The sequence below is a fragment of the Leucobacter sp. gxy201 genome, assembly GCF_051043335.1.
In the GTDB taxonomy this organism is placed as follows: Bacteria; Actinomycetota; Actinomycetes; order Actinomycetales; family Microbacteriaceae; genus Leucobacter.
This window is the reverse complement of the sequence record NZ_JAMXWS010000005.1, coordinates 1-227586: the sequence shown is the minus strand read 5'-3', so window position 1 is coordinate 227586 and position 227586 is coordinate 1. Positions and strand designations below refer to the sequence as shown.

General features: G+C 68.6%; 200 protein-coding genes, 9 tRNA genes, 1 other RNA gene and 2 pseudogenes (1 of these 212 only partly in view). 88 read left to right on the top strand and 124 right to left on the bottom strand.

Annotated features, from left to right (window positions below; translation table 11 throughout):
- Positions 1–1833: the 5' portion of an excinuclease ABC subunit UvrB gene (uvrB, locus tag NHL51_RS10320; protein WP_434143513.1), read on the bottom strand. Its footprint begins 258 nt before the window's first position; 1833 of the gene's 2091 nt are visible here — the first part of the coding sequence; its start codon is at positions 1831–1833; its stop codon lies off the left edge, out of view.
- A gap of 230 nt (positions 1834–2063) precedes the next feature.
- Here uvrB and NHL51_RS10315 point away from each other — a divergent pair, with 230 nt between their 5' ends.
- The 4 genes from NHL51_RS10315 (at position 2064) to NHL51_RS10300 (ending at position 5604) form a co-directional block, all read left to right on the top strand.
- Positions 2064–2525, top strand: coding sequence for a hypothetical protein (locus tag NHL51_RS10315; protein ID WP_434143511.1), 462 nt, complete (start codon positions 2064–2066; stop codon positions 2523–2525).
- 79 nt (positions 2526–2604) lie between these two features.
- Positions 2605–3753 carry a serine hydrolase domain-containing protein gene (locus tag NHL51_RS10310; protein ID WP_434143509.1) on the top strand — a complete coding sequence of 383 codons (1149 nt, stop codon included), beginning with the start codon at positions 2605–2607 and terminating at the stop codon, positions 3751–3753.
- Positions 3750–4421, top strand: a complete 672-nt coding sequence (locus NHL51_RS10305; protein WP_434143507.1) for a hypothetical protein — start codon at positions 3750–3752, stop codon at positions 4419–4421. The genes NHL51_RS10310 and NHL51_RS10305 overlap by 4 nt, the downstream gene beginning before the upstream one ends.
- 37 nt (positions 4422–4458) lie before the next feature.
- Positions 4459–5604: a serine hydrolase domain-containing protein gene (locus NHL51_RS10300; protein ID WP_434143506.1), complete on the top strand. Its 1146-nt coding sequence runs from the start codon at positions 4459–4461 to the stop codon at positions 5602–5604.
- An 8-nt stretch (positions 5605–5612) separates the two neighbouring features.
- Here the strand turns inward: NHL51_RS10300 and NHL51_RS10295 are convergent, their stop codons facing one another.
- Genes NHL51_RS10295 through ileS form a run of 6 tightly spaced genes read right to left on the bottom strand, consistent with a single transcriptional unit; the run spans position 5613 to position 13273 of the window.
- Positions 5613–6344 carry a TSUP family transporter gene (locus NHL51_RS10295; RefSeq protein ID WP_434143504.1) on the bottom strand — a complete coding sequence of 244 codons (732 nt, stop codon included), beginning with the start codon at positions 6342–6344 and terminating at the stop codon, positions 5613–5615.
- A gap of 11 nt (positions 6345–6355) precedes the next feature.
- Positions 6356–7597: a winged helix-turn-helix domain-containing protein gene (locus NHL51_RS10290; RefSeq protein WP_434143502.1), complete on the bottom strand. Its 1242-nt coding sequence runs from the start codon at positions 7595–7597 to the stop codon at positions 6356–6358.
- Between the two features lie 34 nt (positions 7598–7631).
- Positions 7632–8048: a nucleoside-diphosphate kinase gene (gene ndk / locus NHL51_RS10285; protein WP_434143500.1), complete on the bottom strand. Its 417-nt coding sequence runs from the start codon at positions 8046–8048 to the stop codon at positions 7632–7634.
- Between the two features lie 52 nt (positions 8049–8100).
- The gene (locus NHL51_RS10280; protein WP_434143498.1) at positions 8101–8553 is read right to left on the bottom strand and encodes a DUF4233 domain-containing protein; all 453 of its coding nucleotides are present in this window, start codon (positions 8551–8553) and stop codon (positions 8101–8103) included.
- Positions 8550–9923 carry a bifunctional folylpolyglutamate synthase/dihydrofolate synthase gene (locus tag NHL51_RS10275; protein ID WP_434143496.1) on the bottom strand — a complete coding sequence of 458 codons (1374 nt, stop codon included), beginning with the start codon at positions 9921–9923 and terminating at the stop codon, positions 8550–8552. The genes NHL51_RS10280 and NHL51_RS10275 overlap by 4 nt, the downstream gene beginning before the upstream one ends.
- On the bottom strand, positions 9920–13273 hold the full coding sequence (gene ileS / locus NHL51_RS10270) for an isoleucine--tRNA ligase (protein WP_434143494.1): 3354 nt from the start codon (positions 13271–13273) through the stop codon (positions 9920–9922). The genes NHL51_RS10275 and ileS overlap by 4 nt, the downstream gene beginning before the upstream one ends.
- 684 nt (positions 13274–13957) lie before the next feature.
- Here ileS and NHL51_RS10265 point away from each other — a divergent pair.
- The 6 genes from NHL51_RS10265 to NHL51_RS10240 all read left to right on the top strand — a co-directional run bounded on the left by NHL51_RS10265 (position 13958) and on the right by NHL51_RS10240 (position 20738).
- Positions 13958–15280 (top strand): quaternary amine ABC transporter ATP-binding protein, encoded by a 1323-nt coding sequence (locus NHL51_RS10265; RefSeq protein ID WP_434143493.1) that lies wholly within the window; start codon positions 13958–13960, stop codon positions 15278–15280.
- Positions 15280–16185 (top strand): ABC transporter permease, encoded by a 906-nt coding sequence (locus tag NHL51_RS10260; RefSeq protein WP_434143491.1) that lies wholly within the window; start codon positions 15280–15282, stop codon positions 16183–16185. Before NHL51_RS10265 ends, NHL51_RS10260 begins: the two co-directional genes overlap by 1 nt.
- Before the next feature lie 68 nt (positions 16186–16253).
- Positions 16254–17156: a glycine betaine ABC transporter substrate-binding protein gene (locus NHL51_RS10255; protein WP_434143489.1), complete on the top strand. Its 903-nt coding sequence runs from the start codon at positions 16254–16256 to the stop codon at positions 17154–17156.
- Positions 17157–17351: 195 nt separating this feature from the next.
- Complete coding sequence (gene valS, locus NHL51_RS10250; RefSeq protein WP_434143487.1) at positions 17352–19940, top strand: valine--tRNA ligase; 2589 nt, start codon at positions 17352–17354, stop codon at positions 19938–19940.
- A 2-nt stretch (positions 19941–19942) separates the two neighbouring features.
- The gene (locus tag NHL51_RS10245) at positions 19943–20212 is read left to right on the top strand and encodes a Fe-S oxidoreductase (RefSeq protein ID WP_434143485.1); all 270 of its coding nucleotides are present in this window, start codon (positions 19943–19945) and stop codon (positions 20210–20212) included.
- Positions 20213–20240: 28 nt separating this feature from the next.
- Positions 20241–20738, top strand: coding sequence for a hypothetical protein (locus NHL51_RS10240; RefSeq protein WP_434143483.1), 498 nt, complete (start codon positions 20241–20243; stop codon positions 20736–20738).
- 33 nt (positions 20739–20771) lie between these two features.
- On the opposite strand, the gene clpX is transcribed toward NHL51_RS10240, so the two are convergent.
- From clpX to NHL51_RS10215, 5 genes are all read right to left on the bottom strand, one after another.
- A complete protein-coding gene (gene clpX / locus NHL51_RS10235) occupies positions 20772–22046 on the bottom strand; it encodes an ATP-dependent Clp protease ATP-binding subunit ClpX (protein ID WP_434143482.1) in 1275 nt (424 codons plus the stop codon).
- A 169-nt stretch (positions 22047–22215) separates the two neighbouring features.
- Positions 22216–22869 carry an ATP-dependent Clp protease proteolytic subunit gene (locus tag NHL51_RS10230; RefSeq protein ID WP_434143480.1) on the bottom strand — a complete coding sequence of 218 codons (654 nt, stop codon included), beginning with the start codon at positions 22867–22869 and terminating at the stop codon, positions 22216–22218.
- Between the two features lie 20 nt (positions 22870–22889).
- A complete protein-coding gene (locus tag NHL51_RS10225; protein WP_434143478.1) occupies positions 22890–23477 on the bottom strand; it encodes an ATP-dependent Clp protease proteolytic subunit in 588 nt (195 codons plus the stop codon).
- A gap of 184 nt (positions 23478–23661) precedes the next feature.
- Positions 23662–25020: a trigger factor gene (tig, locus tag NHL51_RS10220; protein ID WP_434143476.1), complete on the bottom strand. Its 1359-nt coding sequence runs from the start codon at positions 25018–25020 to the stop codon at positions 23662–23664.
- Between the two features lie 53 nt (positions 25021–25073).
- A tRNA-Pro gene (locus NHL51_RS10215) sits at positions 25074–25151 on the bottom strand.
- Between the two features lie 151 nt (positions 25152–25302).
- Here NHL51_RS10215 and NHL51_RS10210 point away from each other — a divergent pair.
- Positions 25303–25373: transfer RNA gene (locus NHL51_RS10210), tRNA-Gly, on the top strand.
- 344 nt (positions 25374–25717) lie between these two features.
- Here the strand turns inward: NHL51_RS10210 and NHL51_RS10205 are convergent.
- From NHL51_RS10205 to recO, 8 genes are all read right to left on the bottom strand, one after another.
- The gene (locus tag NHL51_RS10205; protein ID WP_434143474.1) at positions 25718–26272 is read right to left on the bottom strand and encodes a gamma carbonic anhydrase family protein; all 555 of its coding nucleotides are present in this window, start codon (positions 26270–26272) and stop codon (positions 25718–25720) included.
- 56 nt (positions 26273–26328) lie between these two features.
- Positions 26329–26401, bottom strand: a tRNA-Asn gene (locus NHL51_RS10200).
- 127 nt (positions 26402–26528) lie between these two features.
- Positions 26529–27377: an ATP-binding cassette domain-containing protein gene (locus NHL51_RS10195; RefSeq protein WP_434143472.1), complete on the bottom strand. Its 849-nt coding sequence runs from the start codon at positions 27375–27377 to the stop codon at positions 26529–26531.
- A gap of 58 nt (positions 27378–27435) precedes the next feature.
- Positions 27436–29388, bottom strand: coding sequence for a DNA primase (dnaG, locus tag NHL51_RS10190; RefSeq protein WP_434143471.1), 1953 nt, complete (start codon positions 29386–29388; stop codon positions 27436–27438).
- 146 nt (positions 29389–29534) lie between these two features.
- Entirely contained in the window at positions 29535–30806 is a 1272-nt protein-coding gene (locus tag NHL51_RS10185; protein WP_434143469.1) for a deoxyguanosinetriphosphate triphosphohydrolase, read from the bottom strand.
- Complete coding sequence (dusB, locus tag NHL51_RS10180; protein ID WP_434143467.1) at positions 30799–31995, bottom strand: tRNA dihydrouridine synthase DusB; 1197 nt, start codon at positions 31993–31995, stop codon at positions 30799–30801. The genes NHL51_RS10185 and dusB overlap by 8 nt, the downstream gene beginning before the upstream one ends.
- A 20-nt stretch (positions 31996–32015) precedes the next feature.
- The gene (locus tag NHL51_RS10175; RefSeq protein WP_434143465.1) at positions 32016–32801 is read right to left on the bottom strand and encodes an isoprenyl transferase; all 786 of its coding nucleotides are present in this window, start codon (positions 32799–32801) and stop codon (positions 32016–32018) included.
- A 35-nt stretch (positions 32802–32836) separates the two neighbouring features.
- Positions 32837–33559 carry a DNA repair protein RecO gene (gene recO, locus NHL51_RS10170; RefSeq protein WP_434143463.1) on the bottom strand — a complete coding sequence of 241 codons (723 nt, stop codon included), beginning with the start codon at positions 33557–33559 and terminating at the stop codon, positions 32837–32839.
- 100 nt (positions 33560–33659) lie between these two features.
- On the opposite strand from recO, the gene NHL51_RS10165 reads away from it, so the two are divergent.
- On the top strand, positions 33660–34481 hold the full coding sequence (locus tag NHL51_RS10165) for a trimeric intracellular cation channel family protein (RefSeq protein ID WP_434143461.1): 822 nt from the start codon (positions 33660–33662) through the stop codon (positions 34479–34481).
- Between the two features lie 13 nt (positions 34482–34494).
- On the opposite strand, the gene ruvC is transcribed toward NHL51_RS10165, so the two are convergent.
- The 5 genes from ruvC to NHL51_RS10140 all read right to left on the bottom strand — a co-directional run bounded on the left by ruvC (position 34495) and on the right by NHL51_RS10140 (position 39404).
- Positions 34495–35115 carry a crossover junction endodeoxyribonuclease RuvC gene (gene ruvC, locus NHL51_RS10160; RefSeq protein ID WP_434143459.1) on the bottom strand — a complete coding sequence of 207 codons (621 nt, stop codon included), beginning with the start codon at positions 35113–35115 and terminating at the stop codon, positions 34495–34497.
- A gap of 132 nt (positions 35116–35247) precedes the next feature.
- On the bottom strand, positions 35248–36012 hold the full coding sequence (locus tag NHL51_RS10155; RefSeq protein WP_434143457.1) for a YebC/PmpR family DNA-binding transcriptional regulator: 765 nt from the start codon (positions 36010–36012) through the stop codon (positions 35248–35250).
- Between the two features lie 57 nt (positions 36013–36069).
- Positions 36070–36573: an HIT family protein gene (locus NHL51_RS10150; protein ID WP_434143624.1), complete on the bottom strand. Its 504-nt coding sequence runs from the start codon at positions 36571–36573 to the stop codon at positions 36070–36072.
- A gap of 56 nt (positions 36574–36629) precedes the next feature.
- Positions 36630–38597, bottom strand: coding sequence for a threonine--tRNA ligase (gene thrS, locus NHL51_RS10145; RefSeq protein WP_434143455.1), 1968 nt, complete (start codon positions 38595–38597; stop codon positions 36630–36632).
- 54 nt (positions 38598–38651) lie between these two features.
- Entirely contained in the window at positions 38652–39404 is a 753-nt protein-coding gene (locus NHL51_RS10140) for a DUF4282 domain-containing protein (protein ID WP_434143454.1), read from the bottom strand.
- 403 nt (positions 39405–39807) lie between these two features.
- On the opposite strand from NHL51_RS10140, the gene NHL51_RS10135 reads away from it, so the two are divergent.
- Positions 39808–40074, top strand: a complete 267-nt coding sequence (locus NHL51_RS10135; RefSeq protein WP_434143453.1) for a hypothetical protein — start codon at positions 39808–39810, stop codon at positions 40072–40074.
- 187 nt (positions 40075–40261) lie between these two features.
- Here the strand turns inward: NHL51_RS10135 and NHL51_RS10130 are convergent.
- The 3 genes from NHL51_RS10130 to NHL51_RS10120 all read right to left on the bottom strand — a co-directional run bounded on the left by NHL51_RS10130 (position 40262) and on the right by NHL51_RS10120 (position 40550).
- Positions 40262–40333 (bottom strand) — tRNA-Val (locus NHL51_RS10130).
- Positions 40334–40361: 28 nt separating this feature from the next.
- Positions 40362–40432: transfer RNA gene (locus tag NHL51_RS10125), tRNA-Cys, on the bottom strand.
- Between the two features lie 42 nt (positions 40433–40474).
- Positions 40475–40550: transfer RNA gene (locus NHL51_RS10120), tRNA-Gly, on the bottom strand.
- 203 nt (positions 40551–40753) lie between these two features.
- Here NHL51_RS10120 and NHL51_RS10115 point away from each other — a divergent pair.
- The 5 genes from NHL51_RS10115 to NHL51_RS10095 all read left to right on the top strand — a co-directional run bounded on the left by NHL51_RS10115 (position 40754) and on the right by NHL51_RS10095 (position 44465).
- On the top strand, positions 40754–41770 hold the full coding sequence (locus tag NHL51_RS10115; protein WP_434143452.1) for a hypothetical protein: 1017 nt from the start codon (positions 40754–40756) through the stop codon (positions 41768–41770).
- A gap of 109 nt (positions 41771–41879) precedes the next feature.
- Positions 41880–41952 (top strand) — tRNA-Val (locus NHL51_RS10110).
- A 43-nt stretch (positions 41953–41995) separates the two neighbouring features.
- Positions 41996–42361: a hypothetical protein gene (locus NHL51_RS10105; RefSeq protein WP_434143450.1), complete on the top strand. Its 366-nt coding sequence runs from the start codon at positions 41996–41998 to the stop codon at positions 42359–42361.
- Positions 42304–43437 carry an ATP-dependent DNA helicase gene (locus NHL51_RS10100; RefSeq protein WP_434143448.1) on the top strand — a complete coding sequence of 378 codons (1134 nt, stop codon included), beginning with the start codon at positions 42304–42306 and terminating at the stop codon, positions 43435–43437. Before NHL51_RS10105 ends, NHL51_RS10100 begins: the two co-directional genes overlap by 58 nt.
- A gap of 23 nt (positions 43438–43460) precedes the next feature.
- Positions 43461–44465: a hypothetical protein gene (locus NHL51_RS10095; RefSeq protein ID WP_434143447.1), complete on the top strand. Its 1005-nt coding sequence runs from the start codon at positions 43461–43463 to the stop codon at positions 44463–44465.
- Between the two features lie 202 nt (positions 44466–44667).
- Here NHL51_RS10095 and NHL51_RS10090 read toward each other — a convergent pair whose 3' ends face one another.
- Positions 44668–44940 carry a hypothetical protein gene (locus NHL51_RS10090; RefSeq protein ID WP_434143445.1) on the bottom strand — a complete coding sequence of 91 codons (273 nt, stop codon included), beginning with the start codon at positions 44938–44940 and terminating at the stop codon, positions 44668–44670.
- A 387-nt stretch (positions 44941–45327) separates the two neighbouring features.
- On the opposite strand from NHL51_RS10090, the gene NHL51_RS10085 reads away from it, so the two are divergent.
- Complete coding sequence (locus NHL51_RS10085; protein ID WP_434143443.1) at positions 45328–45798, top strand: hypothetical protein; 471 nt, start codon at positions 45328–45330, stop codon at positions 45796–45798.
- 321 nt (positions 45799–46119) lie between these two features.
- Positions 46120–47436: a S8 family peptidase gene (locus tag NHL51_RS10080; RefSeq protein ID WP_434143442.1), complete on the top strand. Its 1317-nt coding sequence runs from the start codon at positions 46120–46122 to the stop codon at positions 47434–47436.
- Positions 47437–47907: 471 nt separating this feature from the next.
- Here the strand turns inward: NHL51_RS10080 and NHL51_RS10075 are convergent, their stop codons facing one another.
- From NHL51_RS10075 to NHL51_RS10065, 3 genes are all read right to left on the bottom strand, one after another.
- On the bottom strand, positions 47908–48531 hold the full coding sequence (locus tag NHL51_RS10075; protein WP_434143440.1) for a hypothetical protein: 624 nt from the start codon (positions 48529–48531) through the stop codon (positions 47908–47910).
- Positions 48532–48662: 131 nt separating this feature from the next.
- On the bottom strand, positions 48663–49733 hold the full coding sequence (locus NHL51_RS10070) for a DUF1266 domain-containing protein (protein ID WP_434143438.1): 1071 nt from the start codon (positions 49731–49733) through the stop codon (positions 48663–48665).
- A gap of 147 nt (positions 49734–49880) precedes the next feature.
- Positions 49881–50150 carry an antitoxin gene (locus tag NHL51_RS10065; protein WP_434143436.1) on the bottom strand — a complete coding sequence of 90 codons (270 nt, stop codon included), beginning with the start codon at positions 50148–50150 and terminating at the stop codon, positions 49881–49883.
- Positions 50151–50216: 66 nt separating this feature from the next.
- Here NHL51_RS10065 and NHL51_RS10060 point away from each other — a divergent pair, with 66 nt between their 5' ends.
- Entirely contained in the window at positions 50217–50936 is a 720-nt protein-coding gene (locus NHL51_RS10060; RefSeq protein ID WP_434143435.1) for a DUF1345 domain-containing protein, read from the top strand.
- A 47-nt stretch (positions 50937–50983) separates the two neighbouring features.
- On the opposite strand, the gene NHL51_RS10055 is transcribed toward NHL51_RS10060, so the two are convergent.
- From NHL51_RS10055 to NHL51_RS10045, 3 genes are read right to left on the bottom strand one after another with little or no spacing between them, the layout of a single operon-like run.
- Positions 50984–51601 (bottom strand): type II toxin-antitoxin system PemK/MazF family toxin, encoded by a 618-nt coding sequence (locus NHL51_RS10055; protein ID WP_434143433.1) that lies wholly within the window; start codon positions 51599–51601, stop codon positions 50984–50986.
- Between the two features lie 2 nt (positions 51602–51603).
- Positions 51604–52695 (bottom strand): cell division protein ZapE, encoded by a 1092-nt coding sequence (gene zapE, locus NHL51_RS10050; protein WP_434143431.1) that lies wholly within the window; start codon positions 52693–52695, stop codon positions 51604–51606.
- Between the two features lie 10 nt (positions 52696–52705).
- The gene (locus tag NHL51_RS10045; RefSeq protein ID WP_434143429.1) at positions 52706–53890 is read right to left on the bottom strand and encodes an alpha/beta hydrolase family protein; all 1185 of its coding nucleotides are present in this window, start codon (positions 53888–53890) and stop codon (positions 52706–52708) included.
- A 76-nt stretch (positions 53891–53966) separates the two neighbouring features.
- Between NHL51_RS10045 and NHL51_RS10040 the strand changes: the two genes are divergently transcribed.
- The 4 genes from NHL51_RS10040 (at position 53967) to NHL51_RS10025 (ending at position 59230) form a co-directional block, all read left to right on the top strand.
- Positions 53967–54575, top strand: coding sequence for a DUF3000 domain-containing protein (locus NHL51_RS10040; RefSeq protein WP_434143427.1), 609 nt, complete (start codon positions 53967–53969; stop codon positions 54573–54575).
- Positions 54576–54581: 6 nt separating this feature from the next.
- Positions 54582–55772 carry a ribonuclease D gene (locus NHL51_RS10035; protein ID WP_434143425.1) on the top strand — a complete coding sequence of 397 codons (1191 nt, stop codon included), beginning with the start codon at positions 54582–54584 and terminating at the stop codon, positions 55770–55772.
- A gap of 121 nt (positions 55773–55893) precedes the next feature.
- Positions 55894–57090 (top strand): thiolase family protein, encoded by a 1197-nt coding sequence (locus NHL51_RS10030; protein ID WP_434143623.1) that lies wholly within the window; start codon positions 55894–55896, stop codon positions 57088–57090.
- A 4-nt stretch (positions 57091–57094) separates the two neighbouring features.
- The gene (locus NHL51_RS10025) at positions 57095–59230 is read left to right on the top strand and encodes a 3-hydroxyacyl-CoA dehydrogenase NAD-binding domain-containing protein (RefSeq protein ID WP_434143423.1); all 2136 of its coding nucleotides are present in this window, start codon (positions 57095–57097) and stop codon (positions 59228–59230) included.
- A gap of 66 nt (positions 59231–59296) precedes the next feature.
- On the opposite strand, the gene NHL51_RS10020 is transcribed toward NHL51_RS10025, so the two are convergent.
- The 5 genes from NHL51_RS10020 to NHL51_RS10000 form a co-directional block, all read right to left on the bottom strand.
- Positions 59297–62044, bottom strand: a complete 2748-nt coding sequence (locus NHL51_RS10020; RefSeq protein WP_434143421.1) for a metallophosphoesterase family protein — start codon at positions 62042–62044, stop codon at positions 59297–59299.
- 116 nt (positions 62045–62160) lie between these two features.
- Positions 62161–63045, bottom strand: a complete 885-nt coding sequence (gene phnE / locus NHL51_RS10015; protein ID WP_434143419.1) for a phosphonate ABC transporter, permease protein PhnE — start codon at positions 63043–63045, stop codon at positions 62161–62163.
- 10 nt (positions 63046–63055) lie between these two features.
- The gene (locus NHL51_RS10010; RefSeq protein ID WP_434143417.1) at positions 63056–63850 is read right to left on the bottom strand and encodes a phosphonate ABC transporter ATP-binding protein; all 795 of its coding nucleotides are present in this window, start codon (positions 63848–63850) and stop codon (positions 63056–63058) included.
- Positions 63850–64773 carry a phosphate/phosphite/phosphonate ABC transporter substrate-binding protein gene (locus NHL51_RS10005; RefSeq protein WP_434143415.1) on the bottom strand — a complete coding sequence of 308 codons (924 nt, stop codon included), beginning with the start codon at positions 64771–64773 and terminating at the stop codon, positions 63850–63852. The genes NHL51_RS10010 and NHL51_RS10005 overlap by 1 nt, the downstream gene beginning before the upstream one ends.
- Before the next feature lie 54 nt (positions 64774–64827).
- Positions 64828–65955, bottom strand: coding sequence for a TIGR03364 family FAD-dependent oxidoreductase (locus tag NHL51_RS10000; RefSeq protein WP_434143413.1), 1128 nt, complete (start codon positions 65953–65955; stop codon positions 64828–64830).
- A gap of 163 nt (positions 65956–66118) precedes the next feature.
- Here NHL51_RS10000 and NHL51_RS09995 point away from each other — a divergent pair, with 163 nt between their 5' ends.
- Both NHL51_RS09995 and NHL51_RS09990 read left to right on the top strand, forming a co-directional pair.
- On the top strand, positions 66119–66943 hold the full coding sequence (locus tag NHL51_RS09995; RefSeq protein WP_434143411.1) for a GntR family transcriptional regulator: 825 nt from the start codon (positions 66119–66121) through the stop codon (positions 66941–66943).
- Positions 66940–67650 (top strand): phosphonatase-like hydrolase, encoded by a 711-nt coding sequence (locus NHL51_RS09990; RefSeq protein ID WP_434143410.1) that lies wholly within the window; start codon positions 66940–66942, stop codon positions 67648–67650. Before NHL51_RS09995 ends, NHL51_RS09990 begins: the two co-directional genes overlap by 4 nt.
- Before the next feature lie 13 nt (positions 67651–67663).
- On the opposite strand, the gene NHL51_RS09985 is transcribed toward NHL51_RS09990, so the two are convergent.
- The 8 genes from NHL51_RS09985 to dut form a co-directional block, all read right to left on the bottom strand.
- The gene (locus tag NHL51_RS09985) at positions 67664–68875 is read right to left on the bottom strand and encodes an acyl-CoA dehydrogenase family protein (protein WP_434143408.1); all 1212 of its coding nucleotides are present in this window, start codon (positions 68873–68875) and stop codon (positions 67664–67666) included.
- Positions 68872–70212: a beta-ketoacyl-[acyl-carrier-protein] synthase family protein gene (locus tag NHL51_RS09980; RefSeq protein WP_434143406.1), complete on the bottom strand. Its 1341-nt coding sequence runs from the start codon at positions 70210–70212 to the stop codon at positions 68872–68874. The genes NHL51_RS09985 and NHL51_RS09980 overlap by 4 nt, the downstream gene beginning before the upstream one ends.
- Positions 70209–71780, bottom strand: a complete 1572-nt coding sequence (locus NHL51_RS09975) for a class I adenylate-forming enzyme family protein (RefSeq protein WP_434143404.1) — start codon at positions 71778–71780, stop codon at positions 70209–70211. Before NHL51_RS09975 ends, NHL51_RS09980 begins: the two co-directional genes overlap by 4 nt.
- A gap of 33 nt (positions 71781–71813) precedes the next feature.
- Positions 71814–73775, bottom strand: coding sequence for a 1-deoxy-D-xylulose-5-phosphate synthase (dxs, locus tag NHL51_RS09970; protein WP_434143402.1), 1962 nt, complete (start codon positions 73773–73775; stop codon positions 71814–71816).
- Between the two features lie 111 nt (positions 73776–73886).
- The gene (gene acnA, locus NHL51_RS09965) at positions 73887–76556 is read right to left on the bottom strand and encodes an aconitate hydratase AcnA (RefSeq protein WP_434143400.1); all 2670 of its coding nucleotides are present in this window, start codon (positions 76554–76556) and stop codon (positions 73887–73889) included.
- A 106-nt stretch (positions 76557–76662) separates the two neighbouring features.
- Positions 76663–77487: a DUF3159 domain-containing protein gene (locus NHL51_RS09960; protein WP_434143398.1), complete on the bottom strand. Its 825-nt coding sequence runs from the start codon at positions 77485–77487 to the stop codon at positions 76663–76665.
- Positions 77484–78146 carry a DUF3710 domain-containing protein gene (locus NHL51_RS09955; protein ID WP_434143622.1) on the bottom strand — a complete coding sequence of 221 codons (663 nt, stop codon included), beginning with the start codon at positions 78144–78146 and terminating at the stop codon, positions 77484–77486. Before NHL51_RS09955 ends, NHL51_RS09960 begins: the two co-directional genes overlap by 4 nt.
- Before the next feature lie 73 nt (positions 78147–78219).
- Positions 78220–78657, bottom strand: coding sequence for a dUTP diphosphatase (gene dut, locus NHL51_RS09950; protein ID WP_434143396.1), 438 nt, complete (start codon positions 78655–78657; stop codon positions 78220–78222).
- Between the two features lie 135 nt (positions 78658–78792).
- On the opposite strand from dut, the gene NHL51_RS09945 reads away from it, so the two are divergent.
- The gene (locus NHL51_RS09945; protein ID WP_434143395.1) at positions 78793–79257 is read left to right on the top strand and encodes a DUF3093 domain-containing protein; all 465 of its coding nucleotides are present in this window, start codon (positions 78793–78795) and stop codon (positions 79255–79257) included.
- 184 nt (positions 79258–79441) lie between these two features.
- On the opposite strand, the gene NHL51_RS09940 is transcribed toward NHL51_RS09945, so the two are convergent.
- Positions 79442–79732 (bottom strand): DUF4193 domain-containing protein, encoded by a 291-nt coding sequence (locus NHL51_RS09940; RefSeq protein WP_434143393.1) that lies wholly within the window; start codon positions 79730–79732, stop codon positions 79442–79444.
- A 350-nt stretch (positions 79733–80082) separates the two neighbouring features.
- On the opposite strand from NHL51_RS09940, the gene sepH reads away from it, so the two are divergent.
- Positions 80083–81459, top strand: a complete 1377-nt coding sequence (gene sepH, locus NHL51_RS09935; RefSeq protein ID WP_434143391.1) for a septation protein SepH — start codon at positions 80083–80085, stop codon at positions 81457–81459.
- On the opposite strand, the gene NHL51_RS09930 is transcribed toward sepH, so the two are convergent.
- Positions 81460–82662 carry an alkaline phosphatase family protein gene (locus tag NHL51_RS09930; protein ID WP_434143390.1) on the bottom strand — a complete coding sequence of 401 codons (1203 nt, stop codon included), beginning with the start codon at positions 82660–82662 and terminating at the stop codon, positions 81460–81462.
- A gap of 10 nt (positions 82663–82672) precedes the next feature.
- On the opposite strand from NHL51_RS09930, the gene NHL51_RS09925 reads away from it, so the two are divergent.
- Entirely contained in the window at positions 82673–85192 is a 2520-nt protein-coding gene (locus tag NHL51_RS09925) for a DNA gyrase/topoisomerase IV subunit A (RefSeq protein WP_434143389.1), read from the top strand.
- A 116-nt stretch (positions 85193–85308) separates the two neighbouring features.
- On the opposite strand, the gene NHL51_RS09920 is transcribed toward NHL51_RS09925, so the two are convergent.
- From NHL51_RS09920 to NHL51_RS09910, 3 genes are all read right to left on the bottom strand, one after another.
- Positions 85309–86295 carry a hypothetical protein gene (locus NHL51_RS09920; RefSeq protein ID WP_434143388.1) on the bottom strand — a complete coding sequence of 329 codons (987 nt, stop codon included), beginning with the start codon at positions 86293–86295 and terminating at the stop codon, positions 85309–85311.
- Between the two features lie 114 nt (positions 86296–86409).
- On the bottom strand, positions 86410–87318 hold the full coding sequence (locus NHL51_RS09915; protein WP_434143386.1) for an ankyrin repeat domain-containing protein: 909 nt from the start codon (positions 87316–87318) through the stop codon (positions 86410–86412).
- Between the two features lie 138 nt (positions 87319–87456).
- Positions 87457–89550 (bottom strand): DNA gyrase/topoisomerase IV subunit B, encoded by a 2094-nt coding sequence (locus NHL51_RS09910; RefSeq protein ID WP_434143384.1) that lies wholly within the window; start codon positions 89548–89550, stop codon positions 87457–87459.
- 215 nt (positions 89551–89765) lie between these two features.
- Between NHL51_RS09910 and NHL51_RS09905 the strand changes: the two genes are divergently transcribed.
- Positions 89766–89993: a DUF7455 domain-containing protein gene (locus tag NHL51_RS09905; RefSeq protein WP_434143382.1), complete on the top strand. Its 228-nt coding sequence runs from the start codon at positions 89766–89768 to the stop codon at positions 89991–89993.
- A 118-nt stretch (positions 89994–90111) separates the two neighbouring features.
- On the opposite strand, the gene NHL51_RS09900 is transcribed toward NHL51_RS09905, so the two are convergent.
- Positions 90112–91413, bottom strand: coding sequence for an RNA polymerase sigma factor (locus tag NHL51_RS09900; RefSeq protein ID WP_434143380.1), 1302 nt, complete (start codon positions 91411–91413; stop codon positions 90112–90114).
- A gap of 225 nt (positions 91414–91638) precedes the next feature.
- Entirely contained in the window at positions 91639–92580 is a 942-nt protein-coding gene (locus NHL51_RS09895) for a proteasome assembly chaperone family protein (RefSeq protein WP_434143379.1), read from the bottom strand.
- A 173-nt stretch (positions 92581–92753) separates the two neighbouring features.
- Between NHL51_RS09895 and lpdA the strand changes: the two genes are divergently transcribed.
- On the top strand, positions 92754–94127 hold the full coding sequence (gene lpdA, locus NHL51_RS09890; protein WP_434143377.1) for a dihydrolipoyl dehydrogenase: 1374 nt from the start codon (positions 92754–92756) through the stop codon (positions 94125–94127).
- A 40-nt stretch (positions 94128–94167) separates the two neighbouring features.
- On the top strand, positions 94168–95940 hold the full coding sequence (sucB, locus tag NHL51_RS09885; protein ID WP_434143376.1) for a 2-oxoglutarate dehydrogenase, E2 component, dihydrolipoamide succinyltransferase: 1773 nt from the start codon (positions 94168–94170) through the stop codon (positions 95938–95940).
- Positions 95941–96063: 123 nt separating this feature from the next.
- Here the strand turns inward: sucB and NHL51_RS09880 are convergent, their stop codons facing one another.
- Positions 96064–96573 (bottom strand): hypothetical protein, encoded by a 510-nt coding sequence (locus NHL51_RS09880; RefSeq protein ID WP_434143374.1) that lies wholly within the window; start codon positions 96571–96573, stop codon positions 96064–96066.
- Positions 96574–96773: 200 nt separating this feature from the next.
- On the opposite strand from NHL51_RS09880, the gene NHL51_RS09875 reads away from it, so the two are divergent.
- The 8 genes from NHL51_RS09875 to NHL51_RS09840 all read left to right on the top strand — a co-directional run bounded on the left by NHL51_RS09875 (position 96774) and on the right by NHL51_RS09840 (position 103420).
- Positions 96774–97460, top strand: a complete 687-nt coding sequence (locus NHL51_RS09875) for a DUF4191 domain-containing protein (RefSeq protein ID WP_434143373.1) — start codon at positions 96774–96776, stop codon at positions 97458–97460.
- Between the two features lie 5 nt (positions 97461–97465).
- Complete coding sequence (locus NHL51_RS09870) at positions 97466–97897, top strand: RDD family protein (RefSeq protein ID WP_434143371.1); 432 nt, start codon at positions 97466–97468, stop codon at positions 97895–97897.
- A 119-nt stretch (positions 97898–98016) separates the two neighbouring features.
- Positions 98017–99441: a type I glutamate--ammonia ligase gene (glnA, locus tag NHL51_RS09865; protein WP_434143369.1), complete on the top strand. Its 1425-nt coding sequence runs from the start codon at positions 98017–98019 to the stop codon at positions 99439–99441.
- A gap of 391 nt (positions 99442–99832) precedes the next feature.
- Positions 99833–100438: a helix-turn-helix domain-containing protein gene (locus NHL51_RS09860; RefSeq protein ID WP_434143367.1), complete on the top strand. Its 606-nt coding sequence runs from the start codon at positions 99833–99835 to the stop codon at positions 100436–100438.
- Entirely contained in the window at positions 100431–101156 is a 726-nt protein-coding gene (locus NHL51_RS09855) for a B3/B4 domain-containing protein (protein WP_434143365.1), read from the top strand. Before NHL51_RS09860 ends, NHL51_RS09855 begins: the two co-directional genes overlap by 8 nt.
- On the top strand, positions 101153–101323 hold the full coding sequence (locus NHL51_RS09850; RefSeq protein ID WP_434143364.1) for a hypothetical protein: 171 nt from the start codon (positions 101153–101155) through the stop codon (positions 101321–101323). Before NHL51_RS09855 ends, NHL51_RS09850 begins: the two co-directional genes overlap by 4 nt.
- Positions 101324–101513: 190 nt before the next feature.
- The gene (locus tag NHL51_RS09845) at positions 101514–102467 is read left to right on the top strand and encodes a MerR family transcriptional regulator (protein WP_434143362.1); all 954 of its coding nucleotides are present in this window, start codon (positions 101514–101516) and stop codon (positions 102465–102467) included.
- Positions 102464–103420, top strand: a complete 957-nt coding sequence (locus tag NHL51_RS09840; RefSeq protein ID WP_434143360.1) for a dihydrodipicolinate synthase family protein — start codon at positions 102464–102466, stop codon at positions 103418–103420. The genes NHL51_RS09845 and NHL51_RS09840 overlap by 4 nt, the downstream gene beginning before the upstream one ends.
- A 322-nt stretch (positions 103421–103742) precedes the next feature.
- On the opposite strand, the gene NHL51_RS09835 is transcribed toward NHL51_RS09840, so the two are convergent.
- The 3 genes from NHL51_RS09835 to NHL51_RS09825 form a co-directional block, all read right to left on the bottom strand.
- Positions 103743–106778 carry a bifunctional [glutamine synthetase] adenylyltransferase/[glutamine synthetase]-adenylyl-L-tyrosine phosphorylase gene (locus NHL51_RS09835; protein WP_434143620.1) on the bottom strand — a complete coding sequence of 1012 codons (3036 nt, stop codon included), beginning with the start codon at positions 106776–106778 and terminating at the stop codon, positions 103743–103745.
- A gap of 11 nt (positions 106779–106789) precedes the next feature.
- On the bottom strand, positions 106790–108127 hold the full coding sequence (locus NHL51_RS09830) for a glutamine synthetase family protein (protein ID WP_434143359.1): 1338 nt from the start codon (positions 108125–108127) through the stop codon (positions 106790–106792).
- 89 nt (positions 108128–108216) lie between these two features.
- Entirely contained in the window at positions 108217–108417 is a 201-nt protein-coding gene (locus tag NHL51_RS09825) for a methionine aminopeptidase (RefSeq protein ID WP_434143357.1), read from the bottom strand.
- Between the two features lie 38 nt (positions 108418–108455).
- Between NHL51_RS09825 and map the strand changes: the two genes are divergently transcribed.
- From map to rnpB, 3 genes are all read left to right on the top strand, one after another.
- Positions 108456–109325, top strand: a complete 870-nt coding sequence (gene map / locus NHL51_RS09820; protein ID WP_434143355.1) for a type I methionyl aminopeptidase — start codon at positions 108456–108458, stop codon at positions 109323–109325.
- 245 nt (positions 109326–109570) lie between these two features.
- The gene (gene mgtE, locus NHL51_RS09815; RefSeq protein WP_434143353.1) at positions 109571–110917 is read left to right on the top strand and encodes a magnesium transporter; all 1347 of its coding nucleotides are present in this window, start codon (positions 109571–109573) and stop codon (positions 110915–110917) included.
- 13 nt (positions 110918–110930) lie between these two features.
- Positions 110931–111311, top strand: an RNA gene (gene rnpB, locus NHL51_RS09810) — RNase P RNA component class A.
- 33 nt (positions 111312–111344) lie between these two features.
- Here the strand turns inward: rnpB and NHL51_RS09805 are convergent.
- From NHL51_RS09805 to NHL51_RS09785, 5 genes are all read right to left on the bottom strand, one after another.
- Positions 111345–112082 carry a zinc ribbon domain-containing protein gene (locus NHL51_RS09805; RefSeq protein WP_434143351.1) on the bottom strand — a complete coding sequence of 246 codons (738 nt, stop codon included), beginning with the start codon at positions 112080–112082 and terminating at the stop codon, positions 111345–111347.
- A 10-nt stretch (positions 112083–112092) separates the two neighbouring features.
- Positions 112093–112953 (bottom strand): Nif3-like dinuclear metal center hexameric protein, encoded by an 861-nt coding sequence (locus NHL51_RS09800; RefSeq protein WP_434143349.1) that lies wholly within the window; start codon positions 112951–112953, stop codon positions 112093–112095.
- A 39-nt stretch (positions 112954–112992) separates the two neighbouring features.
- Positions 112993–113652, bottom strand: coding sequence for a methionine ABC transporter permease (locus tag NHL51_RS09795; RefSeq protein WP_434143347.1), 660 nt, complete (start codon positions 113650–113652; stop codon positions 112993–112995).
- Positions 113652–114680, bottom strand: coding sequence for a methionine ABC transporter ATP-binding protein (locus NHL51_RS09790; RefSeq protein ID WP_434143345.1), 1029 nt, complete (start codon positions 114678–114680; stop codon positions 113652–113654). The genes NHL51_RS09795 and NHL51_RS09790 overlap by 1 nt, the downstream gene beginning before the upstream one ends.
- 117 nt (positions 114681–114797) lie before the next feature.
- Positions 114798–115676 carry a MetQ/NlpA family ABC transporter substrate-binding protein gene (locus tag NHL51_RS09785; RefSeq protein ID WP_434143343.1) on the bottom strand — a complete coding sequence of 293 codons (879 nt, stop codon included), beginning with the start codon at positions 115674–115676 and terminating at the stop codon, positions 114798–114800.
- 224 nt (positions 115677–115900) lie between these two features.
- On the opposite strand from NHL51_RS09785, the gene NHL51_RS09780 reads away from it, so the two are divergent.
- The 6 genes from NHL51_RS09780 to NHL51_RS09755 all read left to right on the top strand — a co-directional run bounded on the left by NHL51_RS09780 (position 115901) and on the right by NHL51_RS09755 (position 122083).
- Positions 115901–117340: a glyceraldehyde-3-phosphate dehydrogenase gene (locus NHL51_RS09780; protein ID WP_434143341.1), complete on the top strand. Its 1440-nt coding sequence runs from the start codon at positions 115901–115903 to the stop codon at positions 117338–117340.
- Positions 117341–117388: 48 nt separating this feature from the next.
- Entirely contained in the window at positions 117389–118237 is an 849-nt protein-coding gene (locus NHL51_RS09775; RefSeq protein WP_434143340.1) for a universal stress protein, read from the top strand.
- A gap of 68 nt (positions 118238–118305) precedes the next feature.
- The gene (locus tag NHL51_RS09770; protein ID WP_434143339.1) at positions 118306–118953 is read left to right on the top strand and encodes an MBL fold metallo-hydrolase; all 648 of its coding nucleotides are present in this window, start codon (positions 118306–118308) and stop codon (positions 118951–118953) included.
- Between the two features lie 103 nt (positions 118954–119056).
- Entirely contained in the window at positions 119057–120307 is a 1251-nt protein-coding gene (locus NHL51_RS09765) for an MFS transporter (protein ID WP_434143337.1), read from the top strand.
- A gap of 79 nt (positions 120308–120386) precedes the next feature.
- Positions 120387–121007 carry a phosphoribosylanthranilate isomerase gene (locus NHL51_RS09760; RefSeq protein WP_434143335.1) on the top strand — a complete coding sequence of 207 codons (621 nt, stop codon included), beginning with the start codon at positions 120387–120389 and terminating at the stop codon, positions 121005–121007.
- Positions 121008–121090: 83 nt separating this feature from the next.
- Positions 121091–122083, top strand: coding sequence for a M23 family metallopeptidase (locus NHL51_RS09755; protein ID WP_434143333.1), 993 nt, complete (start codon positions 121091–121093; stop codon positions 122081–122083).
- 77 nt (positions 122084–122160) lie between these two features.
- On the opposite strand, the gene trpD is transcribed toward NHL51_RS09755, so the two are convergent.
- Entirely contained in the window at positions 122161–123228 is a 1068-nt protein-coding gene (trpD, locus tag NHL51_RS09750; protein WP_434143331.1) for an anthranilate phosphoribosyltransferase, read from the bottom strand.
- A 182-nt stretch (positions 123229–123410) separates the two neighbouring features.
- Between trpD and ctaE the strand changes: the two genes are divergently transcribed.
- From ctaE to qcrB, 4 genes are read left to right on the top strand one after another with little or no spacing between them, the layout of a single operon-like run.
- Positions 123411–124016, top strand: a complete 606-nt coding sequence (gene ctaE / locus NHL51_RS09745; RefSeq protein ID WP_434143329.1) for an aa3-type cytochrome oxidase subunit III — start codon at positions 123411–123413, stop codon at positions 124014–124016.
- Positions 124017–124037: 21 nt separating this feature from the next.
- Positions 124038–124838 carry a cytochrome bc1 complex diheme cytochrome c subunit gene (gene qcrC / locus NHL51_RS09740; RefSeq protein ID WP_434143328.1) on the top strand — a complete coding sequence of 267 codons (801 nt, stop codon included), beginning with the start codon at positions 124038–124040 and terminating at the stop codon, positions 124836–124838.
- 51 nt (positions 124839–124889) lie between these two features.
- Positions 124890–126002, top strand: a complete 1113-nt coding sequence (qcrA, locus tag NHL51_RS09735) for a cytochrome bc1 complex Rieske iron-sulfur subunit (RefSeq protein WP_434143326.1) — start codon at positions 124890–124892, stop codon at positions 126000–126002.
- Positions 125999–127606 carry a cytochrome bc1 complex cytochrome b subunit gene (gene qcrB / locus NHL51_RS09730; protein WP_434143325.1) on the top strand — a complete coding sequence of 536 codons (1608 nt, stop codon included), beginning with the start codon at positions 125999–126001 and terminating at the stop codon, positions 127604–127606. The genes qcrA and qcrB overlap by 4 nt, the downstream gene beginning before the upstream one ends.
- Before the next feature lie 666 nt (positions 127607–128272).
- Here qcrB and NHL51_RS09725 read toward each other — a convergent pair.
- The 6 genes from NHL51_RS09725 to erpA form a co-directional block, all read right to left on the bottom strand.
- Positions 128273–128719, bottom strand: a complete 447-nt coding sequence (locus NHL51_RS09725) for a TetR/AcrR family transcriptional regulator (protein ID WP_434143323.1) — start codon at positions 128717–128719, stop codon at positions 128273–128275.
- Positions 128720–128721: 2 nt separating this feature from the next.
- Positions 128722–129165: a GNAT family N-acetyltransferase gene (locus NHL51_RS09720; protein ID WP_434143321.1), complete on the bottom strand. Its 444-nt coding sequence runs from the start codon at positions 129163–129165 to the stop codon at positions 128722–128724.
- A 12-nt stretch (positions 129166–129177) separates the two neighbouring features.
- Positions 129178–129600: an aa3-type cytochrome oxidase subunit IV gene (gene ctaF, locus NHL51_RS09715; protein ID WP_434143319.1), complete on the bottom strand. Its 423-nt coding sequence runs from the start codon at positions 129598–129600 to the stop codon at positions 129178–129180.
- A gap of 18 nt (positions 129601–129618) precedes the next feature.
- A complete protein-coding gene (ctaD, locus tag NHL51_RS09710; protein WP_434143317.1) occupies positions 129619–131262 on the bottom strand; it encodes an aa3-type cytochrome oxidase subunit I in 1644 nt (547 codons plus the stop codon).
- Positions 131262–132134, bottom strand: a complete 873-nt coding sequence (gene ctaC, locus NHL51_RS09705) for an aa3-type cytochrome oxidase subunit II (protein ID WP_434143315.1) — start codon at positions 132132–132134, stop codon at positions 131262–131264. The genes ctaD and ctaC overlap by 1 nt, the downstream gene beginning before the upstream one ends.
- Before the next feature lie 153 nt (positions 132135–132287).
- Positions 132288–132662 (bottom strand): iron-sulfur cluster insertion protein ErpA, encoded by a 375-nt coding sequence (gene erpA, locus NHL51_RS09700; protein ID WP_434143313.1) that lies wholly within the window; start codon positions 132660–132662, stop codon positions 132288–132290.
- A gap of 163 nt (positions 132663–132825) precedes the next feature.
- On the opposite strand from erpA, the gene NHL51_RS09695 reads away from it, so the two are divergent.
- Positions 132826–133389 carry a DUF3043 domain-containing protein gene (locus NHL51_RS09695; RefSeq protein WP_434143311.1) on the top strand — a complete coding sequence of 188 codons (564 nt, stop codon included), beginning with the start codon at positions 132826–132828 and terminating at the stop codon, positions 133387–133389.
- Positions 133390–133499: 110 nt separating this feature from the next.
- On the opposite strand, the gene NHL51_RS09690 is transcribed toward NHL51_RS09695, so the two are convergent.
- The 8 genes from NHL51_RS09690 to NHL51_RS09655 all read right to left on the bottom strand — a co-directional run bounded on the left by NHL51_RS09690 (position 133500) and on the right by NHL51_RS09655 (position 146132).
- Complete coding sequence (locus NHL51_RS09690) at positions 133500–134543, bottom strand: quinone-dependent dihydroorotate dehydrogenase (RefSeq protein WP_434143309.1); 1044 nt, start codon at positions 134541–134543, stop codon at positions 133500–133502.
- A 3-nt stretch (positions 134544–134546) separates the two neighbouring features.
- Entirely contained in the window at positions 134547–135029 is a 483-nt protein-coding gene (gene nrdR / locus NHL51_RS09685; RefSeq protein WP_434143307.1) for a transcriptional regulator NrdR, read from the bottom strand.
- A gap of 2 nt (positions 135030–135031) precedes the next feature.
- On the bottom strand, positions 135032–136369 hold the full coding sequence (gene hisD, locus NHL51_RS09680; protein ID WP_434143618.1) for a histidinol dehydrogenase: 1338 nt from the start codon (positions 136367–136369) through the stop codon (positions 135032–135034).
- 12 nt (positions 136370–136381) lie between these two features.
- The gene (locus NHL51_RS09675; RefSeq protein WP_434143305.1) at positions 136382–137950 is read right to left on the bottom strand and encodes a class I SAM-dependent methyltransferase; all 1569 of its coding nucleotides are present in this window, start codon (positions 137948–137950) and stop codon (positions 136382–136384) included.
- A 158-nt stretch (positions 137951–138108) separates the two neighbouring features.
- Positions 138109–138753 carry an NAD(P)-dependent oxidoreductase gene (locus tag NHL51_RS09670; protein WP_434143303.1) on the bottom strand — a complete coding sequence of 215 codons (645 nt, stop codon included), beginning with the start codon at positions 138751–138753 and terminating at the stop codon, positions 138109–138111.
- A gap of 113 nt (positions 138754–138866) precedes the next feature.
- Positions 138867–140306, bottom strand: a complete 1440-nt coding sequence (locus NHL51_RS09665) for a glutamate synthase subunit beta (protein WP_434143301.1) — start codon at positions 140304–140306, stop codon at positions 138867–138869.
- Complete coding sequence (locus NHL51_RS09660; protein WP_434143299.1) at positions 140299–145008, bottom strand: glutamate synthase-related protein; 4710 nt, start codon at positions 145006–145008, stop codon at positions 140299–140301. The genes NHL51_RS09665 and NHL51_RS09660 overlap by 8 nt, the downstream gene beginning before the upstream one ends.
- Before the next feature lie 359 nt (positions 145009–145367).
- Positions 145368–146132, bottom strand: a complete 765-nt coding sequence (locus NHL51_RS09655) for an SDR family oxidoreductase (protein ID WP_434143298.1) — start codon at positions 146130–146132, stop codon at positions 145368–145370.
- A gap of 178 nt (positions 146133–146310) precedes the next feature.
- Here NHL51_RS09655 and NHL51_RS09650 point away from each other — a divergent pair, with 178 nt between their 5' ends.
- Positions 146311–146667 (top strand): RNA polymerase-binding protein RbpA, encoded by a 357-nt coding sequence (locus NHL51_RS09650; protein WP_434143296.1) that lies wholly within the window; start codon positions 146311–146313, stop codon positions 146665–146667.
- Positions 146668–146687: 20 nt separating this feature from the next.
- On the opposite strand, the gene lnt is transcribed toward NHL51_RS09650, so the two are convergent.
- The 7 genes and pseudogenes from lnt to NHL51_RS09615 all read right to left on the bottom strand — a co-directional run.
- Positions 146688–148382, bottom strand: a complete 1695-nt coding sequence (gene lnt / locus NHL51_RS09645) for an apolipoprotein N-acyltransferase (protein ID WP_434143295.1) — start codon at positions 148380–148382, stop codon at positions 146688–146690.
- Positions 148379–150775 carry a DEAD/DEAH box helicase gene (locus tag NHL51_RS09640; protein ID WP_434143293.1) on the bottom strand — a complete coding sequence of 799 codons (2397 nt, stop codon included), beginning with the start codon at positions 150773–150775 and terminating at the stop codon, positions 148379–148381. Before NHL51_RS09640 ends, lnt begins: the two co-directional genes overlap by 4 nt.
- Positions 150772–151584 carry a twin-arginine translocase subunit TatC gene (gene tatC, locus NHL51_RS09635; RefSeq protein ID WP_434143291.1) on the bottom strand — a complete coding sequence of 271 codons (813 nt, stop codon included), beginning with the start codon at positions 151582–151584 and terminating at the stop codon, positions 150772–150774. Before tatC ends, NHL51_RS09640 begins: the two co-directional genes overlap by 4 nt.
- Before the next feature lie 19 nt (positions 151585–151603).
- On the bottom strand, positions 151604–153685 hold the full coding sequence (locus tag NHL51_RS09630; RefSeq protein ID WP_434143290.1) for a helix-turn-helix transcriptional regulator: 2082 nt from the start codon (positions 153683–153685) through the stop codon (positions 151604–151606).
- 10 nt (positions 153686–153695) lie between these two features.
- The gene (locus NHL51_RS09625) at positions 153696–154616 is read right to left on the bottom strand and encodes a peptidylprolyl isomerase (RefSeq protein WP_434143288.1); all 921 of its coding nucleotides are present in this window, start codon (positions 154614–154616) and stop codon (positions 153696–153698) included.
- Positions 154617–154718: 102 nt separating this feature from the next.
- Complete coding sequence (locus tag NHL51_RS09620; protein ID WP_434143617.1) at positions 154719–155882, bottom strand: tRNA (adenine-N1)-methyltransferase; 1164 nt, start codon at positions 155880–155882, stop codon at positions 154719–154721.
- 21 nt (positions 155883–155903) lie between these two features.
- Positions 155904–156461: pseudogene (locus NHL51_RS09615) on the bottom strand (HAD family hydrolase); the annotation flags it as partial.
- Between the two features lie 103 nt (positions 156462–156564).
- On the opposite strand from NHL51_RS09615, the gene NHL51_RS09610 reads away from it, so the two are divergent.
- Positions 156565–157536 carry a PAC2 family protein gene (locus NHL51_RS09610; RefSeq protein ID WP_434143287.1) on the top strand — a complete coding sequence of 324 codons (972 nt, stop codon included), beginning with the start codon at positions 156565–156567 and terminating at the stop codon, positions 157534–157536.
- A 489-nt stretch (positions 157537–158025) separates the two neighbouring features.
- On the opposite strand, the gene mshC is transcribed toward NHL51_RS09610, so the two are convergent.
- From mshC to NHL51_RS09595, 3 genes are all read right to left on the bottom strand, one after another.
- Positions 158026–159297: a cysteine--1-D-myo-inosityl 2-amino-2-deoxy-alpha-D-glucopyranoside ligase gene (gene mshC, locus NHL51_RS09605; RefSeq protein ID WP_434143285.1), complete on the bottom strand. Its 1272-nt coding sequence runs from the start codon at positions 159295–159297 to the stop codon at positions 158026–158028.
- Positions 159294–160172 carry an undecaprenyl-diphosphate phosphatase gene (locus NHL51_RS09600; RefSeq protein ID WP_434143284.1) on the bottom strand — a complete coding sequence of 293 codons (879 nt, stop codon included), beginning with the start codon at positions 160170–160172 and terminating at the stop codon, positions 159294–159296. The genes mshC and NHL51_RS09600 overlap by 4 nt, the downstream gene beginning before the upstream one ends.
- A 112-nt stretch (positions 160173–160284) precedes the next feature.
- Complete coding sequence (locus NHL51_RS09595; protein WP_434143282.1) at positions 160285–161598, bottom strand: M20/M25/M40 family metallo-hydrolase; 1314 nt, start codon at positions 161596–161598, stop codon at positions 160285–160287.
- 105 nt (positions 161599–161703) lie between these two features.
- Here NHL51_RS09595 and NHL51_RS09590 point away from each other — a divergent pair, with 105 nt between their 5' ends.
- The 4 genes from NHL51_RS09590 (at position 161704) to NHL51_RS09575 (ending at position 165763) form a co-directional block, all read left to right on the top strand.
- Complete coding sequence (locus NHL51_RS09590) at positions 161704–162654, top strand: EamA family transporter (protein ID WP_434143280.1); 951 nt, start codon at positions 161704–161706, stop codon at positions 162652–162654.
- Positions 162655–162693: 39 nt separating this feature from the next.
- Positions 162694–163392, top strand: a complete 699-nt coding sequence (locus tag NHL51_RS09585) for an MgtC/SapB family protein (protein ID WP_434143278.1) — start codon at positions 162694–162696, stop codon at positions 163390–163392.
- A gap of 54 nt (positions 163393–163446) precedes the next feature.
- A complete protein-coding gene (rbsD, locus tag NHL51_RS09580) occupies positions 163447–163830 on the top strand; it encodes a D-ribose pyranase (protein WP_434143277.1) in 384 nt (127 codons plus the stop codon).
- Between the two features lie 142 nt (positions 163831–163972).
- A complete protein-coding gene (locus NHL51_RS09575; protein WP_434143275.1) occupies positions 163973–165763 on the top strand; it encodes an ABC-F family ATP-binding cassette domain-containing protein in 1791 nt (596 codons plus the stop codon).
- A gap of 55 nt (positions 165764–165818) precedes the next feature.
- Here the strand turns inward: NHL51_RS09575 and NHL51_RS09570 are convergent, their stop codons facing one another.
- The 6 genes from NHL51_RS09570 to NHL51_RS09545 form a co-directional block, all read right to left on the bottom strand.
- Entirely contained in the window at positions 165819–167291 is a 1473-nt protein-coding gene (locus tag NHL51_RS09570; RefSeq protein WP_434143273.1) for an aldehyde dehydrogenase family protein, read from the bottom strand.
- An 11-nt stretch (positions 167292–167302) separates the two neighbouring features.
- Positions 167303–168460: an NAD(P)/FAD-dependent oxidoreductase gene (locus tag NHL51_RS09565; protein WP_434143271.1), complete on the bottom strand. Its 1158-nt coding sequence runs from the start codon at positions 168458–168460 to the stop codon at positions 167303–167305.
- Positions 168457–168669, bottom strand: coding sequence for a ferredoxin (locus NHL51_RS09560; RefSeq protein ID WP_434143270.1), 213 nt, complete (start codon positions 168667–168669; stop codon positions 168457–168459). The genes NHL51_RS09565 and NHL51_RS09560 overlap by 4 nt, the downstream gene beginning before the upstream one ends.
- A 5-nt stretch (positions 168670–168674) precedes the next feature.
- Positions 168675–169856, bottom strand: a complete 1182-nt coding sequence (locus NHL51_RS09555) for a cytochrome P450 (protein ID WP_434143268.1) — start codon at positions 169854–169856, stop codon at positions 168675–168677.
- 92 nt (positions 169857–169948) lie between these two features.
- Positions 169949–171337, bottom strand: a complete 1389-nt coding sequence (locus tag NHL51_RS09550) for a glutamine synthetase family protein (RefSeq protein WP_434143266.1) — start codon at positions 171335–171337, stop codon at positions 169949–169951.
- 144 nt (positions 171338–171481) lie between these two features.
- Complete coding sequence (locus tag NHL51_RS09545) at positions 171482–172249, bottom strand: type 1 glutamine amidotransferase (protein WP_434143262.1); 768 nt, start codon at positions 172247–172249, stop codon at positions 171482–171484.
- A 264-nt stretch (positions 172250–172513) separates the two neighbouring features.
- Between NHL51_RS09545 and NHL51_RS09540 the strand changes: the two genes are divergently transcribed.
- Together NHL51_RS09540 and NHL51_RS09535 are read left to right on the top strand one after the other, a co-directional pair.
- The gene (locus NHL51_RS09540) at positions 172514–174148 is read left to right on the top strand and encodes a diflavin oxidoreductase (RefSeq protein WP_434143260.1); all 1635 of its coding nucleotides are present in this window, start codon (positions 172514–172516) and stop codon (positions 174146–174148) included.
- An 89-nt stretch (positions 174149–174237) separates the two neighbouring features.
- Entirely contained in the window at positions 174238–175974 is a 1737-nt protein-coding gene (locus NHL51_RS09535; RefSeq protein WP_434143258.1) for a helix-turn-helix domain-containing protein, read from the top strand.
- Here the strand turns inward: NHL51_RS09535 and NHL51_RS09530 are convergent.
- Positions 175971–176690, bottom strand: a complete 720-nt coding sequence (locus tag NHL51_RS09530) for a gamma-glutamyl-gamma-aminobutyrate hydrolase family protein (protein ID WP_434143256.1) — start codon at positions 176688–176690, stop codon at positions 175971–175973. The two genes, NHL51_RS09535 and NHL51_RS09530, sit on opposite strands and share 4 nt — an antisense overlap.
- A gap of 256 nt (positions 176691–176946) precedes the next feature.
- On the opposite strand from NHL51_RS09530, the gene NHL51_RS09525 reads away from it, so the two are divergent.
- Positions 176947–178464: an APC family permease gene (locus NHL51_RS09525; protein WP_434143255.1), complete on the top strand. Its 1518-nt coding sequence runs from the start codon at positions 176947–176949 to the stop codon at positions 178462–178464.
- A 78-nt stretch (positions 178465–178542) separates the two neighbouring features.
- Here the strand turns inward: NHL51_RS09525 and NHL51_RS09520 are convergent, their stop codons facing one another.
- From NHL51_RS09520 to NHL51_RS09510, 3 genes are all read right to left on the bottom strand, one after another.
- Positions 178543–179631, bottom strand: coding sequence for a Zn-dependent alcohol dehydrogenase (locus tag NHL51_RS09520; RefSeq protein WP_434143253.1), 1089 nt, complete (start codon positions 179629–179631; stop codon positions 178543–178545).
- A gap of 79 nt (positions 179632–179710) precedes the next feature.
- Positions 179711–180457: a gamma-glutamyl-gamma-aminobutyrate hydrolase family protein gene (locus NHL51_RS09515; protein WP_434143252.1), complete on the bottom strand. Its 747-nt coding sequence runs from the start codon at positions 180455–180457 to the stop codon at positions 179711–179713.
- 256 nt (positions 180458–180713) lie between these two features.
- Positions 180714–182213, bottom strand: coding sequence for a CoA-acylating methylmalonate-semialdehyde dehydrogenase (locus NHL51_RS09510; protein ID WP_434143250.1), 1500 nt, complete (start codon positions 182211–182213; stop codon positions 180714–180716).
- Positions 182214–182416: 203 nt separating this feature from the next.
- On the opposite strand from NHL51_RS09510, the gene NHL51_RS09505 reads away from it, so the two are divergent.
- Entirely contained in the window at positions 182417–183202 is a 786-nt protein-coding gene (locus NHL51_RS09505; RefSeq protein WP_434143248.1) for a FadR/GntR family transcriptional regulator, read from the top strand.
- On the opposite strand, the gene NHL51_RS09500 is transcribed toward NHL51_RS09505, so the two are convergent.
- Positions 183192–184241, bottom strand: coding sequence for a nitronate monooxygenase (locus NHL51_RS09500; RefSeq protein ID WP_434143246.1), 1050 nt, complete (start codon positions 184239–184241; stop codon positions 183192–183194). The genes NHL51_RS09505 and NHL51_RS09500 overlap by 11 nt on opposite strands.
- Before the next feature lie 51 nt (positions 184242–184292).
- The gene (locus NHL51_RS09495; protein ID WP_434143244.1) at positions 184293–184826 is read right to left on the bottom strand and encodes a hypothetical protein; all 534 of its coding nucleotides are present in this window, start codon (positions 184824–184826) and stop codon (positions 184293–184295) included.
- A 389-nt stretch (positions 184827–185215) separates the two neighbouring features.
- On the opposite strand from NHL51_RS09495, the gene dacB reads away from it, so the two are divergent.
- Entirely contained in the window at positions 185216–186661 is a 1446-nt protein-coding gene (dacB, locus tag NHL51_RS09490; RefSeq protein WP_434143243.1) for a D-alanyl-D-alanine carboxypeptidase/D-alanyl-D-alanine endopeptidase, read from the top strand.
- Positions 186662–186854: 193 nt separating this feature from the next.
- Here dacB and NHL51_RS09485 read toward each other — a convergent pair whose 3' ends face one another.
- Positions 186855–187268, bottom strand: coding sequence for a DUF1801 domain-containing protein (locus NHL51_RS09485; RefSeq protein WP_434143241.1), 414 nt, complete (start codon positions 187266–187268; stop codon positions 186855–186857).
- A complete protein-coding gene (locus NHL51_RS09480) occupies positions 187265–187609 on the bottom strand; it encodes a VOC family protein (RefSeq protein ID WP_434143239.1) in 345 nt (114 codons plus the stop codon). Before NHL51_RS09480 ends, NHL51_RS09485 begins: the two co-directional genes overlap by 4 nt.
- A gap of 920 nt (positions 187610–188529) precedes the next feature.
- On the opposite strand from NHL51_RS09480, the gene NHL51_RS09475 reads away from it, so the two are divergent.
- Positions 188530–189639: a fatty acid desaturase family protein gene (locus NHL51_RS09475; protein ID WP_344819821.1), complete on the top strand. Its 1110-nt coding sequence runs from the start codon at positions 188530–188532 to the stop codon at positions 189637–189639.
- 86 nt (positions 189640–189725) lie between these two features.
- Positions 189726–189872, top strand: a complete 147-nt coding sequence (locus NHL51_RS09470; RefSeq protein WP_179516067.1) for a hypothetical protein — start codon at positions 189726–189728, stop codon at positions 189870–189872.
- A gap of 109 nt (positions 189873–189981) precedes the next feature.
- On the opposite strand, the gene NHL51_RS09465 is transcribed toward NHL51_RS09470, so the two are convergent.
- Positions 189982–191316, bottom strand: coding sequence for an ISL3 family transposase (locus tag NHL51_RS09465; protein WP_434143237.1), 1335 nt, complete (start codon positions 191314–191316; stop codon positions 189982–189984).
- 252 nt (positions 191317–191568) lie between these two features.
- Between NHL51_RS09465 and NHL51_RS09460 the strand changes: the two genes are divergently transcribed.
- The 14 genes from NHL51_RS09460 to NHL51_RS09395 all read left to right on the top strand — a co-directional run bounded on the left by NHL51_RS09460 (position 191569) and on the right by NHL51_RS09395 (position 199740).
- Positions 191569–192081 carry an Asp23/Gls24 family envelope stress response protein gene (locus tag NHL51_RS09460; RefSeq protein WP_374939218.1) on the top strand — a complete coding sequence of 171 codons (513 nt, stop codon included), beginning with the start codon at positions 191569–191571 and terminating at the stop codon, positions 192079–192081.
- Positions 192078–192269 carry a DUF2273 domain-containing protein gene (locus NHL51_RS09455; protein WP_055346117.1) on the top strand — a complete coding sequence of 64 codons (192 nt, stop codon included), beginning with the start codon at positions 192078–192080 and terminating at the stop codon, positions 192267–192269. Before NHL51_RS09460 ends, NHL51_RS09455 begins: the two co-directional genes overlap by 4 nt.
- A complete protein-coding gene (locus NHL51_RS09450) occupies positions 192266–192655 on the top strand; it encodes an NTP pyrophosphohydrolase (protein ID WP_179516066.1) in 390 nt (129 codons plus the stop codon). The genes NHL51_RS09455 and NHL51_RS09450 overlap by 4 nt, the downstream gene beginning before the upstream one ends.
- On the top strand, positions 192656–193237 hold the full coding sequence (locus tag NHL51_RS09445) for a DUF2065 domain-containing protein (RefSeq protein WP_179516065.1): 582 nt from the start codon (positions 192656–192658) through the stop codon (positions 193235–193237).
- Positions 193234–193851 (top strand): hypothetical protein, encoded by a 618-nt coding sequence (locus NHL51_RS09440; RefSeq protein WP_434143235.1) that lies wholly within the window; start codon positions 193234–193236, stop codon positions 193849–193851. The genes NHL51_RS09445 and NHL51_RS09440 overlap by 4 nt, the downstream gene beginning before the upstream one ends.
- 37 nt (positions 193852–193888) lie before the next feature.
- Positions 193889–194104: a hypothetical protein gene (locus NHL51_RS09435; RefSeq protein ID WP_179516063.1), complete on the top strand. Its 216-nt coding sequence runs from the start codon at positions 193889–193891 to the stop codon at positions 194102–194104.
- An 81-nt stretch (positions 194105–194185) separates the two neighbouring features.
- Positions 194186–194359 (top strand): CsbD family protein, encoded by a 174-nt coding sequence (locus tag NHL51_RS09430; RefSeq protein ID WP_179516062.1) that lies wholly within the window; start codon positions 194186–194188, stop codon positions 194357–194359.
- Positions 194360–194426: 67 nt separating this feature from the next.
- The gene (locus tag NHL51_RS09425) at positions 194427–194693 is read left to right on the top strand and encodes a GlsB/YeaQ/YmgE family stress response membrane protein (RefSeq protein ID WP_055346123.1); all 267 of its coding nucleotides are present in this window, start codon (positions 194427–194429) and stop codon (positions 194691–194693) included.
- Between the two features lie 122 nt (positions 194694–194815).
- Positions 194816–195382 carry an RNA polymerase sigma factor gene (locus NHL51_RS09420; RefSeq protein WP_179516061.1) on the top strand — a complete coding sequence of 189 codons (567 nt, stop codon included), beginning with the start codon at positions 194816–194818 and terminating at the stop codon, positions 195380–195382.
- On the top strand, positions 195379–195999 hold the full coding sequence (locus NHL51_RS09415) for an Asp23/Gls24 family envelope stress response protein (RefSeq protein ID WP_434143615.1): 621 nt from the start codon (positions 195379–195381) through the stop codon (positions 195997–195999). Before NHL51_RS09420 ends, NHL51_RS09415 begins: the two co-directional genes overlap by 4 nt.
- Positions 195996–196406, top strand: coding sequence for a hypothetical protein (locus NHL51_RS09410; protein WP_179516059.1), 411 nt, complete (start codon positions 195996–195998; stop codon positions 196404–196406). The genes NHL51_RS09415 and NHL51_RS09410 overlap by 4 nt, the downstream gene beginning before the upstream one ends.
- A 695-nt stretch (positions 196407–197101) precedes the next feature.
- On the top strand, positions 197102–197620 hold the full coding sequence (locus NHL51_RS09405) for a hypothetical protein (RefSeq protein WP_312677696.1): 519 nt from the start codon (positions 197102–197104) through the stop codon (positions 197618–197620).
- A 30-nt stretch (positions 197621–197650) separates the two neighbouring features.
- Complete coding sequence (locus tag NHL51_RS09400) at positions 197651–198757, top strand: fatty acid desaturase family protein (protein ID WP_179516057.1); 1107 nt, start codon at positions 197651–197653, stop codon at positions 198755–198757.
- Positions 198758–198801: 44 nt separating this feature from the next.
- Positions 198802–199740: a diacylglycerol/lipid kinase family protein gene (locus NHL51_RS09395; protein ID WP_308472274.1), complete on the top strand. Its 939-nt coding sequence runs from the start codon at positions 198802–198804 to the stop codon at positions 199738–199740.
- Positions 199741–199836: 96 nt separating this feature from the next.
- On the opposite strand, the gene NHL51_RS09390 is transcribed toward NHL51_RS09395, so the two are convergent.
- The 4 genes from NHL51_RS09390 to NHL51_RS09375 all read right to left on the bottom strand — a co-directional run bounded on the left by NHL51_RS09390 (position 199837) and on the right by NHL51_RS09375 (position 205342).
- Complete coding sequence (locus NHL51_RS09390) at positions 199837–200001, bottom strand: hypothetical protein (protein ID WP_172952688.1); 165 nt, start codon at positions 199999–200001, stop codon at positions 199837–199839.
- Between the two features lie 533 nt (positions 200002–200534).
- Positions 200535–204014 (bottom strand): MobF family relaxase, encoded by a 3480-nt coding sequence (mobF, locus tag NHL51_RS09385; RefSeq protein ID WP_434143614.1) that lies wholly within the window; start codon positions 204012–204014, stop codon positions 200535–200537.
- A gap of 184 nt (positions 204015–204198) precedes the next feature.
- Positions 204199–204636 carry a protein-tyrosine phosphatase family protein gene (locus NHL51_RS09380; RefSeq protein WP_312677693.1) on the bottom strand — a complete coding sequence of 146 codons (438 nt, stop codon included), beginning with the start codon at positions 204634–204636 and terminating at the stop codon, positions 204199–204201.
- 7 nt (positions 204637–204643) lie between these two features.
- A complete protein-coding gene (locus NHL51_RS09375) occupies positions 204644–205342 on the bottom strand; it encodes a hypothetical protein (RefSeq protein ID WP_179516055.1) in 699 nt (232 codons plus the stop codon).
- A 396-nt stretch (positions 205343–205738) separates the two neighbouring features.
- Between NHL51_RS09375 and NHL51_RS09370 the strand changes: the two are divergent.
- A pseudogene (locus NHL51_RS09370) lies at positions 205739–206791 on the top strand (recombinase family protein); the annotation flags it as partial.
- A gap of 604 nt (positions 206792–207395) precedes the next feature.
- Here NHL51_RS09370 and NHL51_RS09365 read toward each other — a convergent pair.
- The 11 genes from NHL51_RS09365 to NHL51_RS09315 all read right to left on the bottom strand — a co-directional run bounded on the left by NHL51_RS09365 (position 207396) and on the right by NHL51_RS09315 (position 217351).
- Positions 207396–207468: transfer RNA gene (locus NHL51_RS09365), tRNA-Ala, on the bottom strand.
- A 138-nt stretch (positions 207469–207606) separates the two neighbouring features.
- Entirely contained in the window at positions 207607–207999 is a 393-nt protein-coding gene (gene rsfS / locus NHL51_RS09360; RefSeq protein WP_434143232.1) for a ribosome silencing factor, read from the bottom strand.
- Between the two features lie 65 nt (positions 208000–208064).
- The gene (locus tag NHL51_RS09355; RefSeq protein WP_434143230.1) at positions 208065–209642 is read right to left on the bottom strand and encodes a hypothetical protein; all 1578 of its coding nucleotides are present in this window, start codon (positions 209640–209642) and stop codon (positions 208065–208067) included.
- The gene (nadD, locus tag NHL51_RS09350; RefSeq protein ID WP_434143229.1) at positions 209635–210240 is read right to left on the bottom strand and encodes a nicotinate-nucleotide adenylyltransferase; all 606 of its coding nucleotides are present in this window, start codon (positions 210238–210240) and stop codon (positions 209635–209637) included. Before nadD ends, NHL51_RS09355 begins: the two co-directional genes overlap by 8 nt.
- A gap of 6 nt (positions 210241–210246) precedes the next feature.
- Entirely contained in the window at positions 210247–210477 is a 231-nt protein-coding gene (locus NHL51_RS09345; RefSeq protein WP_434143228.1) for a hypothetical protein, read from the bottom strand.
- A gap of 58 nt (positions 210478–210535) precedes the next feature.
- Positions 210536–211789 (bottom strand): glutamate-5-semialdehyde dehydrogenase, encoded by a 1254-nt coding sequence (locus NHL51_RS09340; RefSeq protein WP_434143226.1) that lies wholly within the window; start codon positions 211787–211789, stop codon positions 210536–210538.
- A 10-nt stretch (positions 211790–211799) separates the two neighbouring features.
- Positions 211800–212594, bottom strand: a complete 795-nt coding sequence (gene proB / locus NHL51_RS09335; RefSeq protein WP_434143612.1) for a glutamate 5-kinase — start codon at positions 212592–212594, stop codon at positions 211800–211802.
- Positions 212576–214081 carry a GTPase ObgE gene (obgE, locus tag NHL51_RS09330; protein WP_434143224.1) on the bottom strand — a complete coding sequence of 502 codons (1506 nt, stop codon included), beginning with the start codon at positions 214079–214081 and terminating at the stop codon, positions 212576–212578. The genes proB and obgE overlap by 19 nt, the downstream gene beginning before the upstream one ends.
- A 67-nt stretch (positions 214082–214148) precedes the next feature.
- A complete protein-coding gene (gene rpmA, locus NHL51_RS09325) occupies positions 214149–214403 on the bottom strand; it encodes a 50S ribosomal protein L27 (protein WP_434143222.1) in 255 nt (84 codons plus the stop codon).
- A 37-nt stretch (positions 214404–214440) separates the two neighbouring features.
- Entirely contained in the window at positions 214441–214749 is a 309-nt protein-coding gene (gene rplU, locus NHL51_RS09320; protein WP_434143221.1) for a 50S ribosomal protein L21, read from the bottom strand.
- A 178-nt stretch (positions 214750–214927) separates the two neighbouring features.
- Entirely contained in the window at positions 214928–217351 is a 2424-nt protein-coding gene (locus NHL51_RS09315) for an Rne/Rng family ribonuclease (RefSeq protein WP_434143220.1), read from the bottom strand.
- A 312-nt stretch (positions 217352–217663) separates the two neighbouring features.
- On the opposite strand from NHL51_RS09315, the gene NHL51_RS09310 reads away from it, so the two are divergent.
- On the top strand, positions 217664–218266 hold the full coding sequence (locus NHL51_RS09310) for a vitamin K epoxide reductase family protein (RefSeq protein WP_434143219.1): 603 nt from the start codon (positions 217664–217666) through the stop codon (positions 218264–218266).
- Positions 218267–218285: 19 nt separating this feature from the next.
- Here the strand turns inward: NHL51_RS09310 and coaE are convergent, their stop codons facing one another.
- Positions 218286–218891, bottom strand: a complete 606-nt coding sequence (gene coaE, locus NHL51_RS09305; RefSeq protein WP_434143218.1) for a dephospho-CoA kinase — start codon at positions 218889–218891, stop codon at positions 218286–218288.
- A gap of 48 nt (positions 218892–218939) precedes the next feature.
- On the opposite strand from coaE, the gene NHL51_RS09300 reads away from it, so the two are divergent.
- On the top strand, positions 218940–219548 hold the full coding sequence (locus NHL51_RS09300) for a DUF4126 domain-containing protein (RefSeq protein ID WP_434143217.1): 609 nt from the start codon (positions 218940–218942) through the stop codon (positions 219546–219548).
- A 119-nt stretch (positions 219549–219667) separates the two neighbouring features.
- Here NHL51_RS09300 and rpsA read toward each other — a convergent pair whose 3' ends face one another.
- Positions 219668–221110 (bottom strand): 30S ribosomal protein S1, encoded by a 1443-nt coding sequence (gene rpsA / locus NHL51_RS09295; protein ID WP_434143216.1) that lies wholly within the window; start codon positions 221108–221110, stop codon positions 219668–219670.
- 208 nt (positions 221111–221318) lie between these two features.
- Between rpsA and NHL51_RS09290 the strand changes: the two genes are divergently transcribed.
- Entirely contained in the window at positions 221319–222236 is a 918-nt protein-coding gene (locus NHL51_RS09290) for a pseudouridine synthase (RefSeq protein ID WP_434143215.1), read from the top strand.
- On the opposite strand, the gene NHL51_RS09285 is transcribed toward NHL51_RS09290, so the two are convergent.
- Entirely contained in the window at positions 222229–223278 is a 1050-nt protein-coding gene (locus NHL51_RS09285) for a helix-turn-helix domain-containing protein (RefSeq protein ID WP_434143214.1), read from the bottom strand. The two genes, NHL51_RS09290 and NHL51_RS09285, sit on opposite strands and share 8 nt — an antisense overlap.
- Before the next feature lie 248 nt (positions 223279–223526).
- A complete protein-coding gene (polA, locus tag NHL51_RS09280; RefSeq protein WP_434143610.1) occupies positions 223527–226160 on the bottom strand; it encodes a DNA polymerase I in 2634 nt (877 codons plus the stop codon).
- A 106-nt stretch (positions 226161–226266) separates the two neighbouring features.
- On the opposite strand from polA, the gene NHL51_RS09275 reads away from it, so the two are divergent.
- Positions 226267–226677, top strand: coding sequence for a hotdog fold thioesterase (locus NHL51_RS09275; protein WP_434143213.1), 411 nt, complete (start codon positions 226267–226269; stop codon positions 226675–226677).
- Between the two features lie 48 nt (positions 226678–226725).
- On the opposite strand, the gene NHL51_RS09270 is transcribed toward NHL51_RS09275, so the two are convergent.
- Entirely contained in the window at positions 226726–227334 is a 609-nt protein-coding gene (locus NHL51_RS09270) for an ANTAR domain-containing response regulator (RefSeq protein WP_434143212.1), read from the bottom strand.
- A gap of 144 nt (positions 227335–227478) precedes the next feature.
- Here NHL51_RS09270 and NHL51_RS09265 point away from each other — a divergent pair.
- Positions 227479–227560: transfer RNA gene (locus tag NHL51_RS09265), tRNA-Leu, on the top strand.
- Positions 227561–227586 lie beyond the last annotated feature (26 nt).

Sequence of the window (227586 nt, the reverse complement as noted above, 5' to 3'; positions counted from 1 at the left end):
TTCGGTGTCGGCGGCCTCGCGGTTCAACAGCTCCGTGATATCGCCGATCTTCTTGCGCAGCGGCTGCGGGTCGATGCCGTGCTCGGTGTTGTACGCCATCTGGATCGCACGGCGCCGATTTGTCTCGTCGATCGCTTCGCGCATCGAACGCGTCACCGTGTCGGCGTACATGTGCACCTGGCCGGACACGTTGCGCGCGGCGCGGCCGATGGTCTGGATCAGCGAGGTCGACGAGCGCAGGAAGCCCTCCTTATCGGCGTCGAGGATCGCCACGAGCGAGACCTCAGGCAGGTCGAGGCCCTCGCGCAGCAGATTGATGCCGACCAGCACGTCGTAGACTCCGGCCCGCAGCTCCGTGAGCAGCTCGACCCGTCGCAGCGTGTCGACGTCGGAGTGCAGGTAGCGCACCCGCACCCCCGCCTCCTCCATGAAGGCGGTCAGCTGCTCGGCCATCTTCTTCGTGAGCGTCGTCACCAGTACGCGCTCGTCGCGCTCGGCGCGGGCGCGCACCTCTTCGAGCAGATCGTCGATCTGGCCCTCGGAGGGCTTGACCACGATCTCTGGGTCGATGAGTCCGGTCGGCCGGATGATCTGCTCGACGACGCCATCGGCGAGCTCCATCTCGTACTTGCCGGGCGTGGCCGAGAGGTACACCGTCTGCCCGACGCGCTCTTTGAATTCCCCGAACTTGAGCGGACGGTTGTCGAGCGCGCTCGGCAGGCGGAAGCCGTGCTCGACGAGCGTGCGCTTGCGGGAGGCGTCGCCCTCGTACATCGCCCCGATCTGCGGCACGGTCACGTGCGACTCGTCGATCACGACGAGGAAATCATCGGGGAAGTAGTCGAGCAGGCAGTGGGGCGCCTCGCCCGGCTTGCGGCCGTCCATGTGCATCGAATAGTTCTCGATGCCCGAGCAGAACCCGATCTGCTCCATCATCTCGAGGTCGAAGGTGGTGCGCATGCGCAGCCGCTGCTCCTCGACCAGCTTGTTCTGCTGCTTGAGCTCGCCGGTGCGCGCATCGAGCTCGGCCGAGATGTCGCGCATCGCCCGGTTCATCACCTCGCGGCTCGCGACGTAGTGGGAGCCCGGGAAGACCGACACGGTGTCGACCTGCTTGATCACATCTCCGGTGACCGGGTGCAGGTAGTAGAGCGCTTCGATCTCGTCGCCGAAGAATTCGATGCGGATCGCGAGCTCCTCGTACATCGGGATGATCTCGACGGTGTCGCCGCGCACGCGGAAATTGCCGCGCACGAACTCGATGTCGTTGCGCTGGTACTGCATGTCGACGAACCTGCGCAGCAGCACGTCGCGATCGAGGCGATCGCCGGTGGCGAGGGGCACCATCGCCTCGTAGTACTCTTCGGGCTTGCCGAGGCCGTAGATGCACGACACGGTCGACACGACGACGGTGTCGCGCCGCGAGAGCAGCGCATTCGTCGTCGAGTGGCGCAGGCGTTCGACCTCGGCGTTGACCGACGAATCCTTCTCGATGAAGGTGTCGGTCTGCGGCACATAGGCCTCGGGCTGGTAGTAGTCGTAGTACGACACGAAGTACTCGACCGAATTGTTGGGCATCAGTGCGCGGAACTCGTTCGCGAGCTGCGCCGCAAGCGTCTTGTTGTGCGCGAGGATCAGCGTGGGCCGCTGCACCTGCTCGATGAGCCAGGCCGTCGTCGCCGATTTGCCGGTTCCGGTCGCGCCGAGCAGCACGATGTCGGTCTCGCCGGCGTTGATGCGGCCGGCGAGCTCCGCGATGGCAGCGGGCTGATCACCGGAAGGCTCGTACTCCGAGATCACTTCGAACGGGCGGATACTGCGTGTCGGCTGCATGCGCTCCAGGCTACTCCGCGGGTACGACATCCGTCTCGGATTCCCGCTCCGGGCGAACCGGGATCAGTCGCGGGACCGGCGCACCCTGGGCTCGATTCTCGCGGGTCGCGCCTCCCGCATGCTCGCCGACCATTCCTCCACACGCAGCTCTGAAGCGCTATTCCCGAGTACCTGTCCACATTCGCGGTTTCCCGCTCGCTTCCGCGACCGCGGAGCCGCAGACTCCTGGCATGACTCCCCGAATCGCCGGCCCGACCCCCGCCGCTCCCCCGCGAGCGAGACTCGAGACCGATGCCGAACTGCAGCGGACGCTGCTGCAACTGCTCACCGGTGCGTGCCGGCGCCAGGTATGGACGTTCCTGCTCGACGAATCGCACCGGATCGTCGACCCCGTCATGCCGTTCGACGAACTCCCCGATGATCCGCAGGAGCTCTGGGACGTCGAGGATCTCGGGACGGTACCGTTCATCGAAGTGTTCCGCGACCGTCTCGCGATGATCGCGGAACTCGCCGGCGCCTCCCGCGTCGTGCTCGTCTGGGAGCGGCTCGGAAGCGAGCGGTTCAGCGCGGAGGATCTCGAGTGGGCCGGCGAGCTCGCCGCTTCCTGGCCGTCGAACGGCCCCCAGATCCGAGCGCAGTTCCTGCTGCACGACACCGGACTCAGGCAGCTCGTCGCCGACGGCTCCGCATAGCCGACTCGGGTACGGTCGCCGCCCGCATTCGCACCGTTCGCACATCTGCGATCGAATCCGGTGTGGTTCGATGGCACCCATGCCCGCACACCCCACTCGCGCGTTCGCCGCTTGCGCCCTCGGCGCGCTGATCGCGATCGCGGCCGCAGGCTGCGCCGCCGACGGCGAGCGTCCCGCACAGGCACCGGCCCCGATCGTCGACACCGCACCGCTGCCCTCCGAGGAGGAGCTGAGCGCCGCCGTCGCCGACGCGCTCGGAGATGCTGCCGTGCCCGGTGGGGCCGTCATGCTCACCGCCGCCGACGGCGACCGGGTCGTCGACGTGTTCGGCAGCGCGACCACCGACACCGAGGTGACGGAGGCGACCCGATTCGCGTACCGCAGCATCACCAAGACCTTCATCGGAACGGTCGTCCTCCAACTCGCCGACGAGGGCGCACTGCACGTCGACGATCCGATCTCGCAATTCGTCGACGGCGTACCGAACGGCGACGACATCACGATCGAGCACCTCGCGGTGATGCGCTCCGGGCTCGCGAACTATCTCGCGATGCCCGAGACGGACGAGCTGTTCGAGGCCGATCCCGAGCACTCGCCCGACGACGCCGAACTGCTCGAGATCGCATACTCCGCCTCACCCGTCTTCGCGCCGGGCGAGGCCTACCAGTACTCGAACACCAACACGCTGCTGCTCGGCGCGGTCATCGCCGAGGTCACCGGCGAGCCTTGGGAGCGGGCGATCGCCGAACGCATCACCGAGCCGCTCCAACTCGCGTCCGTGCACGTCGGCGCCGACGGCTCGGGGTTCGACGCCGACGGATTCGATGTGCTCGGCGCGGAGACCCTCGGCCGGGTCGTGGACGCCGCTCCCGGGTGGTACAGCGCAGCGGGCGGCCTCGACGGCGACGTGGTCGATCTCGCAGCATGGGGCCGGGCGCTCGGCTCGGGTTCCCTCCTCGACCTCGGCACCCACGACTACCGGAGCGCGACGCTCGGCGGTGTCGAGGACGACCCGTCGAGCCCCGAGTACGACAGATACGGCTTCGCGCTCGGGGAGATCGACGGCTGGGTCGGGCACACCGGCAACGGCCTCGGCTTCGAATCGCTGGTGCTCTACGACCCGGGCACCGGCCGCACCGTCGCGATCCTGCTCAACGGGGCTTCGGAGGATGCGAACCTCCCCGCGCACATGTTCCGCGCGATGCTGCCGGTACTCTCGGGAGCATGAGCGCACGCCGTCACGTCATCACGGATCTCGCGGTGCGCGCCGCTCGCATGGAGCTGCGCATCTACGAGAGCCTCTGGCGCGCCGTCGCCCGACGCCCGAAGATCGACGAGGGCGCGACGGGGTTCGCCTACCATCGACCGGTCCTCACGATCCTCATCATCTTCATGGCCGTCTCCGCGGTCGAGATTCCGATCATCGACGCCGTGGTGCACCGCTGGACGCCGGTGCGCATCGCCTTCCTCGTGCTCGGAATTTGGGGGCTCACCTGGATGATCGGCCTGCTCTGCGCCTACTTCACCCGGCCCCACACCGTCGGCGATGACGGCATCATCGTGCGGGAGGGCCTCGAGATCGAGATACCGGTGAGCTGGGAGGAGTTCGGAGCGATCCGCTACGCCCCGCTCACCCAGGAGAGCATCGATCCGACCAGCACCGACAAGCCCGGGCGGGTGTTCCAGTACGAGGGCGAGCGGGTCGGCGCGATCTGGGTCGGCAGCGAAACGAACCTCGCGATCGAGTTCGAAGCGCCGCTCGAGGTCGACCTGCCGGGGAGGCCCCCGAAGGGCGGCGGGCACGCCATCGATGTCCTGAGGTTCTGGGCCGACGACCCCGAAGCACTGCTCGCCGAGGTTCGCAGACGTCTCGATGCACGCCGAGACCGATCATAGGGTTGTCGAATGCCCCGCAGAGTGTTTACATGAGCACATGCAGGCATCGAAGCCCCTCATGAGAGTCGCCGCCCTCGGCACGGTACTGCTCCTCGCCGCGTGCGCGACTCCCCCGCAGGCCGCAACCGAGCCGCGCGGCGTTCCGACTCACGCCGAGCTCAGCGGCGCCGTGCACCGTGCGCTCGAGGGGCAGGACGTTCCGGGCGGCGCGATCATCGTCACGGGCCCCGGCGCGGCCGAGACTCTGCTGACGTTCGGCGACGCCGATCGCGAAGCCCCCGGCGAGACCGGCGGCGAATCGCGCGAGGTCGCGGACGGCACGCGTTTCGCCTACCGCAGCATCACCAAGTCCTTCGTCGGTACGGTGATCATGCAATTGGCGGACGAGGGCAAACTGGCGCTCGACGACCCGATCTCGCGATACGTCGACGGCGTCCCGGGCGGAGACGGCGTGACGATCGCCGATCTCGGCGATATGCGCTCCGGCCTCGCGAACTACTCGGCGAGTCCGCAGCTCGGCGAGCTGCTCGTCTCCGCCCCCGATCGGGAGCCTCGGACCTCCGAACTGCTGGACCTCGCCTACCCGGATTCGCCGGTCTTCGACGCCGGCACGGCGTACGAGTACTCGAACACCAACACGCTGCTGCTCGGCGAGACGATCGAGCGCATCACCGGCAAGCCGTGGCAGGAGGCGGTGCGGCAGCGGATATTGCGGCCGCTGCGCCTCGACTCGGTGCATTACGGATTCACCGATCCGCAGCTCGACGCGCGCGGCTTCCAGTTCGGGCTCGAGGGCGACCCCGAACGCCTTCCGCAGGCGGCGCCCGGCTGGTTCGGCGCGGCCGGAGCCCTCACCGGAGATATCCGGGATCTAGCGACCTGGGGCACGGCTCTCGGGAGCGGAGCGCTCATCGATGCCGCGACGCACTCCGCCCGACTCTCCGTTCTCGGTTCGATCGCCGACGACCCGAAGAGCCCCGAGTACGACCGGTACGGCTTCGCGCTCGGCGAGATCGACGGCTGGGTGGGCCACACGGGCAACGGGCTCGGCTTCCAGGCGCTCACGATGCACGACGCTGGCTCGGGCCGCACCGTCGCTGTGCTCATCAATGGCACGGGGGCCGATCCCGATCTCCCCGCGCACATGTTCCGCGAGATCCTCGCCGATATGCCGCCCCGGTAGGCGGCGGCTCAGAGCGCCGGCGCGACCATCATCCATAGTCCGCGGAGCAGCACGGCGATCGTGCCGATCCATGCGATCACGAGCATCCCGATCCGGGACCAGGCGGGCCGCACCCGCCGCTCCGCCAGCGCACCGACGAGCGTGCCCGCAGCAGCTGCGACCAGCAGTTCGCTCAAGCGGGCGAGGGACACTTCCGGGAACCCGCGCCAGCCCAGGGTGATCAGGTGGAACCCGATGAAGATCGCCTGGAGCGAGGCGATGAAGCTCCGCTGCTCCCACCGATCGTTGAGGCCGTAGGCGATCAGCGGCGGCCCGGAGAGACCGCTCGTGACATGCAGGAATCCGCTCGCGACGCCAGTGGCGATCGCGCCTCCGGTACCGCGCAGCCGTCGCGTGAGAACGGTGAGTCTTCCGGCGATGAGCGCGAGCAGGCCGGCGCATCCCACCCCGAGCAGCAGCATCGGCGCCGAGGAGCGCACGATCGCCAGCGCGGCCAGCGGCGAGGCCAGGGCGCCCGCGCCGACGATGATTGCGGTGCGCCGCCAATCCACGTCCCGGAACATCATCACGAGGAGCACCAGCGACACGAAGAAGCCGATGACGGTGATCGTCAGCACTCCTTGGACGGGCCCCATGAGCAGCACGATGAGCGGAGTCGCCACGAGCGCGAACCCGAGACCGGTCAGCCGTTGCACCGCGGCAGCGATCGCGACAACCGTCACGGCGGCGAACGTCAGCACAGCACTCCTCGTCAGGCCTCGGCCGCGGCGAAGCGCTCGGGGAGCCGGAGGTCGCCGGCTCCGCTCCACCGCACCTCGTCGAGCCCCTGCCACCGCGCCGCTTCCGCGAGCAGCCGCTCCGCGGTCTCCGCCGTGCGCGGATGCGCCCCGGGCTCCCGCCACGCCGCCTGCACCAGCAGCGCCCCGCGCTCGCCGAGCCGTTTCGGCCGATCGGCCTTGAGGTCGAGCCGCCCGGCCATGCGCCCGCCGACGAGCAGCGGGAGGCAGTAGTAGCCGAAGCGCCGCTGCGCCTTCGGAGTGTAGATCTCGATGCGGTAGTGGAAGTCGAAGATGCGCTCGGCGCGCGGGCGGAACCACACGAGCGGGTCGAAGGGCGTCAGCAGCGCATCGGGCGCGAGCCGCGCCGGAACGGCGGCGTCGCGATGCATCCAGGCGCGCTCGGGACGGCCGTCGGCCCGGGCCCACCCGGCGACCTCGACAGGGATCAGCTCCCCGGACTGTTCGAGGGCCTGCACCGCCGCCCGGGCGTCGCCGGCCTTGAGGCGGTGGTAATCGGCGAGGTCGGCGAGCGTTGCGACGCCGAGCGAACGAGCGGCCCGGTCGATGAGGCGGCGCTGAGCGAGCTCGCGCGGCGCCGCACCGAGCGCGATATCGGGAAGCGTCTGCTCGGCGAGCGCGTAGCGCCGTTGGAACCCCTCGCGACCGGCGGAGACGACTTCGCCCTCGGCGAAGAGCTGCTCGACGGCGCGCTTGGTCTCGCTCCAGTCCCACCATGGGCCCCGGCCACCGCGCGATCCGTCTTCGAGCTGACGGACGAACTGCGGGCCGTCGGCGGCGAGGCGGCTCCTGACTCGCGAGACCGCGGCCTCGAGCGCCTCGGTGCGGCCGGTGCGGATATGTCGATCGCGGAAATCCGACATGCGCCAGGCGAACAGCGGGCGGTCGGCGACCGGGATGAAGGCGGCCTCGTGCGCCCAGTACTCGGTGAACTCGCCGCTCGACCAGAGATGCCCATCGAGCGCGCTGCGATCGTATGCGCCGTGCCGCGACAGCACCGGCAGGTAATGGCTGCGGGAGAAGACGTTCACCGAATCGATCTGCAGCACGTGCAGCCGCTCGAGGGCGGCGTCGAACGGGCGCCGACGGCGCAGCCGAGGGGCGTTCGAGAAGCCCTGCGCGCCGAGCGCGACGCGACGGGCCTCGGTCGGGCTCAGCTGCAGGGCCGGGCGATGCGGCGGAGGGGACGATCTCATCTCGCGCCGCATCGCTCCGTTCTCACTGCGCCGTCTAGCCGAACCAGAGGGCGAGCTCGCGCTCCGCCGACTCGGTCGAGTCCGAGCCGTGCACCAGGTTCTGCTGCACCTTGAGGCCCCAGTCGCGGCCGAGATCGCCGCGGATGGTACCGGGGGCCGCAGTCGTCGGATCGGTGGTTCCCGCGAGCGAACGGAACCCTTCGATGACTCGGTGGCCCTCGGCGCGGATCGCGACGACGGGGCCGGACATCATGAACTCGACGAGCGGCTCGTAGAACGGCTTGCCCTCGTGCTCGGCGTAGTGCTCCGCCAGCAGGCCCCGATCGGGCTGCACCATGCGCAGATCGGCGATCGAGTATCCCTTCGCCTCGATGCGGCGCAGGATCTCGCCGGTCAGCCCCCGGGCAACCCCATCGGGCTTCACCAGGATGAGGGTCTGTTCTGCGGACATGCACGCTCCTTCGTGTCGTCGGGAAGGCGGGGTCGATCCCTGCCGAGCCAGTCTACTGGGCGGCCATCCAGGCTGCGCGATCGCGGTCGATCTTCGCGCCTCGCACCATGCAGAAGACCCAGAGGGCCGTGAACACGAGCCCCACGAAGACGGCCGCGGGCAGCACGAAACCGGTGATGAGCATGAGCAGGTGCACCGCCCACCCCATCACGATGCCGATGCGACCGAAGCGCATCGCGGCGAGGGCCGCGATGATGACCACTGCGAGGCCGCCGCCGATGAAGAGACCGAGCTCGCGCGGGTCGAGGATGCCGAGGCCGAAGATGGTGAGCCCCATGAGCACGACGATGATGAGCTCGAAGCCGAGCACGATCGAGGCGAGCGCCTTCTGCGTCGAGCCCGCGCCCCGCCCCGCGCCCGACACGCGGAGAGCCGCATTGTGCGCGCGCTCCTCGGAGGGCGAGAGCACGAGGTCGTCGTCCGAGCCGGGCTGCTGATCGGTCATGCGCTCCCCCAGCCCTCGGCGCGCGCGTGGGCGATCGCCTCGCCGGCGAGCACGACGGAACCGACGACCAGCACCGCGCGGCCCTGCTCGCGAGCGGCCCACGCCCGCGCCTCGTCGAGCGCCTCCGCCAGCGACTCCGCGACCTCGACCGCGGTCTCGGGCATCGCTTCGACGGCGATCTCCCGCAGCCGGTCCGACCCGATGCTGCGCGGCGAATCCACTCGCGTGACGGTGGCGCGATCGGCGATCGGCGCGAACTTCTCGAGCAGACCCGCGGCATCCTTCTCCGCCAGCACGCCGACCACTATCGCGATCTCGGTGAACGCGAACGATTCGACGACCGCGCGCACGAGCGCTTCGGCTCCATGCGGGTTGTGCGCCGCATCGACGTAGACGACGGGGTCGGCGCTGATGAGCTGCAGACGGCCCGGCGAGGTCAGCTGCCCGAAGCCCTCGTCCATGATCTCCTCGGGGACCGGGCGGTCGAAGAACGCCTCGACGGCCGCGGTCGCGAGGGTCGCGTTCTCGGCCTGATGCCGCCCGAACAGCGGCACGAACACCGGATCGTAGGCCTGGCCCGAGACGCCGAGCACGTCGATCTGGCGTCCGCCGACCGCGAGCCTGTCCTCGACGAGGCGGAAGTCGCGGCCCTGCACGATGAGACGCGCGCCGTGGCGTTCGGCCGCCGCTTCGAGCTCCTCGAGCGCTTCCGGCCGCTGCTCGGCCGTCACCGCGGTGCTGCCGGTCTTGATGATGCCGGCCTTGGTGCGCGCGATCGTCTCGATGTCGGGCCCGAGGATGGCCGTGTGGTCGAGGGCGATCGGGGTGAACACCGCGACCTGCGCATCGACGATGTTGGTGGCATCCCATTCGCCGCCCATCCCGACCTCGATGACCGCCACATCGACGGGAGCATCGGCGAAGACGGCGTAGGCGAGCACGGCGAGCGCTTCGAAGAAGGTGATGGGCCCCTGCCCGGCGGCCTCGAGCTCGGCGTCGACCGCCTGGAGCGGCAGCTCGAGCTCCTTCCAGGCCGATTCGAGCACGGCGCCGTCGACGGGCTCGCCGTCGATCTGGAAGCGCTCGGTGAAGTCGACGAGGTGCGGGCTCGTGAAGAGACCGGTGCGCAGCCCGTGCGCACGCAGCAGCGACTCGATCGCCCGGCTGGTCGAGGTCTTGCCGTTGGTGCCGGCGATCTGGATGACGGGGAACGACAGCTGCGGCGATCCGGCGAGCTCGGCGAGTCGGCGCACCGGCTCGATACGGGGGCGCGGGTTCGCCTCGCCCACCCGCGTCATGAGCTCCTCGAAGACCCGTTCCGCGGGCTCGGAGCCGCCCGCGCCGACACCACCGGTGACCAGGGGGCTCATCGCGCGGCCTCGATCACGATCTGCACCGCCGCCTTCTCGGCGCCGAGAGCGGAGGCCGTGGTCGCGAAGACGCCATCGGGCGTCTGCTCCGGAGCCTCGCCCGTGCCTTCGCCGAGGCCGAAGCTCGTCGCGAGGGTCTCCCTCGCGATCAGATCTGCGTGCGCCTCGAGCGCCGCGGCGTACTCGGGAGCCGCGCTCAGGGTGAGCGAGATGCGATCGCTGACGTCGAGGCCGGCGTTCTTGCGCGCCTCCTGAACGGCGCGGATCGCGTCGCGCGCGATGCCCTCCGCTTCGAGCTCCGGAGTCGTCGCCGTATCGAGCAGCAGGAAGCCGCCGCCGGGAATCAGCGCGAGCGCAGAAGCTCCCGCGGAGTCGTCGCCCGCCTTGAGCGTCAGCTCGTACTCGTGCGGCTCGAGGGCGATGCCGCCGGCCGTGACGACGCCGTCGACCTCGCTCCAGTCGCCCGACTTCGCGCCCTTGATCGCCTGCTGCACCTGCTTGCCCAGACGAGGGCCCGCTGCACGCGCGTTGACGGCGAGGGTGTGCACGATGCCGTGCTCGGCCGCGCTCCCCTCCGTCTGCTGCGCGAGCTCCACCGACTTCACGTTGAGCTCTTCGCGCAGAATGTCGGTGAAGGGTTCGAGCGCTGCTGGTCGCGTCGTGACCACGGTCAGCCGCGCGAGCGGCAGACGCACGCGCAGGCGGCGGGCCTTGCGCAGCGAGAGCGCGTGCGAGGTGATGTCGCGCACCTCGTCCATGGCCGCGACGAGCTCGTCGTCGACCGGGAACTCGTCGGCGACGGGCCAGTCCTCGAGGTGCACCGAGCGGCCGGCGCTGCGGCCCTCGGTGTACCCGAGCCCGCGCCAGATCTGCTCGGTGACGAGCGGCGCCAGCGGTGCGGCGACCCGGGTGAGCGTCTCGAGCACGGTGTACAGGGTATCGAAGGCCTGCCGGTTCGCGGGGTCGCCGGTCGCGCCCTCCCAGAAGCGATCGCGCGAGCGCCGCACGTACCAGTTCGTCAGCACCTCGGCGAACGCGCGCAGCGACTCCGCAGCGGAGGTCGTGTCGAGGCCCTCGAGGTGCGCTTCGACGTCGCGCACGAGCTGCCCGGTCTTCGCGAGGATGTAGCGGTCGAGCGGATCGCTCGAGTCGGTGCGGCGCACGCCTTCGGTGCCGTCGGCGTTCGCGTAGAGGCTGAAGAAGTACCAGGTGTTCCACAGCGGCAGGATGAACTGGCGCACGCCCTCGCGGATGCCCTCCTCGGTGACGATGAGGTTGCCGCCGCGCACGACGGGCGATGCCATGAGGAACCAGCGCATCGCGTCGGATCCGTCGCGGTCGAAGACCTCGTTGACGTCGGGGTAGTTGCGCAGGCTCTTCGACATCTTGTTGCCGTCCGAGCCGAGCACGATGCCGTGGCTGATCACGTTCTTGAACGCGGGGCGGTCGAAGAGCGCGGTCGCGAGCACGTGCTGCACGTAGAACCAGCCGCGGGTCTGACCGATGTACTCGACGATGAAATCGGCGGGCTGGTGCGTGTCGAACCAGTCTCGGTTCTCGAACGGGTAGTGCACCTGGGCGAAGGGCATCGACCCCGAGTCGAACCAGACGTCGAAGACGTCCTCGATGCGGCGCATGGTCGACTTGCCGGTCGGGTCGTCCGGGTTCGGCCGGGTCAGCGAGTCGATATAGGGGCGGTGCAGGTCGGGCTCGCCGTCGTCGTTCACGGGCAGTGCCCCGAAATCGCGCTCGAGCTCGGCGAGCGAGCCGTAGACGTCGACGCGCGGGTGCTCGGGGTCGTCGCTCTTCCAGACGGGGATCGGGCTGCCCCAGTAGCGGTTGCGGCTCACCGACCAGTCGCGCGCACCCTCGAGCCACTTGCCGAACTGGCCGTGCTTCACGTTCTCGGGCACCCAGGTGATCGCTTCGTTGTTCTCGAGCATCCGCTCCTTGATGGGAGCGACGCGTACGAACCAGCTCGAGACCGCCTTGTAGATGAGCGGATTGCGGCAGCGCCAGCAGTGCGGATAGCTGTGCTCGTAGCTCTGCTCGCGCAGCAGCCGGCCGTTCTGCTTCAGCAGACGGATGAGCGGCCGGTTCGCATCCATCCACAGTTCGCCGGCGACGTCGGTGACGGCCTTGATGAAGCGTCCGCTGTCGTCGAGGCTCACGATCGTCGGCATGCCCGCAGCGGTCGTGATGCGCATGTCGTCTTCGCCGTACGCCGGCGACTGGTGTACGATGCCGGTGCCGTCGCTCGTCGAGACGTAGTCGTCGACGAGGATGCGCCAGCAGTTCTCGGTGCCCCAGGTCTCGGCATCGGCGAAGTAGTCGAACACGGCGGTGTAGCGCACGTCGGCGAGGTCGGCGCCGCGCACGGTTCGCGCCGCGGCCTCGCGCACGGCGTCGGCGGATTCGTAGCCGAGATCCTTGGCGTAGTTGCCCGCGAGATCGATGGCGATGAGGTATTCCGCCTCGCCCTCGGCAGCGCCGTCGGCCGCGCCGAGCGGCCCTGCCGGCACGACGGCGTAGTCGATCTCGGGCCCGACTGCGAGCGCGGCGTTCGTCGGCAGCGTCCACGGGGTCGTCGTCCACGCGAGGGCGCGTACGCCGGTGAGTCCGAGCGCTTCAGCGCGATCGCCTGTGAGCGGGAAGGTCACCGTCACCGACGGGTCCTGGCGCATCTGGTAGACGTCGTCGTCCATGCGCAGCTCGTGATTCGAGAGGGGAGTCTCGTCGCGCCAGCAGTAGGGCAGCACGCGGTGGCCCTCGTAGGCGAGGCCCTTGTCGTAGAGCTGCTTGAACGCCCACAGCACGCTCTCCATGTACCCGAGGTTCAGCGTCTTGTAGTCGTTCTCGAAGTCGACCCATCGCGCCTGGCGGGTGACGTACTCCTCCCACTCCTTCGTGTACTGCAGCACCGACTCGCGGGCCTTCGCGTTGAACTCCGCGACGCCCATCTCCTCGATCTGGCTCTTCTCGGTGATGCCGAGCTGCTTCATCGCCTCGAGCTCGGCCGGGAGGCCGTGAGTGTCCCAGCCGAAGCGGCGCTCGACCTTCTTGCCGCGCATCGTCTGGAACCGCGGGAAGACGTCTTTCGCGTAACCGGTCAGCAGGTGGCCGTAGTGCGGCAGGCCGTTGGCGAAGGGAGGGCCGTCGTTGAACACCCATTCGGGCGCGGACTCGCGCTGACGGATGGATTCGCGGAACGTGTCGTCGGCGGCCCAGTAGCCGAGCACGCTCTGCTCGATCTCGGGGAGCTTCGGCGACGGCGAGACGCCGAACGCTGCTCCTGAGCGGTCTTCGGCTGCTGGCTGCTCTGCACCGGTGTGCTGCTGCGGGTACGGCATGGGGGTCCTTGTCGGCTGCGGCTGATCGTGTCCTGCTGCCGGGACGGGCCGATGAGATTCGTCGACCCGCGGTACCACCCCGCTTGCCGCACTGCACCCTTGCGGATGCCTGCGCGGCCACTTCGTTCGGCTGTAACGGGCCACCCGCTCGGTTCTACTGAGCGCCGCGGCGAGCCGCGGCACCGTTCTTCCGAGGACTCCCCGGTGATAGCCGGTTCGCAGTCCTTGAAGACCACCCTATCGCATCGTATCCGAGCAGAGCCCGAACCGGGCCGCAGCCCGCGGATGCGGCCCGGCGGCCCGCCGAACGGACTTCCAGGTAACGAACGCATAACGACTGCTCGAAGTGAGAACTCCAGATCAGGCTAACAATCGGATCTTCATAGCGACCGATGGCCGAAACACAGGCATTGCAGATCGCACCACACCCTTGTTAGCGTCGAAGACAGCGTTGAGTGCAGAAATCAGTGCCGCTCATTGCGCCCCCGGACCGAAAACGCTGAGATACGGCGAACCGGGATGAGTGCGATGGCAGGTGGCCGATATGCTCGCGCAATACCAGATGCAGGCCTGCTGAGAGGCCTTCGCTCGGCAGCGCCGGAAAACGGCTCGACCGATCGGAATCGTTTGCGACGACCCCGTCGTTCCCGGCCTCTCGGATTCATTATCGAGAGAGTTGAAGAAGTGAATACACCACCCGAGCACAGCGCCGCGGTCGTCCCGGCGATCGAGGTGACGGGGGCCTACAAGGTCTTCGGCCGTCGCGCGCGCGAGGCCGTGAAGCGGTTGAAGAGCGGAGCCACGCGCGACCAGGTGAAGCAGTTCGGCACGGCCGCGGTCATTGACGCCGACTTCACTGTGCAGCCGGGCGAGATCTTCGTCGTCATGGGCCTCTCCGGATCCGGCAAGTCCACGCTGATCCGCATGCTCAACGGGCTGAACCCGACGACAGCGGGCTCGATCAAGGTGCAGGGCGCCGAAGTGGTCGATCGCTCCCCCGCCGAACTGCGCGAGATCCGTCGCGACCGCATGTCGATGGTGTTCCAGCACTTCGCGCTGCTCCCGCACCGCACCGTGCTCGAGAACGTGGCGTACGGCCTGGAACTGCAGGGCGTTCCGCTCGCCGAACGCAACGAGCGCGCCACCGGGTGGCTCGCCCGCGTCGGCCTCGCCGGCTGGGAGAACCATATGCCCGGCGAACTGTCCGGCGGGATGCAGCAGCGCGTCGGCATCGCCCGCGCCTTCGCCGCGGACACCGATATCCTGCTCATGGATGAGGCGTTCTCGGCACTCGACCCGCTGATCCGCCGCGAGATGCAGGAGCAGCTCGTCGAGCTGCAGCAGGAGCTGGGCAAGACCATCGTCTTCATCACCCACGACCTCAACGAGGCGATGTTCCTCGGCGATCGCATCGCCGTCATGCGCGACGGCCGCATCGTGCAGGTGGGCACCCCGAACGATATCCTCACCGACCCCGCGAACGACTACGTCGCCCAGTTCGTGCAGGATGTCGACCGTGCGCGCGTACTGACCGCGGGCGATGTCATGGAGCCGCCGCGCGCCGTCGTCCCCGCCAGCGCCGGCCCGCGCACCGCGCTGCGCACGATGCGAGACCTGCAGACCTCCGCATGCTTCGTGACCACCGGGTCGCGCAAGCTCCTCGGCGTCGTCCGCGACAAGGACGTGCTGCGCCAGGTGCGCGAGGGCGGCAGCGACATCACCGAGCGGCTGCGTCCGACGCCATCGATCGTGAAACCCGACCAGCTCATCTCCGAGTTGTTCGAGCTCGCCGTCGAATCGCCGCTGCCGGTCGCCGTCACCGATGAGGCGGACCGTCTCATCGGCGTCGTCCCCCGCGTCACGCTGCTCGCAGCGCTCACCGACCTGCCCGCCGTCACTACGGAGATCCCGATCATCGAACCCACGCCCGACGTTCCCGCAGACATCATCACGCAGACGCTCGCCGCCGCGACCGCGGGCGGCGCTGAGGACGGGGAGGCGCGCTGATGGACGGATTCCGCATTCCGCTCGGCGAATGGGTCGCCGACGGTCTCGACTGGTTCAAGAGCACCTTCGACGGGCTGCTCGACGTGATCACGCTCGTCGTGAAGATGCTCGTCTCCGGGCTCGCCGACGGTCTCACCGCCGTCCCGTTCGCCGTACTCATCATCGTCTTCGCGCTGATCGGCTGGCTCGTCCGCTCGTGGCAGCTCGCCGTCGGCACGCTGCTCACGATGCTGCTCATCGTCGCGATGGGGCAATGGGAGAACGCGATGCTCACCCTCGCGCTCGTGATCGTCGCCGCAGCGATCGCCGTGCTGATCGCGGTGCCGCTCGGCATACTCGCCGCGCGGCACGACGCGTTCAGCGCGATCGTGAAGCCGATCCTCGACTTCATGCAGACGATGCCGGCCTTCGTCTACCTGATCCCCGCCGTGATCTTCTTCAGCATCGGCTACGTGCCGGGCGTCTTCGCGACCGTGCTGTTCTCGGTCGCGCCGGGAGTGCGCTTCACCGAGCTCGGCATCCGCGGCGTCGATTCGGAGACGGTCGAGGCGGGCTACGCCTTCGGCGCGACTCCGGGCAAGATTCTCCGCGGCATCCAGCTGCCCCTCGCCATGCCGACCATCATGGCCGGCATCAACCAGGTCATCATGCTCGCGCTGTCCATGGCCGTCGTCGCCGGCATGGCCGGAGCGAACGGTCTCGGCAAGGAGGTCGTCGCGGCGATCGCGACCCTCAACATCGCCCAGGGCGTGGAAGCCGGTCTCGGCGTCGTGATCCTCGCCGTCTTCCTCGACCGCGTCACCGCCGCGCTCGGCAACCCCGGCGACTACCGCCACTCGCTGCTCGGCGCGCTGCGCAAGCGGCGCGATGCGCAGCGCAAGCAGGCCCTGGCCAAGGCGGCCTGACCGGCCGCTGCACGACTTCTAGAAACCCACCAGCCGTGCGTTCGTCGCACGGGAAGAAAGGACGCAATATGCACATGCGCAAGCTCACCGGATTCATCGCACTCGGAGCCGCCGCGGCTCTCGCGCTCACCGGCTGCTCCGGCTCCGGCGATGGAGAGGCCACGGGCGGCGACCAGGGCACCATCACCCTCGGCTTCCTCCCCAGCTGGACCGACGGCCTGAGCACGGCGTACCTGCTCGAGGATCAGCTCGGCAAGATGGGCTACGACGTGAAGATGGAGGAGCTCACCGAGGCGAGCGTGCTCTACACCGGCCTGGCGAGCGGCGACTTCGACATGTACCCGTCGGCCTGGTCCGAGGTCACCCACGCGACCTACATGGAGCAGTACGGCGACGACATCGACGATCTCGGCGCGTACTACGACGGCGCCGTGCTCACCATCGCCGTGCCCGAGTACATGGACGATGTGAACTCGATCGAGGATCTCACGGGCCAGGCCGACCGCTTCGGCGGGGAGATCATCGGCATCGAGCCGAGCGCCGGCCTCACCGAGCAGACCGAGACCGTCATGATGCCCGAGTACGGACTCGATTCGGAGTACGAGCTCGTCACCTCGTCGACCGCCACGATGCTCGCGACACTGCAGGACAAGATCGACAACGAGGAGGACGTCGTCGTCACGCTGTGGCGCCCGTTCTGGGCGAACGACGCCTTCCCCGTCAAGGATCTCGAGGATCCGAAGGGCGCCATGGGCGAGCCCGAGTCGCTGCACTTCCTCGGCAAGAAGGGCTTCGCGGACGAGTTCCCCGAGGTCGCCGAGTACGTGTCGAAGATCAAGCTCGATGACGCCGCGTACGGCGCCCTCGAGGGACTGATCACCGGCGACGAGTACCAGGACGACCCGCAGGGCGCGGTCGACGCCTGGCTCGCCGAGAACGCCGACGCCTACCCCGGCCTGCTGACCGACTGACGCTCGGTCGACAGAGCGACGAAGGGTCGTCCGGTGCAGGTCACCGGGCGACCCTTCTGCCGTGCACCGCCTCCCCGCTTTCCCGAACGCCAGCGGCTAGACTGGGTCGGGTTGACCATCAGGCACCAGAGCCCGTCCGCCGAATCGGCCGGCTCGATCACGCGGTGCCGCCCATAGCGAAAACGGAGCCCCTGTATGAGCGCGATCCCCGACAAGCCGAAACTCGAAGGACTCGAGGAGAAGTGGGGCGAGGTTTGGGAAGCCGAGGGCACGTACGCCTTCGATCGTGCGGGCGCGACCCGCGATGACGTCTACAGCATCGACACTCCCCCGCCCACCGCATCGGGCTCGCTGCACGTCGGCCACGTCTTCTCGTACACCCACACCGACACCGTCGCGCGCTTCCAGCGCATGCGCGGCAAGCGCGTCTTCTACCCGATGGGCTGGGACGACAACGGCCTCCCGACCGAGCGCCGCGTGCAGAACTACTACGGCGTCCGCTGCGACCCCGCGCTCCCCTACGTCGACGGCTTCGTCCCCCCGCATGACGGCGGCGACGGCAAGAGCATCAAGGCCGCCGACCAGCAGCCGATCTCGCGCCGCAACTTCATCGAGCTCTGCGAACGCCTGACGGAAGAGGACGAGCAGCAGTTCGAGGATCTGTGGCGCACGCTCGGCCTCTCGGTCGACTGGAAGCAGAGCTACCGCACGATCGGCCATGAGTCGCTGCGAGCTTCCCAGCTGGCGTTCATCCGCAACATCGAGCGCGGCGAGGCCTACCAGGCGCAGGCGCCGACGCTGTGGGACGTGACCTTCCGCACCGCCGTCGCGCAGGCCGAGCTCGAGGATCGCGAGCAGCCGAGCGCTTACCACGCGCTCGCATTCCACAAGAGCGATGGATCGGGCGACCTCCTCATCGACACCACCCGCCCCGAGCTGCTCGCGGCATGCGTCGCCCTCGTGGCCCACCCGGACGACGAGCGCTACCAGGCGCTCTTCGGCACGACGGTGCGCACGCCCCTCTTCGACGTGGAGGTGCCGATCGTCGCGCACCACCTCGCCCAACAGGACAAGGGCACCGGCATCGCCATGATCTGCACCTTCGGCGATGTCACCGACGTCATCTGGTGGCGCGAACTCGATCTGCCGAACCGCGCGATCCTCGGCTTCGATGGCCGCATCGTCTCCGAGGCCCCCGAGGCCATCACCTCCGCACGCGGCCGCGAGCTCTTCGCCCAGCTCGCCGGGAAGACCGTCTTCAGCGCCAAGGCGGCCGTGGTCGAGGCCCTGCAGTCCTCGGGCGAACTCGTCGGCGAGATCCGCAAGATCACCCACCCCGTGAAGTTCTTCGAGAAGGGCGACAAGCCGCTCGAGATCGTCTCGACACGCCAGTGGTACATCAAGAACGGCGCCCGCGACGAGGCGCTGCGCGAGCGACTCCTGGCGCACGGCAAGCAGCTCGAATGGCATCCCGACTTCATGCGGGTGCGCTACGAGAACTGGGTCGAGGGCCTCTCGGGCGATTGGCTCATCTCGCGCCAGCGCTTCTTCGGCGTCCCGATCCCGGTCTGGTACCCGCTCGACGCCGACGGCAACCCCGTATTCGATCGTCCGATCCTGCCGAGCGAGGACAGCCTGCCCGTCGACCCGTCGAGCGACGTCCCCGTCGGCTACGACGAGTCGCAGCGCGGCGAAGCGGGCGGCTTCCAGGGCGAAGTCGACGTGATGGATACCTGGGCGACGTCATCGCTCACCCCGCAGCTCGCCGGCCAGTGGGAGCGGGATCCCGCGCTCTTCGATCTCGTCTCCCCCTACGATCTGCGCCCGCAGGGCCAGGACATCATCCGCACCTGGCTCTTCTCGACCCTGCTGCGCTCCGAGCTCGAGTCGGGCACCCTGCCCTGGAAGAACGCGGGCATCTCGGGCTGGATCCTCGACCCCGACCGCAAGAAGATGTCGAAGTCGAAGGGCAATGTGGTCACTCCGGCGGGCATGCTGCAGCAGCACGGCTCGGACGCGGTGCGCTACTGGGCGGCATCGGCGAAGCTCGGAACCGACGCCGCCTTCGACCCGCAGAACCCGACCCAGATCAAGATCGGTCGCCGTCTCGCCATCAAGCTGCTGAATGCGGCGAAGTTCACGCTCTCGTTCGATGCGTCGGGCGCCGGGACGGTGACCGAGGCCATCGACCGCTCGATGCTCGCGGGCCTGCAGCACGTGATCTCAGGCGCCACTCGCGCCTTCGAGAACTACGATCACGCCCGCGCTCTCGAGATCACGGAATCGTTCTTCTGGACCTTCTGCGACGACTACCTCGAGCTCGTCAAGGAGCGCGCCCACAACGGCGTCGGCCAGGAACAGGCCTCCGCCGTCACCGCGCTGCGCACGGCGCTCTCCGCGTTCGCACGCCTGTTCGCTCCGTTCCTCCCCTACGCGACGGAAGAGGTCTGGTCCTGGTTCGGCGAGGGCTCCGTGCACCGCGCCGCCTGGCCGAGCGCTGCTGAGGTGCAGGAGTTCGTGGGCGATGACGCCGACTCGGCGCTGCTCGACCTCGTCGGGCGCGCGCTCATCGGCATCCGCGGCGCCAAGACCGAGGCGAAGGCGTCTCAGCGCACGCCCGTCGAGCTCGCCCGGGTGCACGCCCCTGCGGCCGATCGCGATCGTCTCGAGCTCGCGTCCGCCGACCTCGCGGCGGTGGGCCGCATCGCGGATCTGCGCATCGAGGCCGCCGACGTCGACGCCGTGACCGTCGCCGAGATCCGCCTCGAGCAGGTCGAGGGCTGATCATGCAGCTGGGGGTGCGCTGGCAGGCCGGGGACGCGCCGCACCGCAGCGTGCCCCCGCTGCTGCACGACGCGATCGCGGAGCAGGAGGCCGTCCACCCCGGAGCGTCGGCCTGGACGCTGACCTGGCTCGAGGGCCGGCCGCGGGCGGCCCTCGACGACCTCGTCGTGCTCGGCGTCGATGCCGCGGGACGGGTCGGCGCGGTCGACGCAACCGAGCGACCGGATGCGCCGGGTGGCCACTCCGACGATGACGACGACTGGCTCAACTGAACGACACTTCCGAAACGAGGCATCACCCATGCTGCAGCACCCGTATCGCTCGGTAGCGGCTTCGCTGGCCGCCGTGCTCGTCGCGTTCTCGCTCGCGGCCTGCGCGCCCGAGCCCGGCTCCGCGCCCGATGGGAGCGAGTTCCACGGCAAGAACCCGATCGAGCAGGGCGAGGCCGAGCATCCCGAGCCTCCGGAGGAGGCGTTCGAGAAGCGCACCGAGATCCCCGAAAGCTTCCCCGCCGCCTTCCCCCTGATCGACGGCCTCACCGTCGACGACACCGGCGAACGCGAACCGGGGGTCTGGTTCATCGTCTTCGAAGCCAGGGATCAGGCCGGCGCCGACGCGGCCTGGCAGGCCGTGATCGAACAGGGCGGGTTCACGGTCGGCGAGACCGCCGATACCACCGAGGGCGGCATCGCCGCGACGCTCACGAGCGCGGAGCTCTCCGTCATCGCCGTCACGATGCCCGAACCCGATGGCGGCCCGGTCTTCTTGAACTACGACATCACGAGCATCGCCGGTTGAGCTCCTCCGGGGCCCGGGGCCCGCGAGGCCGTCTCAGGCGCTGCGCTCTGCGCGCCCGTGGGCCTGCAGCACCCGGGGCGGAGCCTCACCGAGCACGGCCTCCCGCGTCACGATGACCTTGGCGACATCTCCCGCCGAGGGCACCTCGAACATCACCGGGCCCAGCACGTCCTCCATGATGGCGCGCAGTCCTCGCGCGCCCGTCTTCCGGGCGACGGCGAGCTCGGCGATCGCCTCGAGCGCCTGCGGTTCGAACTCGAGGCCGACGCCGTCGATCTCGAACATGCGCTGGTACTGCTTGACGAGCGCATTCTTCGGCTCGGTGAGAATGCGCGTGAGCGCCTCGACGTCGAGCGGGCTGACCGTCGCGACGACGGGAAGACGGCCGATGAACTCGGGGATCAGCCCGAACTTGTGCAGGTCTTCCGGCTGCACCTCGGAGATCAGCTCGTCGTCGTTGCGCTTGCTCGCGACCGGCGAGCCGAAACCGATGCCGCCCTTGCCGAGGCGCGATCCGATGATCTCCTCGAGGCCGGCGAAGGCGCCCGCGACGATGAACAGCACGTTCGTCGTGTCGAGCTGGATGAACTCCTGGTTCGGGTGCTTGCGCCCGCCCTGCGGCGGGATCGAGGCGACGGTGCCCTCGAAGATCTTGAGCAGCGCCTGCTGCACCCCTTCGCCCGACACATCGCGGGTGATCGAGGGGTTCTCGGCCTTGCGCGAGATCTTGTCGATCTCGTCGATGTAGATGATGCCGGTCTCGGCGCGCTGCACGTCGAAGTCGGCCGCCTGCAGCAGCTTCAGCAGGATGTTCTCGACGTCCTCGCCGACGTAGCCCGCCTCGGTGAGCGCCGTCGCATCCGCGACCGCGAAGGGCACGCCGAGCTGGCGCGCGAGGGACTGGGCGAGATAGGTCTTGCCGCACCCGGTGGGCCCGAGCATGAGGATGTTCGACTTCGCGATCTCGACCTGCTCCGACGCCTCCTCGGCGGCGGTCAGCGCCGACATCGCGCGCACGCGCTTGTAGTGGTTGTAGACGGCAACCGCGAGCGACTGCTTCGCGCGCTCCTGGCCGATCACGTACTGATCGAGGAACTCGGCGATCTCACGGGGCTTGTGCAGCGCGAAGTCCGAGGGCTCCGCGGTCTGATGCTCCGCGAGGCGCTCCTCGATGATCTCGTTGCAGAGCGCGACGCACTCGTCGCAGATGTAGATCTGCGGGCCGGCGATGAGCTGCTGCACCTGCTTCTGCGATTTCCCGCAGAAGGAACACTTCAGCAGCTCGCTGCTCTCGCCGATCTTCGCCACCCCAGGCTCCTTCACACTCGGTATGCATCAACTTCTTATGAAGACTAACCGCACCCGCCGACATTGCCCTGCTGGGCACGCCGTCTCGAGCCGCAGTCGCTCGAACAGGGTGCGCGGGAGCGGCCCCCGATCCCTGCAGAAGCAACGGGATGCGGGGGCCGCGAGCCGATCAGGCGTTCTTGCGGCTCGTCAGCACCTGGTCGACCAGACCGTATTCGAACGCCTCCTGGGCGCTCAGGATCTTGTCGCGATCGATGTCCTTGTGCACTTCCTCGATCGAGCGCTTCGAATGCTTCGAAAGCGTCTCCTCGAGCCAGTCGCGCATGCGCATGATCTCGGCGGCCTGGATCTCGATATCGGAGGCCTGGCCGTGCCCCGCCTGCCCGACCGAGGGCTGATGGATCAGCACGCGCGCGTTCGGCAGCGCCAGCCGCTTGCCCGGCTGGCCACCGGCGAGCAGCACCGCGGCGGCCGAAGCGGCCTGACCGAGGCACACCGTCTGCACATGCGGACGGATGTACTGCATCGTGTCGTAGATCGCCGTCATCGCCGTGAACGAACCGCCCGGCGAGTTGATGTACATCGTGATGTCGCGCTCGGGATCCTGGCTCTCGAGCACGAGCAGCTGGGCCATGACATCGTCCGCCGACGCGTCGTCGACCTGCACGCCGAGGAAGATGATGCGGTCCTCGAAGAGCTTCGCATACGGGTCCTGGCGCTTGAAGCCGTAGGCCGTGCGCTCCTCGAACGACGGCAGCACGTAGCGGGCGTCGGGCATCTGCAGGCCGGAGCCCCCGGCCTGCGGCATCTGAAGGTTCGTCATATCCGGGTTCTTCCTCACCGTTACTTGTTCGTGCCGCCGCCGCCGACGACGTCTGCGGCAGAATCGCGGATGAAATCGACGAAACCGTACTCGAGCGCCTCATCGGCGGTGAACCAGCGGTCGCGATCGCCGTCGGCGTTCACCTGCTCGACGGTCTTGCCCGTCTGCGCCGCCGTGATCTCGGCGAGGCGGTTCTTCATCGAGGTGATGAGCGCCGCCTGGGTCTGGATGTCGCTCGCGGTGCCGCCGAAGCCGCCGTGCGGCTGGTGCAGCAGCACGCGGGCGTTCGGCGTGATGTAGCGCTTGCCCCGGGTGCCCGCGGTGAGCAGGAACTGCCCCATCGAGGCCGCCATGCCGATGCCCACCGTGACGATGTCGTTCGGCACGAAGCTCATCGTGTCGTAGATCGCCATGCCGGCCGTGATCGAGCCGCCGGGCGAGTTGATGTAGAGGTAGATATCCGCTTCGGGATCCTCCGCTGCGAGCAGCAGGATCTTGGCGCAGATCTCATTCGCGTTCTCATCGCGTACTTCCGACCCGAGCCAGATGATGCGATCCTTCAGCAGCCGGTCGAACACCTGGTTCGGCGGGGGCGTCTGTTCTGCCATGCGGCGCTCCATTCTTGTTGTCTGATTCGAGGCTATCGACTCGCCGGGCGATGCGCGGCCGTGTTCGCTGACGGCGACACGTCGCGGGCGCCCCGTCGCCCGGCGTGCCCGAGAAGACGGAAGAGGGATCCCGCGCCTCGGCGGCGGGATCCCTCTTCACGGTGTTCGCGCAGTGCGAAGCGCCCTACTCGGCGGCTTCGGTCTCCGCAGCCTCGGTCTCGGCGGCCTCGGCGGCCTCGGGGGCCTCCTCCGCCTCGTCCTCGGTGTCGACCGAGACGAACTCGCTGAGGTCGACGACGTTGCCCGACTTATCGGTCACCTTCGCCTTGCCGAGCGCAACGGCGAGCGCCTTGTTGCGGGTGACCTCGCCGAGGATGACGCCCATCTGGTCGCCCTGGCTGATCGCCTGGAGGAACTGCGCGGGCTCCATGCCGTACTGCTGCGCCGACTGGAAGATGTACTGCGACAGCTCGTTCTGGGTCGGAGTGACGCCCTCTGCCTCGACGATCGCGTCGAGGAGCAGCTGCAGCTGGATCTGCTGCTCGGAGGACTTGCGCACCTCGGCGCGGTGCTCGTCGTCCTCGAGACGGCCTTCGCCCTCGAGGTGACGGTGCACCTCCTCCTCGACGAGCTCCTCGGAGACCGGGATGCCGGCCTGCTCGATGAGGGTCTCGGTGAAGATGTCGCGCGCCTGCTGGCCCTGAGCGAAGACGGCGGTGCGGTCGGCCTGCTCCTTGAGGCTCTCGCGGAGCTCGGCGATGGTGTCGAACTCGCTCGCGAGCTGCGCGAACTCGTCGTCGGCCTCGGGGAGCTCTCGCTCCTTGACGGCGGTGAGCGTCAGCTCGACCTCCGCCTCCTTGCCCTCGTGCTCGCCGCCCAGCAGCTGCGAAGCGAACGTGGTGGTCTCGCCGGCGGTCAGCGTCTCGACGGCTTCGTCGGTGCCCTCGAGCAGGTTGCCCGCGCCGACCTCGTACGACACGCCCGAAGCCTGATCGACGTCTTCGCCGTCGATGCGCGCGACGAGATCGAGCTCGACGAAGTCGCCCTTCGCTGCGGCGCGGTCGACGGTGACGAGGTTGCCGAAGCGCTCGCGCAGCTTGGTCAGCTCGGCCTCGACGGCGTCGTCATCGGTCTGCGCGTCGTCGACGACGATCTCGAGACCGTCGTAGTCCGGCAGGGTGAACTCGGGGCGCACCTCGACCTCGAAGACCAGCACGAGCTCGCTCTTCTCGTCCTTCGCGTCGGGCCAGGCCTCGACGTCGGCGCTCGGGCGGCCCATGGGGCGCTCGCCCGACTCGTCGAGTGCGGCGCGGTAGAAGTCGTCCAACGAGGCGTTGACGGCCTCCTGGATGACGGCCTCGCGGCCGACGCGCTGATCGATAATCTGCGCGGGCGCCTTGCCCTTGCGGAAGCCGGGGATCGACACCTGCTCGGCGATGGTCTTGTAGGCCTGCTTGAGGTACGGATCCAGCTCGCTCTGAGCGACGGTGGCGCTCAGCTTCGCACGGGTCGGGGTGAGCTTCTCAGCGGTGATCTTCGGCAATTTGGCCTCTCATGAATCGAATTCGTTCTACTGCCTGTCGGGTCTGATGACCCTGGTCGGGGCAACAGGATTTGAACCTGCGACCTCCCGCTCCCAAAGCGGGCGCTCTAGCCAAGCTGAGCTATGCCCCGAAACACGTGGGTGTCACCAAGCGCCGCGCGGGTCTCCGCGCAACCTGAGCAAGTCTAGCCGAAAGCCGCCGAGGGTTCAGCAACCGCGCGAATGCGAACCTCTCGAGTTTTGCACTATGATCGATGAGGTGCTGCGGCGCCGACCCCCTCCGGGGATGTAGCTCAATGGTAGAGCCCCAGTCTTCCAAACTGGTCACGCGGGTTCGATTCCCGTCATCCCCTCTGTGAACAACGAGGTGAACCCCTGCCATCGGTAGGGGTTCACCTCGTTTCCGGGTTGACGGGAATCGAACCCCGCAAGGGGCGCGACAGCATGAGCACGCATCGCGTGCGAACTGTCGCGGCGCGAGCGCAGGCGGAGCCGTAGCGAGCGCGGCGAATGCCGGGCGCAGCCCAGCATTCGCGTCGATTCCCGTCATCCCCTCCACTTCGTTCCGGGTCTGAGACCGGGAATCGCGCGAGATTCGATGGACGCGATGCGTCCATCCCTGAGAATCGTCGCGCCCGTCATCCCCTCGGTCAATAACGACGATCGCCCCCTGCCTCGGTAGGGGGCGATCGTCGTCTCACCGGGTCGCGTCGCGGTGGTGCTCCGTGTAGTCGGCGTACACCTCGGCATTGCGCTGCACGGCGGCGCGGTCGGATTCGCGCAGCTCGCGCACGACCCGCCCGGGGATGCCGGCGACGAGCGAGTGGGGCGGCACGACCATGCCCTGGGGCACGAGCGCGCCGGCGGCGATGAGCGATCCCTCGCCGATCACCGCACCGCTGAGCACCGTCGAGTTCATGCCGATGAGGCACCCGTGCTCGACGCGCGCCCCGTGCACGACGGCGTTGTGGCCGATCGAGACGTCGTCGCCGATGATCGCCGCGCCTGATTCGGAGTCGCCGCGCTGGGTGTGGATGACGACGCCGTCCTGCACATTGGTGCGGGCGCCGATGCGCACCGCGTTCGAGTCGCCGCGCACGACCGCGTTGTACCAGATGCTCGACTCCTCGCCGATGACGACGTCGCCCACGACGATCGATCCCGGCGCGAGCCATGCCGTCGCATGCACGTCCGGGGCGCCGTACGGCGGCACCGCGATCTCGAGCCCCCGCTGAACTGCCGCCTCGGCCATGAGTCCTCCTCGCGGATAGCGAAAAGCCCCTACCGAATCGGTAGGGGCTGAATCCGCTCCCCCTGCTGGTCTCGATCCAGCGACATCCTGATTAACAGTCAAGCGCTCTGCCAACTGAGCTAAGGGGGAATATTGCCGAAGCAACGTCCTCTATCCTAGGCAAACCCGAGGATGCCGCGCAAATCGAATCGTGCGCCCCGGGCGCGTCGGGCCCGCGGGCCGCGAACGGAGCACTGCCGCTCCCCCGCCGACGCGCCTATTCCTCGGCGATCTCGTCGTACGCGGTCGCACGCAGCGCCTGCGCGAGGCGCTGCACGTAGCCGTGGTCGGCATTGCGGAAGATATCGTTGATGTCGCCCTCGCCGACGAAGCGCCCCTGCTGCATGACGAGCACGTTCTGCACGAGCGCCTCGAGCATACCGATGTCGTGGCTGATGAGCATCATCGAGGCACCGGTGCGCGAGCGGTACCACTGCAGCAGTTCGACGATCTTCGGCCGGTTGTTGGCGTCGACCCCGAGGGTCGGCTCGTCCGCGATGAGCAGGGCCGGGTCGAGCATGAGCGCGCGGATCACGGCAATGCGCTGCCGCTGCCCCTTCGAGAGCTCGTACGGATACTCCTGCAGCTTGCTGAGCGGCATGGCGACGATGTCCATCATCTCGGCGATGCGCTCGCCGAGCTCTTCCCGGTCGAAGTTCTTCGACCGTTCCGCGATCGGCTCGAGCAGGATGTCGCCGACGTTGAGCTCGGGCACGAGCGTCGCCCCGGCATCCTGCGCCAGGTACCCGACATAGGCGGTGAGGCGGCTGCGGGTGCGACGGCCGAGGCGGCGCATCGGCACGTCCATGACCGAGGCCTCGCCGCCGCTGTGCTTGATGCGCGCCGCCTTCTGCCCGGCGTCGAGCGCGCGGCCGGCGAGGAACTTCGTCAGGGTCGACTTGCCCGAGCCGCTCTCGCCGAGCAGCGCCGTGATGCCGCCTCGCGGCAGCTGGAACGACACGCCCTCCACGGCCTGGAACGATCGGCCGCCGGCGTGCGCCGGGTAGGAGAGTGAGAGGTCGGAGACCCGCACCACGGGGTCTGCATCGACGACGGGGTATGCCATCAGGCCTCCTTCTAACCGTCAGTTGCTTCGTGCGGACGTGCTTTTTCAGCCTACGCGGTCACTCTTCGCGTAAGCCCCGACGCGCCGCCTCGAGCGCAGCCAGCTGCTCCTGGATGCGCCGGGAGCCCGCGTCGCTCGGGTTGCCGATGCGCTGCATCCGGGCGAGCAGCTCCTGCTTCAACGAGACCAGGTCGCGGTCGAGCAGCGAGACGACGACGCCGCGGGCGTAGGCTTCGAGCATGTCGGGGTTGCGCTGCGGGATGGGCGCGATCGCCAGCTCGCGCACGAGGCCCCGATGCGTCTCGGGGGCAGCGGCGATCACGGCGTCGAGCCATTTGTCGGTGCCGAGCGCCGGCAGTCCGGCGGCGACGGCGTCGCGCACGACGCGCAGCGGTTCGGTCGTCACCTGGGCCGTGACGGCCTGCTGCATGAGGCCCGGGCCGACGGCGACGCCCTGCTGCAGCATCGCCATGAGCGCATCGCGCTCGAGCCAGGCGACGGGGGTGCTGGGCAGGGTCGAGAGCGAGATCCGTGCGGCGCGGGCGCTCTCCTCGCTCCAGGGATCGCCCCCGTCGTCGCCCCAGTCGCTCGGCGCATCGGGTACGCCGACCGGGCCGCCGTGCGCGCGGCCGGTGCGCGGCTGCGGCTGCGGCGCGGGGCGCTGCGGGCCGCGCCCGCCGCCCTGCGGCGCGGGCTTCGCGCTCGCGGCGCGCACGGCCTGCTGCACCTCGACGAGCTCGCTGCCGAGCATGCGGGCGAGCTCACGGGTGTAGCCGGGCCTGAGGGCCGGATCCTTGATCTCGGAGATGATGGGGGCGGCGGCGCGCAGCGCGTTGAGCCGGCCCTCGACCGAGTTGAGGTCGAAGCGGGCGACCTCCTGGCGCAGGGCGAACTCGAACAGCGGGGTCTTCCGCGCGAAGAGTTCGCGCACGGCGTCGTCGCCGCGGTGCAGACGGAGGTCGCTCGGGTCAAGTCCGTCGGGCGCGACGGCGACGTAGGTCTGCGCGGTGAAGCGCTTCTCCTCGCTGAAGGCGCGAAGGGCCGCTTTCTGGCCCGCTTCGTCGGGGTCGAAGGTGAAGACGACTTCCGCCGCCGAGTCGTCGCTCATGATGCGCCGCAGCACGGAGATGTGATCCTTGCCGAATGCCGTGCCGCACGTCGCGACGGCGGTCTCGACGCCGGCGAGGTGGCAGGCCATGACGTCGGTGTACCCCTCGACGACCACGGCGCGCCGACCGCGGGAGATCGCCTTCTTCGCGAGATCGAGGCCGTAGAGCACCTGCGACTTGTGGTAGACCGGCGTCTCCGGGGTGTTCAGATACTTCGGGCCGTTGTCGTCCTCGTACAGCTTGCGCGCGCCGAACCCGAGGGTCTGCCCGCTCGTGTCGCGGATCGGCCAGACGATACGGCCGCGGAAGCGGTCGTAGACGCCCCGCTGCCCCTCCGAGACGAGGCCAGCCTGCACGAGTTCGACCTGGGTGTAGCCGGCGGCGCGCAGGTGCTTCGTGAGGCCGTCCCAGCCGCGCGGGGCGTAGCCGACGCCGAAGCGCTCGCACGCGGCGTCGTCGAATCCTCGGCCCGAGAGGAACTGGCGCGCCGCTGCGCCCTCCTCTTCCGCCAGCTGCTGGCGGTAGAAGGCTGCGGCCTCCTGGTTCGCGGCGAGCAGTCGGGCCCGGTTCGGGCCGTCCTCGCGCTGGAACCCGCCCTCCTCGTACGTGAGCGTGTAGTGGATGCGGGCGGCGAGACGCTCCACCGACTCCGCGAAGGTGAGGTGGTCCATGCGCTGCAGAAAGGTGAAGGCGTCGCCCGATTCGCCGCAGCCGAAGCAGTGGTAGTAGCCGAGGGCCGGCCGTACGTGGAAGCTGGGGCTGCGCTCGTCGTGGAAGGGGCAGAGGCCCTTCATCGAGTCGATGCCGGCGTTCTTCAACGTGACGTAGTCGCCGACGAGATCGCCGAGGTTGACGCGGCGCTTGACCTCCTCGATGTCACTCGCCTGAATACGCCCTGCCATGCTGATGAGCATACCGGCTGGCTCGCGCCGAAGGTCGTGTGGAGCCGTATCGCCCACCGGAGCCTCTCGGATGCGCACAGAGGCTCCACGCTTCGGAGGAAATCTGGTGCGGCCGCGCCGCTGGTGCGGAACGCGATGCGTTCCGCCTAAACCAGCGGCGCCGTGCACAGCCGCTGGTACCAGGCGATCGCCGACTGGTCGGTGAGCGATGCGACCTGATCGACGATGGCGCGCCGCGCCGCCGCCTCGCTCCCGGCCGCGCGGAAGTCGGCGGCGTAGGCGGGTTCGAGCTCATGCGCCCCCGACTCCCAGAGCGTGTGCAGCAGCTCAGTGAGCAGACCGCGCTGACGCCGATAGGTCGGCCTGCGGCGGTCGCTCTGCATCACGAAGGCGGCGACGATGCCCTTCAGCACGGCGATCTCGGCCTGGATCTCGTGCGGCACGACGATCTCGGCCCCGTAGCGGGCGAGCGGCCCGGGCGCCGCCGCATCGAGCGTGGCGCCGATCGAGCCGCGGGCGAAGCGGCCGATCATCTCGCTCGTGAAGTTCTTGAGACGGGCCTGATGGCGGCGCGATCCGTCCCACGCATCCGACCAGCTGCGGCTCGCCGACATGCGGTCGTACGCGGCGCCGAGGTCGTCGGTCGTGAACCGGTCGTCCGCCCACGCCGCGACCTGCGCGATCAGGGCGCTGTGCCCCGAGCGCGCGGTGAGGAACGCGGGGTCGATGTGCTCGCTGACGATCGCGTCCTCGAAATCGTGCACGGAGTAGGCGATATCGTCGGAGAGGTCCATGACCTGGGCCTCGACGCACTTGCGCCGATCGGGGGCGCCGTCGCGCAGCCAGTGGAACACGGGGGCGTCATCGGCGAAGTAGCCGAACTTCACGCCGCCCGCGGCCCCGCCGGGGCCCGCTTCGTCGAGCGCCCAGGGGTACTTGCAGCTCGCGTCGAGCGTGGCGCGGGTGAGGTTCAGCCCGACGCTCTCGCCGCTCTCGGCGAAGTGCTTGGGCTCGAGCCGCGTGAGGATTCTGAGCGTCTGCGCGTTGCCCTCGAAGCCGCCGAAGCCCGACATCCACTCGCCGAGCGCCTTCTCGCCGTTGTGCCCGAACGGCGGGTGGCCGAGGTCGTGGGCGAGGCAGGCCGTATCGACGACGTCCTGCGACAGCCCCAGCGACGCGGCGAGCTCGCGCCCGATCTGCGCGACCTCGAGCGAATGCGTCAGCCGATTGCGGGCGAAGTCGACGCCGGCGGTCGGGCTGAGCACCTGGGTCTTCGCGGCGAGCCGGCGCCAGCCGCTCGAGTGCAGCACGCGTGCGCGATCCCTCGCGTAGTCGCTGCGCGGCCCCCGGTGCTGCTCGGGCATGAAGCGCTCGGCGTCGCGGGCGCCGTAGCCGGCCGGGGTCTGCGCATCAGCCACCGTCCGAGCCTCCGTCGACGCGCTCGGCCTCGGCCACGATCGCGCGGGCCGCACTGTCGATCGAACGGCTCTGCAGCCAACCGTCGGGCAGGTGCACGCGCTTCGGGCTGCCGGCGCGGCCGCGCTGCCCCTCGGCGCCCTCGCCCGGGTAGGGCATGGAAGCGTCCATGGTCCGGAAGATCTCGTCCATCTGCTCGAGCGACTCGACCGTCGCGAGCGCGCGACGGGTGTCGCCGCCGACGCCGTAGCCCTTGAAGTACCAGGCCACGTGCTTGCGGATGTCGCGGCAGGCGCGGCCCTCGTCGCCGTCGAAGAACTCGACGAGCAGTTCGGTGTGGCGGCGCATGGCGTCCATCACGAACCCGAGCGGCGGCTTCGCGAGCGCGCTCGCGGCCTCATCGGCCGAGATCTCGCCGGCTTCGGCGCGGAACGCCGCGTGCAGATCGCCGAACAGCCACGGCCGCCCGAGGCAGCCGCGCCCCACGACGACGCCGTCGCAGCCGGTCTCGCGCACCATGCGGAGCGCGTCGTCGGCCGACCAGATGTCGCCGTTGCCGAGCACCGGCACGCTCGTGATCGTCTCCTTGAGCTTCGCGATCGCGCTCCAATCGGCGTGGCCCGAATAGAACTCGTTGGCGGTGCGGCCGTGCAGCGCGATCGCCGCGACTCCCGCCTGCTCGGCGGCCCGCGCGGCATCGAGGTAGGTGAGGTGGTCGGCGTCGATGCCCTTGCGCATCTTCACCGTGAGCGGGATGTCGCCGGCGGCGCGCACCGCCTCCTCGACGATCGAGCGGAACAGATCGCTCTTCCACGGCAGGGCCGACCCGCCGCCCTTTCGCGTCACCTTCGGCACCGGGCACCCGAAGTTCAGGTCGATGTGGTCGGCCAGATCCTGATCGACGAGGAAGCGCACCGCCTCCGAGACCGTCTTCGGATCGACGCCGTAGAGCTGGATCGACCGGAGCGTCTCGCTCTCGTGGTGCTTGATGAGCCGCAGCGATGCCGGCGTGCGCTCGACCAGCGCTCGGCTCGTGATCATCTCGCTGACGTAGAGGCCCGCGCCGTATTCGCGGCACAGCCTGCGGAAGGCGGTGTTCGTGATGCCCGCCATCGGCGCGAGCACGACGGGGACATCGAGTTCGATCGGGCCGATGCGCAGGCGTTCGCCGTGCAGAGTCTGAGCAGTCATATCGCCCCCATTCTCGCAGATCACGACTGGGAGGGCGCGTCGATCGCTCCCCCGAAGCGGCGATCCCTGTCATGGTAGATCTGGATCGCCCGCCACAGCTCCTCGCGCCCGAAGTCGGGCCAGAGCGTGTCGAGGAAGACCATCTCGGCGTACGCGGACTGCCACAGCATGAAGTTGCTCGTGCGCTGCTCGCCCGAACTGCGCAGGAACAGGTCGACGTCGGGCAGCTCGGGCACGTACAGATGCCGCTCGATGGTGCGCTCGGTGATGCCGTTCGGCGACAGCCGCCCCGCACGTACCTCGGCGGCGATGCCGCGCACCGCGTCGGTGAGTTCGTTGCGGCCGCCGTAGTTCACGCACATCGTGAGTGTGAGCCCGGTGTTGGCGTGCGTGGCCCGTTCGGAGGCCTGCAGCTCGCTGATGACCGACCCCCAGAGCCGGGGCTTGCGCCCGGCCCAGCGCATGCGCACGTTCCAGGCGTCGAGCTGCTCGCGGCGACGCCGCAGCACATCGCGGTTGAACCCCATGAGAAACCGCACCTCGTCGGGCGAACGCCGCCAGTTCTCGGTCGAGAAGGCGTACACGCTCAAGTGCTTCACCCCGGCCTGGATCGCGCCGGCGACCACGTCGAGCAGCGCCTGCTCGCCCATCCGGTGGCCCTCCACCCGCGGGAGCCCCCGCTGGTTCGCCCACCGGCCGTTGCCGTCCATGACGATCGCCACGTGCTCGGGCGGCGGGCCCGCGAAGCGCGGGGGCTGCGCACCGGTCCAATCGACCGGCACGAGCGAGGAGGGTGCTGGGGGCATGGGACGAGTCTATTGCCGGCGCCGCCGGCCCGAGGTCACCGCTTCGCCGCGCCGTACGAGCGCAGACCGCGTTCGAGGTGGAACTGGGTATAGGCCGCCGTGATCCCCGCCGCCTGCCCCTGCTCGCGCTCGCTGCTCTCGAGCGCCGCATCCCAGTCGCCCCGCGCGAGCGCCGCCAGCAGGGCGATCGACCCCGCGTCGAGCCGCGGCGAGCCCGGTACCCGGTGCGCTTCGCAGGTGACGCCGCCGAGCTGCACCGAGACCGCGGTGTGCGGCCCGGAAGACCCGCAGACCACGCACTCGTCGAACCCGGGCGACCATCCCGCGAGCGACATGGCCCGCAGCAGGTAGCCGTCGCGAACGAGGTCGGCAGGGATCCTCCCCGCCGCGAGCGTGCGCAGCGCACCGACGAGCAGCGCGTACTGCTGCGCCGACGGCGCCCCCTCAGCGAGCCGCTCGGCGGTCTCGACGATCACGTTCCCGGCCCGATAGCGGTCGTAATCGGCGGAGATGCGCGGACCGTACGGCGCGAGGGTCTCCACCTGCGTGATGGTGTCGAGCGTGCGCCCCTCGTAGCACTGCAGGTCGGCGACCATGAACGGTTCGAGCCGGGCGCCGAACTTCGACGAGGTGCGCCGCACGCCCTTCGCGACCGCGCGCAGTAGACCGCGACCGCGGGTGAGCAGCGTCACGATGCGGTCGGCTTCGCCGAGCTTCTGCGTGCGCAGCACGACGCCTTCTTCACGGTACAGGGGCACGGCTCCAGTATCGCGCACCCCGGCGGCGGCGCGCGCTCCGCCCGTCGCGAACCGCGACCGCCCGTGCGCGGAAGCCGGTCGGTGCGCAAGAATAGAGCGCGTGTTCGAGACCTTCAAGATTCCGCTCGCCGCAGACCTCATCGCGGTCGGCACCGGCAGTCTGCAGGGCGCCGTCTTCGCGGCCGGCTTCCGCCGTCTCGACCTGCTCGGCGTCGCGCTCATCGGTGTCGTCTGCGGCATCGGCGGCGGCTTCCTCCGAGACATCCTGCTCGGCATCTCGCCGGCCGCGTTCACGAACAACTTCTACCTGCTCGTCGCGGTCGGATCGGCCCTCGTCGGCATGATGCTCCCCCGGCTCTTCCGCCGGCTCGACCCGCTCGTCAACCTGCTCGACGCGATCAGCATCGGCATGTTCGGGGCGATCGGCACGACGAAGGCGCTGTCAGCGGGCCTGCCCGTCGTGCCCGCGCTGTTCATCGGCACGATCGCGGCGGTCGGCGGCGGCGCGCTGCGCGATGTGATGCTGAACCTGCCGATCGCGGTGATGCACGTCGGTTCGCTCTACGCGGCGGCCGCCCTCGCGGGCGTTTCGGTGCTCACGGTGCTGCTCGCCCTCGGCGTGCCCGTGGTAGCCGCGGGCATCGTCTGCACCGTCGTGACCGCGGTGATGCGCATGCTCTCCGTGAAGTTCGGATGGAGCCTGCCCGAGCAGCGGGCGCTCAGCCGGCTCAAGCTGCGCAAGCAGCGCCAGGTCGAAGAGGTCATCGAGGAGGCCCTGCAGACCGGCACCATCACCATGCCGATCACGATTCCCGGGCTCGACCTGGACGACCTCGACGACCTCGACGGGCTCGGCGAGCCCGGCGGCGACGATTCCGACGACGAGGGGCGCGGCCGACGCCGACGCCGCCGACCCGAGTGACGAGCCGCAGCGCCTACGACCGCGCGCCGCGCCGTCGACCGAGCTTCGTCTCGGCCTCCCGCCACGCGCGCTGAGCCGGAGTCTCGCCCGCACGGCCGCCGGCCGATCGACCCGTGGCCCGCGTGTCGAAGCGCTCCATGCGGCTCGCCGCGCCGCCGCGGCCCAGATGCCAGGCGTGCGTGATCGCGAGCGCGAGGGCGTCGGCCGCATCCGCCGGCTTCGGCGGGGCCTGCAGGCCGAGCAGCCGGGTGACCATGGCGGTCACCTGCGCCTTCTCGGCCGCGCCGTACCCCGTCACCTGCGCCTTGACCTCGTTCGGGGTGTACAGCGAGACCGGGATCCCCCGCTCCTCGGCGAGGTACATGACGACGCCGCTGATCTGGGCGACGCCCATCACGCTCGCCACGTTGTCCTGCGCGAACACCCGCTCCAGGGCGACGCCCGCGGGCTTCTCGCCGTCGAACAGCCGCTCGATCGCCGACCCCAGCCGGTGGATGCGTTCCGGAAGCGGCATGTCGGCCGAGCTCGTGAGCACCTCGACGTGCTCGAACTCCAACTTGCGCCCCGCGCCGGCGGTCACCACTCCGATGCCGCAGCGGGTGAGACCGGGGTCGATGCCGATGATCCGTGACACGTATGCTCCCTCGTCCGCACCGCAACCGAGGGCGGCTGCGGCGCACCTCCGTTATGCGGCAATGGGTCGCGAATCGGGGGCTTCCTTCCCGGAGATCCCCGATTCGCGACCCATTGCTCTCGGCAGTGCCGACTACTCGTCGTTCGCGAGCTCCGACTGCACCTCTGCGGTCAGATCGAAGTTCGAGAACACGTTCTGCACGTCGTCGCTGTCTTCGAGCGCATCGATCAGGCGGAACACCTTGCGCGCGGTGTCGGCGTCGATCTCGACCTTGAGGCTCGGCACGAACTCGGCGTCGGCCGAGTCGTAGTCGATGCCGGCCTCGACGAGCGCGGTGCGCGCGGCGACAAGGTCGGAGGCCTCGGTGAACACCTCGAAGGACTCGCCGTTCGGGGTCGGGACGACCTCCTCGGCGCCGGCGTCGAGCACCGCCATGAGCACGTCGTCCTCGGTCGTGCCCTCTGCGGGAACCGTGATGACGCCCTTGCGCGCGAAGTTGTACGCGACCGAGCCGGGGTCGGCGAGGGTGCCGCCGTTGCGGCTGAGCGCGGTGCGCACCTCGGCGGCGGCGCGGTTCTTGTTGTCGGTGAGGCACTCGATCATGAGCGCGACGCCGTTCGGGCCGTAGCCTTCGTAGATGATGGTCGTGTACTCGACGACCTCGCCCGAGATGCCGGCGCCGCGCTTGATGGCGCGGTCGATGTTGTCGCCGGGAACCGAGTTCTTCTTCGCCTTGTGCACGGCATCGGCGAGCGCCGGGTTGCCCTCGAGGTCGGCGCCGCCGATGCGGGCCGCGACCTCGATGACCTTGATGTACTTCGCGAATGCCTTCGCGCGGCGCGAGTCGAGGATCGCCTTCTTATGCTTCGTGGTCGCCCACTTGGAGTGTCCGGACACCGGAGCACCTCATTTCTCAGTCGTGTTCGTGTCGTTTCAAGTTCGGGTGCGCATGCGTCAGTCGTCCGGTCCGGGGTCCACCGGCCAGGCGGCAGCGATGAGGCGGCGCACGTCGCCGAGCAGTTGCGGCAGCGCTTTCGTCTGCGCGATGATCGGGAAGAAATTCGCGTCCGACGACCAGCGCGGCACGATGTGCTGGTGCAGATGGGCGGCGACGCCTGCCCCCGCGATCTGGCCCTGATTCATTCCGAGATTGAAGCCGTGGCAGGCGAGCACCTCGCGGGTCACCCGCATGGCGGTCTGCGTGAGAGCCCCGATCTCGGCGACCTCCTCGGGGGTCGCCTCGTCGTACTGCGCGATATGGCGATAGGGGCAGACGAGCATGTGCCCGCTGTTGTAGGGGAACAGGTTCAGCAGCACATAGGCGGTCTTGCCGCGCGCCACGATCAGCGCGTCCTCGTCCTCGCGGCCGGGCGCCGCGCAGAACGGGCAGTCGTGCTGTTCGGGCTGATGCCCGTCGGACACGTAGACCATGCGGTGCGGCACCCACAGGCGCTGCATCTCGTCGGGGGTGCCGACCGCGTGCGTCGAGCCGAGATCCTCTACCGCCGCCACTGCTACTCCGTCCAGGCGGTCGATACCTGCTCGTGGCCCGCGATCGAGGCGAGGATGCGCTCGACGGCCTCGTCGACGGGCACGCCGTTGAGCTGAGTGCCGTCGCGGAAGCGGAAGCTCACGGCTCCGTTCGCCCGATCCTCTTCGCCGGCGATGAGCTGGAACGGCACCTTGGCCTTCGTATGGGTGCGGATCTTCTTCGGCATGCGATCATCGGAGTGGTCGACGTGGGCGCGCACGCCGTGCTCGCGCAGCTTCGCGATGATGCCGTCGAGGTACTCGCCGTACTGCTCGGCGACGGGCACGCCCACCACCTGTTCGGGGGCGAGCCAGACCGGGAACGCGCCGGCGTAGTGCTCGAGCAGGATCGCGAAGAAGCGCTCGACCGATCCGAGCAGCGCACGGTGGATCATGACCGGCTGCTTGCGGGTGCCGTCGGCGGCCGCGTACTCGAGCTCGAACAGCGCCGGCTGGTTGAAGTCGAGCTGCACGGTCGACAGCTGCCAGGTGCGGCCGATCGCGTCGCGCGCCTGCACCGAGATCTTCGGGCCGTAGAACGCGGCCCCGCCCGGGTCCGCGACGAGCTCGAGACCCGACTCCTCGCCGACCTGGCGCAGGGTCTCGGTCGCGATCTCCCACTGCTCGTCGGTGCCGACGGACTTCTCAGGATCCCTCGTCGAGAGCTCGAGATAGAAGTCATCGAGGCCGTAGGCGCGCAGCGTCGCGAACACGAAATCGAGCTGGCGCTTGATCTCGCTCTTCACCTGGTCGTCGGTGACGTAGATGTGGGCGTCGTCCTGCGTCAGACCGCGCACGCGGGTGAGGCCCGACAGGGTGCCGCTCTTCTCGTAGCGGTACACGGTGCCGAATTCGGCGAGGCGCAGCGGCAGTTCGCGGTAGCTGCGGGCCCGCGCCCGGAAGATGAGATTGTGGAACGGGCAGTTCATGGGCTTCAGGTAGTAGTCCTGGCCCTGCTTGACCACGTTGCCGGCCGCATCCTCGACCTCGTCGAGGTGCATGGCCGGGAACATGCCGTCCTTGTACCAGTTGAGGTGCTGGCTGGTCTCGAACAACGTGCCCTTCGTGATGTGAGGGCTGTTCACGAACTCGTAGCCGTTCTTGCGCAGCTCCGCCTGCATGAAGCTCTCGATCTCGTGGCGGATGATGCCGCCCTTCGGGTGGAACACCGCGAGCCCCGAACCGATCTCGTCGGGGAAGCTGAAGAGGTCGAGCTCGACGCCGAGCTTGCGGTGGTCGCGCTTCGCGGCCTCCTCGAGGCGGGTGCGGTAGTCGCTCAGCTCGGCCTTCGTGGGCCAGGCGGTGCCGTAGATGCGCTGCAGCATCGGGTTCTTCTCGCTGCCGCGCCAGTAGGCGCCCGCGGAGCGCATGAGCGACCAGCCGTTGCCGATGAGGCGGGTCGACGGCAGGTGCGGGCCCCGGCAGAGGTCCTTCCAGCACAGCTCGCCCGTCTTCGGGTCGATGTTGTCGTAGATGGTGAGCTCGGCGCCGCCGACCTCGACGCTCTCGTTATCGCTGCCGCTGTCGGCGCCGCCCTTGAGCCCGATGAGTTCGAGCTTGTACGGCTCGTCGGCGAGCTCGGCGCGCGCCTCGTCGTCGGTCACGACGCGGCGCACGAAGCGCTGACCCTGCTTGACGATCTTCTGCATCTCTTTCTCGATCGCCTTGAGGTCTTCGGGCGTGAAGGACTCTGCGGGGTCGAAGTCGTAGTAGAAGCCGTCGGTGATAGGAGGACCGATGCCGAGCTTGGTCTCGGGGTTGATGCGCTGCACCGCCTGCGCGAGCACGTGCGCCGCCGAGTGGCGCAGGATGTTCAGCCCGTCCTCGGAGTCGATCGACACCGGCTCCACCGTGTCGGTGTCGGACACCGTGGCCGCCAGGTCTCTCAGCTCGCCATTGACGCGCATCGCGACGATCGAACGATCGGTGAACAGGGTGAAGCCATCGGCCACGGGTGATCTCCTTCAGGAGGGAACTGCAGACCAGTCGAGTCTACCGGCACCGGCTCACGATTCTCGGTGCACGAGCAACGACGTGTTCTGCGCAGTGCGCACCTGCGCGACGACGAGTTCGATGACCACCCGGAGCACGATCACGTTGAGCCCGACGAAGACCCAGCCGAAGAGCAATGCCAGCACTCCGAGGATCACGAACGCACCGCCTCCGTCGTACGAACCGACCGCGGATGCGGCGGCGAAGAAGAACACGACCCAGCCGATCCAGGCGAGCACGTTCAACGCGATGCCGAGCACGTACAGCACCTTCGCGAACTTGATCGAGACGAAGTGCGCGAAGTCGAGATCGAACAGCGCGGCGAAGAAGCCGGGCTCGCCGTTCCTGGCCGGTCGCCGGCCCGCTTGACCGACAGCGCGGGCGTTGCCCGCGTCTCCGGGACCGCGGTGCCGCATCTGCGCGGCCGGGAAGCCCTGCGCCGGATAGGGCTGCGTCTGCCCGTACTGCGCACCGTGCGGCCCGGGATCCTGCTGCGGGAACGGATGCTGCGGGGCCGCTGCCGACGGTGCGGCCGGCATCGGCGATCCCTGTCGCCCCGGGTACGGCGCCCCCTGCTGAACCGGCGCCTGCTGCTGCGCCTGCGGCGCCTGCTGCCACGCCTGCGTCGACCGCTGCGGCGCCTGCTGCCACGCCTGCGCGGGCTGCGACGGCATCTGCGGCGGGCGGCTGACGGTCGCATCGCCGCCCTGCGCCGGTGGAGGCACCGGCGCACCGTTCTGGGGCTTCTCGACGGGCTGGTCGTTCAACTTCGCTCCTTCGGGTCGGTGCACATCCGTGCGCTTCGGCACTCTCCACCCTAGGGGCCGGAGCAGCGCAGGCGTTCCCGGTGGTCACGCACCGAGGGAGCGCGAATGCCCGATCTGGTGCGCAATCGCGCCGTGATTCTGCACTGATCACCGCATTCGCCGAACGCAGCCCCGAGGTGAAGCGGCTCCGGGTCCTCGCAGAAGGTCGTGACCGCGACGCGATAGCACAGGCGGCCCGCCCGGTACCGGGCAGTTCGCGATCAGGGAGGTCAGGAAATGCGCTGACCGCTCGCGATCTCGCCGAGTTCGTGCAACGGTGGAGGAGAAAAGCCTTCAGATCGAGGCCCGGAACGACGCCGCGGGGATACGGACCGAGTCCCAGCAGAATCGAGGTATCGGCACTATGGACGCATTCGAACGAACCGACCGGAGCAACGTCGCCACCGCGAGAAGGATGCGCCTTGGGGCGATCTGGCTCCTGGTGCTCGGCCTCATCGGGACGATGGGGCTCACCGGGCTCCTCATCGAGCTCGGCAACCCGTACCAGGATCTGGGACTGCTGACGAGCTACATCGGCAAAGTCGCGAGCCTCTTCGGGCTCCCGCTCTCAGCGGCGCTGTTCGCCGGATCGATGATCGTTCGTCGCCTCCCGGAGAGGCCCGCCGAGTGACCTCGTGAACGCGCGAACGCAAAAACCCCCGGCAGAACCGGGGGTTTTTCTCTGTGCGCGATACTGGGATCGAACCAGCGCGAGAATCTCGGAGCGAACGCACCGCGTTCGCGATTCTCGCGAGGTCACCGTGTTCGATCGCCCCGCGAACGCAAAAACCCCCGGCAGAACCGGGGGTTTTTCTCTGTGCGCGATACTGGGATCGAACCAGTGACCTCTTCCGTGTCAGGGAAGCGCGCTACCGCTGCGCCAATCGCGCCTATGCAGGCTATTCAGTTATACCAGCGAGGTGGCGACGGGATTCGAACCCGTGTATACGGCTTTGCAGGCCGCTGCCTCGCCTCTCGGCCACGCCACCGGAGTGGTTGACACCACAAGCGGCCGAGACGAACTCGGCCACTGGAGCGGATGACGAGACTCGAACTCGCGACCCTCACCTTGGCAAGGTGATGCGCTACCAACTGCGCTACATCCGCAAATCACCTGCCGGCTTCGTTTCCGTTGCCGTGGCGACCTAGATAACTATAGGGGGGTGCGCCGGGCAGTGCAAATCACGCCGTAATGCCCGGGCGCGCCGCGCCTCCAATTTACGTGGCCACCTGGGAATACACAAGGGAATGCCCCGATTTCCGCAGGGCTTCCTCTCAATTGCGAAGGCCGCGCAGATACTGTTGATGCCATGGCAGATCGGGAGCGCAGCGCCGTGCGCCGCGTATTCACGTGGGCGCTCGTGATCCTCATCGCCGGCGCCGTGGCGATCGGCTTCGCCAATAGGCAGGACATCAGCGACCGGATCCGCGCCGCGTCCTTCGAACCGTCGGCCCGCATCTCCCAGATCCTCGACGATCTGCACCTGACCGATCGCGGCGAACGCATCTTCCTCGCGTCCCGGCCGACGGTCGATGGCAGCCAGTACTTCAACACGCAGTGCGCGGATGTGGAGCATTCGGAGAACGGCCATGTGCTCGGCTGCTACTCGCAGGAGCATGTGCGGCTGTTCGACGTGACCGACGAGCGCATCAGCGGGATCGTCGAGGTCACGGCGGCGCACGAGCTGCTGCATGCCGCGTATGCCCGCCTGGGGCAGCGGGAGCGCGACGCGCTGGATCGCGAGCTGCGGCAGACCTTCGACGAGCTGAGCGCCGGCGACTCGGCCCTCGCCGAACGCATGGCGGTCTACAACCACCTCTCCCCCAGCGCCTACGCCAACGAGCTGCACTCGGTGCTCGGTACGGAGGTGCGCGACCTTCCCGACGCCATCGAAGAGCACTACGCGCGGTACTTCTCGGATCGCGCCGTGCTTCTCGACCGCTTCGACGCCTTCCACGCGGTCTTCACCGACCTCGAGCTCCAGGCCACGGCGCTCGAGTCGGACATGACCGACCTGCGCGCGGATATCGAGCAGCGCAACGCCGACTACGACGCCGCCGTCGCGCAGTTCAATCTCGACGCCGCCGATTTCTCGGCCCGCAACGACCGCTTCGAATTCTCGGGCGATGTCGCCGAGTTCGATCGCCTCAAGGCCGAGCTCCAGACGCGGCGCGACGCGCTGGAGGCCACGCTCGCGCAGCTCCAAGCCGACATCGACGCCTACAACTCGATGCGCGATCAGCTGCGCGACCTCGGCCAGGTGAGCGCCGAGCTCGATGAGAAGCTGAACAGCTCCCTCGCCCCCGTGAGCGACACGCCCGAATAGAGCGGCCGGCAGCCCCGAGTTTCCGCGGTTCGCCCGTGCGGGAGCATCAGGCCGTGCTTTTCCGTGTACTATCGTTTCGGTCGGCACAACGCGCGAGCGCAGTGCCTTCGGGCGATTGGCGCAGCTGGTAGCGCGCTTCCTTCACACGGAAGAGGTCGTCGGTTCGAGCCCGGCATCGCCCACCCAAAGTGTCTTACGGGAACACGCGACATCGAGAGATGTGGTGTGTTCCCGTTTCGCTTCCTTGCCTTCGTCGCCACTGTCGTGGGCTTCGCGCAAGATCGTCGCGAAGGGCTCCGCGAGCGTCGGGCGGAGTTGTTCGTCGTCGGTGATGTCGAGCCGGGTGTAGAACGCCTGGTTCGCGAGCCTGCGGTCGGCGTCGCCGGAGTGCAGGTAGGCGCGGTGCGCATCGGTCAGCAGTCGCAGGCTGTCGTGGAGGAACGCGCGTCCGCCCGTGTGGTGCTCACTGTGCTCGGCAAGGCGACGGTTCACGTCGGCCAGGCCCGCGCGAATACGGTCTTGGTGGCGCTTCAATGTGTCGAGGTCGATGGCGTCGGCGAAGTGCGCCGCGAGGAGCTTGTCGGACTCTGACTCCAGGCGCGCCCGCAGCGGTCGCGTCCGCTGATCCGCTGGTGATCGTTGAAGGAGCTGCGGGCAGCGGGAAGACGACCATGCTTGCCACCGCCATCACCGCTGCCGAGCGGGAGGGACGGTCTGTGCGGGTGGTTGCGCCGACGAAGAAAGCCGCTGACGTCGCGCACCAGGCCCTCGGCGTGCCCGCCAACTCCGTTGCTGCGCTCGTACACGCCCACGGGTACAGATGGAACGGTGACGGCGTATGGACACGCCTCGCCGTCGGTGACACTGACCCGGAGACCGGCCGCACCTACACCGGCCCGCTGGAAGCGGCGCAGTTACTACGTGATGAGCGGATCGTGGTGGATGAGGCGGGGATGCTCGATCAAGACAGCGCGCTCGCTTTGTTCACCGTCGTAGCCGAGCACGGCGCAACACTCGCGCTCGTCGGCGACCGGGCGCAACTGCCCGCCGTCGGGCGCGGCGGGGTGCTCGACATGACTGCGCAGATTCGGGGTCGCACCATCGACATGGCCGAGGTTCACCGTTTCACTGACGCCGCCTACGCCGAACTCTCCATCCGCCTGCGGGGTCGGGATCATCCCGCCGCGATCTTCGAGCAGCTACAGAATCTGGGTCTCATTCAGTTGCACGCCGACGCCGACGATCTGCACGAGCACATCGCCACGCAGCGGCGCGACGGGCAGGCGGTCACCGTCGCCACCAACGACGAAGCCACCCGGTTGAACGCCCGCATCCGTGACCAGCGCGTGCGCGCCGGAACCGTGGACGATCAGGTGACAACGACCGGCAGCGACGGGCTACCCATCGGGAGGGGCGATTTGCTCCAGACGCGAAAGAACGACACCAGCCTGAACGTAGCGAACCGGCAGCAGTGGGTCATCCAGCACGTCGAGGAGGACGGCACCGTCTGGGCGGTCGAGGCCGACAGTGGCCGGAAGCGTGATCATTCGGTGCGCCTGCCCGCCGCCTATACTTCCGAGCATGCGCATCTCGCTTACGCCTCCACCGCCTACGGCGTACAAGGCGCGACGGCGCCCGTGTCACACACATCCTCACCGACGCGCTGAGCGGCCCGGCCGTCTACGTCGGCATGACGAGGGGCAAGGACGAGAACCGGCTACACATCATCGCCGACAACCTGCCGGAGGCGCGGGAGCAGTTCATTGAGGCGATGGAACGCGACCGCGCAGACCGCGGCATCACCGACGCAACCCAGCAGGCCGCAGAGGCCGTGCGTGGGTTGGTTGAAGACGGCCCGGTGAAGCTCGTACGCAACGAAATAGCGGCCCTCGTCCGGCGCGCCGAACACGCCGAAGTCAGCGCCGCGCAGTGGCAGCAAGCCAGTGATGCCCTGGACAAGATGCACGCTCGAAAATGGGCTGAGCGCGAGCAGGCGGTTGAGGCGAACGACGCGGCGAAGCAGCAGCTCGACCTGGTGCGCGCTGAGGTCGCAGAACCGCTTATGGCGCAGGCGCGCGCCGCGCTCACCGACTGGCAGGACGCGGACAGTGCCGAGCAGACCGCCCGCGCGAAAGTACGAACGGCGGGGAGGTTCAAGAAGCGCCGCGCCACCGCCGAGCACGACATCACCCAGACTGTCGCCCGCGACGCGAAACGACGCCTCACGAAGACGTGGGGAGAGCCGCCTCGCTGGAACCAGAGTCAGGCGGCCTGGGCAGAGCGCGTCACTCAGCACAGAGTTGATGCTGATCCTCGCGTGGTTGAGGCCGAGCAGCGGCGCACCGACACCGGGCAGGATCTTCACACGGTGATCGAGTCGAACCCGTGGCAGAGCATCAGCGTCTACGTCCGCATCTTCGGCGACGAAGCCGTGAGGAGGAACCCCGGCGGTTACGTCGACGCCCGACCCGCTCGGCAGGCCGAGGCCGCGACCCGCACCGCCCAGCAGGCTCGCGCTGAAGCCGCGACTCTGCGCGCTCTCACCCCCGCCGAGGCGGTCGAACGAATCAAGCAGACCCGCGCCGCCGAGGAAGCCAGACGGGAGACCGCCCGCATGCTCGCAGAACGCGAACGCCAGCCGTCGCGTACGCCCCACGGTATCAGCGCCCAGAGCGGACCGGGTCTGGGACGGTGAAGTATCCGAATCACTACCGTCGGCGGCCTGCGTTGATCAGTCATTGTGAAGCGAAGGGCCGTCTGATAATCAATTGCGAAAGTCGCTTGATATGCCCCGGGGCAGGTTCGGTCTTTCGACAACGTCCAGCGCCTTCATGCCTCTGGGAGCGGCGTCGGGGCCCGAACTCAGGCCGATGCAAGCACGGGCGCGAGTGTTTCATTCAAGTCAGGATGCGGATGACACGCACCACGAACAAGCCCACAGAGACGATCAGCTCAAGGTACGCGAGCACGACGCCGAGAATGCTCGCCCGCCAGAGTGGTCCAGAACGGCGGGCCGCATAATGACCGATGATCACTGCGATCAATCCGGCAGCGATCGCGATGAGGTAGCTGACCGGCCCCCCGGGCATGGCGAACAGCACTACGATGGCGAGTACCCCGGCAGCCAGAGCAGCGATGTGTGCGGCCTTGCTGTTGGGAGCATGTGTCATATCGGAGAAGTTTAGCGACGGAGAACGCCACGCACGGGATGCGCATCCCGACCGTCGGTCAGCGTTGGGTTCACGTGCCGCTCCATGTTGGCAAGGATGGTGAGAACCGGGTGCGGAACGCTGCGAACAGGTAATTCGAGCTGGTCATTGGACATTCCGAGAACGCGGCAGATTTGGAAGCTCCGAATTGGATGGGGGCGACGTTCACGAATTGCGTTGAGGAGGCGTTCGGCGGTTGTCTCCGAGAGCCAGCTGTTCGCAGGCTGGCTTCTGCGGACACCCCGATAGAATCGTCTTGACTATCTGAGGAGTCTGGGGCCTCGGTTTTTCTGATTTCAGATCGCGGTATGCCCAGCTTGTGCCGCCTAGTATCGGAAAGCGTTATGCATGGATAACAACAGCACCGAGAACGACAAACGCGCTGTCCCTAAAGCGCCCAGGCGGTGGAAGCGTCCCGCATATGTCGTTGTCGTTCTGGCGGCGATGATCATGGTGATGGTCGTGTGGTTTCGCATTCCCGAAGTACAGGTGGAGTCGTTGTCCGCGGAGGGCGAGTTTCACTCGTTCGCATGCGCGAACGGAGGCTCGTTCAGATGGGATCCTCCTAAGGTGGTGCGCGGCCAGGAGGTGAACACTGACCCGAACCCGCTACTGCTGCCCTTTAACCAGCAGATCCTTGGCCTGAACATCGACTCGCTTCGGACGGAGGTTGTGTGCGGGAAGGCTCGTGACGCGCACACGAACACTCTCATCGTGACGACCTTCGCTGCGGGCGTGATCCTGTTCTTCGGGTATCACGGGCTCTGGACGCGTCGTGCCGACGAAGAATCCTCGCGAATCCGCGCGCAGCGCGCTTAACCCCGGACCATCTTCCATGAAGAAACCAGCCATTAAGCGCGCCACCCGGCGACCCCTCATCATTGTCGGCATCTTCTTTCTCGCTCTGGGTGTTCTGTGCGGGGTAGGGATCGTCTTCGGGTGGGTGCGTGCGGGCGGAGACCCGGCCTTCCTATTCAGCACGAAACGCGGAGGCATGCCGATCTGGCTCGGGACAATCTGGGCCGGCGCTTGGGGAGCGCTCTTCTGCTGGCTCGGAGGGAGAGCGCTGCGGGACGCGTGGTACTCGCGCGCAGGCGACGACACCGCAGCAGGCACGCACAGTCAAGACAGAGAGAGCGAATGAACGACATCACACATCTGGACGATGAGCGGGATCGCTCTGCAACGCACACCGGTGCTCGTGCGCGGACACACAGGGCGCTCCGGACGAGGGTTCGTCGCTTTGTCGCGCCGGTTGCTCTCAGCGTGGCCGCTCTGCTGGTGAGTGCGCCGGTAGCGGCATCCGCAGATGACGTGAACCCGCTGTGGTATTTCGAGCAGATGGGGGTGCAGGCCGTTCATGATGCGGGTATCACGGGCGAGGGCGTCACGATCGCGGTGCTCGACGGAAAGTTCAACCCGGATCTGGTGACATTCGATGGTGCCGATATCGAGTTACGCCCGTTGGAGGGGTGCGAGCTCGAATCAACGAATAAGTTGGATGCGGGACATGGTTCGGACGTGACATCTCTGATTGTCGGCAACGGGACCTCGTCGAGCGGCGCTGGAGTAAAGGGCATCGCTCCGGATGTCCGCGTGCTGTATTACAACGAGCTCGATATCGAGTGCCATACTCACCTCTCGTTCGACGTGACCCTGCAGGATGCCATCGATCAGGGTGCGGACATCGTCAGCATCTCCGGTACGTTCGGGGCGGCGACGCCTGAAGGCCAGAGGGCGCAGCGCGAGCTGATGGCTGAGGCGATGCGCGCTGGCGTGATCTTCGTCACCGGGTTGCCAAACGCCTGGGGCGTCGATTCTGGCATTTTCGATACGACAAGCGGTGTCGTGAGCGTTGCCGCGGTGGACGCGGCAGGCGATATACAGCCCAATAATCTAAAAGACGGACCGTTGCTCAACGAGAACGTCGATGTGGCAGCGCCGGGCCTCGACGTTGCAGGCGTGCAGGAGGCTGCGAGCGCCGATGGGTGGGGATACGGGTACTGGAGCGGCAATTCTGCGGCGACACCACTCGTGTCCGGGGCGCTGGCGTTGACAAAGCAGAAATGGCCGGACGCGACTTCGGCTCAGCTGCTCCAGTCGTTGATTCGAAATGCCGGTGATGATGCGGAAGAGATGGCGTGGAACGACGCTGTCGGGTACGGCGTTATCGATCTGCTGGCGATGATCGCGACGGATCCGTCGCAGTATCCGGATGAGTACCCGCTGTTCCGCGACGATCAAGAGCTCTCCTATGACGAAGTCTTCGCGGAGCCGGAACCAGAGCCTACGCCTTCTTCGGAACCGGCCGCTTCGGGTGCGGATTCCGTGATGTGGATGCTCGCTCCTGTCATCGCGGTTCTCGTGCTCGGTGCGATTCTCGTACTCGCCCTCGTGGTCATCGTCGTCATCGTCGTGATACGTCGACGACGACGGAGAACTGGCGATGGAACGTGATGGTCTGAACGAGACGTGTGCGCAGGTCTGCGTATAGCAGTGGAGTTCTCCATAGAGGACCTCCCATCGGTCGTTGAATCCATGCACCAGAACGCGCTACCAAGGTTCGCGGTGCGAGGGATTGATATCAGTCCAACTCCCACGCCATCACCGCGTCTTTGCCCATACGGTGCCCCGGTGAACACCGAACCGCTTCGCGAGCGTTTTCACGCTGACACCGTGCTCGCGGGCTGTTCGCATAGCGTCCACTTCGGTGCCGGTGAGTCGTGTTCGAGGTCGTTTCTTTGGTTCCGCCGATGCCCCGATCAGTGCGTCGTCAGCCTCGCCTACTGCATCGCCGCCGCGCTGAGACCCTTGATTCCATGCGGAAACAAGCTTCTGAACCCGTTGTCGGCTGTTCCCGCAACGCTCCATTGCTTCCACCGATCAGAAATCCCCCGCTCTCAGAACGGGGGATTTTGTTGTGAGAACTTAGCGCTTTTCGGCGAGCGGCCACTGGACTTCGTGCCACGGGCCACCGGGTGCGTAGAGCATGCGCATGTCGGCCCGGAGATCGAGTGCGCCGCGCGAGCTCGCCCGGGTTTCGGCCTCGATGAGCGCGGTGCCAAAGCCGAGCCAGTCTCCGCAATCCTCTCGCAGCGGTGCGGCAGCAGTCGCGAGTCTACGACGGGCCTGGCCGGCGCTGACGTGCCGCGCGGCGACGCCGAGGCGCAGCAGCATCGCGAGCCTGGCGACCAGCATGGGCCGCGCGTCGACATCCGGCGCGGCTGCCGCAACGCCTGAGGATTCGGCGCTCTGCGTCCGTCCTGCTGCGGACAGGCGGTTCAGCTGCTGCTCGAGAGCGGCGACCGAACCGCGCCATTCGTTCCCGCGCACCGCATCCCAGCTCTGGGCAACGCCGAGCAACCGCCGACGCCAGTCGTCGCCGCAGAACGCAGGCACGAGGCTCCAACGATCATGCAGCAGGCCCGCCTGCTCGACATACAGGGCGGCGAGACCGAGCAGCCATGCCTCATACGGATCGACCACCGTAAACGCCCGGGCCGATCCTCGCAGATCGGCAGGCGAATACCCGTGGGTCTGCGCGACGTTCACAAGCCCCGGCCTCCAATCTCCACGGCGCTCCCTGCGCCGGGACCACCACACGATCGCGAGAAGGATCATTGCAAGAGCGATGATCACGATGACCCACGGCGTCCATTCGCCGCGGGCGAAGCGGACCGGGTTCACGGGCGCTGCTCGAGTCTGGCTGCGACGGCATCGTCGATGAGTACGGCGAGCGCTGTCGCGGAAAAGGGATCGACCTCGAGCGCGCTCTCGTCGAGGAGATCCTCGGCGACCAGCGCATCAGCGATCAGCACCCGACTCGGTGTGATCCGCTGGCTCCAGGGCACGTGCGCCCAGGGCCCGCGCTCGGGGTCGAGCAGCGCCGCCTGGCGGCTTGCGTCGTGCGCGTCCGACTGCTTCGCTTCGAGTCCGGTGACGCCTTCCCAGAACCAGCGGGCGGTCACGAAGTGCTCGCCGAGTTCTTGCCAACTCGAATAGCTCTGCTGCAGCTGCGCCGACACGAGATTGAGGGTATCGACGGCCTCGGCTTCGCTCAGCCATCCGAGCGAATACCCGGCGCGGGTCAGCATGGCAGCGCGCACCAGATCCCACGCTTCGAAGTTCGCATCGCGAATGCCCCGCGCATTGCCGCGCAGCTGCAGCACCCGCCAGCCCTGCTCTTGAGTCCTCTCATTCGAGTCCGCGGCGGCTCTCCGGGAGAACTCCGCAGCTTCCGCGTCGCTGAGGCTTTCGGCCTGCGCGATCTCGAACTCGAACTCGACGCGGTGTCCCTCGCGCAGAATCCAATGCAGACGACTCAGCAGCTGCGGGCGCGATCGAATGCCCCAGGCCTCCTGCAGTCCCGAAGCGGCGTTCTCGAGATCGCGAAATGCCAGGCGATCCCACGGGTCACCGGTGCAGATGCCGAACACGGCTGCGACTGCGAGCGGCCAGTGCAGGTCGTTCGGCGAGAGTGTCGTCGGATCCTCGCTCCATTCGACGCGGTGATGTTCTGCGTAGTCTTCGGGCCGAGTCCAGGTCTTCGACTGTTTCGCTGATGCGCCGGATCTGCCGGGCTTGCCGGGCCTGCGCATGTCGGCCGCGGAAGTGCCCCCGGGTTTCGACCTGCGCAGCATCGCCCAGACGATCGTCGCGAGCAGGAGCGCGAGGACGGCCCAGAAGATGTATGGACCGATTCGTTCGCCGAGCGGTTCGTCGGTGATGGCCAGCAGAGGCGTCATCGCGTTCATGGCACCAACTTAGCCCGACGCGGGCGCAGGCGGTGCGAACGCCGGGCGTGTCAGCGGCAGACGCAAAAGCCCCGCACGATTCACCGTGCGGGGCTCTGCAGCGGATCGCCGACGTTCACCGGCGGCGACCCCTGGACTCTCGAGCCGTTACTCGTTGCCGATCTGGCCGTCGATGTTCTTGCGGACGTCCTCGACCTGGTCGGCGAACTTGCCGCCGGTGACCTTGTTCGCGAGGTCAGCGGCGCCGCCGAGAATCTTGTCGCTGATGCCTTCAGCCTGCTCGCTCTTCAGCGCATCGTTGACCTTGTCCGCGTTGTCCCGCGCCAGGTCCGCGGCCTTCTTGCCCAGATCCTCAATACCCATGTTCTGCGTCCTTTCGAATGAATCGAGACTTGCCGAGCGGTACTGCGTGCTCACTGGTCATTATTCCGGTTCGACGGTGCAACCGGAAGAGCCGGTGCCGCTGACCGTAAAATGTTGACCATGCCTGCTCGCCCTTCTCGCGTCGTTCCGCTGCGCTACGACGACGGCTTCCGCGCCGCGATCACGATGCTCGTCTCGACGCCGCTGCCCTTCGCCGTGCTGCTCATCGCCGTGCTGCAGCGCGGCCTCGAAGGCGCGACGGCGCTCCCCTACGCCTTCGCGGCGATCTGCTTCATGTACTCCGGCTTCTCGGTCATGTACCTGATCTGGACCCACCGCGCCTTCACGCGCACCGATCCCGGCACAGTGAACCGTATCGCGGCGATCCAGCATCGCCGGGGCCCGAGCCGTCTCGCCCGCACCCTCGGGTTCGCGCGCGCCGAGGATTGGGCCGTGTTCGCCGCCAGCACGGCGCTCATCATCTCGATCGGCGCGACGACGGTGAGCGCCGGCACCCGCGGCATCTGGCTGCCCGCGCTCGTGCTCGTCACGGCCGCGACGGCCTGGGCGACGATGGTCTACGCCTTCGCCCTGCGCTACTTCCGTCTGCACGCGGGCGGAGAGGAGATCGTCTTCGACATCAGGGAGACGCCCGAGTTCATCGACTTCGTCTCCATGTCGGTGATGGTCTCATCGGTCGGGGCGCTCTCGGCGGGGTCGCCGCGCACTCGGGCGGGGCTCGCCGTGGTGCGCACGCACACCTTCATCGCCTTCGCCTTCAACGCGCTCGTCGTCGCGATGATCGTGTCGCTCGTGAGCGGCCTCGTCACGGCCGGTTAGGGCCGCGCCCGAAGCCCGGGCCGTGGTCCCGCCTGAAAGACGGCGCGTCAGCCGCGGATGCCGTGCAGCGCCGAGATCGCCGCGACCGCCGCATCGAACGGCCCCCGTGCCAGCACATGCCCCTCGCGCCGCATGCCCTCGTCCGAGATGCGCAGCACGCGCTCGGGCGAGAGGAAGCTCTCGCGCCCCTGCGGGTCCCAGCCGCCCGAACCGATCGGCACGAACCCCCGGTGCTGCTTCGTGCTCAGGTAGCAGCCGGCGGTCGTGTGCGCGTCGAGGCGCGCGATGATGAGCACGGGGCGATCCTTGCCCCGCCCATCGTTCTCGACGTACGGCACCCAGGTCCAGACGATCTCGCCCGGGTCGGGGTTGCCGTCGGGCGCCGGCGCGTAGCTCGGCTTCAGGCCGCGCACCGCCGCGGGATCGAGTTCGCGCGTCGCCGTGCCGCCCGACCGCCCGGGGCTGTCGAGCACTGCGGAGGCGCCGCTCGCTCCCGCGCCTGCCGCGACCGTCTGGGTGCGCAGCCGCGGCTTCGGACCGGACGACCTCGGAGCGGGCTGCGATGCGCTCTTCGTGCTGCGTCGCACCTCGCGCCGCGCCTCTTTCGCGAGACCCGCGACCAGCACCGACACGATCGAGCGGATGATGCCCTGCCCCTTGCCCATGCCTACTGCACTCCGTTCGCGGTGAGCGCGTTCAGGCGCGACATGCATCGCTGATACTTCTTGCGGTAGCCGCCCTCGAGCATGCCTCCGCCGAAGATGGAGGTGAGGGGCGTGCCGGTCGCATAGATCGGGATCTGCGCATCGTAGACGCGGTCGATGAACGCCACGAACCTGAGCGCCGCCGACTGGTCGGTGAGCTCGTGCACATCGCGCAGGCCGATCGCGCGCACGCCCGAGATGAGCCCGATGTAGCTCGAGGGATGCACTGTCGCCAGATGGGCGATGAGTTCGGAGAAGTCGTCGTCGGTCATGCGGTCGCCCGCGGCCGCCACATCCGCGAGCGCGAAGCGGTATGCGTCGTCGGAGAGCGCGACGGCCTCGCCCTCGATGTCGCGCTGGCGGTAGTCGACGCCGTCGATGCGCACGGTCGCGAATCGATCGGACATGGCCTGGATCTCGCGCATGAAGTCGGCCGCGGCGAAGCGGCCCTCGCCGAGGGCGTTCGGGGGCGTGTTCGAGGTCGCCACGAAGCGCGACCCCGATGCCGTGAGCTCGCCGATCAGACGGGTCATGAGCATCGTGTCGCCCGGGTCGTCGAGTTCGAACTCGTCGATGCAGATGAGCTTCGCGCCCTGCAGCACGCCCACGGCGCCGGTGTAGCCGAGCGCGCCGACGAGCGCCGTGAACTGGATGAAGGTGCCGAAGTATTTGCGCCCGGGCGTCGCGTGCCACGTCGCGGCCAGCAGGTGGGTCTTGCCGACGCCGAATCCGCCGTCGAGGTAGATGCCCGGCTTGTCCGTACCGACTGCGGGAGTCTCGGCCTGCTGCTTCCTGCGCCCGAAGCCGAAGAGCCCGCCGCGCGGAGCGGCCGGTGCCGGCTTGCCGAACGCGCGCAGCAGATCGCGGGCCTCGGCCTGCGACGGGTACTGCGGGTCGGGCCGGTACGAATCGAACGAGGCGTGGTCGAACTGCGGCGGCGGCACCAGCGAGGCGACGAGGTCGGCGCCCGAGATGCTGGGCCTCCGATCGACGAGTCGCGACGAGCTGTGCTGCTGGGCTGGGAGCGCTGTGGGTGCGGTGTTGTCTGCGGGCATCAGCGCTATTCTAGCCGCGCCACGCCGGTCTCGAGAGGGATCGCGCGAAGGCCTCGGTCACCCGCTCCCAGGCCTCCGGCTCGGTATTCCACAGCTTGACGTGCTCTCCGGTCGGCTGCAGGCGCACCTGCACGGTGTCGGGCCGCAGCCGCGCGAGCTCGAGCGCGGGGCCGCTCGGCACGAAGGTGTCGTGCTCGCCGGCGTGGATGAGCACGGGAACCGCGAGCTCACGGGCGAACGTCGCCGGCGCGAGGGTCTCGAAAGCCAGGCCCCCGGGTTCGCCTCCGCGCACGTAGCCGCGACCGAGCAGCCCGATGCCGATGTCGGCGAAGGGGCCGGGCATGCGCTTGCCGCCGGCCTGATGGCGCAGGAGCGCGGGCCAGTCGACCGCGGGCGAGTCGAGGATCAGCCCGTCGATCGCCTCGCGGTGCCCGCCCCGCGTCGCCGCGACCAGGCAGGCAGTGCCGCCCATCGACCAGCCGAAGAGCGTGACGCGCTCGCCGCGGCGCGCGAGCGCCTCCGCGATGGCGGCGTCGACGTCGCGGCTCTCGGAGAGGCCCATGCCGTAGCGGCCGTTCTCGCCGGCGGGGGCTCCGGCGTCGTTGCGGTAGCTGATCACGAGGCTCGTGATACCGGCGCGCGCGAGCGGGGCGACACCGCGCAGCGTCTCCTCGGGCCGCGCGCCGCGACCGTGCACGTGCACCGCCCAGCGCTTCTTCCGGGCGACGCGGGGGTGCACGATCCAGGCCTCGGCTGCGCCGAGCTCGGTCTCGTAGGTGATGCGCTCGGTGCGGAAGCCGAGCTCCTCCGGCGAGGTGTACCACCACCCGGTGATGCGACCGCGCGCGCCCGGGCGCAGCTGCCCGCGATCGACGGCGAGCACCGGCCGCGCGACCGAACCGCCGGAGCGCTGGACGATGTCGCCGAGTCGGGCGTGCCCCGATCCCTGGTCGAAGAGCAGCGAATAGCGGCCCGGCAGCGCGACGTCGTCGCCGTGCAGCCATACGAGCGCGCTGCCCTCGCCCCGCTCGACGCGCTCGACCAGCACGGGCTCCTGCGTCCGCTCCGCCGGTGTCACGGCCATCCGCGCGAGCAGGGTGCCGAGCGCCACTGCTCCGACCGCGCCGAGCGCGACCACGGCGGCGGCTCCCCCGGCCGCGCCGAGCGCGGCCGCGCCAGAGATTCGTTTCGCCACCATCGACCTCCCCGATATCGCCTTTCACCGGCGAGCCTACCGGCCGCACCACACAGCAAACTCTAATGTCCGTGGTGTGAGGGACACCACGGCGGGAGCACCCGCGGAATTCACCGAAGCCGTCGAGCAGATCCGCGGCGCGCGGTTGCGCAGCGAATTGAGCGTCCGCGAGATCCCTGCCCCCGAACGCATCGCCCCGCACTCGTTCGCACTGGCCGCGGGCATCGCGAACGGCAGCGATGGCGACGACGACGCCATCGACTCGCCCTTCGGGGCCGGGCGCTTCGTGCTCATGCACGACCCCGCGTCGGCCGACGAATGGGGCGGCCCGTTCCGCATCGTCTGCTTCGCGCAGGCGCCGCTCGAGATGGAGATCGGCGTCGATCCCTTCATCACCGAGGTCACCCGCTCCTGGCTGACCGATGCGCTCGACACCCGCGTCGCCGACTATGATGCTCTCTCGGGCACCGTCACGAAGACGCTGTCGAGCGGCTTCGGCTCGCTCGCGGCGCGCGGCGATGCCGCCCAGATCGAATTGCGCGCATCCTGGACCCCGCACGGACCCGGCTTCGACGCGCATGCGGCCGCATGGTCGGAGCTGCTCTGCATGCTCGCTGGCCTGCCCGCGGAGGGCGTAGACTCGCTCGCCGCGCGCCGCGCACGCAATCCCCTCGCAGGAGCCTGACCCGACATGATTGACCAGACGGACCTCGACACTTCGTGGACGATGATCGAAGACGACGAGGGTCTGCGCCGCGCCGCCGATCGGCTCTCGGCCGGCACGGGACCGATCGGGATCGATGCGGAGCGCGCCTCCGGCTTCACGTACGGCTCCGAGGCCTATCTGGTGCAGGCCTACCGCCGCGGCGGCGGGGAGGCGATGCTCTTCGACCCGACAGGGATCACCGACTTCGCTCCGCTCGCCGAAGCGCTGGCGGGCGAGGAATGGGTGCTGCACGCAGCCAGCCAGGACATCCCGTGCCTGGATCAGCTCGGCCTGCACCCGGACCGTCTGTTCGACACCGAGCTCGCCGCCCGCCTGCTCGGGTTCGAACGCGTCGGGCTCGGCTCGATCGTGGAGTCCCTCCTCGGGGTGCACCTCGAGAAGGCGCATTCGGCGGCGGACTGGTCGCGCCGGCCGCTCCCGGAGTCCTGGCTCGAATACGCCGCGCTCGACGTGACGCTGCTGCCCGATCTGCGCGATGCGGTGCATGCGGAGCTCGTCTCGCAGCAGAAGCTCGATTTCGCGGAGCAGGAGTTCGCCGCGGTGATGAACCGGCCGGCGAAGCCGCCGCGCTCGGAGCCGTGGCGCAAGGTCTCCGGCAGCAGCAAGCTCCGCACTCCCCGACAGGCCGCGATGGTGCGGGAGCTCTGGACGGCCCGCGATGAGCTCGCCCGCGTACGCGATGTCGCCCCGGGGCGGCTCATTCCCGACTCCTCGATCGTCGCCGCCGTCACGGCGAATCCGCGCTCGGCCGACGATCTCGCGCGCCTGCCGAATTTCAAGGGCCGTGCGAGCCGTTCGGAGCTCTCGCGCTGGTGGCGCGCGATCCTGCGCGGGAAGACCACGAGCGAACTGCCCGGCCCGCCCGCGAAGGACCCGGATGCGATTCCGCACCATCGGGGCTGGTCGCAGCGCTACCCCGAGGCCGCGGCGCGCCTCGCCGATGCCCGCGCGGTCGTGGAGGCGGAGGCCGAACGCCAGCGCATGCCGGTGGAGAATCTGCTGACCCCCGACACACTGCGCCGTCTCGTCTGGCGACCGCCGTTGCCCGCCACGACCGCTACAGTTGCACTCCGTCTCACGGAGCTCGGCGCCCGGGAATGGCAGGTTGCGCTTACTGCACCAATCCTCGCGCCCGTTTTTGTAGAGAATAACTAAACGCGTCACGGCGACTGGGGCGCAGTCCCAACGATTTCTTGCAGAGCTACCGTCGCCTGAGACTGAGTCCCTATGATGGGGGCAACGCACGTTCGAAGTCGATGGAGGCGCAGTGGTCGCAATGAGAGAAGTCGTGTTCGTAGACGGGGTTCGCACTCCGTTCGGTCGCGCCGGCGAAAAAGGCATGTACGCCGGCACCCGTTCCGATGATCTAGCCGTGAAGGCGCTGCAGGGGCTCATCGAGCGCAACCCTGCGCTGCCGGTCGAGCAGATCGACGACGTGGGCGTCGCGGCGACCACGCAGCAGGGCGATCAGGGTCTGACACTCGGTCGCACCGTATCGATGCTCGCGGGGCTCCCCGTCACCGTTCCGGGGTTCGCGCTCGATCGCATGTGCGCCGGCGCGATGACCGTCGCCTCGTTCATGGGCGCCGCGATCGGTTCGGGGCAGTACGACCTCGCGATCGCCGGCGGCGTCGAGCACATGGGCCGGCACCCGATCGGCCTCGACGCCGACCCGAACCCCCGCTTCGTCGCGGAGAAGCTCGTCAGCGCGGACGCCCTCAACATGGGCGTCACCGCCGAGCGCCTGCACGACCGGTTCCCGCAGCTCACGAAGGAGCGCGCCGACCGCTTCGGCATGCTCAGCCAGCACAAGGTGCAGGCCGCCTATGACCGCGGAGACATCCAGCACGACCTCATCCCGGTCGCGACCCGCTCCGCCGCCGGCTGGGGTCTCGCCACCGAAGACGAGGGCCGTCGCCCCCAGACCACCATGGAGGGCCTCGCCGGGCTGAAGACCCCCTTCCGCCCCCACGGCCGGGTCACCGCGGGCAACGCGTCGCCCCTCACCGATGGCGCGACGATGTCGATCCTGGCCGGCGCCGACACCGCGGCCGAGCTCGGTCTCGAGGCGAAGATGAAGCTCGTCTCGTTCGGCTACGCCGGCGTGCAGCCCGAGGTGATGGGCCTCGGCCCGGTCCCCTCGACCGAAAAGGCGCTGGAGCGCGCCGGTCTCGATATCTCGGATATCGGGCTGTTCGAACTCAACGAGGCCTTCGCCGTGCAGGTGCTCTCGTTCACCGACCACTTCGGCATCGCCGACGACGACCCCCGGGTGAACCCGTGGGGCGGCGCGATCGCCATCGGCCACCCGCTGGCCGCCACCGGCGTCCGGCTCATGATCCAGCTCGCACGCCAGTTCGCCGAGCGCCCCGACGTGCAGTACGGGGTGACCGCCATGTGCGTCGGCCTCGGCCAGGGCGGCACCATGATCTGGGAGAACCCCCACTTCGACGGCAAGAAGCGCAGGAAGTAGAGCCATGACCGATTACAGCACCATCGATTTCTCGCCGCTGATCGCAGCATCCGCCGACGAGGTCATCACCGAATCGTACGTCCGCGACGTCGCGCTCCCCTCGGGTGGAGTGCTCGCGCTCATCACGCTCGACAACGGACGCGACCACACCCGCCCGAACACACTCGGTCCCCGTACGCTCGAGGCGCTCTCCAACATCCTCGACGCCCAGGCGGCGCGCGCGGCAGCGGGCGAGATCGCCGCGGTCGGCATCACGGGCAAGCCCTTCATCTTCGCCGCCGGCGCCGATCTCTCGAAGGTGTCGACGCTCGCGACCGAGCAGAACGCTCGTCTCATGGCGCAGTACGGGCACTACGTGCTCGGCAAGCTCGGGAGGCTCGGGGTCCCGTCGTTCGCCTTCGTGAACGGCCTCGCCCTCGGCGGCGCCATGGAGATCGCGCTGCACTGCACCTACCGCACCCTCGATTCGTCGGCCGCAGCGCTCGCCTTCCCCGAGGTCTTCCTCGGCATCATCCCGGGCTGGGGCGGCGCGACGATCGTGCCGAACCTCATCGGCATCGAGAAGGCGCTCGAGATCATCGTCTCGAATCCGTTGAAGAACAACCGCATGCTCAAGCCGCAGCAGGCCTACGAGCTCGGACTGTTCGACGCGCTCTTCGGCTCGGCCTCGTACCTCGAGCAGTCGATCGCGTGGGCCGACGGCGTGCTCGCAGGCAGCATCACGGTCGAACGGAGGCACGTGCCGGGCAAGCTGGAGCGCCTCACCAAGTGGCCGGCGGCGATCAAGATCGCCCGCGACCAGCTCAAGGCCCGCATCGGTACCGCTGCGAAATCGCCGTACGTCGCCCTCGACCTGCTCGCAGCGGCGAAGGACGGCGACATCGAACGCGGCTTCGAGCGCGAGGACGAGGCGCTCGCGCAGCTCATTCCGGGCGAGCAGTTCGCCGCCTCCATCTACGCGTTCGATCTCGTGCAGAAGCGCGCCAAGCGACCCGCCGGCGCTCCCGACAAGGCCCTCGCGAAGAAGGTCGAGAAGGTCGGCGTCATCGGGGCCGGCCTCATGGCCAGCCAGTTCGCCCTGCTCTTCGCGCGCAAGCTGCGGGTGCCGGTGCTCATCACCGACCTCGATCAGGCGCGCGTCGACAAGGGCCTCGACTACATCCGCGGCGAGATCGACAAGATGCAGGAGAAGGGCCGCCTCTCGGCAGATGATGCCAACCAGGTGCGCGAGCTCATCAGCGGCACGACCGACAAGGCCCTCTACGCCGACTGCGATTGGGTGATCGAGGCGGTGTTCGAGGAGACCGCGGTGAAGCAGCAGGTCTTCGCCGAGATCGAACCGATCATCTCGGAGAGCGCGATCATCGCGACCAACACCTCCTCGCTCTCGGTCGAGGAGATCGGCGCGAAGCTGCAGCACCCGGAGCGTCTCGTCGGGTTCCACTTCTTCAACCCGGTCGCCATCATGCCGCTCATCGAGGTCGTCAGGACCCCGACGACCGACGACGCGTCGCTCGCGACGGCGATGCAGGTCGCACGGAAGCTCGGCAAGAGCGCCGTCATCACGGCGGACCGCCCCGGATTCGTCGTGAACCGTCTGCTCGCGAAGTTCATGGGCGAGGCCGCGCGCGCGCTCGACGAGGGCACGCCGCTGCCGGTGGTCGAACGCGCCTTCGCTCCCATCGGCTTGCCGATGGGCCCGTTCGAGCTCATCGACCTCGTCGGGTGGAAGGTCGCCGCGCACGTGCAGGACACGATGGTGCGCCACTTCCCCGAGCGCTTCTACGCCTCCGAGAATCTGCACCGGCTCGCAGAAGTCGACGGCCCGCTCTCGAAGAACAAGATCGGCAAGGTCGAGGAGCTGTCGAAGACCGGCCGCAAGGCGATCACCGTCGGCAGCACGCCCTCCACGGAAGCGGAGATCCTGCGCCGTGCCGAGGACACGATGGCAGAGGAGATCCGCATCATGCTCGACGAGGGCGTGGTCGCGGCCGCGGAGGACATCGACCTCTGCATGATCCTCGGAGCCGGCTGGCCGTTCCAGGCCGGCGGCGTCACTCCGTACCTCGATCGCGTCGGCGCCAGCGAACGCGCCACGGGCCGCGCCTTCCACGACCCGAGGATCGCCGGCGCGAAGTAGCCCCTCGATCGCACAGCGATGCCCCGCGCGCCATCACCGGCGCACGGGGCATCGCTGGTTCTGCGCCTATGGCCGCGGTCGTGCGGACGCGCTGCGGCGCCTCATCGTGATCGCAGCGCCCGCGGCGATCAACGCCACCGCAGCAGCTGCGAGGACTCCGGGCGCTGCGGCGCCCGTCATCGCCAGCCCGCCGCCGCCGTTCGCCGCAGTGGCGCCGCCACCCGCACTCGACGCTCCGGCGCCGGCAGCCCCGCCTGCGGCGGCCGCATCCGCGCCGTTCGCCGTGCCTCCGCCGGAGGCGGTCGCGCCCGACTCCGCACCATTCGCATCGGCGTCCGCTCCCACTTCGGCGTCGGCATCCGCCCCGGTGCCGTCGGCGTCGGCACCGTTCGCATCGGCACCGCCCTCGCCCGGATCGGTCGGCTCCGAGGTCGGGAGTGCGATATCGATGCTCTTGATCTCGGTCGGCTGCGCCTCGGCGTCGAAGCCGTAGACGGTCGCGCGCAGGCGATCCTCGTAGAGCGCTACGCGCATCCCCGCCGGATCCGCACCGCCGACCCCGGCCTCGCCCCAGTCGCCGCTGGGGCCGTACTGAGTGGTCACCGCAGCGGTGTTGATGATCGTCGGCGCCTGCTCGGTCGTGGGCACGAAGCGCTGCTCCACGCTCCAGTCGTTGAGCTCCGGGTTCCAATGCGTGTGCGACGACATCACGGTCACGTTCGGGTTGCCCGCGAGCAGGCGCTCGATCCGCTCCTGGTCATCGCCGAACTCGCGCTTGTAGAGATTCGCGTACGACCCCGAAACCGAGTTCTCGAATACGTGGTGAACGCTCAGCAGCACCGGCGTGTTCGTCTCCCGGTAGTGGTCGAGTCGGTCGCGCAGCCAGTTGTACTGCTCGTCCCAGATCTCCACGAACGGCCCCGAGCCTCCGTGGTACTCGTGGCTCTCGCTGCCGATCCACAGCACCGGCAGCCTGCCGTCGACGACGGTCTCGCCCCACAGCCCCCGGTTCGGGGAGCCGGATCCTGCGACGCCGAGGTCGCGCATGCCGGTGCGGTCGAGGAATCGCTCGATATAGGCCGCGGCACCGTCGTAACCATAGAACTCGTGGTTGCCGATCGTCGAGATGCGCGTGCCGTAGTCGGGGCCGCCGCCCGCGTCGTAGGCGTTGAAATAGGCATCGTACTGAGCCGGGGTGCCGTTGCTCGTCAGGTCGCCGTTCGAGATGAGCACGTCGGCACGGCCGCCGGGAAGGTTGCGGAAGCCCGGCAGCACCTGGTTCTGCAGTTTGCCGTTCGCGCCCTGCACGTCGCTGAAGACGTCGACGATGGCCTCGGGCGCTGCCCCGTCGGCGAGCGGCGCGAGCGGACGCACGAACTTCACGTCGTCGATCATCCATGACCCTGCCGCAGCCGGCGCCGCGTAGTCGAAGACGACCCGTGCGGTCGTAGCGCCCTCGGGCACGGTGAAGGAGAGGCGCGGCTGTGCCGATTCCTCTTCGTCGGTCATACGGCGCAGCTCGATCGCTTCTCCTTCGTCGAACTCGACGGTGACGGTGCCGATGTGCTCGCCGCCGCCGCGCACGCGGAAGTGGCTGTCGAAGCGCAGCTCGAGGTCATCCCCCTCGGTCACGGCGGCCGGCGCAGAGGCGAGAGTGCCGTCGAATGCCCCGGCAGCGGTCTCGGCGACCGCGATCTCGCCCGAAGCGCGAGTGAAGGTGTGCCGCCGATCGAGCCCGTATGCGTCGACCGCTTCTGCCCGCGTCATGAACTCCCAGGCGCCGTCGACCGCCCACCCCTCTGCGGTGCCGTCGAAACCGTCCCACCACAGTTGCGGTTCGGTGGTGTTCGCGGCCTCGCCCGGGTCGTTCAGCACGGTCACGGTGAGCGATGTCGGTTCGATGCCCTCGCCCGTGAGGGTCAACGGCAATGTCGCGGGCACCTGGTCGGCGGGGATCGCGACGTCGAAGGCGACCGTGCCGTCGGCCGCAGCCGCCGGCACGCCCGGCACCTCGACCGTCGCTTCGCCCTCACCGAGCCGCGCCACGACCTGCTGTCCCGCGCGCAGACCGCCGAGCGACACGGAGGTGGTCGCCCCCGGGGCGACCACGGGTTTGCGCGGCGAGGTGATCTCGGGGGTCACGACGGCCGGGGCCGATTCCGCGATCTCGACGTTGTCGATCATCCAGAACCAGTTGTTGCTGCTCTGCAGATACGACCAGCCGAACTGAGCCGTCGTCGCGCCCGCAGGCACGTCGACGGTGTAGTGGGCGCTCTCGTTCAGGCGATGGCTATCGAAGTTCGCGACCGGCTGCGCTTCTGCTGCGTCGAAGCGCACGACGAGCTTCGCGTTCTGCGGCGCCTGCCCCTGCTTGTAGTGGCTGGCGAACCTCACGGAGACCGCGTCGGCCCCGTCGAGCGCGTATTCCGGCGCCCAGAGCGTCGAGTCGAAGACGCCCGACTCCGGCCGATTCGTGTCGGAGTGGACGACGGCCGCGATCCCTTCGGCCAGATCGAAGGCGCTCCGGTCGCCTCCGCCGCCGAACTCGTCGATGACCTCATCGGTGGTGTGGAAAGTCCATCCTGCCCAGCCGGCCCGCATTCCGGTGGTGTTCGCGCTCTCGACGGTCCACCCGTCGGGTGCTGCGGCGGGCCCGGCTGCCGTACTGAAATCTTGCGAATACGGCGCTGCGGCCTGCGCGGGGGCCGCGAGGCCCGGTGCCATGGTGAGACCGCCGATGAGCACCGCGAGGGCGCCTCCGGCGAGCAGGCGACCGGCGCGATGGTCGGCGCGTCGACTCGAACAGTGAGACATAGGGGGTGTGCACTCCTTCTGATCAGGGGGGTTCATGCGGGTTGTCTGGGAATCGAGTCTGCACGGCGGCAGCGAAGCACCCCGGATCGTGCGACCCGGGGTGCACCTGCGACGGGCTACTGCAGTCTCTTGCGGATCCAGGCGGATGCCAGATCCACCGCGACGATCACGATCAGGATGATGATCAGGTACGTGAGCATCTCGTCGAACTGGAACGTCTTGATCGACTTGTTGATGAGCAGCCCGATGCCGCCGGCGCCCACGAGGCCGAGCACGAGCGACGAGCGCACATTCACGTCGAAGCGGTACAGGAGCAGGCCGGTGAGCTGCGGCAGCACGCTCGGGATCGTCGCGTTCGCGACGACCTGCCAGCGCGACGCGCCCGCGGTGCGCAGCGCCTGCTCGGGGCCGGGGTCGATATCCTCCATCGCCTCCGACCAGAGCTTGCCCATGACGCCCGTATTGTGGCAGATCAGGGCGAGCACGCCCGCGAAGGGGCCCAGGCCGACCGCGGTCACGAAGATCAGGGCGAACACGATGTCGGGCACCGCGCGGAAGAACGACAGGATCGCGCGGGCGATCTGGTAGACGAAGGTGTTCGGGGCCGTCGTGCGCGCGCCGAACACGGCGAGCAGCAGAGCGGTCGGGATCGACACGGTCGTACCGAGCAGACCGACCCAGAGGGTGGTCAGGGCGCCTGAGACGCCCTTGACGAGCACCTCGGAACTGAGATCGGGCGGGAAGGCCTCGGCGAGGAAGTTCGCCATTCCGTTCGCCCCGGACACGAGCTTCGCGGGATGGAACTCGGTCGCTCCGAAGGCGAGCAGGTGCAGCACGACGAGCACGCCGATGATGACGGCCCAGGAGCCCGCGCGATAGGGAACGCGGGGGTCGCGGGGCACCGCTATGCGGTGCTTCGAGGGCTCGGCGCCCGGCGCGGGCGCGTCCGCGCGGCCGGTGTGCCGGCCGGCGCCGTCGGTGCGGGAGATCGTGTCGGTCATGGTCGGCTCCTCAGAGGTAGAGCGACGCCAGCTCGACGTCATCGAGTTCGGTGGTGGGCGCATCGAAGACGAGGCTGCCGCCGCGCAGTCCGATGATGCGGTGCGAGTACGCACGCGCGAGCTGCGGCTGGTGCAGCACCGCCGCGACACCGAGCCCCTCGTTCACCGCGAGGTCGTAGAGCAGCCGCATCACGTCGTCTGCGGCTTTCGGGTCGAGCGCCGAGACGGGCTCGTCCGCGAGGATCATGCGGGGGCGCTGGCAAAGGGCGCGCGCGATCGCGACGCGCTGCTGCTGCCCGCCCGATAGGCTGCCGGCGCGATCGTGCGCCCGGTCGGCGAGACCGACCCGTTCGAGGCAGGCCATGGCCTCCTCCTTCAGCTCACGGCCGAAGAGCGGAGGGACGGAGCGCCAGGCGGGCAGGCGGGAGAAGCCGCCCGCGCACACGTTCTGCAGTACCGTGCGGCGCTGCACCAGATGGATCTTCTGGAAGACGGTGGCGGCGCTGCGGCGGGCCTCGGCCCGGCGCCCGGCGCTCGCCTCGTTGAGGCGGACCCCGGCGATCGTGATGTCGCCGGAATCCGCCTCGATGAGGCCGTTCACCGCGCGCAGCGTCGTCGACTTCCCGGAGCCGTTGGCCCCGAGGAACGCGACGACCTCGCCCGCGTGCACACGCATGCTCATGTCCCGGAGCACGACGCGGTCGCCGAAGCTCTTGGAGATGGCTCGGACGTCGAGCAGCACTTCGCCCTCGGCCTCGCCGGCCCGATCCGCTGCGGGATCGGTGTGCGCGGTGACGATGCTCATCAGACGTCTTCCTCGCTGAGACCCATGGTCTGCGCGAGATCGAACAGCGGCTGGTAGGTCGAGTTGTCGACCTCGATGAGCGGGCCGGCGGGGTCGACGCCGAGGAACGCGCCGACCTTCTCGACGTCGGCGGTGTCGAGGCTCAGCAGCGCCTCCTTCACGGCGTCCTGGAACTCCTGCGGCATGTTGCCGCGCACGGTCACCGGGTCGTTCGGAATCTCCTCCGACTTCCAGATCTGGCGGAACTTCGCCTGATCGAAGGTTCCTTCGGCGGTCGCCGTCGCGAGCGTCTGCGAGTTGATCTGCGCGGCGTCGACGGTGCCGTTCACGAGCGCCAGCAGCGCCTCGGGGTGGCCGCCCGCGTAGTCCGCCGTGACCTCGTCGGTGATCCCTGCGTCTTCGAGTGCGGAAGCGGGCAGCGCATCGCCCGAGGTCGAGCCCGGGCTGCCGAGCGCGAGGGTGTGGCCCGCGAGGTCGTCGATGGTCTGGATCTTCGAATCGGCCGGCACCCAGATGCCGCCGGTGTAGGTCGTCGGCTTGCCCTCGGCATCGCCGAAGGAGACGAGGGCCGTGGCGTCGGCGCGCTCGTTCGCGAAAACGAAACCGAGCGGGCCGAACTGGGCGATCTCGAGCTGGTCGTTCTCCATCGCGAGCACCTCGGCGGCGTAATCCTCGGTGATCGTCACCTCGACCGGGCAGTCGAGCTTCTCGGAGAGCGCTTCGGCGAGCACCCGGTATGCGGGCTCGAGGGCTTCGGGATCCTCGTAGGGCAGGATGCCGAAGCGGATCTTGCCGTCCGGGCAGGTGATCGCGTCCCCACCGGAGGCGGCGGAGGCGGACTCCTCCCCGGTGCCCGAGCAGGCTGTCAGGCCGAGCCCGAGCAGAGCGACCGCCGAGGCGGCCAGCACGATGTTCTTCTTCACGATTCTCCTTGGTTGTGTTGTTGTGAGAAGGTCTTCAGAGAGAGTTCCGGGCGCCTACAGCGCGGCGATCGTGCGCGCGCCGAGCGCGAGCCCGACCGTCATGCCGACGCCGGTGGTGATACTGACGACGCTCACCCCGGGCATGGGCTGCGCGCGGAGGATGTCCTGCCGGCCGCTCGTCGCGTAGAGTCCCTGCCAGCGCTCGAGCACTTCGAGGCGCGCCGTTCCGAGCAGCGCGGCGATCTCGTCGATCAGTATCCGCGACCAGCGCTCGTCCATGAACGGCGGCGCCGTGTCGTGCACAGCGTGCGAATCGCCGACGAGCAGCGTGCCGTCGGCCTGCTGCGTGAGCATGACGTTCGCGTCGATCTCGAGCAGTTCGGGTCGATCGCGTGCGATCTCGGCCCGCAGCGCATCGGCCGCGGGGCCGGCGAAGGCGCCGTAGCGCAGCATCGACGTGCCCGTCAGCACTGCGGGGCCGAGCCCCATCGGGTGCGGCGCGCGCACGCGCGCCATCTGCAGAGCGCACTGGCGCACCTCTGCGTCGTCGGCGAGGTCGGCGAACAGCTCTCCGACGAGATGTCCCGCGGCGACCACGATGTGATCGGCCGCGAAGCGCCCGCGATTGGTGTCGACGGCCCCTGTCTCGATGCCGCGCACGTTCGCCCCGAAGCGCACCTCGCCCCGCTCGTGGGCGTGCACCCATGCGGCGAGGCGCGCGACGACCGTGCGCGGGTTCGCCGTGAGGTCTGCGGGCAGCATCGCCCCGACGAAGATCGGCGCGGCCTGCGTCGAATCCAGCCCGAGCAGTTCGGCCGTCTCGGCGATCGAGACGAGGCGGGCGCCCTCGGGGGCCCGCTCGTCGATGAGTTCGTGCAGCACCGCTTCTTCGGCGTGCGATCGGGCGACCGCGAGCGTGCCTGACCTGCGGGCTTCGACTCCCGCGCGCTCGACGAGCGAGCGCCAGATCGGCAACGCCTCCTGTGCGAGCTCGGCGAGCTCGCCGCTCTGGACCGATGCGCCCACGTGGCCGAAGTTGCGGATGCTCGCGAGCGATGCGGCGGCGTCGCGTTCGAGCACGGTCACACGGTAACCGGCATCGAGCGCGGCCACGGCGTGGGCCAGGCCGATGATGCCGGCGCCGACGACGACGATGCGCGGTGCATGGGGAGAAGAGGTCATGCTTCGATCCTGCGGTCCGAAAAGTAGTCAGTACAACTTTCTCGAGCACTGTTCGTCGACCGTTCACCGGAGTCACCGAACGCACGTACTTCTTCAGAGATCGTTCACCTGGCGGCCATGAGAACAACTCTCGAGTAATCAAGACAACTTATAGGCTGTGGCCATGAACGAGAACTCGCCGCTGCATGCGCAGCTGTATGCCGAGATGGTGCGCCGCATCCGCACCGGCGTGTGGCAGCCCGGGCAGAAGGTGCCGAGCGAGAAGTCGCTCGTCGCCGAGTTCGGCACCTCGCGCGGCCCCGTGCGCCAGGCGCTCGCCGCCCTGCGCGCGGAGGGGATGATCATCGGCGGCCGCGGGGCGCCCCCGCGGGTGCAGCGCACGACGCCGACGCAGTCGTTCGACACCTTCCTCTCGTTCACGGAGTGGGCCCGGGAGCTCGGGTTCGTGCCCGGCCAGCGCGTCATCGAGGTGAGTCGCAGGCCCGCGACCGAGACCGTCGCGCAAGAGCTCCAGATCGCACCCGACTCCCCCGTGGTCGAGATTCTGCGCGTACGCCTGCTCGACGAGAAGCCCGCCATGCTCGAACGCTCGATGATGCCCTTCGAGATCGGCCGGCACCTGCTCACGGCGAACCTCGACGGCAACAGCATCTACCACGTGCTCCGCAGCGTCGGCATCGTCCCCGTGCGCGCCCGGCACGTCATCAGCGCCATCTCGGCCCACCCGCTCGAGATCGAACAGCTGGGCGTCGCACCCGGGTCGCCGCTGCTGCGCGTGCGGCGCCTCGCCTACAGCGACCTCGGCACCGTGATCGAGACCGCCGATGACCGCTATCTGCCGACGATGGCGTCGTTCGTCATCGAGAACAGCGCCGAGCACTCGGCGAGCAGCTTCAAGCGCGACAGCACGTCGCCCGAGGCGAGCACCCCGTTCCCACCCCAACCGGTCGGCTCCCCCGACCACGACCTCGTACAGGAGCACGCATGATCTCCCTCGCCGTATTCGACATGGCCGGCACCACCATCGACGACGGAGGCGCCGTCTACGAAGCCCTGCGGCGCGCGGTCGAGGAGACCGGAGTCTCCGTGGCCGATGAGGATCTGCAGACGTGGATGGGCGCCGAGAAGCGCGCCGCCATCACCGCGCTCATCGAGCTCGGAGGCGGCGAGCCGGCGCAGCCCGCGCATCGGGTCGACGATGCGTTCGCCCGTTTCCGCGAGATCCTCGCCGAGCTCTACACCGCGACCCCGCCCATGCCGATCGCCGGAGTGCCCGAGGCGATCGCGGCGCTGCAGCAGCAGGGAGTCAAGGTGGCGCTCACCACCGGGTTCTCGCGCGACATCGCCGAGCCGATCCTGCGCAGCCTCGGATGGGCGGTCGCGGGCGAGCCCGAAGCCGCCGCCGCGAATCTGGTCGTCGATGCGCTGAGCTGCGGCGACGAGGTCGCGCAGGGGCGCCCCGCGCCGTTCATGATCCACCGGGTCATGGAGCGCACGGGCGTCATCGACACCGGCGCGGTGCTCGTCGCCGGCGACACGGTCGTCGACGTGCAGGCCGGCGCGAACTCGGGCGCCGCGATCACGATCGGCGTGCTCTCGGGCAAACTCGGAAGCGACGCCTTCACGGGCCAGCCGCACACGGCGCTGCTCGGCTCGGTCGCGGAGATTCCGGCCTATCTCGGTTCGCCGGCGTAGCGCCGGCACCCCGCTAATCGTCGAGCAGGGCGGCGGCGAACATCGGGCGGGCCGCATCCGCGCTCGGCGGATGGAAGAGCGACGCCGTAGCATCGCGCATCAGCCGGCTCGCCTCGTGGGAGTTGCTGTAGCCCGCGCCTCCCGCGCAGGCCAGCGCGGTCTCGGCGCATGCGCGGGCGACGCGGCCGGCGTGCAGGCGCGCGCTCACGAGGCGCAGCGGCCAGCCGGCTCCGTGGTCGACGAGCTCGTCGAGGTCTCGCGAATAGCTGTCGAGCTGCGCGGGCACCGGAAGGTAGTCGAAGTGCGCATCGGCCAGGCGGGTTCGATGCTCGGGCACGTCGGCGAGGGTCGTCCCGGCCTTCTCCGAACGCCGACGGTGCAGCCCCTCCGCCGCGATATCGAGGGCGCGCGCGGCGACGCCCGCGTACACGGAGCCGACGAGCAGCTGGAAATTGCTCGTGATCGCGAAGACCAGCAGATCGGGGTGGCGGCCGGGCGGCAGGCGGCGCACGACCCGATCGGCGCGCAGGCGGGCCTCCTCGAGCACGGTCGCCCGGCTGTGCGAGGCGCGCATGCCGAGCACGTCCCACTCGCCCGCGGTCGAGATGCCGTTCCCGGAGCCTTCCGCACCCTGAGGCCCCTCGCCGGAGACGCCGTCGCGCTCGAGGAAGCCGTAGACGAGCTGCGGCTCGTCGCCGTTCGAGACATCGAGGCCGTGCACGATGAGGCGCGTCCACACGGGCGACAGCGAGGTGAAGATCTTGACGCCGGAGAGCAGGTAGTCGCCGTTCGGCTGCGGCACGGCGGCCGTGCCCGATCCCTGCAGCACCCAGTCGTTGCCGGGCTCGCTGATGCCGAAGGCGAAGACTTCGCCGGCCATCGCCTCGGTGAAGACCCGTTCGAGCGACCGGTCGCCGCGCAGGTGCAGGGTGCGGGCGACGCCGACGCACAGCAGATGCATGTTGATCGCGAGCGCCGTGGCCGGGGCCGCGCCCGCGAGCCGCTGCTGGAGCCGCTGCACCTGATTCAGCGTCAGGCCCGGCCCGCCGAAATCTTCGGGCACGAGGGTCGTCAGATAGCCGTGCTCGCGCAGCTCGGCCAGATCGGCATCGAAGAAGGCGTTCTCGCGGTCGCTGGCCGCGGCGCGATCGCGCAGGCGCTCGAGCAGTTCGTCGGGCAGGTAGCGGGCCGCGATCTCGGCGTGCAGTGCTTCGCGGTCGGTCATGGGTGCTCCTTCGTCGGTGCGGGCCGGGGGTGCGTCTCGGGCGAGTCCATCGGTGCGGTCGGGCCGGCCTCGAGCGGCGTTCTCAGCAGCACGGCGCCGTTGTGCCCGCCGAAGCCGAACGAGGTCGACAGTACGGCGCGCAGACGCGCGGGCCGCGCAGCGCCCGAGACGAAGTCCCAGCCCGCGAACTCGGGGTCGTCGAGATTCAACGTCGGCGGCACGATGCCATCGCGCATCGACATCACGGCGAGGATCGCCTCGACGATGCCCGCCGCGCCCAGCAGATGACCGGTGCTCGACTTCGTCGCCGTGATCGGCACCCGGCGCGCACGGTCTCCGAGGGCGGTTTCGAGCGCGCGCAGCTCGACCGGGTCGCCGGCGGGAGTGCCGGTGCCGTGCGCGTTGATGTGGTCGATGTCGGCAGGGACCGCTCCGGCATCGGCGAGGCATGCGCCGACCGCTTCGGCCGCACCGCGGCCGTCAGGATGCGGCGCGGTCGCGTGGAAGGCATCGCTCGACGCCCCGAAACCGGCGAGCTCGGCGAGAGCGGTCGCGCCGCGCCGACGGGCGCTCTCTGCCGATTCGACGATGACGGCCGCCGCGCCCTGGGACATCACGAACCCGGCGCGTGCGCGGTCGAAGGGGCGGCTGGCCGCGGTCGGTTCGCTCTCGTACCCGGCTGCCAGGGATCGCAGGTTCGCGTTCGCCGAGAGGTTGATCTCGTTCAGGCAGTCCTCCATGCCGACGACGATGACGGCATCGACGTAGCCGTGCCGCACCCGTCTGAGCGCCTCGCCGAGTGCGATGGCGCCGCTCGCGCAGGTCGCGGAGACGGCCTGGGCCGGTCCGTGCACGCCGTACCGCTGGCTCATCAGGGCCGCTGCGGCATCGGGTGCCCCGTAGACGGAGAGGCTCAGCGGCACGGCCCGGGAGCCGCGCTCATCGAACGCGCGGGTCGCGCGCTGCTGGGCGTCGACCGGGCCGGATCCGCTCGCGACGATCACGGAGGTGCGATGCGCGGGCCACGGCAGCGGCTGTCCGTTCGAGGCGGCGTCCGGGCGTGCGACGCCGGCCTGCGCGAGCGCCTCGTCGGCGGCGGCGATCGCCCAGTGCTGCACGGGGCTCAGGCGGCGCGCGAGCGCGGCGGGCAGCACCCGCTCGACATCGAAGCCGCGCACCCGGCCGCCGATGCGCACCGGGAGCTGTGCGAACTCGGGCCCGTCGAGCACGTCGATCGCGCTTCGGCCGTCGCGTACCGCACGCCAGAGCGATCGCACGTCGAGACCGCTCGGAACGATGGCCCCGAGACCTGTGATGACCGCCCGCCCGGAAGTCACAGCCGCACCGCTTCTCCGGATCCGACGGCGGCGGCGGTCTCGCTGCGACGGATCTTGCCGCCGACCGTGCGCGGCAGCCGATCCATGCGGTACCAGCGCGTCGGCACGAACTGCGGGGCGAGCCGCTCCGATGCGAGGCGCTTCAGCCGCGATTTGTCGAGCGCGGCGCCCCCAGCGTTGTCGCTGTTCGACGCGCCATCGGCGGCTGCCTCGACGACCAGCGCGATCACGGTGCCGAGCCGCGGGTGCGGCAGTGCGACCGCGCATACCGCGGCGATGCCCGTCGCCCCGTCGAAGGCGCGCTCGACCTCGGGGAGCGCGACCTTGTGCCCGCCGGTGATGGCGATATCGCCCTCGCGGCCGAGCAGCTGCAGTCGGCCGCCGACGAGGCGCGCCTGGTCGCCGACGCTCGCCCAGCCGTCGGGGCCGCGCAGCACGGCATCGGTCGTGCCCGCGACGTAGCCGTCCGAGCAGGCGGCCGCGCGCGCCCAGAGCGTTCCGGGTTCACCTTCGGGCACCTCGGCGCCCGCATCGTCGCGCACGCTGACGCCGATCGTCGGGTAGACGTCGAGCAGCGTGCCGTCGCCACCGCGGCTGTCTCCGATGAAGCCGATCTCGGCAGCGCCGTAGTAGCTGATGAGCCGCACCTGCGGCAGCGCCTCGGCGAGGCCGTCGCGCAACGATGCGGGCAGGTTCGCGCCGCCGGTGACGACGAGCCCGAGGGTCGCGAGACGTGCGGGGTCGCGACGCGCGGCATCGATCAGGGCCTGCACCACGGCCGGCACCGCGACCAGGCGGGTGATGCGCTCCTCGGCGACCCGGCGCGCCATCTCGACGGCGGAGAAGCCGTCGCCGAGGTGCGCGGAGCCGCCGGTCGCAAGGCACTCGATGAGCGCGTAGAGCGTGAGGCTGTACGACAGCGGCCCGGGCGCGAGCGTCGCGACCCCGGGGAGGGGTTCGAGATGGGCGCTCGATACCGCCACGTTCTCGCGGTACTGCTGCCGCGTCTTCACGAAGGCTTTGGGATCGCTCGTCGTGCCGGACGAGAAGAGCAGCAGGAACGCTTCCGCGCCGTCGCGCACCGCGGGGGCGGGCGCCGGCACGAGATCGGCGCCGTGCTCGAGGGCGATGAAGTCGGCGAGGCCGATAACCGTGCCCGTCCAACCGCGCGATCCGAGCTCGCGCGCGAGCGCGCGATCGTCGCTGATGAGCAGGCCGATGCCCGTGACGAGCACGACACGGGCGCGATGCGCGAGCGGCCAGTGCGGATCCATCGTCGCGGAGACGGCGCGGTATCCGCCGAGCCCGGCGACGATGCGGGCCGCATGGTAGGCCGACTCGACGCTCACAGCGGTGATCGGAATGCCTCCGGTCTCGGCCGCCGGCCGCGGCGCCGAGCGCTGCGCTCGGTGCAGCCGGTCCACGACCGCGAACATGCGGCGCGAATCCTCGACCAGCTCCGCGTAGCTCAGACTCGGAGCTTCCGTCGCCTCTGCACCGCTGCCGACGATCGCGAGCTGTTCGGGGTCGGCGGCGGCCGTAGCGAGCACCGCAGATGTGAACGGCATGTCACTCCGAATCGTGTTGATGGATCGGGTCGATTATATCGTTTCGGGCTCGTGATCGGTCGGTCGGGCGACGGGGATGCGGGTGCCCCGCACCTGCTCCCCCACTTGCTGGGCGATGAGCTCCGCGGTGAGCCCGGCGTCCTCGAGCAGCTCCTCGCGCGTCGCGTGATCGGGGAACTCGTCGGGCGCCCCGAGCTCGCGTACCGCCGTGTCCACCCCGGCATCGCGCAGCGCCTGCCTGATCCGGGTGCCGATACCGCCCACGCGGATGCCGTCTTCGATGCTGATGAGCAACCGGTGCCCCCGCGCGGCATCGGTCACCGATCGAGCAACCGGCACCACCCAGCGCGGGTCGACGACGGTCGAGGTGATGCCCTGCGCCTCGAGCATGGCGGCGGCATCGAGCGCGATCTGCGCCATGGGGCCGACCGTCACGAAGAGCACATCGGCCTGAGGCAGGGCCGCGGCATCCTGCCCGGAAGCCTCGTGCAGCACGTCGACGCCATCGGCGGTGCGCCGCAGTGCGGGTATCTCGGCTCCGATCGCGCCCTTCGGGTAGCGGATCACAGTCGGGGCGTCGTCGACGGACACCGCCTCCGCGAGCTGTTCGCGCAGCGACGCCGCGTCGCGGGGCGCGGCGATGCGGATGCCGGGCACGACCTGCAGCGTCGCGAGATCCCAGACGCCGTTGTGGCTCGGCCCGTCGGGCCCCGTGATGCCCGCCCGGTCGAGCACGAACGTGACCCCCGCGCGGTGCAGCGCGACATCCATCAGCAGCTGGTCGAACGCCCGGTTCATGAAGGTCGCGTAGATCGCGACGACGGGATGCAGGCCGCCGTAGGCGAGGCCCGCGGCGCTGGTCACCGCATGCTGCTCCGCGATGCCGACATCGAACACGCGCTCGGGAAAGCGCTCGGCGAGGCCGTCGAGGCCGGTCGGGGCGAGCATCGCGGCGGTGATGCCGACGATGCGCTCGTCTCTCTCGGCGAGCTCCACGAGGCGTGCGCGGAAGACGCCCGTCCAGCCGAGCACCGACGGTGCCTGGACGGGGCGGCCGCTGCCGGGGTCGATCTTGCCGATGGCGTGGAACTGATCGGCGATGTCGTTCTCGGCGGGTGCGTACCCGCGCCCCTTCTCGGTGATGACGTGCACGAGCGTCGGGCGCACGTATCCCTTCGCCTGGCGCAGCGCGTGCTCGACGGCTTCGAGGTCGTGGCCGTCGATCGGACCGATGTATTTGATGTCGAGGTTCGAGTAGAGATCCTGGTTGCCCGATGCCCGGCTGACGAACCCGCGCATCGCGCCGCGGGTCGCCCGGTAGACGGTGCGACCGGGGGCGCCGAATGCGGAGAAGAGCTTCTCGCTGCCCTCCTGCAGGTCGCGGTACCCCGACGAGACGCGCACACTGTTCAGGAAGCGCGCCATGCCCCCGATCGTCGGCGCGTACGAGCGCCCGTTGTCGTTGACGACGATGACGAGGTTGCGATCGTTGTCGTCGGTGATGTTGTTGAGCGCCTCCCACGTCATCCCGCCCGTGAGCGCACCGTCGCCGACCACGGCGACCACGTGCCGGTCGCGCTGCGCCGGGTCGCTCTGGGCGCGACGCGCGAACGCCCGGGAGATGCCGTCGGCCCAGCTCAGCGAACTCGAGGCGTGCGAACTCTCGACGATGTCGTGCTCGGATTCCGAACGCTGGGGGTAGCCGGCGAGGCCGCCGCGCTGCCGCAAACCCGAGAAGTCGCGTCGCCCCGTCAGGATCTTGTGCACGTAGCTCTGGTGGCCGGTGTCGAACACGATCGGATCCCTGGGCGAATCGAACACGCGGTGCAGCGCGATCGTCAGCTCCACTACTCCGAGGTTCGGCCCCAGATGCCCGCCCGTTTTCGCGACCTCGGCGATGAGGAACTCGCGGATCTCCGCGGCCAGCTGCGCGCACTCCTCGACGCTGAGCGCATCGAGGTCCCGGGGCTGCTCGATTCTCTCCAGGATCGTCACGCAGGCACCTCGATTCTCGGCCCGGCCGGTCTGCCCGGGCATCTCTCCATACTAGTGAGACGACGACGGGCCCGGCCGCCGAAGCGACCGGGCCCGTCGTGCCGACCGGTACTAGACCAGCGAACGCAGCACGTACTGCAGGATGCCGCCGTTGCGGTAGTAGTCCGCTTCGCCCGGGGTGTCGATGCGCACGACGGCGTCGAACTCGACGATCGAGCCGTCGGCCTTCGTCGCCTGCACCGCGACCGTCTTCGGCGTGGTGCCCGCGTTGAGCTGCTCGACGCCCGAGATGTCGAAGCTCTCGGTGCCGTCGAGGCCCAGCGAGTCGGCGCTCTCGCCGGCGGGGAACTGCAGCGGCAGTACTCCCATGCCGATGAGGTTCGAGCGGTGGATGCGCTCGAAGCTCTCGGCGATGACCGCCTTGACGCCGAGGAGGCTGGTGCCCTTCGCCGCCCAGTCGCGCGACGAGCCCGAGCCGTACTCCTTGCCGCCGAGCACGACGAGCGGAACACCGTTCGCGATGTAGTTCTGCGCCGCGTCGTAGACGTACGCCTGGGGGCCGCCCTCCTGCGTGAAGTCGCGGGTGAAGCCGCCCTCGACGTTGTCGAGCAGCTGGTTGCGGATGCGGATGTTCGCGAAGGTACCGCGGATCATGACCTCGTGGTTGCCGCGGCGCGAGCCGTAGGTGTTGAAGTCCTTCGGCGCGATGCCGTTGGCGACGAGGTACTGGCCGGCCGGGGTCTCGGCCTTGAAGCTGCCCGCCGGGCTGATGTGGTCGGTGGTGACCGAATCGCCGAGCTTCAGCAGCACGCGGGCGCCGGTGATGTCGGAGACCGGCGAGGTCTCGAGCGACATGCCATCGAAGTAGGGGGCCTTCCGCACGTAGGTCGACTGCTCGTCCCACGCGAAGGTGTTGCCCTCGGGCACCGGAAGCGAGGTCCAGTGCTCATCGCCGTCGAACACCGTCGCGTACTTCTCGCGGAACATGTCGGAGTCGATCGACTCGTTCGCGATCTTCTCGACCTCGGTCGGGTCCGGCCAGATGTCCTTGAGGAACACGTCGTTGCCCTCGGAATCCTGGCCGAGCGCCTGGTTCTCGAAGTCGAAGTCCATGCTGCCGGCGAGGGAGTACGCCACCACGAGCGGCGGGCTCGCGAGGTAGTTCATCTTGATGTCGGGGTTGATGCGACCCTCGAAGTTGCGGTTGCCCGAGAGCACCGCAGTGACCGCGAGGTCGTTATCGTTGACCGCCTGCGAGATCTCGTCGTTCAGCGGGCCGGAGTTGCCGATGCAGGTCATGCAGCCGTAACCGACCAGGAAGAAGCCGAGCGCCTCGAGGTCGCCGGTGAGCCCGGACTTCTCGTAGTAGTCGGTGACGACCTTCGAGCCGGGCGCGAGGGTGGTCTTCACCCACGGCTTCGCCTTCAGACCCTTCGCCACGGCGTTGCGCGCGAGGACACCGGCCGCGAGCATCACGGAGGGGTTCGAGGTGTTCGTGCAGGAGGTGATCGAGGCGAGGGTCACCGCGCCGTGATCGAGCTCGAACTCGTTTCCCGCCTGATCCTTGACCTTCGCAGGGTTGGAGGCCTGCGCGTAGTTCTTCAAGTCGGTCTCGAACTGGTTCTTCGCGTTCGTGAGCTCGATGCGGTCCTGCGGGCGCTTCGGGCCCGCGATCGAGGAGACCACGGTGCCGAGGTCGAGCTCGAGGTACTCCGAGAACTCGGGCTCGCGCGCCGGATCGTGCCACATGCCCTGGGTCTGCGTGTAGGCCTTGACCAGCTCGACCTGCTCGTCGCTGCGGCCGGTGAGGCGCATGTAGTCGAGCGTGACATCGTCGACCGGGAACATGGCAGCGGTGGAGCCGAACTCGGGGCTCATGTTGCCGATGGTGGCGCGGTTCGCGAGCGGCACCGAGCCGACGCCCTCGCCGTAGAATTCGACGAACTTGCCGACGACGCCGTGCTTGCGGAGCATCTGGGTGATGGTGAGCACCACATCGGTCGCGGTGACGCCGGCCGGGATCTGGCCCGAGAGCTTGAAGCCGACGACGCGCGGGATGAGCATCGAGATGGGCTGACCGAGCATCGCGGCCTCCGCCTCGATACCGCCGACGCCCCAGCCGAGCACGCCGAGGCCGTTCTGCATCGTGGTGTGCGAGTCGGTGCCGACGGAGGTGTCGGGGTACGCGAGAGTCTTGCCGTCGACCTCGCGGGTGAAGGTGACGCGAGCGAGGTGCTCGATGTTCACCTGGTGCACGATGCCGGTCCCCGGGGGGACGACCTTGAAGTCCGCGAAGGCTCCCTGACCCCAGCGGAGGAACTGGTAGCGCTCGCCGTTGCGCTGGTACTCGATCTCGACGTTCTTCTGCAGCGCGTTGGCCGCTCCGTAGACGTCGGAGATGACCGAGTGGTCGATCACGAGCTCCGCCGGAGCCAGCGGGTTGATCTTCGAAGGGTCGCCGCCGAGGTCGGTGACGGCCTCGCGCATGGTGGCGAGGTCGACGACGCAGGGCACGCCGGTGAAGTCCTGCATGATGACGCGGGCCGGGGTGAACTGGATCTCGGTGTCGGGCTCCGCGCTCGGATCCCAGCCGCCGAGGGCCTTGATGTGCTCCTGGGTGACGTTCGCGCCGTCCTCCGTGCGAAGCAGGTTCTCGAGCAGCACCTTCAGGCTGTAAGGGAGGCGCTCATGGCCTTCGACCTGATCGATCCTGAAGATCTCGTACTCGTTGTCTCCCACCGCAAGGGTGCTCTTCGCACCAAAGCTGTTGACCGCGGCCATAGCAGTTCCTCCACTCGTCGCCCAGCGGGACACACTGACATCTCCGCCGAGCAGGCACTTGTCTCGATGTCGAGATAATTCTACACGTTTCGAACGGTCGGGGCACTCAGGCGGAAGGGTCGTTCTCCCCAGTGCTGGCAACGTTTTCGCCCGGCGTATCATCAGATGAAGGTGCGGCGTCGCCCGCGGTGTCGCCGTCGGCGTTATGGGAGTTCGCCTCGTCGACCGCGCTCGCGACACGGCTCAGCACCACCCAGGTGAAGAGAACCGCCAGCGCGAAGAGCGGAATGCCCATGAACAGCCGGGCGAGTCCCAGCGCATCGACCGCCGCTTCGTCGCCTCCGCGCGCCGCGAAGAAGAGCGGAAGCTGCACCGCCAGACGCGCGCCGAACACGGCGATCCAGACGAAGGTGCACGCTCGTGCGGCCACGCGCAGCGCGCGCTCCTTGCGCCACTCCGTCAACGAGCCGCGCAGGAAGCCGAGCAGCAGCCCGATGATCGGCCAGCCCACGATCAGCGAGACGGCGTGGGCGAGCACCCAGGCGCCGTTGATCCAGAAGCCCGGCAGGTAGTAGTCCTCGCCCCGACCGGTGAACAGCGTCACCGCGACGCACACGACGGCGCCGAGCAGACCGGCGAGCGCCGACTGCACGGTCTGCCGGCGCAGCAGACGCAGGGCGAAGAAGACGAGCGCCACCGCGAGGGGGGCGATCGCCGACATCCGCGCATCGCGCGTGACGAGGTACATGCCGAGGTAGAGCGTCGCCGGCACGAAGGTCTCGACGACGCCCCACCAGCCGCCGATCGCGGCGAGCACGCCTCGGGCCGATACGGCTTCGCCGCTGAGACCGGCCTCGACCACGCCGCCGAGACCCGCACGGGTCTTCGGGGCGGCTTCGTCGGGAGCGCTCTCGGAGTTCGACTCGCTCACGCCTGGGTCGTGCCCTGCCCCTGCGCGCCCTGCTGCTGCACGCCGGCGGGCACCCGCAACGGCAGCAGCTCGCTCGGCGGCATCGGCTGCTCGCCGCGCACGACGACCAGCTCGCGGAACAGGTCGTTCACGCCCGCGCGCGCCTCCGCATCGGTCGCGGCCTTGCCCATGATGACGCCGCGCAGCATCCAGCGCGGGCCGTCCACTGCGATGAATCGGGCCACGCGCGCCCCGCCGCCCTGCTCGGCAGGGACCTGCGTGGTCACGACGAGCTCGGGGCCGAAGGCGCCGTCCTCCTCCGCGACCTGCGCGCCCTGGGCCTGCATCTGCTGCTGGATGTCGTGGCGCACGCCGTGCCAGAGACCGGTCGACTTCGGCGCCGAGAACGCCTGCACCTGCAGCAGCGATCCCTGATAATCGAGCGAGACCGCGACGACCCGCTTCGAGCGGTCGTCGACTTCGAGACGCAGCTGCAGCCCCTCGCGCGGCGCCACCTTGATGCCGCCCATATCCACGTACGGGCGCATCGTCGGCACCTCGGCCGCGTCGAACGGACCAGCCGTCGCCCGGTCCTCGGGCGCCGACTTCGCATCGTCGATCGGAGCCTCGGCCCCGTCGTGCACCTCAACCGCGTCGGCGCTCTGCGCGTCCTCGCTCATCTCCACCATCCCCTTCATCAATTCTTCAGCTGTGCCGCGGCCGCGAATCGGCCGGAGCGCATGTCGCGGGGCGTCAGCCCCGCACGCCCGTCGATCCGAACCCGCCGGTTCCGCGGGTGCTGTCGGGCAGCACGTCCACGGGCACGAACACGGCGCGGGACACGGGCATCACGATCATCTGCGCAATGCGATCGCCCGGCTCGATGCTGAACGAGTTCTCGGAGTCCGTATTGAGCAGGGACACCTTGATCTCGCCGCGGTACCCCGCATCGACGGTGCCGGGCGAGTTCACCACGGTGATGCCGTGCTTGGCGGCGAGGCCGCTGCGCGGCACGACGAAGGCCGCGTAGCCCTCGGGCAGCGCGATCGACACGCCCGTACCCACGAGGGCGCGCTCGCCGGGAGCGAGCTCCACGGCATCGGTCGAACGCAGATCGGCGCCCGCATCATCATCATGCGCATACACCGGCAGGGCGCCGGCGAGCGCGGGAATCTCTACGACATCAGTCACCCGGACAGGCTACCGGATCAATCCGGCAACCCCCACCCGGCGGCCGCGCGCATCCCCCTCCCATCGCGCCGCCCGCCGAGCCGCCGCGGCGACGCTCCACGCGACCTCCAAGGAGCGGCACGGGATAATGAGGGTATGAACACCGCTGCCGCCGCGACCGCCTACCGTGAACGACTCGTGCCGGGCGTCGGCCTCTTCGCCGCCGTGCTGCTCGTGGCTCCGGCCGTCGCGATGGTGCTCGTGCCGATCGCAATCGAGGCCTCCATCCCCGCAGGGATCATCGCCTACCTCGTCATCGCCGGATTCCTCTTCGCGACGAGCCCCACGATCAGGGTCGCCGATGGCCGTCTGCACGCGGGGCGCGCGCAGATCGCGCTCGAGCACTTGGGAGCGGTCGAGCTGCTCGGCTCCGAAGCGCTCCGGCGCGCCATCGGCCCCGAGCTCGACGCGCGCAACTACCTCCTGGTGCGCGGCTGGGTGCGCACCGGCGTGCGCATCGCGAACATCGACCCCGCAGACCCTGCGCCGTACTGGATCATCACGACGCGCCGACCGCAGGCGCTCGCCGATGCGATCGCCGGAGCCCGCGCGAACGGCTGAGCCCGGCCCGCGGGCTCCATGACTCGCACGAGCTCGAACAGGCTCGAAAGGCGAGATATCGGGCGATCCCGCGGCGGCGGCCGCAAAGTTTCGCCCTTCGACGGCAAGGCTCGGCGCAGGGCGCCGAGCTCACTGAGCAGCCGCCGTGGGCGGCTCCGCGGAGTGCTAAAAATCGCGATGCGATTTACGCAGCGCACTCCGCGCAGATCGGGCCGAGATCGGTCTGGTGGTCCATCTGCGAGCGGTGGCGCACAAGGAAGCAGCTCACGCAGGTGAACTCGTCGTCCTGCTGCGGCAGCACGACGACGTCGAGCTCGACATCGGACAGATCGGAACCGCCGATGTTGAAACTCGGGTTGTCGGCGTCCTCCGAGTCGATCGAGGAGGCACCCTTCGCCGAACCGCGTTCCTTCAGAGCCTCGATCGACTCTGCTTCTTCATCAGACTTACGCGGTGCGTCGTAATCGGTAGCCATGCGCTTGTGAGTCCCCTTGCGATTCGGTGCTCCGACGAGCACCTGAGTTTCCTGCGAGCGGCCATAGTCTGCCCTACGATTCCCCCCTGATGCAAACCGGGGCGTTCAGAGTTCTCTGAGCGCGGAACGAACGGCCCGGGCAGCTCCTGCCCGGAGCGCCGCTTCCCCGACGTGTCGGGCAGATACGGCGATCTTCGAGAGGCCCCGCGTCCCGAGACCGCTACGCCGTCGGGCACTGGTTTTCATACGCGCCCGGCTCAATGCGCGCGCGAACGCACCGACTGTGCCACCCTAGGATGCGCAAGCCGGGTTACGGATGGATGACGGTGCGGAGAGAAGGAAGCAGCAGTATGGACGAATTGCGCTTTGTGCGCCGCGAAGAGGCCGCCCTGATCGTCGCGACCGACTCCGGCACCGAGTTCAGGCTGATCGTCGACGACACCGTGCTCGGGGAGCTCCGGCATATCGGCCGCCGCGAGCGCGACGGCGTGAAGATCCGTCCGCGCGAGATCCAGTCGCTGATCCGTTCGGGCAAGAACCGCGCCCAGGTCGCGAAGATCACCGGGCTCGACGAAGTCGACATCGAACGCTACGAGGAGCCGGTGCTCGCCGAACGCCGCTACATCCTCGAGCGCGCGCATGCCGTCGCCGTGCAGGCCGACGCCCACGACGAGGACGATCAGAACTTCGGCTCCGTCATCGGTGCGCGTCTCGTCTCTCTCGGCGCCGAGGCCCCCGAGTGGACCGCCTGGAAGGAAGACGAGGGCGGCTGGATGGTCGGCCTCGAGTTCATCTCGCACGACACCGCGCACCGCGCCGTGTGGTCGTTCGAGCACCGCAAGGGCGCCCTCGCCCCGATCACTCCGGACGCCACCAACCTCTCGAAGCAGGGCGAGGTCGGCGACCGTCTGATCCCGAAGCTCCGCGCGGTCGACGACGGGGATCGCCGCGGCCGTTTCGACTCCGGCGCCTTCGATCGCGAGCAGATCGCAGACGGCATCGCCGTCGGCGTGACGGGCGAGCAGCCCGCTGTCGATGCCGCCGAGCCCGCCGCCTCGTCGCCCGAGACGCAGGCCGGGCCTGCGAGCACGACCGCACCGCGCACCGCGGAGCAGCGCCAGGAGGACGACGCGGACTCCGACGCCGAGTACGAGCGCCGCCGCGAGATCGACCAGCGCGCCGTAAAGACCACCGCGCAGCCCGGAGCCGACCTCAGCCAGACCGCAGATCTGCTCGACGCGCTGCGCAAGCGACGGGGCGAACGCGAACGCTCCTCGCAGGCGGCCGCCCCGGCCGCGCCCGAGTCCACGGCCTCGGAGACCTCCCCGAACGTCGATGACAGCGCGCCGACCGCGCCGCACCCGACGCTGCCCGCCGCGCCTCCGGCGGCGCCGCAGACCTCGGATCCGCTGCCTCCCGTCGATCGGAACGCCCCGGTCGACGATACGGAGACCGCGCCGCGGCCCCGCAGCATCTGGGCGGCCGGCGGCGTCTCCCGTGAAGCCGGGGCGCCGAAGAAGCGCGGCATCCCGAGCTTCCTCCGCGAGGCCGGCGACGAGGTCGGCGATGATGCGACGGATGCGCCGCGCCCCGATGCGGATCCTGCTCCGAAGCCGGGACCGAAACCCGCCCCGAAGCCGGAGGCTCGCAAGGGGCGCGCGTCGATCCCGAGCTGGGACGACATCCTCTTCGGCACCCGCAGCGACGAGGACCCGTCGGGGCGCTAGTCAGAGCGCGCCGGCGACGCCCGCGGCCGTCTCCGCCACGGCGGCAGCGAATGCGGTCCCCGCGAGGGCGCCCGCGAGTACCAGGGGCACGCCCCGCTCGTCCTCGCTGAACGAGCCGTGCTGCCCGACCATGTCGAGCGACCGCGGGTCGTCCGAGCCGCTGTAGTAGGCGACCTGCTTGCGCGCCGCGATGACGACGTCGCCGAGCCGCGGCGCGACTTCCGGCGCGACGGCGCCGAACAGTCCGCTGGCGATCGCCTCGTCTCGGGTCGCCACCCAGGCCCGCGCCCCCTCGGCCTCGGCCCAGGCGCGCGCCGTCGCGGTCGCATCGACGCCGTCGTCGAGGTAGAGCGAGCGGAATCGGGGCTCTCCCCCGATCTCGGCGACTCCCTCGAGCATCGCCGGGTCGGCATCGAGCATGATCCGCTGGTGGGCGCCGACGTCGACCATGCCGTGGTCGGCCGTCACGACGACGCCGACATCGCCCGGCAGTGTGCGCAGGAAATCGGTCAGCGCGGCGTCGAAGCGCTCGAGCCGCTCGGCCCAGGCCTCGCTCTGCCAGCCCGACGCGTGCGCGGCGCGGTCGAGCTCGTCGACGTAGAGGTAGGCGACGACCGGGTCCCCTTCGCGGAGCAGCCTCGATGCGACGGCGAAGCGATCCTCGATGCGCTGCCCGGAGCGGTACTCGGCGCCGTTGAGGATCGCCTCGGTCAGCCCGCCGACGGCGTGCGCGGGCCGCCCGATCGCGACCGGACGGGCGCCGATTCCGGCGGCGGCGCCGAACAGCGGCTCGGCGCGCTGCCATGCGCGGCGGTCGGCGATGCCCGACCACTCGCTCAGCGTCGTCACGAGCCCGAGCTCGGGGTGGCGGATGCGGTAGCCGATGAGCCCGTGCTCCCCCGGCAGCGCCCCCGTCGTCAGCGTCGTCAGCGCCGCTCCCGTCGTCGACGGCGCGACCGTCTCGATGCGCTTGCGGGGCAGCCGCGCGAGCGTCGGCGCATGCCCCTTCCTCGCCCCGAGGTTCGCATGCCCGAGCCCGTCGACCACGATCATCACGAACGAGCGGATCGCGGGCAGGCCCGCGGAGGCCGCATGGGAGATGGCCGGCGGCACGGCCGCGCCGATCCCTGCCGCGACCGCGGCGATGCCGCTTGGCAGAAGTGCGGCAAGCCTCGCACCGTTGTCGGCGGCAATCGGTAGCATGAGGTCCATTATGACCGATGCGCCCAGTGCCTCTGCGAACAGCGATTCCTCCGAGCTCGAGACCGCGCCGGATTCACCGGTGCTCGCCCATGAGATCGCCGGCGAGAAGATCGACGATGTCGACATCTCGAGCGAGATGGAGGGCTCGTTCCTCGAGTACGCCTACTCGGTGATCTACTCGCGCGCACTGCCCGATGCCCGTGACGGCCTGAAGCCTGTGCAGCGCCGCATCCTCTACATGATGCAGGACATGGGGCTGCGCCCGGAGAAGGGCCATGTGAAGTCGGCGCGCGTCGTCGGCGAGGTCATGGGCAAGCTGCACCCGCACGGCGACTCGTCGATCTACGACGCGCTCGTGCGCCTCGCGCAGGGCTTCGCGATGCGCCTGCCGCTCGTCGACGGCCACGGCAACTTCGGCTCGCTCGACGACGGCCCCGCCGCCTCCCGCTACACCGAGGCCCGTCTCGCCGGCGCCGCGCTCGCGATGACCGAATCGCTCGACGAAGACGTCGTCGACTTCGTGCCGAACTACGACAATCAGATCATGCAGCCCGCCGTGCTGCCCTCCGCCGTGCCGAACCTGCTCGTGAACGGCGCGAGCGGCATCGCCGTCGGCATGGCCACGAATCTCGCCCCGCACAACCTCCTCGAGGTGGTCGAGGGCGCCAAGCACCTGCTGCACCACCCCGAGGCGACCGTCGACGAGCTCATGGAGTTCATCCCGGGCCCCGACCTGCCGGGCGGCGGCATCATCGTCGGCCTCGACGGTGTGAAGGATGCCTATCGATCGGGCCGCGGCGCCTTCCGCACCCGCGCGAAGGTGTCGGTCGAGCAGCTCGGCCCGCGCCGCACCGGCCTCGTCGTCACCGAACTGCCGCATCTCATCGGCCCCGAGCGCGTCATCGAGAAGATCAAGCAGGGCGTCGACGCAAAGAAGATCTCCGGCATCACCGATGTCGTCGATCTCACGGACCGCAAGAACGGTCTGAAGCTCGTCATCAGTCTCAAGACCGGCTTCTCGCCCGAGGCGGTGCTCGAGCAGCTCTACCGGGCGACCCCGCTCGAGGATTCGTTCAGCATCAACTCGGTCGCGCTCGTCGACGGCCAGCCGCAGACGCTCGGCCTGCGCGAGATGCTGCGCGTCTTCCTCGACCACCGCCTGTCTGTCGTCACGCGCCGTTCCGAGTACCGTCTGCGCAAGCGCCGCGAACGCCTGCACCTCGTCGAGGGCCTGCTCATCGCGATCCTCGACATCGATGAGGTCATCCAGCTGATCCGCACGAGCGACGATGCCGAGTCGGCCCGCGCCCGCCTGATGCAGGTCTTCGACCTCTCCGAAGCGCAGGCCGAGTACATCCTCGAGCTGCGGCTGCGCCGCCTCACGAAGTTCTCGCGGGTCGAGCTCGAGGCCGAGCGCGACGAACTGCAGGCCGAGATCGAGCGTCTGCTCGAGATCCTCGGCAGCGAGGAGCGTCTGCGCGAGGTCGTCTCGACCGAGATGGACGCGGCCGCAGAAGCCTACGGCACGCCGCGCCGCACCGTGCTCACCGGCGCGGTCGTGCGCCCCAGTCGGGCGGCTGCGGCCTCGGCATCGCTCGAGGTCGCCGACACCCCGTGCACGGTGCTGCTCTCGGTCACGGGCCGGGCCCTGCGCCTCGACAGGGATCCCGCAGCCCCCGAATCCCCCCGCGGTTCGTCGCGCGCGACAAAGCACGGCGCGCTGCTCTCGAGCGTCGACGGGACCGTGCGCGGCGAGTTCGGCGCCATCCTCACCGACGGCACGCTGCACCGCTTCACCCCGGTCGATCTGCCGATCGTGCCGGCCGCGTCGATCGCGTTCTCTGCGGGCGTGAAGCTGCTCGACTACATCGGCGTCACCGACAAGAAGCTCGGCATCGTCGGCATCGTGCCGCTCGGCGACGAAGCCGGGTCGGTCGAGACCCCGGTCGGCCTCTTCACCCGGCTGGGCGTGGTGAAGCGCGTCGTGCTCACGGATCTGCCGTCGCGCCCCTCGTTCGAGGTCATCGGGCTGAAGGCCGGCGACGCGCTCGTCGCCGCATTCCCGGCACCCGACGAGTCGGAGTTCGCGGTCGTCACGAGCGATGCGCAGCTGCTGCGCTTCGCCGCATCGTCGGTGCGGCCGCAGGGCCGGCCGGCCGGCGGCATGGCCGGCATCAGGCTCGGGGCCGAGGCGCGCGTCGTCTTCGCGGGCGCCGTGCCCGTGGGGGCCGAGGCGCGCGTCGTCACGGTCGCCGACAGCTCCATCACGCTGCCCGGCACCGACGTCGCGACGGCGAAGGTCAGCGACTGGGCCGAGATTCCCGCGAAGGGCCGCGCCACGGGCGGTGTGCGCGTGCAGCGGTTCCTCAAGTGGGAGGATCAGATCGCCTGCGCCTGGGTCGGCGTCGGCGCCCCGCGGGCGCTCGCGGCGGACGGCGCGGCGCGTCGGCTGCCGGCCGAGCTCGGCAAGCGCGATGGGTCGGGCACTCCGATCGACGGTGCCGCGGCCTTCGTCGGCCTCGCCCCGTAATCTCCCCGCCCCGCACCGCACCGTGGAGGGGAACTTCTCGAGAGCGGGATGGGTTTGGTGCACTATCGCGCGACCATAGTGCACCAAACCCATCCCGCTCCGCGGTGCATCGGCTGCTACCCCGTCCACCCGCGCCGGCGCAGCGCCTCGAAGATCTGGGCGCGCAGTTCGTGCGGGCGGCGGTACAGCAGTTCGGCGGTCACGCGGATGACCTCCCACCCGAGCTGCGCATAGCGGCGGTACTTCTCGATGTCGCGGTTCCACTGCCGTGCGTCGGTGAGATGGTGACGGCCCTCGTACTCGAGCGCGAGCCCGAACTCCACGAAGGCGAACTCGCTGCACCCGACCAGGTGCCCCTGCTCATCGAGCACATCGAAGTCGAGCTCGAACTGCGGTACGCCCCACTCCGTCAGGCGCAGGCGCAGGTGGCTCTCGGGCGGCGATGCGCTGTGCGGCGAGAGCAGTTGTACGAGGGATCTCAATCGCGGCCCGCCCGAGCGGCCGGCGGCGTTCGCAGCCGCGCTCAGATCCGCGATACCCGCTAGCGGAGGCCGTTCCAGGCGCCGGGTTCCCGGGATGCGGTTCTGCCTGATCGCCGCATCGCCGAGGGCGACCGCGTCGTCGCGCACGAGCAGGGCGGCGAGCAGCGCCCAGGTCGATGCGGGATCCGTCACGCTCAGAGCATTCCTCTGCACGGTCTGCGCATACGATGCCTGCACCCGGTGCCCGATCACGCCGCCGCGCTTCACCGCGTGACGGGGCAGATGCACTGCGACATCCAGCCCGTGCCGTGCGCATGGACGCTCTGGCACCGGCAGATGCCAGATGGCGGCGGCCGTGTAGTGGCTGTAGAAGGCTCCCTCCGGGAGGAACCGCATGAGCGCCGCTGCGTTCTCCCGCTGCATCATGCGCCACGTCTCAGCGGCTACCGCACCTCCCGGCGGCAGCGCTCTACCGGCGCCGACGCGCCGGTAGACGCCCCGTGCGATGCGCTCGACATCGGGCTGGGACAGGCGCCGCGACCCGACGCCGGCGGCGCGGGCGTGCGCGGCCGTGAAGACCTCGCCGAGGGCGGCGGGCAACGGGAGCGGAGGACGGGGCATGCGGCCAGCATTGCAAGATCGGGCGGGCCGGGCGAGGGCGATCCCTGCGGAGTGAACAAGTCGACCCGAATCGGTAGGAGCCGTGTCCTGTGGAGGAAGGATGCGAGCGCGGAGCTATCCTCCGAGCGCACGCAGGATGCCCGCCGACACGGGGTGGTTGCCGGCCTCGGCGACTTCGAGCGCGGTACGCCCCGCGGCGTCGCGCGCATCGAGCGGCGCACCGGCGCGCAGCGCGATCGTCACCGCGTTCGGGTCGCCGGCCTCGGCGGCCGCGAACAGCGCCGCGGTCGGATCCGCGGGCGCCGGGGCCGTGGTCAGCGCCTCGAGCAGCGCCGCCTGCTGCGGGTATCCCTTCCAGGTGGCCATCTGCACCGGGGTCAGGCCCTCCGATCCCGAGGGCGTCGCGACATCCGCCCCGCCGGCGACGAGCACGCGTACGGTCTGGTGGTAGCTCTCGTCGTCGCGCCCGAAGATGACGGCCTCGTGGATCGCCTGGTAGCCGACGCGGTTCACGTGATCGAGCGGTACGCCCGCCCGAATGAGCGCGCCGACGACCTCCCAGTGGCCGCGTTCGGCGGCGCGGATGAGGCCGGTGCCGACCCAGCTGTCGAGGTCGTTCACGTCGGCGCCGTGGGCGAGGGTCAGGCGCAGCAGCTCGAGATGCCCCTCGCTCGTCGCGATGAGATACGCCGATCGCACGGTGTCGTCTTTCGCGTTGACGTTCGCGCCCCAGGCGATCAGACGCTCCGCCATGTCGACGTCGTTCGACCATGCCGCCGAACGCAGGTGCGCATCGAGCTCCGCCTGATCGTACCCGGGGTTCGGCGGGACCTCGGAGGCCTGCGGAGTCCCGATGGGCGCATCCTCAGCCACAGGTGCAGGGGCCCGCGTTTCGGCGGTCTCCGCCGGTGCTGGGGCCGGCTTCGCACCCGGCTCGGCGGCGCATCCGCTCAGCAGCAGCGCGAGCGGCACCAGCAGAGCCAGTGCCCGTGCGGCAGCGCGCCCGGTCGATGGTCGAATCATGAGGGCTCCCGCCGCGATCGGATCAGTGACGCATCCGAGCGTATGCGGCACCGCGGCGCCCGGCATCAACCGATCGGTTGAACGCGCGGCATGCACCGCGATGACGCACAGCCCGCACGGCCCGCGCGGGAACCGCGCCTAGGCGTCGATGCGCTCGCGATCGAGGTCGTCGGCGTTCTCGATGATGAACTCCTTGCGGGGCGCGACGTCATTGCCCATCAGCAGCTCGAAGATCTGCGAAGCGGCGTGCGCGTCGGCGACCCGCACGCGGCGCAGCGCACGCTGCCCGCGATCCATCGTCGTCTCGGCGAGCTGATCGGCATCCATCTCGCCGAGGCCCTTGTAGCGCTGGATCGGATCCTGGTACTTCTTGCCGCGGCGACGCAGATCGGCCAGGAGCGTGTTCAGCTCCTTCTCGCTGTACGTGTAGATGATGTCGTTCGGCTTGCGCCCGGCGTTCTGCACGACCACCCGGTGCAGCGGCGGCACGGCGGCGTACACGCGACCGGCCTCGAGCATCGGGCGCATGTAGCGGAAGAACAGAGTGAGCAGCAGCGTGCGGATGTGGGCGCCGTCGACGTCGGCGTCGCTCATGAGGATGACCTTGCCGTAGCGCGCGGAGTCGAGGTCGAAGTCGCGGCCCGAGCCGGCGCCGATCACCTTGATGATGGCGCCGCATTCGGCGTTGTTCAGCATCTCGGCGACCGAGGCCTTCTGCACGTTCAAGATCTTGCCGCGGATCGGCAGCAGCGCCTGGAACTCGCTGTCGCGCGCGGGGCGGGCCGTGCCGAGGGCGCTGTCGCCCTCGACGATGAAGAGCTCGGTCTCGGCCACGTTCTTCGACCGGCAGTCGATGAGCTTCGCCGGCAGCGACGAGTTCTCGAGCGAGCTCTTGCGCCGGGCGGTGTCGCGCTGCGCGCGCAGCGCGATGCGCGACTTCATCTCGGCGACCATCTTCTCGAGCAGCGCGCCGGTCTGGGTCTTATCGGCCTTCTTGCTCGACTCGTAGCGCTCGGTCAGACCCGCGACGATCGCCTTCGAGACGATCTGGCGCACGGCGGCGGTGCCGAGCACCTCCTTCGTCTGGCCCTCGAACTGCGGTTCGGGCACGCGCACGGTGACGACCGCGGTGAGGCCGGTCAGGATGTCGTCCTTGTCGGGCTTGTCCGATCCCGCTTTGAGCTTGCGGGCGTTCTGCTCGATCTGCTTGCGGAAGAACTTCGACAGGCCCTGTTCGAATCCGCTCATATGGGTGCCGCCCTTGGGCGTCGCGATGATGTTCACGAAGCTCTGCACTTCGGTGTCGTAACCGGTGCCCCAGCGCATCGCGATGTCGACCTCGCAGCGGCGCGAGACCTCGCGGGAGACGAGGTGCCCGGTCTGCTCGTCCATCACGGGCACGGTCTCGGTGAACTCGGCCTCATCGGTCGTGCGCCAGACGTCGGTGATCGGGGCGTCGACCGCGAGGAACTCGACGAACTCGGAGATGCCGCCCTCGTAGGCGAAGCGATGGGTGGTCGGCGCGCCGTCCTCCGTGAGCGATTCGGGCCGCTCGTCGGTGATCTCGATCGCGAGCCCGGGCACGAGGAATGCGGTCTGCCGCGCGCGGGAGACGAGCGACTCGGGCTCGAATCGCGCGGTCGCGAGGAAGATCTGCGGGTCGGCCCAGTAGCGCACGCGGGTGCCGGTCTTGGCCTTCGCGACCTTCGCCACTGCGCGCAGCTCGGAGGCGTCCTCGAACGGCGTGAACGGACTGTCGGGTCCGTCGCCCGAGAACACGCCCGGCTCGCCGTGCCTGAACGACATGGCCCAGGTCTTGCCGTTGCGGTCGACCTCGACATCGAGCCGCGACGAGAGGGCGTTGACGACCGACGCGCCGACGCCGTGCAGACCGCCCGAGCTCGAATAGCCTCCGCCGCCGAACTTGCCGCCGGCATGGAGCTTCGTGAAGACGAGCTCGACACCGGAGAGCCCGCTCTTGGGCTCGATGTCGACCGGCACGCCGCGGCCGGTGTCGCTCACGGTGACGCTGCCGTCGCCGTGGAGGGTGATGCCGATCTCGTCGCCGTAGCCGGCGAGCGCCTCGTCGACGGAATTGTCGATGATCTCCCAGAGGCAATGCATGAGACCGCGGGAATCGGTCGTGCCGATATACATTCCCGGTCGCTTGCGCACGGCCTCGAGACCCTCGAGGACGGTGAGATGCCGCGCGGAATAACTCGCCTCTGCCACTGCTGGACACTCCTTCGCCTGATGACCGTTCAAGCGTAGAGCACGCCCGCGACATCGGCCGCGAGGCGGGACGGCGAGTACGGAAGCCGGCAAGGATAGCCGCACGGCGCGGCCGTGCGGCTACGCGTACAGCGAACCGGTGGCGCCCCGATGCGGTTTTCACGGCTCGGCGTGCTTGGATGGAGGCGAAGCCAAGGAGAACAGGGGAGGCAGCCATGAACACGCTGGAGCACGAACGCACCGAGACCGGTGAGGCGGCGGACCGCCCGATGAATGCTCTCGACCGCTGCGACAGCTGCGGCGCGCAGGCGTACGTTCGCGTGATGCTGAACGGCAGCGAGCTGCTCTTCTGCGGGCACCACGCCAAGAAGCACGAGGCGAAGCTGCGTCCGATCGCAGAGGTGTGGCATGACGAGAGCCATCGTCTGACCGCCACCGCGTAGGCGAACGGCGTCAGACGCGAAAACCCCCGGTTCCTCGGAGCCGGGGGTTTTCGCGTCGCAGCAGCGCGACGATGCCGTCGGGCCCGCCCCGCGTGCAGCAGGGCGGGCCCCGCGGCTCCTACTCGAGGTAGTCGCGCAGCTGCTGCGACCGCGAGGGGTGGCGCAGCTTCGCCATGGTCTTCGACTCGATCTGGCGGATGCGCTCGCGCGTCACGCCGAAGGTGTCGCCGATCTGGTCCAAAGTCTTCGGCATGCCATCGCCCAGGCCGAAGCGCATGCGGATGACACCGGCCTCGCGCTCGGAGAGGGAGTCGAGCAGCTGCTCGAGCTGCTGCTGCAGCATCGTGAAGCCCACCGCGTCGGCCGGCACGACCGCCTCGGTGTCCTCGATGAGGTCGCCGAACTCGCTATCGCCGTCTTCGCCCAGCGGGGTGTGCAGGGAGATCGGCTCGCGGCCGTACTTCTGCACCTCGACGACCTTCTCGGGCGTCATGTCGAGCTCGCGCGAGAGCTCCTCGGGCGTCGGTTCGCGGCCGAGATCCTGCAGCATCTGGCGCTGCACGCGTGCGAGCTTGTTGATGACCTCGACCATGTGCACCGGGATACGGATGGTGCGCGCCTGGTCGGCCATGGCGCGGGTGATCGCCTGGCGGATCCACCACGTCGCATAGGTCGAGAATTTGAAGCCCTTGGTGTAATCGAACTTCTCGACGGCGCGGATGAGGCCGAGATTGCCCTCCTGGATGAGATCCAGGAACTGCATGCCGCGGCCGGTGTAGCGCTTCGCGAGCGAGACGACGAGGCGCAGGTTCGCGCCGAGCAGATGGCTCTTCGCCCGCTGGCCGTCGCGCGCCACCCACTTCAGCTCGCGGGTGAGCTTCTTCGGCAGGCCCTTCTCCGTCGCGAGCTTCTCCTCTGCGAAGAGGCCGGCCTCGATGCGCATCGCCAGCTCGACCTCTTCGGCAGCGTTCAGCAGCGCGACCTTGCCGATCTGCTTCAGGTAGTCCTTGACCGGGTCGGCAGTGGCACCGGGGATCGCCGTGGTGACGGTCGGCACATCGACCTCGTCCGAGGCCTTCAGCACGATCGCACCGGTCGGAAGCGGCTCGTCGGCGGCGCGCGTCGACTTCTCTTCCTTCTCCTCCTCGATCGGCTCATCGGCGGAATTGACGATCTCGGCGATCTCGTCGGCGACCTTCTTCGCGCCCGTGCGCTTCTTCGCCGGCGCCTTCGCCGCCGCCGTCTTCGCGGTCGACGCCTTGGCAGTCGTCGTCTTCTTCGCAGCCGCCTTCTTCGGCGCAGCGGCCTTCTTCTGAGCGGGGGCCTTATCGCCCGACTTCGCCGTCGTGGCCTCCTCCGGCTCCGAAGCCTCAGCCTTCTTGGTCGTCGCTCGAGTTGTGGTCGTGGTTGCAGTTGCCACGCATCCGCCTCTCCGTAGTCGGGTCGCACCGCGGCCTCGAAAGGTCGGCCGAGTGCTCACAGCAGTAAAACCCACGTCAAGTCCGGAATATTCCTGCTCGCGAAGAAACAATCAGTGGACTGAATGGGCTACCTCATCTATTATTGCACGCCGCGACCTGCGAGTTCGACCGGAGCGGGCTCCGGGCGATCCCTGGCGCCGCGCCGCGCGCACCGGCCCCGACTTTCAGAAGCCGGCGTCGCCTGGCTCGCCCTCGCCCGACCCCGATCGATGCTGCTCGGCCAGGTAGCGCTCGAGCTCGCTCGCGATCTGCTCGGCCGTCGGGATGGTCCCGTCCTCGCTGATCAGCGGGGACTGCGCGCCTCGGTCCTCCATATACGCGTCGTAGCGCTTCTCGAGCGTGCGCACCATCTCGAAAGACTCCTCGTTCTCGGCGATCTGCTCGTCGACGCGCGCGATGAACTCCGTCTCGGCGTCGCGCACCTCGTCGGTGGCGAAGATCAGCCCCGTGGCCGCCATGATGCCCTCGAGCGCTGCGCGCAGAGCACTCGGGTATTCGGCGTTGGCGAGATAGTGCGGGATCAGCAGCGCGAAGCCCACGACCTCCTCCCCCAGGCTGTGCAGGCGGTACTCGATGACGTGGGAGGCGGAGGCCGGCAGGCGCGTCGTCGGGCGCCATACCGAACGAGCGTCGATCAGATCCTCCCGCGATCCGCTCACGGTCGCAGCGATCGGCCGCGTATGCGGCACGGGCATCGGCAGCGCGTGCGACCACACCGTCGTCGTCACCTCGAACTCGTGCACGAGCAGCAGTACGGTGTCGACGAACAGCTCCCAGCGGAAGTCGGGCTCGTATCCGCTCAGGAGCAGGAAGGGCGACCCGAGCTCGTCCTTCGCGAGGGAGAGCGCGAGCTCCTCCGGAGAGAAGTCGGTGAGGTGGTCCTCGGAGAACGTGATCATCGGCCTGCGGGCACGGTAGTCGAACAGCATGTCCGCGTTGAAGCGCACGATTTCTTCGGGAGAAGCGCGTTCCCAGAAATATCCTTCGAGCTGCGAGATCGTGCTCCCGGCGTCGTTGAAGCCCTGCAGCGCCACGATCAACGGCAGGCCGCGCGGTACCGCAGCGCGCCGTTCGGCATGCTCCGCGGAGAAAATGGACTCGTTCACACTTCCATCCTACGAAGACCGCGGCGCCGACCGGCCCGATCCGGTCACGCCGATAGCGAACCGCGTTCCGCTGTGATCCGCGGTCGAAGTAGTAGGCTTGTGGGCAGTGCGACCGCTCATCATATGGACGCCTCCGAAAATTCCCATGCGAACGACCCAAGGGAGATCCCACTTTGGCTGATCAGCAGTTTGACATCGTCGTCCTCGGCGGCGGTAGCGCCGGGTACGCGACGGCGATCCGCGCCAAGCAACTCGGCTTCAGTGCAGTTGTCATCGAGAAGGACAAGCTCGGCGGCACCTGCCTCCACCGCGGCTGCGTTCCCACGAAAGCACTGCTCCATTCCGCCGAGATCGCCGATGTCGCGAGCACGGGCGACAAGTACGGCATCCTTTCGAGCGTCGCGGGCGTCGACATGGCGGGTGTCAACGGCTTCCGCGAGAAGCTCGTCGACGGCAAGCACAAGGGCCTGCAGGGCCTGCTGAAGGCCAACGACATCACGGTCATCGAGGGCGCCGGCCGTCTCGTGTCGCCGAACACCGTGCAGGTCGGCGACGACCGCATCGTCGGGCGGCACGTCGTGCTCGCCACCGGCTCGTACTCGCGCTCGCTGCCGGGCCTCGAGATCGAGGGCCGCGTCATCACGAGCGAGCAGGCGCTCGAGCTGACCGAGGTGCCGCAGAAGGTCATCATCCTCGGCGGAGGCGTCATCGGCGTCGAGTTCGCCAGCGTCTGGCGCTCGTTCGGCGCCGACGTCACGATCATCGAGGGTCTGCCTCACCTCGTCCCCAACGAGGAGGAGTCGATCTCGAAGCAGCTCGAGCGCGCCTTCCGTAAGCGCAAGATCGCGTTCAAGCTCGGCGTCCGCTTCCAGGGCGTCACGCAGGATGCGTCGAGCGTCACGGTCACACTCGAGGACGGCACCGAGCTCTCCGCCGACTACCTCCTCGTCGCGGTGGGACGCGGCCCCGCGACAGCGAACAACGGTTTCGAAGAGGTCGGCATCGAGATGGATCGCGGCTTCGTGCTCACCAACGAGCGCCTCGCCACCAACGTCGCGGGCGTCTACGCCGTCGGCGACATCGTTCCCGGCCTGCAGCTCGCGCACCGCGGCTACCAGCAGGGCATCTTCGTCGCCGAAGAGATCGCGGGTCTGAACCCGATCATCGTCGAGGACGTCAACATTCCGAAGGTCACCTACTGCGACCCCGAGGTCGCCTCGGTCGGCCTGACCGAGGCCAAGGCGAAGGCCCAGTACGGCGACGACAAGGTCACCTCGTACGAGTACAACCTCGCGGGCAACGCGAAGAGCTCGATCCTCGGCACCGCAGGCTCGGTGAAGGCCGTGCAGGTCGTCGACGGCCCGATCGTCGGTGTGCACATGATCGGCGCACGCGTCGGCGAACTCGTCGGCGAGGCGCAACTCATCGTGAACTGGGAGGCGACGCCCGAGGACATCGCACCGTTCGTCCACGGCCACCCCACCCAGAACGAGACCATCGGCGAGACCATGCTGAAGCTCGCCGGCAAGCCGCTGCACGCCATCTGAGCGCCCGCGCGAACATCACGAACGAAACAGGAGAAACACGATGAGTGAATCGGTAGTGCTCCCCGCACTGGGCGAGAGTGTCACCGAGGGCACGGTCACCCGCTGGCTGAAGAACGTCGGCGACTCGGTCGAGGTCGACGAGCCGCTGCTCGAGGTCTCGACCGACAAGGTCGACACCGAGATCCCGTCGCCCTTCGCAGGTGTGCTCGAAGAGATCCTCGTGCAGGAGGACGACACCGCCGAAGTCGGCGCCGTGCTCGCCCGCATCGGCGACGGCAGCGGCAGCGGTGCCGCTCCGGCCGCACCCGCTGCGGAGCCCGCCGCTGCGGAGCCGACTCCTGCGCCCGCTGCCGCGCCGGCCCCCGAAGCCGCACCCGAGCCCGCTGCTGAGACGCCCGCCGCTCCCGCCGCGTCCGGCGACGCGACCACGGTGACGCTCCCGTCGCTGGGCGAGAGCATCACCGAGGGCACCGTCACTCGCTGGCTGAAGAACGTCGGCGACTCGGTCGAGGTCGACGAGCCGCTGCTCGAGGTCTCGACCGACAAGGTCGACACCGAGGTTCCGTCGCCCGTCGCGGGAGTGCTGCAGGAGACCCTGGTGCAGGAGGACGAGACCGTCGAGGTCGGCGGCGCCCTGGCCCGTATCGGTAGTGGCGCTCCGGCGGCTCCCGCAGCTCCCGAGCCCGCAGCACCGGCTCCCGCGGCTGCACCGGCTCCCGCGGCTGCACCGGCTCCCGCGGCTGCACCGGCTCCCGCGGCTGCACCGGCTCCGGCCGCTGCGCCTGCGGAGCCGGCCCCGGCCGCACCCGCAGCCCCCGCTCCGACTCCGGCTGCTCCCGCAGCCCCGGCGCCGGCCCCTGCAGCGGCGGCAGCGCCCGCGGCCCCGGCCGCACCGGCATCGCAGCCCGGCTACGTCACCCCGATCGTGCGCAAGCTCGCAGCCGACTCCGGCGTCGACCTGGCGACCATCACCGGCACCGGCGTCGGAGGGCGCATCCGCAAGGAGGACGTGGTCGCCGCGGCTGCCGCGAAGCCCGCCGCTGCGGCTCCGGCCGCGGCGACCGCTGCGGCCCCCGCGCCGGCTCCTGAGGTCTCACCCCTGCGCGGCACCTCGCAGAAGATGAGCCGTCTGCGCAAGGTCATCGCCGAGCGCGCCGTCGCGTCGCTGCAGCAGTCCGCTCAGCTCACGACGGTCGTCGAGGTCGATGTGACCCGCGTGGCTCAGCTGCGCCAGGCGAAGAAGGACGAGTTCCTGCAGAAGACCGGCTCGAAGCTCTCCTTCATGCCGTTCTTCGCGCTGGCCGCGGCCGAGGCGCTCCGCACCTACCCCGTCATCAACTCGACGCTCGACGGCGACACGATCACCTACCCGGCGACCGAGAACATCAGCATCGCCGTCGACTCCGAGCGCGGGCTCCTCACCCCGGTGCTGCGCGATGCCGGCGACAAGAATCTCGCCGAGATCGCTGCGGGCATCGCCGATCTCGCGGAGCGCACCCGCAGCAACAAGCTGACACCCGACGAGCTCGCCGGCGGCACGTTCACCCTCACGAACACCGGATCGCGCGGCGCGCTCTTCGACACGCCCCTCGTCTTCATGCCGCAGAGCGCCATTCTCGGCACCGGCGCGGTCGTGAAGAAGCCCGGCGTCGTCTCGGGCCCGGACGGCGATGCGATCGCGATCCGCTCGACCGTATACCTCGCGCTGTCGTACGATCACCGCACCATCGACGGAGCCGACGCGGCGCGGTTCCTCACGCAGGTGAAGGCGCGTCTCGAGGCCGGCGATTTCGAGGGCAACCTCGGCATCTGATTCGGTCACTGCACCGGTGCATGACGGGCCGGGCGCTTCCTCCAGGGGGCGCCCGGCCCGCTGCGTTGCGCGGACGCGTCACCGGCCCGGCGGTCAGCCGGCACTGCGCGCGGCCCCCGCGGGCTACCGACGCGGCGTGATGCGCATGCCGATGGCATGGGTGATCGCCTCGCCCGCCGCGACCGGCGACCATGCCCCGCGCTGCGCGTCGAGCACGAGCTCCGCGACGGCCGCGTCGAACGCCTCGAGCAGCAGATCGCGCACGCCGTCCCCCTCCCATACGGCGAGCATCTGCCCGACGAACCGGCGCGACACCCCGAGAGCGGCGCATGCGTCGTCGTGACCGCCGCGCAGGTGCGCGCGATGGCGGCGCAGCGCTCCCGGTCGCGCGGCACGGGCGAGACCCGAAGCGGTGAACACGACCCCGTGCGCGCCCACCGAGATGTCGCGCGCATGCGGAGCGCCCGCGCACCACCCGCCGGCGCGGAAGGCGATCGTCGCATCGCAGAGGGTCAGCAATCGTCCGGCTGCCTCCCCAGCGGTGAGGGCGCTTCGGGATCCGCGGCGCCGTCGCTTCGCCGCGTTCGCACGCCCGCCCGCCGTCCGGCTCTCCGCCGGCACGTTCCGCTCCACGCTCGCTCCTCTCACGTCCCTCCCCCGGTTCTCGGCCCGATCTCGGGCTCCTGAGTGCGTGCTCGGCAACGATTCTGCGGCAGTTCCCCGCGATGCGCATCCCGGAAACCGCGATTCTGGAGAGAAAGCCGGCGAAACAGGACTCGCGGAGGCTGTGGAGGAGGAAGAAGCACCCCTCCGGACGCGATACCCTAGAAGGTATGGCAGAAAAAGCGAAGCGCACCGGTCGCATCCGGCAGATGATCGATGTCTACAAGACGACGAAGGTCCACGACCGCAATCTGACCGCGATCCTCATCCTGTGCTTCATCGTGCCCGTGCTCGTCTTCGTCGGCCTCGCCGCGATCTTCTCGACCGCATGGTTCGGGTGGATCGTGTGGCCGCTCACCGGCGTGCTCGTGGGCATCCTGGTCGTCATGATCGTGCTCGGCCGTCGCGCGGAGCGCACGGCGTACCGTCAGATCGAAGGCCGCCCGGGTGCGGTCGGCGCCGTGGTGCAGGGCGCTCTGCGCCGGTCGTGGCGCGGCTCCGAGGTTCCGGTCGCGGTCACGCGCAATCAGGACGCGGTGTACCGCGTGGTCGGTCGCGGCGGCGTCGTGCTCATCTCGGAGGGCTCGCTGCAGCGCACCCGCCGCCTCGCCTCCGATGAAGAGCGCAAGGTGAAGCGCGCACTGCGCAACGTGCCCGTCGTACACCTGTACGTCGGGCCCGACGAGGGCGGCGTGCCTCTCGAGAAGCTCTCGCGCACGCTCGTCAAGCTGAAGGCCGTGCTGAGGCGCCCCGAGGTCGACGCGGTCTACAACCGCCTGTCGTCGCTGCAGGGCACCCCGATCGGCATCCCGAAGGGCATCGACCCGAATCGGGCCCGTTCACAGCGCCCGCGCTGATCCGCATGCCCGCACCGAAGTCCCCGCAACCTTTCGGCGACCTCGCCCCGAGCGAGTGGCCGGGCGAGCGCCTGGGGCTGCCCGAAAGCGGCCCCGGTTCCGTCGGCCGCCCGGGGCGGCGCATCCTCGCGATCGCCATCGACTGGGCGCTCGCGGCGATCCCCGCCTATCTGCTGATCGGCGGCAACACCCCCGAGCTCTGGAACATCGCATGCTTCGCGCTGCTCCAGATCGTGTTCATCCCCACCATCGGCGGGTCGCTCGGGCATCGCCTGTGCGGCATGCGCGTCGTGCCGCTCCCGGGGGGCTGGGTCGGCCTCTGGCGCCCGGTCGTGCGCACCGTGCTGCTGTGCCTCGTGATCCCTGTCGCCGTCTGGGATTCCGACCAGCGCGGCTTCCATGACAAGATCGCGGGCACGGTGCTCATCCGTGCCTGAGGGCGCACCGCATTCTGTAACAGGCACGAAACACGAGTCGCATTTTTCTGAAATTTGACTCCCCTAAGCTGGTAACGAGCGAACGGTACGATTGCCGTACCACAGACATGAGGAGCACAATGTTCACGAGTCCGCAGGAAGTCATCGATTTCATCTCGGAGACGGACGTCAAGTTCGTCGATATCCGCTTCACCGACCTCCCGGGCGTGCAGCAGCACTTCAACATTCCCGCGTCGACCGTGGATCTCGATTTCTTCGAGGTCGGCCAGATGTTCGACGGCTCGTCGATCCGCGGCTTCGTCGGCATCGCCGACTCCGATATGCAGCTGATCCCCGATGTCACCACCTGCTACGTCGACCAGTTCCGCATCGAGCGCACGCTCATCATCGTCTGCGACATCTTCAACCCGCGCACCGGCGAGATCTTCGCGAAGGACCCGCGCCAGGTCGCGAAGAAGGCCGAGCAGTACCTGGTCTCGACAGGGATCGCCGACACCGCGTTCTTCGCTCCGGAGGCCGAGTTCTACATCCTCGATTCGGTGCGCTACGAGACCACCCCCCGCCGCACCTTCTTCGAGATCGACTCCGAGGAGGCGCATTGGAACTCGGCGCGCAAGCGCGACGGTGCGAACCTCGGCAACACCACGTCCGAGAAGGGCGGCTACTTCCCCGTCTCGCCCGTCGACAAGCAGGCCGACCTGCGCGATGACATCTCGCTGCGCCTCATCGAAGCGGGGCTCAAGCTCGAGCGCGCCCACCACGAGGTCGGAGCCCCCGGCCAGGCCGAGATCAACTACCGCTTCGACACCATGGTGCAGGCCGCCGACGACGTGCTGAAGTTCAAGTACATCGTCAAGAACACTGCCGAGATCTGGGGCAAGACCGCCACCTTCATGCCGAAGCCCGTCTTCGGCGACAACGGTTCGGGCATGCACACCCACATGTCGCTGTGGAAGAACGGCGACCCCCTGTTCTACGACGAGAACGGCTACGCGCAGCTCTCGGACACCGCCCGCTGGTTCATCGGCGGCATCCTGCACCACGCGCCGGCCCTGCTCGCCTTCACGAACCCGACCATCAACAGCTACCGCCGCCTGGTCAAGGGCTACGAGGCCCCCGTCAACCTGGCGTACTCGGCGGGCAACCGCTCCGCCGCCGTGCGCATCCCGCTCACGGGTTCGAACCCGAAGGCGAAGCGCATCGAGTTCCGCGCCCCCGACGCCTCGGGCAACCCGTACCTCGCGTTCGCCGCGCAGCTGCTCGCCGGGATCGACGGCATCCGTGGCCGCATCGAACCGATGGAGCCGATCGACAAGGATCTGTACGAGCTGCCCCCCGAGGAGGCGAAGAACATCCCCCAGGTGCCCGCCTCGCTCGAAGAGGCGCTGCAGGCGCTCGAGGCCGACCACGAGTTCCTGCTCGAGGGCGGCGTATTCAGCAGGGATCTCATCGACACATGGATCGCGCTGAAGCGCGAAACCGAGATCGCTCCGATGGCGCTGCGCCCGCACCCGTACGAGTTCGAGCTGTACTACGGGGTGTGAGAACCGGGATCTCGGGAGTGTCGCGCGGACCTGGGGTTTCCCTCTCGGTCCCAGTCGTAGCCTCGACTATCACGGATACTTGACCTGCATCTGGCTACACGGAAGTACATCAGAGTTCGTTCTCGTCACGTCCAGGGCACGTCCAGGATCCGCTCACGAAACGCCCCTCATCGCATTTCGCGGCGAGGGGCGTTTCGCTGTTCGTCCGAAGCGCTGTTCGTTGCTCACCTGCACCCTGTCGAGCGTCACATCGGCGAGAGCCGGCTCCGAGGCTTCCGGCCGAGCTCCTGCTCGATGCCAGGACGGCTGTCATCGGAGTCCTGAGCCATCGTGCTGGCGCGGTGGCGGTGCAAGATGGACACTGCCCCATAGGTGCACTATGCTGCACTGCATGGAGGCGAGTGCGGAGTCGTTGGCGCGTGCAATCGGTGCGCGGGTGAAGCTGCAGCGGAAGGATCGGGGGTGGACTCTGGATCAGCTCGCGGAGTTCGCCGGGGTGAGCCGCCGCATGCTCGTCAATGTGGAGCAAGGCGCGGTGAACCCGAGCGTGGGTACGCTGTTGCGGCTTTCGGACGCGCTCGGGGTCGGGCTGCCGGCCCTGGTGGAGCCTCCGGCATCGCGCGCGGTGAAGTTCACCGGCCACGGGGAAGGCGCTGTCCTGTGGACCGGAGATGGTGGCGGCCGAGGTGTGCTCGTCGCCGGCACCGAGCCCCCGGACGTGGTCGAGCTGTGGGATTGGATCCTCGCGCCCGGTGAGCGCCACGATAGCGGCGCACACAGCGATGGCACTCGTGAGCTGCTGCACATGCATGAGGGCTCGATCACAGTCGAGGTCGACGGCGACCGCTACGACCTCGCACCCGGTGACGCGCTGTCATTCCACGGCGATGCCACCCACGCCTACATCAACTCGACCGATGCGTCTGCCCGGTTCTCGCTGACGGTGTTCGAGCCGGGCGTGGGAGCCGCACACCGAACGGAGACCCCTGATGCCTGAGACCACAACCCCCGAACAGTTCCTGGACGCGTGCACCGTGGATGAGGCGGTGTTCGAGTTGCGCCCGGACTACCGCGCCCTGCTGCTGGTGGTCGATGGCCTCGCCCCGGCAGAGTCCGGGGAGGGCAGCGATACTGTCGACGAGCTCATCGCCCGGGCCGAGGCTCGTGCGCGCGACCTCTTGGAAGGGTCGCCCGTGGATGAGCTGCCGCATATCGCGTCGTGGCGGGAGGCGTACCGAGCGTTCGGAGCGAAGCCGCAGCGCACCCGTAACAGTCTCGAAGCCCTGACCCGCCGAGCCGAACAGGGACTGCCGCGGGTGAACGCGCTCACCGACATCTACAACTCGATTTCAGTGCTGCACCAGATCCCCCTCGGCGGTGAGGACGTCGACCGTTACGACGGACCGGCTCGCCTGATCCGCGCCACCGGTGCAGAGCCGTTCGACACGAGCGCGAACGGGGAGAACGTGATCGAGCATCCCGAGCCCGGTGAGGTCGTCTGGTGCGATGCTGCCGGGGTGACGTGCCGACGGTGGAACTGGCGGCAGGGCCGGCGCACTGGACTCACCGACACGACCCGGGCCGCGTTCTTCATCCTCGACACCCTCGCGCCCGTCACCGACGAGGAGCTCGACGCCGCGGGCGATGCGCTGGTCGTGGCTCTGACGGGTCTGGGCGAGCACGTGCGGGTCGCGAGACGGTTGGTGAGCGCGTGATTCGGCGACGCTCGACAGGGATCCCGCCGTGGTCGCTGGCGGTCGCGGCGATGCTGGCGGTGCAGTTCTCGAACGCCCTGTCAGTGCCGGTGATCAACCAGATCGGTGCTGCCGGTACCGCGTGGCTGCGCATGCGCTTCAGCCGCGTGCTCCTGACCGAGCCCTAGCACGGGAACATGGACTTCGCGGGCGTCGGGTTCGCTCTCGCCGCGGGCGCCTGCTGGGGCCGGTACAACGTGTTCATGCAGCGCGGCGGACGTCGGCGCCCTGAGCAGGAGGACGAATCGGCGGAACGAGTGCCATCGACTTGACTCCGCCCCTAAGGGCAGGGTCTATCGTTTCGGCGAGGAGGATGATATGCGCATTGGCGAGCTTATGGCCCGCACCGGGGCATCGGTGAAGGCGATCCGCTACTACGAACGACTGGGGCTCATCGCGCCGGCTCGAACCGGAAACGGCTATCGCATGTTCGATGAGCATGATGTGCGGGCGGTCACCGAGATCCGGGAACTCGCACTGGTCGGGATCTCTCCGCAGCAGGCTGCACCCTTCCTCGAGTGCTTGGGGCTCGGGCATCAGCGAGGCGATGACTGCGTGAGTTCCCTGAGCGTCTACCGCGACACGATCGCCGAACTCGACCGGATGATCGGATCGCTGTCCACTCGCCGTACGAAACTGCAGCATCTGCTCGATGAGAGCGCGGGACGCACATTCGCGAAGGAGGAGCCCGTGACCGATTTCACGACCTTGCCCGAGGGCCTGCCCGTCCCCGAGGACGACGGCGCGGCCGACCACCTGCCTGGCATGCGGATGCCGGATCTGACGCTCTCCACGAGCGACGGAAACACGGCGTCACTGACCGGGCTCGGGACAGGACGCACCGTCATCTATCTGTATCCCCTCACAGGAAGACCGGGTGTCGATCTTCCCGACGGATGGGACGCTATCCCCGGGGCACGAGGCTGCTCAACGGAAGCCTGCGACTTCAGCAACCACTTCGACCAGCTCCGCCAGGCCGGGGCGGAGCGCGTGTACGGCATGTCGAGCCAGGACTCCGCCTATCAGGATGAGGTGGTCCAGCGCCTCCGGCTGCCGTTCACGATGATCTCGGATCCCGCTCTCACCCTTGCCGACGCTTTGCGCCTGCCGACATTCTCTGCACCCGGTCATGACCGGCTCTACTCGCGCCTCACCCTCATCGTGCGCGACAGCATGATCGAGCATGTCTTCTATCCGATCTTTCCACCCAACATGCACGCCCAGCAGGTGCTCGACTGGTTCGAGAGCCACCCCGAACAGGAGCAGTCATGAGCAGCAGCATCCTCACCGGCCTCTCTGCGTTCCCCCTCACCCCGCTCCAGGACGACCACGTCGACGAGGACGCTTTCGCAGGCCTGATCGAACGACTCGCCTCGGCAGGGGTGGACTCGATCACTGCGCTCGGGTCGACCGGCTCTTACGCCTACCTCGCCCCGGCTGAACGAGCCCGCGTCGCGAAGCTCGCAGTAGAGCACGCCGGGTCAACGCCGGTGTTCGTGGGCGTCGGAGGCCTGCGCACCTCGCACGTCCTCGCCCATGTCGAGGCCGCGGAGTATGCGGAGGCGGCGGGGGTGCTGTTGGCCCCGATGACCTATCAGGCACTCACCGTCGATGACGTGTTCGAGCTGTACCGCACCGTCACCGAGCACACGGAGCTGCCGGTGATCGTCTACGACAACCCGGGCACCACCCACTTCGCCTTCACCACCGAGCTGTACGCCCGCATCGCGGAGTTGCCGGGGATCGCGTCGATCAAGATCCCAGGCGTCCCCACGAACCCCGCGGAGGCCGCCAAGCACGTGGCAGGGATTCGCGCGGCGGTGCCCGAGCACGTCACCATCGGAGTTTCCGGTGACGCGTTCGCCGCGACCGGCTTAAACGCGGGCTGCGACGCCTGGTACTCCGTCATCGGCGGCACTCTCCCCGAGCCCGCTCTCGCGATCACTCGTGCTGCGCAAGAAGGCCGAGCCACGGACGCGGTGGCGGAGTCGGAGCGGCTCGCGCCCTTGTGGGCGTTGTTCGCCGAGTTCGGAGGGAGCCTGCGCGTGACCGCCGCGATCGCCGAATACCTCGGCCTGGCACCGCATCAGTGCCTGCCGCTGCCGCTGCAGGGCCTCACCGCGTCACAACGAGACGAAGTAGCCCGGGTGATCAACTTGCTGGGGAGTTCGGGCCGGCTCGTGAATCCTGACAACCATGTGAAGTTCGTTCGGAGGACGACTTGACTGCTGCGACACACCTGCGCATCGACGCTGATCGGTGGTGGTGAACCCTTCGGCGCGCTCGAGTACGAGAACGCCCCCGGCGGTCCGTATCGGATCTCCGGGGGCGTTCTCGCTTTCTGAACGACTTCATCGTCGCTCGATCAGGAATCTAGGAGTCGAGCTCGTCTTCAAGCTCGGTCCCGTCTTCGGCGAGTAGGGCCTCGAGGAATGACTGTAAGTACTGCATAACGATCAGGTTACGCTTCCATAACGAAATGGACAAGGGTTCTTTCGTAGCGTGTCGGTGAACGGCTCGTGACGGGCCGGTCGACGTGCGGTCCGCCTAGAAGAAGCGGTAGTGCTCCTCTTCCTCATAGCCGAAGAACTCGCGTTCGAACACGGCCCGCGCGCGCCGAGCGACGGCGAACCACCGTTCCTCGAGCTCGGACACGAGCTCGCCGGGGAGGTCGAGCACTCCGGCGATGCCGGCGAGATCGGCCCAGTTCGTCGGCAGCACGTCGGACGCCTTGCCCGACCACAGTTTCGCCGCGGAGCGCACCTCGCTCGCGAAGCGCCAGGAGTCTTCGAGGTGCTCGGCCTCGGTTGCGGTGAGGTAGCCGAGACGACGTGCGGCCGCGAGCGTCTCGAGGGACGAGACCGTGCGCAGTTCGGGATGCTCGGCGGCGTGGCGCAGCTGGATGAGCTGCAGCAGCCATTCGACATCGCTGATGCCGCCCGGCCCGAGCTTCAGATGCCGCTTCGGGTCGGCCCCCTGCGGCAGGCGCTCGTTCTCGACCCGCGCCTTGATGCGCCTGACCTCGCGCACCGATGCCTCGGGAAACTCGCGCGGGTACCGCGTCGCGTCGGCGAGGGCTTCGAAGTCGCGGCCGAGCTCGGCGTCGCCGGCGACGTGACGGGCGCGCAGCAGCGCCTGCGCCTCCCAGGTGACCGACCAGCGCTCGTAGTAGGTGCGATAGGCGTCGAGGCTGCGCACGATCGGCCCGTTCTTGCCCTCGGGCCGCAGATCGAAGTCGAGGTCGACGGGGAACCGCGGATCGGATACGAGTCGTCGCAGCTCCGAGATGAGCCGCGTCGCGGCGCGAGCCGATGCCTCTCCCCCGCCGTCGACGGGCCGGTAGACGGCGAGGATATCGATGTCCGAGGCGAATCCGAGCTCCCCGCCCCCGTAGCGCCCCATGCCGATGATCGCGACCTGCGGTACGTCGCCCCCCTGTGCGGAGTGCTCCTGGCGCAGCGACCGCACCAGGGCGTCGAGCAGCGCCGTGTGGGCGGCGTCGAGGCCGATCGACACCTCGCTCTCGCCGATGACGCCGACCGCGCGCCCCATCGCGAGGCGCAGGATCTCGCGGCGATGCACCGAGCGCAGCGCACGCGCCGCCTCTTCCGCCGTCGGACGCCGCGATGCGAGCGATCGCATCTCCTCGCGCAGCGTCGCGAGCGGCACCGGCTGCAGCAGCGCATCCTTCTCGAGCCATCCGACGGCCTCGGGGTTCGATTCCAGGAGCTCGGCCGCGAACTTCGACGTCGAGAGGAGCCGGGTGAGGCGCTCGGCGGCCTCGGCGCCGTCGCGCAGCAGCCTGAGGTACCAGGGGGTCTCGCTGTTCGCCTCGCTCACGCGGCGGAACGCGAGCAGACCGTAGTCGGGGTCCGTGCCGTCCGAGAGCCACTGCAGCAGCACCGGCATGAGGTTGCGCTGGATGCGGGCGCGCCGCGAGGTGCCGCGGGTGAGCGCCGCGATGTGCCGCATCGCGCCGTCCGGATCCCTGAAGCCGATGCTCACGAGCCGCGCACGCGCCTCGTCGCCTCCGAGCACGAGCTCCTCCTCGGGCAGTGCGGCGACGGCGCTCAAGAGCGGGGCGTAGAAGATCTTCAGGTGCAGCGCGCGCACCTCGCGCTTCACGGTCTCCCACCGGGCGACGAGCTCGCGCCCACCCGGGGCGAACCCGCTCGCCCGAGCGAGGACGCGCAACTCGTCGGGGTCCCTCGGCATCAGCGCCGTGCGCCGCAACTGGCGCAGCTGCAGGCGATGCTCGAGCACGCGGAGGAAGCGGTAGTCCTCAGCGAGCCGCTCGCCGTCGCTGCGCGCGACGAAGCCGCCCTCGACGAGCACGCGCAGCGCGGGCAGCGTGCCGCGCAGGTGCAGCCGGTCGTCGTACTGCCCGTGCACGAGCTGCAACAGCTGCACGCTGAACTCGATGTCGCGCAGGCCGCCGGGCCCGAGCTTCAGCTGGATATCGATCTCGTCGTCGTCGATATGCTCGGTGACCCGCCCCCGCATGCGCTGCACCGAGCCGACGAAGTCCTCACGCGACGACGACGCCCAGACTCCGGAGCGCGTGCGCGAGACGAACTCCTCGCCGAGCCCGATATCGCCAGCGACGGCGCGGGCTTTGAGCAGCGCCTGGAACTCCCAGGCCTTCGCCCATCGGTCGTAGTAGCTCAGCATCGACCCCAGGGTGCGCACGAGCGCGCCGTGGCGCCCCTCGGGGCGGAGGTTCGCATCGAGCTGCCACAGCGGCGGCTCCGAGGCCGGGTCGTGGATGCCGCGCATCGTCTCGCTGGCGAGCCGCGTCGCGACCCTGATCAGCGCGTCACCCGCGAGCACGTCGTCGTCGGCCGATTCCGCGACGAAGACGACATCGACGTCGGAGACGACGTTCAGCTCTTCGGCGCCGCACTTGCCCATCGCGACGATCGCGAGCCGGGTCGCTTCGAGGCGCTCGGGTGCGACGGCCGGGCCCGAGAGCCCGGCCGCGAGCGATGCCCGCGCGACCTGCAGCGACGCCTCGATCGCCGCCGTCGCGAGGTCGGAGAGCGACGCGGCGACGCGTTCGAAGAGGTCGAGGGCGCCGTCGTGCGCGCCGTGCTCGAGCTCGTACAGCTCGAGCCCTGCCAGCAGCTCGCGATAGCGCACGCGCAGCGCGTTCCACCCCGCATCGCCCGCGAGGGCGCCGGCTGCAGTGCCCGCCCCGACGGCGCGCAGCAGTTCGCGCGACGCGGTCTCGCGGTCGACGATGCAGCCGCCGCTGTCGAGCAGTGCGACGAGGCCGGCGGGCTGCCGGCAGAAGAAGTCGCCGAGTGCCGGCGACGCGCCGAAGAGCAGGGCCAGGCGGCGCCAGCGCACCGCGTCGAATGCGCCGAGCGCGTCGGGGTGCTGATCGTGCAGCAGGCGCACCCGGGCGAGCGCGGCATCGGGGTCGGCGGCCGCCGAGAATGCGTCGAGCAGGTCGCCGGTCGCTGCGGAGTGCGCCTCGGCGATCGGTTCGAGCTGCGCCCGCGCATCGGTGAGCTCCTGGAAGCCGGCGCGCGCGATGTCGGCGAGCCTCGGCCCGCCGGCTCCGCGCCCCGCCGATGCCATCGTGCCGCGGCTCACACGGTGTCGAGCATCGATGCGAGCTCGTACGGCGTGACCTGGCTGCGGTAGCGGGCGACCTCGCGGCGCTTGTCGCGCAGGAAGTAGGCGAAGACCTGTTCGCCGAGCGTCTCGGCGACGAGCTCGGAGCGCTCCATGAGGGCGAGGGCGTGGTCGAGACTCGTGGGCAGCGGGTCGAAGCCCATGGCGCGCCGTTCGCCGTCGCTGAGCGCCCACACGTTGTTCTCGGCCTCGGGCGGCAGCTCGTACTCCTCTTCGATGCCTCTGAGGCCCGCCGCGAGCAGCACCGCGAATGCGAGGTAGGGGTTCGATGCCCCGTCGAGCGCGCGGTATTCGACCCGCGCCGCGGCGCCCTTGTTGGGCTTGTACATCGGGATGCGCACGAGCGCCGAGCTGTTGTTGTGGCCCCAGCTCACGAACGACGGCGCCTCGTCGCCGCCCCAGAGGCGCTTGTACGAGTTGATGTACTGGTTGGTGACGGCCGTGATCTCGGGCGCGTGGCGCAGCAGGCCCGCGACGAATCGGCGGCCGGTCAGCGACAGCTGATGCACGGCGGCGGGGTCGTAGAAGGCGTTCGTGTCGCCTTCGAAGAGAGAGAGGTGCGTGTGCATGCCCGAGCCGGGGTGCTCGGCGAGCGGTTTCGGCATGAAGGTCGCGTGCACGCCCTGGGCGATAGCGACCTCCTTCACCACCGTGCGGAAGGTCATGATGTTGTCGGCCATCGTGAGCGCATCGGCGTAGCGCAGGTCGATCTCATTCTGCCCCGGGCCGGCCTCGTGATGGCTGAACTCCACCGAGATGCCGAGGTCCTCCAGCATGTTGACGCTCTCGCGCCTGAAGTCGTGGGCGGTGCCTCCGGGCACGTTGTCGAAGTAGCCGGCGCTGTCGACAGGGATCGGCCCTTCGGGCCCCACCTGCTTCGACTTCAGCAGGTAGAACTCGATCTCGGGGTGCGTGTAGAAGGCGAATCCGCGCTCGGCCGCGCGCTCGAGCGTGCGCTTGAGCACGTTGCGGGGGTCGGAGACCGCGGGCTCCCCGTTCGGGGTCCGGATCTCGCAGAACATGCGCGCGCTCGGCTGGTCCTGATTGCGCCAGGGCAGCAGCTGGAAGGTCGAGGGATCGGGCACCGCGAGCAGGTCGGACTCGTAGGCGCGGGTGAGCCCCTCGATGGCGGAGCCGTCGAAGCCGATCCCTTCGCTGAACGCGCCCTCGACCTCGGCCGGCGCGATGGCGACCGATTTCAGGGTGCCCGAGACGTCCGTGAACCAGAGGCGCACGAACTTCACGCCGCGCTCCTCGATCGTGCGGAGTACGAAATCGCGCTGTTTGCTCACACCAGCTCCCTTCAGCCCGGCCGTGCCACTACGTTCAGACTAGCGCGCACCGGTGCTCGGCCGGGCGCCTCCCCGCGCACGGCGGCGGGTCAGTCGTCGGCGTCCTCCTCGGCCCACTGCCTCGCGCGCTCCGCGACGATCTCATCGGCCCGCTCGGCCTCCTCCCGCGTCGCGAACGGACCGAGCCGGTCGAGCGAGAGCGACTGCGGCCCCTCCTCGACCTCGCCGGTGCGGCTGTTGTACCAGTAGGTCTCCCGGGGATCGTCGATCCCCCAGTCCTTCTTGCCCATCGTGCCTCCCTGCAGCGTTCACTTCATAGACTAGGGGCATGCCTTTCGATTCTCACGGCCATCTCGTCCCGGGCTCCCTCCCCGCAAAGCGCACGGTACCGACGGCGATCGCGCGGCCGCCCTACGTCGGTCTCGCGATGCCGCCGAAGTACGAGGGCGACGACACCTACACGGCCGAGGAGATCGCGCACATCCGCGCCGCCGGGCGCATCGCCTCGCGCGCGCTCGACGCCGTGGGCGAGGCGGTGCGCCCGGGCGTCACGACCGCGGAGCTCGACCGCATCGCCCACGAGTACGTGGTGGCGCAGGGGGCCTACCCGTCGACGCTCGACTACCGCGGCTACCGTGCCTCGTCGTGCACCTCGGTGAACGAGGTGATCTGCCACGGCGTGCCCGACGGCACCGTGCTGCGCGAAGGCGACATCGTCAATGTCGATGTCACGGCCTACCTCGACGGCTTCCACGGCGACACCAACCGCACCTTCCGCGTCGGCGAGGTGCGCGAGGAGGTCGACCTGCTCATCGAGCGCACGCACGAGGCGATGATGCGCGGCATCAAGGCCGCCCGACCGGGTCGGCAGGTGAACGTCATCGGCCGCGTGATCGAGACCTATGCGAAGCGCTTCGGCTACGGCGTGGTGCGCGATTTCACCGGCCACGGGGTGGGGTCGTCGTTCCATTCGGGGCTCATCATCCCCCACTACGACTCGGCGCCCGTCTACGACACCGTCATCAGGCCGAACATGGTCTTCACCGTCGAGCCGATGCTCACGCTCGGCACCCACGAATGGGATCAGTGGGAGGACGGCTGGACCATCACGACCCGGGACAAGAGCATCACGGCGCAGTTCGAGCACACGATCGTCGTACGCGAGGACGGTTTCGAACTGCTCACCGTTTCCGAGTAGGGTGGGGGTGGCGAATTCCGCCCCGAGGCCTTGAGGAGGTGCATGATGAGCGATCCGCTCAGTCGATCTCACCGCACCTTCTGGGCCGGGTAGCGCGCCGCCGCACCCCAGGAGCAGGTGTCTGCAGAGGCGCGACACGACCGTTCCGCTGCGCTTTCGCTCGCCTCGCGGATGAGGCCGCCTCCCGCTGTTCGCGGAGACGCCGGCCCGCCGCATCGAGCGCGCCCGCCCCGAAGGATTCCGCCATGCTCGACCCCCAGATCCTGGTTACCGTTCGCGACCTGCTGCAGGAGCGCGACCTCACCGGCATCGCCGCGACCCTGCACGACCTCGACGCCCCGCAGATCGTCGAGGTCGTCGAGGCGCTGCCGACGCCCGAGGCCGCATTCGTCTTCCGCCTGCTCGACAAGAACACCGCCGCACCCGTCTTCGACAGCCTCGCCGGAGGCACGCAGGCGGACCTCGTCGACGAGCTCGGCCACGGCGCCGTCACCGAGGTCTTCGAGGGCCTCGACCCCGATGAGCAGGCGCGCCTGCTCGACGAACTGCCCGCCCGCGTCGCCAAGCGGCTCATCTCGTCCATCGACCCGACCAGCCGCGTCCGCGTGCTCGCCCTGCTCGGCTACCCGGTCGATTCCGTCGGAAGGCACATGTCCCCCACCGTCGTGCGCGGCTACGAGCACGATTCGGTGTCCGAGCTCACAGCGCGCATCGCCCGTGAGACGGGGGGCATCGCCGATCTGGCGGCGATCCCGGTGCTCACCGACGACCGCATCCTCGTCGGCACCGCCGACCCCGCCGAGCTGTGGCGGGCGGACCCCGCGGCTCCGGTCGCCGACATCCTGAACCACGACCCGATCATCGCCTCGACCGCCGAGAACGTCGAGCAGGCCGCGCGCCGCGTGCTCGACACCGGCGTGCTGCTCGCACCGGTGGTCGACAGCGAGCAGCGGCTCGTCGGGGTGCTGCCGATCGCCGATGCCGCGCGGATCGACAAGGAGGCGGTCGCCGAGGACCACGCCCGAGCGGGCGCCAGCGAACCGCTCAGGCGCCCGTACCTGCTCACCCCCGTGCGCCGCATCGCGCGCTCGCGCATCGTCTGGCTGCTCGTGCTCGCGGTGTCGGCGGTGCTGACGGTGAACGTGCTCGAACTGTACGAAGCGACCCTCGAGCAGCAGGTCGCGCTCGCGCTGTTCATCCCGCTGCTCACCGGCATCGGCGGCAACACCGGCTCGCAGGCCGCGACGACCGTGACCCGCGCGCTCGCGGTCGGCGACGTCGAACTGCGCGATGTGCTGCGCGTCGCATTCAAGGAGGTGCGCACGGGTCTGCTGCTCGGCGCGCTGCTCGCCGCGATCGCCTTCGCCGTCGCCGCGCTCGTCTACGGGGTGCCGATCGGAACGGTCATCGCCCTCACGCTGCTGATCAACTGCCCGATCGCTGCGACCGTCGGCGGCGTCATCCCGATGGTCGCGCGGGCCTGCCGCGTCGACCCGGCGGTGTTCTCGACGCCGTTCATCTCGACCTTCTGCGATGCGAGCGGGCTCATGATCTACTTCACGGTCGCGATCTCGGTGCTCGGTCTCGGGTAGACTGGGCTGCGGAATGGGCCGACGGACGGTCGCGTTGCGGGTCGCTTCGGCGGCGCCGCACCGAGGAACGTCCGGGCTGCACAGAGGAGGACGGTGGGTAACGCCCACCCGGGGCAACCCGCGAGAAAGTGCAACAGAGAGCAGACCGCCCGGCGCAGTTCGCTGCGTCGGGTAAGGGTGAAAGGGTGGTGTAAGAGACCACCGGCGCTCGTGGTGACACGGGCGGCCAGGTAAACCTCGTTCGCAGCAAGGCCAGACAGCAGGCGTCGACGCTCCTCGCCGAGTCTGCGGGTAGGCTGCTAGAACTCGTCGGCAACGGCGAGTCGAGAGAGATGACCGTCACCGGCCGGGAGACCGGTCGGTACAGAACCCGGCGTACAGTCGGCCCATTCCGCCGCCCGTCGATCGGGTCGGCGCGACGTCGCGGCTATGCCGCTTCGTCTGCCGCGACTCTGACGAGGATCGCGCCCGTTCCGGGGCAGAAGACGAGCTCGTCGGGCGCCGCCGAGAGGATGTTGCTCAGCTCGGCCGGGGTCAGCGACATATTGCTGGCCTCGGACACGTTGCCGCGCAGACGCGCGGCTCCGATGCCGATGCGGCCGCGCAGCTCTTCGTAGACCTCGATGAGGTCGCGCTGCACCTCGGCGGCCAGGCCCGCGCGCTCCTCGCTCTGCGAGGCGATATCGCGATCGATGGCGCGCTCGGCCTCATCGATCTTCGCCTGGATCGCCGCTCGGCGCTCATCCACGCCGGCGAGGTCGGCCGCCGCCGCGTCGAACGCAGTCTGCGCCGCCTCCTGCAGTTCCATGACCCCGAGCTGGCGGTCCTCGAGCTCGCCCATGCGGCGCGCGAGCGCGTCGAGCTCGCCCTGCAGCGCCTGGGCCTCTTTGCTCGAGGTGCTCTGCGCGATCAGCTGCTCATCGCGCTCGCGGCGCTGGCGCACGAGCTGCACGTCCGCCTCGATGCGATCGATCTCGGCCGACTGCGTGTCGAGTTCGCGCTGCGCCGCCATGTAGCTCTCGCGGGTCGCGGATACCTCGCCGGCGAGGCCGGCGAGCTCCGCGCGCTCGGGCAGCGACTGCCGGCGGCGGGCGAGGCGCGCGAGCGCGGTGTCGAGCTCTTGCAGGTCGAGGAGCAGTTGCTGCTGGCGGGGGCTGGCCTTCATAGGTCTCAGCCTAGGGCATGGCCGGCGCCTCGGCGCCCGTGGCGAAGGTCCACGGGTCGGTGCGTAGTCGGCTCACTGCGAACTCGACGCCCGGCAGCAGACGCGCGAGGGTCTGCGCGGCGGCGTCGAGCCAGAGCGACTCGCTCGCCCAGTGCGCGACGTCGACGAGGGCCGGACCCCCTGCCACGCGCGCCAGCTCGACGGCCTCCTGCGCGGGGTGGTGCCGCAGGTCCGAGGTCAGGTAGACATCGGCGCCGCGCACGAGCGGATGGTCGAGCAGGCTGTCGCCCGCGCCCCCGAGCAGTGCGACGCGACGGATCGGGCGCTCCGGATCGCCCGCGACCCGGACACCCGAGACGGTCGCCGGCATGATCGCTGCGACGCGCTGCGCGAACTCGCGCAGCGTCTCCGGGCGGGGCAGCACGCCCGCGCGGCCGATGCCGAAGACCGCGGTCGGCCCCTCTGCCGGCACGAGCGCCTCGATCCCTGCGAGCCCCAGGCGCTTCGCGATGACGTCGGAGACTCCGCCCTCGGGCTGGTCGGCGTTGGTGTGGGCGGAGAGCAGCGCGCAGTCGCCGCGGATCAGACGGGCGAGCAGTGCGCCCTTGCCGGTGTCCTCGGCGATCGTGTGCACCCCGCGCAGCAGCAGCGGGTGGTGCGTGATGAGCGCATCGGCGCCGCGTCCGAGGGCCTCGTCGACGGTGTCGGCGACGGCGTCGACGGCGAGCAGCACGCGGCGCAGCGGGGCGGCATCGCGCCCCGCTGCGAGACCGACGCGGTCCCAGCTCTCCGCCGTCGCTGCGGGCCACAGGGATTCCGCGACGCGGCGCAGGTCGGCGAGTACGGGGGCGGTGGGGGTTCCGGGAGCCATGGGTCGAGGCTACCGGAACGCCCCGGTGCCGCGGGCCGTCTACCGCCGCAGCATCTTCCGGGCCAGCGCGTTGCCGAGCGCCTGCGCGAGCTGCACGATGATGATCATCACGAGCACCGTGCCCCAGGTGATCCACGGATTGAACTGGCGGAAGCCGTACTGCAGCGCCAGGTTGCCGAGACCGCCTGCACCGATGATGCCGGCGAGGGCCGACATGTCGACTACGGCAATGAAGGCGAAGGTGAAGCCCAGGATCAACGGGCCGAGGCCCTCGGGGATGAGCACCGTGAGGATGATGCGCAGCGGGCTCGCCCCCATGGCGCGGGCGGCCTCGATGACGCCCGGGTCGACGGTCAGGAGGTTCTGCTCGACCAGGCGGGCGATGCCGAAGGTCGCGGCGAACGACAGCACGAAGATGAACGCCGGGCTCTGGATCCCCGTGCCGACGACCACTCTCGCGAGCGGCTGGAGCGCGACCATGAGGATCAGGAACGGGATCGGCCTGAAGAAGTTGACCAGGAGGTTGAGCACCCAGTAGACGGGCAGGCTCTGCACGAGGCCGCCCTTGCGGGTGACGACGATGGCGACGCCGATGACGAGGCCGAGGATGCCGCCGATGAGCATCGCGATGCCGACGTAGAGCAGGGTCTCGCCGGTGGCGACGAGCACCTTGGGCAGGAATTCGATGATCGCGTCCATCAGACGAGCACCTCCAGGTCGGTCTGCTGCCCGAGGGCGGCGATGCCGTGCTCGACCTGGAGCTCATCGCCGATGAGCTCCAGGGTCAGTTTGCCGAAGCTGCGGCCGCCGACTTCGGTGACGCCGCCGTGCACGATGTTGACGCCGATGCCGCGCTCGGCGAGGGTGCGGAAGACGACCGGCTGATCGACTCCTCCGTCGCGGAACGTGACCGAGACGAGCTTGCCCCGATGCTTCTGCTGCAATCTGCGCAGGTGCTCGGGATCGGGCTGCGTCGGCAGCGCGGTCGCGACGAACCGGCGGGTGGTCTCGGTCTTCGGGCTGGCGAACACGTCGAACACGTCGCCCTGCTCGACGGCCTTGCCGCCGTCCATCACGGTCACCCGGTGGGCGATCGAGCGCACGACCTCCATCTCGTGGGTGATGAGGATGATGGTGATGCCGAGGTCGGCGTTCACCTTCTTCAGCAGCGCGAGCACCTCCTGCGACGTCTCGGGGTCGAGCGCGCTCGTCGCCTCGTCGGCGAGCAGCACCCCGGGATTGGTCGCGAGAGCGCGCGCGATGCCGACGCGCTGCTTCTGACCGCCCGAGAGCTGCTCGGGAAACGCGCGGGCCTTGTCCCCGAGCCCAACGAACGAGAGCAGCTCGGCGACCCGCTCGCGCCGCTCGGCCGTGGCGACCCCGGCGACCACGAGCGGGTACGCGACGTTCTGGGCGACGGTCTTCGAGCGGAAGAGGTTGAAGTGCTGGAAGATCATGCCGATCTCGGTGCGCTCGCGGCGCAGCTCGCGCTCCCCCATCGTCGCGATGTCGCTGTCGCCGACGAGGATGCTGCCGCTCGACACGCGCTCGAGCCCGTTGATCAACCGCAGCATCGTGCTCTTGCCCGCACCGGAGTACCCGATGATGGCGTGGATCTCGCCCGACGCGATATCGATCGACACGTCGTCGACCGCGACCACTTCGGCGGCTCCCTTGCCTCTTCCGGGATAGCGTTTGCCGACCCCGCTGATCTGTACGCGCGTCATCGACGTGGTCCTTCCTCGAGATGAAAATCGGGGCATCCGCTTGCGAATGCCCCGATTTTACTGTGCTGGCGCGACCGGTGGTGTCGGCGCATCCCAGCTTCGGCTCACTACCGTTGGTTACTCCTTGATGTCCTTCTCGACCTTCGCGAGGCTCTCCTGCAGCTCCGACGCGGGGGTCGTGACGAAGACCGCCGTGTTGCCCGAGTTCTCGGCGACGCCCTTCAGCACGGCCTTATCGGTCTGATAGATGTCGACGAGCTTCTCGTAGGTCTCGTTGTCCTTGTCCTCGGCGCGGGCGGCGAAGATGTTGATGTACGGGAAGGCAGCGGGGTCGTTCGGGTCGTCCTGAGCGATCGCATCCTCGAACTTGACGCCGGCGTCCTCGACGAAGTCGTTGTTGATGACGGCCGCAGCGACGTCGCCCAGCGAGGTCGCCGTCAGTGCGGCGTCGAGCTCCTGCACCTTGACGCGCGACTTGCTCTCGTCGACCTCGTCGGGGGTCGAGGTGACCGAGCCGCCGCCCGTGAGCTCGATGAGACCGGCCGACTGCAGCACGAGGAGTGCGCGGGCGCGGTTGGTCTCGTCCGAGGGGATCGCGACGGTCGCGCCGTCGGGGATGTCCTCGACGCTCTGGTACTGGTTCGAGTAGAGGCCGAGCGGGTAGATCGCGGTCGCGCCGATCGGGACGAGATCGTCACCGGTCGCGTTGTTGTGCTGCGCGAGGTAGATGATGTGCTGGAACTGGTTCAGGTCGACCTCGCCGCTCGCGAGCGCGGGGTTCGCGAGGTTGTAATCGGCGAAATCGACGAGCTCGACGTCGATGCCCTCGTTCGCCGCGGCGTCGACGAAGGTCTCCCAGTAGGGGTCGCTGGCGCCGACGACGCCGAGCTTGACGGTGTCGTCGGAGGCCTTGTCCGACGACCCGGCGCAACCGGTGAGGGCGAGCGCGGCCGCGGTGATGGTGGCGACGAAGACGCCGGCTTTCTTCAGGTTCATGATTGCGGGTACCTTATCTGGTTCTCGGTCTCGAATTTCATTGCTCGCCGAGGATCTCGCGGCGGGCCACGACTCCCAGCCTGACGCAACCGCCCGGCATCGCGAAATCTTCGTGTCATAGGGCGTCATGCTCCGGGTCATGGGATACTGGGAGTGCCGCCACGATGCGGCCCGGCGGGCAGGCCGACACTTCGAACCATCGTTGAAAGGAACCCTCCGTTTCCATGAACCAGCGCGCTGATGCTCACCTCGAAGCCTGGAAGGCGAAGCAGGAGCTCGCCGAGCGGATGATCCCGCTGATCGGCCAGCTCTATCGAGACCACGACATCGTCATGTCCGTCCACGGCCGCAGCCTCGTCGGCGTCTCGCCGATCGAAATCATCCGAGCCCACAGCTTCGCCCGAAAGATCGACGACGTCGAGCTGCCGCTCGAGGAGACGGTGCGGGTGGTCGAGGGGCTCGCCGCCATTCAGCCCGGCCCCGCATCGGTCGACCTCGCGCTGCTCGCGGGCGGCTTCCGCGAATCGGGCCGCAGCGATATGGAGGCCTACCTGCGCGAGGTGCTCGCGCCCACCATCGGCGCCGAGCGCGGCACCGGCACCGATGTCGTGCTGTACGGCTTCGGCCGCATCGGACGCCTCCTCGCGCGCATCATCATCGACCACTCGGGCTCGGGCAACGGCCTGAACCTGCGCGCCATCGTCGTGCGCAAGGGCGCCGAGAACGACCTCGTCAAGCGCGCCAACCTCCTGCGCCGCGACTCGGTGCACGGCCCGTTCAACGGCACCATCCGCGTGCTCGAGGACGAAGATGCGATCCTCGCGAACGGCGTGCGCATCCAGGTGATCTATTCGAACGACCCGGCGAGCGTCGACTACACCGAGTACGGCATCGAGAACGCCGTGCTCGTCGACAACACGGGCCGCTGGCGCGACGCCGAGGGGCTCGGCCAGCATCTGCAGAACAAGGGGATCGCCCGCGTGCTGCTCACGGCGCCGGGCAAGGGCGACATGCTGAACGTCGTCTACGGCGTGAACAACGACAAGATCACCGACGAGCACACCATCGTCAGCGCCGCGTCGTGCACGACCAACGCGATCACGCCGGTGCTGAAGGTGCTGAACGACCGCTTCGGAGTCACGCGCGGCCACGTCGAGACGGTGCACTCGTACACCAACGACCAGAACCTCATCGACAACTTCCACAAGGGCGATCGCCGGGGCCGCTCCGCGGCGCTCAACATGGTGCTCACCGAGACCGGCGCCGCCAAGGCCGTCGCGAAGGCCCTCCCCGAATTCGAGGGCAAGCTCACCGGCAATGCGATCCGCGTGCCCACGCCCGATGTCTCGATGGCCGTACTCAATCTGCAGCTCGAGCAGCCGACCACCCGCGACGAGATCAACGAGTTCCTGCGCCAGGTCTCGCTGACCGGCGCGCTGCGCACGCAGGTCGACTTCGTCGAATCGCCCGAGATCGTCTCGAACGACTTCGTCGGCTCGAACCGCGCCGGCATCGTCGATGGCCTCGCGACCATCGTCACCGGCGACAGCGCCGTGCTCTACGTCTGGTACGACAACGAGTACGGCTACAGCTGCCAGGTGGTGCGCATCATCGAACAGCTCAGCGGCGTGCAGCCCCGGCGCTTCCCGGCGCTCGAGGCCTGACCCGCGCATCGTCCGCATTCCGGTAAATCGAAGAGAAGGGCCCAGCTCATGTCCGAGAAGTACCTCATCGGGGTCGATGGCTCCGAGCACAGCAAGAAGGCGCTCGCCTGGGGGCTCGCCCGGGCGACCGAGCGCGGCGCCGAGGTCGAGCTGCTGCACGTGGCCGACGACTCCTTCCTCTCGGAGAGCGTGGCATTCCTCTCCGAAGCCCAGAAGGCGTCCGAGCAGATGCTGCAGGCCGAGAGCGACTACGCGAAGCAGATCGGTTTCGCGGGCCCCATCGCGGGTACCGCGGTCGTGGGCCACCCCATCGCCGAGGTCGAGGAGGCGTCGAAGCGCGCCGACCTGCTGGTGCTCGGGGCCCACAGCGGCAGCCGATTCGCGGGGTCGCTCTTCGGCACCCGGGCGGTGAAGATCGCCGCCGTGGCGCATTGCCCCGTGGCGGTCGTGCCGGCCGAGTACGACGTGCGCCCCAACGCGGGCGTCGTCGTCGGCGTCGACGGCTCCGACGCCTCCCGCAAGGCGGTCGCCTACGCGGCCGAGGAGGCGTCGCGGCGCCAGGTGCCGCTCATCGCGGTCTACACCTGGATGCCGCCGCTCACTCCAGGGCTCGAGTACCTGTGGAGCGAGGAGCTCGTCGATTCCCAGAAGGCCGCCGCCGAAGAGGCCATCGCGATCGGGATCGCGGGTCTCGCGTCCCGCTACCCCGATCTCGAGGTCAAGCGCGAGATCATCCAGGCGTCGCCCGTGGCCGCGCTCGTGCAGGCTGCCGAAGGCGCGTCGCTGCTCGTCGTCGGCAGCCGCGGCCGGGGCGGACTCAGCCGCCTGCTGCTCGGCTCGGTCAGCCACGGGGTGCTGCAGGCGCTCCCGTGCCCCGTCATCGTGACGCGGAACTGATCACTGGCCGAGGCCGACGGAGCGGGCGGCGTTCCCCGCCCGCTCGAACAGCAGAACATCGGAGGAGCATGGCAGAGGTGCGCATCGAGCGCGTCGTGACGACCGGCAGCATCGGGGCGGGCAGGCCCGGGATGCCGCCGGAGGGCGTCGAGCTCGAGAACAATGTATGGATCGTCGGCGACGATTCCCAGGCGATCGTCATCGACGCCGCCCACGATGCCGACGCGATCGCTGCCGCCGTCGGCGATCGAGATGCGCTCGGCATCCTCTTGACCCACGGTCACGAAGACCACGTGAACGCGGCGCGCGCCGCTGCGGATCGCCTCGATACGCACCTCTATCTGCACCCCGCCGACCTCTTCCTCTGGGAGGAGGCCCATCCGGGGACGACTCCCGACTTCGAACTGGCCGACCGCGCGGCCTTCCTCATCGCGGGCACCGAGATCGTGACGGTGCACACCCCGGGCCATACGCCGGGGTCCGTGTGCTTCCTCGCGCCCTCGCTCGGCACCGTCTTCTCCGGCGACACCCTGTTCCAGGGCGGTCCCGGAGCGACCCGCTGGGAGTATTCGAGCTTCCCGCAGATCATCGAGTCGATCCGGGGCGAGCTCTTCACGCTGCCCGACGCGACGACCGTCCGCCCGGGGCACGGCGACGGCACGACCATCGCGGCCGAGCGCCGGGAGATTGAGGCGTGGCTCGCGCGCGGCTGGTGAGCGCACCCGATAGTCTTGCAGGACCGCGACGACGCGCACCCGTACCTCAGGGCCGCGCCGTCGTCGACGCCGCCCGCCATTGATCCCGGATAGGCGCCCACCCATGCAGCAGCTCTCCCCGATCCGCCGCAATCTCGCGCTCTTCGCGCTCGCGCTCGGCGGCTTCGCGATCGGCGTCACCGAGTTCGCGACCATGGGCGTGCTCCCCGAGATCGCGCGCGACCTCCTTCCCGGATTCGACGCCTCACCGGATACCGTCATCGCCCGGGCGGGAATGCTCATCACCGTATACGCGCTCGGCGTCGTCGTGGGGGCGCCGCTCTTCTCGGTGTTCGGCGCGCGCATGTCGCAGACGAGGCTCGCCTTCTGGCTGCTCGCACTGTTCATCGTCGGCACGGCCCTATCGGCCTGCATGCCGAACTTCGGCACCCTCGCGGCGTTCCGCTTCATCGCGGGGCTGCCCCACGGCGCCTACTTCGGGGTGTCCGCGCTGCTCGCCGCCCGCCTCATGGGCCCCGGCAGCCAGGGCAAGGGCGTCGCACTGTCACTCACGGGTCTCACGCTCGCCAACGTGGTCGGCGTGCCGCTCGCCACCTGGCTCGGCCAGGCCTTCGGCTGGCGGGCCGTCTACCTGCTCGTCGCATTCCTGTTCGCCGTCACGATGCTGCTCGTCGTGCTCTTCCTCCCCCGGTTCCCGGGCAACCCGAGCCGCAGCCCGCGGAGCGAGATCTCCGCACTGCTGAACCCCCGCATCTGGGTGCTCATCGGGGTCGGGGCGGTCGGTTTCGGCGGATTCTTCGCCGTCTACTCGTACATCGCCGAGGTCACGACCCGCGAGACGGGTCTCCCGGCCGGAGCCGTACCCTGGGTGCTCTCGACCCTCGGCATCGGCATGACGTTCGGCAACGTCTTCGGGGGCTGGGCGAGCGACCGCAACCTCAACCGCACCGCGCTCCTCGGCTTCGTCGCGTTCATCCTCTCGATGCTCGCCTACACGCAGCTCGCCGGCAGCGCGGTCGGGCTCATCATCGGCGTGCTGCTCGTGGGTTTCACCTCGTCGGTGCTGCTCCCCGCAGTCCAGGCCCGCCTCATCCGCATCTCGAACGAGGCCGCGCTCTTCGGCGCGGCGATCAATCACGCCGCCTTCAACGTCGGCAACGGCCTCGGCGCCTGGCTCGGCGGCCTCGCGATCGCGGGTGGGCTCGGTTACCTCGCCCCCGGCTGGGTCGGCGCCGCACTCGCCGCCCTCGGCGCGCTGCTGCTCGTGGTGAGCATCGCTATCGAGCGCCGCGATAAGGCGCGCGACCTCAACACCATCGGGCTTCCGACGATCCCGACCGATCCCGATCAGTAGCTCTGCGGTGCACCACCGGCGCTACGCTGGAGTTGCGATGCGCCCCGCCCGGCGCGACGAGCTCCGAGAGGAACCCCGCATGTACGTGAAGATCTGCGGCCTGCGCGAGGCCGGGGACGCCCGATTCGTCGCCGACGAGGGCGCCGACGCCATCGGCGTGGTGATGAGCCCCGGCAGCCCGCGCGACGCGAGCGAGGAGCAGGCGGCTTCGGTCGTCGCCGCGGTGCGGGGTACCGGGATCGACACCGTGCTGGTCGTCCGCGGTATCCCGGCGGCGGACGCCGCACGGACCGCGCAGCGCCTCGGCTTCGATGTGCTCCAGCTCCACGGCGGATACGACGCGGCTGACTTCGCTGCCGCAGGCCGCCTGATGCCGCGCCTGTGGCGCGCGGTCCCGATCTCGAGCGGGCTCCGCGCGGGCGAGTTCGGCGAGGAGCGCCTCCTCATCGACGGCGCGGTACCCGGGTCGGGCGAGACGTGGGACCTGTCGCAGCTGCGCGAGGGGGACGCGCCCGATCGGCTGGGTGGGCAGTGGCTGCTGGCCGGCGGCCTCGACGCCGAGAACGTCGGCGCAGCCGTGGCGCTCGTCGATCCCTGGGGCGTCGACGTATCGAGCGGGGTCGAGAGCTCGCCTGGCCGCAAGGATCGCGATCGGATACATCGGTTCATCACTGCCGCCCGAGGCGTACCGGGCGCCTAGTCTGGCGTTTCGATTCACTTCGTTGTAACCTATTCGTTATCTTTTGTGCGTCACACCGCACGGCTCGACAGCAGAAAGCTCGAATGACAGACACCCCCGCGCCCGGCGAACGATACCCGTCCCGCCGCACCCTCCGCGAACGCGCGGCGGCGGCATCGACGGAAGCACCCGCGGAGCCCCCGCTCGAAGCACTGCAGACCGAGGTCTCTCAGTCCGCCGCCTCGCAGGCGCTCGAGGGCGACGCGCAGGCGTCGACGACCGATCCCCCGACCGCCGATGCCCGAGAGGCCTCTCCGATCACCGCTTCGGTGCGCCTCCCGCTGCGCGAGCACAAGCCCGACGCCGCCGCTCCCGCCGCGAAGCCGCCCGCCCGCCGGCGCCCGACCTTCGCCCGGCGCTTCACCCAGGCATCGGCGGTCGCCGGCGTCGCCGCGTTCGTGCTCGCGTTCGCCCTCCCCGTGCTCGACAGCAGCGCCACCGAAGCCGCGGCCCCCGCCGCGAGCCAGCAGCGACTGTTCTCGGAGTTCTCCGGCGACGACCTCCCCGAATCGCTCGCCTCCGTCGACGCGGTCGAGGCCGTCGTCGCTGACGATTCGTCGCCGCAGCAGTTCGCGTTCCGCCCGCAGTCCCTCGTCAACTACCCGTTCGCCGCGCCGGTGATGCTCACGGATCCGTTCGGCTACCGCACGGCGCCCGTCGAGCAGTTCCACGATGCGCAGGATTTCGCTGCTTCCGAGGGCACGCCCATCCAGGTCATCGCCGACGGCACCGTGACCGAAGCGGGCCCGACGACCGACGGCTGCGGCTTCGGCCTCAAGGTCGAGCACACCATCGACGGCGCAGAGGTCACGAGCCGCTACTGCCACATGCAGTACAGCTCGCACGACTACGCGGTCGGCGACGTCGTGAAGATGGGCGACCCCGCGGGCAAGGTCGGCGCGACCGGCATGGCCTTCGGCGCGCACCTCCACCTGGCGCTGCGCGTGGACGACGAACCCGTAGACCCGATGCCCTTCCTCGCGAAGTACTACCGCATGGATCGGCCAGCGGAGACCCCCGCTCCGGCAGCGAAGTAGCGCGCCGCCGACGCGAACGGAACGGGCCCGGGAACCCGTGCGGCGCACTGGTTCCCGGGCCCGTTCCGCGCTTCCGCTCAGGCGCCCGATGCGCGCCCCGAGGTCGCCCGCACCCACGAGTCGAGCTTCGCGGCCGCACGGCCCGAATCGATCGCGTCTCCTGCACGCTCGTAACCGCGCGCGAGGCGCTCGAGCAGCGGCTGCTCGGCCGTCTCGGCGTCGCGCGCGAGATCGAAGGCGACGAGCCCGGCAGCGGCGTTGAGCAGCACGATATCGCGCACCGGCCCCCGTTCGCCGCCCAGCACCCGTTTCACCACCTCGGCGTTCTCGTCGGGCGTTCCGCCGACGAGGTCGGCCACCGAAGCGCGGGCGATGCCGAGATCGCGGGGATCGATGTCGTGCTCCGTCACCGCGCCGCGGCTGACCTCCCACAAGCGCGAATGCCCCGTCGTCGTCAGCTCGTCGAGCCCGTCGTCGCCGCGGAACACGAGCGCGGAAGCGCCGCGCAGCTGGAAGACGCCGACGAACAGCGGAACCTTCTCGAGATCTGCGATGCCGACGGCGGAGGCCTCGGGACGCACCGGATTGCACAGCGGGCCGAGGAAGTTGAAGACGGTCGGAATGCCGAGCTCCGCTCGCGGCGCGGAGACGTGGCGGAAGCCGGTGAGGAACCGCGCGGCATGCACGAAGGCGATGCCCGCATCGTCGAACGCTTCGCGCAGCCGATCCGCGTCCAAGGCCAGGTCGACCCCGAGCGCCGTCAGCACGTCGGAGGATCCCGAGAGGCTGCTCGCGGCACGATTGCCGTGCTTGACCACCGGCGCGCCGGCTGCGGCGGCCGTGATCGAGGCCATCGTCGAGATGTTCACGGTGCCGAAGCGGTCGCCGCCGGTACCCACGATGTCGAGCGACATCGCCGGCAACGAGATCGGTTCGGCCTCGGCGAGGATCGCGTCGCGGAACCCGATCACCTCGTCGACCGTGACGCCCTTCGAGTTCAGAGCGACGAGGAAGGCGCCGATCTGCGCGTCCGTCGCCGCGCCCGTCATGAAGGTCGTCATCGCCCAATCGGCCTGCGACACGCTGAGGTCGCCGCCGCTGAGCAGAGTCGTGAGAACCGTCGGCCAGTTGCGTTCATCGATCATGTGCCGATTCTACCGATCGACGAGGGGTGCTCGTCGGACGAACGAGGGGCGCCCGGCGTGCACGGACGGGCGCCTGAGCACGATAAGCTTGCTGAAGTACACGCAGAAAGTTCGGCGCGCCGACCCCCGATGAAAACGCACACCAAACTTTCAGCCATAATGGAGGGGTGACAACGACCACTATGAATACCAAGTCAGCCGTGCCCTCGGTGAAGCGACCGAATCTCGTCGCCGTCGGCACGATCGTGTGGCTCGGCAGCGAGGTCATGTTCTTCGCTGGCCTCTTCGCGATCTACTTCACGCTGCGCGCCATGAACCCGGAGCTCTGGGCCGAACAGACCGCGAAGCACAACTTCACCTTCGCGCTGATCAACACCCTGATCCTGGTCGCCTCCTCCTTCACCGCCCAGGCCGGCGTCTTCGCCGCCGAGAACGGCCGCCCCCGCCGCGCGAACGGCAAGCTGGGCACCGTCGAGTGGTTCTACCTGACCTTCTTCATGGGCGCGATCTTCGTCGCGGGCCAGTCGTTCGAGTACGCGACGTTCGTCTCCGAGGGCATCACCCTGTCCTCCGACCCGTACGGCTCCGCGTTCTACATGACCACCGGCTTCCACGGCATCCACGTGTCGCTCGGCCTGGTCGCGTTCCTGCTCGTCATCGGACGCCTCTACGCCGTCAAGAACTTCACGCACAAGGAAGAGACCACCGCAATCGTCGTGTCCTACTACTGGCACTTCGTCGACATCGTGTGGATCATCCTCTTCATCATCATCTACGTCCTCAAATAAGGATCAGGAGAAACCGGCATCATGGCTCGCGCCAAGAAGAATTTACGCAAGTCGGGTCGTCGCCACCCGCTCGCCACTGCTGCACTCGTCGCAGTCGGCCTGCTCGTCACCGGAGCCGCCTACACCGGCTTCAGCCAGACGTCCGCGACGGCCGAGATCGATCTCACCTCTCCTCAGACCATCGAAGAGGGCCAGAAGCTGTTCGCGGCGAACTGCGCGACGTGCCACGGCACCGGAGCGCAGGGCACCGATGACGGCCCGTCGCTGTACGGCGTCGGCGCGGCTTCGGTGAACTTCCAGGTCGGCACCGGCCGCATGCCCCTCGCCTTCCAGGGGCCGCAGGGCATGGTCAAGCCGCAGCAGTTCACCGAGGAGCAGACGCTCCAGATGGCCGCGTACGTGGCCTCGCTCGCTCCCGGACCCGGCCTGCCCGAGACCCAGTACCTCCAGGCCGACGGCGACATCGCGAGCGGTGGAGAGCTCTTCCGCATCAACTGCGCCATGTGCCACAACGTCTCGGCCGCCGGCGGTGCGCTCACCGAGGGCAAGTTCGCCCCGGCGCTCACCGGTGTCGCACCGACTCACATCTACGAGGCCATGGTCACCGGCCCGCAGAACATGCCCGTCTTCAGCGATGCGAACATCTCGCCCAGCGAGAAGGCCGACATCATCTCGTACCTCAAGTACATCGAGAACGCCCCCTCGGTCGGCGGCCTCACCCTCGGCTCGATCGGCCCCGTCGCCGAAGGCCTCTTCATCTGGGTGATCGGCCTCGGCGCGATCATCGGTCTCACCGTCTGGGTCACCGCGAAGTCGAACTAGTTTCGACCACGGCGCACAGATATCGACTAGTTCAGTAATTCAAGGAGCAACATGGCAGAGGAAGCGAAGTACAACGGCGACGAAAGCGCCGTTGTCGCCGCCCAGAGCCACGGCGGGGGTGAGAGCGTCGGTACGGCCGTGCTCTCATCAGACGCTGTTCAGAATCCGGGCCTTCCCCCGCACCGGAAGCGTGTCACCGACCTCGATCCGAAGCGCGAGAAGCGTGCCGAGCGCACCGTCTACACGCTCTTCTACATCTCGATCGCGGGCAGCCTCGGCGCGGTACTCGCATACATGTTCTTCCCGATCGAGTCGGGCGATCTCTCGGCCGTCCGGATGCACACGCTCTTCGTGGGCCTCGGCATGGCGCTCGCGCTGCTCGCCGTCGGTACGGGCGCGGTGCACTGGGGCAAGGCCATCATGGCCGACCACGAGTCGATCGATCTGCGCCACCCGGTGCCGAGCGACGCCCCGACCCGCGAGGCTTCGGCCGAGGTCTTCGAGCTCGCCGACAAGGAGTCGGGCTTCTCGCGCCGTTCGCTCGTGCGCAACAGCCTGCTCGGCGCGCTGATCGCCTTCCCGCTTCCCGGCATCACCCTGCTGCGCAGCCTCGCACCGCAGGATCGCGACCCGGTGCAGATCCTCAAGCACACGATGTGGACCGAGGGCACGCGACTCGCCCGCGACCCCTCCGGCATTCCGATCAAGGCCAGCGAGGTCACCATCGGCTCCGCATTCCATGTCATTCCCGAGAACCTCACCCACGAGGAGTTCGAGAAGCTCGGCCTCGACGAACGCGGCGGCAGCGACCACTTCCTCGATGCGAAGGCCAAGGCGATCGTGCTGCTCATGCGTCTCGACCAGAGCGAGCTCAAGGAGCTGCCCGAGCGCGAGGGCTGGTCGTACAACGGCATCGTCGCGTATTCCAAGGTCTGCACGCACGTCGGCTGCCCGGTCGCGCTCTACGAGCAGCACACGCACCACCTGCTCTGCCCCTGCCACCAGTCGCAATTCGACGTCTCCGAGCACGCGAAGGTCATCTTCGGCCCGGCGAAGCGTCCGCTGCCGCAGCTGCCCATCACCGTCGACGACGAGGGCTACCTGGTCGCGCAGAGCGACTTCCATGAACCCGTCGGCCCGAGCTACTGGGAGCGTCTCAAGTGACCAGCACCGTAACTGAAACCCCCGCGCAGAACGGCTCGAGCCGTTTCACCGCTGCTGCCGCGAACTACATCGACGAGCGCACCAAGATCGGCGTCGCCGTCAAGGAGTTCGGCCGCAAGGTCTTCCCCGACCACTGGTCGTTCCTCCTCGGCGAGGTCGCGCTCTACAGCTTCGTCGTCATCCTGCTCTCGGGCACCTTCCTGACGCTGTTCTTCCAGGCCTCCATGGCCGAGGTCGTCTACGACGGCCCGTACATGGGCATGAAGGGCGTCGAGATGTCCGCCGCCATGGCGTCGACGCTCGATATCTCGTTCTCGATCCGCGGCGGCCTCCTGATGCGTCAGGTGCACCACTGGGCTGCGCTCCTGTTCGTGGCATCCATCGGCCTGCACATGCTGCGCATCTTCTTCACGGGTGCGTTCCGCAAGCCGCGCGAGCTCAACTGGGTCATCGGCTTCGTGCTCTTCATCCTGGCGATGGCAGAGGGCTTCACCGGCTACTCGCTCCCCGATGACGTGCTCTCGGGCAACGGCCTCCGCATCATCGACGGCATCATCAAGGCGATCCCCGTGATCGGCACCTGGCTCTCGTTCCTGTTCTTCGGCGGCGAGTTCCCGGGCACGGCGATCGTCGGCCGCCTGTACATGCTGCACATCATGGTGCTCCCCGCGATGGTGATCCTGTTCGTCGCGCTCCACCTGGCGTTCGTGGTCATCCACAAGCACACGCAGTACCCCGGCCCGGGCAAGACCCAGCAGAACGTGGTCGGCTTCCCCGTGCTCCCCGTGTACGCGGCGAAGGCCGGCGGCTTCTTCTTCATCGTCTTCGGCGTCATCGTGCTGATCTCGTCGATCGTGGGCATCAATGCGATCTGGGCGTACGGCCCGTACGATCCCTCCCCCGTGTCTGCCGGTACCCAGCCCGACTGGTACATCGGCTTCGCCGACGGCATGCTGCGCCTCGTACCGCCGGGGCTCGAGACCGAGTGGTTCGGCTACACCTGGTCGTGGAACATGCTGCTCCCGCTGATCATCATCGGTCTCTTCATCGTCCTCGTCATGATCTACCCGTTCATCGAGGCCTGGGTGACCGGCGACCAGCGCGAGCACCATCTGCTCGACCGCCCGCGCAACGCCCCCACTCGCACCGCGATCGGCGCCGCAGGCGTCACCTTCTACGCGGTCATGTGGGCCGGCGCGAGCTCCGACCTCATGGCGACGCACTTCCAGCTCTCGATGGAGGGCGTGATCCACGCTCTGCAGGCCCTACTCATCCTCGGCCCGATCATCGCCTACTTCACGGCCAAGCGCATCTGCCTCGGTCTGCAGAAGAAGGATCGTTCGATCGCACTGCACGGTTACGAGTCGGCGCGCATTGTGCGCCTCTCGGGCGGCGAGTTCGTCGAGATCCACAAGGACCTGGACGAGTACGAGCGCTGGCAGCTCGTGAGCTACCACGACTACGCGCCGCTGATGCTGCGCCCGAACGACGATGGTCGCATCCCGTTCGGCAAGCGCCTCCGCGCCGGCTTCAGCCGTTGGTTCTTCGAGGACCGCATCGTTCCGCCCACGCAGGGCGAGATCGAGCAGGGCGGCCACCACTAGGCATCGTCCGTATTCTCGGGTGCGGCCCCGCAGGTTCATTCCTGCGGGGCCGCACCTGTGTGCGCACCCCCGGTGCGGCAATCTCAGTGCGGCAATCTCAGCGCGGCAATCTCAGTGCGGCAAACTCGATGCGGCAATCTCAGCGGCATCCCCGGCGCCGCACCGGTCAATTCACCGCACCCGCGAGAATCCACCTCGCCCGCCAGTACCACCAGGCCCGCCCAGTACCACCACGCCCGTGCTACCCCACCGGGCCCGCGAAACGCCCCCTATTAGCACGAGACGCCCCCGTGGATTCCGATCAGTACACCGTCGTCTCGTGCATAAGGGGCGCCTGAAGAGACAGGAACGGTGTTCGAGCGCCTCGAGCGACGTGCGTCGCCTCACGGCCTCGAGAATGCCATCGGGCTCACGGGCACACGGGCTCCCAGGTCTCCAGGCCTCCAGGCCTCCAGGCCTCCAGGCTGGCTCAACGGCACTCGTGAGGCGGAGAGCCCGGCTCCCCCTGCCGAGCCGCCGAGCACCGAGGCACGACTCCTTCGCCCCACCGGTCCTCGCCCCCACCGGTCCTCGCCCCCGCGGGGCGCATGATGAGCTGACGAACAGACGAACAAGCGAACAACGGGGCGCGGAGCATCCACCCGCGCATGCCGCCCAGCGGGGCTCCTACACGGGCTGCCCGCCGCCCTGATCACCGGGCGGGACACCGGACGGGACACCGAGCTGAGCGGCCGCAGCAGCGGCCAGGATCCGATCGAAGGCGGCCTCGCCGATCCGAGTACGCAAGTGCACGAGTTCGTCGTTCAGGGCGCCGCGCAGCGGTTCGTCGCGGGCTGCGGCGACGGCCTGGAGCACCATCAGACCGGGCCGAGATCCATCGGACGCTCCCCCGGCACCCAGCAGCGCTGCTGAGGCCTCGGAGAGGCAGGCGAGGAAGAGCTCCTGCTTACCGCTGAAGTTCGCGTAGAGGTGCGGTTGGGGCACGCCGGCGCGTGCGGCGATCGATGCGGTGGATGCGCCGTGATAGCCGAAGAGGCCGAACTCGATGAGTCCGGCCTCCAGAAGCTGCGCCCGATTCTCGCCGGGTCTGCGACGCGCACGTCGTGGCGCCATGGTCATCCCAGATCGAGGAGCTTGCGATAGTGTTCGCCGACGGCCTCGAACCCTCGATGATTGTAGAAGGAGCCGATGCGCGCGGTGGAAGCGGAGAGCTGGCGTACGCCGCGTCCCATGCAGTAGTGCTCGTTCGCATCGACGAGGCGATCGCCGACGCCGTGGGCGCGCGATGCCTCATCGACGACGATCTCCTGCAGGTGCGCCGTCAGGCCCGGCGCGTGCAGCAGCCGCGACACGGTCATAAGCGAGTAGCCGACGACCCGACCGTCGTGCTCGGCGACGAAGAGCACATTGGTCTCCTGGTCGCGGCGGCGCAGCACGTTGTCGTAGGCGACCAAGAACTCGTCGCGGCCGATCGGCTCGCGACCGGTGGAGAACTGCCGGGCCAGGTCGAAGACGAACTTCCCGTCTTCGGCCCGGCCTCGGCGAATCGTGATACTCACGTGCGGCGCCTCTTAGCGTGCGAAGTAGCCGCGGTAGTACTCGTACACCCAGCCGACGATGCTCACGAGGATGAGCGGCACGGCGAGGAACGTGAGCCAGAAATTGAATCCGACGCAGATTCCGAGCATGAACAGGGAGCAGGCTGCGGCGAGGAACATCGGCCACCAGCTCCAGGGGCTGAACTCGCCGATCTCGGGGTCGCCGTCATCGATGTCCGAGTCGTCGAGATCCTCGGTGAGGATGCCGCCCTGCTTCTTCTGCACGAGCATCAGGTACACGGCGATGAGACCCGCCAGGAATGCTGCACCGGTGATGGCCAGCGAACCCGCCCACTCGAAGTAGCTGTGGACCAGATAGTTCCAGACGGTGTAGACGGCACCGATGAGCGCGAAGTAGGCCGCGATCAACCAGAAGATGACGATACTTGACTTCATGACTGAATATCCTCAGTTCTAGTGCTTCTCGGCGAGCTCGCGTTCGAGCTCGCGACCGGGCTGGACGATGCCGCTGACCTCGGGGTGATTGAGATCGAACGCCGGGGCCTCCGAGCGGATGCGCGGAATCGAGGTGAAGTTGTGGCGCGGCGGCGGGCAGGAGGTCGCCCACTCGAGCGAGCGGCCGTAGCCCCACGGGTCGTCCACGGTCACCTTCGGTGCGCGGCGCGCGGTGATGTACACGTTCAGCAGGAACGGGATCATCGATGCGCCGAGGATCATGGCGCCGACCGTCGACAGCTGGTTGCCCCACGTGACGCCGTCCGAAGGCAGGTAGGTGTAGTAGCGGCGGGGCATGGCCATGACTCCGAGCCAGTGCTGCACGAGGAAGGTGCAGTGGAAGCCGATGAACAGCGTCCAGAAGTGGAGCTTGCCGAGGCGCTCGTTGAGCATCTTGCCCGTCCACTTCGGCCACCAGAAGTAGAAGCCCGCGAACATCGCGAACACGACCGTGCCGAAGACCACGTAGTGGAAGTGGGCGACGATGAAGTAGGTGTCCGAGATATGGAAGTCGAGCGCCGGCGACGCCATGATGACGCCGGTGAGGCCGCCGAAGATGAAGGTCACGAGGAAGCCGAGCGACCAGAGCATCGGCGTCTCGAACGTCATCGAGCCGCGCCACATGGTGCCGATCCAGTTGAAGATCTTCACGCCGGTGGGCACCGCGATGAGCATCGTCATCAGCGAGAAGAACGGCAGCAGCACGGAGCCGGTGACGTACATGTGGTGCGCCCAGACGGTCATCGACAGCGCGGCGATGGCGATCGTCGCGTAGACGAGGGTCTTGTACCCGAACATCGGCTTGCGGCTGAAGACCGGGAAGATCTCGGAGACGATGCCGAAGAACGGCAGCGCGATGATGTACACCTCGGGGTGGCCGAAGAACCAGAAGAGGTGCTGCCAGAGGATGGCTCCGCCCTCGCCGTTGTAGATCTGCGCACCGAAGATGCGGTCGGCGGCGAGGCCGAACATCGCAGCCGCGAGCACGGGGAAGACGACGAGCACGAGGATCGAAGTGATCAGCGTGTTCCAGGTGAAGATCGACATGCGCCACATGGTCATGCCGGGAGCGCGCATCGTGATGATGGTCGTGATGAAGTTCACGCCGCCCATGATGGTGCCGAAGCCGCTGATGCCCAGGCCGAGCACCCAGAGGTTGCCGCCGACGCCCGGGGAGAACGTGACGTCCGAGAGCGGCGCGTATGCGAACCAGCCGAACGATGCCGCACCCTGCGGGGTGAGGAAGCCGCCGACGGCGATCAGCGAGCCGAAGGAGTAGAGCCAGAACGCGAAGGCGTTCAGGCGCGGGAACGCGACGTCGGGGGCGCCGATCTGCAGCGGCATGATGACGTTCGCGAAGCCCGCGAAGAGCGGGGTGGCGAACATCAGCAGCATGATCGTGCCGTGCATCGTGAAGAGCTGGTTGTACTGCTCCTTGGTCGGAATGACCTCGAGACCGGGAGCGAACAGCTGCGCGCGGATCAGGAGCGCCAGGAGGCCGCCGATCATGAACCACACGACGGAGCTGATCAGATACATGTATCCGATCACCTTATGGTCCGTGGATGTCAACCACGAGACGATGACATTGCCCTTCTTCATCACTTCTTCTCGCTATTCGTCTGGTGTTCGTTCTCGGCCTTCGCCTCGTCGCTCTGGAAGTGAGCCTGGTTCGGGTTCAGTTCCTCGCCGGCGGTGCCGGTGTTGCCCTCTTCGCGCAGCGAGGCGACGTACGCGTCGTACTCGTCCTGCTCGACGACCTTGACCTCGAAGAGCATCATCGAGTGGTACTCGCCGCAGAGCTCGGCGCACTTGCCCATGAAGGTTCCGGTCTTCTCCGGAGTGAAGCTCATGTAGTTGGTCTGCCCCGGGATCATGTCCTTCTTGTACAGGAAGTCCACGACCCAGAACGAGTGGATGACGTCTCGTGTCTCGAGACGGATCTCGGTGGTCTTGTCGACCGGCAGGTAGAGCACCGGCACGGTCTCGGCCTTCGCCTCGCCGGTGTCATCGGTCTGCACCTGCACGCCCGAGAAGTAGACGTCGTCGTTCAGGTAGTTGAAGTCCCATGCCCAGCGCTTGCCGAACACCTCGACGACGTTCTCGGGATTGTCGTAGCGCGCCTCGATCTGCGACTGCTCCTGCGCGGTGAACGCGAAGAAGCCGAGGATCAGGAGGACCGGCACGACGGTGAAGAAGGTCTCGATCGGCATGTTGTACCGCAGCTGGACCGGCAGGCCGGTCTCGCCTTTGCGGCGACGGTAGACGATCGTGGCCCAGATGATCAGGCCCCAGGTGATGATGCCGACGATGAGCAGCACCGTCCAGGAGGTCACCCACAGGCCGGTGATGCCGTCAGTCTGGCTCGTGGCGCCCACGGATCCCTCGGGCAAGAAGCCGCGCTGCTGTTCGGGCGTGCAGCCCGCGAACGCCAGTGCAGCCGCAAGTGCCACCGGGGCCGCGACCCATTTCATTCGACGATTGGAACGCACCGCATACCTTTCGAAACTTTGTCGATACCTGCATAAGCTCAGGCGAAGCTGGTCATGTGTTACTTAGCTTAGCGCGAAGCTGAACGTTTCCCGAACACGGGAGGGGTGTCGCGGCGACTCGCGCGATTCGATCGTTCAGCTGAAGCTGTCGCCGCAGGCGCAGCTGCCCTCGGCGTTGGGATTATCGATCGTGAATCCCTGCTTCTGGATGGTGTCCTCGAAGTCGATCGAAGCGCCGTCGAGGTACGGAACGCTCATGGCATCGACGACGACCTCGACGCCGTCGTAGGCGACGACCGCGTCGTTATCGAGCTCGCGCTCATCGAAGTAGAGCTGGTAGATGAGGCCCGAGCATCCGCCCGGCTGCACCGCGATGCGCAGGCGCAGATCATCGCGCCCCTCCTGCGCCAGCAGGCTGCTCACCTTGTCGCGGGCGGCCTCGCTGAGCTTCACACCGTGCGCCTGCTCCGCGGCGCCGGTCTCCTCGGCAGCAATCGTTCCTGTAGTCATTCGACCCACTCCTTCAAGACTTGCACGTGAGGCTTCCCCTCAACTCTACCGCGCGGAGCCCGCCCGCAATGCTTCGATGTAGGCTGGTCCGGTATGCATGCGGTCGTATCGTGCGCCGCGTGCTGGATTCTTCGCGCGCGAGCGCATTTCGGAAGGGACGGGCGTGGCAGAGACGGGCGCTGAGGAAGTCGGCAACGGCAAGGAGAAGGCCACGGCCGGCAAGGGGCGGCCGACCCCCAGCCGCAAGCAGGCGGAGGCGGCGAACGCGCGCCCGATCGTCGGCTCCAAGGACAAGTCGGTGCTCAAGGAGCAGCGGCGGGCCCAGAACGAGGCGCGCGAGCGCGCCCGTATCGGCATGCTGCAGGGCGAGGAGCGCTACCTCATGCCCCGCGATCGCGGGCCGCAGCGCCGCTTCGTGCGCGACTACGTCGATGCGCGCTGGAGCATCGGCGAGTTCCTCATCCCCATGATGCTCGTCGTGCTGGTGCTCACCTTCATCCCGGGCACGCTGCAGCTCTACAGCCTCTACATCGTGTGGGGATTCGTCGGGCTCGCGGTGCTCGACGCGGTCCTCCTCGGCCTGCGCCTGCAGCGCAAGCTCACCGATAAGTTCGGCGAGGGCAAGGTCGAGAAGGGCTTCCGCTGGTACGCCGCGATGCGCGCGTTCCAGTTCCGCCCCATGCGCGCTCCGAAGCCGCAGAACAAGCGGGGCGCCTTCCCCTCCTGATCTCAGCGGCTCCGAACGAGAGCGGGGGCGCGATCCTGGATGTTCCAGGATCGCACCCCCGCTTCGTCGTTCACCGGCGCGATCTCGCGCGACCGGTCGGTCTTCGCTTTCTAGGCCCGGCTCCCCCGCCATCCGGCGCGCACCAGCCCGCGGTTGATGGCGCGCGCCCACAGCGGCCCCTCGTAGATGAACGCCGTGAAGCCCTGCACCAGCGTCGCCCCGGCCTGCAGCCGCGCGAGCACGTCGGCGGCATCGGTGACGCCTCCGACCGAGATCACGCAGAACCCGGCGGGCGCGGCGCGGGTGATGCGGTGCAGCACTTCGAGCGCTCGGCTCTGGAGAGGGGCCCCTGACAGCCCGCCGGAGCCCATCGCCTCGACCTCGTCGGCCGGGGCCGAGAGCCCGGTGCGCGCGATGGTCGTGTTCGTGGCGATGATGCCGTCGAGATCGAGGCGCACCGCGAGCGCCACGATGCCGTCGATCTGCTCGTCGCCCATATCCGGGGCGATCTTCACGAGCAGCGGCGTATCGCCCGCCGCCTGCTTGACCGCGGCGAGCAGCGGTTCGAGCATCTCGAGCTCCTGCAGTCCGCGCAGCCCCGGCGTGTTCGGCGAGCTCACGTTGACCGCGAGGTAGTCGGCGACCGGCGCGAGCCGCTCGGCGCTCCAGACGTAGTCGGATACGGCGTCTTCGACCGCGGTCACGCGGCTCTTGCCGATATTGACCCCGATGACGGGGCGGTGGCGATCGAGGCGGGCGCGTTCGATGCGCGGCAGCGCGGCCGCGGAGCCGCCGTTGTTGAACCCCATGCGGTTGATGAGGCCGCGGTCGTCGACGAGACGGAACATGCGGGGCTTCGGGTTGCCGGCCTGGGCGTGGCGGGTGAGCGTGCCGACCTCGACGTGGCCGAAGCCGATGCCGCCGAGGCCCATGATGCCCTCGGCGTTCTTGTCGAACCCGGCGGCCAAGCCGAACGGGCTCGGGAAGTCGATGCCCAGCGCGCGCACCCGCAGCGAGGGATCGGGCGCGCAGAAGCGCCGCACGATGCCGCCCGCGAAGGGCACGGCCCGGATCACGCGGAATGCCAGGTGGTGCGCGCGTTCGGGGTCCATGCGGCGGAGTACGGTCTGGAAGAGGAGCGGGTACAACCGCATGCGTCAGGCCTCCGAAGCCGTCGGGGCGGGCGATTCGCCTGCCGGGTGGGCACGCAATTCGGCGATTGCGGCATCGAAATCTGCCAACGATTCGAAGGCCTGGTAGACACTCGCGAAGCGCAGGAAGGCGACCTCGTCGAGCTCGCGCAGGTGCGGCAGTACTGCGAGCCCGATCTCGTTGGCGTCGAACTGAGCGATGCCGGTGGCGCGCACCGACTCCTCGACCTGCTGCGCGAGCACCGCGAGATCGGCGTCGGTGACCGGGCGCCCCTGGCAGGCCTTGCGCACCCCACTCATGACCTTTTCGCGGCTGAAGGGCTCGACGACGCCCGAGCGTTTGATCACGGTGAGGCTCGCGGTCTCGGTCGTCGTGAAGCGCCGGCCGCACTCCGGGCACTGCCGGCGACGACGGATCGAGAGCCCGTCATCGGCGGTGCGGGAGTCGATGACGCGGGAGTCGGGGTGGCGGCAGAACGGGCAGTGCATGATCAGCCCTCCTTCGCAGTGGTCTCGGGGGCCGAGACGGTTTCGAAGCGCGCGCTCACGGCCTCGCCGTGGGCGGGGAGCCCCTCGGCGCCCGCGAGTGCGAGCAGCGGCGTCTCGACCGCGGCGAGTGCGGCGCGGTCGTACGAGATGATCTGCTGCGGCCGCAGGAAGGTGTGCGCGCCGAGCCCGGCCGAGAAGCGTGCGGTGCCACCGGTCGGCAGCACGTGATTCGACCCCGCGAGGTAGTCGCCGAGGCTCACCGGAGTGTAGCCGCCGACGAAGATCGCGCCCGCATCGCTGATGTCGCCGAGCACGGCCTCGTCGTCGCCGGTCTGGATCTCGAGATGCTCGGGGCCGTAGGCGTTGCTCACGCGAGCGGCGGTCGCGAGGTCGTCGACGAGGATGATCGCGGACTGCGGACCGCCCAGCGCGATCGCCACGCGGTCGGCGTGCCTCGTGCGCGGTGCGCGCCGCGCGATCTCCTCGGAGACCCGCGCCGCGAACGCCTCGGAATCGGTGACGAGCACGGAGGCCGCGGCTTCGTCGTGCTCGGCCTGGCTGATGAGGTCGGCCGCGACGAACGCCGGGTCGGCCGTGCCGTCGGCGATGATCAGGATCTCGGTGGTGCCGGCCTCCGAATCGATGCCGACGAGGCCGCTCACGACGCGCTTCGCCGCTGCGACGAACACGTTGCCCGGCCCGGTGACGACGTCGACGGGTTCGAGGCCGATGGCGGGGACTCCGTGAGCGAACGCCGCGATGGCCCCTGCGCCGCCGATGGCGTACACCTCGTCGACGCCGCACAGGGCGGCCGCCCAGAGCACGGCGGGATGCGGGAGGCCGGAGTTATCCGCCTGCGCGGGCGAGGCCAGGGCGAGGCTCGGCACCCCGGCGACCTGGGCCGAGACCGCGTTCATGATGACGGACGACGGATATGCGGCCTTGCCGCCGGGAGCATAGAGGCCGACCCGCGACACGGGCTGCCAGCGCTGGCGGATCTCGGCGCCGTCGGCGAAGCGGGTGACCTGCTCGGCGGGCACCTGGGCGGCCGAGCCGCGGCTCAGGCGCGCGATCAGCTCGGTGAGCGCCGCCTCGACCTCCGGCGGGCAATCGGCGAGCGACTCGGCGATGGCCTCCGCCGGCACGCGCAACGCATGGCCTTCCACTCCGTCGAAATCCCGTGCCTGCTCGCGGAGCGATTCCTCGCCGCGCTCGGCGACGTCGGCGACGAGCGGGCGCACCCGCTCGACCGCGGTCCCGGCATCGAGCGCTGCGCGCGGGACCAGTCGGAGCAGGTCGGTGCGGGAGAGCTCCCGCCCTCGAAGATCGATAGTTCGCATCACTCGTCCATTCTACCGATCGGCGGGCGCGAGCATTCCGAGCCAAGCGAGCTCGCGCGCACCGGCGACGAGCGCCTCCGCGGCGGCTCCGGCATCGACCTCGAGGATGGTCGCGAGGGCGTCTGCGATCTGCCCGAGGCTCAGCTCCCCGTCGCAGGCCCCGACGGCGGCGGCGAGCAGAGTGTCGGCCGTGACGCGGCGGGCGATCGGCCGGTCGGTGATCAGCGTGATCGCGGTCGGCGCTTCCTCGCCCGGCCGGTGGATGCGCTCTTCGACGACGGCCGGGTCGACCGCCCAGTGCGCGGCGAGCACTGCCGCATCGGACATGCGCGCGGCGGTGACGCCCGCTGCGAAGGCGTGCTGCATCAGGGATCCGAGTCCCTCATCTGCATACCGCCCCTCCGCCTGGTCGACGTGCACGAGCGCATCTGCCCGCCCGCCGCCCGGAGCGTCGGGGCCCTCCCGGCGCACGCGCACCGCGCCGAGCCCGATCGATACGATACGGCGCGCGGCGAAGTCGTCCAGCCATGCCTCCATGAGGCGCTCGTATTCGGCATCGCCGGGTCGGGCCCCGCCGTCGCGCGCCCAGGTCTCGGCGTACTGCTCGGGCGAGAGGCGATCCCTCTCGATCACCCAGGCCGACACCGGGCCGGCCGTTCGGGCCGCGGCGTCGACCCACCCCCGCACCCGCTCGAGGCCGTTCGCGCCCCACGGCGACTCCCAGTTGGCGAGGCAGACGAGCTGGCCTCCCGGTGAGAGCAGCCCGGGAGCCCCGCTCACGACCCGTGCCGCGAGCTCGTCGCCGACGAGACCGCCGTCGCGGTACTCGTAGATCGGCGCATCGGAGCCCCGCGGGGTGATGACGAACGGCGGGTTCGAGAGCACGAGGTCGAAGCTCTCCCCCGCCACCGGGGCGAAGAGGTCGCCCCGGCGGAACTCGATGAGGCCGCCCACCCCGTTCAGCCGCGCGTTCGCCCGCGCGATGCGCAGCGCGCGCTCGGAGATGTCGGTCGCGACGACCGGCCCGCGCAGGGCGAGGTGCATCGCGACGATGCCGCAGCCCGTTCCGAGGTCGAGGCCGCGTGCGACGGCGCCCGCGGGAGCCTGGGCGATGAGCGACCGGGTCGCACCGCCGACGCCCATCACGTGGTCGGGGCGCGCCGGGCCGCGCCGCAGCTGATCGTCGAGGTCGGAGAGCACGATCCATTCCTGCGGCTCGGTCGCGACGGCGTCGGCGATGCGCACGGGGTTCAGCGAGAGCGCGGCGCGGAAGGCACCGGCTCCGGAGCCCTCGCCGGTGTCGGAATCGACGAGTCCGAGCCCGGCCGCGCCGGCGGCGCCGAGCTCGGGCAGCGCCGCCTCGATCTCTTCGGCAGCGGCGGATTCGCCGAGCAGGAACACCCGCACGAGCGTCGCCAGCGCCGACCCCTCGCGCGCGGCGAGCACCCGCCGGGCGGGGGCGAATACTCCGCGCTGCCGGGCCCCGTCGGCGGCGGGCCCGAGCAGGGTCTCCACCGCGCCGGCCGAGTATCCGGCGGCTTTCAGGTCGGCGCGCAGCAGTTCGATCAGGCTCTCATCCACGCCACCAGAGTATCGACCCCGCGCTCGCCCGCGACGTCATTCGGAGACGAGAGCCCGTTCGGATGGAAGCGCACCGATTCATCCGAACGAGCTGCAGGATCCGAGCGAGGTCGCACCGGGACTCGCACGGGCACAGGCAACCCCGCGCCCGCGCCCGCTCAGTAGGCGAAGGTGATGCGCTCGCGGCGGTGCTCCGCCGCCTCGACCTCGTCGACGACGGCGACGCCGAAGTCGGCGCCCGAAATCTGCGACTCCCCCGCATCGTCGACGAGCAGCACGTCGCCGCCGACCCGGTACTCGCCGCGGTACTCGCCCGCCGCGAAGGCGCCGAATCCACCGGCCGGGCTCACGTAGAACCAGTCGAGGTTCTCGGGCGCGGCCCGCAGGTCGTCGAGCACGCCGCTCATCTCGGCGGCCTCGGCTGTGAACGCCTCGGGGAAACCGGGGGCGTTCATCACGAGGTCGCCGCCCTCGGACTGCAGCAGCGATCCCGCGCCGCCGATGACTCCCAGGCGCACGCCGGCCGCCGCCGCCTCCGCTGCGAGGGCGGCGATCGCCGGGCGTACCTGCCCGAGCATGTCGCCGCGCGGCGAGATCGCCGCGATCACGACGTCGGAGCCCTCGATGGCCCGGGCGCGGGCGGCCTGATCGGCGATCGAACCGCGACGGTACTCCACGCCGCCGATCTGCTCGGCGACCTCGCTCCGGCTCAGGCTGCGCGCCTCGAGCCCGCGCACGGCGGCCGCCTCCAGGATGTGCGCCCCCGCGTAGCCGCTTCCGCCGATCACCGTCAACGTCGTCATGTCCAGTCTCCGCTCTGTCGTGGCTCGCGCCGTGGTTCTCACCTCGCAGATTACTCCTGCCGGCGGGGCTGAGCGAACGCGGTCGGCGGCTCCGGGGGCCGCCGCCCGCGGCGCTAGGCGAAAGCGCGGTCGAGCGCCGTGACCGGTGCGGGGAGCCGGCTCTCCCCCATCAGGAAGCGATCGACCGCCGCAGCCGCCGCCCGCCCCTCGGCGATGGCCCACACGATCAGCGATTGACCACGACCGGCGTCGCCGGCGACGAAGACGCCGTCGGCCGACGTCGAGAAGTCGGGCTGCCGGGCGAACGCTCCGCGCGTCGTCATCGGCAGGCCGTCGTCGGCGCCGCGGATCGCCTCGGGGCCCGTGAACCCCATCGCGATCAGCACGAGGTCGGCGTCGATGAGATGCTCGGTGCCGGGAGTCGGGAGGCGCCCGGCCTCGGTGTACGCGGTCTCGGCGACGCGGAGCGCCCGCACGGCACCGCGCTCGTCGCCGACGAACTCGACCGTCGATGCGAGGTAGCGGCGTTCGCCGCCCTCCTCGTGCGAGCTCGACACCTCGAACACCGCAGGATGCACGGGCCACGGCTGATCGTCGGAGCGGGAGACCGGCGGCCGCCTGCCGATCGCGAGGTTCACGACCGATGCGGCGCCCTGGCGGAGCGCCGTGCCGATGCAGTCGGATCCGGTGTCGCCTCCTCCGATCACGACGACGCGCTTGCCGCGCGCATCGAGCTCCGGCGGTACGTCGCGACGGTTCTGGGCGGTCAGGTACTCCATCGCGGTGCGGATGCCGGTGAGGTCGCCGCCCGGAAGGTCGAGGCCGCGCGGAACCGTGGCCCCGGTCGCCACCACGACGGCGTCGAATCGCCGGCGCAGCTCCTCCCAACCGAGGTCGCGCCCGATCTCGATACCGCAGCGGAACCGCGTGCCCTCGGCTTTGAGCTGCTCGATGCGGCGCGCGACGAGCTGCTTCTCGAGCTTGAAGTCGGGGATGCCGTAGCGCAGCAGGCCGCCCGGTTCCTCGTCGCGCTCGTAGACCGCGACCGTGTGACCCGCGCGCGTCAGCTGCTGCGCGGCGGCGAGCCCGGCCGGGCCCGACCCGATGACGGCGACCGTGCTGCCCGTGAGACGCGCGGGCGGCTGCGGCTGCACCCAGCCGTTCGCGAAGCCCTCGTCGATGATGCTGTTCTCGATCTGCTTGATCGTGACGGCCGGCTGGTTGATGCCGAGCACGCACGCCGACTCGCATGGCGCCGGGCATGCGCGGCCGGTGAACTCCGGGAAGTTGTTGGTCGCGTGCAGGCGTTCGAGCGCCTCGCGGCCTCGTCCGCGCTGCACGAGATCGTTCCACTCGGGAATCAGGTTGCCGAGCGGGCATCCCTGATGGCAGAAGGCGACGCCGCAGTCCATGCAGCGCGAGGCCTGGCGCGCGACCATCTCGGGGTTCGCCGGGTCGACCACCTCGCGCCAGTCGAGGAGGCGCAGAGCGACGGGCCGCTTGGGGGCGAGCTCGCGATCCCTGGTCTTCAGGAAGCCGTGCGGATCAGCCATGGGTGGCCTCCAGGATCTCGGCCCAGACCCGATCGCCGTCGGGGTCGGTGCCGTTCTCGCCGGCGCGACTGCGGATCTCGAGCACTCTCGAGTAGCCGCGCGGGATCAGTCGGGTGAATCGTGCGAAGGCGGTTTCGGGGTCGGCCGCGATCTGCGCGAGCAGCGCGGCGGCCCGGGGCGAGCCCGTCTGCTCATGATGCCGTTTCAGGAGTGCGCGTACCCGCTCCCGCAACGGAAGGAGGGCAGCGTCCGGTACTCCCGGGTCTCCTGGCAGCCCCGGCCCGCGTGCGAGCGTGGCCACGAGGAGCGCGCCGCTCGCGACCTCGGCAGCGTTCAGATCGGCCCGGTCGAGGTCGAGGACGACCGCTTCTCCGCCCGACATGCCGGCGCCGATATTGCGGCCGGTCGGCCCGATGATCAGGGCGAAGCCACCGGTGAAGTATTCGAGCGCGTGGTCGCCCGTTCCTTCGACCACGGCGGTGGCCCCGGAGCCGCGCACGAGGAACCGCTCGCCGGCGCTTCCGGCGATCCAGAGGCTGCCGGCCGTGGCGCCGTAGCCGATGGTGTTGCCCGCGATGACATCGGATTCGGCGCCGTCGGCGGGCGTCGGCGCCTCGGGATGCGGCCTGATGACGATCTCGCCGCCCGACAGTCCCTTGCCGACGTAGTCGTTCGCGTCGCCGATGAGCCGCACGGTGATGCCCGGCGGCAGGAAGGCGCCGAGCGACTGCCCGGCGGAGCCCGTGAGGGTGATGTCGATCGTCTCCGGTGCGAGGCCCGCGGCTCCGTGGCGCTTCGTCACCTCATGGCCGAGCATCGTGCCGACCGTGCGGTCGGTATTGCGCACGGGCAGATCGATGACGACCGGTTCGCGGCGCTCGAGGGCGTCCGCGGACATCTCGATCAGGGATCGGTCGAAGTGCGCTGCGAGGTCGTGCTCCTGCTCGCGCCCGTTCCGGCGCGGCTCCTCGGGCGGGAACTCGGGCCCGCGCAGGATCGGCGTCAGGTCGAGCCCCTCGGCCTTCCAGTGCCGGATCGCCGCATCGACGTCGAGCGCCGCCGTGTCTCCGACGGCTTCCGCGATCGAGCGGTAGCCGAGGGACGCGAGGATCTCGCGCACCTCTTCGGCGATGAAGCGGAAGAAGTTCGCGACGTGCTCGGCGCGCCCCGTGAAGCGCTCGCGCAGCTCGGGGTTCTGCGTCGCCACGCCGACCGGGCAGGTGTCGAGATGGCAGACGCGCATCATGATGCACCCGGAGACGACGAGCGGCGCGGTCGCGAACCCGAACTCCTCGGCGCCGAGCAGGGCGGCGATGACCACGTCGCGGCCCGTCTTGAGCTGCCCGTCGACCTGCAGCACGACCCGCTCGCGGAGGCCGCCCAGCATGAGCGTCTGCTGGGTCTCGGCGAGCCCGAGCTCCCACGGGGAGCCGGCGTGCTTCAGCGAGTTCATCGGGCTCGCGCCCGTACCGCCGTCGTGCCCCGATACGAGGATGACGTCGGAAAGGGCCTTGGCCACGCCCGCCGCGACCGGGCCGATGCCCGACTGCGACACCAGCTTGGTCGAGATGCGCGCGGCCGGGTTCGCCCGTTTCAGGTCGAAGATGAGCTGCTTCAGGTCTTCGATCGAATAGATGTCGTGGTGCGGCGGTGGCGAGATGAGGCCGACTCCCGGAGTGGCGTGGCGCGTGCGGGCGATCCAGGGGTACATCTTCTGCGGCGGCAGCTGCCCGCCCTCGCCGGGCTTCGCTCCCTGAGCCAGCTTGATCTGGATCTCGTCGGCGTGGGTCAGGTACATCGAGGTGACGCCGAAGCGCCCCGAGGCGACCTGTTTGATCGCACTGCGGCGCCGCGGATCGAGCAGGCGGTCTTCGGCCTCGCCGCCCTCGCCGGTATTCGATTTCGCGCCCAGCGAGTTCATCGCGATCGCCAGGGTCTCATGGGCCTCGGGCGAGATGGAGCCGTAGCTCATCGCCCCCGTCGCGAAGCGCTGCACGATCTCCGAGACGGACTCGACCTCCTCGAGGTCGACGGGCGGGCGCTGCGGCGCGAACGCGAAGAGCCCGCGCAGCGTCATCAGGCGGTGCTGCTGCTCGTTCACCCGTCGCGTGTACTCGGTGAAGATCTCGCGCCGGCCGCTCTGCGTGGCGTGCTGCAGCTTGTAGATCGTCTCGGGGTCGAAGAGGTGGGGCTGCTCGCCCCGGCGCCAGCGGTACTCGCCGCCGGTCTCGAGCCGCTGGTGCGCGAGCGGCGCCGAGTCGTCGGGGTATGCAGCGCGGTGGCGCACCGCGACCTCGGCCGCCAGCACGTCGAGGCCGACGCCGCCGAGCTTCGTGGCGGTGCCGGTGAAGTAGCGGTCCACGATCTGCCGGGACAGGCCGATGGCTTCGAAGGTCTGCGCCCCGCAGTACGACGCGACGGTCGAGATGCCCATCTTGCTCATGATCTTGAGCATCCCCTTGCCGAGGGCCTTGATGAGGCGCGCGATCGCCTCCTCCTCGGTAAGGCCGGGGAGCGTCCCGTCGCGCACGAGCAGGCCGACGGTCTCCATCGCGAGGTACGGGTTCACCGCGCCCGCGCCGTAGCCGATGAGGGCAGCGACCTGGTGCACTTCGCGCACGTCGCCGGCCTCGACGATGAGCGAGGTGCGCATGCGCTGCCCTTCGCGGATCAGGTGGTGATGCACCGCCGCGACCGCGAGCAGGGAGGGCACCGGTGCGAGATCCTTGTTCGAATCCCGGTCGGAGAGGATCAGGAAGTCGGCGCCGGCCTCGACGGCGGCGCTCGCTTCGAGGCACATCGCGTCGAGGCGGTCCGCGAGCCCCGCTGCGTCGGTGTCGACCGGGTAGAGCCCGCGGATGGTGACGGCGCTCTCGCGCACGGGGTCGTCGCGCCAGGCGTCTCGGAGGCCGCCCGCGCGGCCGGTGCCGCCGGCGGAGTGCGCTCGGGGCTCGCCGAGGTGCTGCAGGCGGGCGAGCGCGGTGTTGTCGATGACCGGGAAGTCGAGCACGACCTGCCTCGCGTGGTCGGCGGAATGCGCGAGCAGGTTCGCCTTCGGCCCGATGCTCGTCACGAGGCTCGTCACGAGTTCTTCGCGCAGCGCGTCGAGCGGCGGGTTGGTGACCTGGGCGAACTGCTGCACGAAGTAGTCGCTGAGGAGCCGCGGACGCTCGGAGAGCGCCGCGATCGGCGTGTCGGTGCCCATGGCGGCGATGGGTTCGGCACCGTCGCGCGCCATCGGCGCGAGCAGCAGCCGCACCTCCTCCTCCGTGTAGCCGAAGGTGCGCTGACGCCGCTCGATCGAGGCCGGCGGGTGCACGAGCCGTTCCCGCTCGGGCAGCTCGTCGAGCCGGATGCGGCCCCGGGCGAGCCACTCGCCCCAGGGCGCGAGCCCCGCGAGTTCGGCCTTCACCGCGGCATCGTCGCGGATCTCGCCGGTCGCGAGATCGACGGCGAGCATGCGCCCCGGCCGCAGGCGCCCGCGGCGGATCACTCGCGCCGGCGGGAGATCGAGCACACCGGTCTCGCTGCCGATGACGAGGAGGCCGTCGTCGGTCACGAGGAAGCGGCCGGGCCGCAGACCGTTGCGGTCGAGCAGCGCGACGAGCTCGTCGCCGTCCGTCGCGATCATCGCAGCCGGCCCGTCCCACGGCTCCATCACGAGGGAGTGGTACTCGAGGAAGTCGACGAGATCCGCGGCGAGCCCGGTCTCCGATTCCCAGGCCTCGGGCACCATCATCGCGAGCGCGTGCGGCAGTGAACGGCCGGCGTGCACCAGGAGCTCGAGCACCTCGTCGAAGCTCGCGGAGTCGCTGCCGCCTTCGGTGCAGATCGGGAGCAGCCCGTCGATGCCCCCGAGCGCCGGGGACGCGAGCTGCGCCTCGCGGGCCCGCATCCAGTTGCGGTTGCCGCGCACCGTGTTGATCTCGCCGTTGTGCGCGACGAGGCGCAGCGGCTGCGCGAGGTGCCATGACGGGAAGGTGTTCGTCGAGTACCGGGAGTGCACGATCGCGAACCGGCTCGTGAAGCGTTCGTCGCTGAGCTCGGGGAAGAAGCCGGGAAGCTGCAGCGTCGTGACCATGCCCTTGTACACGATGGTGCGGCTCGAGAGCGAGGGCAGGTAGCACCCGGTCTCGTGCTGCACGCGCTTGCGCACGCGATAGGCGCGCAGCTCGAGCTCCGACGGAGCGAGTGCGCGGCCGGGCGACGGCGCGAGCACGAGCTGCTCGATGCAGGGGCTCGCGGCACGAGCGCCCTCGCCCAGGATCTCGGGGCGTACGGGCACCTGCCTCCAGGCGATCGCGTCGAGCCCTTCCTCCGCTGCGATCGCGGCGATGCGGTACTGCACGGCGCGCCGCTCGGTCGACAGCCGCGGCAGGAACGCCAGCCCGGCGGCGTACGCGCCGGGGGCGGGCAGCACGACCTCCGGCTGTTCGGCGGCAAGCTGCTCGCGCAGCAGCACATCGGGGATGTCGCTGAGGATGCCGGCGCCGTCGCCGGTGCCCGCATCCGAGCCGACGGCGCCGCGGTGCTCGAGGTTCTCGAGCGCGCGCAGTGCGAGCGAGACGATGCGATGGCTCCGGGCGCCGTCGAGCGACACGACCGAGGCGAGGCCGCAGGCGTCGTGCTCCTCCGTCGGATCGTACAGTCCGGTCGCCTGCGGCGGCACGCGGCCGCCGGGGCTCGTTCGATCTGTGCGCATGCGATGTCCTCCCGGTCGATGGGACATCGTCGGCCCGAGTTGAGCCGCACCTCTGGGGTGCTTCAGGACTTCGACGTCCGCCAGAAGCACGGCGGCTGGAGATTCAACGGTAGCACTCGTTTGTTCGCTGAAAACCTATCTTTTCTGCAGTTCATTGCTCGCATTCTGCCATCAGCACGATCATGACGCAGATTCTTCGGTAGATCGATCCAAGAACCGAATCACACCGTCGCCCGAAACCGGCGCGAAACAAACATTTTCCGGCACCGAAACAACGCGCAGCGCCGCAGGCCCCGGCGATCCGGAGGCTGCGGCGCTGCGACGGCCCAGCTGGGGACGAATGCGTGATCTGGTGCGGACTACTCGGCGGTGAAGCTCGAGACGTCGCCCACGAGGCGCGTGTGGTCCTCGGGCACCGGCTCGACGGCTGCGCGCGCGACCTCGGCAGCGAACTCGGCGACGTTGTACAGCCTGCCCGCCTGTTCGCGCCGCTCTTCGATCGCGCCCGGGTTCATGCGGTTGAGCAGCGTCGCGGTGACAGTGCCCTCGATCATGTCGCCCGAGACCACGACGAAGCCGATGCCGCGCGCCTCGAGCTCGCCGATGCGCTCGCGCAGCGCGTCTTCGCCCGCGCGCTTCGACTCGGCGACCGGAACGTACTCGGCCATGGTCGGGGTGGTGCGGATGAAGTGCGCCTGATGGCTCGTCACGAATACGACGCGCGATCCCTCGCCCATGAGCGGCAGCGCCGCGTCGAGCACCGAGAGCTGCGCATCGCGGTTGAGCTTCAGAGCGTAGTCCTCGGCCATGCCGCCCTCCATGCCGCCCGATGCGTTGAGCACGAGGATGTCGAGCCCGCCGAGCTCCTCGCGCACGGCCGCCATCATGCCCGCGACCGACTCGGGGTCGGTGAGGTCGGCCCCCTGCACCAGGGCGCGCACGCCGTTCTCGCGCAGCGCGGCGGCGAGCTTCTCGGCCCGCGGCGCCTTGTTGCGGAAGTTCACGACCACATCGGCGCCCGCCTCGGCGAAGTAGCGCACGGTGTCGGCGCCGACGCCTCGGGACGAACCGGTCACCAGCGCGCGGCGGCCGCTCAGGCTGCCGGGTTCAAGAATCTGAGTCAACGAAAGCTCCTCGTCGTTTCGAATGGATGCCTCCAGCGTAATGGAACCGCCATGCATCGCAGGGGTGTCGCCCCCGACGCGAAACGAGTACGCTGAAAATCACGGCAGGGTCGCCTCGAGAGTCGAGTCGCCCCGTCGACCCATCGCCGCAGGTGGCGCGAGCAACGAGGAGGTCCTCATGGCCGACCGGACGTTACGAGGCACACGCATCGGGGCTACGAGCCTCCAGGGAGAGGTGGGCGTCGAGCTCTCACCGCGGCGGCCGGTGGAGTATCTCACCGACCGCGGTCGCCGATTCACGGTCATGTTCGACGCCGACGCGGAACCGCCCACCGAGTGGACCGAGCTGAAGAGCGGCGAACTCGGCTTCCTCGACGACGAGGCCGGGCGCACCGCCCGCGCCGAGTTCGCCGAGAAGGAGTCGTCGCAACGCACGCCGTGGGACATGCTCATCGAGCGCCGCTCGCGCGAGGAGCTCGAAGAACTGCTCGAGGAGCGGCTGCAGCTGCTCCGCGCACGTCGCGGCAGCGTATAGGCGGTTCGCCGGGCGACGGCCTACCCGCGCGGAGCCGCCCGCATCGCGATGCGCATCGTGACCGGTACGAGCAGGCCGAACGCACCCACCGCGAGCCAGAACCCGGCGATCGCGGCGCCGAAGCGCAGCGCCGGAGTCTCGCCGGTGACGAGCGGCACTTCGGCGACCATCGCCCCCGCGGTGTGGGGTGCGAGGGCGTCGATGCTCTGCCCGTTCGGCAGCACGATCGCGCTCGTGCCGACGGTCGAGATGTTCACGAGCGCGCGCCCGGTCTCGACGGCGCGCAGCCGTGCGATCGCGAGCTGCTGCGCGCTCTCGTCGGTGCGGCCGAAATCGGCGTTGTTCGTCTGCGCGAGGATGACCTCGGCGTCATCGCCGACCATCGCGACGGCCTGCTGATCGAAGATGATGTCGAAGCAGATCGCGAGCCCGGCCTGCACGGGGCCGCTCGGCGTGTCCACGCCGAACGCCGCGGGCCGGGTGCCGGGGGTGTAGTCGAGCTGCACGAGGTCGATGAGGTCGGGCACGATGGCGTGGAAGAACTCGCGGTTCGGCATGTATTCGGCGAACGGCACCGGGTACCGCTTGTCGTAGCGCACGCCCGTATCGCCCTGCGCATCCCACACGAGCGCGCTGTTCGTGAAGACGTCGGCTCCGCCCTCGCTGTCGCGCAGTACCGAGCCCAGAACGATGGGCGCCCCCGCCCGCGCCGCGAGCCGTTCGATGCGCTGGGAGTTGCGGGGGTCGCTGCGCACCTCGAACTCGGCGCTGTTCTCGGGCCACACGATCACGTCCACGCTCTCGCCGCGCGCTTCGAGCTCGTCGACGAGCCGAGTCGTCGCATCGAGATGATCGCGGATCACCGACCCCGACTCGCGGTCGTCGAAGATCGCCGACTTCGAATTGCCCTGCACCGCGGCGACCCGCAGAGCGCCGCTCTCGGAGAGCGGCGCGATCGGCACGAGCGCGAGCACGGCGAGCAGCGCCAGGGATGCGCCGACGGCCCGCAGCCCGAAGCTGCGTCGCGCGGGCGCCGCATTCGCCGGGCGCGCGAGTCGGAAGCACGCCGCGACGGGCAGCGCGCACGTGAAGACGATGAGGCCCGAGAGACCCGCGAACCCGAGCCACGACACCGACTGCTCGAGCGGCGTGCCCGAGAACAGGTGGGCGACGCGGCCCCACGGATAGCCGCCGTAGGGCGATGACCCCTGGACCTGCTCGCGCAGCACCCACAGCCCTGAGGCGACGGCCGACTGCAGCACGGCGACGAGACCTCCGCGACGTGCGAGCCCCGCCGGCGACTCGGGGCCGAGGAGCCAGAGGGCGAGGGTGCGCGTCGCCGCGGCGATCAGGGCCCCGCCGAGCCCGAACCAGAGCGTCATCAGCGCGCTCAGCGCGAGCCACGGGATCGGCCCGAGGTACAGCGTCAGCCACGAGATCTGGAGCGCCCAGAACACCGCACCGGCGACGAGGCCCGCGACCAGTCCGAAACCGGCGCGCTGCTGCCAGACCGCAGCGAGCACGAGTACGACGGCGGGCAGCGCGAGCGGCCACCAGGCGAGCCCGGGCGATGCGACGTCGAGCAGTGCCCCGCCCGCCGCGGCCGCGAGGAGGGCGGCCCCGCGCCGCAGGGATCGCGGCGCGCTGGATTCCCCGGCGCCGGGGCGCAGCAGGGCGCGCGCGAACCGCGGAGCGGACGCCGTGGACGCGCTCATGCGGTGCTCGAGGCTTCGACGATGCCGCGGCGCACCGCGCGCCTCGCGCCCCGCGCCGACTGCGCGAGCTCGCCCAGCCGATCCTCGTCGATGCCGGCCTGCAGCATCGCCTCGCAGGCCTGCGCGATCTGATCGAGCAGGTCGACGGTCTGCTTCGTCCAGCGCACGAAGTCGCCGGCGCCGATGCCCGAGGCTTCGAGCACATGCTCGATCGGCGAGCCCGAGGCCCAGGAGTGCATCGCCGAGGCGAGCCCCGCATGCGGCATCTCGGCGCGCGGCAGCCGGTACCGGTCGGCCAGATCGTCGAGCTGCACCCAGGCGTCGAGCACCCGGTCGTGCGCCGCCGCGAACGCCGCGCCCCCGGGGAGCCGCGGCTCGCCCTCGTCGTCGCGACGCGGTTCATAGCTCAGCATGCAGCACATGGCCGCGATGCCCGCGGTGTCGAGCCCGCGGAACAGGTCGTGCCGCACGCACTCGGCGACGAGCACGTCGCGGTCGCCGTAGATGCGGCGCAGCAACTCGCCCCATGGGGCGACGACGATCTCGCCGCCGTGCTTCCCGGCGTCGACGGCCTCGAGGTATTCGAGCTCGAGCAGCTGCTCGACGACCCGGTCGAACGTGCGGGCGATGGTGCCGGTGCGCGAGGCGATCTGGCGCCGCCCGCGCTCGATGCGCCGACGCAGCTTGCGCGCCCGATCTTCCCACCGCTTGCGGTCGGAGCCCTGGGCCCGCTGCGCCGCGGCATCGTACCCCGCGAGCGAATCCTGCTCGGCGCGCAGTTCGCGCGCCTGGTCGACGACCGCGCGGTCGGCCTGGAACTGGGCGAACGAGAGCTCGAGCATGTCGCGCGCCTGCTGCCGGTCGAGGCGCTGCAGCAGGTTCACCGCCATGTTCGCCGTCGGCCGGAAGCTCGACCGTACCGGGAACGAGCGCGCCCCCGCGAGGTGCGCGAGCGATTCGACGTCGACGCCCTCGCTCCACACGACCACGGCGTGGCCCTCCACATCGATACCGCGGCGCCCGGCGCGGCCGGTCAGCTGCGTGTACTCCCCCGAGGTGAGCGGCACGCGCTGCTCGCCGTTGAACTTGTCGAGCCGTTCGATCACGACGGCGCGCGCCGGCATGTTGATGCCCAGCGCGAGCGTCTCGGTCGCGAACACGAGCTTCACGAGGCGGCGCTGGAAGAGCTGCTCGACGACGGCTTTGAACGAGGGCAGCATGCCGGCGTGGTGGGCGGCGACGCCGCGCTCGAGACCGGCGAGCCACTCGCGCACGCCGAGCACGCGTCGTTCCTCCTCGCTCATGCCATCGATCTCGGCACGGGCGACGCGCCGGATCTCCTCGCGCTCCTCGCGCGTCGTGAGGGCGATGCCCTCGTACAGGCACTGCCGCACGGCCTGGTCGCAGCCCGCGCGACTGAAGATGAAGACGATCGCCGGCAGCAGCCGCGTCTCATCGAGCGCCCGTGCGATATCGCCGCGCGACACCCGCTTCGCCCGGCGCACCGGAGCGCCGCCGCGGGAGCGCTCGCGGTTCGACGCGCCGTAGCCGTGCGAGCCGCCGCCGCGCCCACGATGACCGCCGCCGCGATGGCCGCGGCCGCCGCGACCGCCCTGCGCCCCCCGACCGCGGTACTCGTCGCCGGAGGGGCGCGATCCCTGTCGATTCGAGCCCTGCGACCTGCCGCCGTGCTCGAGCATGCGCACCTCGGGATTCACCCGGCCGTTCGCCCCGCTCGATGCCTCGCCGTCGCGGCCCACGTACAGCGGCAGCAGCGCCTTCGAAGTGAGCACGTGCTGGTAGAGCGGTACCGGGCGGTGCTCCGAGAGGATGACATCGGTGTCGCCGCGCACCGCGTGCATCCAGTCGCCGAACTCCTCGGCGTTCGACACCGTCGCCGAGAGCGATACGAGGCGCACGGAACGGGGCAGGTGCAGGATGATCTCCTCCCACACCGCGCCGCGCCATCGGTCGCCGAGGTAGTGCACCTCGTCGAGCACGACGTAGGCGAGCCCCTCGAGCGCTCGGCTCTCGGCGTAGATCATGTTGCGCAGCACCTCGGTGGTCATCACCACGATCGGGGCGTCGCCGCGCAGGTTCGTGTCGCCCGTGAGGAGGCCGACCTCGTCGTCGCCGTACTGCTCGCACAGCTCGCGGAACTTCTGGTTCGACAGCGCCTTGATGGGCGCCGTGTAGAAGATGCGCGCATCGCGCTCGCGCCTCGCGAGGTGGACCGCGAACTCGGCGACGGTCGTCTTGCCCGAGCCGGTCGGGGCGGCGACGAGCACGCTGCTGCCGGCCTCCAACCGCTCGCACGCGGTGCGCTGGAACTCATCGAGCGGATAGTCGAGTCGGGCGGCGAACGCGTCGAGCGCCGTGGCCTCCCCGCTCACGCGGCGCTCCCCGAATCGTCGAGGCCGTAGCCCGCGAATTCGGCCGCCCGCTTCTTGTCGACGCGGCGGTCGTGCAGCAGCGCGACGCCGACCGCGATGAAATAGAGCACGATCATCGGCACCGCGAGGATGAACATGCTCCACACGTCGGCGGCCGGGGTCGCGATCGCGGCGAACAGGATGATGACGAGAATCGCCACGCGCCATCCCTTCAGGATCGTGGCGCCGCGCACGACGCCGATGAGGTTCAGCATGACGAGCAGCACCGGCAGTACGAAGCCGATGCCGACGGCGATGAGCAGGCGGATCGCGAACTCGAGGTAGGTGCGGGGGTTCAGATAGAACGCATCGCCCTCGGGCTGGAAGCTCGCCATCAGCCGCACGATGTTCGGCAGCACGAGCCAGCCCGCGTAGGCGCCGCCGAGGAACAGCGGCACGGCGGCGGCCAGGAACCCCACGCCGTACAGCTTCTCGCGACGGGTCAGTCCCGGCGCGAGGAAGGCCCAGATCTGGTAGAGCCAGATGGGCGACGCGATGAGCACGGCGATGAAGAGCGCGATCTGCATGCGGGTGTCGAAGCCGCTCGAGATGTCGCCGTAGGCGATGATCGCGTCGCGCCCCATCGCTTCGAGATCGTCGATCGGGCGCCGCAGCAGTACCCAGACCTGAGTCGAGAGCACCCAGCCGGCCGCCATGCCGACGACGATCGCAATGGCCGCGATCATGAGGCGCCGACGGAGCTCGACGAGGTGCGCTCCGAGGCTCATGCGCCCTTCGGGGTTGCGCCCCTTGCGCACTTGGGTGGCCATTCGTTCAGTGTATCCGGTGTCACGCATCGTAGGCTGCGAGGGCCCGCGCGGCCCATTCGGCGACGGCGGTGCGAGCCCGCGCAGGCGAGAGGATGACGACCTCGCCGGGCGCCTCCTGCACCAGACGCACGGCCGAACCCGAGTTCCAGGCGTCGATGCGCACCCGGGCCCGGTCGGCGACGCTGTCGAGCACCTCCGGAGCGAACCCCGCGAAGCGCTGAAGCAGGCGCTCCGGCACGAGCGCGACGAGATCGAAGGTTTCGGCGGCCGGGTCGTCGTGCACGACGTCCGCTTCGCCATGCGCGACCGGCCCGGCGGGCGGCCGCACGGCGCGGATGCCGCGCATGCGATCGACGCGGAAGGTGCGCTCGGCGCCGCGATCGGCGCAGTGCCCGCGCAGGTACCAGATGCCCGACTCTTGGCGCAGTGCGATCGGGTCGACGAGGCGCGTGCTCTCCGCTCCCGAAGCGTCGCGGTAGCCGAAGCGGAGGGCCGTGGGAGCCTCATCGGGGGCACCCTCGGGGGCGTCTGCGCGTGCGTCGAGCGCGGCGACGATGATCGGCAGCGCCGGGTCGGCTGCATCGTCCGAGAGCGAGAACGACGCCGGGGGCATCTCGCCGCCCATCGCCGCGCCGAGCTTGCGCGCCGCGGCGTGCGCGGCCTCGGCGTCTGCCGCCGGCAGCAGGGCGGCGAGCGACTGCAGACCGGCGATGAGCGCCGCGGCCTCGACGGGCGCGAACCGCGGCGTCTCGTCGACCGCCACCGTGCGCACGAGGCTCGCGATGCCAAGGTCGAGGGCGCTCCAGTCGATGTCGAAGAGATCCTCGTGCTGGTACGACGCGGTCTCCCCCGGCACCCCGGCGGTGCCGAGGAACGGGATGATCTCGCGTTCGAGACGCCGAGCGCTGACATCGAAGACCTCGGCGAGCTCGGCGATGGGCGTGGGCCCGTGATCGAGCAGGTAGGGCACGATCGACAGCAGCAGCGTGAGGGCGTCTCCCGCCGGCAGCGGCGCGGGCCGGACGGGCCGATGCTCGGCGGCCGCGGGCGGGGCCGGGTCGTTCGCGCGCTCCGGGGCCGCGGGCTCCCCCGTGTGCGCCGTCAGCGTGCGCTGCAGCCGGCCGACCACGAGCTCGCGCAGCTCGGCGGGCCCGCTCACCACGGCTTCGCCGCCGTACCCCGACAGCTCGTCGGCGAGCACGTGCAGATCGAGCGCCGGCACGACGAGTGCCGGCGCACCGGATTCGGCGACCGCGTCGGCGCTCGCGCGGGGCGCGAGGCGCGCCTCGGCGACCGACCCGGATGCGACCTCGACGATCGCGCGCTGGTGCACCGCCTGCTCGAGCAGGCCCGCGACGAGCCGATCGGCTTCGCCGCGCAGCGCCTCGTCGAACACGGTCCGCGTCATCTCGACCTCCGAGCGGATGCGTTCGAGCAGGAAGACGCGGCCGTCGTCCCGCTCGAGATCCCACGAGATGAGATGCCAGCGCCCATCGGCGCGATGCAGGCGCAGCGGTGCGACGCGCCGGCGGGCCGGGGCGTCGCGGCCCGGCAGCGCGTACGAGAACTCGACGACCCTCCCGGCGTCGATCGCGGCCTGCAGCGGGGCGCCCGCCGGCTCGGGCACGCCGAAGCTCGGGGCGATGCCGAGCTGGCGCACGTCGAGCCCGGCCCCGAGCGCTTCGAGCTTCATCGTCGCCCGACGGGCCTCGGCCGTCATGCTGCCCTCGCGCCAGGCGACCGCCGCGAGGCGCAGCAGCATCAGTTCGCGCTCGGTGAAGCGCAGGTCGGCGGGGAACTCGAGCTGATCCTTCGCGATGCGGTAGCGGGTCAACTGGTTGTTACCGGCCTCGAGCGGCGAATCGATCGTCTCGATGCGGATGCCGAGCGAGCGCAGCAGCTCCTTGTCGCGTTCGAACTGCCGGTCGAGCGACGGGTTGCTCTCGCCGAAGCGGAACTTGTCGGCGTACCCGTACACGGACGACAGCAGGTCGTGCTTCGTCAGCCCCTCGGTGCTCGCGACGAGTGCGAGCACCACGCTGAAGAGGCGCTGCTCGGGCGGTACCGCCCGAGCGCGCCGCGGCACCGGACTCTCGCTCATACCGGTCGGCTCAGGAGACGCCGAGGATGTCCACGACGACGACGCGCGCCTCGGCGCCGTCGTTCTCGATCACGACGATCTGCGAACCGATGCGCTTGCCGGTGAGGGCTTCGCGGAACGTGTTGCCGGTCGCCGGGATCTGGTCGGTGCTCTGCAGAGCGGTCGGCCCCGAGGTCCAGGTGTTGTTGAGCTCGGTGCCGTCCCAGCCGACCTCGAGCACCTGGGCGATGACGTTCTGGTCTGCGGTCACCTCGGGGCCCGTGCCCTCGATGCGCACCGCCGAGGTCGTACCCCGGGGCGCGGCGTTCGGGGGCAGCACGACGCCCGGGCGGCCCTCGTCGTTCGTGACGACCGAGGGGAAGCCCGCGGGGAGCGCGCGGTCCTTGCCCTGCGCCGAGAGCTCGGAGACGGAGACGACATCGAGCACGCCAACCATCGATTCGCCCGGGGTGCCGCCGATCTGACCGACGAGCTGCATCGCGTCGTTGGGTGCCAGGCCGAGCACGACGCGATCGCCGGGGGCCGCGCAGCGCACTGCTTCGGAGAGCGGGTTCGCCTGGTCGGCCGAGACGAGCAGGAACTCGTGCGGGCCGCCCTGGAAGCCTGCGCCCTCGTAGAGCGATTCGCCCGTCGAGGCGTCGAAGAAGGCCATGTCGATGCCGACGAGCGTACCCTCGTCGGCGCGCTCACCGCCGGCTTCGGCATCGCTCGCATCGATGGTGCGCTGCGTCGTCGAGATCGTCAGCCCCTTCGGCACCTTCACGCTCGGCTGCTCGCCGAACGCGCCGGTGACCTCGGCGCCGTCGCTCAGCACGCCGGGCTGCAGTACGGCCTCGCAATCGTCCGCCGTGTTCTGCGAGGTGCTGCAGGCGGTCAGACCGCCGACGAGCAGGGCGGCGACGGCGGTGGCCGATGCGATGCGACGGAGCATGGAGAACCTCTCGGAAGAGCCGGTGGCGGCGTGGGCGAACCCGACCATCCTATCGAAAGCAGGCTGGGCACGAACCGGATCGTTCGGGGCGGCCGCGCACGATCACGGAGCGGTCGTGCCGCCGGTCTCGCGCGCGTCGGCGATGCGGCGGGCCTCCCGGCCCTTCTTGCGCAGGATCTTGTCGCTCTTCGCGCGCTCGCCGACCGCTTCGGGCACCCACACCTCGTTCGAGTCGGCTCCGCCGAGATCGGGCAGCCAGCTCGCCATGTCGGCGTCGCTGAAGTCGCTCTTCGACGCGCGGCGCTTCAGCTCGGGCAGCACGGCGCCCGGGGCGAGCCGGCGCGCGGTGATGAGGAAGCCGGTGTGCGCGACCATGCGGTGGTCGGGGCGCACGGCGAGCCCTTCAACGTGCCAGCCGCGCACCATCGTCTCGGACGACTGCGGGTGCGTGAACAGCCCGCTGCGCCGCAGCTCCTCGGCCGTGCGCGAGAGCTGCGTCGCGGTCGCGACGTAGCAGATCAGCACCCCGCCGGGCTTCAGCGCCTCGGCGGCGACGTCCACGCACTCCCACGGCGCGAGCATGTCGAGCACGACGCGGTCGATGGTACCTGCGGGGCATGCCGCCGGCAGCGCATCCTGCAGGTCGCCGACCGCGACCGTCCAGTTCTCAGGGGCGCGACCGGCGTACGCCTCGGCGTTGGCCCGGGCGATCTCGGCGAACTCCTCGCGCCGCTCGAACGAGAACAGCTCGCCCTCGGGGCCGAGCGCCCGCAGCAGGTGCAGCGACAGCGCACCCGAGCCCACGCCCGCCTCGACCACCCGGGCGCCCGGGAAGATGTCGGCGAGCGACACGATCTGCGCCGCATCCTTCGGGTAGACGATCGCCGCGCCGCGGGGCATCGACATCACGAAGTCGGAGAGCAGCGGGCGCAGCACCAGGTACTCCTCGCCGCCGCTGTTCGCGACGACCGACCCGTCGGGCAGCCCGACGAGGTCGGCGTGGGCGATGACGCCATGGTGGCTGTGGAACTCTCCGTCGACGACCAGCGAGATCGTGTTGATGCGGCCCTTGGGGCCGGTCAGCTGCACGCGGTCGCCGTAGCCGAACGGGCCGCTGAGGGCGGGCCCCGATGCGGCAGAGGGATCGGCGACGACCGCGGAGCCCTCGGCGCGGTGCGCCCGGAAGCGTGCGGCGAGCTCGGCCGCGCCGACGCCCGAGAGCGTCGGCCACAGCTCGTGCGACGGCGCGGCCGAGAGGTCGACGATGTTCGGGATGCCGAAGGTCACGGCTCCCGATGCCTTCGCCGCGGTCAGCCCGTTCGGGGAGTCCTCGAGCGCGACGCAGTCCTCGATCGCGACGCCTGCGAGCGCGGCGCCGCGCAGGTACGGCTCGGGGTGCGGCTTCTCGAACTCGACGTCGTCGCTCGAGACGATGCCCGAGAAGAGCCCCTCGGGCAGCATGCCGACGACCGCTTCGGCGTTGCGGCGCGCCGCCGCGGTCACCATGATCGACGGGATGCCCGCCGCCTGCAGCTCGTGCAGCAGCTCGACCGCCCCCGGCCGCCAGTCGGCGCCGCGCACCGCGAGGCCCTCGACGACGCCGGTCACCCAGGCGTCGACGATCTCGTCGACCTCGAGCGGCACGCCGAGACCCTGGAACCGCTTCGCCGAATTGCGGAGTCCGCCGCCGATCAGCCACGACTTGATCTCATCGGTCATCTCGATGCCGTACCGGTTGAGGAGGCCGGTCTCGGCCTCGATCCACAGCGGTTCCGTATCGATCAGCGTGCCGTCCATGTCCCAAAGCACGGCCGCGGGCGCCTGCGTATTCGAGAAAGTGCTCATCCGGTCCATCCTAGCGCGCGCCCCGGCGGCAGCCGATAGTCTGGAGCGAACCCGGCGGCACCGCCCCGCCGTGCGCACCGACCATCCGAAGGAGTCCCGCCCCGTGACCGAGACCGACGCCCCGATCGGCCGCCCCCGCGTGCTCATCATGGCCTTCCAGGGCTGGAGCGACGCCGGAGACGCGACGACCGAGGTGCTGCAGCACCTCGGCGATCTGATGGGCGGCGAGGTGCTGCACGCGATCGGTTCGGAGGGCTACGTCGACTTCCAGGTGCATCGTCCGAAGATCTCGATCGACGAGCACGGCGACCGCCGTCTCGATTGGCCCGACACACGTCTCATCGGCACCGGTCGCGAGGGGCGCGATCCCGACGATGCCATCGACGGGCCCGCCGAGACGGTCCGACGCATCGACGGCTCGCCCGTCACCGACCTGTTCCTGCTCGCCGGCGTCGAACCCTCGCGCGACTGGCAGAATTTCGCCGACGACGTCGTCGAGATGCTCGAGAGCTGGGACATCGACGTCGTCATCATTCTCGGCTCGATGTTCTCGGACGCCCCGCATTCCCGCCCGATCGTGACGACCCTCACCTCCGAGAGCGCCCGTCTGCGCGCCGACACCGGCGCCGAGCGCAGCAGCTACGAAGGGGCCGTCGGCATCTCGACGGTCATCGACCTCGCGCTCGTCGCCTCGGGCTTCGAGACCGTCTCGCTCTGGGCGCAGGTGCCCCACTACGTGCACAGCTCGCCGTCGCCCAAAGCGACGCTGGCGCTGCTCGACAAGCTCGAGGAGCTGCTCGACATCGTGATCCCCCGCGGCGACCTGCTCGTGCAGGCGAACGAGTGGGAATCGAACATCAATCGCATCGCTGCGGGCGACGAGGACATGTCGCGCTACATCCGCAGCCTCGAGGATTCGCGCGACGAGGCCCTCGCCGCAGAGACCACCGGCGACGCGCTCGCGGCCGAGTTCGAGAAGTTCTTGGAGGGCGGACGCGACGGCGAGCCGAAGCCCGGCCGTACCGGCACCGACTCTTCCGACGGCGACGCGGACGACGACGGATCCGCGGAGTAGGCGCTCCGCCGGCCCCGGCCCGCCCGAATTTCGGCTCTCACCCGAATTTCGGATGAGAATCGACGTTTCGATCCGAAGTTCGGGTGAGAGCCGAAGTTCGGGTGAAGCACGGCGCGCTGCGTTCTCTCCCGAGAGTTCCGCGGCAGAGGCCGCGGCGTCAAACTCGAGAAAACGCGCTGCGTTTTCTCCCTAGAGTTCCGCGGCAGAGGCCGCGGCGTCAAACTCGAGAAAACGCGCTGCGTTTTCTCCCGAGAGTTCCGCGGCAGAGGCCGCGGCGTCAAACTCGAGAAAACGCGCTGCGTTTTCTCCCTAGAGTTCCGCGGCAGTGGCCGCGGCGTCAAACTCGAGAAAACGCGCTGCGTTTTCTCCCGAGAGTTCCGCGGCAGTGGCCGCGGCGTCAAACTCGAGAAAACGCGCTGCGTTTTCTCCCGAGAGTTCCGCGGCAGTGGCCGCGGCGTCAAACTCGAGAAAACGCGCTGCGTTTTCTCCCTAGAGTTTGACGCCCAGCAGCGCGTCGACGGCGTCGGCGAGCAACTCGGCATCGTCGACGCCCCGGTCGAAGGCGGCGTCGAGCGTCGCGAGCATCACCGGGGTGTCGAGGTCGTTCGCGATCGCGGCGCGCAGCTGCTGCAGCACGGCGACGCTCGATGCGGGGTCGCCGCTGCGTCGCCCGAGCCCCTCGCGCCAGGCCTCCAGCCTGCGCTCGGCGACGCCGAGGTCCTCATCGTGCCACTCCCACTCAGAGCGGTAGTGGTGGGCGAGCAGCCCGAGACGGATCGCCGACGGGTCCGCGGCGCGATCCCGCTGCCCGGCGTGCGAGCCCTCGAGCAGGCGCGAGACGAACACCAAGTTGCCGCGCGACTTCGACATCTTGTGCCCCTGGTACGAGATGAGGCCGGCGTGGCAGTACGCATGGGCGAGCGGCGTGCCCGACAGCGCGGTGGCGTGCGCCGCCGTGAACTCGTGGTGCGGGAAGACCAGGTCGGAACCGCCCCCCTGCACCGTGAAGGCGTCGCCGAGCGTGCCGGCCGCGATGACCGAGCACTCCACGTGCCATCCGGGCCTGCCGGGGCCGACCGTTGAGTCCCAGCTCGGTTCGCCGGCGCGCGCCGCGCGCCAAAGGAGCGGATCGAGCGGATCGCGCTTGCCGGGCCGATCGGGGTCGCCGCCGCGCTCCGCGCTCAGCTGCAGCATCGTCTCGCGATCCATCGACGAGGCGACGTCGCCGAGGCGCCACTGCGACTCGCGGCTCGCGGTCACGGTGTCGAAGTAGATGTCGTCGCCCGCGGAATCGTCGGTGGGCACCGAGTAGCCGTAGCCGCGCTCGACCAGACCGTGCACCGCAGCCGCGATCTCGTCGATGCGCTCGGTCACCGCGACGTAGTGCTCGGGCGGGATCATGCCGAGGCGGTGCATGTCGGAACGGAAGAGGCCGATCTGGTCATCGGCGAGCTCGCGCCAGTCGACGCCGGTCGCGTTCGCGCGCTCGAGCAGCGGGTCGTCGACGTCGGTGATGTTCTGCGAGTAGACCGTCTCGATGCCGGCGTCGCGCCAGGCGCGCTGCATGATGTCGAACGTCAGGTAGGTGAAGGCGTGCCCGAGATGCGTCGAGTCGTACGGGGTGATGCCGCAGACGTAGAGTCGCGCCTTGCCCTCGGAGATGCCCGGGTGCTCGATGCGCCCCGTCGCCGTGTTGTAGAAGCGGGGCAGCACGCCCTCGCCGGGCAGCTCGGGAATGTCGGGCGGGGTCCAGGTTCTCACAGTGCGGCTCCGATCGCGGCGTTCGCGGCGCCGCCGGCGATTGCTCCGCCGGTCGGGGTGAGCACCCCGGTGACGAGCAGGATGATGATGGCGATACCGAGCAGCACCCGGTAGACGACGAAGGGCATGAAGCTGCGCTTCGAGATGTAGCTCATGAAGAACTTGATGATGAAGATCGCGACGACGAACGCGATGACGGTCGCGACGACGGTCATCGACATGGGGGCGCCGCCGCTCGGCTCCCTGAGCACCTTGTACAGCTGGTAGAGGCCCGAACCGAAGACCGCGGGGATGGCGAGCAGGAACGAGTAGCGGGCCGCGGCTTCGCGCTTGTAGCCCATGAGCAGGCCGGCGGTGATGGTGCCGCCCGAGCGGGAGACGCCCGGGATGAGCGCGAGCGCCTGGGCGAGGCCGTAGATGAGGCCGTGCTTCCAGGTGAGGCCCTCGATCGGGAGCTGCTTCTTGCCGACCCAGTCCGCGAGGCCGAGCAGCAGACCGAAGACGATGAGCGTGGTCGCGACGAACCACAGCGAGCGCAGGGTGGTCTCGATCTGATCCTGGAAGAGCAGCCCCAGAATGACGATCGGCAGCGTGCCGAGGATGATCCACCAGCCCATGAGCGCGTCGGGGTCCTTGCGCGGCACGCTTCCCGCCAGGGATCGCGCCCAGCGCCCGATGATGCGCACGATATCGCGCCAGAAGAATACGACGACGGCGGCCTCGGTGCCGAGCTGCGTGATCGCGGTGAAGGCCGCCCCGGCGTCGCCGATGCCGAGCAGCTCGCTCGCGACGCGCAGGTGCGCGCTCGACGAGACCGGCAGGAACTCGGTCAGCCCCTGGACGATGCCCAGGATGATCGCCTCGAGAAAATTCATCGCTTCGTGTGTTCCTTTCCGGGCGCGGCAGTCGCGCCGGCCCGGTCGCACGCGCAGGCGCGCGGGTGCGGGTTCGGTGCGGGCCGCCGTCCAGACTAACCCAGGTGACGGCTCAGTAGCTGCGCAGCAGGTCGACGAGTACGCGATGACCGAAGTCGAGCGCGTCGAGCGGCACGCGCTCGTCGACCCCGTGGAACATGCCGGGGAAGTCGAGATCGGCGGGCAGCCTGAGCGGCGCGAAGCCGTAGCCCGCGATGCCGAGGCGCGACAGCGACTTGTTGTCGGTGCCGCCCGAGAGCAGGTACGGCAGCACCCGCGCTTCGGGGTCTTCGCGCTTCAGGCTCGCCACCATGGCGTCGACGAGCTCGCCCGAGAACGGGGTCTCGAGGCCGACGTCGGAGTGCACGCTCTCGATCTCGATGTCGTCGCCGACGATCGCGCGAATCTCGTCGAGCACGCCGGCCTGGTCGACCGGCAGGGATCGCACGTCGACGAGCGCCTCGGCGGTGTCGGGGATGACGTTGTGCTTGTACCCGGCCTGCAGCACCGTCGGATTGCTCGTCGTGCGCAGGCTCGCCTGGATGAAGCCGCCGCCTGCGCCGAGGCGTACGACGAGCTCCTCCGGGTCGCGCTCCCCCGGCGTTTCGCCGAGGATGCGGGCGATCTCGTCGACGAGTTCGCGCGTCGTGTCGCAGAGCCTGAGCGGCCATTCGTGCCGCCCGAGCGCCGCGATCGCCTCGGCGAGCCGCGTGACGGCGTTGTCCCGCCACACGCGCGAGCCGTGCGCGGCCGTGCCTCGGGCGCGCAGCCTGATCCAGTCGAGCGACTTCTCGCCGGTCTGGATGAGGTAGGCGCGGGTGCCGTCGATGTCGATCGAGTAGCCGCCCACCTCGCTGATCGCGGTCTTCGCCCCTGCGAACAGCTCGGGGTGGTGGTCGACCATGTAGCGGGCGCCGTATTCGCCGCCGTTCTCCTCATCGGCGAAGAAGGCGAGGATCACATCGCGTCGCGGCCTCTCCCCCGCGCGCTGCAGCTCGGCGATCGCCGTGAGGATCATGGCGTCCATGTTCTTCATGTCGACGGCGCCGCGGCCCCACAGCATGCCGTCCTTCACGACGCCCGCGAACGGGTCGACGCTCCAGTTCGCGGGGTCGGCCGGCACGACGTCGAGGTGCCCGTGCAGCACGAGGGCCGGCAGTTCGGGCTCGGCCCCGACGACCCGGGCGACGAGGCTCGCGCGCCCCGGAGCCGATTCGAAGATCTGCGGTGCGAGGCCGAGGCCGCGCAGGTATTCGGCGACGTACTCGGCCGCCGGCCGCTCGGGATTCGCGTCGCCGCCGCCCCGGTTCGTGGTGTCGATGCGGATCAGGTCCCGCGCGATCTTCGCTGTCTCGGAGAGCTCGTTCGTGATGGTCTCGTTCGGCATGCTCCCAGCGTAGCCGAGCGCGATCGGGCCGGGTCGGGAGCGCGTGCGAATGCTGCGCCGTATGACGCGCTACGCTCGCATCGGGAACTACAGATAGGGGCGAACGTGGCCACGTCGAACAGCACGGGCGGATTCCCGCTCGCGGGCTTCCTGCTCGCCATCGCTTCTGCAGCGACGTTCGCGCTCTCCGGCATCTTCGCGAGCGCCCTCATGGCGGCGGGATGGTCGGCCGGCGCGACGACGACGACGCGCCTCGTGCTGGCCGCGCTCGTGCTGCTCGTCCCGACCGTGGTCTCGATGCGCGGCCGCTGGTCCTTACTGCGGCACGGCTGGAAATCGGTGCTGCTCTTCGGTCTGCTCGCGGTCGCGATCTGCCAGCTCGCCTTCTTCATGTCCGTGCAGCTGATCGCGCCGAGCCTCGCGCTGCTCATCGAGTTCATGGGCCCCGTGCTCCTGGTGCTGTGGGTCTGGCTGCGCACCCGGATGGCGCCGTCGGCGCTGACCCTCGTCGGAGCCGTGCTCGCGGTCGGCGGGCTGCTCGCGATCTCGGGCATCGGCGGCGGGGGCGCCGCGCTCCATCCGCTCGGCATCGTGTTCGGTCTCGTCGCCGCGATCGGCAACGCGGCCTACTACGCTGCCGGCGCTCAGGCCTCGCACGGCATCCCGCCGATCCCGTTCGTCGGCCTCGGTCTGGGCCTCGGCGCGGTCGTGCTCGTCTGCGTCTCGCTCACCGGCATCCTGCCGTTCGAGGTGGCCGACGCCCCGGTCGTGATCGCGGGCGCCGAGGTCTCCCCCGTCGTCGCCGTCGCGGGGCTCGTCGTGATCTCGACCGCCACTCCCTACGTGCTCGGCGTCGCGGCCTCCCGCCGCCTCGGCGCGACGCTGTCGAGCTTCACCGGGTACTCCGAGGCCCTCTTCGGCATCTTCTGGACGATCGTGCTGCTCGCCATCCTGCCGACGGGCATGCAGTGGATCGGGGCTGCTCTCATCATCAGCGGCGTCGTCGTCGTGCGTCTCGGCGAGCTCGCGAAGGGCCGCGACCGGGGACGCGCATAGCCCTGTTCCGATCGGACCGGGGCTCGCTATCCTGGGGCCATGCCGTGGTGGACTCCGACTTCCGGCCTGCAGCTCGGGCTGCTGGCCGCGTCGTTCGTGCTCTGCGGCCTCATCGGCCTCGAACGCCAGTTCCGCCAAAAGGCCGCCGGGTTCCGCACCCATGTGCTCGTCGGCACCGGTTCGGCCACGTTCACCCTGGTGTCTGCGTACGGGTTCGAACCGCTGCTCGGCCATGCGACCGGCGGCGATCCCTCGCGCATCGCGGCGCAGGTGGTCTCGGGCATCGGCTTCCTCGGCGCCGGCGTCATCTTCACGCGGCGCGACGTGGTGCGCGGCCTCACGACCGCGGCCACGGTCTGGGTTGCGGCGGCGGTCGGCATGGCGTGCGGCGCTGGAATGGTGATGCTCGCCGTCGGACTCACCGCCGCGCACATGTTCGCCCTCATCATTGTCGGCCCCCTGGTGGCGAAGCTGCCGAACCGCGATTCGAACCGCGTGCTGCACCTCGTCTATCTCGACGGCAGCGGCACGCTCCGGCAGGTGCTCACCGATGCGGCGGAGGTCGGCTTCTCGGCCTACATCCTCCGCTCGGAGAAGCACGAGCACACCGGCATCGTCGAACTCGACGTGCGGTTCAAGGGCAAGCCCCCGCTCGAAGTGCTGATCCCGAAGCTCCACGAAGTGCCGGGCATCCGCTCCGTGCAGGTGCGGCACGACGACGCCGACGACGACGAGTGACGAGCCCCGGGCAGCCGGCCACGAACACCCGATGGACGGAAGCAGGCAGATGCGATGAAACGATCCGGAATCCTCGGCCGCGACCTCCTGTATGCGATCGGGTCGCTCGGGCACACCGATACCTTCGCGGTCGCCGACTGCGGGCTGCCCATCCCGCCGGGCGTGCGCGTGATCGATCTCGCGGTGGTCGCCGGTGTGCCGGGGTTCCTCGACGTGCTCGACGCCCTCACCGCCGAGGTCGTGACCGAGCACGCCATCGCCGCGGTCGAAGCCGACGACCATGCGGCGGGACCAGCGCTGCGCGAGCGCTTCCCCGGGCTCGAACAGGTGTCGCACGAGCAGTTGAAGCGGCTCACCGCCGACTGCCGGTTCATCGTGCGCACCGGTGAGGCCCGCCCCTATGCGAACGTGATCCTGCGGTCGGGCGTCCCATTCTGAGCGGCGCTTCTCGTTCCTCCGCGTACGGAGGCGCCGCGTCTTCTGCTACGCTGTTGCGCATGATCTCCTGACCATCGACACGCACCTGCGTCCGAGGCCCTTTCGCGCGCCCGGCAGGTCACTCGACGATCTCAAGGGTTTCATGTTCCATTCAGCATCTGCATTCGACGCACGCACGCACCTGCGGGTCGATGGCGTCTCGCACTCCTACGCCGGGCGGCGCGTACTGACCGACATCTCGTTCACCGTCTCGGCGGGCGAGCGGGTCGGCCTCATCGGCGAGAACGGTTCGGGCAAGTCGACGCTGCTGCGCGCGATCGCGGGGCTGCTCGACGATCGCGTCGGCACAGTCTCGGTCGAATCGCCCGGCGGCGCGGCGACCACGATCGGCCTGCTGCATCAGGAGCCGCCGTTCGCGCTCGAGGATTCGATCGACGAGGCGCTCGAGGGGTCGGTGGCGCCCGTGCGGCACGCGGCGGCCGCGGTCGGCGAGCTCGGCGGCGCAATGGCCGAGCACCCCGACGACCCGGAGATCGAGCATGCGTTCGCCCGCGCCCTCGACGACGCCGAACGCCTCGGGGCGTGGGAGGTCGACGCGCGCATCGCCGCGACCGTGAACGGTCTCGGCCTCGGAGCCTTCGATCGATCGCGGGCGGCGGGGTCCCTCTCGGGCGGGCAGCGCGCGCGTCTCGGTCTCGCCTGCCTGCTGCTCAGCTCCCCCGATGTGCTGCTGCTCGACGAGCCGACGAACCACCTCGACGATGCCGCGACCGCGTTCCTCGTGGGCGCACTCGCGGCCTGGCGGGGGCCGGTGCTCATCGCGAGCCACGACCGCGCCTTCCTCGATGAGACCGCGACCTCGCTCATCGACCTCGACCCCTCGCCCATTCCGCACGCGGTCTCGGGCCCGCTCGTGCAAGACGGCAGCGGCACAGGGATCGGCGCCGCCCGCTTCACCGGCGGCTTCAGCGACTATCTCGCCGATCGGCAGGACGCCCGGGCGCGCTGGGAGCGGCAGTACCGCGACGAGCAGGCCGCGATCGCGAAGATGCGCGCCTCGGTCTCGGGGCAGCAGACCGTCGGGCATACTGACTGGAAGCCCCGCACGGAGAGCCGCATCGCCCAGAAGTTCTACGGCGACCGCAACGCGAAGGTCGTCTCGCGCCGGGTGAACGATGCGCGCGGCCGCCTCGAGCAGCTCGAGGCGGAGCAGATCCGCAAGCCTCCGGTCGAGCTCGAGTTCCGCGGTCTCACGGTCGCGGGCGCACCGCGCGCCGGCGCATCGGGCGCCGGCGCATCGGGCGCCGGCGGAGACGGCACCGGTTCAGGTGCGCTGGAGCCCGTGCTCGTGGCGACGAACGTCTCTTCCGCCGAGCGCCTCGTGCCGCATTCACTCAGCATCAGCCGCGGCGAGCGCTGGCTCATCACCGGGCCGAACGGTGCGGGCAAGTCGACGCTGCTCGGCATACTCGCGGGCCGGCTCTCCCCGGATACCGGGCAGGTGACGCGTTCGAGCGGCGACCGGGTCGAGCTGCTGTCGCAGGAGATCGAGCTCGCCGACCCGCGGGGGCGCGGCGACGGCCGCACCGTGCTGCAGGCGTACACCGACCTCGTCGGCGAGCGGACGGGCGATACCGGTCTTGCGGAGCGTGTGCCGCTCACCGCGTTCGGGCTCATCGCGGGCCGCGACCTGAACCGGCCGGTATCGACGCTCAGCGTCGGGCAGCAGCGCCGGCTCGCGCTCGCCGTGCTGCTCGCCGACCCGCCCGAGATCCTGCTGCTCGACGAACCGACCAACCACTTCTCGCTGAGCCTGATCGACGCCCTCGAGACGGCGCTCGAGCGCTACCCCGGCACGGTGGTGGTCGCGTCGCACGACCGCTGGCTGCGCCGCCGCTGGTCGGGCGAGCGCTTCGAGGTCTCGCCCGAGTAGCCCGCCGGGTCGCTGAAGCCCCTCGGCGAGCCACTCGAAGACGGCGGCGTGCCGGTCAGAGCGCGAAGCCGCCCCGGTCGACGCCCACCACGCGGTCCCCCAGGAAGAAGCGGACGCCGTACTGCGGCCCGTGCCCGCCGATACCGCTCGTTCCCCAGAAAGTCTGCTGCGACCCGTCGGCGAGGTCGGACATGAACGTCCCGTTGATGCGCACCTCGCCCGCACGGATGCGGGAGGCGAGGTCGAGTGCCGCATCGATGTCGCCGCTGAAGACGTAGGCGTCGAGCCCGCCGGTCGGCGCATTCGCGTGACGCAGCGCTTCGAGTTCGTCGGTGTACGCGTGCATCGTGAGCAGCGGCCCGAAGAGTTCGGTCGTCGCGTCTTCCGCGGCCGTGCCGACGACGACGCCGGGGTTCAGGAACCATCCGCCCAGATCCGGCAGGTCATCGCGCCCGAGCAGCGAGCCGCCGAGGCCTTCGAGCCGCGCGACCTCGTGCTGCAGCGCGTCGCGATGGCGCTCGAATGCGAGGGGCCCGAGTTGCGTCGATTCATCGAGTCCGTCGCCCATGCGGAGCGCGGCGAACTCCGTCTGAATCGCGGATGCCAGGTCGTCGTGCAGCGAGTCGTGCACGAGGATCTTGCCGGGCGCCTCGCACCATTGGCCGTTGACCCGAGTCGTGCCCTGTACGAGCGATGCGGCGGCGGCGGCCACATCCGCGTCGTGCCGGACGATGACTGGGTTGTTCGATCCGAGCTCCATCTGCGCCACAGCAAGGGCGGAGGCCGCGCTCATTGCCACCGACCTGCCGGTGTCGACGCCTCCGGTGAACACCAGCGCTCCGATCCTCGGGTCCCCGGTCAGCAGGGTACCGATCGACGAGCCGCCCTGGAGGAGCTGGAAGTACCCCTTCGGAAGCCCCCGTTCCTCGATCAGACCGATCAGCATCTCCGCCATCAGCTGCACCCCGCTCGGGGTGTTCTCAGACGGTTTCAGCAGCACCGGGCAGCCCGCGAGTAGCGCAGCGGCGACTTTGCCCGACGATGTGAACGAGGGCACATTCCACGGGGCGACGATGACCGCCGGGCCGATCGGTTCGCGCAGCAACCGTACGGGGTAGTCGGGAGTGCCCAGTTCGACGGATTCGCCGAGTTCGATCGCCTCGCGCACCACCGACCGCACGCGGTCGCCGAGCGACGAGGCGATGATCTTCGCCGTTGCGATCGGGCAGCCGGTGTTGATCGAATCCTGATACGCGACTTCCTCCTGACGGCGATCGAGCGCATCGGCGAATGCTTCCATCAGCTCGACGCGCGCGTCGAGCTGAATCTCGCGGCTTCGGCCGCCCTCCGAAAAACGATGCGCTGCGGCGAGCGCACGCTCGATGTCCGCAGGTGCGGTGGTGAGCTTCTGCTGGCGCACTTCGCCGGTGTTCGGGTCGCAGAGGGGTCGGCCGCTGTCTTCGAGCGCGATCCATTCGCCATCGATGTACGAGCGCTGGAGAATGATCGGTGGGATGGTTCTGGTCATGGGTCCGTGTCCTAACGTGCCATGCGGAGCATGGCGATCTGGGGCTGTGCGTTGACGCCGATCCAGCCTTCGCTGCCGTCGTCGCCGCTGACGCGGTAGAGGATGGCTCCGCGGCCGGGGTTCTCGAATTCGACTTCGATCGCCCCGTCGCGTCTCAGCGTGCCGAGCACCTGTATCTTGCGACCGGCGACGTCCGTCCAGAAGTAGGGCATCTCGGGTGCACTCGGTTCGCGGCCGATGAGCGTCTCGGCGAGGTGCGTGCCGTGCTCGGCGGCAGCGGTCCAGCTCTCCGTTCGGATGCGTTCGCCGGATACCGTCTGCCGGGTGATGACATCGCCGATGCCGAAGACGGTCTCGTGCACCGCTTTCCCGGTCATCACGCGCCCCCGTTCGTCGCACACGAGCTGCCCGTCGGTGAGGAGGCCGCTGTCGGAGAGCCAGGAGGTGATCGGCCGCGCACCGACCGCGCTGATGAGCGCATCGAAGGCGAGCACGCTGCCGTCGCCGAGGATCATGGTCCAGTCGCCCGGACCGCCGGTGATCTGTTCGATATCGGCCCCCCATCGGCAATCGATGCCGATCGCCTGGAGCCAGGACGCGACGTCGGCGCCGAGGTGGCCGACGAGCAGCCGTTCGAGCGGCCGGTCGGCCTTGTCGAGAAGCACGACCTCTGCGCCGTTGCCGACGAGCGAGGTCGCGAGTTCCGATCCGATCGCGCCGGCGCCGATGATGCCGACGCGGTCGCCGTCGCCTGCAGCTCGGCGTATGCGTTCGACGTCGCCGAGCGTGCGCAGGCGAAGCACTCCCTCCGGTTCGATGGGCAGACTGACCGGCGATGCTCCGGTAGCGATGACGAGGCGACCGTAGCGCACCCGCCTGGTCTCGCCGCTCTCTTCCAACCGCAGTTCGACGGTCGATGCCAGGGGATCGACGCCCGTCGCTTCGGCTGCGATCACCGGAGCGATCCCCTGCCACTCGACGGCGATCTCCGTATCCTCGGGGCTGGTGAGGAAGCGTTTGGAGAGCGGCGGTCGCTCGTACGGCATGCTCGGGTCCCGGTCGACGACGAGCAGCTCGCCGCTGTAACCGAGTTCGCGCAGGCGGTTGCCGAACGCTTCGGCCGCGACCGAGGCGCCGATGACGACGATGTCGTACTCGTCGGCGATCATGGTGCGCCTTCGACGTCTCGGAGCATGATGGCTCGTTCCGGGCAGTTCTTGATAGCCTTGCGCACGTTCTCCTCGTCGACCGAGCCCTCGCGGCCGGGCAGTACGTAGCTGTAGCCTTCGTCGTCGATGCCGAAGGTCTCGGGGGCGAGCGCCCAGCAGCGGGCATGACCCTGGCAGCGGTTCAGATCGATGTACAGTTCCTTCGCCATGATGATCACTCCGTCCCGATGCGAGCGGCGAGGGGGCCGACTCCGTGCCAGACCTGGTCGCCGACGGTCTCGAACGAGGGCACCTTCGCCAGGAACTCCTGCAGACCGATGATGAGCTCCTTGCGTGCGAGATTCGACCCGAGGCAGCGGTGCACTCCGCCGCCGAATGCGAGGTGCCGGTTGTCCTCGCGATCGATCTTGATCGTGTTCGGGTCTTCGAAGATCTCGGGGTCGCGGTTGCCCGCGCCGAACACGAGCACCACCCGTTCGCCTGCTTTGATCTCGTGCCCCTGCACGGCGGTGTCGCGCGTGCACTTGCGCGCCATCGCCTGCACCGGTGACATGGTGCGCAGGAACTCTTCGACCGCGATCGGCACCTGGTCGGGGTTCTCGCGGAGCTGCTGCTGGGCCTTCGGATTCTGGCCCAGGTACCAGAGGGAGGCTCGCAGCGCCCATGCGGTGGTGTCGAGGCCGGCGACGAAGAGGAGATAGGCGTACGAGATCATCTCCTCCTGAGTGAGCGCGCGTCCGTCGATCTTCGAATGGATGATCTTGTCCATGAGGTCGGTGTATTCGCCGCCGTCGGCCTGGCGGGTTTCGATCATGTTGCGGAAGTACCCGATGACCTCGTCGCTCGCGGCGCGGGCGACCTCGGGATGCTCGGTGCGTTCGTAGAGGATGTCGTCCACCCACTTGTCGAACTTCGGCCAGTCAGCCTCGGGGTACCCGCAGAGACGGCTGAAGATGATCGTCGGCATGGGGCGGGCGAACCCCTTCGAGAGGTCCGCGATACCGTCGTTCGCTGCCGCTTCCGCGAGCACCTCTTCTGCGAGTGCTCGCGCGGTCTCGACCATACCGGGCTCGAGCTTCGCGATGTTCATCGGGGTGAACAGCGGCAGCAAGATCTTGCGATACGCCGTGTGCTCGGGCGGATCGACGTCGATCGGCACCATCGGGAAGTCGATGCCGAGGTCGGGCAGCAGCATCGTGGGGCGTACCGAGAAGGTCTCCGGATCCTGCTCGGCGGCGAAGATGTCTTCGCTCTTGGCGAGGAAGGTGAACCCGCCGTACTTCTTGCTGCGCCCCACGGGGCACTCGTTCATCATGACCTCGTAGTCGTCAAAGATGGTGTCGAGGTGGTCGCCGTGGTAGCTGAATTCGTTGAGGTCTTCGGTGGTCTTGGCCATGATCGGGTCCTTTCTTCGGTGCCGGACCGCAGCCTTCGGGCTTCGCGAGGGCGTCGGGGTCCGGCGGTTCAAGAGGGGTGTGGAACGGTCGCCTACATGCGTTCGAGGTAGCGTTCGATGTCCCACTGCGTGACGGCGATGCGCGACTGGTGCGCCTCCCAGCGCCGCATCTGCGAGTAGTGCTCCACGAAGTCGGCGCCGAAGTACTTCTTCGCCATCTCGCTCCGCGAGAACTGGTCGACGGCCTTGTCGAGCGTGTTCGGCAGGCGCATCGATTCATCGGCGTCGAGATCGTAGGCATTGCCGACGACCGGCGCTCCCGGGTCGAGCTTCCGTTCGATGCCCTCGAGGCCGCTCGCGATCGTGGCCGCGAGCACGAGGTACGGGTTCGCGTCTGCGCCGGCGATGCGATTCTCGACGCGAGCCGACGGCCCGGAGGACGGGATCGAGCGCACCGCGACCGTGCGGTTGTCGACTCCCCACGACGTATTCGAGCCGGCGAACTGCCCGCCCTCGACGCGCTTGTAGGCGTTCGGCGTCGGCAGGTACAGCGCGGTCATCTCGTGCGAGTACTCGAGCACGCCTGCCATGAAGTGCATACCGATCTCGCTGAGCGCTCGGCCGTCCTCCGGGTTCGAGAACAGGGTCGCACCGGTCTCCGGCGAGTTCATGCTCATATGCACGTGGCCGGAGTTGCCCGCGGCATCGTTCTTGATCTTCGCCATGAACGATGCGGTGTATCCGTGTTCGGCCGCGACCTCTTTCACGGTGTTCTTCAGCAGCAGAGCGCTGTCGGCCGCCGAGAGCGCCTCGCCGTAGTGGATATTCACCTCGTACTGCCCGGGGCCGTACTCGCTGTTGCTCGCTTCGATGAAGACGCCGATCTCGGCGAGGCGGTCGCGGATGTCTCCGATGAGCCAGTCGGTGCCGCTGTCGCGGCAGATGCTGTAGGCGTACACGCCGTCGTTGATCGGCACGAGGTCGCGATAGCCGCCTCGGGCGAGCTCTCGGGGTGTGCCCTCGAAGAGGTAGAACTCGAACTCGTAGGCGCAGAGCGTGCGCAGGCCGGCCGCTTCGGCGCGCTGCACGACCCGTCGCAGGATCTCGCGGGGAGCGAGCGGCATCGGGTCGCCTTCGAGCGTGAAGGCATCGCAGATCACCGCGGCGACTCCGGGCTCGCCGGGCACGACGTGCAGCGTCGACAGGTCCGGGATGAGCGCGAGATCGGGGAAGCCGGTGTGGGGACCGGTGTACTGCAATCCGGGGATCGGTTCGCCCTGGACGTCCCAGCCGAAGAGGAGGTCGCTGAAATGGCTTCCCTCCGTGGCGACGGTCTTGAGGAAGAACTCCGCCATGATGCGCTTACCGCGCCAGATGCCCTCCATATCGGGGGCACCGACTTTGACGACTCTGATCTCGTTCTCGACGAAGTAGCGCTTCAAGTCGGTCGAGGGGTCGTATCCACGAACTCCATTGTTCATTAGTGACTTACCTTTCGTACGGGCAGTGAGTGCACGGTCCACCGTATTGAAACCGTCCCCCGGCAGACTGTGCATTCTGTACATAGCCGTCCGTGGCGCGGTGCAGGCGGCACGGTGGAACCTCGTTCAGCGGGCCGCCTGCGGTCATTCGCGATCCGCTCGCCGCGAGCCGCGTGGAGCGGCCACGACTCCGAGGAAGTTCGTGACGAACCGTTCGCACGCCGGCCCCACTTCGTCCTGGAGACGCGCGAACTCGGCAACGGTGCCGTCGAACTCCGGCAGGAAGTCGGGCATCGTCGCGGACACGGCGTCGCGCCAGTTCGCGTATTCCTCGAGCCCGATCTCCGGGTGGAACTGCACGCCCCAGGTCGAACCGCTGCGGAACGCCTGATGCGGGTAACGGGCGCCCGCTGCCAGCAGCACCGCGTCGTCGGGCAGGCGGGTGATGGCATCGCCGTGCATCGCCCCGGTGAGAAAGGTCGGCGGAAGGCCGCGCATGAGAGGATCGCCCGCGGCGACTTCGGTCACGGTGATCTCTACGACACCGGTCTCGATCCCTGCAGCGCCCCGACGCACTGCGCCGCCGAGCGCCGAGGCGAGCAGCTGGCCGCCGAGGCAGATGCCGAGCGCCGGGATCCGATCGCGCCGGGCTTCGCGCAAACGCGCGCGCAGATCCTCGAGCCAGGGGAACGCTTCGGTGTCCCCGTCGCCCATGTCGCCCCCGAGCACCATCAGCCCGTCGTATCCCTGCAGCGTCTCCGGGATCGCGCCCGCGATATCGGCGAGTCGCACGTCCAGGTCGGCACCCGCAGCGCGGGCCCATCGCTCGATGCGTGCGGGCCCGCAGTCGCGGTCGGGCTGCAGCACGAGCACGCGCGGTCGCGAGTGCACCGCCCCAGTCGCTCCATCCATATGGCTCAGTCCTCCTCTGAAACTCCGTCGTGTTCGGCGATCGGCCCGAGCACCGCGCACCGGTGCCGGTTCGACGCGGATACATCAGACCAGACGGCACGGCGATCAATATGTGCATCGCGCACATACGCCGGCACGCTTCAGTGCCGTTTGCATGCGTGGAGCCGGGCCTTTTCCTCGAGAGTGGAAACGACCTCGAGCCCGGACGGGCATTCGAACCGCGATCGGCACCGTCGCCGGCCCGCAGAAACGAATTGAGTATTGATGACTTCAGTATCCGCCGCAGAATTGACGATCCTGTACGGCAGCCAGACCGGCAATGCCGAGTTCCTCGCCTACAACATCTCCCAGGACGCGGAGCGGGCCGGCATCTCGACCGAGCTCCTCACCCTCGACGACGCCCTGAGCGAGAACACGCTCTCGTGGCAGCGCCTGTTGATCGTCACATCCACCCACGACAACGGCCATATGCCCGAGAACGCCGATGCATTCTGGTCCTGGCTGCAGACCTGCGAAGCCGGCCAGTACGCCGGACTCCCCTACGCCGTGCTCGCGATCGGCGACTCGATGTACGAAGACTTCTGCAAGGCCGGTCAGGATTTCGACGGCGCCTTCCAGGCGCTGGGCGCCACCACGATCCAGGAACGCATCGAATGCGATGTCGACTTCGATATGACCGCGGCTCCCTGGGTGAAGACGTTCCTGGCGGCCGTGCCCGATGTCTCCCCGTGGGAGCCGGATGCGCAGGTGCTGGTCGATACCGAGACAGCGCAGCAATTCGCCACAGCCGCCGAGGCGTGGCGCACCGCGCGCATCTCGAGCAGCCGCAGTCTCACGGCGCCGGGCTCCCGGAAGCAGGTCGTCCATTACGATCTCGAACTCCCCGATGACTTCGAGTACCTGCCGGGCGATTCGGTCGAGATCAAGCCGCGCAACTCCGCGAAGCTCGTCGCGGAGTGGCTGACCGCGTTCCCGGGCATCGAATCAGTGCGCATCGCCGATGAACAGCTCGACCTGCGCGAGGCGTTGACCGACCGGCTCGAGCTCAGGCTCCCCCACATCGGCCTCATCAATGCGCTCGTCAGCAGGATCACCTCGTCCGAGGCCGCCGATCGTATCCGCAACCTGCTCGACTCCGGCGAGCGGTACGAGATCGACGACTGGCTGTGGAGCCGCGACGTGCTCGATATCGTCACCGAACTCGGGTTCGCCGGGACCGACCTGCAGGCCATCGTCGACGTCATGCGCCCCGTGCAGGCGCGCTCGTACTCGATCGCTTCCTGCCCTCGGGCCGCGCAGGGCAGGCTCAGCCTCACCGTCTCGACGATCTCCTACGATGCCCGGGGTCGACTGCACCTCGGAACGGGTACTCACCACCTCGACTCCGCACTGGGGCAGGAAGTCTCGGTGCGCCGGATCGTCGCCCACGATTTCCGTCTCCCGGAAGACGATGCCCCCGTCATCATGATCGGGCCCGGCGTGGGAGTCGCACCGTTCATCTCGTTCCTGCAGTCCATCGAGGGGCGCGAGCGGAAGAACGATGCCTGGCTCTTCTTCGGCGATCAGCATCGCTCGAGCGACTGGCTCTACGAGCACGAGATGATCCGCTGGCAGGAGGCCGGAGTGCTGACGCGCCTCAGCCTCGCCTTCTCCCGGGACGGCGACACGAAGCACTACGTCCAGCACGAGATCGCCGAGCAAGCGGAGGAGCTGCGGTCCTGGCTCGCGCGCGGCGCGCACATCTACATCTGCGGAGACAAGAACCGTATGGCGCACGATGTCGAGAAGGCGCTCGCCGCCGTCCTCGAGACGAGCACTTCCGAACGAGACGGCGGGAGCGGAAGCATCACCCTGGAGTCTCTGCGCGACGCGGGCCGCTATGCGAAGGACGTCTACTGAGGCGCCGCTACGATGGGGAGACCTACGGTGCTTCGCCGCCCGATAGTTCGAAGACGGTTCGATCGCTCGATGATGAGAGGATGAAGCACTTGGACGATCCTGTTGCCCCCCGCGACTCGGGAGTGCAGTTCGCGCAGCGCAGGGCCGATGTGCTCTCGGGGCTCGTGCGGATCTTCTCCCAGGAGCAGGAGCCCGCCGGGCTCGTCGAAGCCGCCGTCAACCTGGTCGCTCGAGCTACCGGCGAGATGAGCGTGTTCGTCTATTTCTGGGACCCCGACTCCGAGCGTCTCGAACTGCGCACGATGACGCACGCAGATCTCGGATACTCCGCGAGCAACATCAGCATGCGTCTGGGGGAAGGCCTGACCGGTTGGAGCGCACTGCGCCGCCAACCGATCCTCATCAACGAGGGCTACCGGGACGACCCCCGCTTCATCTCGCTCGACGGGGTCGCAGAAGACGCGTTCGAGTCGGTGCTGACGGTACCGATCTACGACGAGGAGGCGCTCTACGGCGTCTTCGCGATCTACTCCGTCGAACGGCACGCGTTCGGGCAGGCCGAGCTCGATATCGCCGAAGAGGTCGGCCTGCTGCTCGCGAGCGCCCTCAAGCGCGCTCAGACCGTGCGCGAACTCGAGCTGCAGTCCGCCACCGCCCGCTTCCTCATCGACCTCCCGCCCCTATCGGGCGTATCGTTCCCCGCCGCCGCCAGGGAATGCGCACGGCGCATTCTGACCTTGCTCGACGCCGACGCCTGCATCATCAACTACGTCGGCTGGCTCTCGATGGCGACCGAACCGATCGCCGTGGCCGAGAGGCTCGGCGATCCGGAGCGCCCCAAGGTATGGCTCAGCCATTCGAAGCATCAGGCCCGCGACGTCGAGAAGCGGTACGAGAGCAAGGGGTACGACCAGATCTCCGCCTCGCTCGGATACGGCATCTCGCACGGCGTGCTGACCTGCTTCAGATCGCGGAAGTTCACGAAGGAGGAAACCGATCGGCTGAACATGCTCGCTACGCAGGTCGGCGTACTCATCGAGAACATCGGCGTCGCGCCGAACCGGGCGGCGCAGATGATGGCGCTGCTCGCCTCCGACCGCGAGGACCAGATGCTCGAGAGCCTCAAGTACCTCGGGTGGAAAGGGAACGGATTCATCCCCGCGCTGGTCCAGGTCAAACGGCTCGGCGCCGATGTCGAAACCTTCGGGCGCATCGTGCAGGAGTCGGTGCTCTCCGAGCTGGGGCCCGAGACGCTCCTCGCGCAATCGGGAACGCTGGTCGTGCTGCTGGTGCAGGTCGACCTTTCGGCACCGGAATCGACCGCACTGACTCGGATCACCCAGTGGCTCGCACGTCTCGAGCAGACGATCGGCATGAGCGCGGATATCGGCATCGGTCAGAGCACGATCCGCACGAACAGTATTCGCAATGCGCTGATCCAGGCTCGGGCGGCACTCGCGTGGGCGAGCTTCTCCTCCACGCGCAAGGCCCCGCAGGTGATGGCCTACGATTCCATCCAGTCCGTTCGTGATCTCCCCCGCCTGGTCTACGAGCTCAGCTCAGGCGTGCAGCAGTACTGCGAGAGGCTGCGGCCATTGCTGAAATACGATCAGCAGCACGGCACGCAGCTCGTGGAGACGGTCGAGGTCTTCGCGCTGCACGGGGGTTCGATCGCCAACGCGGCCGAAGCGCTCTTCATCCACCGCAACACCCTGCGTCAGCGGCTCTCGCGCGCGTCGACGCTCATCGAATCGGATCTCGGCCAGGAGAGCCATTGGCCCGAGATCCTGCTCGCGACGAGGCTGCTGCAGCAGGATCAGATCTAGCGCTGCGCAGCCTGACGTTCGAGACGGCGCAGCAGCGGTGTCAGCTGCTCGGCCGCCGTTTCGGGATGTTCGGGATGCCACTGCACACCGGTGATCGGAGCGCTCTCGTGCACGACGGCCTCGATGATGCCGTCATGCGCACGCCCCGCCACGACGAGGCCCTCGCCGAGCGCATCGATGGCTTGATGGTGCGAGCATCGCACGGCATCAGCGACCAGGTCCTGGTCGTAGTCCCCGTCCGGAGCGAGTTCGATGGCATTCGTCGCGAACGATTGCATCCCGGGGGCCGAGAGGCGATGCCGCCCACCGGTCTTGAGATGCTGGATCAGCGTGCCGCCGAGGGCGACGTTGATCAGCTGCAGCCCCCTGCAGATGCCGAGCACCGGCTGTCCGGCACGGAGCGCGGTATGCACGGCGATGAGATGCGCAGCATCGGCGCGCAGCAGGTACTCCCCGCTTCCGTCGTACTCCCGTGTGCCTCCGTAGAATTCCGGGGCCACATCCTCGCCGCCGAGAATCACGATGGCGTCGGCATCCGCCGCGACAGCGACGGACTCGTGCAGCGGCAGATCGTTCCCTGCGACCGCTTCGCACTCCCAGCCCAACGCGGTGACCGCCGTCTTCGCCGCCGTGCCCAGCTCGAGCAGAGCGCCGTGGTACACGGGGATGTGAGGCCTCTGATCACTCAGATGCAGCAGTGCGATCTTCAATTTCACCTATTCCTTCTTCGCGTTCGTCGAATGCCGTACCGGCCGAGTCGCCCATGGCCGGCCGCGGTGAATCCGACTTCCAACCAAATGGCAAGCCCTTTATATGGGCATTTCATCCACTTCATGGCGTGGATATCCATAATATAGGACGACTTCATCGATTCCCTTGCTCTATATTCTCAGCCCAAATACGGTGGCCATAATCTGCGGAGCAGATCGCGCCCCGGCGGGGCGTTTCTCGTCTTGATCATGAGGAGTCGGAATGACTACTACGGCGGGCCAACAGGTCCAGGAGTTTCAGAAGAAGCTCGGTTTGAAGGATGTCATCGCGCAAAGCCTGTCGGTGATGGCGCCCGCAATGTCGGGGGCGTTCATCACCTATCAAGCCGCCATCAAGGCTGGAGGAGCAACGTCGCTCTCCTTCCTTCTCGGAGCGCTCGGAATGCTGTGCGTGGGATCCGTGGTCGCACTGTTCGCCAGGACCATCTCCTCCTCCGGCTCGATGTACACCTACCTCAGCAAGGGGGGCAACCGCACCACCGGCTTCGTCGGCGGCTGGGGATACGTCGCCGCCTACCTGCTCTTCGCAGGCGGCGTGCTCGCCGGTTTCGGTTTCTTCATGTCGACCCTCGTCGACCTCCTGTTCGGCGGCACGATTCCCTGGTACTGGTTCACGCTGATCGGCCTCGCCATCATCGCGCTGCTCAACTTCTTCAACGTCGCGGTATCGACGCGCAACCAGCTGATCTTCCTCCTCGTGAGCATGGTCATCATGCTCACGGTCTCGTTCATCGTGATCGCCATCGGGTCGCCCGACGCGAGCGTCGTCGACGGCGAGACTCCGATCGCATCGGCCGGAGCGCACTTCGATATGGCCGTCTTCTGGCCGCCCGCCGTCGACGTCCCCTGGATGGGCATCTTCTTCGGCATGGGCTTCGCGATGCTCTCGTTCGTCGGCTCGGAGTCTTCCGCGTCGCTCTCGGAGGAGACGAAAGACGCGAAGCGCAATATTCCGCGCGCCGTCATCGGCTCGGTGGTCATCGCCGGCATCTTCTACCTGATCGTCACCTATGCCACCGCCATCGGATTCGGCGTCGAGCAGGCCACCACCGATTGGCCGCTCGCGGCGACCGGTCTCGCGGCAGTGGCGCCGAACACTCTCAGCTCCGCGCTGGTGCTCGCCTCCGCGGCCGGGGCGAGCCTCTTCTGCGCTCTCGGCCTGCACACTGCGACTTCGCGCGTACTGTTCGCCATGGGGCGCGAGGGCGTGCTGCCGCAGGCGCTCGGCCGGCTCCACCCGCGGTGGAACACCCCGTGGAACTCGATGCTCCTGGTCATCATCCTGATCGTCCTGCTCATCGGCGGCCCGGTACTGCTGACCCCGTACGAGGTTCAGGTGGCGCTCGTGGGCGGCATCGACGATTACACGACCGGAGGCCAGTACGCGTTCTCGCTGCTGCTCGGCTACGGCACTCCCGTGGTGATCTTCGTCTACGTGATGCTCGGCATCACGGCGATCCTCCACGGCCTGCGCAACCGCTCCCCGAAGTTCGTGTGGGCGGGAGCGGCCGCTGCGCTGTTCTCGATCGTCGCGATCATCGGCGGGCTCTACTTCTCCTTCATCCCGTCGGAGCCGGGAGCCGAGATCCCCATGAGCATGCGCCTCGTACCCTGGGTCGGCATCGCGATCTTCGCCGTGGGCCTCCTGCTCGCGCTCTGGATCCGCGCCAACCGCAAGCAGGTCTGGGCCGACATGGGCCACATGTTCGACGAGCTCTAGAAGCCGCGCCCGAAGCAGTTCGCCCCCGCTGAGATTCTCAGCGGGGGCGATCTGCTTGATGCCGCAGGCGCTTGCGGCTTACGCCTCGTCGAAGACGATGAGGTCTCGCAGCGCCTCCCCCTTGCGCATGGCGTCGAAGCCGCGGTTCACGTCCTCGAGCCGCATGCGCGAGCTGACCATGCCTTCGAGATCCAGCCGGCCGTCGAGATACATCGACACGTATCGAGGCATGGCGACACGGAAGTTCTGCGCCCCCATGTAGGCGCCCTGCAGCTTGCGGTCGTCGAGCAGCAGGCGCCCCTGGACCGGGAATGTGCGGCCGGCGGGCATCAAACCGATGATGGTGGCGGTGCCGCCGACGGCCAGGCTCTCCAGCGCCGCTGTCGCGGTCGCTGCGACGCCGACGGCCTCGAGCGCATGATCCACGCCGTCCGGGAGGACTTCGCGAATCTGCTCGGCGAGATCGCCGTCTTCGGGCGCGAGCACCTGCGTCGCCCCCAGCCGCCTCGCGACACCGAGCTTCTCCGCATTGAGGTCGATCGCGATGATCTCGGAGGCGCCCGCGATGCGCGCGCCCTGGATGGCGCTGAGACCGATCCCCCCGCACCCGAGCACCGCCACGGTCTGCCCGGGCTCGACGCGGGCCTTGTTGAAGACCGCGCCGAGACCCGTCGTCACACCGCACCCGATGAGCGCGGCGAGGTCGAGCGGCATGCGGTCGTCGATGCGCACGACGGCGCTCTCATGCACAAGGAGCGTTTCCGCGAAGCTCGACACGTTCAGGAACTGGTGCATCTCCGCGCCGTCCCGATGCAGCCGCGGCGCTTCGCCAGGGCCGCGCCGGCTCTCCGTGCTCTCGCAGAGGTAGGAGCGGCCCGAGAGGCAGCGATCGCAATGCCCGCAGAATGTTGCGAGGCAGGTGATCACGTGGTCGCCGGGCGCGAAGTCCTCGACGTCGGCCCCCACTTCGACCACCACCCCCGCGGATTCATGCCCGAGCACGGAGGGCCGGGGTATTTCGAAGACGCCGTTGAGGTGATTGAGATCGCTGTGGCAGAGACCCGCCGCGGCGGTGCGGATGAGCACCTCGCGCGGACCGACACTGCCGACCTCGACATCCTGAATGATCAGGTCGCTTCGCTCGTGTTCGAGTACTGCTGCTTTCATCGGAGGTTCTCCTTCTCTGTGCGGCCGACGGCGCATCGACGTCGAGGCGCCGTCGGCGTGCGGTGGGTGTGCTGGTAGCTCAGATCTCCGCAGACGCGGTCGGGGCCTCCCCCGGTTGCTCCCGGCGCGTCTCGCAGAGCTTGACGAAGCTGCGGAAGACGCCGCCATGAGCCTTCGCTTCGGGGTGCCATTGAACCCCGATCAGGCCTCGACGCTGATCTTCGATGCCCTCGATCGTGCCGTCATCGGCATGCGCGGTGACGACGAGCCCGCGCCCGAGCTCATCGATCGCCTGGTGATGGTAGGTCGCGACATCGGCCGTTTCGTGGATGGCGCCGCGCAACCAGCTCCCCTCGACGGTGCGCACGCGATGCTCGCCGAATGCGTTTCGGGCCGGGTTGTGGATCGCGCTGCCGACGACCGCCGGAAGATGCTGGATGAGCGTGCCGCCCAGCACGACATTCAGCAGCTGCAAGCCTCGGCAGATGCCGAATACCGGCGCTCCCGCACTGATCGCCGCTTCGATGAGCGCTGCCTCCCATGCATCCCTGGCTCCGTCGAAAGGGCCTGATTCAGGCGCTACGTCGGCTCCATACCTCGCCGGATCGATGTCCGCACCCCCCGCGAGGACGAGGCCGTCGAGGCGGGATACGACGTCGGCGGCATCCTGCTCGAATCCTTGCCGCGGTTCGGTCGGCACAGGGATCAGGACGACTGTCGCCCCGGCGGACTGCAGGTGCTGCGTGTACGACAGGGACAGCAGGTGCGCCTGCCCCTCCCACACCCGCCAGCTCGCCTGCTCGAGGGGAACGGGAATGCCGATCACCGCCCGATTCCGAGTGCGATCCCCCCGTGAACCGTGGCCGCCGCCGATCGCCGGCGAGAAATTTTTGCTCATACCAAATAGTAGTCATGAGGCGATATTCAACACAATGGACTCACCATTTATTTTCGCGTCACCGCCTGCTCGACGACCGGAGTCGGCGCGTGAACGCGGCGAGCCGCGCCCCCGGGCTCCGTGATGGAGCGCTGGGAGACACGGCTCGAAGCGCGGGCCGCGCCTCCGCACGGCCCCGGACGGATCACATAGTGGGCATGACGAAGCTCGCGCCCTCCTTGATGCCCGAGGGCCAGCGGCTCGTCACCGTCTTGGTCTTCGTGTAGAAGCGGAACGCATCGGGACCATGCTGGTTGAGGTCGCCGAAGCCCGACTTCTTCCATCCCCCGAAGGTGTGGTACGCGATCGGCACGGGAATCGGCACGTTCACGCCGATCATGCCGACGTCGGCGCGGGCGCTGAAGTCGCGGGCCGTATCTCCGTCTCGCGTGAAGATCGCGACACCGTTTCCGTACATATGATCGGTGACGAGCGCGAGGGCTTCTTCGTACGTATCGGCACGGGTGATCGACAGCACCGGACCGAAGATCTCTTCGCGGTAGATCGCCATATCCGTCGTCACATGATCGAAGAGCGTCGGGCCGAGGTAGAAGCCCTGCTCATGACCCGGCACGGTGTAGCCGCGCCCGTCGGCGAGCAGAGTGGCCCCTTCGTCGACGCCGATCTGGATGTAGTTCTCGACACGGGCCTTGGCCTCCGCGGTGACGAGCGGGCCGTAATCGGACTCGGGGTCGAGTGCAGGGCCGACCTTCAACGTCCCCACCCGCTCCACGAGCTTCGCGGTGAGCGCCTCCGCCGTCTCCTCCCCCACGGGAACCGCGACGGAGATCGCCATGCAGCGCTCGCCGGCCGAACCGTACCCCGCGCCCATGAGCGCGTCCACGACCTGATCCAGGTCGGCATCGGGCATGACGACCATGTGGTTCTTCGCACCGCCGAAGCACTGGGCGCGCTTGCCGTGCCTGGCGGCCGCCTCGTAGATGTACTGAGCGATCGGCGTCGACCCGACGAAGCCGACGGCCTTGATGCGATCGTCCTCCAGAATGGCATCGACGGCGACCTTGCCGCCGTTGACGACATTGCACACACCGGCCGGCAATCCCGCCTCGATGAGCAGCTCGCCGAGGCGCAGCGGTACGGAAGGGTCGCGTTCAGACGGCTTCAGGATGACCGCGTTGCCCGCCGCGAGCGCCGGGCCGAGCTTCCACAGCGGAATCATCGCCGGGAAATTGAACGGGGTGATGCCGGCGACGACCCCCAGGGGCTGACGCATCGAGAAGACATCGATGCCCGTCCCCGCCGAGGTCGAGTACTCGCCCTTCAGGTGATGCGGTGCGCCGAGCGCGAACTCGATGACGTCGAGCCCGCGCTGAATATCGCCCTTCGCATCTTCGAAGGTCTTGCCGTGCTCGCTCGAAAGCACGCGGGCGAGCTCGTCGCGCTCCTGCTGCACCAGGGAGATGAACTTCATCAGCACCCGGATACGTCGTTGCGGGTTGGTCGCCGCCCAGGCCGGCTGCGCCGCCTCGGCGACCCGGATCGCCTCCGCAACCTCTTCCCTGCTGGCTATCGGAAGCTTCGCCTGGACCTCGCCGGTGCTCGGGTTGAAGACATCGGCGAACTCGCCCGATGTTCCCTCCCGGTGCTCTCCTCCGATGAAGTGCGTCAGAGTACGAATGGTCATAGTATTTGTTCCTCTCAAGCTCAATACGCGCCGTTATGCCACCTTGCATAGGTCACGATCACCATCATGCTTATCTTGAGCAAGAAAATCAATGGCATTACCAAATAGGGTTCGATCGATTCCCCGCCCCTGCGGATGTCGCAGCGTTCCTGTACTGATTCGCCGTATGCTTGCGGCAGAGATCGATTCCGAGGAGACGTCCGTTGGCAGAGCTTCAGCACACCCCCACCGACACCGCTTCGCCGCCGCGATCGCACCGACCCGAGTTCGATTTCGACATGATCTCCGGTCTCGGTCAGGGCACTCCCCTGGCCAACCCGTTCGAACAGGTCATGGCGCACCTCGTTTCGCGGATGCACACGGGCGAACTTCCCTTCGGCACGCGCCTCCCGCCCGAACGCGAACTCAGCGACTACTTCGAGGTGAGCCGTGTCACCCTGCGGGCGGTCATCCGCACCCTGCAGCAATCGGGCTACCTGAGAACGCTGCGCGGCCGCAGCGGCGGCAGCACGGTGATCTGGCAGGGCGAGGGCGATGAGGGCGCGCAGAAGCCTGCGCGGTTGAGCTCCGCGATGCAGGCCCGGCTGCTCGACAGCCTGGCGTTCCGATCGATTCTCGAGCCGGGCGCTGCCGAGCTCGCTGCAACGCAGCAGCTGACCGCGGAGCAGGAGCAGGAATTACTGCGTTTACTCGAGGAAGTGACCGCCGCCGGCATGAATGCGCGCATTCCCGATGCCGAACTGCACGGGTACATCGGTCAGCTGAGCGGCTGCAAGGCGCTCTCCGAGTCGATCGACAATCTGCAGCTGCTGCTCAACGAACAGCTCATGCAGGTGCTGCCCGAGATCGGCCCCGCCATGGATCATTCGAACGAGCAGCACGAACGGATCGTCAAGGCGATTCTCCGATCCGACCCGGCCGCCGCTCGCACCATCATGCACGAGCACGTCGAGGCGACCCGCGGCCTCATCGTCGGGTTCATCCGCTGACGGCGAGCCCCTCGGCGAGCCACTCGAAGACGGCGGCGGCCGGCCCCTCGGGGGCCGCCCGGTGCCCGGTACCGGCCCAGGCGTGCACCCGTTCGGTATCACCCGCGCGTGCCGCGGCCTGACGCAGTTCGCGGGTCAGGTGATGCACCTCCGGATACCCGGTCGGCGCCTCCGCGTCGTGCCGGTCGATGAATCCGCAGTGCAGCGCCCGCGCGGGGCGGCCGGTGAAGGCGCGCGTCAGCACGGTGCCGTGGTCCGCCGAGTCGGGACGTGTCCGGGCCGCATCGAGCGCTGCCCGGTGCGCCCTCGAGGTGCCGGCCTCGTCGGTGCGCAGCAGCAGCGTGCCGACCGCGACCGCCGAGGCGCCTGCAGCGAGCAGTTCGGCGACGGCGTCCGGGCCGTCCACTCCCCCGGCCGCGATGCGGGGCAGCGGGCACGCAGCACTGACCAGCCGCACCAGCTCCGCGGTCTCGAGGGGCGTCGGAGTGCGCACCGGGTCGTGCACGGCGCTGTGGCCGCCCGCTCGCGGGCCCTGCACCGTCAACCCGTCGACTCCGAGCCGCTCGGCGGCGATCGCCTCCGGGACGCTCGTCACGGTGGCGAGCACACGCGACCCCGCGCGCTGCAGCGCTTCGACGTCGGCCCGGGGCGGCAACCCGAAGGTCAACGAGACGACCGGCACCGGCTCGCGTACGAGCAGGTCGATCTTGCCGGCCCAGGCGTCGTCGCCGCCGTGCGGTTCGGGGTCGAGCTCGAGCCCGTAGCCGTCGGCCTCGGGCTGCAGTCGGTGCGCGTACGCGGCGAACGACTTCCGATCGACCCGCCGCGTCGGCGGCACGAAGAGGTTCACGCCGAACGGCGCACTCAGCCCCCGCATGCGATCGATCTCTGCGGCGAGCGCCTCGACGGTCTTGTTGCCGCCCGCGATGAATGCGAAGGCGCCCGCTTCGATTGCTGCGGTCGCGAGGACGACGGTGGTGGGGCCGCCGGCCATGGGCGCGGCCACGAGCGGATGGCGGGTATCGAAGAGGTCTCCCATGCTTCGACCCTACTCCGGGCTTCGGACGCATGAGGCGCCGGGCCGGCCGCCTCAGTCGTCGTGGTCGGTCTCGATGTGCGCGATCTCCCGGTGCCCGTTGTGCAGCACGAAGATCTTCAGCCGGCCTCCGGAGTCGTGCAGTACCGCCTGCAGCGCGCCCTCGGTGCTGCCGGTCTCGCGGGCGAAGGCGTCGGCGATGAGCTGCGCGTAGGGGGCCGTGCGGCTGTCGCGCTGCCACAGCTCCGAGCGCGCGAGCGACTGCGCGACCGCTTCGATGGTGCCGGCGTCGAGCGCCTGCCCGGCGGCGGCCTCGACCTGCGTGCGGTCGAGCAGGTACACCGATTTGATCGCGTCCTCGTAAGCGACGGTCACGAGATCCGCGGCGGGTGATCCCTGTTCGCCCTCGGAGCTCTCGGGGGCCGCGTCCTCGTTCAGTGCGCCCGCCTGCCCGTTCGCCGGCGTCTCCACGGCGGGAGGGGTCTGCTCGACCGTCTCTCCCGCTGAACCGCAGGCGCTGGTGGCAGCCACCGCCGCGAGCGCCAGGGCGGCGATGATGCTGTTCGTTCTCCTCGATGTCTTCTCCATAGCCCGTCCAGGCTAGCCGCCGCCTGCACCGGCAGGCTGAAGACGCGTTACGGTTGTGCACCCGGCCAGGTCCGATGACCGGTTCCGGAAGCGCTCCATGGACCTGGCGCGCTCGCCCCTTCCGGGAGAACTCGGCCGGTGCTACTGTCGCGAATACATAGGGGCATCGCACCGAACGCATATGTTCCGGAAAGGACGCCATGCTCGCTAACAGGCATCGCGCGCTGGGCATATCGCTGACGTTCGTCGCTCGTACTCGGTTGCACCGCGCCACGACCGCCGCCGCTGCGGCCGTCCTCGTACTGGGCGGCGCCGCCGCGTGTTCGCCGAACGAGGGTGGAGTGGAGCCGATCCGAAATCTGGCCGATATGCCGGGAGAAGCCGCGAGAGTGATCGACGAGCCCGCCTATGCGCACGCACGATGGTCGATCTCGGCGCTCGATCTGTCGACGGGCGAGACCCTCATCGATATCGACGGCGAGAAGATGGCCGAGCCGGCGTCGTTCACGAAGACCTACACGATGGGCGCCGCCTGGCTGCGCTGGGGCCCCGACCACGTTGTCGAGACGCCGGTGAAGGCGCAGGGCGACGTCATCGACGGGGTGCTCGACGGAGATCTCGTGCTCGTCGGCATGGGCGACCTCACTCTCGGAGGTCGCACGGGGGCCGACGGCACCGTCGACTTCGAGAATTTCGACCACAACGACGCGAACGCCATACCCGGTGCGACGCTCACTGCAGAGGATCCGCTCGCCGGGCTGAACGACCTCGCGGCCCAGGTGAAGGCGTCGGGCATCGATCGCGTGACCGGCGACATCGTGGTCGACGACCGCCTGTTCCACGGCGAGCTCGAGGGGCAGCCGATTTCCCCCATCATCGTCAACCAGAACCTCATCGACGTGCTCGTCACTCCCGGCGGTGCGGGCGAGCCGGCACGGGTCGAGATGCGCCCCGAGGTCGCGCCCTGGCAGGTGACGAGCACGGTGCAGACGGTCGCGGCGGGCGAGAAGACGAGCTCGGGCGTGTCGAACCCGCGAATCGTCTCGAACGGCGAGATCTCGATCGACGGGTCGATCGCCGCAGGCAGCGTCCCCGTGCTCAAGGTCGTCGCATTCGATGACCCCGCGACCTTCGCGCGCACCGCCTTCATCGAGGCGCTCGACCGCGCGGGAGTCGCGACGAGCGCACCGCCGACGCGCATCAATGCGACCTCGGGGCTTGCCGCTCCCGACGCGGTCGCCGCCCTGCCCACGGTCGCCGCGCTCGAGTCGCTGCCGCTCGCCGAGCAGGCGACCTATGTGCTGAAGGTGAGCTACAACCGCGGTGCGCAGACCACCGTATGCCTCTTCGCCGTCGAAGCGGGGTCCGACGACTGCGCCGACGGCCTGGCCGAGATGGGCCGCACGCTCGCCGACGCCGGGCTCGATACGACCGGTATCTCGCTGATCGACGGGTCGGGCCTCGCAGGCAACCTCGTCACTGCCGAGAACAGCGTGGAGCTGCAGCGGATCATGTTCGCACGGCCCGACGCCGAAGCGTGGATGCGCACGTTGCCCGTGCTCGGGGTCGACGGCTCACTCGCGGAGGTGCAGGTCGGCAGCCCGGCAGCGGGCCTCGTGCACGCCAAGACCGGCACCCTCGTCGGCGGCGATCAGCTCAACGGGCGGTTCCGCCTCGAAACGAAGGCGCTCGGCGGTGCAATGCGCACCGCCTCCGGGCGCGATGTCGCATTCATGATCATGCTGAATAACGGCTTCACCGCGGATATCGACGGTGTGCTGCAGGCGAACGACGATGTCGGCGCGGTCGCCGCGGCCATTCAGCAGGCCTACTGAGCCGCGGCATCACGAGCGGGAACGCGGGCTCCGCGATCGCGATGATGAACGCGAGCAGCGCATCGATCCCTGCAACGGCGGGCATACCGATCAGCGCTGCCGACCGTGTGCGTACCAGTACATGATGAGGGTGCCGCGCGCCGATGCACACCGATGCAGCGGGCATCAGGCGCATCCGATCGGGGCGTCGGGTTCAGAAGCCCGTGGCGGTACTGGAAGCCCTGCGGCCGGGTGCGCGTTGGCGGGATGCCGAGAACGCCTCCCGGGCGAGGGCGAGATAGTCCGCGACATGCTGAGATTCGATCTCGGCGACGCTGTTCACACGAACGTGCTTGCGACCCGATCTGCCGCCCCTGCCTTCAAGATGACCGTAGACGTCTTCGATATGCGCGCCACCGTTGATCTCGACGGAGACATGATTCTTGTAGGCGTATATCCCCGCGAAGGGCGACGATTCGAGGGTGTAGTGCAGGCCGCCGTACTTGAAGTGTTCATCAGCGTCGGGAAACCCGCGTGTGATCAATCCACGAAGCCGAGTGACGATCTCGTAGCGCCCGTCTGCCTGCTCCTCGAGAGCCGCGAGAAAGCCATCGATCCCGTCGATCATGCCTCGACCGGCACCCAGACCGATAGCTCGTTTCCGCCCGGCTCACGGAACTGGAAGCGTCGGCCACCGGGAAAATCGAAGGGTTCTACGGTGATGCTCCCACCAGCGGCGATGACGGCGGAACGCGCCTCATCAAGGTCGGCGACCTGGAAGATCGCCAATGGCGGCGGCGCAGCTTCTCCCGAAGTCGTCTCGAACGCCACCGTGAAGCCGTCTCCGGCGTGAACATCCACATAGGAGTCGCCGTAGCACGTGTTCTCGTACTGGAACGCCTCAGCCATGAACGCAGCCGAGGCTGCCGCGTCGGATGAATACAACTCTACGGTGGTGAACTTCGCCATGTCTTCGAGAATAGTCGCACCGGACCGACACCGACAGGCTCCGCAGCAGGCCGTCCGCGGCGATCCTCGCCAGCGATCCCGGTCCCAGAACGAAAAAACCTTGCCCGCGGGATCGCGGGCAAGGTTCGAACATTTCTGATTACGTGGAAGCAATGGAGCGTTGCGGGAACAGGCGACCTCGGGTCGAGAGGCTGGTTTCCGCGTGGAATCAAGGGGTTTGCGCGGATGCAGAGTCCGACGGCGAGGCCGACGACCCGTTGATCGGCGTGTCGGCGGAACCAAAGAAACGACCTCGAACACGCCTGACCGACGAGGAAGTGGACGCTATGCGAACAGCCCGCGCACAGGGCATCAGCGTGAAGGCCGTGGCTCGTCAGTTCGGGGTGCACCGGGGCACGGTGTGGGCGAAGACGCGGTGATGAACCCGACGGCGACGCGGGAGTTGAACTGACCTCGACCCCCTCGCGCCGCGAATCTCGGTAGGCCGTTCTGCTGCATGAAATCAACGATCTACGACGTGTGGCATGTGGATAACTCCACGGCGATACTCCGAAATACAGAGTGCTTAGCACTTTCGTTAGCACTTTTCGCGGCTCAGACGATACTGAGCCTGGTCCAGTTCGGAGGCTGAGACGAGACCCGCACCGGCCAGTAACGATTGTGGCTGAACACGGAAGACAACCATCTGGTCAAGGTCTGTGCGTCTGGCAATAGTCCAACGTGTTCTCCACCCAGCCCTCGGCGACGATCCTGGTGCATGCCTTCACCTATGGCAGGAACGGACTTCGACATCGTGATTCGCGGCGGCGTACAGGGGAACACCGGGTTGGCGAACTATCGTCAGAGTAGCGATCGGCAAATGCCGTAGCTCCACAAGGGCCTCGCCTCAGAAGTGCTCGTGATGGAAGCAGGTACCGCCCATGTCGGTAACAAAGATACAAGAACTCAACGGTCTCGGCCCCGTACGCGCGACTCGCGCCCGTGCCGGGGATTTTCCGCCGATAGCGAAGGCTTATACGCGGGTCTCGCAGCAGGTGAGGGATGCGGGTCTCCTGCGTCGGGCGCCCTGGTTCTACGTTCTGGTCGGACTGGTTCTCGTGGTCGCTCTCGGCGGCACGATAGCCGGATTCGTTCTGCTGGGAGAGAGCTGGTTCCAGCTCATCATCGCGGGAGCTCTGGGTATCGTCTTCACGCAGATCGCGTTTCTCGCCCACGAAGCGGCGCACCGGCAGATCCTCTCCCTCGGTCCGGCAAACGATCGTCTTGCGCGCGTCCTCGCCGGGGCCATCGGAATGAGCTACTCCTGGTGGGACTCCAAGCATAGCCGCCACCACTCCAACCCGAACCGAGTGGGCAAGGATCCCGATATCCAGGTCGATACCATCTCGTTCCTCGAAGAAGACGCGGTCCAGGCGAGAGGATTGCGGCGCGCTATCACGAAGCGACAAGGCTGGTTCTTCTTCCCTCTGCTCACATTAGAGGGGCTGAACCTCCACTTCCACAGCCTCCGCCACCTTCTGAGCAGGGAACCGGTAAAAGGGCGCTGGATCGAGCTTGCCATCATCGCCGCGCGGTTCGCCCTCCTGATCACCCCGCTCTTCCTCTTGCTTCCTATAGGTATGGCTTTCGCGTTCCTGGGGATTCAAGTCGCGGTCTTCGGCGTGTATATGGGAGCCTCTTTCGCCCCCAATCACAAAGGGATGCCGGTGATCGCTCACGACGCGAAGCTCGACTTCTTCACGAAGCAGGTGCGTACCTCGCGGAACATTCGGGGTGGGTGGTGGGCGACTTCGCTCATGGGCGGCCTCAACTACCAGGTCGAACATCACCTGTTCCCGAGCATGTCCCGCCCGTTTCTTTCGCGCGCGCGGCGTATCGTCCGCGAACACTGCCGGGAACTGGGCGTCCCGTACACCGAGACATCACTGGGTCGTTCTTACGCGATCGTCATTGACTACCTGAACCGTGTCGGTCTCTCGGCTCGTGATCCGTTCGAGTGTCCCATCAATGCCCGGTATCGCCGAGTGTGACTATCCAACCCGTGGCGAGTGGATCGAGCGGTGGGAGCGCGAAGTACGCGAGTCTGGACACGCATACGCCCCGTCTCCAGCCACCGTTGTCCGTCGACAAGCTGAGCTCGCACGAGATCAAGAACAGCAAGACGGCGCTGCAAGTGAGCGACCGTATCGAGGCGGTGAATGTGTCGGATCTGAACCGCGAGGCCGAGGACCCTTCGCATCCGGACAGGCAAACGAAGGTGTGAAGATCTTTCCATCTGACTCCGCGGGGAGAAGCAGACGGGACGTTCGACCTTCATCAGCCACAGAATGGGTTCTCGAATCATCGGGCTCGCTGTCGACAAGTTTCCGGGCTCATCCCAATCGAGGGTGTAGTTGGGGTCTGAAGCCTCCGGTTTCCAGCAGTGATCTGGCGATGTAGTTCGTGAGGTTGCGGAACCCGAGCGCGGAACCGCGCAGGTGTTCGAGTCGTCCGTTGATGGCCTCGGTCGGACCGTTGGAGGTGCCGGGCCGGTCGAAGTAGGCCAGCACGTCGGCGGCACGCTTCTTCAGGGTGCGGCCGAGCTTGGTGATCTCGATCAGCGCCTTCGGGACGCCGGCGCTGGTGTCGGCAATCAGCTTGGTCATCAGCTCGCGACCACGCCGGCGGTCTTCGTGGCGGTAGGCGGCGATCATCCGCTGGTAGACGCCCCAGGTCGCTTCGACCTCGACATGGGCGTCGCCGTGGATCGCGGTGTCGAACAGCGCGGCGAGCCGATCGATCTGGCGGTCGGTGAGCAGGTCCGCGCCAGTGCACAGCGTCCGCCGCGCGGCATAGAGGGAGTCGCCCTTCCTGCCGCGGTGGCCGTGGATCGCGAGCTGGACCCGACGCCGGCACTCGTCGAGGGCCTCGCCGGCCAGCCTCGTGACGTGGAAGGGATCCATCACGGTCACGACGTCGGGCAGCTCTTCGACTGCGGCGGTCTTGAAGCCGGTGAACCCATCCATCGCGACCACCTCGACACCGTCACGCCATGCCTGTGGCCGGTCGGCGAGCCAGGTCTTGAACGCGGCCTTGGAGCGTCCTTCGACCATGTCGAGCAGGCGTGCGGGGCCGGTGCCGTCGCGGACCGGGGTGAGGTCGATGATCACGGTGACGTACTTGTCGCCCTTGCGGGTGTGACGCCACACGTGCTCGTCGACCCCGATCACGGCGACGCCGTCGAACCGGTCGGGATCGTTGATCAGGAGCCGCTTGCCTTCGGCCAGGACCGCGCTGTTCGCGGTGTCCCACGCGACCCCGAGTCCCTCGGCGACCCGCGCAACGGTCAGGTGCTGAACCACGATCCCGACCAACGCCCACCGCATCGCGGTCCGGGTCAGCTTGGCCCGCGGCTCAGCCGCCGCGCTGGTGTCTTGGCGCCAGACGTAGCCGCAGCCAGTGCACTTGCGCCGCCCAACCGTCACGATCAGGGTCGTGGGTCGCCAGCCCAAGGGCTCGTGCGCGAACTCGCGGGGCACCGAGTCACGCGGGATGCCCTCGCAACCGCAGCGCCGACACCACAGATCCGGTTCGATGACGCGGCAGGTCAGCACCGCGCGGTCGGGGTCGAGCCGTTGGCCGGTGACCTCCAGTCCGAGGTCGTCGAGTCGGCAGAAGGCGGTCAGGTCAGGGCGGGCAAAGCCCGCCCCCGCGGTAGCGTCAGGCACGTCGGGGTCTTCCGGATGGACAGCGTCAGAACTTCCATCCTCGGGAGACCCCGACCCACGCCCCGGGACCGACACAGGCCGACTACCTCACAGCCGCGCTACACCCTCATCTGGGAAGAGCCAGTTTCCGGCCCGTCACAAAGATTTTGTGACGTTCGGCGGTCGGGTGCCGTCTTATGTGTAGAGCGTTGTTCTTCGCTCGTTGGATGGTGCGGCCAGCGGTCGTGCTGCTGGATTGTGGAGGTAGTTCTGATGGCTACGGATGAGATGAACAAGACTGTTGCTTCTGAGGGCGGCGCATCGGTGCCGCGAAGCGTAGGGGCTGCGGGCTCGTCGCGAGTGGATCGTGCGCCTGCGGTACCGCGTCTTCCGATGGAGGAGAGTGCTTCGGCGGGACGGACGACGATCGCCGAGGGCGTGGTCGCGAAGGTCGCGGGCATCGCTGCCCGTGAGGTTTCGGGGGTGCATGCGCTTGGCGGCGGAGGGGCGCGTGCATTCGGTGCTATCCGTGACGCGGTGAACGCGACGGATCTCACGCAGGGCGTGAAGGTCGAGGTCGGCGAGACGCAGGCTGCCGCGGATATTACGATCGTGGTCGACTATCCGGCGCCGATCCAGGAGGTCGCCGATAACGTGCGCAGTGCGGTGACCGCGGCGATCACTCGTCTGGTCGGTTTGCAGGTTGTCGAGGTCAATATCGACGTGAATGATGTGCACCTGCCGATCGACGACGCTGACGACGACACCGAGTCGCGCGTCTCATGAGTGCGACGCTGACCGGGGCGCTGGTCGGCGCAGTGCTGGCTTTCGCTGCGCTGATCTTCGGGTTCTGGGGATTTCTGCTGGTCGTGCTGCTCATGGTGATCGGTGCTTTGACCGGGCGAGTGTTGTCGGGTCAGCTGGACCTCCGCGCGCTCGCTAGCGCATTCACGGGGAGGCGAACCTCGTCATGAGCGTGCTGACCGTTGCATCCCCGAGCATTGCGAGCACACCTGATGTTGTTTCGTCGGCGCCTGGGAGCGTTCGGGTGCATGAACGCGTCATCGACAAGGTTGTTCGGGAAGCGTCAGCGGTCGCGATCGGCGTGTCTCGAGACGACGTGAGCGTCGAGGCGGCTGAATGGGGCGGAGGTCTTTCCGTGCGAATCGCGGCGAAACTGCCCGTCCCCGATCTCAGCGATATCGAAGCGATCGAGGCTGCGGTGCCGGTCCTCGAGCGGGTTCGTGCGCTTCAGGCCGAACTCGCTGAAGAGTTCGCGCGTTTGACAGGACGGGACATCCGCCGTGTGTCGTTCACTGTTACGGGAGCGGTCATCCCGAAGCGAAGTCGGGTGAGGTAGATGACGAATGCCGTGCTAAAACGTGTCGTGCGCCGAGAGACGCACTCTCCGCGCACCGTCGCCACCGTGATTCTCCTTGTTCTCGTCGCATTGGCCGCGATCTACGTGGGAATCGAGATCGTCTTACGTCTCCTCGGCATCGGCCCGTTGCTGGTCGCACCAGGGGCAGCGCTGACCTGGCTGCAGGATCTGCCAGACCAACCTCCGAGCCTGATCATTGCAGGAGGACTCATCGCGCTGGTGGCCGGGCTGGTTCTCGTCTGGCTCGCCCTCGGCCCAGGCCGGAGACCGAAGCATCAACTCGGATCCTCCTCGTATGCGGTGATCGTAGACAACGGAGTGATCGCGTCGTCGGTCGCTGAGCGGGTGCGGCGTGAACTGGATCTCGCCAAAGGCGCTGTCGTCGTAGGTGTCGGTCACCGCAGTGCGGATATCACCGTCAGGCCAGAGCCCGGACAAGCCGTCGATAGGCGTCATGCACGCGCTGTCGCCGAGTCGGAACTGGTCGGCTATCAGTTGTCGCCCCGTGTCAGGGTGAGGGCAAGAGTCCTGCGTGCTGCAGATGGGGAGGAGAAGTCATGAATGCCACGAACCGAGGCGTGAACCGAGTGATCCTCTTGATCGCTGGCATCTTTCTGATCTGCGTCGGCAGCGCCACGGTGATGCCCATACTGTGGCCCGTTGCCGGCGACCTCTGGAAGAGCTGGCTATCGACCGGGGTGGACTGGATGCTCAGCGCAGATAACGCGTCTCGTCTTTCGGAGGCGACTACGGTGAGCTGGTTCACTCTGGCGTTCCTCACCCTGCTGGTGCTGCTCGTGGTCATCACGGTGCTCGTCATCGCCCGACTGGGTGGCGGGCGAAGCAGCGTGGTGATCCGTGAGGAGGCGGAAGGCGAGGTGCAGGGATCGGTCACGATCCGGGGCGGCTTCGCGGCCGACGCGATCACCCAATCGCTCGCGTCGCATGACGAGATCCTCTCCTCGAAAGTGAACGCGCGCAGACTGTGGGGCGCTGACGTCCTCCATGTGAGTGTGATGCCGAGGCAGAACGTGTCACCTGTCGAGGTCGCCGAGACGGTGACAGGACTCGTCGATCGCCTTGCGACCCTACTGGGTCGAGAGATCTCGACGCTCGTGACGATCCATTCCGGGATTCGCTCGCGGCTCGCGGCTGACCAATCCCGAGTGAACTGACCCTCGCGTTGCGGGGCTTAACGAAAGGAAGAACGCGATGCGTAAGAACATCCTGATACTTGCGGTGATCGCCGTCGCCGCCTATCTGGTCGGCGTGGAGTCGGCAAAGGCGCGCGGGAAGAACTACGAGGACTTGCGGCACCAGTTCGAACGGCTCTGGACAAACCCGGAGGCGAAGAAGTCACGCAAGCGCATGGCGAAGAACGCCAAGAAGTCGCTCGAGAAGGCGCGCAAGAACTTTCTCGGCAGCTAAGGCACAAGAGCCGCAAGGCGCTGTCCCAGAACCTCGCTCCCAGACCCGGGAGCGTTCCAGAGAATGAAAGGAAATCACACGATGAGTGCTGGAGACAAGATGAAGGCCGCAGCCGACAAGGTCACCGGTCAGGTGAAGGAGACCGTCGGCAAAGCGACCGACAATGACAAGCTCGTCGCCGAAGGCAAAGCGGACCAGGCGAAGGGAGTCATCAGGGACAAGGTCGAGGACATTAAGGACGTGTTCAAGAAGTAACCACGCCTCCGGGGCGGGCTCGCCCGCCCCGGTTACCCCGTTTCTCTCATTCGAAAGGACTGCTCTCATGGGCTTCTTCAGTTTTCTCATTCTCGGGCTGATCGCCGGCGCGATCGCCAAGCTCATTCTCCCCGGAAAACAGGGTGGCGGCTGGTTCGTCACCCTGCTGCTCGGTGTTGTCGGGGCGATGCTCGGGGGCTGGCTCGGCGGCCTCATCTTCAACGTCAACCTGCAGGGCTTCTTCAACCTGTCGACCTGGCTGCTCGCGATCGGCGGATCGATCCTGGTGTTGCTCATCTATGGCCTGATCACCGGTCGCCGCGCGAAGAAGTGACCCAACCTCACAAGCCATGGACGAACTGACGGATACGGGTAAGGATGAGGGTCAACGGGCGGTCGTCGCACCGCCCGTTGGCCCTCGAAGGAGAGGTGCCCTTGGTGTCAGGGGGATGAAGGATGAGCAGTGAGCCTTGCCGCAACCCGTTGGAGTCGGCAGATGACCGGATCATCGCCGGACGAGCCGCAGACGGAGACACGGCAGCATTCGCGGCGCTTGTTCGCAGGTACACGCCGATGATGCGTGCCTACACGCGGCGGATCCTTCCGGGCAGCGCGGATGTCGACGACGTCGTCCAAGACGCGTTCATCACCGCCTGGGACCAGCTCCCGAAGTTGGATGATCCCGGGCGTGTGAGGAACTGGCTGATGCGGATCACCGGTCGCAAAGCGATCGACCGCATCCGATCCGCCCGACCCCACTCCGATCTGAGCGAGATGGAGCTACCGGCCCAGGATCGGATGGCCCCGCAGCGGCAAGTAGAAGCTCGCGCAGGGATCGCGGCGTTGAGCGACGCGATCAACCAGCTTCCCGACTCCCAGCGTGAATGCTGGGTGCTGCGAGAGCTGGGCGACTACAGCTACGAGGAGATCGCCCAAGAACTGGACCTCCCGATATCGACGGTTCGGGGATTGCTCGCCCGTGCACGAAAAGACATCATTGTTCGAATGGAGCAGTGGCGATGAACGAATACGATACCCCTGATCCGCGGGGCCGCGTGACCGAGTTCGAGGATCTGGACGGGCACACCATTGAAGAGCTCTCTGACTACCTCGATGCCGGGCGCACCCCTGTGGATGCTTCGATCGAAGGCTCGCCCGGTTGCCGCATCGCACTGGATGCCCTGACCCGTCTTCGAGAGCTTACCCCCGAGCTCCTTGCAGCCGACACTTCGGCGGAACCGAGGCCCGACGACACCTGGGTGCAGAGCATCCTCGCCGGCATCACTCTGGACGCGCGCGCCGGACGGCGCATCCCACTGCCTGCGCCCGCGCTCGAAGCCGACTTGGGCATCACCGAGGGTGCCGTCCGGGGCGTGATCCGCGCGGCGGAGCACACCGTGCCCGGCGTCGTTATCGGCAAATGCCGATTCGACGGAGATGTCACGGTGCCGGGCGAACCGGTGCGGGTCCGCGTCGATGTCAGCGTGCCCTACGGCGAACCGATCCCGGATCTTGCAGAACGCCTCCGCAGTGAGATCAGTGCACGTGTGATGACACACACCACGCTGAACGTGACCGGCATCGACATCACCGTGCACGATATCCAGCAGCTTCAGAACCGGACAGAAGGAAACCGATGACCGAGCCGACGGATCAGGCAATGGCCGAGGACATCGAGACTGCGATCAGGGCCGTTCCCGGTGTGGCTTCGATCTTCCGCACTGGCGGCATCATCTCGAAAGTGGTCGATGCCGGCGCTCAGCTCCTCGGAGCTCAGCCGAATGAAGCACCGCTTGTCCGCTGGGAGCATACGCCGGACGGCCCGCGAGCAGAGGCCGCGATAGGCGTGCTCGCCGCCGCGGGAGCTGCTGAAACCAGTCGCCGAGTACACGCAGCGATTGCCGCGCTGTGTACCGGTCGTGGCTGTGCCCCTGTGGAGATCCGCCTCACTGTCGTCCACATCGACGATGGCCCCGGAGACCTCGCGTCCCGACGAACGTCGACGGCGAGCCTAGTGATGCCGACTGAAATCTCGCCTCAAGACTGAAGCCGCCGCTCAGCCCGGCGCGAACCAACGCACTCCGCAGCAGGCCCCATTATGACGCGCCTGCGCTGAGCCTGCTGAGGCGCTCGTCGAGCCTGTCGATAGCACCTCCGGCAGCGCCGGACTCACATCATAGTCCTCGCGCGGAGGCGGATGAGATACGCGGGGCAGCAAAACCTTTCCTGCGTTCACCGCAAGAGTCAGCACTACCGACGAGTAGTGTCAATGGAGTCGCCTCCTCCCTCTTGCCTCAGTTCCTCGGTGCGGTCGTTGTCCTGTTGATCGCGGATGATCTCGGAGTTCCGGCGGCGCGTGGTCTCTTCGGTGGGCGCGTATGCGTGCCCGGAGTCCTGTATCGCGCGTTCCCATCGTTCCGCTCGCTTCCGCGCGATTCTTCGATGATCCGGTTCCTTCTCGGGGGCGTTCTCATTTGCATTCATGTTTTCACCGTAGCTCGCCCGTATGCGAGGCGTTCAGCTTTGGCGGACTGCGAAGAGACGCCCGCGACGCTGTGATGTCCGCCGCACTGGGCTCGTACGGTCGCGCTGGACTCGAGCGCCGCAAGGCGCTTTGACCTAGACGAATAGTCTTGCGCGTGGCCTGCCCGTCCGCCCCATTGGCAGGATTGACGAAGCTGTGAGGCGTACATGTTTGGGGCGTATCGTCAGATCATGGATACACAGACACGAGCGAGCGGCGTGGACGCCGCGACGCTGGGCCTGGGATCGGTGCTGGTGGGTTCGTTGCCTGCTGCCCTGATGACCGATGAGGCTCCGGATCGGTACACGGTGGAGGCCGTGTTCACGCGACGCCCCGAACGGGACGAAGTGATCGAGATTCTGGGGAGCGAGACCCGTGACTTTCTCGCGCAGGCTGGCTACCCGACCGTGGAGGTGACGATCTCGGACCGTCGTCTCGAGATCGCGAACACGAACCTCGAGGAATTGCGCGACGGACTCGCAAGTGCCCTCGCAGATCGCCTGGCCGACATCAGCGCAGGGGTCCGGGATCGACAGGACGCGGCGGCGGTCGTGTTCCAGAACGCGGCTGTGAGCGAGAACGCGCGCACTGCGGCGGTCACCGCTCTCGCGGAATCCGTTACTTTCGCCCCGTCCCCAGCTGGTCAGGATTCGGCGGGAGCGGAGGCGAACCGTGTCCGGTCGGATCGCGCTCAGATCGATGACTGGACCGATGAGGGCGGTCACGGACGTTCCTGACGCCCAAGCCCGCAGGATCTCAGGTGCATCATGAACGAGTATCGTTCGACCCGGACTCCACGAACTAGCCGGCCAGTCAATGGCAAGGGCGGGAGCGAGTTCACGACATTGGCGAAAACGATCCGAGAACAGGGGTTGCTGCGTCGCCGGTACGGGTACTACTGGACGAAGCTCATCGGCCTGCCCCTCTTGCTCGCCGTGGGTCTCCTCGCATTCATCTGGATTGGCGACACCTGGTGGCAACTGTTCACAGCGGTGCTCCTCGCGATCCTCTTCACCCAGATCGCGTTCCTCGGTCACGATTCGGCGCATCGCCAGATCTTCGTATCGGGAAAATGGAACGATTGGGTGAGCATCGTCCTCGGCGACCTGCTGGTCGGTATGAGCTACGGGTGGTGGCAGCATAAGCACACGCGCCACCATGCAAACCCGAACAAGTTGGGTGCCGACCCTGACATCGACCTTCCGGTGATTGTCGTCACTCCGGGTCGAACGCCTCCGAGAAGCCGGACGCTGAGATGGCTTCGGGCGCATCAGGGCGTGTTCTTCTTCCCGATCCTGCTCCTGGAAGGGGTGTCGTTGCACGCGTCCGGGGTGCGCCGAGTGCTCGCAAGGGGTGAGCTGAAGCGGCGCTGGGTGGAGATCCTCTTTCTGCTGATCCGGCTGACCGGGTTCCCGATGCTGGTGTTCATCGTGCTCTCGCCGGGAATCGCGTTCGTGTTCCTCGCCGTGCAGCTCGGCGTGTTCGGGTTCTATATGGGAGCCTCGTTCGCGCCGAACCATAAGGGGATGCCGGTCGTGCCGAGAGACGTGAGCCTCGATTTCCTGCGACGCCAGGTGATGATGAGCCGGAACATCCGCGGTACCCGTGTTCTCGATACTGCTATGGGTGGCCTGAACTATCAGATCGAACACCACTTGTTTCCCTCAATGCCTCGCCCGCATCTGCGCAAGGCAGCACCGATCATCGCCGAGTACTGCCGAACCCACGATGTCCCGTATCTGCAGACGGGATTGTTCGCCTCGTACGCCATCGTCGTGCGCTACATCAACCGTGTCGGGCTCGGGGAACGCGACGTGTTCACCTGCCCGCTCATCGAACAGCGCAATCACTTCACGATGCCAGCAGCATCGTGAAGTTTCCTCGCGCAGACGGGACGGTGAGGCGGTCACATGCCGCCGTGGTCTATCACCCGGCGAAGATCCCACTGGAGCGCGTCCGTGCTGCAGTAGAGATGCAGGAGCGAGCGCTGGGCTGGGCAGCTTCACGCTGGTACGAGACCAACGCACAGGATTCCGGACGCGCCGCGGCAGAGCAAGCCCTGGCGGGTGACCCGGCAGTCATCATCGTGCCCGGTGGCGACGGCACCGTCCGGGCCGTCGCAGACGTCGTCCACAGCTCCGGGATTCCCATCGCACCGATCCCCACCGGTACGGGGAACCTACTGGCGCGCGACCTCGGTATCTCTCTCGGCGATGTCGAGGGCAACATCGAGGCGGCGTTCACGGGCTCGACGCGAGCCGTGGATGTCGGGGTCGCCGAGTTCGACGATGCTGACGGCGCTTCACGACGGCATGCTTTCGTCGTCATGGCGGGTATCGGCCTGGATGCGGAGATGGCGGAGCACACGAGCTCGATCGCGAAGAAGCACCTCGGCTGGCTCGCGTACGTCACGCCCATCGCCAGATCGGTCATCGTCAACAGGCTCTTCCACCTCGACTACCGCGTGGACCAGAACAGAGTCAGATCCACTCGAGCGCACACGGTCATCGTGGGCAACTGCGGCACGCTCACCGGAAACATGCTCCTGATCCCCGGCGCGGTCATCGATGACGGATTCCTCGACGTGGTCATGATGCGCCCAAAAGGACGGTTCGGGTGGGCTCGGATCGGCACGCGCCTCACGCTGCAGGGCATCGCACGGCGCTCCCGGCTCAGCCGGCGCATGCTTGAACGAGCGCCGGATATTCACGCGCTTGCCTATGTCCGGGGGAGACAGTTCGAGGCACGGTTCGATACCCCGCACCTGATCGAACTCGACGGAGACAGCTTCGGCCACGTAACCCGCGTCAATGTCGGCATCAGACCCGGTGCGTTGCAAGTCCGGGTTGCCCGGTGAACTGACTGAGCGCAAGCAAGCAGTGCTGGGGTGTGCGGTACGCACGACATGCCGCAGAAGAGCATCCCTCGCTGAGCCACGTGAGGGAGAGGCAGGTTATGCTTTCGAGCGCTTCGCGCGTTGCCTGAGCAGCCCGAAGATCAGGGTGCCGACGAAGAGCACGATTCCGATGATGGCCAACCAGAGCAGGCCCTCGAACACGAATCCCACGATCGACAGCACCGCCCATACCACAAGCAAGATGAGAAGAACTGTCCACATGTTCCCCACCATACGCTCCATCTGAGGGCAAAAGAAGGAACTGGCAAGACTCACAGAAAGCCGGCGACCACGGCTGAGCCACAAGATAAGCCTCGCCCCCAGTCCCTGTGGCAACGAGTTTGGGCACGCTGGGGTCAGAATCAACGCGTGACATGAATGCAGCAGTTCTACCAGCAGAGTTTCCCGAGGAACCAAGGTTCCGCATGAAAGGACTAACGCATTCCCCAGCGGTGCAGCGGCCCCGACTTCGTGACAGGCGCATGCATCGCGCACGACACGCCGTACTCGATGCAGACAAAGCTACTGCGTCTTCTGCGCTGAACACCGCAACTTTACGACCGTTGCCGATCAAGCGCTGCCTCGTCTTCTGATTCTCTTCGCCATGACTCTTCGCCTGTTTCTACATTCTCCCATTGTGCTATCTCCCGAATGGACGTATCGCTACCTGGCGGTAGATCATCCGCCCCGCTCCTGGTCTTGTGCTTGCCGACCCGAGGAACTGCGCCGTGAGCAGCCTGCCTGCCTACCGTGGTCTATAGGCTGCGTGTCGGCCCCTCGCGGTGCGGCCCGCTGCGGTGGGTGTCGTGCGCGAATGGGTCGGGAAGCCGCTGTGCCCGCTCTGCGACTCGCTGCCGCGCTTGCTCCTGCTCGGCGCGCTTGGCTTCGATGCGTTCGGCGGCTTCGTTCACGGGCAGGCTACGGAGTTGGTCGGCTTCGGCCCGAGTCATGGCGCCCCGGTTTCTGGTGTCGCGAGCCTTGCGGTGGGGGCTGGTGGTGCGAATGCCGAGCTGGTCGCGGCGGGCCTGCTGTGGCCCGTACTCGCTGACCAGCAACGCCAGACGCTCCTGCTCATGGCGTTCCCGCATCGCCTCACGGTTGGCAGTCGCGGCGGCGACGGTCTGCACAGCCTCGGCCACGCGAGGATCGGTCTCTGCACGCTTCTCGGCGGCCCTGCTCGCCCATGCCGGGAGACAATCGGCGTAGGTCGGGGTGGTGCCCCATTCGCTGCTGACCTGTCCACGCAGCTCCTGCGTGTGTTCGGTCGCGGCGCGGTGCTCAGTACGGGCTTTGCGCCTGCCGAACCTGCCCACGGTGGCGAGGCGGGCGCTGGTAGCGGCCTCGTTCTCCACGGCGGCGAGGTAGGCGGCCCCGTCGTGCTCGGCTTGGACGGTGAGCGGCCTGGCGGCCTCGGCGCGCACCTGCTCGGCGACTTCTTCGGCCTTGCGGAGTACAGCAGCACTCTCGTCGTCCTCGGCGCGGTGGGTGGAGCGTTGGGCGTCGAGCCTGGCGGCGATCTGCTCCCATCGTGCCGCCGTCCGTTGTGCGCGTTCGGCTTCGTGGTCGAGGCGGGCGAGTTCTTCGGTGACGAGCCGCACGGGGCCGTCGTTGACGAGGCCGCGCACGGCTTCTTGTGCGGCGTGGGTGGCGTGGTCGAGGCCCCGGTCTGCGGGGTCGCGTTCCATCGCGTCGATGAACTGCGCCCGCGCATCCGCGAGGTCTTCCGCGACGACGTGGAGCCGGTTCGTGTTGCGGCCTCGGGTCATGCCGACGTAGACGCCCGCCGCGCTCGTCGCCTCCGACAGCACCGTGTGCGAGGCATCGACGGTGGCGCCTTGGACGCCGTAGGCGGTGGCGGCGTAGGACAGGTGCGCATGCTCACCCAAATACTCGGCAGGCAGGGCAACGGTGCGCGGGCTCTTGCGCCCGCTGCCGACCTCACGCGCGTAGACCGTGCCGTCGCTCTCGACGTGCTGCACGATCCACTGCTGCCGGTTCGCCACCCCAAGATCACTGTTGTTCTTGCGGGTCTGGATCAGGTCACCGGCCCCGATGCTCAGCCCGTCGCTGCCGGTCTCCGTCACCGTGTCGTCGACCTCGCCACGCTCGATCCGTCCGGCGCGGATGCGCTCATTCAACGCCGCCGCCTCGTCATTGGTCGACACCGTGATCGCCTCGCCGTCGCCGTCGCGGGCGCGGGCGCGGGCGCGGGCGCTGACGGTGATGTGGTCGCGGGCCTGCTCGTCGTCCGCATGCAACGTCACGAGCTTCATAGCGGCGAGCCGGTCGAACACCTCGCCGGGGTTCTCGCGGTCTCGCATCGCCAGCGTGAGCGCCGCGTACTGGGCATCGGTGAAGCGATGCAGCTCGCTCATATCGTAGGTACGGCCCCTGATCTGTGCGGCAATGTCGAGCACACCGCCGCGCCCGACGGCGGGGAGTTGGGCGCGGTCGCCGACGAGCGCAACCGTCGCGTTTGCTTCGGCAGTGATGGTGAGGAGGGCGTGGGCGGTGTCTTGGTCGAGCATCCCGGCCTCGTCGACGATCACCCGCTCACCCCGCGACAGCACCGTTTCTCGCGGTGGGCCGGTGAATGCGCGCCCGGTCTCAGGGTCGGTATCGCCCCGCGTGAGGCGTGTCCATACGCCGTCGGCGTTCCACCGCCACCCATGCGCATACACCAGCGCCGCAACACTGGTGGCGGGTACGCCGAGTTCGTCGTGCGCGACCTGCGCCGCCCGCAGCGTCGGCGCAACCACCCGCGACGCCCTGCCCTGCTCGGCGGCGACCTCGATGGCGCCGCCGAGCATCGTGGTCTTCCCGGCCCCGGCTGCACCCTCCACGATCACCAGCGGATCGTTCGAGGCGACCGCAGCGGCGGCGACCGTCTGCCCCTCATCGAGCCCGGCGGTGTGTGCGGCCTCGGTCACGTCCGCTGGTTTCGGCTCCCGGCGCAGGGTTGCGGCGGTGAGCTGGTCGCGCAGCGCGGTCTCAGCGGCGACCACGCCGACGCTGGTCAGGTGGGCGACGTACTCCGGTGCAGCTGCGCCAGGCGGCAGGATGGAGAAGCAATCCGATACCGCAAGATCGGTTGCGAGGCTCACGAACTCGCGCAACTCCTGCGGTGTGGCCTGCACGCCTGCCTCGGTCGTGATCCGGGTGACATGTTCCTCCACAGTGTGCGGCGTCCATGCCGACGCACTAGCGGCGCACCGATCCAGCGCCCGCGACGCGACCTGTTGCATGCTGAGGTCTTCAAGCAGCACTGGGGGTTGCGCAGTCTTGCGTTCGACCCGTTCGGGGTCGTATCCGGCTTCGCGCAGCTCGGTCACCCATGCGGCTTCCTCCCGCAGGGTGGTGGGCTTCTTCGCGGGTCGCTCATACGCCCACGCCTCGGCGCGCAGGCGGGAGGCGACGACCGGCCCGATCATCTCGCCGGGGTGCGCTTGATCCCATTCGGATTCGAAGCGTTCGAGATTCTTGCGCACCTGCTCGCCCCGCTTCGACATGAGCGCGTTGAACGGCTCCAACTCGGCGACTTCGCCGGTGGCGGGGTCGAGGGTCAGGCCGTGCCGGTCGAGCACGGCGGCGAGGTCGGGGTGGGCGGCGATCACGGCGGTGCCGAGGGCGCGGATCGCGCCCTGCTGCTTGAACAGCGCAGCGCCGTTCAAGCCCCGCCACTTGCCCGCCGCCCACACTCTCATGCCGATCTGCATATGAATATGCCGGTGCGGATCACCCGCCCGCGACGTGCGGTGCGTGATGCCCACGACCTGCATGCTCTCGATGGGTACGACCTCCTGCGCCCCCAACGGCCCGACACGAGTCACGGAGTGCTGGGCGAGCCAGCGCCGAATCTCGCTGAGGGCATCCTGTTGCGCCGCATCCAGCACCTCCGAGACCTCGGGGTGCAGGGCGGCGGCGATCGACAAGCTCTTGGGCGTGTTGATGACCATCTCCATGAACCGGGGCGAGCCTCGCCGATCCGACCCCGCCCGGCGCGGTTTGCCCATCGACTCGCCCGTGAGCGGGTTCTCCCAGTCCACCCACCTCGCATACCCCACAGGATCAAGCGCCAGCTCAGCGGTCACCTCGCCCGATCCGTCGAGTGCCGCGAACTGCGCGACGGTCGCTTCCGCGCCCAGGTAGTAGTCGTCAGCGCGGGAACAGTCGGCCTCGACGTAGCGCAGCGCGTCGGCTCCGGTGCCCCGGAACGGGATCACGCCGCCCTGCATCTCGACCACCACCCTTGCGTCTGCCCCACTCACCATCTAGCGTATCAGCAACTACGTCACTTAGATTACGTTCATTCACTGAGATAAGGGCGAGAACCGGGAGGGTGTGGCGAGCGATTGGGAGCGCTGGGGGGTGTGGCGAGCGGGTGCGCTCGCGAGTGCGGCGAGGGGCGGGGGCTTGGTGTCAGGAGAGGGAGGATGCGACGGTGGCGATCCAGGCGCGTTGGCGGCGTGTCTCGACGGCTCGGGGGTGGTAGTTCGTTCGCACCCACTCCACGGCGGTGTCGGCTGGAACGCCGCTCATCACGGCGAGCACCGCGAGGGCGGTTCCGGTTCTGCCGATCCCGCCGCCGCAGGCAATCTCGACTCGCTCGGACGCGGCCCGCGTGTGAGCTTCCCTGAGCGCGTCTACGGCGTCCTCGGTGGAGGCAGGCAGGCGGAAGTCGGGCCACCTGACCCAGCGGTAGGGCCAGTCGGCCACGCGAGGGTCGCGGCCCAGGAGGTAGACGGCGAACTCAGGGGCCGGGGCCTGACCGCGAGGCCGACGCGCACCTGTGCCACGGATCAGACGACCGTCCGGCAGGCGCACCACGCCCGCGTCGTCAACCGCCCAGCTCGTCATGCGGGCCTTATCCGGCGCGGCCTCGGCGTCCGGGTGGGAGCAGTCCTTTGCGGCGGGCGCGGGCGACCCAGCCCTGCGCGGTCGAGAGCGGCACGCGGCTGAGCTCGGCCATTCTCGCGGTCGGGTTCGGTTCGCCGTCGTCTACGAGGCGGGTGTGCTGGAGGGCAACGACCTCGTAGAAGTCCGGGGTGCGCTTCGGGTTCCCCAACGGCTTCATCACATCCGCCGAGCGGAGGACGCGACCCGACGGCATGGTCATGGTGCCGCCCTCGAACCGGCTGGCTCCGGTGACGGCGAACTGGCGGCGGTTGATCGCCGCCTCGATCCGCGACGTGGGCAGGTTGCGGAGCATCGGGCTCGCCACGGGATCGCCTGCCCACTCGGGCAGGTAGACGATCCCGGTGATCCGCACCTCGCCCTTGGGTTCCTCGTCCAGCAGGTATTGGCGTTGCAGGCGCAGCAGCACACGAGTGGACGACTCGGTGTGCTGGATGAGGAACCAGCGCCCGGAGTCGGTGTTGTTGTGGCTGGAGTTCAGCCTGCGATCCAGCCCCGGCGCGGGATCGACCCACTGCTCATACCTGAGTGCCGCGTCGATCGCGGGGCTGTCGCGTTCGGGGTCGATGGGCGAGGCGTCGGGCATCTGCCAGCCCGCAGGCAAGTCCGCCGCGACCAGCAGCGGCACACTTTCCAAGTCCTCGATCATGCTCCCAATCCTACATGACCTCATGCAATGGCCGCTACGCCATGTGTGTGCTACTCTATAACTCACGTATCTGCCACGACGTGAGATAGAGATGAGCGACCGGCCCCGACGCACGAGTGATGAGTCGCCGCGACGCGCGGCGCAGAGCAGGGGTGCGCTCGGAACAGGCAAGGGCAACGATCCACCTCAGTTGCGACTGCGGGCGGAGCGACGGGAGGAACCAGACATGCGCAAATTGGTGGAGTGGGTGCTGAACATCACCCAGGCCCGCTACGACGCGCACCGCGCCGGGGAACCCGACCCCTACGACCTCCCGGCACCTGATGGACTCGGGCCGGTGTCAGACGAACGAGGCAGAGTAGAAGCAGAGCAACCGCACCAACGAAGGAGCACCGCATGAGCACCATCACCGCTCCCGCCCTCGCCCCGGCAGGCGTCACCGACGGCTGGACAGGCGACAAGCCGGTGCTGCTGGCCGTGTCCTATCTACGTGTCTCCACGCGCGAGCAGGCCGAGCGTGGCGGCACTGACGAGGGGTTCTCGATCCCCGCCCAGCGTGAGGCCAACCAGCGCAAGGCCGACGAACTCGGGGCGCGGATCGTGCACGAGTTCGTGGACGCAGGCGAGTCGGCACGCTCGGCGGATCGTGACGGCCTGAAAGAGATGCTGGCGTTCATCGCTGCGTCTCGGGTGCAGTTCTGCATCGTGCACAAGCTCGACCGGCTCGCCCGCAACCGCGCCGACGACGTGACCATCCACCAAGCACTGCTGTCTGCGGGCGTGACATTGGTGTCGGCTACGGAGTCGATCGACCAGACGCCCTCGGGGATGCTCGTGCACGGCATCATGTCGTCCATCGCGGAGTTCTACAGCCGCAACCTCGCCACCGAAGTGTCCAAGGGCCTATCGCAGAAGATCGCCCAGGGCGGCACCCCGATGCGCGCCCCCATCGGTTACCTCAACGTCCGCAAGACGGATGAGAACGGCCGCGAAATCAGAACCGTTGAGGTCGACCCCGAGCGTGCGCCGCTGATCCGGTGGGCGTTCGAGCATTATGCCGAGGGTGAGACCTCGGTGACCGGGCTGCTGCGCGACCTCACCGCACGCGGCTTGGTCACGGTGCCGACGCCGAAGCGCCCGAGCAAGCCGCTGGGGAAGAACACGCTCTACAAGCTGCTGACGAACCCGTACTACGCCGGGCTGATCCGGTACAAGGGCGCCCTGTATCCCGGTGCGCACGAGCCCATCGTGGAAGCGGCGCTGTTCGATCAGGTGCAGTCGCTACTGAAAGCGCGGACCGCGAAGCAGACCCGGCATGTGCAGCACGCCCATCACCTCAAAGGCCTGTTGTACTGCGGCACCTGCGGGTCGCGGATGCTCCTCGACTTCGCCACCAACCCGCGCGGCACCACCTACGCCTACTTCGTCTGCTCCGGCCGCGCCGCCAAGAAGACGAGCTGCACGAGGCGGGCGGTTCCGGTCGCGGTCGCGGAACGTCTCGTCGCGGACTCCTACGCCTCCATCACGATCAGCGACGACACCTACCGCGACCTCGCCAAGCGGGTGGACGCGGCGTTCGACAAGCGCATGGCGGGCCACGACCAGGAGATCGCCGACCTCATGGCGAACCGGGCCAAGTTGGAGTCGGAGAGCGACAAGCTGCTGGCCGCGCACTTCGCCGACGCGATTGACCTGCCGACCTTGAAGCGGCATCAAGACCGCATCCGGGCGGGCCTGTCCGACGTGAACCAGCGCCTTGCCGAGCACGATGAGCACCACACCGGCGGACGCGCGTTCCTGCACGACTCGCTGCGGCTGCTCACCGACGCGCACCGTGCCTACGCTCGTTCAGGTGATGCCGACCGGCGGCTGGCGAACCAGGCGTTCTACACCCGCCTCGACATCACCGATGACGAGCAACTACGTCCGCGCCTGGCCGAGCCGTTCGCCACCATCATCCGCGAGAGCAAGACCCCCAGCGACGAGGGAGAGGAACCCTTACGGGAACACACCACATCTTTCGATGTCGCGTGTTCCCGTAAGACACTTTGGGTGGATCTGAGGGGATTCGAACCCCTGACCCCCTGCATGCCATGCAGGTGCGCTACCAACTGCGCCACAGACCCGTTGAAGTCGGAGGAATGCTCCCCCGACAACTCCTCTACTCTACACCGGCCGGGCCCTCGAAGTCCAAATCGACGACCCGAACCGCTTCCCCCGCGCGTGTCACGGCCCGGGGCGCGGGCGCATCAGCCGGAAGACGGCTACGATCGATCGTCGAACGCGGAGTCGGGAGCCGCGGCTTCGAGCATCGGAGCCAGGTCGACGACCGGGCAGTCGCTCCACAGCTTCTCGAGCTGGTAGAAGCCCCGCTCCTCCTGATGGAAGACGTGCACGACGATATCGCCGAAGTCGAGCAGCACCCAACGGCCGCTCTCGCGGCCCTCGCGGCGCAGCGTGCGCACGCCGGCCGCATTCAGGGCTTCTTCGATCGCATCGGAGATCGCCTGCACATTGCGTTCGACGGAACCGGTGAGGATGAGGAAGGCATCGGCGAAGCCGAACTGCTCACCGACCTCCAGCGCCACCGGTGCTGTCGCACCCTTGTCATCCGCGGCGCGCACTGCCAGTTCGAGGTGTGCGAGCACTTCACGCATCTGGTCTACCTGAGTGTCCAGTGTCGTTCCCATTCCTGTATATCGAGATCGGTGTTGAAAGCGGTTCAGCCCGAGAACATGCCGCTCGTCGCACCCCAGACGCCGAGGCCGACGATGACGACGAGCAGACCGCCGCCCGAGATGCCGAGCACCAGAGGCAGCTTGCTCTTCTCCTTGGTCGGCTTCGCGACGACCGGCATGCCGGAGGGCATGCGCGCGCTCACCGCGTGCTTCGCGGAGACCGGGGTGGGGCCTGCTTCGGTGGTCTGAGCGGTTTCGCCGGCTTCGGGCATGCTGATCGGCTGCATCTGCAGCGAATCGTGGATCGACGAGTGGCCGCCGGTCTCGCCGAGCGAGCGCGGCAGTTCGATCGACCCGGTGATGTAGAGCTCGCCGGTCGCTCCGAGCGGGCCGGTGAGACCGCCGGTGTCATCGGGCATCGAGGGCAGGATCAGCGCCGACGTGTTCGACGAACCGGTGGCACCCTCCTGGGCCACGGCACGCGAGATCAGATCGTCGAAATCGCCCTTCTCGCTCGCCCCCTGGCCGCCGACGGTGCGCGATGCCGGGTCGTCGAAGACCGAGCGCCACTCCTCGGGAGGCTGGATGTCGGGGAACGAGTACTTCTGCGACTCCGATGCCTGCACGGGCTCCGGCGTCTCGGAGACGGGCGCGGGCTTCGGCTGAGCGCCCCCGCGTCGCGGACCGGGAACCGGCAGCACGTCTTCGGGTTCGGAAGCGGGCTCTACGGGCGCCGCCTCGGCTTCGGGCTGCTCCTCGGGAGACACCGCTGCGTCGGCCTCGGGCTCGCTCGTTTCGGCGGCCACCTCCGCAGAGTCGCTCGGCTCGGCGGCCTCGGTCTTGCTGCGGCCCCAGGGGAACCGGCGCTTCGGCTTCACCGGCTCGGCGACAGCCTCGACCTCGGGCTCGGCATCCGGGCCCGAGGGGAGATCGGCCTCGGGAGCCTCGAACGTCTCGGGGGCCTCATCGACGTCCGCCCCATCGACAGCGTCGGTGAAGATGTCGGCGGCCTCATTGCTCGGACCTCGCTCGGCTTCGCGCAGATCTTCCACCGAGAAGGGAGCCGTCGGCGGCGCCATCAGCGAGTCGAAGTCGAGCGCCGACGTCTCGGGCGCATCGGAAGCATTCTTGGAGGTCTCGAAGATGCCGCCGAGAATCGCGTTCTCCGTATCCTCGCCCGTGATCGCTGCGTCGGGCTCGACACCGACTTCCTCGGCCTCGACGCCCTCGGGTTCGACCGGCTCTGCCGCCTCGGGTTCGACCGGTTCTGGTTCTGCCGCGTCTGCACCGGGCTCGGCGGATGCCTGGGGCTCTGCAGCGGCCTCAGGCCCGGTAGCGGGGTCGGCACCAGAGGAGGCGTCGCCCGAATCGGCCTGTTCCGCGAGGGCGGCCTCGCGCAATTGCCGCATCTCGCGTCGGCTGCGCGGCGTACCATCCTCGTTGAACGGCGAGATCTCGATCGACCCGTTGGCTTCGGGGGCGGGTGCGGCGCTTTCGGCTGCTGCCACGGGCTCCTTCGCCTGCTGCAGCGCCTCTGAAAGGTCGAGCGCGCCCGTCTCCGCGAGTTCGCGCAGTCTGCGCTCCCGTCGGGTCATCGGGGGCTGGTCGTCGTGCTCACTCATCTTTCGTCACTTCCTCAGTGCTGTACAGGCCGTGCTTCGCAATGTATTGAACGACGCCATCGGGCACCAGGTACCACACCGGATATCCTCGAGCTACCCGCGCCCGGCAATCCGTTGACGAGATCGCAAGAGCGGGAACCTCCAACAAGCTTACGTGTTCGCCTGACAAACCCGAAAGCGAGAGCTCGTGCCCGGGCCGTGAGACGGCGATGAAATGAGCCATCTCCCAGAGTCGGTCGACGTCTTTCCAGCTGAAGATCTGTTCGACTGCGTCGGCGCCCGAGATGAAGAACAGCTCGGCGTCGGGCATCTGCTTGCGCAGATCGAGCAGCGTGTCGACCGTGTAGGTCGAGCCTTCGCGATCGACATCCACCCGACTCACCGTGAAACGGGGGTTTGATGCGGTCGCGATGACCGTCATCAGGTAGCGATGCTCGCTCTCCGAGACATTCGTCTTCTGCCAGGGGCGACCCGTCGGCACGAAGACGACCTCGTCGAGGTCGAAGCTCTGCGCGACTTCGCTCGCCGCGACGAGGTGGCCATGATGGATCGGATCGAAGGTGCCGCCCATCACCCCCACGCGCCGCTTGCCGCTCACCGGGGGTTACTCGTGCTTGCCGTCAGTGCCGTGCGGATCGGTGACGCCGTGGTCGCGGGCGTAGGCCGCGGCCTTGGCCGCGTGGCGGTTCGCCACGTCGTGGAACGAGAAGGTGACGATGGCGAGCACCACGAAGATCGAGAAGACGATGATGCCGTAGGCGATCGCCGGAATGGGAAGCTCGTTGACGACATGCGCGGCGCCCTCGGCTGCTGCGAACGTGGCGAGAAGTGACATTGAAACCCCTGTCATCACAAGTGAAACGGAATCGACCTTGACAGTCTACCGGTTCGGGCTATCGGATCTGACCCGAACCGCGCACGAGCCATTTCGTGCTCGTGAGCTCGGATAGGCCCATCGGGCCTCGCGCGTGGAGCTTCTGCGTGGAAATACCGACTTCTGCACCGAAACCGAACTCCCCGCCGTCGGTGAAGCGCGTCGACGCGTTCACCATCACCACTGCCGAATCGACTTCGGCGAGGAAGCGCTCGGCGTTCGCGTAATCCTCGGTCACGATCGCCTCAGTGTGACGGGTCGAATAGCGTTCGATGTGGGCGAGCGCCTCATCGAGCGAGTCGACGATGCGCACGCCCATCTCGAGGGCGAGGTGCTCGGTCGCCCAGGTCTCGTCGTCGGCGGCGGCGATACCCGCGGCAGTCGCGCGAGCCGTATCGTCGCCGCTCAGGTCGACGCCGGCCTCGATCAGCTCACCCGCGAGGCGGGGCAGCAGCCGTTCGACGGCGTCGCGATGCACCAGCAGGGTCTCAGCGGCGTTGCAGACGCTCGGGCGGTGCGTCTTCGCATTCTTGACGATGGAAGCGGCCATCTCCTCATCGGCGGTGGCGTCGACGAACACGTGCACGATACCCGAACCGGTCTCGATGACGGGCACCGTCGATTCGTTGACGACGGTCGAGATCAACCCGGCGCTCCCCCGCGGGATCAGCACGTCGACGTAGCCGCGCGCCCGCATGAGGCGACCGGCGCCCTCGCGGCCGAACTCGTCGATGGTCTGCACCGCGTCGCCGTCGAGCCCGGTGCTCGAGATCGCGGCCTGGATGATGCCGACGAGCGCGCGGTTCGAGTTCTCGGCGGCGCTGCCGCCGCGCAGCACGACGCCGTTGCCGCTCTTCAGCGCGAGCGCCGCGATATCGACCGTCACATTGGGTCGGGCCTCGTAGATCGCGCCGATCACGCCGAACGGCACTCGCACCTGGGTGATGGCGATGCCGTTGGCGAGCGTACTGCCGCGCACGATCTGGCCGACCGGGTCGGGCAGGGCGATCACGTCGCGCACGGCAGCGGCCAGTGCGCGCAGGCGCGGCTCGTCGAGGCGCAGACGGTCGAGCAGGCCCTCGCCGATGCCGTTCTCGCGCCCCGCTGCGAGGTCGAGAGCGTTCGCCTCGACGACCTCGGCGATGCTGCCCTCGAGGGACCGGGCGATGGCCTCGAGCGCCGCATTCTTCTGCAGCGTCGTGACGGTCGCGAGCTGCTTGGCGGCACCGCGGGCGAGCTCGAGCTTGGCGAGGAAGGGATCGGCGTGAGTCATACCCTCCAGACTACTGTCTCGCAGGCGCCCCATCGAAGCGGGTGCCGTAGTCTTCGCCCGCGATCACCCGGGCGAAGAGCTTCGTCTCGGTGAGCAGCACCGAAGCGCCCGCATCGGCGGCGAGCCGCGCGGCCGCGACCTTGGTCATGGCGCCGCCGGTGCCCCAGCCCGACTGCGCTTCGCCGATCTCGATGCCCTCGAGGCGGTCGCCGTAGGGCACGTGGGGAATGCGCTTCGCGCCGGCCATCGCAGGCGGCGCGGTGTACAGCGAGTCGACGTCCGAGAGCAGCACGAGTCGGTCTGCGGACACGAGGCGAGCGACGAGCGCCGCCAGCCGGTCGTTGTCGCCGAAACGGATCTCGTGGGTCGCCACCGTGTCGTTCTCGTTGATGATCGGCAGCGTGCCGAGCTGCAGCAGACGCTCGAGCGCCCGCTTCGCATTGCCCCGGTGCGTCGGGTTCTCCATGTCGTGCGCGGTCAGCAGCACCTGCCCGGCGATGATATCGTGCGCGCTGAGCGCGCGCTGGTACCGGTTCACGAGGATGTTCTGACCGACGGCCGCAGCGGCCTGCTGCGTCGCGAGGTCATCGGGGCGTTCGGCGAGCTCGAGGAAGGGCACGCCGGTGGCGATCGCGCCGCTCGAGACGAGGATCACCTCGACGCCCGCCTGGTGCAGCTTCGCCAATGAGTCGACGAGCGCCGGAATCTGCGACGCGTTCTCGCCGCTGACCGATGACGAGCCGACCTTGACGACGATCCGATCGGCGGAGAGCAGATCAGACCGGCTCACGATTCCTCGCTCCAGAGCCCGGCCTCTCGCTCGCGCTCCAGCTCGGCGCGGGCCTCGGCCTTCGCATCCATACGGTCGCGGTACTCGGTGCGCCGCTCCTTGTTGGTGCGGCGATCGGAGGCATCGATGCGGGCATCCGTGCCGCGCGCGCCGATCTGCACCTCTGCGGCGCTCGTCAGCGTGGGCTCCCAATCGAAGACGACTCCCGACCCCGGGCCGATCACGACGGTCGAGCCCGACACCGCGCCTGCCTTGATGAGGGCGGAGTCGATGCCGATCTTCTGCAGCCGGTCGGCGAGGTAGCCGACCGCTTCGTCGTTCTGGAAGTCGGTCTGCTCGACCCAGCGTTCGGGCTTCTCCCCGAGCACGCGGTAGAGGGTGCCGTAGGTGCCGCCCTCGGTGAGCACGCGGAAACCGCTCTCGTTGACAGCGCGCGGCTTCAGCACGATGCGTTCGGGCTCGCGCTCCTCGGCTGCGCGCACCGCGCGCGCTTCATCGACCAGCGCGCCGAGCGCAAATCCGAGCTCGCGCAGACCGCTGTGCGACACGGTGGAGATCTCGAACACCCGGTACCCCTGGGCCTCGAGCTCGGGCCGCACGAACTCCGCGAGCTCGCGCGCCTCGGGCACGTCGACCTTGTTGAGGGCGACCAGCTGCGGGCGTCCGAGCAGCGGAACCTGCCCCTCGGGCACCGGATAGGCGGCCAGCTCGGCCTTGATGACCTCGAGGTCCGAGACCGGGTCGCGGCCGGGCTCGAGCGTCGCGCAGTCGAGCACGTGCAGCAGGGCGCTGCAGCGCTCGACGTGACGGAGGAAGTCGAGTCCGAGGCCCTTGCCGTCGCTCGCGCCTTCGATGAGGCCGGGCACATCGGCGATCGTGTACCGCGATTCGCCCGACTGCACGACTCCGAGGTTCGGGTGCAGCGTCGTGAACGGGTAGTCGGCGATCTTCGGCTTGGCCGCGCTCATCGCCGCGATGAGGCTCGATTTGCCGGCCGAGGGGTAGCCGACGAGCGCGACGTCGGCGATCGATTTCAGTTCGAGCGTGACGCGCGCCTGCTTGCCCGAGGTACCGAGCAGAGCGAAGCCCGGCGCCTTGCGCTTGGGGCTCGCGAGGGCATGGTTGCCGAGGCCGCCGAGGCCGCCCTGCGCCGCGAGGTGGCGCATGCCGGCCTCCGCGAGGTCGGCGATGATCTCGCCCGCCTCGTCCTTGACCACGGTGCCGACCGGCACCGGCACTACGAGTTCGGCGCCGTTCGTGCCCGAGCGGTAGTCGCCCGCGCCGTACCCGCCGTTCTCGGCGTTCAGATGCGGTCGGCGATGGTATTCGAGCAGCGTGGTGACCTGGGGGTCGGCGAGGATGACGATGTCGCCGCCGTGCCCACCGGCGCCGCCGTCGGGGCCCGCGAGGGGCTTGAACTTCTCGCGGCGCACCGAGACGCAGCCGTCTCCGCCGCGACCCGCCTGGAGACGCAGCTGCACACGATCGACGAATGTCACCATGCCCGTTTTCCTTCCCTAGATACGGCAAAAGGCGAGCCGAAGCCCGCCTCGCCGTAGTCGCCCGCTCTTAGGCAGCGGCTACGATGTTGACGACCTTGCGGCCGCCCTTCGCGCCGAATGCGACCTCGCCCGCGGCAAGCGCGAACAGCGTGTCGTCCTTACCACGGCCGACGTTGACGCCGGGGTGGAACTTGGTGCCGCGCTGACGAACGATGATCTCGCCGGCGTTGACCTGCTGGCCGCCGAAGCGCTTCACACCGAGGTACTGGGGGTTCGAGTCGCGTCCGTTCTTGCTGGAACCGACGCCCTTCTTGGATGCCATGAGTCTGTGTGCTCCTTATTGTCTTCGCGAAGGCGAATTACTTGATGCCGGTGACCTTGAGGCGGGTCAGATCCTGACGGTGACCCTGACGGCTCTTGTAACCGGTCTTGTTCTTGTACTTCTGGATCACGATCTTCGGGCCGCGGAGGTCGTTGAGGACCTCGGCGGTGACCTTCACCTTGGCGAGAGCCGCGGCATCGGTGGTCACCGTGTCGCCGTCGACGAGCAGCACTGCGGGCAGCTCGAGCTTGCCGTCAGCGTCACCTGCCACACGATTCACGGTGATGATCGAGCCGACCTCGACCTTCTCCTGTCGGCCGCTTGCGCGCACTACTGCGTAAACCACTTGTCACCCATTCCTTGAGGATCGTCATCATGTCGAAGCCTGTGTACCGGCTTCGAAGTCTGCGTTTCACCACCCGGAAGGAGTGGCACCAACGCTCAATAATATCTCACAGACCCAAATCCGGTCAAATACGGCCCCGCGTGTTTCGCAGGATCGTGTCGCACCGGATGCGGGCGCGCTACTCGCCTCCGGTCGCGGAGCGCCGCGAGGTCTCTTCGAGCGCCTGCGCGAGCGCCTGCTTCGCCTCGATGGCGGCAGCGGATTCGCGGGCCGCGGCAGAGCGCTCCGCACCGCCGCGGCTGCCGGCGAGACGGCGGGCGCGCGAACGGCCCGTGCCTGCCGCCGGCGATTCAGGCAGCGCGTCGAGCAGCGAGTTCAGCAGATCGTCGGGCGACGCCGAAGCCGAAGCGCTCGCGTGCTGACGACCGGTACTCTGCGCGCCGGATGCGTCGGCCGCGGCCCGATCGCCGGCGCGCGACGGCTGCGCGCCCCCGTGCGCTTCGGCGACGTGGTCGTCCTCACCGTGCGGCTTGCCACCGCTCAGCGTCGACGCCGCCACCTGGGCGAGCATATTCTTCGCGCCGTCGGTGATGGCGTGCGCCTGCGGATTGTGGTTCTGCTGGGGCTGCGGCTGCTGATTCTGCTGCTGCCCCTTGCCGCGGCGCGAACCGCGCGACGACTGCTCGCTGCGATGCTTCGTCACCGGCTCGTGATGCACGATGATGCCGCGGCCGGCGCACACCTCGCAGGGGTCGCTGAACGACTCGAGCAGCCCGAGGCCGAGCTTCTTGCGCGTCATCTGCACGAGCCCGAGCGAGGTGACCTCGGCGACCTGATGCTTGGTGCGGTCGCGGCTGAGGCACTCGACGAGACGGCGCAGCACGAGATCGCGGTTCGACTCGAGCACCATGTCGATGAAGTCGATCACGATGATGCCGCCGATGTCGCGCAGCCGCAGCTGGCGCACGATCTCCTCGGCCGCCTCGAGGTTGTTCTTGGTGACCGTCTCTTCGAGATTGCCCCCCGAACCGACGAACTTGCCCGTGTTCACGTCGACGACGGTCATCGCTTCGGTGCGGTCGATGACGAGCGAGCCGCCCGACGGCAGCCAGACCTTGCGGTCGAGCGCCTTCGCGATCTGCTCGGTCACCCGGTACTCGACGAACACGTCGCGCTCGCCCTCGTACCGTTCGACGCGCTGCATGAGGTCGGGCGCGACCTGCATGAGGTAGTGCTCGATCGTGCCGTAGGTCTCGGCGCCCGAGATCACCAGGCGATGGAAGTCCTCGTTGAAGACGTCGCGGATGATCTTGATGAGCATGTCGGGCTCCGAGTGCAGCAGTGCCGGCCCGCCGCCCTTCTCGGTGCGCTTCTGGATCGACTCCCACTGGCGCGCCAGCCGCTGCACGTCGTGCGTCAGCTGGTCCTCGCTCGCACCTTCGGCCGCCGTGCGCACGATCACGCCGGCGCCCTCGGGCAGCACGGCCTTCAGAATCTTCTTGAGGCGCGCGCGCTCGGTGTCGGGGAGCTTGCGCGAGATGCCGTTCATGGCACCGCCCGGCACGTAGACGAGGAAGCGGCCCGGCAGCGAGATCTGGCTCGTGAGGCGCGCGCCCTTGTGCCCGACCGGATCCTTCGTGACCTGCACGAGCACCTGGTCGCCGGGCTTCAGCGCGTTCTCGATCTTGCGCGCCGAGTTCGATCCCTCGAACTCCGACCAGTCGACCTCGCCCGAGTAGAGCACGGCGTTGCGGCCGCGTCCGATATCGACGAAAGCGGCCTCCATGCTCGGCAGCACGTTCTGCACGCGACCGAGGTAGACGTTGCCGATGAGCGAGTTCTCGCTCGAGCGTGCGACGTAGTGCTCGACGAGCACCTTGTCCTCGAGCACGCCGATCTGTACGCGGTCGGCGGTCGTGCGTACGACCATCTCGCGGTCGACGGCCTCGCGGCGTGCGAGGAACTCGGATTCGGTGATGACCATACGGCGACGGCCCGCATCGCGGCCGTCGCGACGGCGCTGCTTCTTCGCCTCGAGCCGCGTCGAGCCCTTCACCCGCTGCGGCTCGCTGATGACCGGGGCCTGGCGCGGGGCGCGGCGCGGCGCGTCGTCCTCTGCGACAGACTCTCCCCCGCGCTGCCTGCGGCGGCGCGACGAAGCGCCCGCCCGATCGCGGTCGTCCTCTTCGTGCGCTTGGCTGCGCGCATCGCGCGTGTCGCGCGGCTCGTGGCGCTCCTGGCGATCGAACTGGCGGTCGAGCATGTCGTCGAGCCGGGTGAGATCGCTGCGGCGCGGCCGCGGCTGGATCGGGGGCACATCGGGGGCGATGAAGATGAGCTTGGTCGTCGCGCGGAAGCGCTCCTCCGGGGTCATCTCGGCCCAGGTCGGGGCGGTCGGGGTCTCCGGAGCGCTCTGCTCGGTCGACTCGGTGCTTTCGGCGACCGACTCGGTCTCTGCTTCAGCGACCGACGCCTCGGACTCGGGCTGCTCGGCGGTCTCTGCCCGTACGCCCGCGGCTTCGACCCGCTCCTCGTTCTCTCCGTTCACGACCGGGGTCTCCCCCGCTGCTGCAGCTGCTTCGCTTTGCGTATCCTTCACCATTACTCGGTGGTCTCCTTTATGACCCGCAGCGCCAGGCGCAGTGCGGGAACTCTATGGTGCGGTGGAACACCGCGAAATTCTGGTGTGTCCGCGGGCGTATACGACACCCGCACTCGGCCGTTCTCGGGCCGGTGAACGCTTCGCAGCATTCAAAAGACTGTGCGTGCGACCCGCCTCGTCGGCATGTCGCGCGTAGTTCATTATGACACGCCCCGCCCGAGATCTTCCAGAACGCGCCCCGCCACGACGCGACGCGCGACCGGCGGTCCTTTCGCAGTCGGATCACACCCCTCGGCGAGTAGGATCGCCCGTATGAGTGACTCACGCGCACGCTCCCGCCCGACGGCCTTCGCGCTCTTCACCGTCATCGCCGGTGCGATCGGCTGGTTCGCCTCGTTCGAGCTGCTCACCGAATACATCCGCACGCTCCAGAATCCCGACTACATTCCGAACTGCTCGGTGAGCGTGCTCGTCACCTGCGGCCCGAACATGGGCTCGTGGCAGGGATCGCTCTTCGGCTTCAGCAACCCGATCATCGGGGTCTCGGCCTTCGTCGTCCCCGTTCTCGTGGGCGTCGCACTGCTCGCAGGCGTACGCTTCCCCCGGTGGTTCTGGATCGGCTACCGGCTGGGCCTCGCGGCGGGATTCGCCTTCATCTGCTGGCTCTCGTACCAGAGCGTCTTCGTGCTCGGCACGCTCTGCCCGTGGTGCATGATCGTGTGGCTCGTCATGATCCCGCTGTTCTGGATCACGATGCTGCTGCCGCCGTCGAAGTGGGAGGCCGGCCCGGCGCGTCGCGGGTCGCTCGAGAAACTGCATTCATGGTCGTGGGTCTTCGTCGTCGCGACCTACCTCGTCATCGCGTTCGCCGCCCAGGTGCGCCTCGACTGGCTCGCGGAGTTCGCACGGGCCTGACCCGGAGCCGCCTCTGCGCTCATGCGGGCCGCCTGGTGAGGCGCGCCCACAGCGCATCGACCTGCGCGATCGTGTCGGCCCGGGTGCGCGACGTGTCGATGACGACATCGGCCAGGCGCCTGCGCGCCTCGTCGCCCGCCTGGTTCGCGATACGCCCCCGGGCCTCGCTCTCGGTCATGCCGCGCAGCTCGATCATGCGTTGCACGCGCTGCTCTTCGGGAGCATCGGCGACGACGACGAGGTCGTAGTCGCGCGTCTTCCCGGTCTCGGCGAGCAGCGGGATCTCGTAGACGACGATGACGTCGGGGTCGCACCGCTCGACTTCGGCGAGGCGCTCGTCGAGCAGGCGCTGCACCTCGGGGTGCACGATCGCGTTCAGATCCGCGAGCGCCGAGGCGTCGCCGAACACGATACCGCCGAGCTTCGCGCGGTCGAGTTCGCCGCCCGTCGCGATCACCTCGGGGCCGAATCGTTCGATGACCCGGGCGAGGCCGGGTGTCGCCGGGGCCACGGCGTCACGGGAGAGCCGATCGGCGTCGATGCGCACCGCGCCGAGCTGGGCGAAGCGGTCGCCGATGGTCGATTTGCCGGCGGCGATTCCGCCGGTGAGCGCGATCAACTGCATACGCGATAGATTACCGCGCGCGCAGCGGGCCTCCTTTAGTCTGGTGGCATGCTCGAGATCCTGACCGGCCTCGCCCTCGCATCGGCTGCGGGGCTCAATGCGTACATCCCCATGCTCGGCATCGGGCTGCTCTCGCGCTTCACCGATATCGTGCAGCTGCCCGACGGCTGGCTGTGGCTCGAGAACTGGTGGTCGCTCGGCATCGTCGCGGCGCTGCTGCTCGTCGAGGTGCTCGTCGACAAGTTCCCGGCGCTCGATTCGGTGAACGATGTGATCCAGACGGTCGTGCGGCCCGCATCGGGCGGCATCGTGTTCGCCGCGGGTTCGGCGAGTCAGACGGTCGCCGTCGCCGACCCCGAGAGCTTCGTCGCCTCCGCGCACTTCTGGCCGTTCGTGCTCGGCATCGTGATCGCGCTCGTGCCGCACGTGCTGAAGGCAGCAGCGCGCCCGGTCATCAACTTCGTCACGGCGGGGGCCGGGGCGGCGGTGATGAGCACCCTCGAAGACATCGGCGCCGTCGTGCTCACGCTGCTCGCGGTCATCGTGCCGGTGCTGGCGGTGGTCTTCCTCGCGCTCGTACTCGTGCTGCTCGTGCGCCGACTGCGTCGGGGCCTCGCCGTTCGCCGTGCGAAGCGCGCTGCGAGCGCCACTGCCTAGTCCCCCGGTGCGCACGCATTCCCCCGGTGCGCGCCGCACGCGCACCGCATGCACGCCGAAGGCCCGGCCTCCGAACGGAGACCGGGCCTTCGTGTGCGACTGGAGTCGTCAGCAGAGGGTTAGTTGCCCTCGAGCTGCGCCTTCAGAGCGGCGAGCGCCTCGTCGTCGGCGAGAGCGCCGCCCGAGTTCGAATCGCTCGAGAAGCTCGACGAGGGGGCGTCGGCCTGAGCCTGAGCCTGCTCGACGATCGCGGTCGCGACCTGCTTCTTGTGGGCTTCCCAACGCTCCTGGGCAGCAGCGTACTCCTGCTCCCACTTCTCGCGCTGGCTCTCGAAGCCTTCCTTCCACTCCTGGGTCTCCGGATCGAAGCCCTCGGGGTACTTGTACTCGCCGTTCTCGTCGTACTCGGTGGTCATACCGTAGAGAGCCGGGTCGAACTCGGTGCCCTCGGGGTCGATGCCCTCGTTGGCCTGCTTGAGGCTGAGCGAGATGCGGCGACGCTCGAGATCGATGTCGATGATCTTGACGAAGACCTGCTGGTTCGCCTGCACGACCTGCTCGGCGAGCTCGACGTGCTGATCCGACAGCTCCGAGATGTGCACGAGGCCCTCGATGCCGTCCGCGACGCGCACGAATGCGCCGAAGGGAACGAGCTTCGTGACCTGGCCCGGGGCGATCTGGCCGATCGCGTGGGTGCGGGCGAAGACCTGCCAGGGATCCTCCTGCGTCGCCTTCAGCGACAGCGAGACGCGCTCGCGATCGAGCTCGACCGACAGCACCTCGACGGTGACCTCCTGGCCGACCTCGACGACGTCGGAGGCGTGCTCGATGTGCTTCCACGAGAGCTCGGAGACGTGCACGAGGCCGTCCACGCCGCCCAGGTCGACGAATGCGCCGAAGTTGACGATCGACGAGATGACGCCCTTGCGCACCTGGCCGGGCTTGAGCTCGGCGAGGAACGACGAGCGGGTCGCCGACTGGGTCTCCTCGAGCAGCGCGCGGCGCGAGAGGACGACGTTGTTGCGGTTCTTGTCGAGCTCGAGGATCTTCGCCTCGATCTCCTGACCCAGGTACGGGGTCAGGTCGCGCACGCGGCGCAGCTCGATGAGCGATGCGGGGAGGAAGCCGCGGAGTCCGATGTCAACGATCAGGCCGCCCTTGACGACCTCGATGACGGTGCCGGTGACGACGCCCTCGTTCTCCTTGATCTTCTCCACGTCGCCCCAGGCGCGCTCGTACTGAGCACGCTTCTTCGACAGGATCAGGCGACCTTCCTTGTCCTCCTTCTGGAGCACGAGCGCCTCGACGGGATCGCCGACCTGAACGACCTCATCGGGGTTCACGTCGTGCTTGATGGACAGCTCGCGCGAGGGGATGACACCCTCGGTCTTGTAACCGACGTCGAGGAGCACCTCGTCGCGGTCGATCTTCACTACGGTGCCTTCGATGAGGTCGCCGTCGTTGAAGAACTTCAGGGTCGATTCGACCGCTGCAAGGAAGTCGTCGGCAGAGCCGATGTCGTTGATAGCGACCTGCTTGCTCGTGGTCGTTGCGTTCGTCATGAAATTGGTCTCCAGAATGGACAGGATATTCGGGCGGGAGCGCACCGGAACTGCTCGGCCGCGATGCGATCGCGGCCGCCGGGCCCACCCGCGCGTGGACATGGTTGAGTCGCCACAAAAGTGACACTCCAGTCTAACCCGCCGATCCACGCAGAAACAAGCGGCGACACGCCCGGGGTTCGCCGCGCCGCCGAGCTAGGCTGGCCGGGTGCCTCCCCGCTCCCCGCTGCCACAGCGCCACGGCCTCGATGCCGCCTGGCTGCGCACCGCGAACCGTGTGCACGGCGAACCTCCGCCGTTCGACACGATGGGCGCCTGGCTGCGCAGCCGCATCCCCGCGGAGGTCGATGTCGCCGCGATGCTCGACGCGCGTGCCTTCGTGTACGAGGACGGCTCGGTCGTCGGCTCCGGGGATCGCTACCGCCCGCACACCTTCGTGTGGTTCCATCGCGAGCTGCGCGACGAGGCCGAGGTGCCCGGCAGCATCGATATCGTGCACCGCGACGATCGCATCGTCGTCATCGACAAACCGCCGTTCCTGTCCTCGATCCCGCGCGGACGGCACGTCTCGCAGAGCGTCGTCGTCAAGCTGCGCGACCGGCTGCAGCTGCCCGAGCTCACCCCGGCGCACCGTCTCGACCGCGTCACCTCGGGCCTGCTGCTGCTCACCGTCGAACGCCGGTGGCGCGGCGCCTACCAGTCGCTCTTCCAGGAGCAGACCGTGCACAAGGTGTACCGGGCGGTCGCCCCGATCGGCCCCGCGCTCGAGCTTCCGCTGACCGTGGAGAACCACATCGCGAAGCAGCACGGCGTGATGCAGGCCGAAGTCGTGCCCGGCGCCCCGGTCAACGCCCGCACCCTCGTCGAGCTCGAGGTCGACCTCGGCGACGGCACCGGCGTCTACCGGCTCACGCCCGCTACCGGTCGCACCCACCAGCTGCGCCTGCACATGAACGGACTCGGCGTACCGATCGTGAACGACCCGCACTACCCGGTGTCGCGCGGGGTCGATATCGACGACTTCGCGCATCCGCTGCAGCTGCTCGCCAGCGAGCTATCGTTCACGGACCCCGTCGACGGGTCGGACCGGCGCTTCACGTCGCGGCGATCCCTGCCGATCACCTGACCGTCGCCCCGCTGCGGCGGCGAGCCCCGCTCTGCACGAGAGCCGCCGCTCCGAACACCAGCGCCGCCCCGCAGGCCGCGCAGAAGATCAGCAGGCGGATGTTGGCTTCGATCGTCGCGTCGCCCCAGGTCATCAGGTCGACGTACCCAGCCTCCCGCTCCCCCAGCACCGCGTTCACCAGTCGGCCGATCACCAGCGCGCAGATTCCGAAGAGCAGCACGACCGCTGCGGTCACGCCGAGAGCAGGCAGCGGCAGGTAGCGGATGGTCAGCGCGACCAGCCAGATCGGCACGGCGCCGATCGCGACGAGCGGCAGCACCGGCCACACCCACAGTTCGAGCCGCCCGAGGGCGACGAACACGATGAGCAGGAACACGACGAGCGCCGCCGTGTCGATCACGAGCGCGAGAACGGTGGTATGCCGCCCGAGACCGCCCGGCAGTTCGAGCAGCGTGAGCCAGATCGGCGTGAAGACGAGCAGCAGCCCGAACAGCACCCCCGACACCGCGATCACGAGCCACGGCCCTGCCGCGAACTGCAGCCAGACCACGAGCAGCAGCACTACGAGACACGCCGTGGCACTCGCGAGGGCCGACCAGCCCGGTCGCGGTACGGGCAGCAGCGGCAGAGTGGTGAGCGAGAACGCGAGACCCACGGCCGGCAGCACGATCCAGAACCAGCTCAGGGTGTGCTGCACGGACAGGTTGACGATGAAGCAGGTGAGGATCGCGCCGGCCCAGGTGAGCAGCGTCGTCCAGAGGATCGCACGGCGCCAGCCACGGTAGTTGCGGGCGTCGCGCTTGTCGGCTCGACCCTCGTGGTCCTCGCTGGCGCTGATCAGCTCCTGACCGCTGACGCCGAGTTCGGTGGCGAGCGCCTGCACCAGAGTGATGTCGGGATAGGACAGACCGCGCTCCCACTTGGATACGGCCGACTCGGTCACGTGCAGTCGCTCGGCGAGCTGGCGCTGCGTGAAACCGGCAGCGCGACGGTGCTCCGTGACGAACCGTCCGAAATCCTGTTTGGTGATGTCTCTGTTCATGTTCTCGATTCAATCAGCGCGGGCGCGCCGGCCGCCCCGAAACGCGTGATTCTGCGACTCGACCGTTCGGCCAGTCGCAGAATCACGCGGAAGTCGCGCTCGGTTCCGAGCGGCGCCGGCGCGAACCGACACCCCTCACCGGGCCCGAATCGCGGATCCGATACTCGGGCCTGCCTGCGACCTCCTGCGCCTCGCACCGCACGCTGCCAGGCCTCGACGCGACACGGCGAAGATGCAGCAGCTACGCCCTAGTGCGCCGCGGCATTCCAATTCGCGCCGCCGCCGACCTGCACTTCGAGCGGCACCGACAACTCGGCAGCCCCGGCCATCTCTTCGCGCACGAGCGCCTCGAGGGCGTCCCACTCCCCCGCCGAGACCTCGAACATGAGCTCGTCATGGATCTGCAGCAGCATGCGCGAGCGCATCCCCGCCTCGCGCATGCGCGATTCGACCCGGATCATGGCGCGCTTGATGATGTCGGCGGCAGTGCCCTGGATGGGCGAGTTCAGCGCCGCGCGCTCGGCGTTCTCGCGCAGGATGCGGTTCGGGCTCGCGAGATCGGGGAACGGTCGGCGCCGCCCGAAGATGGTCTCGGTGAAGGTATCGCGCTTCGCCTGGTCGACGACCGAGCGGAGGTAGTCGCGCACTCCGCCGAACCGTTCGAAGTAGTCGACCATGAGCTGCTTCGCCTCGGCACCCGTGATGCCGAGCTGTTTCGACAGACCGAAGGCCGACAGACCGTAGGCGAGGCCGTACGACATCGCCTTCACCTTCGAACGCATCTCGTTCGTCACTTCCTCGGGCGGTACGCCGAAGATGCGCGACCCGACGAAGCGATGCAGGTCTTCGCCCGCGTTGAACGCCTCGATGAGGCCTGCGTCGCCCGACAGGTGCGCCATGATGCGCATCTCGATCTGCGAGTAGTCGGCCGTCATCAGGGTCTCGTACTCGGCGTCGTGGATGAAGCCCTCGCGAATCCGGCGGCCCTCTTCCGAGCGCACCGGGATGTTCTGCAGGTTCGGGTCGGTCGACGCGAGCCGCCCCGTGCTGGCACCGGTCTGCAGGAACGTCGTGTGGATGCGGCCGTCGCCCTGCACCGCTTTGATGAGCGTCTCGACCATCTGCCGCATCTTGTTCGCCTCGCGGTGCGAGAGCAGCGCGTCGAGGAACGGGTGCGGGTTCTTGGCCTGGAGGTCGGCGAGCGCTGCCGCGTCGGTCGTGTAGCCGCTCTTCGTCTTGCGGGTCTTCGGCATGTCGAGCTGATCGAAGAGCACCTCCTGCAGCTGCTTCGGCGACGACAGGTTGACTTCGCGGCCGATCGCGTCGAACGCGCGCTGCTCGAGGGCCGCGACACGCTCGCGCAGTTCGGCGTCGTGCGCCTCGAGCAGCGGCAGGTCGATCTCGACGCCGCGCTGCTCGAGCGCCGCGAGCACGCTCACGAGCGGCAGCTCGATGTCGCGGTACACCTCTGCGGTGCGCGATTCGAACCGTTCGAGGATCGCCGCGTGCGTGCGCACGATGTACCAGGCGAGCGCCGCCGAGTCCGAGGTGCTCGCCTCGTCGGGTACGAGCTGGTTCGGGTCGCCGACCGGCACTTCTTCGCCGAGGAACCGCAGAGCGGCCTCGGCGATATTCTTCTCGGCCGTGGCGGGCCGCAGCAGCCATGCCGCGAGCAGCGCGTCGCCGTCGATGCCGCCGATCTCGCAGCCGGCGCGGCGCGCCGCACCGATCTGCTGCTTCGCGTCGAAGAAGATCTTGGGCGCATCGGAGGCGAGCCAGGCCTCGAACTGGGCGTAATCGCGCCCGCCGGGCTGCCACTGGATGAGCGTCGACGCCTCGGCGGTCGCGACGCCCACCTCGAAACCGTCGCCGATCTCGGTGATGCGCACCGCCGGGCGGTCGACCTTCGAGAGCCAGTCGCCGAGCTCCTCGTCGAGCAGCAGCTTCGCCTCGGGCTTCTCGGGCACGAGTGGCGCGGCCGCGGGGCCGCCCGCGCCGGCGCCGGCACCCGTCACCTCGACGCCCGCGAGCTTGCCGACGCGCTGCAGCAGCGTGCGGAACTCGAGCCGCGCGAAGACCTCCTGCACGGCATCCATGTCGATCTCGCCGCGCTTCAGCTCGTCGAGCTCGACATCGAGCTCGACATCGCGCACGAGGCGGTTCAGACGTCGGTTGCGTTCGGCGAGATGCGCGTGCTCGCGCAGACTCTCGCCCACCTTGCCGCCCACCTCGTCCTGGCGCCGCAGGATCTCCTCGAGCGAGCCGAACTGGGTGATCCACTTGACCGCGGTCTTCTCGCCGACGCGCGGGATGCCGGGCAGGTTGTCGCTCGTCTCGCCGACGAGCGCCGCGATCTCGGGGTACTGCTCGGGGCGCACCCCGTAGCGCTCCATGACCTTCTCCGCGTCGTAGCGGGTGAGTTCGCTCACGCCCTGCTTCGACGGGTAGAGCAGCGTCACACGGTCGTCGACGAGCTGGATGGTATCGCGGTCGCCCGAGACGACGAGCACCCGGTACCCGGCGTTCGCCGCGCGGGTCGACAGCGTCGCCAGAATGTCATCGGCCTCGTAGTTCTCCTTCTCGAGGGTGCGGATGCCCATCGCGTGCAGCGCCTCCTGCAGCAGCGGCACCTGCCCCTTGAACTCGACCGGCGTCTCGCCGCGCGTGCCCTTGTACTCCGGGTACTCCTCGGTGCGGAACGAATGCCGCGAGATGTCGAACGCGATGGCGAGCGCATCGGGCCGCTCGTTGCCGAGCAGATTGATGAGCATGGAGATGAAGCCGTGAATGGCGTTCGTGTGCTGGCCGGTGCGGGTCTGGAAGCTATCGACCGGCAGGGCGTAGAACGCTCGGAAGGCCAGGGAATGGCCATCGATGATCATGAGGGTAGGCTGAGGATTCGACACGTGCCAAGCCTACAAGCCGCTCCCGACGATCGGGAGTGCGCCGCTTGGAGTTCGCGCGCGAGCGCATCACGAAGGGATCGGTATGGCCGAAGACCGCCTCGACTACATCCGCTGGCGCGGCATGGGCGCCCTCGCAGACCGCATGGGCATCGAGATGATCGAGTTCACCGAGGAGCGCGCCGTCGCGACCATGCCCGTCGAGGGCAACACGCAGCCGGTCATGCTGCTGCACGGCGGAGCCTACGTGGTGCTCGGCGAGAGCCTCGGCTCGATGCATGCGAACCTGCTCGCCCGCGAAGGCTACGTCGCCGTCGGCGTCGACATCAACGCCACGCACACCGGTTCGGCCACGAAGGGCATCGTCACGGGCGTCTGCCACCCCATCCGCATCGGCAAATCGATTGCCGTGCACGAGATCGTCGTCAGCGACGACGAAGGCCGCCGCTGCTCGACGATTCGCATCACGAACCACTACAAGAAGTTCGAGGCGTAATCCGCCGGCAGGGCGGCCTTGCCCGGGCCCGTGCAGCCCGCGACCGGTTCAGTCCTTCTTCGGGCCGAGCTGGTCGATGATCGTCTTCGCGACGTCCTGCATGGTGAGGCGGCGGTCCATCGACGCCTTCTGGATCCAGCGGAACGCCTCGGGCTCCGAGAGACCCATCTTGTCGTTCAGAATGCCCTTCGCGCGGTCGACCAGCTTGCGCGTCTCGAAGCGCTCGGCCAGGTCGGAGACCTCGCTCTCGAGCGCGACGATCTGCTGGAAGCGCGAGAGCGCGATCTCGATCGCAGGGATCAGGTCGTTCGGGGTGAACGGCTTCACGACGTACGCGAGCGCGCCCGCCTCGCTGGCGCGCTCGACGAGCTCGCGCTGGCTGAACGCGGTCAGCAGCACCACGGGGGCGATGTGATCCTTGTTGATGCGTTCGGCCGCCGAGATGCCGTCGAGTTTCGGCATCTTCACGTCCATCACGACGAGGTCGGGGCGGAGCTCCTCGACGAGGCGCACCGCCTCCTCGCCGTCGCCGGCTTCGCCCACGACATCGAATCCGTTATCGCGAAGAGTTTCGACGATATCGAGACGGATCAGGGACTCATCTTCCGCTACAACGACGCGACGCGGGGTGCTCGATGCGGTGCTCTGGTCATTCACGCACCCCAGTCTAGGACATCGCGGCGCCGCTCTCGTGGGAAAGCGATGAGTCGGCGCGCTGCCCGTGCCCGGATCGGTCCGCGGACTGCGCTAATGTAGTCTCCTGTGCCCCGCGAAACATCGGGGCCGCACCAAGAACGACACGCCGGATTGGTGGAATTGGCAGACACGGCGCACTCAAAATGCGCTGCCGAAAGGTGTGCGGGTTCGAGTCCCGCATCCGGCACCTCCGTGGCGGGGGGGCGCCCCCCC

What these genes read in the sequence shown, in the direction of transcription:
- NHL51_RS09665 (WP_434143301.1), bottom strand. Translation starts at nt 140,306, where the DNA reads ATGGCTGATCCGCACGGCTTCCTGAAGACCAGGGATCGCGAGCTCGCC.
- valS (WP_434143487.1), top strand. Translation starts at nt 17,352, where the DNA reads ATGAGCGCGATCCCCGACAAGCCGAAACTCGAAGGACTCGAGGAGAAG.
- NHL51_RS09840 (WP_434143360.1), top strand. Translation starts at nt 102,464, where the DNA reads ATGAGCAGCAGCATCCTCACCGGCCTCTCTGCGTTCCCCCTCACCCCG.
- NHL51_RS09940 (WP_434143393.1), bottom strand. Translation starts at nt 79,732, where the DNA reads ATGGCTACCGATTACGACGCACCGCGTAAGTCTGATGAAGAAGCAGAG.
- NHL51_RS09725 (WP_434143323.1), bottom strand. Translation starts at nt 128,719, where the DNA reads ATGGCGCCACGACGTGCGCGTCGCAGACCCGGCGAGAATCGGGCGCAG.
- NHL51_RS10085 (WP_434143443.1), top strand. Translation starts at nt 45,328, where the DNA reads ATGGATAACAACAGCACCGAGAACGACAAACGCGCTGTCCCTAAAGCG.
- NHL51_RS09300 (WP_434143217.1), top strand. Translation starts at nt 218,940, where the DNA reads ATGCTCGAGATCCTGACCGGCCTCGCCCTCGCATCGGCTGCGGGGCTC.
- NHL51_RS10195 (WP_434143472.1), bottom strand. Translation starts at nt 27,377, where the DNA reads ATGGCATACCCCGTCGTCGATGCAGACCCCGTGGTGCGGGTCTCCGAC.
- NHL51_RS10060 (WP_434143435.1), top strand. Translation starts at nt 50,217, where the DNA reads ATGCCTGCTCGCCCTTCTCGCGTCGTTCCGCTGCGCTACGACGACGGC.
- glnA (WP_434143369.1), top strand. Translation starts at nt 98,017, where the DNA reads ATGTTCACGAGTCCGCAGGAAGTCATCGATTTCATCTCGGAGACGGAC.
- NHL51_RS09570 (WP_434143273.1), bottom strand. Translation starts at nt 167,291, where the DNA reads ATGACCAGAACCATCCCACCGATCATTCTCCAGCGCTCGTACATCGAT.
- NHL51_RS10225 (WP_434143478.1), bottom strand. Translation starts at nt 23,477, where the DNA reads ATGGCAGAACAGACGCCCCCGCCGAACCAGGTGTTCGACCGGCTGCTG.
- qcrC (WP_434143328.1), top strand. Translation starts at nt 124,038, where the DNA reads ATGGCTCGCGCCAAGAAGAATTTACGCAAGTCGGGTCGTCGCCACCCG.
- NHL51_RS09495 (WP_434143244.1), bottom strand. Translation starts at nt 184,826, where the DNA reads ATGGAGAAGACATCGAGGAGAACGAACAGCATCATCGCCGCCCTGGCG.
- acnA (WP_434143400.1), bottom strand. Translation starts at nt 76,556, where the DNA reads ATGGCCGCGGTCAACAGCTTTGGTGCGAAGAGCACCCTTGCGGTGGGA.
- ctaF (WP_434143319.1), bottom strand. Translation starts at nt 129,600, where the DNA reads ATGAAGTCAAGTATCGTCATCTTCTGGTTGATCGCGGCCTACTTCGCG.
- sucB (WP_434143376.1), top strand. Translation starts at nt 94,168, where the DNA reads ATGAGTGAATCGGTAGTGCTCCCCGCACTGGGCGAGAGTGTCACCGAG.
- NHL51_RS09345 (WP_434143228.1), bottom strand. Translation starts at nt 210,477, where the DNA reads ATGTCACTTCTCGCCACGTTCGCAGCAGCCGAGGGCGCCGCGCATGTC.
- lnt (WP_434143295.1), bottom strand. Translation starts at nt 148,382, where the DNA reads ATGAGCGCGTCCACGGCGTCCGCTCCGCGGTTCGCGCGCGCCCTGCTG.
- ndk (WP_434143500.1), bottom strand. Translation starts at nt 8,048, where the DNA reads ATGTCCGCAGAACAGACCCTCATCCTGGTGAAGCCCGATGGGGTTGCC.
- NHL51_RS09285 (WP_434143214.1), bottom strand. Translation starts at nt 223,278, where the DNA reads ATGAACAGAGACATCACCAAACAGGATTTCGGACGGTTCGTCACGGAG.
- NHL51_RS09585 (WP_434143278.1), top strand. Translation starts at nt 162,694, where the DNA reads ATGCCGTGGTGGACTCCGACTTCCGGCCTGCAGCTCGGGCTGCTGGCC.
- NHL51_RS10260 (WP_434143491.1), top strand. Translation starts at nt 15,280, where the DNA reads ATGGACGGATTCCGCATTCCGCTCGGCGAATGGGTCGCCGACGGTCTC.
- NHL51_RS09415 (WP_434143615.1), top strand. Translation starts at nt 195,379, where the DNA reads ATGAACGAATACGATACCCCTGATCCGCGGGGCCGCGTGACCGAGTTC.
- NHL51_RS10315 (WP_434143511.1), top strand. Translation starts at nt 2,064, where the DNA reads ATGACTCCCCGAATCGCCGGCCCGACCCCCGCCGCTCCCCCGCGAGCG.
- NHL51_RS09800 (WP_434143349.1), bottom strand. Translation starts at nt 112,953, where the DNA reads ATGGCTCCCGGAACCCCCACCGCCCCCGTACTCGCCGACCTGCGCCGC.
- hisD (WP_434143618.1), bottom strand. Translation starts at nt 136,369, where the DNA reads ATGCGAACTATCGATCTTCGAGGGCGGGAGCTCTCCCGCACCGACCTG.
- NHL51_RS09460 (WP_374939218.1), top strand. Translation starts at nt 191,569, where the DNA reads ATGGCTACGGATGAGATGAACAAGACTGTTGCTTCTGAGGGCGGCGCA.
- coaE (WP_434143218.1), bottom strand. Translation starts at nt 218,891, where the DNA reads ATGCAGTTGATCGCGCTCACCGGCGGAATCGCCGCCGGCAAATCGACC.
- NHL51_RS10115 (WP_434143452.1), top strand. Translation starts at nt 40,754, where the DNA reads ATGGCAGATCGGGAGCGCAGCGCCGTGCGCCGCGTATTCACGTGGGCG.
- ileS (WP_434143494.1), bottom strand. Translation starts at nt 13,273, where the DNA reads ATGCCGTACCCGCAGCAGCACACCGGTGCAGAGCAGCCAGCAGCCGAA.
- NHL51_RS09575 (WP_434143275.1), top strand. Translation starts at nt 163,973, where the DNA reads ATGTTCCATTCAGCATCTGCATTCGACGCACGCACGCACCTGCGGGTC.
- NHL51_RS09510 (WP_434143250.1), bottom strand. Translation starts at nt 182,213, where the DNA reads ATGACCATTCGTACTCTGACGCACTTCATCGGAGGAGAGCACCGGGAG.
- NHL51_RS10275 (WP_434143496.1), bottom strand. Translation starts at nt 9,923, where the DNA reads ATGAGCCCCCTGGTCACCGGTGGTGTCGGCGCGGGCGGCTCCGAGCCC.
- NHL51_RS09600 (WP_434143284.1), bottom strand. Translation starts at nt 160,172, where the DNA reads ATGAATTTTCTCGAGGCGATCATCCTGGGCATCGTCCAGGGGCTGACC.
- NHL51_RS09445 (WP_179516065.1), top strand. Translation starts at nt 192,656, where the DNA reads ATGACGAATGCCGTGCTAAAACGTGTCGTGCGCCGAGAGACGCACTCT.
- NHL51_RS09650 (WP_434143296.1), top strand. Translation starts at nt 146,311, where the DNA reads ATGGCCGACCGGACGTTACGAGGCACACGCATCGGGGCTACGAGCCTC.
- qcrA (WP_434143326.1), top strand. Translation starts at nt 124,890, where the DNA reads ATGGCAGAGGAAGCGAAGTACAACGGCGACGAAAGCGCCGTTGTCGCC.
- NHL51_RS09430 (WP_179516062.1), top strand. Translation starts at nt 194,186, where the DNA reads ATGAGTGCTGGAGACAAGATGAAGGCCGCAGCCGACAAGGTCACCGGT.
- NHL51_RS09845 (WP_434143362.1), top strand. Translation starts at nt 101,514, where the DNA reads ATGCGCATTGGCGAGCTTATGGCCCGCACCGGGGCATCGGTGAAGGCG.
- NHL51_RS09775 (WP_434143340.1), top strand. Translation starts at nt 117,389, where the DNA reads ATGTCCGAGAAGTACCTCATCGGGGTCGATGGCTCCGAGCACAGCAAG.
- NHL51_RS10000 (WP_434143413.1), bottom strand. Translation starts at nt 65,955, where the DNA reads ATGACCTCTTCTCCCCATGCACCGCGCATCGTCGTCGTCGGCGCCGGC.
- NHL51_RS10035 (WP_434143425.1), top strand. Translation starts at nt 54,582, where the DNA reads ATGATTGACCAGACGGACCTCGACACTTCGTGGACGATGATCGAAGAC.
- erpA (WP_434143313.1), bottom strand. Translation starts at nt 132,662, where the DNA reads ATGACTACAGGAACGATTGCTGCCGAGGAGACCGGCGCCGCGGAGCAG.
- NHL51_RS10305 (WP_434143507.1), top strand. Translation starts at nt 3,750, where the DNA reads ATGAGCGCACGCCGTCACGTCATCACGGATCTCGCGGTGCGCGCCGCT.
- NHL51_RS09945 (WP_434143395.1), top strand. Translation starts at nt 78,793, where the DNA reads ATGAACACCGCTGCCGCCGCGACCGCCTACCGTGAACGACTCGTGCCG.
- NHL51_RS09455 (WP_055346117.1), top strand. Translation starts at nt 192,078, where the DNA reads ATGAGTGCGACGCTGACCGGGGCGCTGGTCGGCGCAGTGCTGGCTTTC.
- NHL51_RS09690 (WP_434143309.1), bottom strand. Translation starts at nt 134,543, where the DNA reads ATGCGGTTGTACCCGCTCCTCTTCCAGACCGTACTCCGCCGCATGGAC.
- NHL51_RS09435 (WP_179516063.1), top strand. Translation starts at nt 193,889, where the DNA reads ATGCGTAAGAACATCCTGATACTTGCGGTGATCGCCGTCGCCGCCTAT.
- NHL51_RS09410 (WP_179516059.1), top strand. Translation starts at nt 195,996, where the DNA reads ATGACCGAGCCGACGGATCAGGCAATGGCCGAGGACATCGAGACTGCG.
- NHL51_RS09995 (WP_434143411.1), top strand. Translation starts at nt 66,119, where the DNA reads ATGAACGAGAACTCGCCGCTGCATGCGCAGCTGTATGCCGAGATGGTG.
- NHL51_RS09475 (WP_344819821.1), top strand. Translation starts at nt 188,530, where the DNA reads ATGTCGGTAACAAAGATACAAGAACTCAACGGTCTCGGCCCCGTACGC.
- NHL51_RS09860 (WP_434143367.1), top strand. Translation starts at nt 99,833, where the DNA reads ATGGAGGCGAGTGCGGAGTCGTTGGCGCGTGCAATCGGTGCGCGGGTG.
- zapE (WP_434143431.1), bottom strand. Translation starts at nt 52,695, where the DNA reads ATGCCCGCAGACAACACCGCACCCACAGCGCTCCCAGCCCAGCAGCAC.
- NHL51_RS09520 (WP_434143253.1), bottom strand. Translation starts at nt 179,631, where the DNA reads ATGAAAGCAGCAGTACTCGAACACGAGCGAAGCGACCTGATCATTCAG.
- NHL51_RS09485 (WP_434143241.1), bottom strand. Translation starts at nt 187,268, where the DNA reads ATGATCGACGGGATCGATGGCTTTCTCGCGGCTCTCGAGGAGCAGGCA.
- NHL51_RS09525 (WP_434143255.1), top strand. Translation starts at nt 176,947, where the DNA reads ATGACTACTACGGCGGGCCAACAGGTCCAGGAGTTTCAGAAGAAGCTC.
- NHL51_RS09930 (WP_434143390.1), bottom strand. Translation starts at nt 82,662, where the DNA reads ATGCTACCGATTGCCGCCGACAACGGTGCGAGGCTTGCCGCACTTCTG.
- NHL51_RS09990 (WP_434143410.1), top strand. Translation starts at nt 66,940, where the DNA reads ATGATCTCCCTCGCCGTATTCGACATGGCCGGCACCACCATCGACGAC.
- NHL51_RS09790 (WP_434143345.1), bottom strand. Translation starts at nt 114,680, where the DNA reads ATGACGCGCGTACAGATCAGCGGGGTCGGCAAACGCTATCCCGGAAGA.
- NHL51_RS09450 (WP_179516066.1), top strand. Translation starts at nt 192,266, where the DNA reads ATGAGCGTGCTGACCGTTGCATCCCCGAGCATTGCGAGCACACCTGAT.
- NHL51_RS10095 (WP_434143447.1), top strand. Translation starts at nt 43,461, where the DNA reads ATGACGAGGGGCAAGGACGAGAACCGGCTACACATCATCGCCGACAAC.
- NHL51_RS09540 (WP_434143260.1), top strand. Translation starts at nt 172,514, where the DNA reads ATGACTTCAGTATCCGCCGCAGAATTGACGATCCTGTACGGCAGCCAG.
- NHL51_RS09905 (WP_434143382.1), top strand. Translation starts at nt 89,766, where the DNA reads ATGAACACGCTGGAGCACGAACGCACCGAGACCGGTGAGGCGGCGGAC.
- NHL51_RS10025 (WP_434143423.1), top strand. Translation starts at nt 57,095, where the DNA reads ATGACCGATTACAGCACCATCGATTTCTCGCCGCTGATCGCAGCATCC.
- NHL51_RS09985 (WP_434143408.1), bottom strand. Translation starts at nt 68,875, where the DNA reads ATGACCGACCGCGAAGCACTGCACGCCGAGATCGCGGCCCGCTACCTG.
- dnaG (WP_434143471.1), bottom strand. Translation starts at nt 29,388, where the DNA reads ATGGCAGGGCGTATTCAGGCGAGTGACATCGAGGAGGTCAAGCGCCGC.
- NHL51_RS10255 (WP_434143489.1), top strand. Translation starts at nt 16,254, where the DNA reads ATGCACATGCGCAAGCTCACCGGATTCATCGCACTCGGAGCCGCCGCG.
- NHL51_RS09355 (WP_434143230.1), bottom strand. Translation starts at nt 209,642, where the DNA reads ATGAGTGAGCACGACGACCAGCCCCCGATGACCCGACGGGAGCGCAGA.
- NHL51_RS10090 (WP_434143445.1), bottom strand. Translation starts at nt 44,940, where the DNA reads ATGACACATGCTCCCAACAGCAAGGCCGCACACATCGCTGCTCTGGCT.
- NHL51_RS09310 (WP_434143219.1), top strand. Translation starts at nt 217,664, where the DNA reads ATGAGTGACTCACGCGCACGCTCCCGCCCGACGGCCTTCGCGCTCTTC.
- obgE (WP_434143224.1), bottom strand. Translation starts at nt 214,081, where the DNA reads ATGGTGACATTCGTCGATCGTGTGCAGCTGCGTCTCCAGGCGGGTCGC.
- NHL51_RS10150 (WP_434143624.1), bottom strand. Translation starts at nt 36,573, where the DNA reads ATGCAGCGCCTGTGGGTGCCGCACCGCATGGTCTACGTGTCCGACGGG.
- NHL51_RS09825 (WP_434143357.1), bottom strand. Translation starts at nt 108,417, where the DNA reads ATGGGCAAGAAGGACTGGGGGATCGACGATCCCCGGGAGACCTACTGG.
- NHL51_RS09425 (WP_055346123.1), top strand. Translation starts at nt 194,427, where the DNA reads ATGGGCTTCTTCAGTTTTCTCATTCTCGGGCTGATCGCCGGCGCGATC.
- NHL51_RS09795 (WP_434143347.1), bottom strand. Translation starts at nt 113,652, where the DNA reads ATGGACGCGATCATCGAATTCCTGCCCAAGGTGCTCGTCGCCACCGGC.
- dusB (WP_434143467.1), bottom strand. Translation starts at nt 31,995, where the DNA reads ATGACTGCTCAGACTCTGCACGGCGAACGCCTGCGCATCGGCCCGATC.
- rsfS (WP_434143232.1), bottom strand. Translation starts at nt 207,999, where the DNA reads ATGCGTGAAGTGCTCGCACACCTCGAACTGGCAGTGCGCGCCGCGGAT.
- NHL51_RS09500 (WP_434143246.1), bottom strand. Translation starts at nt 184,241, where the DNA reads ATGGGAGACCTCTTCGATACCCGCCATCCGCTCGTGGCCGCGCCCATG.
- NHL51_RS09480 (WP_434143239.1), bottom strand. Translation starts at nt 187,609, where the DNA reads ATGGCGAAGTTCACCACCGTAGAGTTGTATTCATCCGACGCGGCAGCC.
- ctaE (WP_434143329.1), top strand. Translation starts at nt 123,411, where the DNA reads ATGAATACCAAGTCAGCCGTGCCCTCGGTGAAGCGACCGAATCTCGTC.
- NHL51_RS10070 (WP_434143438.1), bottom strand. Translation starts at nt 49,733, where the DNA reads ATGAACGCGATGACGCCTCTGCTGGCCATCACCGACGAACCGCTCGGC.
- NHL51_RS10280 (WP_434143498.1), bottom strand. Translation starts at nt 8,553, where the DNA reads ATGACCGATCAGCAGCCCGGCTCGGACGACGACCTCGTGCTCTCGCCC.
- NHL51_RS10290 (WP_434143502.1), bottom strand. Translation starts at nt 7,597, where the DNA reads ATGAGATCGTCCCCTCCGCCGCATCGCCCGGCCCTGCAGCTGAGCCCG.
- NHL51_RS09765 (WP_434143337.1), top strand. Translation starts at nt 119,057, where the DNA reads ATGCAGCAGCTCTCCCCGATCCGCCGCAATCTCGCGCTCTTCGCGCTC.
- ctaD (WP_434143317.1), bottom strand. Translation starts at nt 131,262, where the DNA reads ATGAAGAAGGGCAATGTCATCGTCTCGTGGTTGACATCCACGGACCAT.
- NHL51_RS10300 (WP_434143506.1), top strand. Translation starts at nt 4,459, where the DNA reads ATGCAGGCATCGAAGCCCCTCATGAGAGTCGCCGCCCTCGGCACGGTA.
- NHL51_RS09780 (WP_434143341.1), top strand. Translation starts at nt 115,901, where the DNA reads ATGAACCAGCGCGCTGATGCTCACCTCGAAGCCTGGAAGGCGAAGCAG.
- NHL51_RS10030 (WP_434143623.1), top strand. Translation starts at nt 55,894, where the DNA reads ATGAGAGAAGTCGTGTTCGTAGACGGGGTTCGCACTCCGTTCGGTCGC.
- nrdR (WP_434143307.1), bottom strand. Translation starts at nt 135,029, where the DNA reads ATGCACTGCCCGTTCTGCCGCCACCCCGACTCCCGCGTCATCGACTCC.
- NHL51_RS09925 (WP_434143389.1), top strand. Translation starts at nt 82,673, where the DNA reads ATGACCGATGCGCCCAGTGCCTCTGCGAACAGCGATTCCTCCGAGCTC.
- mobF (WP_434143614.1), bottom strand. Translation starts at nt 204,014, where the DNA reads ATGCAGGGCGGCGTGATCCCGTTCCGGGGCACCGGAGCCGACGCGCTG.
- rpsA (WP_434143216.1), bottom strand. Translation starts at nt 221,110, where the DNA reads ATGACGAACGCAACGACCACGAGCAAGCAGGTCGCTATCAACGACATC.
- NHL51_RS09660 (WP_434143299.1), bottom strand. Translation starts at nt 145,008, where the DNA reads ATGCGCACAGATCGAACGAGCCCCGGCGGCCGCGTGCCGCCGCAGGCG.
- NHL51_RS09560 (WP_434143270.1), bottom strand. Translation starts at nt 168,669, where the DNA reads ATGGCGAAGGAACTGTACATCGATCTGAACCGCTGCCAGGGTCATGCC.
- map (WP_434143355.1), top strand. Translation starts at nt 108,456, where the DNA reads ATGCCTTTCGATTCTCACGGCCATCTCGTCCCGGGCTCCCTCCCCGCA.
- NHL51_RS09975 (WP_434143404.1), bottom strand. Translation starts at nt 71,780, where the DNA reads ATGCCGTTCACATCTGCGGTGCTCGCTACGGCCGCCGCCGACCCCGAA.
- NHL51_RS10205 (WP_434143474.1), bottom strand. Translation starts at nt 26,272, where the DNA reads ATGGCCGAGGCGGCAGTTCAGCGGGGGCTCGAGATCGCGGTGCCGCCG.
- NHL51_RS09630 (WP_434143290.1), bottom strand. Translation starts at nt 153,685, where the DNA reads ATGAGCGAGAGTCCGGTGCCGCGGCGCGCTCGGGCGGTACCGCCCGAG.
- NHL51_RS09855 (WP_434143365.1), top strand. Translation starts at nt 100,431, where the DNA reads ATGCCTGAGACCACAACCCCCGAACAGTTCCTGGACGCGTGCACCGTG.
- NHL51_RS10230 (WP_434143480.1), bottom strand. Translation starts at nt 22,869, where the DNA reads ATGACGAACCTTCAGATGCCGCAGGCCGGGGGCTCCGGCCTGCAGATG.
- NHL51_RS10080 (WP_434143442.1), top strand. Translation starts at nt 46,120, where the DNA reads ATGAACGACATCACACATCTGGACGATGAGCGGGATCGCTCTGCAACG.
- NHL51_RS10175 (WP_434143465.1), bottom strand. Translation starts at nt 32,801, where the DNA reads ATGCCCCCAGCACCCTCCTCGCTCGTGCCGGTCGATTGGACCGGTGCG.
- NHL51_RS09565 (WP_434143271.1), bottom strand. Translation starts at nt 168,460, where the DNA reads ATGATCGCCGACGAGTACGACATCGTCGTCATCGGCGCCTCGGTCGCG.
- polA (WP_434143610.1), bottom strand. Translation starts at nt 226,160, where the DNA reads ATGATCATCGATGGCCATTCCCTGGCCTTCCGAGCGTTCTACGCCCTG.
- NHL51_RS09760 (WP_434143335.1), top strand. Translation starts at nt 120,387, where the DNA reads ATGTACGTGAAGATCTGCGGCCTGCGCGAGGCCGGGGACGCCCGATTC.
- NHL51_RS10135 (WP_434143453.1), top strand. Translation starts at nt 39,808, where the DNA reads ATGGACGCATTCGAACGAACCGACCGGAGCAACGTCGCCACCGCGAGA.
- NHL51_RS10245 (WP_434143485.1), top strand. Translation starts at nt 19,943, where the DNA reads ATGCAGCTGGGGGTGCGCTGGCAGGCCGGGGACGCGCCGCACCGCAGC.
- NHL51_RS09315 (WP_434143220.1), bottom strand. Translation starts at nt 217,351, where the DNA reads ATGGTGAAGGATACGCAAAGCGAAGCAGCTGCAGCAGCGGGGGAGACC.
- NHL51_RS09545 (WP_434143262.1), bottom strand. Translation starts at nt 172,249, where the DNA reads ATGGATGGAGCGACTGGGGCGGTGCACTCGCGACCGCGCGTGCTCGTG.
- NHL51_RS10100 (WP_434143448.1), top strand. Translation starts at nt 42,304, where the DNA reads ATGTGTCGAGGTCGATGGCGTCGGCGAAGTGCGCCGCGAGGAGCTTGT.
- NHL51_RS09555 (WP_434143268.1), bottom strand. Translation starts at nt 169,856, where the DNA reads ATGGCCAAGACCACCGAAGACCTCAACGAATTCAGCTACCACGGCGAC.
- trpD (WP_434143331.1), bottom strand. Translation starts at nt 123,228, where the DNA reads ATGATCGATGAACGCAACTGGCCGACGGTTCTCACGACTCTGCTCAGC.
- NHL51_RS09955 (WP_434143622.1), bottom strand. Translation starts at nt 78,146, where the DNA reads ATGAGCGAGGACGCGCAGAGCGCCGACGCGGTTGAGGTGCACGACGGG.
- NHL51_RS09595 (WP_434143282.1), bottom strand. Translation starts at nt 161,598, where the DNA reads ATGCCGAACGAGACCATCACGAACGAGCTCTCCGAGACAGCGAAGATC.
- sepH (WP_434143391.1), top strand. Translation starts at nt 80,083, where the DNA reads ATGGACGAATTGCGCTTTGTGCGCCGCGAAGAGGCCGCCCTGATCGTC.
- NHL51_RS09755 (WP_434143333.1), top strand. Translation starts at nt 121,091, where the DNA reads ATGACAGACACCCCCGCGCCCGGCGAACGATACCCGTCCCGCCGCACC.
- NHL51_RS10020 (WP_434143421.1), bottom strand. Translation starts at nt 62,044, where the DNA reads ATGTCTCACTGTTCGAGTCGACGCGCCGACCATCGCGCCGGTCGCCTG.
- NHL51_RS10055 (WP_434143433.1), bottom strand. Translation starts at nt 51,601, where the DNA reads ATGGGCAAGGGGCAGGGCATCATCCGCTCGATCGTGTCGGTGCTGGTC.
- NHL51_RS09770 (WP_434143339.1), top strand. Translation starts at nt 118,306, where the DNA reads ATGGCAGAGGTGCGCATCGAGCGCGTCGTGACGACCGGCAGCATCGGG.
- NHL51_RS09915 (WP_434143386.1), bottom strand. Translation starts at nt 87,318, where the DNA reads ATGATTCGACCATCGACCGGGCGCGCTGCCGCACGGGCACTGGCTCTG.
- tatC (WP_434143291.1), bottom strand. Translation starts at nt 151,584, where the DNA reads ATGGCCACCCAAGTGCGCAAGGGGCGCAACCCCGAAGGGCGCATGAGC.
- NHL51_RS09390 (WP_172952688.1), bottom strand. Translation starts at nt 200,001, where the DNA reads ATGTGGACAGTTCTTCTCATCTTGCTTGTGGTATGGGCGGTGCTGTCG.
- NHL51_RS09625 (WP_434143288.1), bottom strand. Translation starts at nt 154,616, where the DNA reads ATGCTCCGTCGCATCGCATCGGCCACCGCCGTCGCCGCCCTGCTCGTC.
- NHL51_RS10010 (WP_434143417.1), bottom strand. Translation starts at nt 63,850, where the DNA reads ATGAGCATCGTCACCGCGCACACCGATCCCGCAGCGGATCGGGCCGGC.
- rpmA (WP_434143222.1), bottom strand. Translation starts at nt 214,403, where the DNA reads ATGGCATCCAAGAAGGGCGTCGGTTCCAGCAAGAACGGACGCGACTCG.
- NHL51_RS09870 (WP_434143371.1), top strand. Translation starts at nt 97,466, where the DNA reads ATGCCCGCACCGAAGTCCCCGCAACCTTTCGGCGACCTCGCCCCGAGC.
- NHL51_RS09380 (WP_312677693.1), bottom strand. Translation starts at nt 204,636, where the DNA reads ATGACGAGCTGGGCGGTTGACGACGCGGGCGTGGTGCGCCTGCCGGAC.
- NHL51_RS09550 (WP_434143266.1), bottom strand. Translation starts at nt 171,337, where the DNA reads ATGAACAATGGAGTTCGTGGATACGACCCCTCGACCGACTTGAAGCGC.
- NHL51_RS09805 (WP_434143351.1), bottom strand. Translation starts at nt 112,082, where the DNA reads ATGAAGGCCAGCCCCCGCCAGCAGCAACTGCTCCTCGACCTGCAAGAG.
- NHL51_RS09275 (WP_434143213.1), top strand. Translation starts at nt 226,267, where the DNA reads ATGGCCGAAGACCGCCTCGACTACATCCGCTGGCGCGGCATGGGCGCC.
- rbsD (WP_434143277.1), top strand. Translation starts at nt 163,447, where the DNA reads ATGAAACGATCCGGAATCCTCGGCCGCGACCTCCTGTATGCGATCGGG.
- NHL51_RS09835 (WP_434143620.1), bottom strand. Translation starts at nt 106,778, where the DNA reads ATGGCATCGGCGGGGCGCGGAGCCGGCGGGCCGAGGCTCGCCGACATC.
- NHL51_RS09670 (WP_434143303.1), bottom strand. Translation starts at nt 138,753, where the DNA reads ATGACGACGTTGACGGTGATCGGCGGAAGCGGCTACGCGGGGGCGCAC.
- NHL51_RS09920 (WP_434143388.1), bottom strand. Translation starts at nt 86,295, where the DNA reads ATGCCCCGTCCTCCGCTCCCGTTGCCCGCCGCCCTCGGCGAGGTCTTC.
- NHL51_RS10310 (WP_434143509.1), top strand. Translation starts at nt 2,605, where the DNA reads ATGCCCGCACACCCCACTCGCGCGTTCGCCGCTTGCGCCCTCGGCGCG.
- phnE (WP_434143419.1), bottom strand. Translation starts at nt 63,045, where the DNA reads ATGACCGACACGATCTCCCGCACCGACGGCGCCGGCCGGCACACCGGC.
- mgtE (WP_434143353.1), top strand. Translation starts at nt 109,571, where the DNA reads ATGCTCGACCCCCAGATCCTGGTTACCGTTCGCGACCTGCTGCAGGAG.
- NHL51_RS09440 (WP_434143235.1), top strand. Translation starts at nt 193,234, where the DNA reads ATGAATGCCACGAACCGAGGCGTGAACCGAGTGATCCTCTTGATCGCT.
- NHL51_RS09340 (WP_434143226.1), bottom strand. Translation starts at nt 211,789, where the DNA reads ATGACTCACGCCGATCCCTTCCTCGCCAAGCTCGAGCTCGCCCGCGGT.
- NHL51_RS09375 (WP_179516055.1), bottom strand. Translation starts at nt 205,342, where the DNA reads ATGATCGAGGACTTGGAAAGTGTGCCGCTGCTGGTCGCGGCGGACTTG.
- NHL51_RS09875 (WP_434143373.1), top strand. Translation starts at nt 96,774, where the DNA reads ATGGCAGAAAAAGCGAAGCGCACCGGTCGCATCCGGCAGATGATCGAT.
- NHL51_RS09400 (WP_179516057.1), top strand. Translation starts at nt 197,651, where the DNA reads ATGAACGAGTATCGTTCGACCCGGACTCCACGAACTAGCCGGCCAGTC.
- NHL51_RS09420 (WP_179516061.1), top strand. Translation starts at nt 194,816, where the DNA reads ATGAGCAGTGAGCCTTGCCGCAACCCGTTGGAGTCGGCAGATGACCGG.
- NHL51_RS10240 (WP_434143483.1), top strand. Translation starts at nt 20,241, where the DNA reads ATGCTGCAGCACCCGTATCGCTCGGTAGCGGCTTCGCTGGCCGCCGTG.
- ctaC (WP_434143315.1), bottom strand. Translation starts at nt 132,134, where the DNA reads ATGAAATGGGTCGCGGCCCCGGTGGCACTTGCGGCTGCACTGGCGTTC.
- NHL51_RS09785 (WP_434143343.1), bottom strand. Translation starts at nt 115,676, where the DNA reads ATGAACCTGAAGAAAGCCGGCGTCTTCGTCGCCACCATCACCGCGGCC.